Annotated in this window: 210 protein-coding genes and 2 tRNA genes (2 of these 212 only partly in view); 115 read left to right on the plus strand and 97 right to left on the minus strand. The window is 65.4% G+C overall.

Annotated features, from left to right (window positions below):
• Positions 1 to 793, plus strand: the 3' portion of a protein-coding gene (locus tag LH19_RS07580) for a bifunctional ADP-dependent NAD(P)H-hydrate dehydratase/NAD(P)H-hydrate epimerase (protein WP_054726627.1). 560 nt of this gene lie to the left of the window's left edge; the window shows 793 of its 1,353 coding nt (coding positions 561–1,353); its start codon lies beyond the left edge, outside the window; it ends in the stop codon at positions 791 to 793.
• Positions 790 to 1,995: a class I SAM-dependent RNA methyltransferase gene (locus LH19_RS07585; RefSeq protein WP_054726632.1), complete on the plus strand. Its 1,206-nt coding sequence runs from the start codon at positions 790 to 792 to the stop codon at positions 1,993 to 1,995. Before LH19_RS07580 ends, LH19_RS07585 begins: the two co-directional genes overlap by 4 nt.
• Here LH19_RS07585 and LH19_RS07590 read toward each other — a convergent pair.
• From LH19_RS07590 to LH19_RS07610, 5 genes are all read right to left on the minus strand, one after another.
• Positions 1,992 to 2,426 (minus strand): MAPEG family protein, encoded by a 435-nt coding sequence (locus tag LH19_RS07590; RefSeq protein WP_054726635.1) that lies wholly within the window; start codon positions 2,424 to 2,426, stop codon positions 1,992 to 1,994. The two genes, LH19_RS07585 and LH19_RS07590, sit on opposite strands and share 4 nt — an antisense overlap.
• Before the next feature lie 11 nt (positions 2,427 to 2,437).
• Positions 2,438 to 2,869 carry an MAPEG family protein gene (locus LH19_RS07595; RefSeq protein WP_054726638.1) on the minus strand — a complete coding sequence of 144 codons (432 nt, stop codon included), beginning with the start codon at positions 2,867 to 2,869 and terminating at the stop codon, positions 2,438 to 2,440.
• Positions 2,870 to 2,935: 66 nt separating this feature from the next.
• Entirely contained in the window at positions 2,936 to 4,096 is a 1,161-nt protein-coding gene (locus LH19_RS07600) for a CaiB/BaiF CoA transferase family protein (RefSeq protein WP_054726641.1), read from the minus strand.
• Between the two features lie 70 nt (positions 4,097 to 4,166).
• Positions 4,167 to 5,492: an MFS transporter gene (locus LH19_RS07605; RefSeq protein WP_054726644.1), complete on the minus strand. Its 1,326-nt coding sequence runs from the start codon at positions 5,490 to 5,492 to the stop codon at positions 4,167 to 4,169.
• A 357-nt stretch (positions 5,493 to 5,849) separates the two neighbouring features.
• Positions 5,850 to 7,043: a type III PLP-dependent enzyme gene (locus LH19_RS07610; RefSeq protein ID WP_054726647.1), complete on the minus strand. Its 1,194-nt coding sequence runs from the start codon at positions 7,041 to 7,043 to the stop codon at positions 5,850 to 5,852.
• Positions 7,044 to 7,298: 255 nt separating this feature from the next.
• Here LH19_RS07610 and LH19_RS07615 point away from each other — a divergent pair, with 255 nt between their 5' ends.
• Complete coding sequence (locus LH19_RS07615) at positions 7,299 to 8,957, plus strand: FAD-dependent oxidoreductase (protein WP_054726649.1); 1,659 nt, start codon at positions 7,299 to 7,301, stop codon at positions 8,955 to 8,957.
• Here the strand turns inward: LH19_RS07615 and LH19_RS07620 are convergent.
• From LH19_RS07620 to LH19_RS07640, 5 genes are all read right to left on the minus strand, one after another.
• Positions 8,938 to 10,125, minus strand: a complete 1,188-nt coding sequence (locus LH19_RS07620; RefSeq protein ID WP_054726651.1) for a carboxynorspermidine decarboxylase — start codon at positions 10,123 to 10,125, stop codon at positions 8,938 to 8,940. The two genes, LH19_RS07615 and LH19_RS07620, sit on opposite strands and share 20 nt — an antisense overlap.
• Positions 10,126 to 10,206: 81 nt before the next feature.
• Positions 10,207 to 11,208 carry a N(4)-(beta-N-acetylglucosaminyl)-L-asparaginase gene (locus LH19_RS07625; RefSeq protein ID WP_054726654.1) on the minus strand — a complete coding sequence of 334 codons (1,002 nt, stop codon included), beginning with the start codon at positions 11,206 to 11,208 and terminating at the stop codon, positions 10,207 to 10,209.
• A gap of 40 nt (positions 11,209 to 11,248) precedes the next feature.
• Positions 11,249 to 11,599: a DMT family protein gene (locus tag LH19_RS07630; RefSeq protein ID WP_054726657.1), complete on the minus strand. Its 351-nt coding sequence runs from the start codon at positions 11,597 to 11,599 to the stop codon at positions 11,249 to 11,251.
• Positions 11,596 to 12,687 (minus strand): alpha/beta fold hydrolase, encoded by a 1,092-nt coding sequence (locus LH19_RS07635; RefSeq protein ID WP_054726660.1) that lies wholly within the window; start codon positions 12,685 to 12,687, stop codon positions 11,596 to 11,598. Before LH19_RS07635 ends, LH19_RS07630 begins: the two co-directional genes overlap by 4 nt.
• A 2-nt stretch (positions 12,688 to 12,689) precedes the next feature.
• On the minus strand, positions 12,690 to 13,898 hold the full coding sequence (locus LH19_RS07640; protein WP_054726663.1) for a saccharopine dehydrogenase family protein: 1,209 nt from the start codon (positions 13,896 to 13,898) through the stop codon (positions 12,690 to 12,692).
• A gap of 65 nt (positions 13,899 to 13,963) precedes the next feature.
• On the opposite strand from LH19_RS07640, the gene LH19_RS07645 reads away from it, so the two are divergent.
• The 5 genes from LH19_RS07645 (at position 13,964) to LH19_RS07665 (ending at position 18,088) form a co-directional block, all read left to right on the plus strand.
• On the plus strand, positions 13,964 to 14,953 hold the full coding sequence (locus tag LH19_RS07645; RefSeq protein WP_054726666.1) for a threonine ammonia-lyase: 990 nt from the start codon (positions 13,964 to 13,966) through the stop codon (positions 14,951 to 14,953).
• Between the two features lie 49 nt (positions 14,954 to 15,002).
• On the plus strand, positions 15,003 to 15,458 hold the full coding sequence (locus tag LH19_RS07650) for a hypothetical protein (protein ID WP_054726669.1): 456 nt from the start codon (positions 15,003 to 15,005) through the stop codon (positions 15,456 to 15,458).
• A gap of 123 nt (positions 15,459 to 15,581) precedes the next feature.
• Positions 15,582 to 16,802 (plus strand): DUF3419 family protein, encoded by a 1,221-nt coding sequence (locus LH19_RS07655; RefSeq protein WP_054726672.1) that lies wholly within the window; start codon positions 15,582 to 15,584, stop codon positions 16,800 to 16,802.
• A 2-nt stretch (positions 16,803 to 16,804) separates the two neighbouring features.
• The gene (locus LH19_RS07660; protein WP_054733181.1) at positions 16,805 to 17,452 is read left to right on the plus strand and encodes a class I SAM-dependent methyltransferase; all 648 of its coding nucleotides are present in this window, start codon (positions 16,805 to 16,807) and stop codon (positions 17,450 to 17,452) included.
• 36 nt (positions 17,453 to 17,488) lie between these two features.
• Entirely contained in the window at positions 17,489 to 18,088 is a 600-nt protein-coding gene (locus LH19_RS07665) for a GNAT family N-acetyltransferase (RefSeq protein WP_054726675.1), read from the plus strand.
• Here LH19_RS07665 and LH19_RS28535 read toward each other — a convergent pair.
• The 3 genes from LH19_RS28535 to hemA are packed head-to-tail and all read right to left on the minus strand — an operon-like array spanning position 18,085 to position 20,166.
• A complete protein-coding gene (locus tag LH19_RS28535) occupies positions 18,085 to 18,252 on the minus strand; it encodes a hypothetical protein (protein ID WP_156344014.1) in 168 nt (55 codons plus the stop codon). The genes LH19_RS07665 and LH19_RS28535 overlap by 4 nt on opposite strands.
• A 13-nt stretch (positions 18,253 to 18,265) precedes the next feature.
• Complete coding sequence (locus LH19_RS07670; RefSeq protein WP_054726678.1) at positions 18,266 to 18,955, minus strand: nitroreductase; 690 nt, start codon at positions 18,953 to 18,955, stop codon at positions 18,266 to 18,268.
• Positions 18,952 to 20,166, minus strand: a complete 1,215-nt coding sequence (hemA, locus tag LH19_RS07675) for a 5-aminolevulinate synthase (RefSeq protein ID WP_054726682.1) — start codon at positions 20,164 to 20,166, stop codon at positions 18,952 to 18,954. The genes LH19_RS07670 and hemA overlap by 4 nt, the downstream gene beginning before the upstream one ends.
• A gap of 202 nt (positions 20,167 to 20,368) precedes the next feature.
• On the opposite strand from hemA, the gene LH19_RS07680 reads away from it, so the two are divergent.
• Positions 20,369 to 20,893: a hypothetical protein gene (locus LH19_RS07680; protein ID WP_145923419.1), complete on the plus strand. Its 525-nt coding sequence runs from the start codon at positions 20,369 to 20,371 to the stop codon at positions 20,891 to 20,893.
• On the opposite strand, the gene murI is transcribed toward LH19_RS07680, so the two are convergent.
• The gene (murI, locus tag LH19_RS07685) at positions 20,890 to 21,696 is read right to left on the minus strand and encodes a glutamate racemase (protein WP_054726688.1); all 807 of its coding nucleotides are present in this window, start codon (positions 21,694 to 21,696) and stop codon (positions 20,890 to 20,892) included. The genes LH19_RS07680 and murI overlap by 4 nt on opposite strands.
• A gap of 136 nt (positions 21,697 to 21,832) precedes the next feature.
• Here murI and plsY point away from each other — a divergent pair, with 136 nt between their 5' ends.
• From plsY to LH19_RS07715, 6 genes are all read left to right on the plus strand, one after another.
• Positions 21,833 to 22,441: a glycerol-3-phosphate 1-O-acyltransferase PlsY gene (plsY, locus tag LH19_RS07690; RefSeq protein ID WP_054726691.1), complete on the plus strand. Its 609-nt coding sequence runs from the start codon at positions 21,833 to 21,835 to the stop codon at positions 22,439 to 22,441.
• Complete coding sequence (dprA, locus tag LH19_RS07695) at positions 22,438 to 23,538, plus strand: DNA-processing protein DprA (protein ID WP_054726695.1); 1,101 nt, start codon at positions 22,438 to 22,440, stop codon at positions 23,536 to 23,538. The genes plsY and dprA overlap by 4 nt, the downstream gene beginning before the upstream one ends.
• A gap of 111 nt (positions 23,539 to 23,649) precedes the next feature.
• Positions 23,650 to 25,269 carry a VWA domain-containing protein gene (locus LH19_RS07700; RefSeq protein WP_234716109.1) on the plus strand — a complete coding sequence of 540 codons (1,620 nt, stop codon included), beginning with the start codon at positions 23,650 to 23,652 and terminating at the stop codon, positions 25,267 to 25,269.
• 122 nt (positions 25,270 to 25,391) lie between these two features.
• Positions 25,392 to 26,384, plus strand: coding sequence for a hypothetical protein (locus tag LH19_RS07705; RefSeq protein ID WP_054726698.1), 993 nt, complete (start codon positions 25,392 to 25,394; stop codon positions 26,382 to 26,384).
• A gap of 147 nt (positions 26,385 to 26,531) precedes the next feature.
• Positions 26,532 to 29,090, plus strand: a complete 2,559-nt coding sequence (gene topA, locus LH19_RS07710; protein WP_054726701.1) for a type I DNA topoisomerase — start codon at positions 26,532 to 26,534, stop codon at positions 29,088 to 29,090.
• A gap of 139 nt (positions 29,091 to 29,229) precedes the next feature.
• Complete coding sequence (locus tag LH19_RS07715) at positions 29,230 to 30,354, plus strand: lipase family protein (protein WP_054726705.1); 1,125 nt, start codon at positions 29,230 to 29,232, stop codon at positions 30,352 to 30,354.
• 1 nt (position 30,355) lies between these two features.
• Here the strand turns inward: LH19_RS07715 and LH19_RS07720 are convergent, their stop codons facing one another.
• From LH19_RS07720 to lepB, 4 genes are read right to left on the minus strand one after another with little or no spacing between them, the layout of a single operon-like run.
• The gene (locus tag LH19_RS07720; RefSeq protein ID WP_054726709.1) at positions 30,356 to 30,793 is read right to left on the minus strand and encodes a hypothetical protein; all 438 of its coding nucleotides are present in this window, start codon (positions 30,791 to 30,793) and stop codon (positions 30,356 to 30,358) included.
• A 22-nt stretch (positions 30,794 to 30,815) separates the two neighbouring features.
• The gene (gene era, locus LH19_RS07725; protein WP_054726713.1) at positions 30,816 to 31,709 is read right to left on the minus strand and encodes a GTPase Era; all 894 of its coding nucleotides are present in this window, start codon (positions 31,707 to 31,709) and stop codon (positions 30,816 to 30,818) included.
• On the minus strand, positions 31,706 to 32,386 hold the full coding sequence (rnc, locus tag LH19_RS07730) for a ribonuclease III (RefSeq protein ID WP_054726717.1): 681 nt from the start codon (positions 32,384 to 32,386) through the stop codon (positions 31,706 to 31,708). Before rnc ends, era begins: the two co-directional genes overlap by 4 nt.
• On the minus strand, positions 32,383 to 33,201 hold the full coding sequence (gene lepB, locus LH19_RS07735) for a signal peptidase I (RefSeq protein WP_054733186.1): 819 nt from the start codon (positions 33,199 to 33,201) through the stop codon (positions 32,383 to 32,385). Before lepB ends, rnc begins: the two co-directional genes overlap by 4 nt.
• Positions 33,202 to 33,397: 196 nt before the next feature.
• Here lepB and pgi point away from each other — a divergent pair, with 196 nt between their 5' ends.
• From pgi to LH19_RS07750, 3 genes are all read left to right on the plus strand, one after another.
• Positions 33,398 to 34,903, plus strand: coding sequence for a glucose-6-phosphate isomerase (gene pgi, locus LH19_RS07740; RefSeq protein ID WP_054726720.1), 1,506 nt, complete (start codon positions 33,398 to 33,400; stop codon positions 34,901 to 34,903).
• 108 nt (positions 34,904 to 35,011) lie between these two features.
• A complete protein-coding gene (gene gor / locus LH19_RS07745) occupies positions 35,012 to 36,358 on the plus strand; it encodes a glutathione-disulfide reductase (RefSeq protein WP_054726723.1) in 1,347 nt (448 codons plus the stop codon).
• 60 nt (positions 36,359 to 36,418) lie between these two features.
• On the plus strand, positions 36,419 to 37,435 hold the full coding sequence (locus tag LH19_RS07750; protein ID WP_054726725.1) for an SDR family oxidoreductase: 1,017 nt from the start codon (positions 36,419 to 36,421) through the stop codon (positions 37,433 to 37,435).
• Here LH19_RS07750 and LH19_RS07755 read toward each other — a convergent pair.
• Positions 37,432 to 38,841 (minus strand): helix-turn-helix domain-containing protein, encoded by a 1,410-nt coding sequence (locus LH19_RS07755; protein ID WP_054726727.1) that lies wholly within the window; start codon positions 38,839 to 38,841, stop codon positions 37,432 to 37,434. The genes LH19_RS07750 and LH19_RS07755 overlap by 4 nt on opposite strands.
• A 109-nt stretch (positions 38,842 to 38,950) precedes the next feature.
• Here LH19_RS07755 and LH19_RS07760 point away from each other — a divergent pair, with 109 nt between their 5' ends.
• From LH19_RS07760 to LH19_RS07810, 11 genes are all read left to right on the plus strand, one after another.
• On the plus strand, positions 38,951 to 40,483 hold the full coding sequence (locus LH19_RS07760) for an acyl-CoA carboxylase subunit beta (RefSeq protein WP_054726729.1): 1,533 nt from the start codon (positions 38,951 to 38,953) through the stop codon (positions 40,481 to 40,483).
• A gap of 94 nt (positions 40,484 to 40,577) precedes the next feature.
• The gene (locus tag LH19_RS07765) at positions 40,578 to 41,327 is read left to right on the plus strand and encodes a hypothetical protein (protein ID WP_054726731.1); all 750 of its coding nucleotides are present in this window, start codon (positions 40,578 to 40,580) and stop codon (positions 41,325 to 41,327) included.
• Positions 41,328 to 41,337: 10 nt separating this feature from the next.
• Positions 41,338 to 41,775, plus strand: a complete 438-nt coding sequence (gene mce / locus LH19_RS07770) for a methylmalonyl-CoA epimerase (RefSeq protein WP_054726733.1) — start codon at positions 41,338 to 41,340, stop codon at positions 41,773 to 41,775.
• 187 nt (positions 41,776 to 41,962) lie between these two features.
• The gene (gene scpA / locus LH19_RS07775; RefSeq protein ID WP_054726735.1) at positions 41,963 to 44,116 is read left to right on the plus strand and encodes a methylmalonyl-CoA mutase; all 2,154 of its coding nucleotides are present in this window, start codon (positions 41,963 to 41,965) and stop codon (positions 44,114 to 44,116) included.
• Positions 44,113 to 44,607, plus strand: a complete 495-nt coding sequence (locus tag LH19_RS07780) for a hypothetical protein (protein ID WP_054726737.1) — start codon at positions 44,113 to 44,115, stop codon at positions 44,605 to 44,607. The genes scpA and LH19_RS07780 overlap by 4 nt, the downstream gene beginning before the upstream one ends.
• A gap of 21 nt (positions 44,608 to 44,628) precedes the next feature.
• On the plus strand, positions 44,629 to 45,909 hold the full coding sequence (locus LH19_RS07785) for an O-acetylhomoserine aminocarboxypropyltransferase (RefSeq protein ID WP_054726740.1): 1,281 nt from the start codon (positions 44,629 to 44,631) through the stop codon (positions 45,907 to 45,909).
• Positions 45,906 to 46,346, plus strand: coding sequence for a hypothetical protein (locus LH19_RS07790; RefSeq protein ID WP_054726743.1), 441 nt, complete (start codon positions 45,906 to 45,908; stop codon positions 46,344 to 46,346). Before LH19_RS07785 ends, LH19_RS07790 begins: the two co-directional genes overlap by 4 nt.
• A gap of 22 nt (positions 46,347 to 46,368) precedes the next feature.
• Positions 46,369 to 47,406: a biotin synthase BioB gene (gene bioB, locus LH19_RS07795; protein ID WP_054726746.1), complete on the plus strand. Its 1,038-nt coding sequence runs from the start codon at positions 46,369 to 46,371 to the stop codon at positions 47,404 to 47,406.
• The gene (locus LH19_RS07800) at positions 47,403 to 47,795 is read left to right on the plus strand and encodes a lysozyme inhibitor LprI family protein (RefSeq protein WP_234716110.1); all 393 of its coding nucleotides are present in this window, start codon (positions 47,403 to 47,405) and stop codon (positions 47,793 to 47,795) included. The genes bioB and LH19_RS07800 overlap by 4 nt, the downstream gene beginning before the upstream one ends.
• A 5-nt stretch (positions 47,796 to 47,800) precedes the next feature.
• Entirely contained in the window at positions 47,801 to 49,807 is a 2,007-nt protein-coding gene (locus LH19_RS07805) for an acetyl-CoA carboxylase biotin carboxylase subunit (RefSeq protein ID WP_054726749.1), read from the plus strand.
• A gap of 124 nt (positions 49,808 to 49,931) precedes the next feature.
• Positions 49,932 to 50,303 carry a tRNA-binding protein gene (locus LH19_RS07810; protein ID WP_054726752.1) on the plus strand — a complete coding sequence of 124 codons (372 nt, stop codon included), beginning with the start codon at positions 49,932 to 49,934 and terminating at the stop codon, positions 50,301 to 50,303.
• On the opposite strand, the gene LH19_RS07815 is transcribed toward LH19_RS07810, so the two are convergent.
• The gene (locus LH19_RS07815) at positions 50,304 to 51,686 is read right to left on the minus strand and encodes a peptide MFS transporter (RefSeq protein WP_054726755.1); all 1,383 of its coding nucleotides are present in this window, start codon (positions 51,684 to 51,686) and stop codon (positions 50,304 to 50,306) included.
• A 120-nt stretch (positions 51,687 to 51,806) separates the two neighbouring features.
• Between LH19_RS07815 and LH19_RS07820 the strand changes: the two genes are divergently transcribed.
• Positions 51,807 to 52,214, plus strand: a complete 408-nt coding sequence (locus LH19_RS07820; RefSeq protein WP_054726759.1) for an MAPEG family protein — start codon at positions 51,807 to 51,809, stop codon at positions 52,212 to 52,214.
• A 2-nt stretch (positions 52,215 to 52,216) separates the two neighbouring features.
• Here LH19_RS07820 and LH19_RS07825 read toward each other — a convergent pair whose 3' ends face one another.
• Positions 52,217 to 52,984: a cyclase family protein gene (locus tag LH19_RS07825; protein ID WP_054726761.1), complete on the minus strand. Its 768-nt coding sequence runs from the start codon at positions 52,982 to 52,984 to the stop codon at positions 52,217 to 52,219.
• 115 nt (positions 52,985 to 53,099) lie between these two features.
• Here LH19_RS07825 and LH19_RS07830 point away from each other — a divergent pair, with 115 nt between their 5' ends.
• From LH19_RS07830 to alr, 3 genes are all read left to right on the plus strand, one after another.
• Positions 53,100 to 54,725, plus strand: a complete 1,626-nt coding sequence (locus LH19_RS07830; RefSeq protein WP_054726764.1) for an MFS transporter — start codon at positions 53,100 to 53,102, stop codon at positions 54,723 to 54,725.
• A gap of 548 nt (positions 54,726 to 55,273) precedes the next feature.
• Complete coding sequence (locus tag LH19_RS28540) at positions 55,274 to 55,993, plus strand: hypothetical protein (protein WP_145923418.1); 720 nt, start codon at positions 55,274 to 55,276, stop codon at positions 55,991 to 55,993.
• 44 nt (positions 55,994 to 56,037) lie between these two features.
• Positions 56,038 to 57,108 carry an alanine racemase gene (gene alr, locus LH19_RS07840; RefSeq protein WP_054726780.1) on the plus strand — a complete coding sequence of 357 codons (1,071 nt, stop codon included), beginning with the start codon at positions 56,038 to 56,040 and terminating at the stop codon, positions 57,106 to 57,108.
• Positions 57,109 to 57,210: 102 nt separating this feature from the next.
• Here the strand turns inward: alr and LH19_RS07845 are convergent, their stop codons facing one another.
• The gene (locus LH19_RS07845; RefSeq protein ID WP_054726782.1) at positions 57,211 to 60,360 is read right to left on the minus strand and encodes a TonB-dependent receptor domain-containing protein; all 3,150 of its coding nucleotides are present in this window, start codon (positions 60,358 to 60,360) and stop codon (positions 57,211 to 57,213) included.
• A gap of 521 nt (positions 60,361 to 60,881) precedes the next feature.
• Between LH19_RS07845 and phaR the strand changes: the two genes are divergently transcribed.
• The 3 genes from phaR to LH19_RS07860 are packed head-to-tail and all read left to right on the plus strand — an operon-like array spanning position 60,882 to position 65,295.
• A complete protein-coding gene (phaR, locus tag LH19_RS07850; protein WP_054726785.1) occupies positions 60,882 to 61,421 on the plus strand; it encodes a polyhydroxyalkanoate synthesis repressor PhaR in 540 nt (179 codons plus the stop codon).
• Between the two features lie 46 nt (positions 61,422 to 61,467).
• Positions 61,468 to 62,994 (plus strand): proline--tRNA ligase, encoded by a 1,527-nt coding sequence (proS, locus tag LH19_RS07855; protein WP_054726786.1) that lies wholly within the window; start codon positions 61,468 to 61,470, stop codon positions 62,992 to 62,994.
• Positions 62,995 to 65,295, plus strand: a complete 2,301-nt coding sequence (locus LH19_RS07860; protein ID WP_054726788.1) for a ribonuclease R family protein — start codon at positions 62,995 to 62,997, stop codon at positions 65,293 to 65,295. It abuts the gene before it with no gap.
• Positions 65,296 to 65,394: 99 nt separating this feature from the next.
• Here LH19_RS07860 and LH19_RS07865 read toward each other — a convergent pair whose 3' ends face one another.
• Complete coding sequence (locus LH19_RS07865; RefSeq protein WP_234716111.1) at positions 65,395 to 66,180, minus strand: helix-turn-helix domain-containing protein; 786 nt, start codon at positions 66,178 to 66,180, stop codon at positions 65,395 to 65,397.
• Between the two features lie 114 nt (positions 66,181 to 66,294).
• On the opposite strand from LH19_RS07865, the gene LH19_RS07870 reads away from it, so the two are divergent.
• Positions 66,295 to 66,684 (plus strand): hypothetical protein, encoded by a 390-nt coding sequence (locus LH19_RS07870; protein ID WP_054726790.1) that lies wholly within the window; start codon positions 66,295 to 66,297, stop codon positions 66,682 to 66,684.
• Here LH19_RS07870 and LH19_RS07875 read toward each other — a convergent pair.
• Positions 66,681 to 67,136: a universal stress protein gene (locus LH19_RS07875; RefSeq protein WP_054726792.1), complete on the minus strand. Its 456-nt coding sequence runs from the start codon at positions 67,134 to 67,136 to the stop codon at positions 66,681 to 66,683. The genes LH19_RS07870 and LH19_RS07875 overlap by 4 nt on opposite strands.
• Before the next feature lie 170 nt (positions 67,137 to 67,306).
• On the opposite strand from LH19_RS07875, the gene LH19_RS07880 reads away from it, so the two are divergent.
• The gene (locus tag LH19_RS07880; RefSeq protein WP_054726794.1) at positions 67,307 to 68,617 is read left to right on the plus strand and encodes a pyruvate dehydrogenase complex dihydrolipoamide acetyltransferase; all 1,311 of its coding nucleotides are present in this window, start codon (positions 67,307 to 67,309) and stop codon (positions 68,615 to 68,617) included.
• On the opposite strand, the gene LH19_RS07885 is transcribed toward LH19_RS07880, so the two are convergent.
• Entirely contained in the window at positions 68,614 to 69,465 is an 852-nt protein-coding gene (locus LH19_RS07885; RefSeq protein ID WP_054726795.1) for a class I SAM-dependent methyltransferase, read from the minus strand. The two genes, LH19_RS07880 and LH19_RS07885, sit on opposite strands and share 4 nt — an antisense overlap.
• Before the next feature lie 168 nt (positions 69,466 to 69,633).
• On the opposite strand from LH19_RS07885, the gene lpdA reads away from it, so the two are divergent.
• The 5 genes from lpdA to LH19_RS07910 all read left to right on the plus strand — a co-directional run bounded on the left by lpdA (position 69,634) and on the right by LH19_RS07910 (position 74,313).
• Positions 69,634 to 71,028: a dihydrolipoyl dehydrogenase gene (gene lpdA, locus LH19_RS07890; protein WP_054726798.1), complete on the plus strand. Its 1,395-nt coding sequence runs from the start codon at positions 69,634 to 69,636 to the stop codon at positions 71,026 to 71,028.
• A gap of 127 nt (positions 71,029 to 71,155) precedes the next feature.
• Positions 71,156 to 71,749 carry a hypothetical protein gene (locus tag LH19_RS07895; protein WP_054726801.1) on the plus strand — a complete coding sequence of 198 codons (594 nt, stop codon included), beginning with the start codon at positions 71,156 to 71,158 and terminating at the stop codon, positions 71,747 to 71,749.
• 36 nt (positions 71,750 to 71,785) lie between these two features.
• Positions 71,786 to 72,439, plus strand: a complete 654-nt coding sequence (locus LH19_RS07900) for a phosphatase PAP2 family protein (protein WP_054726805.1) — start codon at positions 71,786 to 71,788, stop codon at positions 72,437 to 72,439.
• Positions 72,440 to 72,483: 44 nt separating this feature from the next.
• Positions 72,484 to 72,900, plus strand: a complete 417-nt coding sequence (locus LH19_RS07905) for a hypothetical protein (protein ID WP_054726813.1) — start codon at positions 72,484 to 72,486, stop codon at positions 72,898 to 72,900.
• A gap of 78 nt (positions 72,901 to 72,978) precedes the next feature.
• Positions 72,979 to 74,313 (plus strand): Xaa-Pro dipeptidase, encoded by a 1,335-nt coding sequence (locus LH19_RS07910; RefSeq protein WP_054726814.1) that lies wholly within the window; start codon positions 72,979 to 72,981, stop codon positions 74,311 to 74,313.
• A gap of 12 nt (positions 74,314 to 74,325) precedes the next feature.
• Here LH19_RS07910 and LH19_RS07915 read toward each other — a convergent pair whose 3' ends face one another.
• Together LH19_RS07915 and LH19_RS07920 are read right to left on the minus strand one after the other, a co-directional pair.
• Complete coding sequence (locus LH19_RS07915) at positions 74,326 to 75,108, minus strand: tyrosine-protein phosphatase (protein WP_054587672.1); 783 nt, start codon at positions 75,106 to 75,108, stop codon at positions 74,326 to 74,328.
• Between the two features lie 2 nt (positions 75,109 to 75,110).
• A complete protein-coding gene (locus tag LH19_RS07920; protein ID WP_054726817.1) occupies positions 75,111 to 75,914 on the minus strand; it encodes a crotonase/enoyl-CoA hydratase family protein in 804 nt (267 codons plus the stop codon).
• A gap of 50 nt (positions 75,915 to 75,964) precedes the next feature.
• On the opposite strand from LH19_RS07920, the gene LH19_RS07925 reads away from it, so the two are divergent.
• Both LH19_RS07925 and LH19_RS07930 read left to right on the plus strand, forming a co-directional pair.
• Positions 75,965 to 77,104, plus strand: a complete 1,140-nt coding sequence (locus tag LH19_RS07925; protein WP_054726819.1) for an acyl-CoA dehydrogenase family protein — start codon at positions 75,965 to 75,967, stop codon at positions 77,102 to 77,104.
• Positions 77,101 to 77,820, plus strand: a complete 720-nt coding sequence (locus LH19_RS07930) for an acyl-CoA dehydrogenase family protein (RefSeq protein WP_054726821.1) — start codon at positions 77,101 to 77,103, stop codon at positions 77,818 to 77,820. Before LH19_RS07925 ends, LH19_RS07930 begins: the two co-directional genes overlap by 4 nt.
• 4 nt (positions 77,821 to 77,824) lie before the next feature.
• On the opposite strand, the gene LH19_RS07935 is transcribed toward LH19_RS07930, so the two are convergent.
• Entirely contained in the window at positions 77,825 to 78,955 is a 1,131-nt protein-coding gene (locus LH19_RS07935; RefSeq protein WP_054733195.1) for a CaiB/BaiF CoA transferase family protein, read from the minus strand.
• Positions 78,956 to 79,184: 229 nt separating this feature from the next.
• Here LH19_RS07935 and LH19_RS07940 point away from each other — a divergent pair, with 229 nt between their 5' ends.
• Positions 79,185 to 80,555 carry an alkaline phosphatase PhoX gene (locus tag LH19_RS07940; protein ID WP_054726835.1) on the plus strand — a complete coding sequence of 457 codons (1,371 nt, stop codon included), beginning with the start codon at positions 79,185 to 79,187 and terminating at the stop codon, positions 80,553 to 80,555.
• Between the two features lie 40 nt (positions 80,556 to 80,595).
• On the opposite strand, the gene LH19_RS07945 is transcribed toward LH19_RS07940, so the two are convergent.
• From LH19_RS07945 to LH19_RS07965, 5 genes are all read right to left on the minus strand, one after another.
• The gene (locus LH19_RS07945) at positions 80,596 to 81,846 is read right to left on the minus strand and encodes an acetyl-CoA C-acetyltransferase (RefSeq protein WP_054726836.1); all 1,251 of its coding nucleotides are present in this window, start codon (positions 81,844 to 81,846) and stop codon (positions 80,596 to 80,598) included.
• Positions 81,847 to 81,880: 34 nt separating this feature from the next.
• Positions 81,881 to 82,663 carry an SDR family oxidoreductase gene (locus LH19_RS07950; RefSeq protein WP_054726838.1) on the minus strand — a complete coding sequence of 261 codons (783 nt, stop codon included), beginning with the start codon at positions 82,661 to 82,663 and terminating at the stop codon, positions 81,881 to 81,883.
• A 13-nt stretch (positions 82,664 to 82,676) separates the two neighbouring features.
• The gene (locus LH19_RS07955; protein WP_054726840.1) at positions 82,677 to 83,882 is read right to left on the minus strand and encodes an acyl-CoA dehydrogenase family protein; all 1,206 of its coding nucleotides are present in this window, start codon (positions 83,880 to 83,882) and stop codon (positions 82,677 to 82,679) included.
• Positions 83,879 to 84,973 (minus strand): acyl-CoA dehydrogenase family protein, encoded by a 1,095-nt coding sequence (locus LH19_RS07960; protein WP_054726842.1) that lies wholly within the window; start codon positions 84,971 to 84,973, stop codon positions 83,879 to 83,881. The genes LH19_RS07955 and LH19_RS07960 overlap by 4 nt, the downstream gene beginning before the upstream one ends.
• Positions 84,974 to 85,056: 83 nt before the next feature.
• Positions 85,057 to 85,857 carry an enoyl-CoA hydratase/isomerase family protein gene (locus tag LH19_RS07965; protein WP_054733198.1) on the minus strand — a complete coding sequence of 267 codons (801 nt, stop codon included), beginning with the start codon at positions 85,855 to 85,857 and terminating at the stop codon, positions 85,057 to 85,059.
• 91 nt (positions 85,858 to 85,948) lie between these two features.
• Between LH19_RS07965 and LH19_RS07970 the strand changes: the two genes are divergently transcribed.
• Entirely contained in the window at positions 85,949 to 87,040 is a 1,092-nt protein-coding gene (locus LH19_RS07970) for an acyl-CoA dehydrogenase family protein (RefSeq protein ID WP_054726844.1), read from the plus strand.
• A gap of 1 nt (position 87,041) precedes the next feature.
• Positions 87,042 to 88,265, plus strand: coding sequence for an acyl-CoA dehydrogenase family protein (locus LH19_RS07975; RefSeq protein WP_054726846.1), 1,224 nt, complete (start codon positions 87,042 to 87,044; stop codon positions 88,263 to 88,265).
• A gap of 69 nt (positions 88,266 to 88,334) precedes the next feature.
• Here LH19_RS07975 and LH19_RS07980 read toward each other — a convergent pair whose 3' ends face one another.
• Positions 88,335 to 89,825 (minus strand): class I adenylate-forming enzyme family protein, encoded by a 1,491-nt coding sequence (locus LH19_RS07980; protein ID WP_054726849.1) that lies wholly within the window; start codon positions 89,823 to 89,825, stop codon positions 88,335 to 88,337.
• A 76-nt stretch (positions 89,826 to 89,901) separates the two neighbouring features.
• On the opposite strand from LH19_RS07980, the gene LH19_RS07985 reads away from it, so the two are divergent.
• From LH19_RS07985 to LH19_RS07995, 3 genes are read left to right on the plus strand one after another with little or no spacing between them, the layout of a single operon-like run.
• Positions 89,902 to 91,188 (plus strand): FAS1-like dehydratase domain-containing protein, encoded by a 1,287-nt coding sequence (locus LH19_RS07985; protein WP_054726851.1) that lies wholly within the window; start codon positions 89,902 to 89,904, stop codon positions 91,186 to 91,188.
• A gap of 46 nt (positions 91,189 to 91,234) precedes the next feature.
• Positions 91,235 to 92,029, plus strand: a complete 795-nt coding sequence (locus LH19_RS07990; RefSeq protein WP_054726854.1) for an enoyl-CoA hydratase-related protein — start codon at positions 91,235 to 91,237, stop codon at positions 92,027 to 92,029.
• Positions 92,022 to 92,819, plus strand: coding sequence for an enoyl-CoA hydratase/isomerase family protein (locus tag LH19_RS07995; protein WP_054726856.1), 798 nt, complete (start codon positions 92,022 to 92,024; stop codon positions 92,817 to 92,819). The genes LH19_RS07990 and LH19_RS07995 overlap by 8 nt, the downstream gene beginning before the upstream one ends.
• Here LH19_RS07995 and LH19_RS08000 read toward each other — a convergent pair.
• The gene (locus tag LH19_RS08000; RefSeq protein WP_054726858.1) at positions 92,816 to 93,613 is read right to left on the minus strand and encodes a thioesterase family protein; all 798 of its coding nucleotides are present in this window, start codon (positions 93,611 to 93,613) and stop codon (positions 92,816 to 92,818) included. The two genes, LH19_RS07995 and LH19_RS08000, sit on opposite strands and share 4 nt — an antisense overlap.
• A gap of 95 nt (positions 93,614 to 93,708) precedes the next feature.
• On the opposite strand from LH19_RS08000, the gene LH19_RS08005 reads away from it, so the two are divergent.
• Genes LH19_RS08005 through LH19_RS08025 form a run of 5 tightly spaced genes read left to right on the plus strand, consistent with a single transcriptional unit; the run spans position 93,709 to position 99,263 of the window.
• A complete protein-coding gene (locus LH19_RS08005; RefSeq protein ID WP_054726860.1) occupies positions 93,709 to 94,920 on the plus strand; it encodes an acyl-CoA dehydrogenase family protein in 1,212 nt (403 codons plus the stop codon).
• Between the two features lies 1 nt (position 94,921).
• Positions 94,922 to 95,905 (plus strand): acyl-CoA dehydrogenase family protein, encoded by a 984-nt coding sequence (locus LH19_RS08010; protein WP_054726862.1) that lies wholly within the window; start codon positions 94,922 to 94,924, stop codon positions 95,903 to 95,905.
• A gap of 3 nt (positions 95,906 to 95,908) precedes the next feature.
• A complete protein-coding gene (locus LH19_RS08015) occupies positions 95,909 to 97,273 on the plus strand; it encodes a wax ester/triacylglycerol synthase domain-containing protein (RefSeq protein ID WP_054726864.1) in 1,365 nt (454 codons plus the stop codon).
• A complete protein-coding gene (locus tag LH19_RS08020; protein ID WP_054726866.1) occupies positions 97,270 to 98,328 on the plus strand; it encodes a DUF7065 domain-containing protein in 1,059 nt (352 codons plus the stop codon). Before LH19_RS08015 ends, LH19_RS08020 begins: the two co-directional genes overlap by 4 nt.
• 44 nt (positions 98,329 to 98,372) lie before the next feature.
• Positions 98,373 to 99,263, plus strand: a complete 891-nt coding sequence (locus LH19_RS08025; RefSeq protein ID WP_158514417.1) for an NAD(P)H-dependent flavin oxidoreductase — start codon at positions 98,373 to 98,375, stop codon at positions 99,261 to 99,263.
• Here the strand turns inward: LH19_RS08025 and LH19_RS08030 are convergent.
• A complete protein-coding gene (locus LH19_RS08030) occupies positions 99,260 to 100,237 on the minus strand; it encodes an NADPH:quinone oxidoreductase family protein (protein ID WP_054733200.1) in 978 nt (325 codons plus the stop codon). The two genes, LH19_RS08025 and LH19_RS08030, sit on opposite strands and share 4 nt — an antisense overlap.
• Positions 100,238 to 100,332: 95 nt before the next feature.
• Between LH19_RS08030 and LH19_RS08035 the strand changes: the two genes are divergently transcribed.
• Positions 100,333 to 101,313 (plus strand): NAD(P)H-dependent flavin oxidoreductase, encoded by a 981-nt coding sequence (locus tag LH19_RS08035; protein WP_054726870.1) that lies wholly within the window; start codon positions 100,333 to 100,335, stop codon positions 101,311 to 101,313.
• A gap of 3 nt (positions 101,314 to 101,316) precedes the next feature.
• On the opposite strand, the gene LH19_RS08040 is transcribed toward LH19_RS08035, so the two are convergent.
• Genes LH19_RS08040 through LH19_RS08070 form a run of 7 tightly spaced genes read right to left on the minus strand, consistent with a single transcriptional unit; the run spans position 101,317 to position 107,163 of the window.
• Entirely contained in the window at positions 101,317 to 102,063 is a 747-nt protein-coding gene (locus LH19_RS08040; RefSeq protein WP_054726872.1) for an SDR family NAD(P)-dependent oxidoreductase, read from the minus strand.
• Between the two features lies 1 nt (position 102,064).
• Positions 102,065 to 103,024 carry an alpha/beta hydrolase gene (locus LH19_RS08045; protein WP_054726874.1) on the minus strand — a complete coding sequence of 320 codons (960 nt, stop codon included), beginning with the start codon at positions 103,022 to 103,024 and terminating at the stop codon, positions 102,065 to 102,067.
• A 16-nt stretch (positions 103,025 to 103,040) separates the two neighbouring features.
• Positions 103,041 to 104,315, minus strand: coding sequence for an acyl-CoA dehydrogenase family protein (locus LH19_RS08050; protein ID WP_054726877.1), 1,275 nt, complete (start codon positions 104,313 to 104,315; stop codon positions 103,041 to 103,043).
• A 5-nt stretch (positions 104,316 to 104,320) separates the two neighbouring features.
• Entirely contained in the window at positions 104,321 to 105,388 is a 1,068-nt protein-coding gene (locus LH19_RS08055) for a phosphotransferase family protein (protein ID WP_054726880.1), read from the minus strand.
• Entirely contained in the window at positions 105,385 to 105,843 is a 459-nt protein-coding gene (locus tag LH19_RS08060; RefSeq protein ID WP_054726882.1) for a MarR family winged helix-turn-helix transcriptional regulator, read from the minus strand. Before LH19_RS08060 ends, LH19_RS08055 begins: the two co-directional genes overlap by 4 nt.
• Before the next feature lie 41 nt (positions 105,844 to 105,884).
• Positions 105,885 to 106,307: a nuclear transport factor 2 family protein gene (locus LH19_RS08065; RefSeq protein ID WP_054726883.1), complete on the minus strand. Its 423-nt coding sequence runs from the start codon at positions 106,305 to 106,307 to the stop codon at positions 105,885 to 105,887.
• Entirely contained in the window at positions 106,300 to 107,163 is an 864-nt protein-coding gene (locus LH19_RS08070; RefSeq protein ID WP_322787405.1) for an SMP-30/gluconolactonase/LRE family protein, read from the minus strand. Before LH19_RS08070 ends, LH19_RS08065 begins: the two co-directional genes overlap by 8 nt.
• A gap of 78 nt (positions 107,164 to 107,241) precedes the next feature.
• Between LH19_RS08070 and LH19_RS08075 the strand changes: the two genes are divergently transcribed.
• The 5 genes from LH19_RS08075 to LH19_RS08095 all read left to right on the plus strand — a co-directional run bounded on the left by LH19_RS08075 (position 107,242) and on the right by LH19_RS08095 (position 111,858).
• Positions 107,242 to 108,123, plus strand: a complete 882-nt coding sequence (locus tag LH19_RS08075; RefSeq protein ID WP_082395500.1) for an SDR family oxidoreductase — start codon at positions 107,242 to 107,244, stop codon at positions 108,121 to 108,123.
• Entirely contained in the window at positions 108,120 to 108,623 is a 504-nt protein-coding gene (locus LH19_RS08080) for a Rossmann-fold NAD(P)-binding domain-containing protein (RefSeq protein ID WP_145923417.1), read from the plus strand. The genes LH19_RS08075 and LH19_RS08080 overlap by 4 nt, the downstream gene beginning before the upstream one ends.
• Entirely contained in the window at positions 108,616 to 109,476 is an 861-nt protein-coding gene (locus tag LH19_RS08085; protein ID WP_054726888.1) for an SDR family NAD(P)-dependent oxidoreductase, read from the plus strand. Before LH19_RS08080 ends, LH19_RS08085 begins: the two co-directional genes overlap by 8 nt.
• Positions 109,477 to 109,585: 109 nt before the next feature.
• Entirely contained in the window at positions 109,586 to 110,356 is a 771-nt protein-coding gene (locus tag LH19_RS08090; protein ID WP_054726890.1) for a FadR/GntR family transcriptional regulator, read from the plus strand.
• The gene (locus tag LH19_RS08095; protein WP_062912896.1) at positions 110,353 to 111,858 is read left to right on the plus strand and encodes an AMP-binding protein; all 1,506 of its coding nucleotides are present in this window, start codon (positions 110,353 to 110,355) and stop codon (positions 111,856 to 111,858) included. The genes LH19_RS08090 and LH19_RS08095 overlap by 4 nt, the downstream gene beginning before the upstream one ends.
• Here LH19_RS08095 and LH19_RS08100 read toward each other — a convergent pair.
• Genes LH19_RS08100 through LH19_RS08110 form a run of 3 tightly spaced genes read right to left on the minus strand, consistent with a single transcriptional unit; the run spans position 111,855 to position 115,345 of the window.
• A complete protein-coding gene (locus LH19_RS08100) occupies positions 111,855 to 112,643 on the minus strand; it encodes an SDR family oxidoreductase (RefSeq protein WP_054726892.1) in 789 nt (262 codons plus the stop codon). The genes LH19_RS08095 and LH19_RS08100 overlap by 4 nt on opposite strands.
• A gap of 2 nt (positions 112,644 to 112,645) precedes the next feature.
• On the minus strand, positions 112,646 to 114,127 hold the full coding sequence (locus LH19_RS08105; protein ID WP_054726894.1) for an aldehyde dehydrogenase family protein: 1,482 nt from the start codon (positions 114,125 to 114,127) through the stop codon (positions 112,646 to 112,648).
• 24 nt (positions 114,128 to 114,151) lie between these two features.
• The gene (locus LH19_RS08110) at positions 114,152 to 115,345 is read right to left on the minus strand and encodes a cytochrome P450 (protein ID WP_054726897.1); all 1,194 of its coding nucleotides are present in this window, start codon (positions 115,343 to 115,345) and stop codon (positions 114,152 to 114,154) included.
• Positions 115,346 to 115,408: 63 nt separating this feature from the next.
• Here LH19_RS08110 and LH19_RS08115 point away from each other — a divergent pair, with 63 nt between their 5' ends.
• The gene (locus tag LH19_RS08115; protein ID WP_054726899.1) at positions 115,409 to 115,972 is read left to right on the plus strand and encodes a TetR/AcrR family transcriptional regulator; all 564 of its coding nucleotides are present in this window, start codon (positions 115,409 to 115,411) and stop codon (positions 115,970 to 115,972) included.
• Positions 115,973 to 115,978: 6 nt separating this feature from the next.
• Here LH19_RS08115 and LH19_RS08120 read toward each other — a convergent pair whose 3' ends face one another.
• From LH19_RS08120 to LH19_RS08140, 5 genes are read right to left on the minus strand one after another with little or no spacing between them, the layout of a single operon-like run.
• Positions 115,979 to 116,866 (minus strand): acyl-CoA dehydrogenase, encoded by an 888-nt coding sequence (locus LH19_RS08120; RefSeq protein ID WP_054726901.1) that lies wholly within the window; start codon positions 116,864 to 116,866, stop codon positions 115,979 to 115,981.
• Positions 116,867 to 116,870: 4 nt separating this feature from the next.
• Entirely contained in the window at positions 116,871 to 118,022 is a 1,152-nt protein-coding gene (locus LH19_RS08125; protein ID WP_054726903.1) for an acyl-CoA dehydrogenase family protein, read from the minus strand.
• Positions 118,022 to 118,777: an enoyl-CoA hydratase/isomerase family protein gene (locus LH19_RS08130; RefSeq protein ID WP_054726905.1), complete on the minus strand. Its 756-nt coding sequence runs from the start codon at positions 118,775 to 118,777 to the stop codon at positions 118,022 to 118,024. The genes LH19_RS08125 and LH19_RS08130 overlap by 1 nt, the downstream gene beginning before the upstream one ends.
• The gene (locus tag LH19_RS08135) at positions 118,774 to 119,685 is read right to left on the minus strand and encodes an SDR family oxidoreductase (RefSeq protein WP_054726908.1); all 912 of its coding nucleotides are present in this window, start codon (positions 119,683 to 119,685) and stop codon (positions 118,774 to 118,776) included. The genes LH19_RS08130 and LH19_RS08135 overlap by 4 nt, the downstream gene beginning before the upstream one ends.
• Position 119,686: 1 nt before the next feature.
• On the minus strand, positions 119,687 to 120,466 hold the full coding sequence (locus LH19_RS08140) for an enoyl-CoA hydratase/isomerase family protein (RefSeq protein ID WP_054726913.1): 780 nt from the start codon (positions 120,464 to 120,466) through the stop codon (positions 119,687 to 119,689).
• An 84-nt stretch (positions 120,467 to 120,550) separates the two neighbouring features.
• Between LH19_RS08140 and LH19_RS08145 the strand changes: the two genes are divergently transcribed.
• The 9 genes from LH19_RS08145 to LH19_RS08185 all read left to right on the plus strand — a co-directional run bounded on the left by LH19_RS08145 (position 120,551) and on the right by LH19_RS08185 (position 130,903).
• Positions 120,551 to 121,315, plus strand: coding sequence for an SDR family NAD(P)-dependent oxidoreductase (locus LH19_RS08145; protein ID WP_054726916.1), 765 nt, complete (start codon positions 120,551 to 120,553; stop codon positions 121,313 to 121,315).
• Positions 121,312 to 122,076, plus strand: coding sequence for an SDR family NAD(P)-dependent oxidoreductase (locus tag LH19_RS08150; protein ID WP_054726918.1), 765 nt, complete (start codon positions 121,312 to 121,314; stop codon positions 122,074 to 122,076). Before LH19_RS08145 ends, LH19_RS08150 begins: the two co-directional genes overlap by 4 nt.
• Positions 122,077 to 122,084: 8 nt before the next feature.
• Positions 122,085 to 123,575: a class I adenylate-forming enzyme family protein gene (locus tag LH19_RS08155; protein WP_201258447.1), complete on the plus strand. Its 1,491-nt coding sequence runs from the start codon at positions 122,085 to 122,087 to the stop codon at positions 123,573 to 123,575.
• A complete protein-coding gene (locus LH19_RS08160) occupies positions 123,575 to 124,393 on the plus strand; it encodes an SDR family NAD(P)-dependent oxidoreductase (RefSeq protein ID WP_054726925.1) in 819 nt (272 codons plus the stop codon). Before LH19_RS08155 ends, LH19_RS08160 begins: the two co-directional genes overlap by 1 nt.
• Before the next feature lies 1 nt (position 124,394).
• Positions 124,395 to 125,189, plus strand: a complete 795-nt coding sequence (locus tag LH19_RS08165; RefSeq protein ID WP_054726928.1) for an SDR family oxidoreductase — start codon at positions 124,395 to 124,397, stop codon at positions 125,187 to 125,189.
• Between the two features lie 24 nt (positions 125,190 to 125,213).
• Positions 125,214 to 126,008 carry an SDR family oxidoreductase gene (locus tag LH19_RS08170; protein ID WP_054726932.1) on the plus strand — a complete coding sequence of 265 codons (795 nt, stop codon included), beginning with the start codon at positions 125,214 to 125,216 and terminating at the stop codon, positions 126,006 to 126,008.
• Between the two features lie 19 nt (positions 126,009 to 126,027).
• Positions 126,028 to 127,047 (plus strand): DUF2889 domain-containing protein, encoded by a 1,020-nt coding sequence (locus LH19_RS08175; protein WP_054726935.1) that lies wholly within the window; start codon positions 126,028 to 126,030, stop codon positions 127,045 to 127,047.
• Positions 127,048 to 127,166: 119 nt separating this feature from the next.
• Positions 127,167 to 129,572 (plus strand): TonB-dependent receptor, encoded by a 2,406-nt coding sequence (locus LH19_RS08180; protein ID WP_054726937.1) that lies wholly within the window; start codon positions 127,167 to 127,169, stop codon positions 129,570 to 129,572.
• A gap of 80 nt (positions 129,573 to 129,652) precedes the next feature.
• Positions 129,653 to 130,903, plus strand: a complete 1,251-nt coding sequence (locus LH19_RS08185; protein WP_167346269.1) for an MFS transporter — start codon at positions 129,653 to 129,655, stop codon at positions 130,901 to 130,903.
• A 37-nt stretch (positions 130,904 to 130,940) separates the two neighbouring features.
• Here the strand turns inward: LH19_RS08185 and LH19_RS08190 are convergent, their stop codons facing one another.
• The gene (locus LH19_RS08190; protein ID WP_054726940.1) at positions 130,941 to 132,056 is read right to left on the minus strand and encodes an amidohydrolase family protein; all 1,116 of its coding nucleotides are present in this window, start codon (positions 132,054 to 132,056) and stop codon (positions 130,941 to 130,943) included.
• Positions 132,057 to 132,177: 121 nt separating this feature from the next.
• Here LH19_RS08190 and LH19_RS08195 point away from each other — a divergent pair, with 121 nt between their 5' ends.
• The 7 genes from LH19_RS08195 to LH19_RS08225 all read left to right on the plus strand — a co-directional run bounded on the left by LH19_RS08195 (position 132,178) and on the right by LH19_RS08225 (position 140,262).
• Positions 132,178 to 132,900 carry a FadR/GntR family transcriptional regulator gene (locus LH19_RS08195; RefSeq protein ID WP_054726941.1) on the plus strand — a complete coding sequence of 241 codons (723 nt, stop codon included), beginning with the start codon at positions 132,178 to 132,180 and terminating at the stop codon, positions 132,898 to 132,900.
• A complete protein-coding gene (locus LH19_RS08200; RefSeq protein ID WP_054726943.1) occupies positions 132,897 to 134,123 on the plus strand; it encodes an alpha/beta fold hydrolase in 1,227 nt (408 codons plus the stop codon). The genes LH19_RS08195 and LH19_RS08200 overlap by 4 nt, the downstream gene beginning before the upstream one ends.
• Positions 134,124 to 134,193: 70 nt before the next feature.
• Positions 134,194 to 135,411 (plus strand): thiolase C-terminal domain-containing protein, encoded by a 1,218-nt coding sequence (locus tag LH19_RS08205; RefSeq protein ID WP_054726945.1) that lies wholly within the window; start codon positions 134,194 to 134,196, stop codon positions 135,409 to 135,411.
• A gap of 5 nt (positions 135,412 to 135,416) precedes the next feature.
• The gene (locus LH19_RS08210; RefSeq protein ID WP_054726947.1) at positions 135,417 to 135,842 is read left to right on the plus strand and encodes a Zn-ribbon domain-containing OB-fold protein; all 426 of its coding nucleotides are present in this window, start codon (positions 135,417 to 135,419) and stop codon (positions 135,840 to 135,842) included.
• 4 nt (positions 135,843 to 135,846) lie between these two features.
• Positions 135,847 to 138,042, plus strand: a complete 2,196-nt coding sequence (locus LH19_RS08215) for a CoA transferase (RefSeq protein ID WP_054726948.1) — start codon at positions 135,847 to 135,849, stop codon at positions 138,040 to 138,042.
• The gene (locus tag LH19_RS08220) at positions 138,039 to 139,412 is read left to right on the plus strand and encodes a phosphotransferase family protein (protein WP_054726949.1); all 1,374 of its coding nucleotides are present in this window, start codon (positions 138,039 to 138,041) and stop codon (positions 139,410 to 139,412) included. The genes LH19_RS08215 and LH19_RS08220 overlap by 4 nt, the downstream gene beginning before the upstream one ends.
• A gap of 22 nt (positions 139,413 to 139,434) precedes the next feature.
• A complete protein-coding gene (locus LH19_RS08225; RefSeq protein ID WP_054726950.1) occupies positions 139,435 to 140,262 on the plus strand; it encodes a coniferyl-alcohol dehydrogenase in 828 nt (275 codons plus the stop codon).
• On the opposite strand, the gene LH19_RS08230 is transcribed toward LH19_RS08225, so the two are convergent.
• On the minus strand, positions 140,263 to 140,916 hold the full coding sequence (locus tag LH19_RS08230; RefSeq protein WP_158514416.1) for a TetR/AcrR family transcriptional regulator: 654 nt from the start codon (positions 140,914 to 140,916) through the stop codon (positions 140,263 to 140,265).
• Between the two features lie 116 nt (positions 140,917 to 141,032).
• Between LH19_RS08230 and LH19_RS08235 the strand changes: the two genes are divergently transcribed.
• Genes LH19_RS08235 through LH19_RS08250 form a run of 4 tightly spaced genes read left to right on the plus strand, consistent with a single transcriptional unit; the run spans position 141,033 to position 144,775 of the window.
• A complete protein-coding gene (locus LH19_RS08235; RefSeq protein WP_054726954.1) occupies positions 141,033 to 141,815 on the plus strand; it encodes an SDR family oxidoreductase in 783 nt (260 codons plus the stop codon).
• A 1-nt stretch (position 141,816) separates the two neighbouring features.
• The gene (locus LH19_RS08240) at positions 141,817 to 143,217 is read left to right on the plus strand and encodes an MFS transporter (RefSeq protein ID WP_054726956.1); all 1,401 of its coding nucleotides are present in this window, start codon (positions 141,817 to 141,819) and stop codon (positions 143,215 to 143,217) included.
• A complete protein-coding gene (locus tag LH19_RS08245) occupies positions 143,214 to 143,609 on the plus strand; it encodes a Zn-ribbon domain-containing OB-fold protein (protein ID WP_054726957.1) in 396 nt (131 codons plus the stop codon). Before LH19_RS08240 ends, LH19_RS08245 begins: the two co-directional genes overlap by 4 nt.
• Positions 143,606 to 144,775: a thiolase family protein gene (locus tag LH19_RS08250; RefSeq protein WP_054726959.1), complete on the plus strand. Its 1,170-nt coding sequence runs from the start codon at positions 143,606 to 143,608 to the stop codon at positions 144,773 to 144,775. The genes LH19_RS08245 and LH19_RS08250 overlap by 4 nt, the downstream gene beginning before the upstream one ends.
• On the opposite strand, the gene LH19_RS08255 is transcribed toward LH19_RS08250, so the two are convergent.
• Genes LH19_RS08255 through LH19_RS08275 form a run of 5 tightly spaced genes read right to left on the minus strand, consistent with a single transcriptional unit; the run spans position 144,772 to position 151,244 of the window.
• On the minus strand, positions 144,772 to 145,881 hold the full coding sequence (locus LH19_RS08255) for a Gfo/Idh/MocA family protein (RefSeq protein ID WP_054726961.1): 1,110 nt from the start codon (positions 145,879 to 145,881) through the stop codon (positions 144,772 to 144,774). The genes LH19_RS08250 and LH19_RS08255 overlap by 4 nt on opposite strands.
• Positions 145,882 to 145,895: 14 nt before the next feature.
• Complete coding sequence (locus tag LH19_RS08260; RefSeq protein ID WP_201258446.1) at positions 145,896 to 147,128, minus strand: CaiB/BaiF CoA transferase family protein; 1,233 nt, start codon at positions 147,126 to 147,128, stop codon at positions 145,896 to 145,898.
• A gap of 24 nt (positions 147,129 to 147,152) precedes the next feature.
• Positions 147,153 to 148,628 carry an aldehyde dehydrogenase family protein gene (locus LH19_RS08265; RefSeq protein ID WP_054726965.1) on the minus strand — a complete coding sequence of 492 codons (1,476 nt, stop codon included), beginning with the start codon at positions 148,626 to 148,628 and terminating at the stop codon, positions 147,153 to 147,155.
• Positions 148,629 to 148,638: 10 nt separating this feature from the next.
• Positions 148,639 to 149,919: a cytochrome P450 gene (locus tag LH19_RS08270; protein WP_054726966.1), complete on the minus strand. Its 1,281-nt coding sequence runs from the start codon at positions 149,917 to 149,919 to the stop codon at positions 148,639 to 148,641.
• Positions 149,920 to 149,930: 11 nt separating this feature from the next.
• The gene (locus LH19_RS08275) at positions 149,931 to 151,244 is read right to left on the minus strand and encodes an amidohydrolase family protein (protein WP_054726969.1); all 1,314 of its coding nucleotides are present in this window, start codon (positions 151,242 to 151,244) and stop codon (positions 149,931 to 149,933) included.
• 104 nt (positions 151,245 to 151,348) lie between these two features.
• On the opposite strand from LH19_RS08275, the gene LH19_RS08280 reads away from it, so the two are divergent.
• Both LH19_RS08280 and LH19_RS08285 read left to right on the plus strand, forming a co-directional pair.
• Positions 151,349 to 151,753: a Zn-ribbon domain-containing OB-fold protein gene (locus tag LH19_RS08280; protein WP_054726970.1), complete on the plus strand. Its 405-nt coding sequence runs from the start codon at positions 151,349 to 151,351 to the stop codon at positions 151,751 to 151,753.
• Positions 151,750 to 152,934 carry a thiolase family protein gene (locus LH19_RS08285; RefSeq protein ID WP_054726973.1) on the plus strand — a complete coding sequence of 395 codons (1,185 nt, stop codon included), beginning with the start codon at positions 151,750 to 151,752 and terminating at the stop codon, positions 152,932 to 152,934. Before LH19_RS08280 ends, LH19_RS08285 begins: the two co-directional genes overlap by 4 nt.
• Here LH19_RS08285 and LH19_RS08290 read toward each other — a convergent pair.
• The 5 genes from LH19_RS08290 to LH19_RS08310 are packed head-to-tail and all read right to left on the minus strand — an operon-like array spanning position 152,931 to position 158,049.
• Complete coding sequence (locus tag LH19_RS08290) at positions 152,931 to 154,268, minus strand: amidohydrolase family protein (RefSeq protein ID WP_054726975.1); 1,338 nt, start codon at positions 154,266 to 154,268, stop codon at positions 152,931 to 152,933. The genes LH19_RS08285 and LH19_RS08290 overlap by 4 nt on opposite strands.
• Positions 154,265 to 155,230 carry a CoA transferase gene (locus tag LH19_RS08295; protein WP_054726976.1) on the minus strand — a complete coding sequence of 322 codons (966 nt, stop codon included), beginning with the start codon at positions 155,228 to 155,230 and terminating at the stop codon, positions 154,265 to 154,267. Before LH19_RS08295 ends, LH19_RS08290 begins: the two co-directional genes overlap by 4 nt.
• Positions 155,227 to 156,219 carry an enoyl-CoA hydratase/isomerase family protein gene (locus LH19_RS08300; RefSeq protein ID WP_054726981.1) on the minus strand — a complete coding sequence of 331 codons (993 nt, stop codon included), beginning with the start codon at positions 156,217 to 156,219 and terminating at the stop codon, positions 155,227 to 155,229. Before LH19_RS08300 ends, LH19_RS08295 begins: the two co-directional genes overlap by 4 nt.
• 9 nt (positions 156,220 to 156,228) lie before the next feature.
• Entirely contained in the window at positions 156,229 to 157,734 is a 1,506-nt protein-coding gene (locus LH19_RS08305) for a class I adenylate-forming enzyme family protein (RefSeq protein WP_054726988.1), read from the minus strand.
• A gap of 6 nt (positions 157,735 to 157,740) precedes the next feature.
• A complete protein-coding gene (locus tag LH19_RS08310) occupies positions 157,741 to 158,049 on the minus strand; it encodes a hypothetical protein (protein ID WP_054726990.1) in 309 nt (102 codons plus the stop codon).
• 124 nt (positions 158,050 to 158,173) lie between these two features.
• On the opposite strand from LH19_RS08310, the gene LH19_RS08315 reads away from it, so the two are divergent.
• Positions 158,174 to 159,715, plus strand: coding sequence for an acyl-CoA synthetase (locus tag LH19_RS08315; RefSeq protein ID WP_054726992.1), 1,542 nt, complete (start codon positions 158,174 to 158,176; stop codon positions 159,713 to 159,715).
• 15 nt (positions 159,716 to 159,730) lie between these two features.
• On the opposite strand, the gene LH19_RS08320 is transcribed toward LH19_RS08315, so the two are convergent.
• Entirely contained in the window at positions 159,731 to 161,008 is a 1,278-nt protein-coding gene (locus tag LH19_RS08320) for a spinster family MFS transporter (protein ID WP_054726994.1), read from the minus strand.
• 284 nt (positions 161,009 to 161,292) lie between these two features.
• Here LH19_RS08320 and LH19_RS08325 point away from each other — a divergent pair, with 284 nt between their 5' ends.
• Both LH19_RS08325 and LH19_RS08330 read left to right on the plus strand, forming a co-directional pair.
• Positions 161,293 to 162,309 (plus strand): dipeptidase, encoded by a 1,017-nt coding sequence (locus LH19_RS08325; protein WP_167346270.1) that lies wholly within the window; start codon positions 161,293 to 161,295, stop codon positions 162,307 to 162,309.
• A 106-nt stretch (positions 162,310 to 162,415) separates the two neighbouring features.
• Positions 162,416 to 162,697 (plus strand): hypothetical protein, encoded by a 282-nt coding sequence (locus LH19_RS08330; protein WP_054726997.1) that lies wholly within the window; start codon positions 162,416 to 162,418, stop codon positions 162,695 to 162,697.
• Positions 162,698 to 162,724: 27 nt separating this feature from the next.
• On the opposite strand, the gene LH19_RS08335 is transcribed toward LH19_RS08330, so the two are convergent.
• Together LH19_RS08335 and folK are read right to left on the minus strand one after the other, a co-directional pair.
• Positions 162,725 to 162,800: transfer RNA gene (locus LH19_RS08335), tRNA-Lys, on the minus strand.
• Positions 162,801 to 162,843: 43 nt separating this feature from the next.
• On the minus strand, positions 162,844 to 163,365 hold the full coding sequence (gene folK / locus LH19_RS08340) for a 2-amino-4-hydroxy-6-hydroxymethyldihydropteridine diphosphokinase (protein WP_054726998.1): 522 nt from the start codon (positions 163,363 to 163,365) through the stop codon (positions 162,844 to 162,846).
• 23 nt (positions 163,366 to 163,388) lie between these two features.
• Between folK and LH19_RS08345 the strand changes: the two genes are divergently transcribed.
• Positions 163,389 to 164,078, plus strand: a complete 690-nt coding sequence (locus LH19_RS08345; protein ID WP_054727000.1) for a uracil-DNA glycosylase — start codon at positions 163,389 to 163,391, stop codon at positions 164,076 to 164,078.
• Here the strand turns inward: LH19_RS08345 and LH19_RS08350 are convergent.
• A complete protein-coding gene (locus LH19_RS08350) occupies positions 164,039 to 164,515 on the minus strand; it encodes an RNA pyrophosphohydrolase (RefSeq protein WP_054727002.1) in 477 nt (158 codons plus the stop codon). The genes LH19_RS08345 and LH19_RS08350 overlap by 40 nt on opposite strands.
• Entirely contained in the window at positions 164,512 to 165,459 is a 948-nt protein-coding gene (locus tag LH19_RS08355) for an alpha/beta hydrolase (protein ID WP_054727005.1), read from the minus strand. The genes LH19_RS08350 and LH19_RS08355 overlap by 4 nt, the downstream gene beginning before the upstream one ends.
• A 199-nt stretch (positions 165,460 to 165,658) precedes the next feature.
• Between LH19_RS08355 and LH19_RS08360 the strand changes: the two genes are divergently transcribed.
• From LH19_RS08360 to LH19_RS08380, 5 genes are all read left to right on the plus strand, one after another.
• On the plus strand, positions 165,659 to 167,518 hold the full coding sequence (locus LH19_RS08360) for a 2-oxoacid:acceptor oxidoreductase subunit alpha (protein WP_054727007.1): 1,860 nt from the start codon (positions 165,659 to 165,661) through the stop codon (positions 167,516 to 167,518).
• Positions 167,518 to 168,555, plus strand: coding sequence for a 2-oxoacid:ferredoxin oxidoreductase subunit beta (locus LH19_RS08365; RefSeq protein ID WP_054587772.1), 1,038 nt, complete (start codon positions 167,518 to 167,520; stop codon positions 168,553 to 168,555). The genes LH19_RS08360 and LH19_RS08365 overlap by 1 nt, the downstream gene beginning before the upstream one ends.
• A gap of 39 nt (positions 168,556 to 168,594) precedes the next feature.
• Complete coding sequence (locus LH19_RS08370; RefSeq protein ID WP_054727009.1) at positions 168,595 to 169,545, plus strand: metal-dependent hydrolase; 951 nt, start codon at positions 168,595 to 168,597, stop codon at positions 169,543 to 169,545.
• Between the two features lie 89 nt (positions 169,546 to 169,634).
• Positions 169,635 to 170,915, plus strand: coding sequence for an SAM-dependent methyltransferase (locus LH19_RS08375; RefSeq protein WP_054727011.1), 1,281 nt, complete (start codon positions 169,635 to 169,637; stop codon positions 170,913 to 170,915).
• A gap of 19 nt (positions 170,916 to 170,934) precedes the next feature.
• Positions 170,935 to 172,110 (plus strand): serine hydrolase domain-containing protein, encoded by a 1,176-nt coding sequence (locus tag LH19_RS08380; protein WP_054727014.1) that lies wholly within the window; start codon positions 170,935 to 170,937, stop codon positions 172,108 to 172,110.
• Positions 172,111 to 172,135: 25 nt separating this feature from the next.
• On the opposite strand, the gene LH19_RS08385 is transcribed toward LH19_RS08380, so the two are convergent.
• Genes LH19_RS08385 through purF form a run of 3 tightly spaced genes read right to left on the minus strand, consistent with a single transcriptional unit; the run spans position 172,136 to position 174,775 of the window.
• The gene (locus tag LH19_RS08385; protein ID WP_054727016.1) at positions 172,136 to 172,522 is read right to left on the minus strand and encodes a hypothetical protein; all 387 of its coding nucleotides are present in this window, start codon (positions 172,520 to 172,522) and stop codon (positions 172,136 to 172,138) included.
• A gap of 56 nt (positions 172,523 to 172,578) precedes the next feature.
• On the minus strand, positions 172,579 to 173,307 hold the full coding sequence (locus LH19_RS08390; protein ID WP_054733206.1) for an SDR family NAD(P)-dependent oxidoreductase: 729 nt from the start codon (positions 173,305 to 173,307) through the stop codon (positions 172,579 to 172,581).
• A gap of 10 nt (positions 173,308 to 173,317) precedes the next feature.
• A complete protein-coding gene (gene purF, locus LH19_RS08395; protein ID WP_054727018.1) occupies positions 173,318 to 174,775 on the minus strand; it encodes an amidophosphoribosyltransferase in 1,458 nt (485 codons plus the stop codon).
• A gap of 143 nt (positions 174,776 to 174,918) precedes the next feature.
• Between purF and hisI the strand changes: the two genes are divergently transcribed.
• The 5 genes from hisI (at position 174,919) to LH19_RS08420 (ending at position 179,743) form a co-directional block, all read left to right on the plus strand.
• Positions 174,919 to 175,299, plus strand: a complete 381-nt coding sequence (gene hisI / locus LH19_RS08400; RefSeq protein ID WP_054727021.1) for a phosphoribosyl-AMP cyclohydrolase — start codon at positions 174,919 to 174,921, stop codon at positions 175,297 to 175,299.
• On the plus strand, positions 175,286 to 175,825 hold the full coding sequence (locus tag LH19_RS08405; protein ID WP_054727023.1) for a hypothetical protein: 540 nt from the start codon (positions 175,286 to 175,288) through the stop codon (positions 175,823 to 175,825). Before hisI ends, LH19_RS08405 begins: the two co-directional genes overlap by 14 nt.
• Before the next feature lie 66 nt (positions 175,826 to 175,891).
• The gene (locus LH19_RS08410) at positions 175,892 to 176,323 is read left to right on the plus strand and encodes a MerR family transcriptional regulator (RefSeq protein WP_054587780.1); all 432 of its coding nucleotides are present in this window, start codon (positions 175,892 to 175,894) and stop codon (positions 176,321 to 176,323) included.
• Positions 176,324 to 176,386: 63 nt separating this feature from the next.
• Complete coding sequence (locus LH19_RS08415) at positions 176,387 to 178,189, plus strand: acyl-CoA dehydrogenase C-terminal domain-containing protein (RefSeq protein WP_054727025.1); 1,803 nt, start codon at positions 176,387 to 176,389, stop codon at positions 178,187 to 178,189.
• Positions 178,190 to 178,243: 54 nt separating this feature from the next.
• Positions 178,244 to 179,743, plus strand: a complete 1,500-nt coding sequence (locus LH19_RS08420; RefSeq protein ID WP_054727027.1) for a phospholipase D-like domain-containing protein — start codon at positions 178,244 to 178,246, stop codon at positions 179,741 to 179,743.
• 4 nt (positions 179,744 to 179,747) lie between these two features.
• Here LH19_RS08420 and LH19_RS08425 read toward each other — a convergent pair whose 3' ends face one another.
• The 6 genes from LH19_RS08425 to LH19_RS08450 are packed head-to-tail and all read right to left on the minus strand — an operon-like array spanning position 179,748 to position 185,458.
• Positions 179,748 to 180,599 carry an HpcH/HpaI aldolase/citrate lyase family protein gene (locus tag LH19_RS08425; protein WP_054727029.1) on the minus strand — a complete coding sequence of 284 codons (852 nt, stop codon included), beginning with the start codon at positions 180,597 to 180,599 and terminating at the stop codon, positions 179,748 to 179,750.
• Positions 180,599 to 181,051: a MaoC family dehydratase gene (locus LH19_RS08430; RefSeq protein ID WP_054727031.1), complete on the minus strand. Its 453-nt coding sequence runs from the start codon at positions 181,049 to 181,051 to the stop codon at positions 180,599 to 180,601. The genes LH19_RS08425 and LH19_RS08430 overlap by 1 nt, the downstream gene beginning before the upstream one ends.
• A 4-nt stretch (positions 181,052 to 181,055) precedes the next feature.
• Complete coding sequence (locus LH19_RS08435) at positions 181,056 to 181,514, minus strand: GNAT family N-acetyltransferase (protein ID WP_145923414.1); 459 nt, start codon at positions 181,512 to 181,514, stop codon at positions 181,056 to 181,058.
• The gene (locus LH19_RS08440; RefSeq protein WP_054727033.1) at positions 181,511 to 183,385 is read right to left on the minus strand and encodes an acetyl/propionyl/methylcrotonyl-CoA carboxylase subunit alpha; all 1,875 of its coding nucleotides are present in this window, start codon (positions 183,383 to 183,385) and stop codon (positions 181,511 to 181,513) included. The genes LH19_RS08435 and LH19_RS08440 overlap by 4 nt, the downstream gene beginning before the upstream one ends.
• Before the next feature lie 19 nt (positions 183,386 to 183,404).
• The gene (locus LH19_RS08445) at positions 183,405 to 183,854 is read right to left on the minus strand and encodes a hypothetical protein (protein ID WP_145923413.1); all 450 of its coding nucleotides are present in this window, start codon (positions 183,852 to 183,854) and stop codon (positions 183,405 to 183,407) included.
• Between the two features lie 5 nt (positions 183,855 to 183,859).
• Complete coding sequence (locus LH19_RS08450) at positions 183,860 to 185,458, minus strand: carboxyl transferase domain-containing protein (RefSeq protein WP_054727037.1); 1,599 nt, start codon at positions 185,456 to 185,458, stop codon at positions 183,860 to 183,862.
• Between the two features lie 146 nt (positions 185,459 to 185,604).
• On the opposite strand from LH19_RS08450, the gene LH19_RS08455 reads away from it, so the two are divergent.
• Complete coding sequence (locus LH19_RS08455) at positions 185,605 to 187,689, plus strand: M13 family metallopeptidase (protein ID WP_054727039.1); 2,085 nt, start codon at positions 185,605 to 185,607, stop codon at positions 187,687 to 187,689.
• Positions 187,690 to 187,709: 20 nt separating this feature from the next.
• Here LH19_RS08455 and LH19_RS08460 read toward each other — a convergent pair whose 3' ends face one another.
• From LH19_RS08460 to LH19_RS08470, 3 genes are read right to left on the minus strand one after another with little or no spacing between them, the layout of a single operon-like run.
• Positions 187,710 to 187,988 carry a hypothetical protein gene (locus LH19_RS08460; protein ID WP_054727041.1) on the minus strand — a complete coding sequence of 93 codons (279 nt, stop codon included), beginning with the start codon at positions 187,986 to 187,988 and terminating at the stop codon, positions 187,710 to 187,712.
• A complete protein-coding gene (locus LH19_RS08465; RefSeq protein ID WP_054727043.1) occupies positions 187,985 to 188,341 on the minus strand; it encodes a hypothetical protein in 357 nt (118 codons plus the stop codon). The genes LH19_RS08460 and LH19_RS08465 overlap by 4 nt, the downstream gene beginning before the upstream one ends.
• On the minus strand, positions 188,338 to 189,507 hold the full coding sequence (locus LH19_RS08470; protein ID WP_054727045.1) for an isovaleryl-CoA dehydrogenase: 1,170 nt from the start codon (positions 189,505 to 189,507) through the stop codon (positions 188,338 to 188,340). Before LH19_RS08470 ends, LH19_RS08465 begins: the two co-directional genes overlap by 4 nt.
• Positions 189,508 to 189,607: 100 nt before the next feature.
• On the opposite strand from LH19_RS08470, the gene LH19_RS08475 reads away from it, so the two are divergent.
• The 5 genes from LH19_RS08475 (at position 189,608) to LH19_RS08495 (ending at position 195,516) form a co-directional block, all read left to right on the plus strand.
• Complete coding sequence (locus tag LH19_RS08475) at positions 189,608 to 190,510, plus strand: LysR family transcriptional regulator (RefSeq protein WP_054727047.1); 903 nt, start codon at positions 189,608 to 189,610, stop codon at positions 190,508 to 190,510.
• Positions 190,405 to 191,508, plus strand: coding sequence for a sulfate adenylyltransferase subunit CysD (gene cysD, locus LH19_RS08480; RefSeq protein WP_407696739.1), 1,104 nt, complete (start codon positions 190,405 to 190,407; stop codon positions 191,506 to 191,508). The genes LH19_RS08475 and cysD overlap by 106 nt, the downstream gene beginning before the upstream one ends.
• A 118-nt stretch (positions 191,509 to 191,626) precedes the next feature.
• Complete coding sequence (gene cysN, locus LH19_RS08485) at positions 191,627 to 193,555, plus strand: sulfate adenylyltransferase subunit CysN (RefSeq protein WP_054727051.1); 1,929 nt, start codon at positions 191,627 to 191,629, stop codon at positions 193,553 to 193,555.
• Positions 193,552 to 194,301 carry a 3'(2'),5'-bisphosphate nucleotidase CysQ gene (locus tag LH19_RS08490; protein WP_054727053.1) on the plus strand — a complete coding sequence of 250 codons (750 nt, stop codon included), beginning with the start codon at positions 193,552 to 193,554 and terminating at the stop codon, positions 194,299 to 194,301. Before cysN ends, LH19_RS08490 begins: the two co-directional genes overlap by 4 nt.
• A gap of 75 nt (positions 194,302 to 194,376) precedes the next feature.
• Positions 194,377 to 195,516: a zinc-binding dehydrogenase gene (locus tag LH19_RS08495; protein ID WP_054727055.1), complete on the plus strand. Its 1,140-nt coding sequence runs from the start codon at positions 194,377 to 194,379 to the stop codon at positions 195,514 to 195,516.
• Between the two features lie 39 nt (positions 195,517 to 195,555).
• Here LH19_RS08495 and LH19_RS08500 read toward each other — a convergent pair whose 3' ends face one another.
• The 4 genes from LH19_RS08500 to LH19_RS08515 form a co-directional block, all read right to left on the minus strand.
• Positions 195,556 to 196,710: a cell wall hydrolase gene (locus LH19_RS08500; RefSeq protein WP_054727057.1), complete on the minus strand. Its 1,155-nt coding sequence runs from the start codon at positions 196,708 to 196,710 to the stop codon at positions 195,556 to 195,558.
• Between the two features lie 9 nt (positions 196,711 to 196,719).
• Positions 196,720 to 197,640, minus strand: a complete 921-nt coding sequence (gene cysK / locus LH19_RS08505; RefSeq protein ID WP_054727059.1) for a cysteine synthase A — start codon at positions 197,638 to 197,640, stop codon at positions 196,720 to 196,722.
• Positions 197,637 to 198,305, minus strand: a complete 669-nt coding sequence (locus tag LH19_RS08510) for an RBBP9/YdeN family alpha/beta hydrolase (RefSeq protein ID WP_054727061.1) — start codon at positions 198,303 to 198,305, stop codon at positions 197,637 to 197,639. Before LH19_RS08510 ends, cysK begins: the two co-directional genes overlap by 4 nt.
• 139 nt (positions 198,306 to 198,444) lie before the next feature.
• A complete protein-coding gene (locus tag LH19_RS08515; protein WP_082395518.1) occupies positions 198,445 to 199,749 on the minus strand; it encodes an MFS transporter in 1,305 nt (434 codons plus the stop codon).
• Positions 199,750 to 199,877: 128 nt separating this feature from the next.
• On the opposite strand from LH19_RS08515, the gene LH19_RS08520 reads away from it, so the two are divergent.
• From LH19_RS08520 to LH19_RS08530, 3 genes are read left to right on the plus strand one after another with little or no spacing between them, the layout of a single operon-like run.
• Positions 199,878 to 201,602 (plus strand): DUF885 domain-containing protein, encoded by a 1,725-nt coding sequence (locus LH19_RS08520; protein WP_201258445.1) that lies wholly within the window; start codon positions 199,878 to 199,880, stop codon positions 201,600 to 201,602.
• 54 nt (positions 201,603 to 201,656) lie between these two features.
• Positions 201,657 to 202,841 carry a TIR domain-containing protein gene (locus LH19_RS08525; protein ID WP_054727062.1) on the plus strand — a complete coding sequence of 395 codons (1,185 nt, stop codon included), beginning with the start codon at positions 201,657 to 201,659 and terminating at the stop codon, positions 202,839 to 202,841.
• A complete protein-coding gene (locus LH19_RS08530; RefSeq protein WP_054727064.1) occupies positions 202,838 to 204,622 on the plus strand; it encodes a TRAFs-binding domain-containing protein in 1,785 nt (594 codons plus the stop codon). Before LH19_RS08525 ends, LH19_RS08530 begins: the two co-directional genes overlap by 4 nt.
• Here LH19_RS08530 and LH19_RS08535 read toward each other — a convergent pair.
• Positions 204,614 to 205,912 (minus strand): RsmB/NOP family class I SAM-dependent RNA methyltransferase, encoded by a 1,299-nt coding sequence (locus LH19_RS08535; RefSeq protein WP_054727066.1) that lies wholly within the window; start codon positions 205,910 to 205,912, stop codon positions 204,614 to 204,616. The two genes, LH19_RS08530 and LH19_RS08535, sit on opposite strands and share 9 nt — an antisense overlap.
• A 43-nt stretch (positions 205,913 to 205,955) precedes the next feature.
• Here LH19_RS08535 and LH19_RS08540 point away from each other — a divergent pair, with 43 nt between their 5' ends.
• Positions 205,956 to 206,165: a DUF1674 domain-containing protein gene (locus tag LH19_RS08540; protein WP_054727069.1), complete on the plus strand. Its 210-nt coding sequence runs from the start codon at positions 205,956 to 205,958 to the stop codon at positions 206,163 to 206,165.
• 20 nt (positions 206,166 to 206,185) lie between these two features.
• On the opposite strand, the gene LH19_RS08545 is transcribed toward LH19_RS08540, so the two are convergent.
• The 3 genes from LH19_RS08545 to LH19_RS08555 form a co-directional block, all read right to left on the minus strand.
• Positions 206,186 to 206,749 (minus strand): cytochrome b, encoded by a 564-nt coding sequence (locus LH19_RS08545; protein WP_054727071.1) that lies wholly within the window; start codon positions 206,747 to 206,749, stop codon positions 206,186 to 206,188.
• Positions 206,750 to 206,760: 11 nt separating this feature from the next.
• Complete coding sequence (locus tag LH19_RS08550; protein ID WP_054587805.1) at positions 206,761 to 207,540, minus strand: SapC family protein; 780 nt, start codon at positions 207,538 to 207,540, stop codon at positions 206,761 to 206,763.
• A 124-nt stretch (positions 207,541 to 207,664) separates the two neighbouring features.
• On the minus strand, positions 207,665 to 209,089 hold the full coding sequence (locus LH19_RS08555) for an FAD-binding oxidoreductase (protein WP_054727073.1): 1,425 nt from the start codon (positions 209,087 to 209,089) through the stop codon (positions 207,665 to 207,667).
• A gap of 188 nt (positions 209,090 to 209,277) precedes the next feature.
• Here LH19_RS08555 and LH19_RS08560 point away from each other — a divergent pair, with 188 nt between their 5' ends.
• Positions 209,278 to 209,805, plus strand: coding sequence for a hypothetical protein (locus tag LH19_RS08560; RefSeq protein ID WP_054727075.1), 528 nt, complete (start codon positions 209,278 to 209,280; stop codon positions 209,803 to 209,805).
• Positions 209,806 to 209,945: 140 nt separating this feature from the next.
• A complete protein-coding gene (locus LH19_RS08565) occupies positions 209,946 to 211,331 on the plus strand; it encodes a DEAD/DEAH box helicase (RefSeq protein WP_054727078.1) in 1,386 nt (461 codons plus the stop codon).
• 12 nt (positions 211,332 to 211,343) lie between these two features.
• On the opposite strand, the gene LH19_RS08570 is transcribed toward LH19_RS08565, so the two are convergent.
• Complete coding sequence (locus LH19_RS08570) at positions 211,344 to 212,360, minus strand: NADP-dependent oxidoreductase (protein WP_054727079.1); 1,017 nt, start codon at positions 212,358 to 212,360, stop codon at positions 211,344 to 211,346.
• 98 nt (positions 212,361 to 212,458) lie between these two features.
• Between LH19_RS08570 and LH19_RS08575 the strand changes: the two genes are divergently transcribed.
• Positions 212,459 to 212,534, plus strand: a tRNA-Ala gene (locus LH19_RS08575).
• Between the two features lie 69 nt (positions 212,535 to 212,603).
• On the opposite strand, the gene LH19_RS08580 is transcribed toward LH19_RS08575, so the two are convergent.
• The 3 genes from LH19_RS08580 to LH19_RS08590 form a co-directional block, all read right to left on the minus strand.
• Positions 212,604 to 213,482 carry a DUF4349 domain-containing protein gene (locus tag LH19_RS08580; protein WP_054727081.1) on the minus strand — a complete coding sequence of 293 codons (879 nt, stop codon included), beginning with the start codon at positions 213,480 to 213,482 and terminating at the stop codon, positions 212,604 to 212,606.
• A gap of 76 nt (positions 213,483 to 213,558) precedes the next feature.
• The gene (locus LH19_RS08585; protein WP_234716112.1) at positions 213,559 to 215,871 is read right to left on the minus strand and encodes an ATP-dependent helicase; all 2,313 of its coding nucleotides are present in this window, start codon (positions 215,869 to 215,871) and stop codon (positions 213,559 to 213,561) included.
• Between the two features lie 60 nt (positions 215,872 to 215,931).
• On the minus strand, positions 215,932 to 216,798 hold the full coding sequence (locus LH19_RS08590) for a Rossmann-like and DUF2520 domain-containing protein (protein WP_054727083.1): 867 nt from the start codon (positions 216,796 to 216,798) through the stop codon (positions 215,932 to 215,934).
• A gap of 151 nt (positions 216,799 to 216,949) precedes the next feature.
• Between LH19_RS08590 and LH19_RS08595 the strand changes: the two genes are divergently transcribed.
• Positions 216,950 to 218,215, plus strand: coding sequence for an MFS transporter (locus LH19_RS08595; protein WP_054733220.1), 1,266 nt, complete (start codon positions 216,950 to 216,952; stop codon positions 218,213 to 218,215).
• A 2-nt stretch (positions 218,216 to 218,217) separates the two neighbouring features.
• On the opposite strand, the gene rsmD is transcribed toward LH19_RS08595, so the two are convergent.
• Positions 218,218 to 218,760 (minus strand): 16S rRNA (guanine(966)-N(2))-methyltransferase RsmD, encoded by a 543-nt coding sequence (gene rsmD / locus LH19_RS08600; protein ID WP_054727085.1) that lies wholly within the window; start codon positions 218,758 to 218,760, stop codon positions 218,218 to 218,220.
• A 2-nt stretch (positions 218,761 to 218,762) separates the two neighbouring features.
• Positions 218,763 to 219,623, minus strand: coding sequence for a pseudouridine synthase (locus LH19_RS08605; RefSeq protein WP_082396271.1), 861 nt, complete (start codon positions 219,621 to 219,623; stop codon positions 218,763 to 218,765).
• 154 nt (positions 219,624 to 219,777) lie between these two features.
• Between LH19_RS08605 and LH19_RS08610 the strand changes: the two genes are divergently transcribed.
• Together LH19_RS08610 and LH19_RS08615 are read left to right on the plus strand one after the other, a co-directional pair.
• A complete protein-coding gene (locus LH19_RS08610; protein ID WP_054733227.1) occupies positions 219,778 to 220,215 on the plus strand; it encodes a response regulator in 438 nt (145 codons plus the stop codon).
• A 107-nt stretch (positions 220,216 to 220,322) separates the two neighbouring features.
• Positions 220,323 to 221,744 carry an AmpG family muropeptide MFS transporter gene (locus tag LH19_RS08615; RefSeq protein ID WP_054727087.1) on the plus strand — a complete coding sequence of 474 codons (1,422 nt, stop codon included), beginning with the start codon at positions 220,323 to 220,325 and terminating at the stop codon, positions 221,742 to 221,744.
• A 9-nt stretch (positions 221,745 to 221,753) separates the two neighbouring features.
• On the opposite strand, the gene LH19_RS08620 is transcribed toward LH19_RS08615, so the two are convergent.
• The 3 genes in view from LH19_RS08620 to trpA are tightly spaced (at most 16 nt apart) and all read right to left on the minus strand, a layout consistent with a single transcriptional unit that may run on beyond the window.
• The gene (locus tag LH19_RS08620; RefSeq protein ID WP_054727089.1) at positions 221,754 to 223,103 is read right to left on the minus strand and encodes a bifunctional folylpolyglutamate synthase/dihydrofolate synthase; all 1,350 of its coding nucleotides are present in this window, start codon (positions 223,101 to 223,103) and stop codon (positions 221,754 to 221,756) included.
• A gap of 16 nt (positions 223,104 to 223,119) precedes the next feature.
• Positions 223,120 to 223,971, minus strand: a complete 852-nt coding sequence (gene accD / locus LH19_RS08625; protein WP_054727091.1) for an acetyl-CoA carboxylase, carboxyltransferase subunit beta — start codon at positions 223,969 to 223,971, stop codon at positions 223,120 to 223,122.
• A protein-coding gene (gene trpA / locus LH19_RS08630; RefSeq protein ID WP_054727093.1) for a tryptophan synthase subunit alpha crosses the window boundary here: on the minus strand, positions 223,968 to 224,389 show its 3' portion. It continues 370 nt past the right edge of the window; the window shows 422 of its 792 coding nt (coding positions 371–792); the start codon falls outside the window, past its right edge; the stop codon is at positions 223,968 to 223,970. The genes accD and trpA overlap by 4 nt, the downstream gene beginning before the upstream one ends.

Genomic DNA, 224,389 nt, shown 5'->3' on the forward strand with positions numbered 1-224,389 from the left:
GGCGGCGGCGTGCGGGCGCGTCCTGCTGGCGCCGATCGGCATCTCGGCGAACCGGGCGATGCGCAGCCTGCCGGCGATACGGCCCGCCAAACCCCGTCCCGATGCTCACAAGTTCAGCCGCGGGATGGTGCTGGTCTTCGCGGGACCGATGCCGGGCGCCGCCGAACTGACTGCGGCGGCGGCGCTGCGGGCGGGGGCAGGCTATGTCGTCCTCGACGGCAGCGAGCGGGCGCCGTTCGCCGCGATCATCGTCGAGGGCGAGGACAAGTTCGGCGAACGGCTCGACGATCCGCGCGTCGGTGCGGTGGTGATCGGGCCGGGCTTTCCGGCGGGCGACGAGCTGCTGTTCGATGTCGAGGCGGTGCTCGATTCGGGCAAGCCGCTCGTCCTCGACGCCGCGGCGATCGCGGCGGCGTTGCCGCGCCTCTCCGAAACGCCGTGCAAGGCGATCCTGACACCGCACGAAGGCGAGTTCGCGCGCACCTTCCCACAGCTATACGGCAGCAAGATCGATCGCGCGAAGGCCGCCGCCGTGCGGACGCAGGCTGTGGTCGTCTACAAGGGCGCCGACACGATCATCGCCGCGCCCGACGGCCGCGTTGCTGCCGCTTGGCCGGGCAGCCCGTGGCTCGCGACCGCCGGAACAGGCGATGTCCTCGCGGGGGCGTGCGGCGCGATGCTGGCGCGCGGCGGCGATCCCTTCGACGCCGCGGTCGCAGCGGTGGGGTGGCATATCGCGCGCGGGCAGGCTATCGGCCCCGGCCTTGTAGCGGACGATTTGGTAAGAGCATGACGGAAGCAAATTTGATCGAGCGCATCGCCGCGCGCGGCGATGGCGTGACGGGCGACGGGCGCCACGTGATGGGCGGCGTGCCCGGCGACCGCGTGCGCGACGACGGCATCATCATCCCCGGCCCGAACCGCGCCGATCCCCCGTGCCGGCATTTCGGCAAATGCGGCGGCTGCCAGCTCCAGCATGTTGCCGAACCCGCGCTCGCCGAATTCGTGCGCGATCGCGTCGCTGGTGCGCTGGCCGGACAGGATGTCGCGGGCGGCGAGGTGCTGCCGGCGCACTTGTCGCCGCCTCAGAGCCGCCGCCGTGCGACGCTCACGGCGCTGCGGACGGGCAAGCAGGTCGCGCTCGGCTTCAACGCGGCGCAGAGCAACCAGATCGTCGACATGCGGATGTGCCCGCTGCTCCTGCCCGAATTGTTCGCGCTGGTCGCGCCGGTGCGCGAGTTGCTGACGGTCATCGCGCCGCAAAGGCGCCCGGTAAAGGTCAAGCTCCAGATGCTCGATCAGGGCGTCGAACTGATCCTCGAGGGCGTGAAGGCCGAAGGGCTCGACGCGGCGATGGCGATCCAGGATTTCGCGGGCGCGCATGGCCTTGCCCGTCTGGCGATCGATCAGGGCGACGGGCTCGAAACGCTGTGGCAGCCCGAACCGCCGACGGTGCGCTTCGGCGACATATCGGTCGAGGTGCCGCCATTCGCCTTTTTGCAGGCGACGGCTGCGGGTCAGGCGGCGCTGATCGACGCGGTCCGGCGCGCGATCGGCGATGCCGGTGCGGTTGCCGACCTGTTCGCGGGGGTCGGCACCTTCGCGCTGTCGGTGCAGGCCGGGCGCAAAGTCTATGCTGCAGAGGGCGCGCGCGATGCGATCGCGGCGCTGACGGGCGCCGCAAATCGCGCCCGGGCGCTTGTTGCCACCGAACATCGCGACCTGTTCCGGCGGCCGCTGGTGCCAGCCGAACTGAACCGTTTCGGCGCGGTGATCCTCGATCCGCCGCGGGCGGGGGCCGAGGAGCAGGTGAAGCAGCTTGCGGCGTCGCAGGTGCCCGTCATCGCTTATGTGAGCTGCAATCCCGCGAGCTTCGCGCGCGATGCGAAGCTGCTGGTCGCGGGCGGCTATAGGCTCGATTGGGTAAAACCGGTCGGCCAGTTCCGCTGGTCGACCCATGTGGAACTGGCCGCACGTTTCTCACGCCACGGTTAGTGTAGCACGAACCCGATAAAGGCGTGCACGCACAGCGCGATCAGCGCGAGGCTCGCCAGCGCGAAGATGCCGAAGCGCCACATCACGCGGTTCACCGTTGCCTGAACAAGGCTGTGGACGATGCGTAGCGCGACATAGCCCCATGCGAGCTGCGCGTTGAGCCCGCCGCCCATGCCGCCGATCGCGAGCGCGAGCGCCACGGCATAGAAGACGGTCGGCTGTTCCATCAGATGGTTGTAGTTATGGGCCTTCCACTGCACTTCGGCGGGCAGCAGATCGTCGAGCCCCTTGCCGGTGCCGCCGACCAGCTTTGCGGCGTCGATCTTGGCGCGCTGCATCGCCGGGATACGCGTCGCATACATCCACACCCACATGATCATCGACCAGAGCGCGAGCGTCGCGACCGGTCCCAATATTGCGTTGTTATCCATATTTCTCCCCCTCAACCCAAAGTGGCGATGACCGCAAGCAGCGACAGTGCGAGCAGGCACAGCGTCGACAGCAGGAACAGCGTGAAACGCACCGGAATGCGGTTGACCGTCGCCTGCCACAGACTGTGCACGATGCGCAGCACGACATAGGTCCAGGCAATCCAGACGACATAGGCGGGATAGCCGCCCACGGCGTGCAGGATCAGGATGACGGCATAGAAGATCGTCGGCTGCTCGAGCAGATGCGTGTAATTATGCGATTTCCAGTTGATTTCGGGCGGCAATATCTTTTCGAGATCGGCGCCGCGCCCGCCCGGCGGCGTTTTCTTGAGGTCGATCCCCGCTTTCTTGAGCGCCGGGAAGCGCGTCGCGGCAACCCACAGGAACATGACGAGCGTCCATAGGATCAGGACGGCTCCCGGTGCGAGCAGGTTTGCGGACATAGGCATCTCCCCCTGTTGTTCTCCTGCAATGCTAGGCCGTGCCCGGCGAGATGCAATCGCAGAACGTCATGGCCGTTTGCCGGCGACCTCGGCCCGGATCGCGGGACCGTCGCCGTCGATCCGCGGCGCGAAGCCGGGTTCGCGGGGCGCGGCGGCGCCATATCTGACCGGCGGCCGCATCTCGTGAAACGCGCCGACGTCGGGGTGGACGCGGCGGCGGAAAAATCCGGTCGCCTTAAGGTGCGGATCGTCCTTGATATCCTCGAGGTCGCGCACGGCGATGGCGGGAATGTCGTTCGCGGCAAAGATTTCGAGCCATTCGGCGGTCGTCCGGGCTGGCGTTTTTCGCGCAATTTCGCCGTAGACGAGCGCCATATGCTGGCCGCACATTTTGGCTGCCTCGAAATCCGGCGAGGTGAGGAGCGCGTCGCTGCCAAGCAGCCCCATCAACCGCGCGGTCGAGGCCGGCGTGTAGGGGACGACCGCGATATGGCCGTCGGCGGTCGGGAACGGCTGGCGGGCCGGGTCGAGCTGGCGCGGATATCCGGCAGGGCCGATCGGCGGATCGAGCGCCGCATCGCGGAGGTGCTCGGTGAGCATGAAAGCCGCGAAGCATTCGAACATCGGTACCTCGACCGCCTGACCTTCGCCGGTTCTGAGTTTGTGGACGAGCGCGGCGAGGATTGCCTGCGCGCCGAACTGGCCGGCGACCTTGTCGGCGATCAGCGAGGGCAGGTAGCGCGGCCGCGGATCGCCGTCGACGCGCGGCAGCAGGCTGGTCGTCCCGGTCGCGGCCTGGATGACATCGTCATAAGCCTGCAGGTCGGCATAGGGGCCGTCCTGCCCGAAACCGGTGCCGTGGATATAGATGATGTCGGGCTTGAGTGCCTTGCACGCCGCATAGTCGAACCCCAGCCGCGCGATCGCCTTGCCGCGGACATTGTGGATGAAGACGTCGGCGGCCCGGATCAGGTCGCGAAGGACCCCGGCGTCCTCCGGCCGTTTGAGATCGAGCGCGATCGACCTTTTGCCGCGGTTAACGGTCAGGTGGACCGACCCCATCGTCGGGTCGGAGGCGCCGCTGCCGAGATAGCGCGACACGTCGCCGATGCCCGGGGTTTCGACCTTGATCACCTCGGCGCCGAGATCGGCGAGCATCTGGGTCGCATAGGGGCCGAAAATCACCGTCGTCAGGTCGATGATGCGGATACCTTCGAGCATGGTCATTCAGAGATCGCTCCTTAGCCGCCGACTTTCGCAAAGCGGCGCGTGGGCGCAAGAAAAATCGCTTGGTGGGCTAAGCCTCGGCGGCAGCCAACCGGGCCTCGCCGGCGCCCGCAGCATAGGCGGCCGAAATCCGGCGATAGGACTTCGACCGGAACGCGGCGATCGTCGCGACGACGCCGAGCAGGCCGGTGATCGTGAACACAGCGGCGATCCCGCGTTCGGGCCCGCGGCCGTACCAGTCGCCGATCGCGTCGGCCCCCGCGCCGTCGGTCATCAGCGGCACGAAGACGAACTGGGTCAGCGGCGCGATGAGGAAGGCGGTCAGCGGCGACGCGGCCTGCTCGACCGATTGCGCAAAGCCGAAGACGCGGCCTTGGCGTTCGTAGGGGACGACCTTTTGCAGCACCGTCTGCTCGGCTGCCTCGGCATAGGGGCCGAGGAAGAGCCACACGAAGCAGCCGATCGCGAGCAGCGGGATCGACGACTGGACGGTGAAGACGGCGGCGACGATCCATTCGACGAGGCAGACCAAAAGCAGCGTCCGCACCGGATTGGCGCCAAGCCCCGTCCTTGAAATCAGCGCCCCGCTGACGATGAAGGCGCACGACATCACCGCCCACAACAGGCCCCATTGCTCGACCGCCATCAGCGACAGGCCATAGGCGTCCATCAGCGCCATGAACACGCCGCCGAGCAGGTTGTTGAGCGCGGTGAAGAGGATCAGCGCGAACAGGCCCGAAATGCCGAGGACAAGGCGAAACGTCCCGGCGAGATCGACGCTGCGTGGGGTATTGTGCGTACCGGTGTCGCGGGGTTCGTCGATATGCACGAACAGCAGATGCAGCGCGGCGAGCAGCGACAGGCCGACGGCAAACACCAAAGTTGCGGCGATGCCGCCCCACGCGACAAGGAAGCCGCTGATCGCCGAGGTGGTCAGGAAACCAATGCCGCTGACCACGCCGACCAGCCCGTTCGCCCGGTCGCGCCGGTCTTCGGGCACGAGCAGGGTGACGAGGGTCGGCAGCGCGATCATCCGGATATTGCCGACGATGACGCCGAACATCGTCAGCAGGATGAACAGCCACAGCGTCGCGCTGTCCTGCCTGACGGCGCGAATATCGGGATCGAGCGCATAGGCGGCGAGCGCGAAGGCATAGATCGCCAGCGATGCGAGGCTCGAAACCAGCATCATGTTGCGCTTGCGATGATGGTCGACGAGGCTGCCGAACCAGATGCCGAGCGCCGAGGTGAACACCAGATAGATGCCCGCGATCATCCCCGTGGCGAAGACCGACTGGCTCTCGAGGAAAATCCAGAAGGTGAGCGCGAACCACACCGTGAAGTTGGTGATGTTGGCGACGAGGTTGTTGACGAGGAGATGGTGGAAGGGCTGCATGGGCGGCGCAATCTAGGGTCAGGATCCACCAATTGCGCGGTCGAGGCGCCGAAATGGCGAAGATATCGGGTTCGGGCGGGCGCGGCGGGTAGCATCGCTACCCGCAAGGCCGCGCGGGCCCAAGATCAAAGCCATTTCGACGTCCCTGCGGGATTTGACCGATTTTGCCCATGGCTTCGTCAGCAAGTCTTGGAATATTGACATATGCCTTCGCCTTGCCTCCTCGCCCTGCGCAAAATCGCTTCAAACCTCGATCGCGCAATTGGTGAATCCTGACCCTAGCGCCTTGGTTCGAAAGCGAAAGGGCCGGTCACATTGCTGTGCCGGCCCCTCGATTCTTGTGGCAGACCCTGAAGGTCAGAACAGCTTGGTCACCGTCGCGCTGCGGCGTTCCGGTTCGGTTTCGCCGGTGTAGAGGCTCACCATCGGTTCGTCGCTGACGACGTGGATTTCCTCCGCCCCGAACCCATTGAACTTCGTCCGCATCGCGCAGCCATAGGCGCCGAGCATGCCGATTTCGATGAAATCGCCAGCCTTGATATCGTCGGGCAGGAAGAAAGGCCCGGCCATATGGTCGAGGTCGTCGCAGGTCGGACCGTAAAAGCTGAACGCCGTCATTTCCGCGTCGCTCTTGCCTTCGCGAAGCAGGCTGACCGGAAAGCGCCAGCCGACATGCGCGGCGTCGAACAACGCGCCATAGGCACCGTCGTTGATATAGAGTTCCTCGCCGCGGCGCTTTTCGACACGGACGATCAGCGAGCTATACTCGGCCGACAGCGCGCGGCCCGGTTCGCACCAGAGTTCGGCCGAATAGCTGATCGGCAGGCTTTCGAAGCTGCGATGGATCGTCTCGAAATAGGCGTCGAGCGGCGGCGGCTCCATGCCCGGATAGCTCGACGGGAAGCCGCCCCCGACATCGATGATGTCGACGGTCACCGACGCCGCGACGATCGCGGCGCGAACGCGTTCCATCGCCTGCGCATAGGCATGCGGGGTCATCGCCTGGCTGCCGACATGGAAGCAGATGCCGAGCGCGTCGCTGGCCTGGCGCGTCGCCATCAGCAGTTCGGCGACCTCGTCGGCTTCTGCGCCGAACTTGGCGGCGAGGCTGAGCTTCGAATGGTCGGACGAGACGCGGAGGCGGACCAGCAGGTTGAGATCCTGCGCGCCTTCGGTGGCGCGGACGATCTTCTCCAGCTCTTCCATCGTGTCGAGCGAGAAGGTGCGGACGCCATGCTTCCAATAGGCTTCGGAAATCGCTTCCTCGGCCTTCACCGGATGCATGAAACAGAGCGTCGCTTTCGGCAGGGTGCGCGCGACGAGGCGCACCTCGGCGATCGAGGCGACGTCATAATGGGTGACGCCCGAATCCCACAGCACGCGCAAGAGGTCGGGCGACGGATTCGCCTTGACCGCATACATGGTCGTGCCGGGAAATCGCTCGATGAAGAAACGCGCTGCGCGCGCCGCGGCGTGCGGGCGGACAAGCGTAACAGGTTCGACCGGCGAAAGTGCCTGAATCAGCCCGTGGGCGCTATGATGCTGGTGCAACTCAAGGGACCCCCAAAAAATACGTTAAACATCCAAGGCTGCCTTGCGGTTATTGGAAGTCCCCCTGGGGCAGCGGAGGGCGATATATGCAGGGGGGTCCCCCCTGTAAAGACCCTTTGGCGCAATTTTGTAATAAGCCGGTAACAGTGGGGCCGAACCGGGGCTGACGTGCGCCAGACCGCGCAAATGCAAGACAAGTCCCGATCGTCGCGCTAGGCTTGGCGCATCGATAAAACCGGAAAGGACCGCCCCGCCATGGTCTCGCGCGCCGACGTGAATCACGATTTTTCCGACGCCGAACTGGAAGAGCTTGCGGGGTTCGGAACCATCGAATCGCACAAGGCGGGCGACCTGCTCGTCGAGGAGGGCGCGATGGCGCCCGACTGCATCGTCACCCTGTCGGGCCATACCGACATCTTCGCCTCGACCGACGAAGGGCGCAAGCGCGTCGGCTGGATGGAGCGTGGCCAGTTCGCTGGCGATCTGTCGGTGCTGACCGGGCAGCGCCATCTGTCGCGCGTCGAAATGGGCGCCGACGGCGATATCCTGCGGATCGCGCACGGCGATTTCCAGCGCCTGATCGCGGGCAATTCCCATTATTCCGACATCTTCGTTCGCGTCCTGTCGGCGCGCCGCGAGTTCAGCAACACGCGCGGATTCGCGGTCACGATCGTGATCGGTGCGGCGATGGACCGCAGCGTCTATGCGCTGCGTGACCTGCTGATGAAGCATGGCGTAGCGCATCGCTGGTTCGATCCGGCCGACGGGCCGGTCGCGGCGCATCTGATGGCCGAACGCGGACTGACCGAAGCCGATCTGCCCGCGGTCATTCTCGGCGCCGCCGACGTGCTGGTCCAGCCGACGCCCGAACAGCTCGCGGCGGGGCTCGGGCTCGATCTGCTCCCCGACGGGGCGACCGCCGATGTGCTCGTCGTCGGCAGCGGCCCGGGCGGGCTCGCAGCAGCTGTCTATGCGGCATCGGAGGGGCTGACGGTGATCGCGCTCGACGCGCTGGCGCCGGGCGGGCAGGCCGGGACATCGTCGAAGATCGAAAATTACCTCGGCTTCCCGACCGGCATTTCGGGCAACGAGCTGGCGCGGCGTGCGACGGTGCAAGCTCAGAAATTCGGCGCGCGGCTGGTGGCGCCGGTGCGCGCGGCGTCGATTGGGCGCGACGGCGACGCCTATTGCCTCCATCTCGCCGACGGGCGCAAGCTGCGTAGCCGCGCGGTCGTCGTTGCCAGCGGGGCGCAATATCAGCGGCTGCCGATCGACGGCATCGAGGCCTATGAGGGCCGCGGCATCTATTATGGCGCGACGCCGATGGAAGCGCAGCTCTGCGGTAATGCCGAGGTCACCGTCGTCGGTGCGGGCAATTCGGCGGGACAGGGCGCCATCTATCTCGCGAGCGTCGCGAAGAAGGTGCATGTCATCTTTCGCCGGTCGAGCCTGCGCGACACCATGTCCGAATATCTGGTCAAGCGGCTGGAGGAGCATCCGAATATCGAGATCATTCCGTCGACCGATGTCACCGCGCTGCACGGCGAGGAGGGATTGGTCGGGCTGACCTATCGTTGCCGCGAGACCGGCGCCGAGGGCCATTGCGACTGCCGCTTCCTGTTCCTCTTCCTCGGCGCCAGCCCCAACACCGGCTGGCTGCCGCGCGAAATGGTCTGCGACGAGCGCGGTTTCGTGAAGACCGGCGCCGATATCGCGCCGATGGAGCTGGTCAAGGCGGGCTGGTCGCTCGACCGCATGCCGAGCCGCTACGAGACGAGCTGGCCGCGCATCTACGCTATCGGTGACGTGCGCAAGGGATCGGTCAAGCGCGTCGCGTCGTCGGTAGGCGAGGGGTCGGTGGTGGTCAGCGACATCCATCAGGCGCTGGCGGAGATCATCCCAGCCGCGTCTTGAAGTCCTCGTAGCCGAATTCGCGGACAAGCTTCAGTTCGTCGGTCTCGCTGTCCCACAGCCAGATCGACGGCAACGGCACGCCGTTGAAGCTGTTGGTCTTGACCATCGAATAATGCGCCTGGTCGAGGAAGGCGAAGCGCTGGCCGACGCGCGCGCCGCCGGGCAGGCGGTAGTCGCCGATCACGTCGCCCGCGAGGCACGACGGGCCGCCGAGGCGCGTCGGCATCCCCTCGCTGCCTTCGTCCAGCATCGCGGGGCGATAGGGCGCTTCGATCACATCGGGCATGTGGCAGGTCGCCGAAATGTCGGTGATGCCGATGGACATGCCGTTGTCGAAGAGGTCGAGCACTTCGCCGACGAGGATGCCGGCGTCAAGCGCGATTGCTTCGCCGGGTTCGATCATCACATCGCAGTCGGTCGCGGCGCGCACTTGCTTAAGAAAGGCGATGAGGTCGTCGGTCTGGTAATCGGCGCGGGTGACGTGGTGCCCGCCGCCGAAATTGATCCATTTGAGCCGCCCGAAGAAGGGGCGCAGCATCGGCTGGACGGCATTCCACGTCCGCTGGAGCGGCGGGAAATCCTGTTCGCACAGGCTGTGCATATGCACGCCGTCGACGCCCTCCAGATGTTCGGGCAGCAATTGCGTGACGGGGAAGCCAAGGCGGCTGCACGGCGCCGCAGGGTCGTATTTGGCGACTTCGCCCTCGCTGTGCATCGGATTGATGCGCAGCCCGACGTCGAAGCGTTCGCCCCTCGCGCGAAGATCGTCGAGCAGCGGACGGAAGCGGGCGATCTGGCCGGGCGAATTGAAGATCAGATGATCCGACAGCCGCGCGATTTCGGGAAGATCGGCTTCCTTGTAACCGGCGCAATAGGTCGCGACCTCCTTGTCGCCCTGTGCACCGCCATATTCCTCGCGCCCGAGCTTCGCTTCGTAGAGCCCCGACGCGCAGACGCCGTCGAGATATGTCGCGACTGTCGGGCCGAGCGACCACATCGAAAAGGCCTTGAGTGCCGCGAGCACGCGGGCGCCGGAGGCGTCGCCGATGTGGCGTAGCACCGCCAGGTTCGCGCGTATCTTCGCCGCGTCGACGACGAAAGCGGGCGAGGGGACGCGGGTAAGGTCGAAGCGGGCAAACGCCCCGGGATCGCCGGCTCTGGTTTCCATGGGGCGCCTCTAGAGTTTTTTGGTTCGCGATGAAAGCGAGTCGGTTCCGCGGTCGCTAAATGTGGAGACGGGGCGCCGTTTTCAAGCGACGGGGACTTTCACGTTCCCCGCCGCGGTCTGGACCGAATAGCTGAACGGCTCGTCCTTCCAGCCGGTCTTGGCGCCGCCGTGCGCGCCGTCGCGGCGCATCACCGCGATGCCGCCGTCGATTTCATAACCCGCCTCCTCGATCCGCCGGATCGCGGCTTCGGCGGCCGCCTGCGGCTCCATCCCGCCGCGCATCAGTTCGACGGCGTGATAGGTCGGGAGAAAGCGCATCATCACGTCGCCATTCCCCGTTGCGACCGCCGCGCCGACCGCCTGATCGCAATAGGCCCCGGCGCCGATGATCGGCGAATCGCCGACGCGCCCCGGAATCTTGAATTCGCGCCCGTTGGTCGAGCAGCCGACGCAAAGATGGCCTGCCGCATCGAGCGCGATAGAGCCGACCGTGTCGTGACCGGCGAGCTTCGGATTCTTGCCGATCGGTTCGGGAGCGAAAGCGTTGGTCTTTTCGCCCTTGGCCGCCCATTTGTCCCACGCCTGCTGCGATACGACGCTGGTCAGCGAGGTCTCGGTGAAGCCCATGCGTGCGGCGAAGCGCGTTGCGTCGTCGCCGACGATCAGGCTGTGCTGGGTTTCTTCCATCACCTTTCGCGCCACGGAAATGGCGCGCTTGACCCGCTTGAGGCAGCCGACCGCGCCGGCGTCGTGCGTCGGTCCCCACATGATCATCGCATCGAGCGTCGTCTCGCCGACCTCGTTGGGAACGCCGCCCGCACCGACCCAATAGTCGCCGAGCAGCTCGACATGGTTGATCGCCGCCTCGACGACGTCGAGCGCCGAGGCACCCGCCGCGAGCATCGGCCAGCCGACGGCGTTCGCCCCCGGCCCGAAATCCCACGTCGTCATGATGAAGGGCTTGCCGGTCGCGATGGCTTCCGGCTTGGCCGGTTTTGCCGTCGCCCCGCTGGTCCCCAGCGCCGCCAGTCCGGCCGCGGCGGTGCCGAATGCACGCCGCGAGATCATCCGCTTGTCCGTCATCGCCCGTCCTCCTGCTGACGCGAGGCTAGCGCCCTGCGGATCAGGCGGCAATCGGTCCCTTGAAGATGAAGAAGGCGCCGCCGGCGATCAGCAGAAAACCGACGAGATGGTTGATCGTCAGTTTCTCGCCGAGCCAGAACACGGCGAAGCCCGCGAACACCAGCAGGGTGATCACTTCCTGCATCGTTTTCAGCTCGGCAGTCGAATAGACGCCGTGACCGATCCGGTTCGCTGGCACTGCGAGGCAATATTCGAAAAAGGCGATGCCCCACGCGATCAGAATCGCGAGCCACATCGGACGCGAAACATCACCGAGATGGCCGTACCAGGCAAAGGTCATGAAGATGTTGGAAATGACCAGCAGTCCGATGGGCGCAAGATAGGGCGTCATGGCTTGTCCTTTGCGAGCGGCAGGACGTCGCGGAGCAGCGCGGCGAAGAAGATTCCGGGTTCCTCGACCATCGGCATATGCGCCGAATGTTCGAGCCAGACGAGCGTCTTCGACGGCGCCTGCACCTTGCCGAACCACTCGGCCGCGACCGGCGACGGCACGGTATAGTCGTGGCGGCCGAGCAGGAAGACCAGCGGCACGTCCATCTTGCGCACCGGTTTGAAGCTGACGTCGGCGAGCCGCGGCCACAATGTCGTCACCGAAAATTCGCTGCCCTTACCCCAAGCCTGTATGTCTGCCGGGCCATATTCGGGCGACAGGTGCGGGGTCTGGAAATAATATTTGAGATCGGGCTTGTTGTAGATGAGCGAGCCGTAGGGGATCGCATATTTGCGCCAGCCGTCGGCCTTGGCGATGGTGAACTCGCCTTGCGGATAGGGAGCGAGCGCGTCGATGGCCTGCACCGCTTCTTTGTTCCCTGCGGCGAGTGCCCTGGCACGCGTCCACGCCATGCCGGCCTTTTCGCCTTCGCGGAAATCGATGCCCTGACCGACGCCGACATAGGCGTAGAGGAGGTCGGGGCGCTTCACGGCGACCGACAGGCCGACGATCGAGCCCCAGCTATGCCCCATCAGCACGACCTTGCGCTTGCCGTAACGCTTTTTGAGCAGCTCGATCAGTTCGATGGCGTCGTCGCGGTAACGGTCGGGTGTCATCGTCGGAGCCAGCGTGGCGGGATCATTGAGCGGATAGGAACGCCCGGCGCCGCGCTGGTCGTAGTGAACGACGGTGAAGACATCCTCCCAAGGTCGCTGAAACGCCCAGGCGAACGGCATCTCGACCGCGCCCGGGCCGCCGTGGACGAAGATGAGCAGCGGATTGTCCTTGTCGGCGCCGCGCACATTGACGACCTGCCGCGCGCCGCCCAGCGTGGCCTCGAACGTTTCCTGCACCCCGTTCGGCGTCACGATCTTGCCGATGTCGGCGACGATCGCGCGCGCGGGAGCGTAGGCGTCTTCGGTTTGCGCGACAGCGGGCGCCGTGACCGATGCGATCACGGCGGCGATGGCTCCCAACAGTTTACGCATCGTCAGAAGGCCAGCGGCGCGTCGAGTTCCTTCACCTGCCACGGCAGGCCGTGCTTGTTCAGCATGTCCATGAAGGGATCGGGATCCATCTGCTCCATGTTGAACACGCCTTCGCCGCTCCAGGTGCCGGTGACCATCATCGCCGCGCCGATCATCGCCGGAACACCGGTGGTGTAGCTGACCGCCTGATTGCCCGTTTCGGCAAACGCGTCCTCATGGTCGCAGATGTTATAGAGGTAGAGCGTCTTTTCCTTGCCGTCCTTGCCAAGGCCGGTCGCGATGACGCCGATGTTGGTCTTGCCTTTCGTGGTCTCGCCGAGGCTCGACGGTTCGGGAAGCACCGCTTTCAGGAATTGCAGCGGGATGATCTCGCGGCCTTCGTAGATGACCGGGTCGATCCGCGTCATGCCGACATTCTGTAGCACGGTGAGGTGCTGGATATAGGCATCGCCGAAGGTCATCCAGAAGCGGATCCGCCGGATTTCGGGCAGGTGCGTCTTCAGGCTTTCGATCTCCTCATGATACATGAGGTACATGTTCTTGGGGCCGACGGCCTCGAAGTCGAACTGCTGCTTCACCGACATCGGCGGGGTTTCGACCCAGTCGCCATTTTCCCAGTGGCGCGCGACGGCGGTCACTTCGCGGATGTTGATCTCGGGATTGAAGTTGGTCGCGAAATGCTGGCCGTGATCGCCGCCGTTGCAGTCGAGGATGTCGAGCGTGTCGATGCGCTCGAAATGATGCTTCTTGAGCCAAGTGGTGAAGACGCTGGTCACCCCGGGGTCGAAACCCGAACCGAGCAGCGCCATCAGCCCGGCGTCCTTGAAGCGGTCCTGATAAGCCCATTGCCAATGATATTCGAACTTCGCCTCGTCGCGCGGTTCGTAGTTCGCGGTGTCGAGATAGTGCGCACCGGTCGACAGGCACGCCTCCATGATCGTGAGATCCTGATAGGGCAGCGCGAGGTTCACGACGTGCGTCGCGCCGATCGAGCGGATGAGGGCGGCGGTCGCGTCGATATGATCGGCGTCGACCTCGGCGGTGGCGATCGTGACGCCGGTGCGTTCCTTGACCGACTCGGCGATCGCGTCGCACTTGAACTTGCGGCGGCTGGCGAGCGTGATGTCGGGAAAGATGTCGGGGTTCATCGCCATCTTGTGCACCGCGACCGATCCGACGCCGCCTGCGCCGATCACCAGAACCTTGCTCATGTGAAAAATCTCCTGCGCCTACCTATGCGGCTTGTCTTGTATGCCCGGCCCTATAGGACGAAGCCATGACACAGCAAAGCCCCGATCCCTTGCTCGACCCGGCACGCGCGCCGTCGCTCGCAGGTGTCGAACGCGCGGCGGCGAAAGTCGCTGCACTCCTCCCGCAAACCCCGCTGCTGCCGCTTGACGTCGACGGCCGGACGATCTGGTGCAAGGCCGAATGCCTGCAGCCCGTCGGGGCGTTCAAGATTCGCGGTGCCTGGCACCGGCTGACCGATCTCACGCCCGAACAGGCGGCCGCGGGCGTGGTCGGCGTCTCGAGCGGTAACCATGCGCAGGGCGTTGCCTGGGCAGCGAAGCGGCTCGGCATCGCGGCAACGATCGTCATGCCGAGCAATGCGCCGCAGATGAAGCTGGCCGCGACGCGTGCGCTGGGGGCGGAGGTCGTGCTCTACGACCGCGTGACCGAATCGCGCGACGCCGTCGCGGCGAAACTGCTCGAAGAGCGCGGCGGCACGCTCGTCCACGCCTATGGCGATCCATGGATCATCGAGGGGCAGGGGACAGCGGGGATCGAAGCCCGCGCGCAGATGCAGGAACGCGGGATCGACGGCCCCGACAAGGTGATCGCCTGCTGCGGCGGCGGCGGGCTCTCGGCGGGGCTGGCGCTCGCCTTACCCGAAACCGAACTCGTCGCGGTCGAGCCCGAAGGCTGGGACGATTTAACACGCAGTCTCGAAGCCGGCGAGATATTGTCGGTCGAGGACCTGGCATTTCCTACAGAGTGTGACGCTCTCCAGACGCCGCAGACCTGGCCGATCAATTTCGCGGTGTTGCAGGCGCGCGGCGTCCGCGGCGTCGTCGCGACGCGCGAGGAAGTGCGCCATGCGATGCGCGTCGCATTCGAGAAGTTGCACCTTGTCGTCGAACCCGGCGGCGCGGCGGCGCTCGCCGCGGTGCTTGCGGGCAAGGTCGAATTGGGCGATGCGACGTTGGTCACCCTGTCGGGCGGCAATGTCGACCCCAGGCACTATGCGGAGATATTGGCGGGATAGGCGGATACTTATCCCGATGCGTGCGTTTGGACGGGGAAGGAGAAGCAAGATGCAAAAGAGCTTTCTGATCGGCGCGGCGGCGCTCGTCATCCTGAGCGGCTGCGAAAAGGCCGAGGCGCCCGCGCCGGCCGATACCACTACCACCGAGGTTCCGGTCGAGACCACGCCGCCCGAGGGTGCCGCCGACGCCACTGATCCCGCCACCGACCCGGCGACCGCACCGCACCGCTTCGCGAGCTGGGCGGGCAAATGGACCGGGGTCGAAGGCATGTTCGTCACCATCACTCCGGGCGAGCCGGGCAAGTACAAGCTGGAGATGCAGTCGGACCTCGACACCAAGGGGACCTATGACGGCAACGACAGCGAGCATGGCATCAAGTTCAAGCGCGGCAGCGAGGAGTTGAGCCTCCGCCGCGGCAACGGCGACGAGACGGGACTCAAATATCTTGCCGGCAAGAAGGAATGCCTGATCGTCAAGGACGGCGAGGGATATTGTCGCGATTGATGACCGAACCGGCGACAAGGCTTTTCGGCCTGTCGCCGGTTTGTCATCGAAACGACGCTGAAAACGCATGAATGTCTGCCATGATCGACCCCGGATCCACCTTTCTCCGGGAGACCGTGAATCATGGCCAGGCAGCCCAACCGCAAGATCGCCGCGGCGGTCGTCCGGGAAGACGCAGAGCAGAAACAGCGCCTGCTCGATCGCGCTTTCGCTCTCGCCTTCAAGGGGCTGGTCTATGCCCAGATATGGGAAGATCCCGTCGTCGACATGGAAGCGCTGGCGATTGAGCCGGGCAACCGGATCGCGACGATCGCGAGCGGCGGGTGCAACGTCTTTTCCTATCTGGTCGGCGATCCGGCAGAGATCGTCGCGGTCGACCTCAACACTGCGCATGTCGCGCTGAATCACCTGAAACGCGTGGCGATCCAGCGGTTGCCCGACTACAACAGCTTCCGCCGCTTCTTTGTCGATGCCGACAGCGCCGCCAACATCGCCGACTATCGTGCCTTTGTTCGCCCGCATCTCGATGAGGTCAGCCGGCGCTATTGGGAGGGGCGCGACCTTGTCGGTCGCCGCCGGATCAACGGCTTTGCGCACGGGCTTTACAAGCGCGGCCTGCTCGGCAATTTCATCGGGGTCGCGCATCTGGTGGCGCGGATGCACCGCATCGATTTGCGCCAGTTCCTCGAAGCGAAGACGATCGAGGAACAGCGGACGATCTTCGACACGAAGCTGGCGCCGTTTTTCGACCGCAAGTTCATTCGCTGGATCACCGACCAGCGCTCGTCGCTCTTCGGACTCGGTATTCCGCCGGCCCAATATGACGCACTTGCGGACGGCAAGCCGATGGCGGACGTGTTGCGCGCCCGACTGGAAAAGCTCGCCTGCGACTTTCCGCTCGAAGAGAATTATTTTGCCTGGCAGGCGTTCGGACGGCGTTACGGCAGGGGCATCAAGGCACCATTGCCGCCCTATTTGCAGGCGGAAAACCACGCAGTGGTCAGGGATCGCGCTGCGCGGGTGACGATGCTGCATGCGAATATGACCGACATGCTCGCCGCGGCCGACGCAGCGAGTTTCGACCGTTATGTGTTTCTCGACGCGCAGGACTGGATGAACGACGTGCAGCTGACCGCATTGTGGGCCGAGGTTAGCCGCACCGCACGGCCCGGCGCCCGCGTGCTGTTTCGCACGGCCGCCGAACCGAGCTTGCTGCCGGGGCGCTTGCCAGAGGCGCTGCTCGACCGCTGGGAATATCGCGACGAGGCGTCACGGGACTATACCCGCCGCGATCGTTCGGCCATTTATGGCGGCGTACATCTCTATGTTCTGAAGGCCGCATGACGATGAGCGACGCGCATGGGAAATTGATGGACGGTATCTATCGCTACCAGCGGCATTTCTATGATTTCACGCGAAAATATTTCCTTCTCGGCCGCGACGAGATGATTGCGGGCCTCGCGCCGCCGCCGGGCGGCGCGGTGCTCGAAATCGGTTGCGGCACCGGCCGTAATCTCGTGCTCGCGGGCCGCGCCTGGCCCGAGGCGCAGTTGTTCGGTGTCGATATCTCGGCCGCCATGCTGGACACGGCGCGTGCCGCGATGGCGAAAGCGGGGCTGGACGGGCGCGCCGTGCTGGCGGAAGGCGATGCGCGCGATTTCGACCCCGCCGCCCTGTTCGGCCGTGAGACCTTCGATCGCATCTTCATCAGCTATGCGCTGTCGATGATTCCCGACTGGGCCACGGCGCTTGCGCATGCGGCGCGATATCTCGCGCCGGGCGGACGGATAGAGATTGTCGATTTCGGCCAGCAGGACCGGCTGCCGACATTGTGGAAGCGCGCCTTTTTCGGCTGGCTCGCCCATTTTCACGTCGTTCCGCGCGCCGATCTGGCGCGCGTCATCGCGGGGCTCGCCCGCGAAACCGGGATGGCCGGTCATTGCCGCAGCATGGCGCGAGGCTATGCGATCCGCGGCGGTCTCGCGCGCGGCTGATTTGCTGCTATGCTTCCCTAAACTGGGGAGCGGTGGATGGGCGAGGCAATCGAACGGGCAACGGCAGCGCAGCTTGACGATGTCGAGGCGACGCTGGCGCTCGCTTTCCAGACCGATCCGGCGCTGTCGTGGATATTGCCCGATCCCGGACATCGTGCACGCGCGCTTCGCGGGCTTTTCCATGTGCTTGTTCCCGCCGACTTTCGTGCGGGCACCGTGCTTCGCTCGGCGGGGAACGAGGCTGCGGCGCTATGGCCTGCGCCGGGGCAGGCGCATGGCGGTACGATCGAGTTTCTGCGCACGGTGATCCCGCTTGTCGCGACCTTTGGCACCGCGCTGCCGCGCGGGCTGAAAGTGCAGGGCGGCATCGACGCCCACCGCCCGGCTGGGCGCTTCTGGTATCTTCACTATGTCGGCGTGCGCCCTGAATATCAGGGCAAGGGCCATGGCGGGCGGATCATCCGCACGCAGACAGCGGCGGCAGACCGCGAGGGGCTGTCTTGCTGGCTGGAAACCGCGACGGCAGAGAATGTGCCGCTATACGAGCGGCTGGGCTTTGTTACGCAGGTCGAGTGGGACGTACCGGGCGGCGGACCGCATTTCTGGGGAATGATGCGGTCGGCGCGTGGAGCCTAGATCAACGATTGAAGCAGGTAGCCCGCGACCAGACCCAGCACGACTGCGAGCAGAGCCAAGCATCCGATTTGCAGCCAGCGGTGCTTTTGCAATCCCCGATCGACCGCTCCAATCATGAAAAAATCGGCAATAGCTCCAAAAGCAGCCGACAGGATTTCGCCCATGGGCCTTGCTCTGTCAGTCGTCGAATCCGACGAAGCGTACCGCCTCGTCGACGCGCTTGCGGTTCGATACGACGGCGTTCGCCGGGAAATCCTCTGCAGGCCAGCCCATCGCGACGCAGATCATGATAACCTGATCGTCGGCGATGCCGGCATGTTCGCGCACCACCGGGCTTTGCATAATGCCCTGGCTGTTGATGACGCAGCCGAGGCCGCGCGACCAGGCGGCGTTGACGAGCGCGTTGGTCACCGCGCCGCAATCGAACGGCGCGATATCGCTGCCCAGCAGCACACGGTCGTAGGTGACGACGATGCTGACCGGCGCGTCGAACTGGCGAAAACCGCGCAAGACCCAGTCCTGCCGGGCATCCTTGTCTTCGCGTGCGATACCCATCGCGCCGAACAATTGCTTGGCGATCTCGATCTGGCGGGCGCGGTGGTCGTCGGCGATGCCGTCGAAGCGGCGGAATTCGCGGCTGTCGGGGATACCGGCCAGAATGCCGTCGGTGTTGCCTTTGCGGATCGCGTCGAGCGGCGCGCCGGTGACGACCGCGAAATTCCAGCACTGATTGTTGAACGAGGAGGGCGCGCGCATCGCGACCTCGATCACCTCGGCGATCAGCGATTTCGGAACAGGCTTGTCGAGGAAGCCGCGGATCGAGCGGCGTCCCTTTACGACCTCGTCAAAGCCCGGCGTGCCGGTCACGCCGCCTTGCGCAGTTCCAGCCGGTCCCAGATTTCGACGAGCGCTTGCGTCAGTTCGCGCATCATCGCCTCGTCGTGCGCCGGGCCGGGCGTGAAGCGCAGGCGTTCGGTGCCGCGCGGCACGGTCGGGAAATTGATCGGCTGCACATAGACACCATATTCGGCGAGCAGGATGTCGCTGATCTTCTTCGCACGCACCGGATCGCCGACCATCAGCGGGACGATATGCGTCGTCGAATCCATCACCGGCAGCCCGGCATCGCGGAAGCTCTGCTTGAGATAAGCGGCGGCTTCCTGTTGCGCCTCGCGCTCGACGCTCGATGCCTTGAGATGCCGCACACTGGCGAGCACCCCGGCGACGAGCACCGGCGACAGGCTGGTCGTGAAGATGAAGCCCGGCGCGTAGGAGCGGATCACGTCGATGATATTTTTGTCGGCAGCGATATAGCCGCCCATGACGCCGAACGCCTTGCCCAGCGTGCCTTCGATGATCGTCACGCGGTGCGCGGCTTCGTCGCGGTCGGTGATGCCGCCGCCGCGCGGGCCGTACATGCCGACGGCATGGACTTCGTCGCAATAGGTCAGGGCGTTATATTTTTCGGCAAGGTCGCAGATCGCGTGGATCGGCGCAACATCGCCGTCCATCGAATAGACGCTTTCGAAAGCGATCAGCTTCGCGGCTTCGGGGTCGTCCTGCGCCATCAGCTCTTCGAGATGGGCGAGGTCGTTGTGGCGCCAGACGCGCTTTTCGCAGCCCGAGTTGCGAATGCCCGCAATCATCGAGGCGTGGTTGAGTTCGTCCGAATAAATGATGCAGTTCGGTAGCAGCTTGCCGAGCGTGCCGAGCGTCGCTTCGTTCGAGATATAGCCCGAGGTGAACAGCAGCGCGCCTTCCTTGCTGTGCAAATCGGCGAGTTCGGCCTCGAGGTCGATATGATAATGGGTGTTGCCGCCGATGTTGCGGGTGCCGCCCGAACCGGCGCCGACATCGTGCAGCGCCTCTTCCATCGCGGCGACGACCTTCGGGTGCTGGCCCATCGCGAGATAGTCGTTCGAGCACCAGACGGTGATCGGCTTCGGACCGTTGTGGCCGGCAAAACAGCGGGCGTTCGGAAAGGCGCCCTTGTTGCGCAATATGTCGATGAAGACGCGGTAGCGCCCTTCTTCGTGCAGTCGGTCGATCGCCCGGGCGAAAATATCGTTATAGTTCACTACGCAGCCCCGCTTGTCAGCTGGTTGCCGTCCCCCGCCGACGGCTATTAACAGGCGGGCCAATAACGTCGAATCAGGCGGAAATCCAGTGCGAACGATTCGCAATTCACTCGCTCGATCAGAGTGATCGTGCGCACCGCGGGTCCGCCGCGATATGGATATGGCAGGGATTGAAGAAGGCATGTCGAAGGAGGTCGCGGATATGCGGATAGTGAAGGTCTTGATCCTGTCGGTGGCGGTGTCGGCAAGCGGGGCTTCGGCGTCGAAGCCCGCGAAGCCGCCGTTCGAGGGGTTATGGATGAGCTGCGAAAGGTGGCAGGGTTCCTCGATCTGCGCCTACAAGGCACTTGCGCAGCAGGGGACGCGTGTCTGCGGGGTGCAGAGCGACTTTGCGACCAACCGCTATTACGTCCAGCGCTTCGTCGGCACGGCGCGGGGCAATGTCGTCGAGATCGACAGAATCTGCGGCGATCCCGGCTCGGAAACCGACACCTATTGTGCGGGACAGGCGCCCGCCGACGCTGCCAAGGTCGGCTGGGGTGCATCGGACAGGCAATTGTCGCTGTGCGAGGGGCGTCTGCAAGCCGGAAAAAAGGGTGAAGCGGCGCATTGCACGCCTGCATCGGCGCGCGCCGCCATGCCCAAAACCTCGGGTCGCGATGGCGAAGGGCCGGAGGCCGAGGACCGCGCCTGGATGGCGTCCTGCGCGCAGGGCGACGACGGCTAGATCGTCTCGATCCTGTCGATGCCATAGGGCGCCAGCACAGCCAACGGCGGCGGCGGCCGGTCGTCGCTGCGCGTGAAGACCGCGAGGCCGGGCGTTGCCGTCGCCGGCCAGTCCTGCCCGTCGGTCAGATAGGCGATCCGGCGCGCGATACCGGCGGCGCCGTCGATCAGCCGGACGCCGGGACCGGTGGCTGCCTGCAGCTCGTCTTCGAGCAGGGGGAAATGGGTGCATGCGAGGACGATCACGTCCATCGCGTCGCCGCCCGGCTGGTCGCGCAGGCCCGAGATGGCACGATCTATCGCAGGCCAGTTCGGTCCCTGACCGCGGAGTTTCGCCTCGGCCGCGGTGACGAGGCCGGGGCTGCCGTGACGGAGCACGGTCTTGCCGTCCGCGAAACGCGCCGAAAGGTCATCGACATAGGGCTGGCGCACGGTCGCCTCGGTTCCGAGAACCCCGATCACCCCGCTCTTCGTCATCTCTGCCGCAGGTTTGATCGCCGGGACAGTGCCGACGATCGGCAGGTCGAGCGCGGCACGGACGTGCGCAAGAGCAATCGTCGAGGCGGTGTTGCATGCGATCACCGCGAGCCGCGGCTGGTAGCGTTCGACGAGCCGGCCGAGCAGCGCGGGAACGCGCGCCGCCAGTTCGGCCTCGCTTTTCTGGCCATAGGGCAGCCCGGCATAGTCGGCGGCGTAGACGATCGGCGCGGTGGGCAGCAGCGCGCGCGTCGGCCCCAGGACGGTGAGCCCGCCGAGGCCGCTGTCGAAAAAGAGGATGGGGGCGTCGCGGGACGGGGATGACATGGGCAGGGGCGTAGCAGGTGGCCGGGCTGTGCTCAATCCGCTGGCGAGTTTGTCCATTATGGAAAATGACGCACTCGAACCCGTTGATTGAACCGCTCAACATCGCCACAGTGGCGCCGATGGAGCGGGGAGTGTCATGACGATATTTTTGCTGATCGCGCTTGGCTATCTGCTCGGTTCGATCCCCTTTGGCGTCATCCTGACCCGGCTGTTCGGCGCGGGCGACCTCAGGCAGATCGGATCGGGCAATATCGGCGCGACCAATGTGCTGCGGACCGGGCGCAAGGGGCTGGCGGCGGCGACGCTGATCCTCGATGGCGCCAAGGGCGCGGTCGCGGTGCTGCTGGCGCGGCAATTCGTGCCCGAGCTGGCCGAACCGGGCGCGATGCTCGCCGGGGCGGCCGCGATGATCGGCCATTGCTATCCGGTGTGGCTGAAGTTTCGCGGCGGCAAGGGGGTCGCGACATTGCTCGGCCTGTCCTTTGCGCTCGCCTGGCCGATCGGGCTGGTCTTTGCCGCCGTCTGGCTCGGCACCGTGCTGTTGCTTCGTATCTCGTCGCTCGGCGGCATGGTGGGCGCGGTGTCGGCACCCGTCGCCGCGCTGGCGTTCGGCTATCCCGCCTATGCCCTTGGCCTCGCCGGTCTCGCGGTGATCGTGTTGTGGCGGCATCGCGAAAATATCGCGCGACTGCGGGCGGGGACCGAGCCGCGGGTGGGGTCGAAGAAGCAGGACAGCGCCGCGTGACCCCAGCCGAACGGCTGGCGCGGCTGCGGTTGATCCGCACGCCGCATGTCGGACCGGTAAGCTGGCACCAGCTCATGCAGCGTTTCGGCTCGGGCGAGGCGGCGCTCGATGCGCTTCCCGATCTCGTGCTGCGGGGTGGTGCGGGGAGGCCCCGTATCGCGCCCGCCGACGCCGTGCTGCGTGAAATCGATCGTGTCGCGGCGCTTGGCGCGCGTCATATTTTCAGTGACGAGGACGATTATTCGCCGTTGCTGCGCGAGGTCGAGGGCGCGCCGCCGGTCGTCATCGTGCGCGGCGATGCCGCGATGCTGCGCCGCCCTTGTGTCGCGATCGTCGGCGCGCGCAATGCCTCGGCGGCGGCGTGCCGCTTCGCGCGCCAGCTTGCGGTGGACCTCGCTGCGCAGGGCGTTACGGTCGTCAGCGGCCTTGCGCGCGGGGTCGACACTGCGGCGCATATCGGGGCTCTCGGCGGCTCGACGGCGGGCGTGATCGCGAGCGGGATCGACATTGCCTTCCCGCCCGAAAATGCGGCGTTGCAGGAAAAGATCGCGAGCGACCAGTTGCTCGTCGCCGAACAGCCGCCGGGCACCGAACCGCTCGCGCGTCATTTTCCGTCGCGCAATCGCATCATCGCCGGGATGGCGCATGGTACGGTGGTGATCGAGGCGGCACCGCGTTCGGGATCGCTGATCACTGCGCGCCGCGCCGGCGATTACGGGCGCGAGGTGATGGCGGTGCCCGGTTCGCCGCTCGACCCCCGCGCGCAGGGTTGCAACCTGCTGATCCGCGAAGGCGCGACGCTGATCCAGAATGTCGACGACGTGATCGAGGCGGTCGGGCCGATCGATACGCGCATGGTCCGCGAACCGGTCCGGCCTTTTGCCCTAGCCGCCGGCGCCCTTTCGGCTGCCGCGATCGATGCGGGCGAGGGTGACCGGCGCGATGTCGCCGCGCTGCTCGGACCGACGCCGGTCGCGATCGACGAACTGGTCCGGCAATCGGGTCAAGCCGCGACGACAGTCCAGCTCGTCCTCCTCGAACTCGAGCTCGCGGGCCGGATCGAGCGGCATGCGGGCGCGCGGGTTTCGCTGGTGTGACGGCCGGCACAGCGTCCTAACCCTTGGCAATATAACGATTCGTCCCGGTTCAGCCACGGTTCAGCGGCCGAGCGACAGGCTGATGATATTGTATCACATGAGGGGAGATTGATGATGCGTAGCCGATATCTGACCGGCGTCACGATGTTCGCCGTCCTCGCGTCGGCCCCGGCGCCGTTGCCGCTGGCGGTTGCCCATGCGCAGCCGGGCAGCCAGCAGGGTTTTTGCCGTACCGCCGATCCCTTGCCGCGTCTCGACCCTGAAGCCCGGCCGCAACAGCAATCGAACGCAGGCTACAAGACCAAGGGCGGCCGCGTTTCGCGCGGCGAAGCCATGCCGATGGCGTCGCCGCCGCCACCGCCGCCTCCGCCCCCGCCGCCACCTCCGCCGCCGTCCCCGGTTTATGCGCCCGAGGCGCGTTCGGACGAAAGCGCCGAGGCGGTGGTGGTTACCGGGGCGAGCGCCGAGCGCGGCGCCGCCGACATGTCGGCACCGGTAGAGAGCGCGCCGCCGCCGGCGCCTCCTCCTCCCGGTTCATCGAGCGACTATGCCCGGACCAGCCCGACGATCGTGCCGCCCTATCCGCCGCGGCCACGCCCGCAACCGCAGCCGCAATCGGGCATATTGACCGCGGGCGAGCATGACGACCTGCTCAACCCCGAACTTTATGCCGCCTATGTGAACCGGACCGGCCTGGGTCAGGAAATCCGGGTGCTGCCCCGCGTCGACACGATGCGCGTCGTCACGGTGAAGGTGAACGACCGCAGCGGCCAGCCGATCCCCTTCGCCGACGTCGTCGTGACCTGTTCGGACGGCAACAGCATCACCATGGCGACGCAGGCCGACGGGAGCGCGGTCTTTTTCCCCGGCCTCGACCGGCTGAGCGAACGGATCACGGTCACCGCGCGCAAGGCCGGCCGGACGATTGCCGACGCGCGGCCGGTGCTCGTCGCCGACGCGCCGGGCGGCCAGACCGTCGGGCTGACCGCGAACCAGGCGGCGGCGAAGGTCAGCAAGCTCGACCTGATGCTCGTCGTCGACACGACGGGGAGCATGGGCGACGAAATCAGTTACCTGCAGGCCGAATTGCGTTCGATCATCGGCGCCATCACTGCGAAGCACCGCGATCTCGACATCCGGATCGGCTTTGTCTTCTATCGCGATCTCGGCGACGAATATGTCACGCGGACGATCGCCTTCGACAGCGACATCGGCCGGGTGCAGGGCCAGCTAGCGCAGCAATATGCGAGCGGCGGGGGCGATTATCCCGAAGCGATGGATCAGGCGCTGATCCGCGCGGTCGGCCAGTCGTGGCGGCCCGATGCGGTGAAGTCGCTGCTGCTCGTCGCCGATGCGCCGCCGCACGACGACAAGTTCGGCCGGACATGGGCTGCGGCCGAGGCGGCACGTGCCAAGCGCATTCACATCACGCCGGTGGCCGCCTCCGGCGTTGCCGACAAGGCCGAATATGCAATGCGCGCGATGGCGGCAGCCACGCAGTCGCGGTACCTGTTCCTGACCGACGACAGCGGCGTCGGCAATCCGCACGCGCCGCCGGCGATCGACTGTTACCTCGTCACCCGGCTCGACGCCCTCGTCCGGCGGGTGATCGACAGCCAGATCAGCGGCCGCCGGATCGAGCCCGCGGATCAGGAAATCATCCGCAGCGTCGGCAATTACGATGCCGGGAAGTGCATCCTGCCGGTGGATTTCAAATGGCAGAACGGATGAGGTCCTGACGTCACCCCATTGACACGCCCCCGCATCTGACCGAATGCGGGGGCCGTGGGTCGCTTCGGGGAACCCTTGCCGCCGGTTTGATTCCGGCCGCGGGGGACGGAGGACCAGAATCCATGAAAAAGCTGCTGTCGGCTGCCGCCGTGCTGGCGTTGCTCGCCCAGCCCATCCATGTCGCCGCGAAACAGGTGGAGCCCGTCAAGATATCGGGGCCTGCGAACGCGAAGGGCGTCACCAACGTCACCGTCGGCGCGTTCAACGTCGGCTTCATCTTCGAATCGATCGACCGTACGGCCGCATCGGGCGGCCTGATGGGCGCGTTCGGAGGCACGACCAAGGCGAAGAGCGAACTCGTCGGCGTAACGCCCGAAATGATGCAGGCGATCACCGATGCCGCTTACGCCGACTTCGTCGCCCAACTGGCCGCGGGCGGCTACACCGTCCAGCCCGCCGCCGACCTGTTCGGCCACACGGCGCTCGCCAAGACCAAGTCGCAGGAAGTCCCGCTCGACATCAACATCGCGCTCGAAAAGGGCAGCAAGGGCAAGGCGACCTATTTCAAACCGTCGGCGCTGCCGTCGCTGCTGATGATCCCGGGCGACTTCATGGGATCGGGCATGAGCAGCATGGGGATCAACATGTCGGCCGGGCAGGCGAACATGGCGCTGAACAATTATGCTCGAGAAACCGGGGTCGGGGTGATCGACGTCGTCTATCTCATCGACTTTTCGCAGCAAAAGCGCCCCGGCGCGTTCAGCTTCGGCGGCCTCCAGGTCAACAGCGCGCTGTCGGTCAGCGCTGACTATTCGCGCATGACGTTGATCGCGCCGAGCGGCAAGCAGTCGGTGATCACCGTTAAGGCGCCGGTGGCGGTCGAGGGCGAGTTCGTCGAAAAGAGCGATGCGTCGAGCGGGACCGACAAGGCGCTGCAGTCGGGCGCGAACGTCGCGGGCGGAGTTGCCGCAGTGATGGGCTTCGGCGGTCTCCGCTTCGGCAAGACGCGCAAGTTCGCCTTCACCGCCAAACCCGGCAATTATGAGGAAGGCGCGGCGAAAGCAGCGAATCTCGCTAGCGCGATGCTGCTGGGGCGGTTGGGGGCGCTGCGGTAAATCCGGTATCCGTCATCCCGGTACAGGCCGGGATGACGGAGATCGCCATGACCGAATTTGTTTCGGTTAAATCCCCTTGACGGAACATGCCGCGCCCCGCCACCCTCGCGCGTACGTACGTAAGCGTTTTCGGGGATAGAGTTTTTCATGCAATTGGTGATTGTGGAATCGCCCGCCAAGGCGAAGACGATCGAGAAATATCTTGGTCGCGATTTCAAGGTGCTGGCCAGCTATGGCCATGTCCGCGACCTGCCGCCGAAGGACGGCTCGGTCGATCCCGACGACGGCTTTTCGATGCAATGGCAGCTTTATCCCGACAAGGCGAAGCGGCTGAAGGAAATCCAGGACGCGGCCAAGACTGCCGACCGACTGATCCTCGCGACTGACCCTGATCGCGAGGGCGAGGCGATCAGCTGGCATGTGCAGGAATTGCTGCGCGCGAAGAAGGCACTGCCGCAGGCGGTCGACCGCGTGACCTTCAACGCGATCACCAAGCAGGCGGTGACCGACGCGATGGCGCATCCGCGCGCGCTCGATGACGATTTGATCGACGCCTATCGCGCGCGCCGTGCGCTCGACTATCTGGTCGGCTTCACCCTGTCGCCGGTGCTGTGGCGCAAGCTGCCCGGCGCCAAGTCGGCGGGCCGCGTCCAGTCGGTAACCCTGCGCATGGTCGTCGAGCGCGAGCGCGAGATCGAGGCCTTTGTCGCGCAGCAATATTGGTCGGTCACCGGCCTGTTCGAAATGGGCGGCACGCCGTTCCGGGCGCGGCTCGCGCGGTGGCGCGGCGACAAGATCGAGCGGCTGTCGATCGGCACCGAAGCCGACGCTCGCGCCGCCGAAGCCGATGTGAAGGCCGGCCATTTCACCGTCGACACGGTCGAGACCAAGCCGCTGACGCGCAACCCGCCGCCGCCCTTCACCACCTCGACGCTGCAGCAGGAGGCAGCGCGCAAGCTCGGCTTCTCGGCGAGCCACACGATGCGGATCGCGCAGGCGCTCTACGAGGACGGCGCGATCACCTATATGCGGACCGACGGCGTCCAGATGGACGGCAGCGCGATCAGCGCGGCGCGCAAGGCGATCGCCGACCGCTATGACGGCGGCTATGTCCCCGATCAGCCGCGCCAGTATCAGACCAAGGCGAAGAACGCGCAGGAAGCGCACGAAGCGATCCGCCCGACCGACTTTTCGAAGGACAAGGCCGGCAGCGGCGACCATGCGCGACTGTACGAGCTGGTCTGGAAGCGTGCGCTGGCGAGCCAGATGGCGTCGGCGCGGCTCGAACGCACCAGCATCGACCTCAGCGACGGCACCGGCAAGACGATGCTGCGCGCGACGGGGCAGGTGGTGAAATTCCCCGGCTTCCTCGCGCTTTATGATGAGGGCCGCGACGATAGCGGCGATGACGAGGATGCGCGCCTGCTGCCTGCGATGAGCAAGGGCGATGCGCCGGCGAAGACCGGCGTCGAGGTCGAAAGCCACGAAACGCAGCCGCCGCCGCGCTATTCGGAAGCGAGCCTCGTCAAGAAGATGGAGGAGCTCGGCATCGGGCGCCCGTCGACCTATGCGTCGATCGTCCAGGTGCTCAAGGACCGTGGCTATGTGACCGTCGAGAAGAACCGCTTCATTCCCGAAGAAAGCGGACGGCTGCTGACTGCCTTCCTCGAACGCTTCTTCGAACGCTATGTCGAATATGACTATACCGCCGGGCTCGAGGAAGAACTCGACGACGTGTCCGGCGGCCGCGCCCAGTGGCAGGCGGTGCTCGACCGCTTCTGGCGCGATTTTAAGCCGCGCACCGGCGAGGTCATGGAGCAGAAGCCGTCGGAGATCACCGCGGCGCTCGACGAATTTCTCGGCCCCTATCTCTTTCCCGACAAGGGCGACGGCAGCGACCCGCGCCTGTGCCCCAATTGCGGCACCGGGCGGCTCGCGCTGCGCGGCGGCAAATTCGGGCCGTTCATCGCGTGCAGCAACTATCCCGACTGCAAGTTCACGCGGAAATTCGCGCAGCCGGGAGGCAGCGACGCGGGCGACACGGGGCCGGAGGCGATGGGGACCGATCCCGACAGCGGGCTTGAGGTCACGAAGCGCAGCGGGCGTTTCGGACCCTATATCCAGCTCGGCGACGGCAAGGAGGCAAAGCGCTCGTCGATCCCGAAGGATATTCCGGCCGAGGATTTCGACCTCGACTATGCGTTGCGGCTGCTCAGCCTGCCGCGCGAGGTCGGCGTGCATCCCGAAAGCGGCAAGCCGATCATGGCGGGGCTCGGGCGCTATGGCCCCTATCTGCTTCATGACGGCAAATATGCGAAGCTGACCGGTACGGCCGAAATCTTCGACATCGGCATGAACGCCGCGGTCGTCCGGATCGCCGAGGCGGCGAGCGGCGGTGGACGCGGGCGGACCAAGGCCGAACCGCTCAACACTTTCGGACCGCACCCGACGAGCGGCGGCGAGATGAAGCTGATGGAAGGGCGCTTCGGTCCCTATGTCACCGACGGCACGACCAATGCGACTTTGCCCAAGACCGCCGACCCGGCGACGCTGACGCTCGAGGAGGCGATCGCGCTGATCGATGCGCGCGCCGCCAAGGGGCCCGCAAAGGGCAAGAAAAAGGCAGCGCCGAAGAAAAAGGCTGCTGCGAAGAAGCCTGCAGCCAAAAAGGCGCCGGCGAAAAAGGCGGCGACTGCCAAAGAATGAGGTCATCAGAATGAGGTCATCCCGGCGAAGGCCGGGATCTCACCCTAACGCCATGAAGCAACGGCGAGATCCCGGCCTTCGCCGGGATGACGGTCGCGTTTCCACATGATAAGACGGCGTGCATCGGGGAGACCTGTCCATGCGCCACCTGTTCGCCGCCGTCCTGCTCGCCATCCTTTCTGCGCTTTCCGTGCCGGCCGCAGCCCAGCCGTCGCGCTACCTGATCTCGGCGCAGCCCATGGCGGACGCGCCGCCGGGCGTGCAGGCCTGGCGGGTGCAGTATTGGACTACCAACGGCAGCGGCACACGCTTCGCGGTGACCGGCATCGTCGCCGCGCCGATGGAAGCGATCCCGCCGCGTCCGCGCCGGGTGATTGCCTGGACGCACGGCGCTTGGGGCGTCGCCGAGAAATGCGCGCCCTCGCTCAGCCCGAATTTCTTCGAATATTCGGCGGGCATGAATGCGGTTCGCAACGGCTATGTCGTGGTGGCGCCCGATTATATCGGTCTTGCCAGTCCGACGATGCATCCGTTTCTGGTCGGCCCCGATACGGCAAATGCCGTCCTCGACGGTGTGCGGGCGGCGCGCGAGATTCCGGGTACGGCGGCGGGCGGCAGTTTCGCCGTCTGGGGCGAATCGCAGGGCGGACATGCGGCACTATGGACGGCGACGGCGGCGCGCACCTATGCACCCGAATTGACGTTGGTCGCCACGGCCGCCGCCGCTCCGCCGACCGACCTTGCCGCGAACCTCCGCGAAGGCAGCGACAAGAATGCGCGTGCGTTGCTGATGTCCTTCGCGCTGCATAGCTGGTCGACGCTCTATGACTTCCCGCTCGACAGCATTGCCAACCGGACCAATCAGGGCATCATCCACCGGCTCGCCGAGAATAATTGCGTCGCGTTCAACAAGAAGCCGAAGCTCGGAACGATCCTCGGCATCCTGAGCGTCGCGCGCGCTACGAAGAACAAGGATATCGCAAGGATCGAACCCTTCGGCTCCTTCGCGCGCGCCAACAGTGTGGATCCGGCGCGCGTTCCGGGGCCGCTCCTGATCGCGCAGAGCAGCAAGGACACGATCGTCGCTCCCGCGGTGACGCGCAAGTTTGCCAAGGCGGTCTGCAAACGCGGCACGCCCCTTCGCTGGATCGACATGACCGGCGATCATGGCGCGAGCGCAAAGGACAGCGCGCAGGAGACGATCGGCTGGATCACCGCGCGCTTCGACGGCAATCCGCCGCCGAGTGATTGCCGGCGGATCTAGTTCAGGAAAAAGTGCCGGGGTCGACGGGAGGCTTGCCGTTGAACCATGCCGCTGCGTCGGGCCGGAACAGCATGTAGATCGCCACCCCCTGAAGGATTGTCAGGACGAATGTGACGCCGAGCGACAGGCCCTGCGGTCCCAGCGGGTTGTCGAGATTCCGCAGGATCGAAACCAGTCCGAGCGCGAAGAAGGCGACCAAAATCCACTTGGCGACTTTGCTGGCTCGCGCCGAGATGAAATACCAGATGACGAGGTTGATGATCATGCCGATGACGAAGGAGGCGATGATAAAGCCCGATCCGAAACCCGTGGCGGCAAATTCCGGGGAGCTGGCGAGCTTTTCCGATATGGCGCTCCACCCGATAATGAAATTCAGCGCGCCGAGTACCAAAGACCCGAGATAGAGGCGGTCGAACAATATGATGGAATCGGGTTTCATAATGTTTGCCCCCTCTTTGCCCCTAATCGACCCAGTCGAGTCCCATGTCGCGGTAGACGCTGCGGTCCTCGTCCCAGTTTTCCTTGACCTTGACGTGCAGGAACAGATGGACCTTGCGGCCCATGAGTTCGGTCAGTTCGGCGCGGGCGCGGGCGCCGATTTCCTTGATTCGGCTGCCGCCCTTGCCGAGTACGATCGCGCGCTGGTTGTCGCGCGCGACGTAGATTTGCTGGTGGATTTCGGCGCTGCCGTCGGGGCGCGACTTGAACAGTTCGGTCTCGACCGTCGACTGATAGGGCAGTTCTTCGTGAAGCTGGCGATAGAGTTGTTCGCGCGTGATTTCGGCGGCGAGCATGCGTTCGGGCGCGTCGCTGACCTCGTCCTCGGGGAAATGCCACGGCCCCTCGGGCATCAGCGCGGCGAGATGCGCCTTGAGTTCGGGGACGCCATCGCCGCTGCTCGCGGCGATGAAGAAGGTTTCGTCGAATGCGACCTTGCCGTTGAGTTCGGTCGCGATGGTGAGCAGCTTGTCCTTCTTGGTCAGGTCGACCTTGTTGAGGATCAGATATTTTTTCTCGGGCCGGTTAGCGATGCCCTCCAGCACGCGCTCGACGCGGCCGGTCAGCTTGGCGGCGGCATCGACCATGACGAGGATCGCTTCGGCCTCCTCGAGGCTGCCCCAGGCGGCGGCGACCATCGCGCGGTCGAGACGGCGCGTCGGCGCGAAGATGCCGGGCGTGTCGATCAGCACGATCTGCGCGTCGCCTTCCATCGCAACGCCCATCAGCCGCGTCCGCGTCGTCTGCGCCTTGGGGCTGACGATCGCGACCTTCTGGCCGACCAGCGCGTTGACGAGGGTCGATTTGCCCGCATTGGGCGCGCCGACGACGGCGACGAAACCGCAACGCTGGGTCATTTTTCCTGTCCTTCGAGTTCGGCGAGCAGCGCCGCCGCTGCCGCTTTTTCGGCCGCCTGTTTGCTCGCGCCTTCGGCTTCGGCGCGCGCGAGCTTGCCGACGCTCACCGCGACGCGAAAGCGCGGGGCATGGTCGGGGCCTTCGCGCGCGACGATCTCATATTCGGGCGGGCGCCGCTTGCGCGCCAGCGCCCATTCCTGAAGCGCCGCCTTCGGGTGTTTGGGTGCGGCCTGCTGGCCCTCGATCATCGCGCCCCAGTGGGCGAGAATGAAAGCGCGCGCCGCATCGGCTCCCTGGTCGAGATAGAGCGCGCCGATCAGCGCCTCGATCGCGTCGGCAGCGATATTGTCGCTGTATCGGCCACCATCGCTGCGTGCCTGCGCCCCGAAGCGGACGAGTGCGGTAAGGTCGAGCCGGCGCGCGATGGCGGCGCAGGTTTCACCCGAGGCGAGCGCATGCAACCGCGACGAAAGCTCGCCCTCGGTTGCGGCGGGAAAACGCGTATAGAGCTCGGACGCGATGACGAGCCCGAGGACGCGGTCGCCGAGAAATTCGAGCCGCTGATAGTCGGCGCGGCCCGTACTGCCGTGGGTCAGGGCCTGATCGTAAAGTGCCAGGTTGCCCGGGGCGCGGCCGATGATGTCGGCGAGCGCCCCGGTGTCGAGGGTGTCGTTCAAAAACCGTCCCCGATGCGGCTCCAGCGCGCGGCGGTGAACCAGCTGATCGGGTTGAACCAGCTTGCCGACCCGTCGGTCGAGAACATGCCGACCAGCGCGTGGCCGACGAGATTCTTTTCGGGGACGAGGCCGATGCCCTCATTCTCTACTGCCGGAAAACGGCTGTCGGCGCTGCGGTCGCGGTTGTCGCCCATCAGGAACAAATGTCCTTCGGGCACGACGACCAATGCTGTATTGTCCTGCGGGATAGTCGTGATGTCGAGGATCGCATAGCTTTTTCCGCTCGGCAGCGTTTCGCGGAACTGCTTGTAGCGGCACTGGCGCAGGCCGGCCGCGCTCACTTCCTCGAACTCGGGCGAATAGCAGGGCAGGGTGCCCGTCGCGCGCGATGCTTCGATCATGTTCGGCGTCACCGGGATGACGAGATCGGGCATCGCTTCGCGCTTCAGCGGCGCGCCGTTGAGCCAGACGATGCCGTCGCGAACCTGCACGCTGTCGCCGGGCAGGCCGATGACGCGCTTGATATAATCATTGTCGGCGACCGGCGGCGCCTTGAAAACGACGACGTCGCCGCGTTCGGGGGTGCGCGCGAAAATCCGGCCGGGGATCAGCGGGACGCTGAACGGCAGGCTGTACTTCGAATAGCCATAGGCCATTTTGTTGACGAGCAGATAGTCGCCGATCAGCAGTCGCGGCTGCATCGATTCCGAAGGAATGTTGAAGGGTGACAGGAAAAAGCTGCGGAAAATCAACACTGCGACCGCCAGCAGGGCAAGGAAGCGGACGGTATCGACCGCCTCTTCCTTCGCCGACACCGGGGTCGGGGTGGGGGAGGCCGGCGCCGGCTGGTCGGCAGGCGCGTTATCGGCAGTAAAGCTGGCTTCGGTCATGTCCGCGCATTGGCGATGAATAGGTTCCCACGTCAAGCGAATATCGGCGGATGGCGCTGGCGCACCGATGGCGGCGGGCCTATGAAAAGGCCGATCTCGCCCCTCGAAGGAATCCAAGTCCATGACGACCGTCCAGCAGGCCTGGCAGGCCCTTGCCGACTGGCAGCCAAAGCCGTTGACCGATCTTGTCGCTGCCGATCCCGACACGCGGTTGCAGGCTCTCGTCCGCAGCGTCGCCGATATCCGCTTCGATTTTGCCAAGACCCACCTCGATGACGGCGCGATCGATATCCTGTCGAAACTTGCCGCGGCGCAGGATTTCGGCGGCCGTCGCAAGACGCTCTTTTCGGGCGGCATCGCCAATCCGACCGAAAACCGGGCCGCCGAACACAGTGCCGAGCGGGGCGACGGGGCGCCCGAGTCGGTGCATGTCGCGCAGGCGCTGCACCAGCGGATGCGGATGATGATCGACGCGATCGAAGCGGGTGCGTTCGGCGAGATCCGCCACCTGCTCCATATCGGCATCGGCGGTTCGGCGCTTGGCCCCGACCTGCTCGTCGATGCACTCGGGCGGCACAGTTCGCGCTATGACGTCGCGGTCGTCTCGAACGTCGACGGCGCCGCTCTGTCAGAAGCCTTTGCGCGCTTCAGCCCCGAACACACGCTTATCGCCGTCGCCTCGAAGACCTTTACCACGACCGAAACGCTGCTCAACGCGGCGTCAGCGTTGCAGTGGCTGGAGGAAGGCGGCGTCGACGATCCGCTCGGCCGGGTGATCGCGCTGACCGCGATGCCTGAGCGCGCGATCGAGTGGGGCGTCGACGAAACGCGTATCCTGCCGTTCAGCGAAACCGTCGGCGGTCGCTATTCGCTCTGGTCGTCGATCGGTTTTCCCGCCGCGCTGGCCTTGGGCTGGGACGCCTTTGCCGACCTGCTCGAGGGCGCGGCCGAAATGGACCGGCACTTCCGGCTCGCCGACGGTGCCGACAATATCTGCCTGCTCGCGGCTTTCGTCGACCAGCTCTATGCCAACCGCCTTGGTTGCCAGACGCGCGCGGTCTTTGCCTATGACGAACGGCTGCGTTTGTTGCCCGATTATCTCCAGCAACTCGAAATGGAATCGAACGGCAAGTCGGTGACGCTGGACGGCGCGCCGCTCGGACGCCACAGCGCGCCGATCACCTGGGGCGGCGTCGGCACCGACGCGCAGCACGCGGTGTTCCAGCTCCTCCACCAGGGCACACACCTGACCCCGGTCGAGTTCGTCGTCGCGCGCGAGCCCGACCATCTGCTCGACGATGCGCATCACGAAACGCTTGTCGCCAATTGCATCGCGCAAGGCGCCGCCTTGATGACGGGCCGCGCGAGCGAGGACGGCGCGCGCAATTATCCGGGCAACCGCCCGTCGACGACGATCCTGCTCGATCAGGTCAGCCCGCGCAGCCTCGGCGCGCTGATCGCCTTTTACGAGCATCGGGTCTTTGCCAATGCCGTGCTGCTCGGCATCAACCCCTTCGACCAGTTCGGGGTCGAGCTGGGGAAGGAAATGGCGAAGGGTTTGACCGAAGGAACCATCGAATTCGACCTCGCGACGCAGGCGCTGATGCATGCGGCGCTCGGCGAATGAGCGGACGTTCATCAGAGTAACCGCAAAATTCGATTGGCAAGTCGTCGCGGCGTAACTACATAGGCGTCCGTTGCCGATTGCAATCCATCACAAGCGCGGGGTTCATTCATGAGCGAGTTCGACTACGACCTGTTCGTCATCGGTGCGGGGTCCGGCGGGGTGCGCGCCTCGCGCATCGCCGCTTCGCACGGCGCGCGGGTCGCGGTCGCCGAGGAGCATCGGGTCGGCGGGACCTGCGTCATCCGCGGCTGTGTTCCCAAGAAACTGCTCGTCTATGGCGCCCATTTTGCCGAGGATATTCACGACGCTCGGAAATTCGGGTGGGAGGTCGCCGACTGCAAGTTCAACTGGGACGTGCTGCGCGACAATGTGCTGGCCGAGGTCGACCGGCTCGAAGGCCTCTATGGCCAGACGCTCGACAGCCACAAGGTCACCGTCTTCAAAACCCGCGCGACGCTGATCGGGCCGCAGAAGGTCCGCCTTGCCGACGGGCAGGAAATCAGCGCCGAACGCATCCTGCTCGCGACGGGCGGCTGGCCCTTCGTTCCCGAATTTCCGGGCAGCGAGCATGCGATCACCTCGAACGAGGTCTTCCATCTCGACAAGCTGCCGAAGCGCGTCGTGATTGCGGGCGGCGGCTATATCGCCAACGAGTTCGCCGGCATCTTCAACGAATTCGGCAGCAAGGTGACGATCGTCAATCGCGGCGACACCATATTGCGCGGCTATGACGAACAGATCCGCGATCGCCTGCTCCAGATTTCGATGACCAAGGGGATCGACTTCAAGTTCAATGCGCCGTTCCAATCGATCGAGAAGAACGACGACGGCACGCTGACCGTTCACCTCGAAAATTGCGATGCGATAACCGCCGACGCGGTGCTGATCGCGACCGGGCGGACGCCGAACACCAAGGGGCTGGGCCTTGAGGATGTCGGTGTCGAGCTTGACGAGCATGGCGCTATCAAGGTGGGCGACGACAACCAGTCGTCGGTACCGAGCATCTACGCCGTCGGCGACGTGACCAACCGCATCCAGTTGACCCCCGTTGCGATCCGCGAAGGGCAGGCGTTCGCGGACTCGGTGTTCGGCGGCAAGCCGACCGTCGTCGATTACAAGAACGTCCCGAGCGCGGTGTTCAGCCATCCGCCGATCGGGGCGGTCGGGATGACCGAGGCCGAGGCGCGCAACAAGCTGGGCAGCATCCGCACTTACACGAGCGATTTTCGCGCGATGAAAAATGTCCTCGCGGGCCGTAACGAGCGCGCGCTCTACAAAATGATCGTCAACGCCGCGACCGATCAGGTCGTGGGCCTCCACATGATCGGGCCCGATGCGCCCGAGATATTGCAGGCGGCCGCGATCGCGGTGAAGGCGGGGCTGACCAAGGCCGATTTCGACGCCACCGTCGCGCTGCATCCGAGCATGGCCGAGGAACTGGTGCTCCTGAAATAAGGTTTCGGCCCGCAACCAAAACGCGCTATCCTTGCGGGACAACGGGCAGGGGAGGCGCGGATGGCGGGCACGGCATTGGTCACCGGGGGCAGCGGCTATATCGCGGGCTTCCTGATCCGGCAGCTGATCGCGAATGGCTGGACCGTCCATGCCACCGTCCGCAGCCTGAAACGCGAGCCCGAGGTTCGCGGTTGGCTCGACGTCGATAACGGCAAGCTCGAATTTTTCGCCGCCGATCTTGAGCATGACGCGGGCTGGGCCGAGGCTATCGCCGGTTGCACCCATGTGGCGCATGTCGCCTCGCCCTTTCCGCTCGGCGTACCCAAGCATGCCGACGAACTTGTCGTTCCCGCGCGCGAAGGCGCGTTGCGCGCGCTCCGCTTTGCGCGTGCGGCAGGAGTGAAACGCTTCATCCTGACCTCATCGATGGCGGCAATCGCCTATGGCCATGGCAAAGGCCGCGACCTGTATGACGAGGCTGACTGGACCAACCTCGCCAATCCCGATGTCATGCCCTATCCGCGATCGAAGACCGTTGCCGAGCGCGCCGCGCGCGACTGGGTAGCGGCCGAGGGCGGCGATATGGAGTTCGCCTCGGTCAATCCTGCCGCGGTATTCGGGCCGCTGCTGTCGGACGATTTGTCGACCTCGATCGAGGTGGTGAAGCAGCTCCTGGAAGGGAAGGTGCCGATGTGCCCCGACGTCGGCTTCGGCATCATCGACGTGCGCGATGTCGCCGACCTCCACTATCGCGCGCTGACCGCCGAGGAGATCAAGAACGAACGGTTCGTCTGCTCGGGTCCATTCCTCAAATTTATCGACGTCGCGCATATCCTGAAGGCTAATCTGGGCGAGCAGGCGCGCAAGGTGCCGACGCGGAAGATGCCCGACTGGCTGCTCAAGCTGCTCGCGATCGTCCGGCCCGAACTTAAGCAGGTCGTCGCCGAACTCGGCAATGTGCGCGGCGGCGACAGCAGCCATGCAATGGAGAGGCTGGGCTGGACGATGCGAACGCCCGACGAAGCGCTGCTCGCGACGGCGAACGGTCTGATCGAGCGCGGGATCGTGAAGGTCTAGCCGATCCGGTACGGCACGACGTCGCGCCGGTCGGGATCGACGAGGATCGGCCGGTCACTGGGCGGAAAGGCGCGCTGGTCGCAGTCCTCGCGCGGGCAGATGCGGCACGACAGCCCAATCCGCGCAGCCGCCTGTGGCGCAGCGACATCGACGCCGTCGGCATAGACGAAATCGCCGGCATATTGCGCCTCGCACCCCAGTGCGACGGCGTAGCGCCGCGGGCTGCGCGCATAACTGCCCGAGGGTTTGACCAGCCCCTTCGCCATCGAAACATAGCGCAGTCCGTCGGGGGTCTCGGCGAGCTGGAACAGGATACGGTCGGGGATCGCCGCCGCCTCGTGGACGATCCACAGCGGGCAGGCGCCGCCGAAGCGTGCGAACTGCAGCCGCGTCGCACTGTGCCGCTTGGTGATGTTGCCCGCCATGTCGACGCGGCAGAAGAACATCGGGATGCCGCGCGCGCCGGGGCGCTGGAGGGTCGAGAGGCGATGGCACGCCTGTTCGAAGCTGACCCCATATTCGAGCCGCAGCCGGTCGATGTCGTGCCGCACCGCACGCGCGCTGGCGCGGAACGGGCCATAGGGCATCAGCACGGCGCCCGCGGCGTAGTTGGCGAGCCCGACGTGGAGCAATTGCCGGGCCGCCGGCGTGCGCAGCGGCGACGATTCGACCACCGCAGCGATCTCGTCGGCGAGGGCAAGCGCGGCGAGTTGGTGCGCGAGCTGGAAACGGCGGCTTTCGGTCGGCAGCGACGGATCGATGACGAGGTGGCGCATCGTCGCGTCGAAATCGCGCAGCGTCTGGCTCTGGCGATAGACGATCGAGATACCGAGCGCGTTGCGCATCCGCCGTTCGATCGTCTCGACGGGGGGCGAGGGCGGCGAGCCGCTGAGGCTTGCAGCGAGGGCTTCGGCGGCGCGGTCGATGCTGTCGACATAATTTCCCGCATCGTGGAACCAGTCGCGTACCTCCTCCCATGGCAGGCGGCTGCCCTCGGCGGTGCCGCCCGTCAGCGCTTCGTCGATGATCTGCAGCCGCTGTCCGGCGCGGCGATAGGCAGCGTGGAGCGCGACGAACTGGTCGGCGAGTTGCGGCTGCTGGAGCGCCGCGCGCTCGATCTGTTCGGGCGGCAAAGGCGCGGCGGCGAACAGCGGATCGGCGGCGGCTTCGCGGAGCGCGCCCTGCCGGCGGTCGCCCGCATCGGCGGCGACTTCCTCCCATTCGAGTGGAAAGAGTTTTTGCAGGCGGTCGAGGAGCGCTGGCGTCAGCGGGCGGTCGTCATGTTCGATCTGGCTGAGGTAGGAGGCCGAGATGTCGAGCTGCGCGGCAAAGTCGGCCTGGCGGAGGGCGCGCGATTCCCGAAGTTGGCGAAGTTGTCGCCCGGCGTAGAGGCGGGTCGGTAGCATCGGGGCGAGGATACTTTGCAAAGTCTGACTTTGCAACTTTGCAAATTCACATTTGCATCATGGCGCGTGCGGGGGCAGATGGCGCGCTCGATATTATCCGGAGAGAAGCATGTCCGCCAACATCGCCGAAATGGAACGCCGTCGCGCCGCCGCCGCTCTGGGGGGCGGGCAGAAGCGCATCGATGCGCAGCACAGCAAGGGCAAGCTCTCCGCGCGCGAGCGGCTCGACGTGCTGCTCGACGAAGGGTCGTTCGAGGAGCTCGACACCTATGTCGAGCATAATTGCACCGATTTCGGGATGCAGGACCAGAAGGTTCCGGGCGACGGTGTCGTCACCGGCAGCGGCACGATCAACGGCCGCCTCGTCTATGTCTTCAGCCAGGACTTCACCGTCTTCGGTGGCTCGCTGTCGGAGCGGCACGCCGAGAAGATCATGAAGGTCATGGACAATGCGATGAAGGTCGGCGCGCCGGTCATCGGCCTGAACGACAGCGGCGGCGCGCGTATTCAGGAAGGCGTTGCTTCGCTGGGCGGTTATGCCGAGGTGTTCCAGCGCAACGTCCTCGCCAGCGGTGTCGTGCCGCAGATCAGCCTGATCATGGGCCCCTGCGCGGGCGGCGCGGTTTACAGCCCGGCGATGACCGACTTCATCTTCATGGTGAAGGATAGCAGCTATATGTTCGTTACCGGGCCTGACGTGGTCAAAACGGTGACCAACGAAGTGGTGACGCAGGAACAGCTTGGCGGCGCGATCACCCACACGACGAAAAGCTCGGTCGCCGACAATGCGTTCGAGAACGACATCGAGGCGCTGCTCGCGGCGCGCGATTTCTTCGATTACCTGCCCGAGAACAACCGCAGCGGCGTTCCGGTGCGTCCGACGAGCGATCCGTACGACCGCGCCGAGCCCAGCCTCGACACGCTGATCCCGCCGAACGCGAACCAGCCCTACGACATGCACGAGCTGATCCGCAAAACGGTCGACGAGGGCGATTTCTTCGAGGTGCAGCCGGCGCACGCCGCGAACATCATCTGCGGCTTTGGGCGCATCGAAGGCCGCACGATCGGGATCGTTGCGAACCAGCCGATGGTGCTGGCGGGCGTGCTCGACATCAATTCGTCGAAGAAGGCGGCGCGTTTCGTCCGCTTCTGCGACGCGTTCGAAATCCCGATCATCACCTTCGTCGATGTCCCGGGCTTCCTGCCCGGCACGGCGCAGGAATATAACGGCATCATCAAGCATGGCGCGAAGCTGCTGTTTGCCTATGCCGAGGCGACGGTGCCCAAGATCACCGTGATCACGCGCAAGGCCTATGGCGGGGCATATGACGTGATGGCGTCGAAGCATCTGCGCGGCGACCTCAACTATGCCTGGCCGACCGCCGAGATCGCGGTGATGGGCGCGAAGGGCGCGGTCGAGATCATCTTCCGCAGCGACATCGGCGACCCCGAAAAGATCGCCGAGCGGACGAAGGAATATGAAGACCGCTTCGCCAACCCGTTCGTTGCGGCATCGCGCGGCTATATCGACGAGGTCATCCACCCGCACAACACGCGCAAGCGGATCGCGATCGGCCTTCGCAAGCTCCGGAACAAGAGCCTCGAAAATCCGTGGAAGAAGCACGACAATATCCCGTTGTGACAGCGAGCACTAAAATTTCCTCGCAGATGAGGTAGTTAGGGATCGCGGCCCGAAAGCGCGGCCGCGATGTTCGACTATCAAATGAGGTTTCGAGATGCGTAAATCCGTTCTTGCCGCTGTTATCGCCCTGTCGGGGCTTGTGTCGCCCGCGGCGTCGGCTTTCGATCCCGACACGCCGGTCGGTGAAAAGCCCGAGGCTTTCCCGATCACGCTCGGCGACGAGGAAGATGCGACGATCGATCTGGCGTTCCGTACCGCCTTCGGCCTGCCCAAGGGGGCCGAGCCCGAGGCGGCGCGGACGATCGACGAGCGGAGCTATCATTTCCGCCCGGTCGCCATCCATCTGCTCGAAAACAACACCGGAGTGCTGCTCAGCGTCGGGTCGCTCGACGAGGCAGGACACAGCGAAGGCGGTCTGAACGCGATCCACTATCTGAAATCGAGCCCCGACGGCTGGGTGAAGCAGGGCGAGTGGATCGGTCTCGGCGCGACGGGGACCGTCGGCAACGGCGCGACGAGCTGGGCCTTTTCGAGCCTGCTCGGGCGTAATCCCTATCTGATCACGGCGGGCGGCGGCGTTTGGCAGGGCTGCGCGATCGGCTCCGCCGCGGTGACCGAATTGGCCCCCGACGGCCCGGTCGATCGCGGCAGCTTTACCGACGGGATGAGTTCGGGCGCGGGTCTCGGCCAGACCGAACAGGAATATGAGGGCAAGATCGCTGCCGCGGTACCCGACAAGAGCTTCACCGTCGCCTACACCGGCACGCGGTCTTTCAAGCAGGAATATGTGCTCAACAACGGCAAGTACGAGCTGGTCGGCAAGGACCAGGTTCCGGGTTGCTGAGGAGAATGGAATGAAACTGGGTAGCCTCAACCATATCGGCGTTGCGACGCCGTCGATTGCCGACAGCATCGTCTTTTATCGCGATGTGATGGGGGCGACGCAGATTCACGAACCCTTCGACCTGCCCGAGCAGGGCGTGAAGGTGTGCTTCGTCGATACGCCGGGCGCCGATGGCGCGCTGAACGGCACACAGATCGAGTTGATCGAACCACTGCCGGGTAATGCGTCGATCGCCGGTTTCCTGCAAAAGAACCCTGCAGGAGGGCAGCATCATATGTGTTACGAAGTGCCCGACATTCATGCCGCGAAGGCCGAGTTCGAGGCGATGGGCAAGCGGGTGCTGGGCGAGCCGCGCATCGGGGCGCACGGGACACTGATTTTCTTCCTCCATCCCAAGGATATGGGTGGGGTGCTGACCGAGATTATGGAAACGCCGAAGGGGCATTAGGCCCATTTCCCCCCTCTCCCATCGGGAGAGGGTTGCGAAGACTTGGCGCCCAAGGCGCTTAGTCGAAGCTGGGTGAGGGGATGGAAGCTATCGAGAGGGCAGAGACCCTCACCAACTCCGCCTAGGCCTACGGCCGAGGCTTCGTATCCTCTCCCGGTGGAAGAGGAAATTTGGAACGAGACTGCATATGACCGACAAACCGACCCTCGACCAATGGGCCGCCGCCGCCGACAAGGAAGTGAAGGGCAAGGACCTGACCTGGGCGACGCCCGAGGGGATCGACGTCAAGCCGCTCTACACGGCCGAGGATGTGAAGACCGATCCGGGGCTGCCCGGTTTCGCGCCCTTCACGCGCGGTGTGCGCGCGTCGATGTATGCGGGGCGGCCGTGGACGATCCGGCAATATGCGGGTTTTTCGACCGCCGAGGAATCGAACGCCTTCTATCGCCGGAACCTCGCGGCGGGGCAGAAGGGCCTGTCGGTCGCTTTCGACCTTGCGACGCACCGAGGCTATGACAGCGACCATCCGCGCGTCGTCGGCGATGTCGGCAAGGCGGGCGTCGCGATCGACAGCGTCGAGGATATGAAGATCCTGTTCGACGGCATTCCGCTCGACCAGATGTCGGTATCGATGACGATGAACGGCGCGGTGATCCCGATCCTCGCCTTCTTCATCGTTGCGGGCGAGGAGCAGGGGGTCGAGCGTAAATTGCTCGACGGCACGATCCAGAACGACATCCTCAAGGAGTTCATGGTCCGCAACACCTACATCTACCCGCCCGAACCGAGCATGCGGATCATCTCGGACATCTTCGGCTATACCAGCCGCGAGATGCCGAAGTTCAACAGCATCTCGATCAGCGGCTATCATATGCAGGAAGCCGGCGCGACGCAGGTGCAGGAGCTGGCCTTCACGATTGCCGATGGCGCCGAATATGTCCGCTACGGCGTCGCGAGCGGGCTCGACATCGACAAGTTCGCCGGGCGCCTCAGCTTCTTCTTCGCGATCGGCATGAACTTCTTCATGGAGATCGCCAAGCTGCGTGCCGCGCGCGTGCTGTGGCACCGCGTGATGACCAATCTCGGCGCCAAGGACGAGCGGTCGAAGATGCTGCGCACCCACTGTCAGACGTCGGGCGTCTCGCTCACCGAGCAGGATCCCTACAACAACGTCATGCGCACGACGATCGAGGCGATGGCCGCGATGCTGGGCGGCACGCAGTCGCTGCACACCAATGCGCTCGACGAAGCGATCGCGCTGCCGACCGACTTCTCGGCGCGCATCGCGCGCAATACCCAGATCGTCATCCAGGAAGAGACGGGGATGACCAAGGTCGTCGACCCGCTCGGCGGCTCTTATTATGTCGAGGCGCTGACGCAGGAGCTGGTCGACAAGGCGTGGGAGATCATCGAGCGCGTCGAAAAGGAAGGCGGGATGGCCAAGGCCGTCGCCGCCGGCTGGCCGAAGGCGATGATCGAGACGGCGGCCGCCGCCCGTCAGGCGCGCGTCGACCGTGGCGACGATGTCATTGTCGGGGTGAACAAATATCGCCTCGCCAACGAAGACCTGCTCGAGACGCTCGAGGTCGACAACACCAAGGTCCGCGAGGCGCAGATTGCGCGGATCAACAAGACCAAGGCGGGCCGCGACGAGGCGGCGTGTCAGGCGGCGTTGAAGGCGCTGCGCGACGCCGCGGCGGGCGAACAGTCGATCGAGAATAATTTGCTGGCGCACGCGGTGGAAGCCGCCCGCGCCCGCGCGACGCTCGGCGAAATCTCGTCGGCGATGGAGGAAAGCTTCGACCGTTACGGCACCCAGCCGACCCCGGTGAAGGGCGTCTATGCCGCGCCCTACGAGGGTGACGACCGCTGGCAGCAGGTGCTCGACGGCGTCGCCGCGGTCGAACGCCGGATGGGCCGCAAGCCGAAACTGCTTGTCGCCAAGATGGGGCAGGACGGCCATGATCGCGGCGCGAACATCATCGCCTCGGCGTTCGGCGACATGGGTTTCGACGTCGTGTCGGGACCGCTGTTCCAGACACCCGAGGAAACCGTCGTGCTCGCGCTCGACAGCGGCGTCGACGTGGTCGGTGCTTCGAGCCTCGCCGCCGGGCACAAGACGCTGATCCCCGAACTGATCGGCAAATTGAAGGAAGCGGGGCGCAGCGACATCAAAGTGATCGCGGGCGGGGTCATTCCGCCGCAGGATTATCAATATCTGCGCGATGCCGGCGTGCAGGGGATTTATGGTCCCGGCAGCAATGTGGTAGAGTGCGCGGCCGACGTGCTGCGTTTGTTGGGGCACAACATGCCCCCGGTGATGGAGGAGGCTTTGACATGAAAAAGCGGTTTCTCTTTGCATTGACCCTTGCTGTGGTAGGCGTTTCGCCTGCTGGCGCGACGACCGAAGCTTCGGGGGGGCTGGCGGTGACCGGTCTGGACCGGGCGGTCGCCGAGTTCGACGATCTGTGCCTGTCGATCTTTCCAAGCGCCAAGCGCTTCGAATATGCCGTCGCCAAGAGCGATTTCGGCTATGAGCGCGCCGACGATGATCGCTGGCGTTCCGACCGGACAGTCGTGACCCGCTCGGCGCCGACGCAATGCGATTTCGACGCGGCGCTCAGCGCCGGCGAAAGCGACCGAGAGACGGTCGCGACGGCGATCGAAAAGGGACTGGACCGGGCGCTCGGCCTGCCGCCGGTCCGCGTCGTCTATGACGGCGGGATGCGCTGGGAATGGCATGTCAACGGCAAGGCCCATAGCGTGTCCTATTATTTCGGCCCGACGATCCCGGCACAGCAACTTGCGCTTACCTATCGCGTCGGTGCCTGAGCGGACAGGCAGGGGGAAGGAATGACTGACATGAAGCCCGAAACGGCCGCGGTTCATGCCGGAACCCAGCCCGACCCGACGACGAAAGCGCGGATCACGCCGATCTATCAGACGGCATCCTATGTGTTCGACGATGTCGAGCACGCCTCGCGGCTGTTCAACCTGCAGGAATTCGGGAATATCTACACCCGGATCATGAACCCGACGAACGGCGCGCTCGAAGGCAAGATCGCGGCGCTCGAAGGCGGGCAGGCGGCGCTGGCGGTGGCGTCGGGGCATGCCGCGCAATTCCTGGCCTTCCACACGCTGATGGAACCGGGCTGCGAGATCGTCGCGGCGAAGAAGCTCTATGGCGGGTCGCTCAACCAGCTCGGCCAGAGCTTTCGCAAGATGGCGTGGACGACGCAGTTCGTCGACGCCGACGATGCGGGCAATGTCGCCGCGGCGATCAACGACAAGACGCGCGCCGTCTTCATCGAAAGCCTCGCCAACCCGGGCGGGGTGGTGCAGGATATCGAGGCGATCGCCCGGGTCGCGCACGATGCCGGGGTGCCGCTGATCGTCGACAATACGATGGCGACGCCGATCCTCTGCCGCCCGATCGAGCATGGCGCCGACATCGTCGTCCATTCGACAACCAAATTCCTCAACGGCCATGGCAATGCGATCGGCGGGGTGATCGTCGATGCCGGGTCGTTCGACTGGGCGAAGGGCGGCAAATATCCGACGCTGAGCGAACCCAATGCGTCCTATCACGGGCTGAAGTTCACCGAGGCTTTCGGTAATCTGGCCTTCATCCTTGCCGCGCGGACGCTCGGCCTGCGCGACCTTGGCCCGGCGCTGGCGCCGATGAACGCTTTCCTCGCGCTCACCGGCATGGAAACGCTGGCGCTGCGCATGGAGCGGCATTGCAGCAATGCCGTCGCGCTCGCGAAATGGCTGCAGGGCCACCCCGCGGTGAGCTGGGTGTCCTATGCCGGGCTGCGCGACAGTCCCTATCATGAGCTGGCGCACAAATATCTGGGCGGCCGCGGCGGGTCGGTGTTCACCTTCGGGCTCAAGGGCGGCTACGAGGCGGGGGTCAAACTCGTGTCCTCGGTCAAGCTGTTCAGCCATCTCGCGAACCTCGGCGATACGCGTTCGCTGATCATCCATCCTGCCTCGACGACGCACAGCCAACTTTCCGAAGCCGAGCTGGTCGAGGCCGGCGCGGGACCCGACGTCGTGCGCGTGTCGGTGGGGATCGAACATATCGACGACATCATCGCCGATCTGGCGCAGGCGCTGGAGGGGGCGGCGTGAGCGTGCGGGCACTTCTCGCCGCGCTGGCGCTGCTCGCGGCCGCCTCGCCCGTTGCGGCGAAGGATGCCAGCCAGCCGAGCGAATATCGTTCCGGCGTGACGGTCGAGCATCTCTACAAGCAGGACATCGAATATTATTTCACCAACTGGTTCGGGCGGCTCGAAGCGTCCGACGGACCGTGGCGCGACATCTATTTCGAAACCGCCGAGAAATATGTGAACAAGGGCGTCATGCGCATCAACTGCGCCGATGCCGAAGCCGATATCGATTTCACCCTCTATGACGTCGGCACCTATGGCGATGCCGCCGAACGCCGGCAGGTCACCATCCCTTATGCCGATCGCAAGGCGTGGGCCGACGGCAATTACGAACCGATGTCAGGCGAAACGCCGCCGATCGAATTTTACGCCGCAGCGCGCCAGCGTTTCTGCAACTAGCTCCAGAAGAAGGTTGTCCCTCATGACCCTGTCCCATCCCACCGAACAAGACGGCCTGTCGCGCACCGACTGGACGCGCGCGGAAATCGCCGAATTGTTCGACCTGCCGTTCGACGAGCTGATGTGGGAGGCGCAGGGCGTCCACCGCCGCCATCATGCGCGCGGCGAGGTCCAGCTCTGTACGCTGCTCAGCATCAAGACCGGCGGGTGCGTTGAGGATTGCGGCTATTGCTCGCAGTCGAAGCACGCCGACAGCGGGCTCAAGGCGACCAAGCTGATGGACGTCCGCGCGGTGCTGCAGGCGGCGGCGCAGGCGAAGGATTCGGGATCGCAGCGTTTCTGCATGGGCGCCGCATGGCGCAACCCCAAGGACCGCGACATGCCCGCGATCGTCGAGATGATCGAGGGCGTGCGCCAGATGGGCATGGAAACCTGCATGACGCTGGGCATGCTCAGCAAGGAGCAGGCGCAGACCCTCGCGGTCGCAGGGCTCGACTATTACAACCATAATATCGACACGAGCCCCGAAAATTACGGCAATGTCATCACGACGCGGACTTTCCAGGAACGGCTCGACACGTTGGAGGAAGTGCGCAGCGCGGGCATCAACGTGTGCAGCGGCGGCATCCTCGGCATGGGCGAAAACCGTACCGACCGCGTCGGCTTCATCCACGCGCTGGCCACACTGCCCGAGCATCCGGGCAGCGTGCCCATCAACGCGCTGGTCCCGGTGAAGGGTACCGTGCTCGGCGACATGCTCGCCGATACGCCGCTCGCGGCGATCGACGACATCGAATTCGTGCGCACCGTCGCGGTGGCACGCATCACCATGCCGATGAGCATGATCCGCCTGTCGGCAGGCCGCGAAAGCATGTCGGATGCGACGCAGGCGCTGTGCTTCATGGCGGGCGCCAACAGCATCTTCACCGGCGACAAGCTCCTGACCACCGCCAATGCGGGCGACAGCAAGGATGCCGCGCTCTTCGCCAAGCTCGGCCTGAAGCCGATGGTCAGCGAAGAGCCGATGCGTCAGGGCTGCATGCCGGAGGCGGCGGAGTGATTTTCGCGACGCTTTTGGCGATGGCCGCGGCGGCGCAGGAGCCCGTAATCGATTGCGACAATGCGATGGCGCAATTCGAGCTCAACGCCTGCGCCTACAAGGACTATGAGCGCGCCGACGCAGCGATGAATGCGCAGTGGAAGGTCACCGCCGCGCGGATGAAGGAGCGCGATCGCGAACTCGACCGCAGCACTGACAATCGCCCGGGCTTTTTCGACACGCTGCTCGCCGCGCAGCGCGCCTGGCTGACGTACCGCGACCAGCATTGCGCCAGCGAAGGCTATGCGATGCGCGGCGGCTCGGCCGAACCGATGGTCATCAGCGGCTGCCAGACCCAACTCACCGAAGCGCGCACCGCGCAACTGAAGTCCCTCATCGAGGAATATTGATCCCCATGTTCAAGAAGATCCTGATCGCCAACCGCGGCGAAATCGCTTGCCGCGTCATCAAGACCGCGCGCCGCATGGGCATCGCGACCGTCGCCGTCTATTCGGACGCCGACGCGCGCGCGCCCTTCGTGCAGATGGCGGACGAGGCGGTGCATATCGGTGCGTCGCCGGCATCCGAATCCTATCTGATCGCCGACAAGATCATCGCGGCGTGCAAGGCGACCGGCGCCGAGGCGGTGCACCCGGGCTATGGCTTCCTGTCGGAACGCACGAGCTTCGCCGAAGCGCTCGCCAAGGAAAACATCGCCTTCATCGGCCCGCCGGTGAATGCGATCGCTGCGATGGGCGACAAGATCGAGTCGAAGAAGCTTGCGAAGGAAGCGGGGGTCAACGTCGTCCCCGGTTTCGTCGGCGAGATCCGCGACACCGAACATGCGGTCGAGATTTCGAACGAGATCGGCTATCCGGTGATGATGAAGGCCTCCGCCGGCGGCGGCGGCAAGGGCATGCGGCTTGCCTATGACGAGAAGGACGTTCGCGAGGGCTTCGAGGCAACGAAGCGCGAAGGGCTCAACAGCTTCGGCGACGACCGTGTGTTCATCGAGAAGTTCATCCTCAACCCGCGCCACATCGAGATCCAGATTCTCGGCGACCAGCACGGCAACACGCTTTACCTCAACGAACGCGAATGCAGCATCCAGCGGCGCCATCAAAAGGTCGTCGAGGAAGCGCCGTCGCCGTTCGTCTCGCCCGAAATGCGCAAGGCGATGGGCGAACAGTGCGTCGCGCTCGCCAAGGCGGTCGGCTATTACAGCGCCGGCACGGTCGAGCTGATCGTGTCGGGCGCCGATCCGACGGGCGAGAGCTTCTACTTCCTCGAAATGAACACCCGCCTGCAGGTCGAGCATCCGGTGACCGAAGCGATCACCGGTATCGATCTGGTCGAACAGATGATCCGCGTCGCGGCGGGCGAGAAGCTCGAACTCACGCAGGACGACATCAAGATCGACGGCTGGGCGATCGAGAACCGCGTCTATGCCGAAGACCCGTATCGGGGCTTCCTGCCTTCGACGGGGCGGCTCGTGCGTTATCGCACGCCGGTTCCGGCGTGGAAGGGCGACGAGCGCGGTGTCGACGGCGTGCGCGTCGATGCGGGCGTCGAAGAGGGTGGCGAGGTGTCGATCTTCTATGACCCGATGATCGCCAAGCTGGTCACCTGGGGCAAGACGCGCGACGAGGCCGCCGACCTGCAGATTGCGGCGCTCGACCGGTTCGAACTCGAAGGGCTGGGCCATAATATCGATTTCGTCTCGGCGATCATGCAGCATCCGCGCTTCCGCTCGGGCGAACTGACGACGGGGTTCATCGCTGAGGAATATCCCGAGGGCTTCCACGGCGCCGACACCGACGAGGACATCGTCCGCACCCTCGCCGCGATCGCCGGCTTCATGGCGAGCGCCGAGGCCGACCGCGCCCGCCGCACCGACGGCCAGCTCGGCGACCGGCTCGACCCGCCCGCGAAATGGCAGGTCACCGTCGGCGCCGCCGCGCACAAGGTCAAGCTCGGCCACAAGCATATCAAGGTCGATGGCGAGAAGGTCGACATCGCGCTCGAATATACGCCCGGCGACAAGCTGGTCGTGGCCGAAATCGGCGATAGCGAGCTGGCGGTGAAGGTCGCGAAGACGCGCACCGGCTGGCGCATGACGACGCGCGGGCGCATCCACGACGTGCGCGTCCTGCCGTGGCACGTCGCGCCGCTGGCGAGCCATATGATCGAGAAGATCCCGCCCGATCTCTCCAAATTCCTCATCTGCCCGATGCCGGGCCTGCTCGTCGCGCTGCATGTCGGTGAGGGCGACGCGGTCGAGGCGGGCCAGCCGCTCGCGACGGTCGAGGCGATGAAGATGGAGAATATCCTGCGCGCCGAAAAATCGGGAACGGTGAAGACGGTCAACGCCGCGCAGGGCGACAGCCTGGCGGTCGATGCGGTGATATTGGAGATGGAATAAGGAGCTTCTCGTCCTTGCGAGAAGCGTAGCGCGAAGCAATCTCCGGTTGCCGGGAGCAGATGCCCGATCGCTGGAGATTGCTTCCCCCGGCTTTCGCAGGGGTCGCAATGACGGAGTCCGATAGATGCATCTGAACCACGACAACGACGCCCCCGCGGCCGACCCGATCGCCTTCGACGATTTCCTCCGCGTCGACATCCGCGTCGGGACGATCGTTGCGGCCGAGCCCTTTCCCGAGGCGCGCAAGCCCGCCTTCAAGCTGAAGATCGATTTCGGCCCCGCGATCGGGGTGAAGAAGAGCAGCGCGCAGATCGTCGACCGCTACAGTCTCGACGAACTGCCGGGGCGGCAGGTCGCGGCGGTCGTCAACTTTCCGCCGCGCCAGATCGGCAAATATATGTCCGAAGTGCTGACCCTTGGCTTTGCCGACGAAGAAGGCGCGGTCATCCTGTTTGCACCCGACCGCGCGGTGCCCGACGGGTCGCGCCTCTTTTGATCAGGTGGCGGCGGGGTCGCCCATCAGGCGCTTCGCGAGGAACAGCTTGAACAATATGAAGGCGATCAGGCCGACGACGGCGGTCGCGACGTGGAACAGCCAGAAGGCGGTGGTCGGCATCGACGAATACCAGCCGCCGACTGTCCCGACCGCATAGTTCGCGCCGAAAAAGGCGAGATAATAGATGCCGATGATCGTCGCGTTGAGCGCGCGGGGCGCGAGCTTGGTGAACAGCGCGAGGCTGACCGGCATGATATGCGCGAAGCCGATGCTGTTGAGCAGGTGGAACATCAGCGGCCAGAACAGCCCGATCTTGCCGTCGCCCTGCGTCGCCGCGGCCATGACGAGGCAGAGGCCGCCAGCGATCGAGAACAGGCTGCCGATGATCATCTTGCCGAGCTCGTCTGGCTCGCGATAGCGCTTGCCGTACCAGACGTAGAAGGCCGCGACCGCGACGAGCATGCTGAAACTCGCCGTGGCGTCGATCGTGATCATCCAGCTCGTCGGCAGCGTCTGGCCGAAGAAGGTGAGCTGGAAATGCTGGTCGGCCCAGACCAGATAGGCGTTGAAAATCTCCTGATTGGTGAGCAGCGCGGTCGCAAGCACGGGGACGAGCAGCAGGACCGCGGCGACGCGCAGCCAGTCCTGCCGTGACATCGGTTCGGCGGCCGCGGCGCCCTCGGCCTTTGCCTTCGACGGTAGATTGTCGGCGGGAAGCCACGGCTTGGCCATGATGTAGAGGATGAGGCCGATGACCATCACGACGCCCGCGGTGCCGAACCCCCAGTGCCAGCTCACCTTCTCGCCGAGCGTGCCGGCGACGAGCGGCGCGGCGATGACGCTGACATTGATCGCGATGTAGAAGATCTGGAACGCCATCGCGCGGCGGAGGTCGTTCGGACCGTAAAGTTCGCCGACCTGGCTCGCGATATTACCCTTGAACAGCCCGACCCCGACGATCAGCGCGACGAGGGCGAAGAGGAAGCTGCCTTCGAACGCCATCAGGAAATGGCCGAGCGCCATGACCAGCCCGCCGAGGATCAAGGTCGTACGGCGCCCGAGCCAGCGGTCGGCGATCAGCCCGCCGACGATCGGGGTCAGATAGACGAGCGAAGTATAGTCGCCGAACAGCCGCGAGGCGAGCGGCTGGCCGTCGAGCCCGTAGAAATTCTTCACCCAGTCGAGCCCGATCACGCCCGCGGCATTTTCGGGAAGCAGCAGATATTTGACCATGTAGAGCACGAGCAGCGTCTGCATCGAATAATAGGAGAAGCGCTCGCAGCCCTCGACGAAGGCGAGATAGCCGAGGCCTTTCGGATGTCCGAGGAAGGCACGGTCGTTGCGGTCCGCCTCGAAATCGGGGGTCGCCTCGGCGATGGTCATGGATGCTGCTCCGGTAGATATTCTCGCGCTGACGCGTAAGGTCTCCATGGCAACTTGCCAGCGGCGTTCGACGAACGACAGCGCCGGGCTATAGTGCGCGAAACAGAGGGAGAGGGAATCATGACATTACCCGTAACCGCGTTCGTTGCGGCGGTTTGCGCGCTGCTGCTCCTGCTGACGGCGGTGATGACCGTGCGTCAGCGCCTGCGCCTCGGCGCCGCTTTCGGCGACCATGGCGACGCGCGGCTGATCAGCGCCAGCCGCGCGCACGGCAATCTTGCCGAGCACGCCCCGATCGTCGTCATCCTGCTGGGGCTCCTCGAAAGCGCCCGCGCAAACCATATGGTGCTGATGGCGTTCGGGGCGCTGTTTGTGATCGGTCGCATCGCGCATATCGTCGGGCTTCACGCACCGGTCGAGCCCGGAAAGCCGCCGGTGACGCGGCAGATCGGCGTCGCAGCTACGTGGATAACGTTATTGGCGCTCGGCGGATGGACGCTTTGGCTGCTGGCGACCGTGAACCTTTAAGGTTAGGCGTCGATCAGCGCCACCGCACGGATCCAGCCCGCGCTCGCGCGTTCGATCTTCACCGGGAAGCAACTGAGCGTCCAGCCGCTTGGCGGCAGGGCGGCGAGGTTCGTCAGCTTTTCGATCTGGTAATAGGGCTTGATCCGCCCCGCCTTATGGCCTTCCCAGATGATCGACGGATCGCGCGTTTCGGCCCAGCGGCGCGCGGTGTGGCTGAACGGGGCGTCCCAGCTCCATGCGTCGGTGCCGACGACCTTGACGCCGCGTGTCGTGAGATAGAGCGTCGCTTCGGCGCCCATGCCGCAGCCCTGATCGGTGAAATTATCAGTGCCGTAGATCGCGCCCGACTGGACGAGCACGATATCGAGCGGCTGGAGGTCGTGCCCGATCCGCGCGAGTTCGGCTTCCACCTCGGCGCCGCTGACGACGTGGCCCGCCGGACGGTCGGAGAAATCGAGCTTTACCCCGGGGCGGAAGAACAGATCGAGCGGCGCCTCGTCGATGCTCGGCGCGGCGCTCGCGCCGCTGTCGGTGGTCGAATGGAAATGCCAGGGCGCATCCATGTGGGTGCCATTGTGGGTGCTGAGCGTCAGACTCTCGACCGCCCAGCCTTCGCCGTCGGGCAGGTCGGCCTTGGTCAGGCCCGGAAAGAACATCGCGATCTGCTCCCACGTATTTTCGTGGGTCATGTAAGTGATCTGCGGGCGCATCACCGGCGGGTCGGAGACGACATGGTTGGTGATCGGGATCGAAAGGTCGATGAACTGCATATTTGCAGTCTGCCACCGGAATGACGCTACGCCAAGAAGGCTTGCGCGGCGATGCGCGGCGGCTAGAGATGGCGCAAAGCCCGCATCCGGTTGGGATGGGGGCAGGGGAGAATTTATGACCGACGCAGCCGCCGTCGCCGACCATGGCGCGGTTTACCAGCCGACCGCGAAGGACATCCGCATGGTCATCGCCGCCTCCTCGGCGGGAACGATCTTCGAATGGTATGATTTCTTCATCTACGGCACGCTGGCGGCGATCATCGGCAAGGCTTTCTTTCCCAGCGACAATGCGACGCTCGAAGTGCTGCTCGTCTGGGCCGGCTTTGCGGTCGGCTTCGGCTTCCGCCCGCTCGGTGCGGTGCTGTTCGGTTTTCTCGGCGACCGGCTCGGGCGCAAATATACCTTCCTCGTCACCGTCACGCTGATGGGTGTCGCGACCGCCGGCGTCGGCCTGATTCCGTCGGCGGCGACGATCGGCATTGTCGCGCCGATCATCGTCATCCTGCTGCGGGTGTTGCAGGGACTGGCGCTCGGCGGCGAATATGGCGGCGCCGCCGTCTATGTCGCCGAACATTCGCCGCCCGAAAAGCGCGGTTTCTATACCAGCTTCATCCAGGCGAGCGTCGTCGGTGGCTTTGTGCTGAGCCTGATCGTCGTGCTCGGGTGCAAGGCGCTGATGCCCGATGCGGTGTGGGAAAGCTGGGGGTGGCGGGTGCCCTTCCTGCTGTCGATCCTGCTCCTTGCCATTTCGCTGTGGATGCGGCTCAAGCTTTCGGAAAGCCCGGTGTTCCAGGCGATGAAGCAGGAAGGCGAGCTGGCGAAGAATCCCCTGAAGGAAAGCTTCACCTATCCGGGCAACCCGCGCCGCATCTTCATCGCGCTGTTCGGGATCGCGGCGGGGCTGACGGTGATCTGGTACACCGCGATGTTCTCCGGCCTGTCGTTCCTGAAAGGGCCGATGAAGATCGACGATACCGCCGCCGAGATCATCGTCGGCCTCGCCGCCGCGCTCGGCATGGGCTTCTTCCTCTGGGCGGGGCGGCTGTCCGACCGGATCGGGCGCAAGAAGCCGATCGTCTGGGGTTATGGCGTCACGCTGGTGCTGCTCTTCCCGCTGTTCTGGTTGATGGGTGCCGTCGCCAACCCCGCGCTCACCGCGGCGGCCGAAAGGGCGCCGGTCGTGGTGACCGGGTCGAAGTGCAGCTTCGACCCCTTCGCATCGAAACAGGAAACGGCGTGCGGCAAGACGCTTGGCGAGCTGACCAAGCTCGGCGTGCCCTATACCGTCGTCGCGAGCGGCAGCGCGTTCGACAGCGTCAAGGTGACGATCGGCGCGCGCGAAGTCGCGGGCGAAGATCCGGCGGTGCTGAAGCCCGCGCTCGAGGCGATGGGTTATGATTTCGAGAAACAGATCCCGGGGCCGCTCGGGATCGCGGTGATCCTCGCGGCGCTCCTCGGGCTCAGCGCGCTTTCGGGCTTCACCTACGGGCCCGTCGCGGCGTTGCTCTCGGAGATTTTCCCGCCGCACGTGCGCTATTCGTCGCTGTCGATCCCCTATCATCTGGGTACCGGCTATTTCGGTGGTTTCCTGCCGCTGATCGCCAGCTTCATCATCGCCAAGACCGGTAACGCCTATGCCGGGCTGTGGTACACATGGGCCGTGGTACTCGTCGCTTTTCTGGTCACGGCGTTCATGCTCAAGGACCCGGTCGAGGGGCAATGGGACAAGAACGCGGCATGAGACGGCTTCTTTCGCTGGTCGCGGCGCTGGCATGGGCCGCGTCTGCTGCCGGACAGGTGCCTGAAGCGGTCACGCCGCCCGCACCGGTCGTTAAGATCGACCCGCCGGGATCCGCCGCCAACTCTCTCGATCACGCATGCCGCGGGGGATCGGTCGGCTTTGGCTCGCATATATTCCCCCTGACATATTGTATCGAGAATGATGCGGTTGCCGGGCTGCGCCTGGCGGTAAGGGTCCCGGCGATCGAACTCGAACAATTTGATCCGTTGATCGATGCGCCCGATGCTGTCGCGGCTTTGCTCAGCGATCGCCGGTACAGCGATTTCTGGCCGGTCATCATCGCTTATGGTGGCGAGGACGGACAGCTTTATGTCACGCGTTCGTTGCAGACGCGCAAAGCCCGCGCCGCCGCCATCGAACAGGGCCCTGCCGCGCCCGATACGCTGTCGTCCGCGCTCGACGCGGCGGGGCGGCAATCGGTCGCTGAAGCCAAGACGCTAAGCCATTGGGGACTGACCGACGAGGCCGTCGCGCTGTTGCGAAAGGCAATGCCTGAACCCGACGCAAAGGGCCGCTTGTTCGGCCGGGAGAATTTTTGCTTCGTTGGCCTGGAATTGCGGCGCGGCATCATATTGCACCGCAGCAAACGGTATGAAGAGGCGATCGCCGTGTTTTCCGGGCTGGAAAACAATCCGATGATCGAGCCGACCTATCGAATAAACGGCACGATCAATCGGGCCGCCATCCTAGCCGAAACTAGGCGGGCCGAGGCGGCGCTCGTCGCCGTGGACCAAGCCAAGGCCCTCTTTGCGCAGATGGCGGGGCCGCGTGGTGTCGAAGGAAGTCATCGGCAGTTCGACTGGATCAGAAGCTGTGCTCTCCACAGCCTTGGACGCGCCGACGAGGCAGCCAAGATGGTCTCCGGGCTGTTCGACGAGGATATTCCAAGCCGAGGCATCTTTCATATTCCGTCGAATGAGAGCATCGAATTTCGCTATCGCCGCTGCATCGCGGACAAGGCGTGGTTCAGGGACTTTCTGACGAAGCAGATGGATAGTCCCTGGCCGCATGTTGGGATCGAAAGCTTTTTTCGGACCGAAAAGGCTGAATCGCCGTTGGCCGATCTCGTCGCCGAATTGCGCGCAGCGCCTTTCATGCAACAGGAACTGGAACAATTTCGCCAACTGCCCGAGGGTTGGCGCGACCTTGCCGACCGCGATCGACGCACCGTGATCGCGCGCAGGATACTGGCGGGGACAGGCCAATAGAGCTTCCGATTGGCGGCTATGGCAAAGCTGGCTAAGAGCTGGATATGATCAACATCCCGTCGCCGCTCCGCCTCCGCCTCGACCGCGAGGCGCTTGTCGCCAATTGGCGCTGGCTTGCGGCGCAGGGCGGCGCGGCGGCGTGCGGCGCGGCGCTCAAGGCCGATGGTTATGGGCTCGGCGCGCGCGAGGTGATGCACCATCTTGTCGCCGCGGGATGCCGCGATTTTTTCGTGGCGAGCTGGGCGGAGGCGGCGGCGCTGATGCCGCTCGTGGAGGGCGTCTCGCTGTCGGTGCTGCACGGGGTCGGGGAGGCCGACATGATCGCCGCGAAAACGCTTCCGGCGCGTCCGGTGCTCGGTAGCTTCCGGCAGGTCGCGCGCTGGCGGGCGGCGGGCGAGGGACGGCCGTGCGACGTCATGGTCGACACGGGCATGAACCGCCTCGGGCTGCGCGTCGAGGAAGCGCTTGGTGGCGCGCTCGACGGGCTCGCGATCGAAACCTTGCTCAGCCATCTCGCCTCGGCCGACGAGGATAGCGCGCAGAACGGACAGCAGCTCGCGGCATTTCGCGAGCTCAAAGGCCGGATTCCGGCGCGGCGCTACAGCCTCGCGAACAGCGCCGGGGTGTGCCTTGGTACCGACTATGCTTTCGATCTCACTCGTCCGGGGCTTGCCCTCTACGGCGGCACCCCGCGCCCCGAGGCGGCCGGGCACATCCGGCAGGTCCTCTTTCCCGAAGCGCGTGTCCTGCAGGTGCGCAGCGTCCGCGCCGGCGAGACGGTCGGCTATGGCGCGACCTGGACCGCGGCGGAGGATGGCTGGGTTGCGGTCGCCAACATGGGTTATGCCGACGGCTATCTGCGCTGCCACGCCGGCAGTGGCGCGGCGAGCTGGCAGACGCGGCGCTTGCCGCTCGCGGGGCGCGTCTCGATGGACCTAGTCGCGTTCGATGCGAGCGACGCCGGGGCGATCGAAGAGGGTGACTGGCTGACGCTCGACTATGCGCTTGCCGAGACCGCCGAACGCAGCGGCTTGTCGCAATATGAATTGCTCACCGGCCTGGGGCAGCGGTGGGCGCGCGAGTGGTCGGCACCGGGTAGTCATCCCGAGGCATGACCGCCTTCCTGCCGGCAGTTCGGCGGGCTTGCAGCGTTACCAAAAACAAAAAAAGGGCGGCAGATCGCTCTGCCGCCCCTCTCTTTTCAAAGATGCGAAATCTTAGAAGTTACCGCGCAGGTTGAGGAACACGCGGCGACCGAAATAGTCGTACTGCGAGCCGAATGCCGGAGCCTGACCGATGGCGGTGATACCCGCTTGGACGGTCGAGGCGCGCGGCGGCGCGGTGTCGAAGATGTTCGCTACGCCGAGCGTAATCGCAAACTTGTCCGCGATTTCGCGCGTGACCGACGCCGAGTGGTAGAAGGTCGGCGACAGGCGCGTGTCCTGGCAATAGAGGCCACCGGGACGGAAGATCGACGTACGGCAGGGGGAGCCCTGCGTGTCGAGCAGATCCGCCGCGTTCGACGTGCCGCCGATGACGTCCATGCCATAAAAGACCGTCCACGGCCCCTTTTCCCACGACAGGTTGAAATCGCCGACCCACTTCGGATCGCCCGCTTCGCCATTGTCGTCGATGATGAACCCGTCGAACAGGCCGATCGTGTCCTTGATCTGCCAGGTCATCTGCGAGGTGAAGGTCAGCGATCCCAGATTGCCGAGGTCCTGATCAAGGCGCAGCGTGACGTCGATGCCCTTGTTGCGCTGCTTGTTGATATTCACATAGGTGTCGAGGATCTGCGAAATGTTGTAGATCTCGGGACCCGAGGTTTCGCGCGTGATGAGGTCGCAGAGCGGATCATCGAGGCCGAATTCCGAATTGTAACAGCCGTTGATGATGCTGGTGGCACCCAGCGTCGTGATTTCATCGCGAATCTTGATGTCGAAATAATCGACCGCGAGATTGAGGCGCAGGCCACTCCACAGCAGGCCCGACAGGTCGGGCGTGAGGACGACGCTGACCGTTTTGGCCGTCGAGGTTTCGGGCTTCAGGACTCCGATGCCGCCGCCGGAGACGATGGTGGCCGAACCGGTCGCGCCCTGGAAGTCCGTGGGAATGCCAGCCGCGACGCAGTTGTCATAGATGCGCTGGTTGATGTTGCCCTGCTCCAGCTGGTCTTCGATATCGATACAGATGTCGATGTCCTGCTGGTTCTGGAAACCCGTCTGGTTCTCGAGGAACAGTTCGAACAGCGCCGGCGCGCGGAACGAAGTGCCCCAAGTGCCGCGGAAGCGCAGCCAGTCGGTGACTTCCCAATCGAGGCCCGCCTTCCAGGTCACGTCGCTGAAGCTGTCCTTGACCCCGTCGCGGCGCGTTGCCGTGACGTCGGTGTAACGGCCCGCACCCGATAGCGTCAGGCGCTGGATCAGCGGCGTATCGTAGATCAGGGGAATCTGGATTTCACCGAAGATTTCCTTGTTGACCGTGTGGCCTGCGGTGATGCCCGACGAGGTGCGCAGCGCGGCGTTGCCGGCGAGCGTAAATTCGCCCGGGGTGTCGTTGATCGCGTCGCGGCGGATCTGGGCGCCGAAAGCGAGGCCGACGTCACCGGCGGGCAGCGTGATCAGATTGCCCGAGAAGGTGGCTTCGATAGACTTTTGCGTGAAGATCGTCTTGCCGGTTTCCTTACCGAACAGGAACGCGCGTTCCTGCGGCGTGAAATCACCGCGCAGGACGCGGGGGTCGGTAAAGTCGATGTCGATGCAAGGCAGGCCGTTGATCCGCGTCGTGAGACCGACGCACGAACGCGTACGCCAGCTTTGGGAATCGAGCGAATCCTGGAAAATCACGTCCTGCGTATAGTCGGCGTCCGATCGACTGTACTGGCCATAGATGTCCCAGTTCCAGCCCTGCAGGAAGCCACCGAAATCGCCGCGAAAACCAAGCACGCCGCGATAATAGTCGACGTCGGTGCTGAAGTCCGATTTGGCAAGGACGAGCGGGCGAAGCAGGAAATTACCGCCGAATTCCGAGTTGAACGGATCGCCCGCGTCGCCGAAATCGCAATTGTCGCCCTGTAAGCGGTTCCCGGGCCCGTTCGGGGCGGGGGCGCAGAAGAAGGGAACAAGGTCGGTATTGCCGGTAAACTGGGTGACGTTCAGCTGCTGGAAGCCGTTGTTGTACGACTTGCGGTTGTTGAACAGCAATTCGGTATAGACTTCGATATTGTCGGTCAGTTCGTATGAGGCGTCGAGATAGCCCGTAATGCGCGACACCTTCGAGAAGACGTCCGAAATCTGTTCCAGCGGTTCATACTGGTTGAGCGCGCCGGTTGACGGACCGTCGAAGTTCAGGCCGAAGAAGTTGGCCGGTGCATAAACGCCCAGACCCGCAAAATCATTGTACGAGACGCCGACCTGGCTGAGGTTCGAGCCGTATTGACCAATGAACAGCTGCTGACCATTCGGAGCCAGCAGGCCTTGCGAGAAGCCCGGGCCGGTGAAGTCGTTGTTGGTCAGGATCAGGTTGCCGATCGTGCCGTTGCAGGCAGGCCGACCGGTCCGGAAGTCGACGATGTCGGCGCGGCCGCCGTCCTGGAACGTCAGATATTCTTCCTGACAGTTCAGGAAGTTGCGGTCACGGCGACGCAGGTTGCCCTGCTGGAAATAATCGACCGTCGCAAGAATATGGCCGCGGTCGAAGCGTTTGCCGTAGGTCAGGTTGATATCATAGGTTTCACCGCCGCCGCGTGTCGGGACGGACGAGAAGCCGCTGACCTGGAAGCCGTCGGCATTGTCCTTGGTCAGGATGTTGACGACGCCGGCGACCGCGTCCGAACCATAGATCGACGACGCGCCGGTTTTCAGGATTTCGACCTGACGGACGATCGAGAGCGGCAGCACGTTAAGGTCGAACGAGGCAACCGCACCGCGAACGCCGGCGGGACCGGCGCGGCGGCCGTTCAGCAGCACCAGTGTGCGTTCGGCGCCGAGGCCGCGCAGCGAGATGGTCTGGGCGTCGGCGCCGCCATTGGTGACGAAACCGTTCGAGATCGACGAGGTGATCTGGATCGAGCCCGAAGCGATCGGCGACGACTGGAGGAGGTCGGCAAGCTGGTTCTGACCCTGCTTCTGGCCGATGTCCGGGCTGATGACCTGGATCGGGTCGGGGCTGTTGAATTCGCTCTTGCGGATGCGCGAGCCGGTGACGACGATCGCGTCGCCGCTGGTCGCATCGGAATCGCAGACGCCGTCATTGTTAGCGTCGGTACAGGCGATGCTGTCGACCGTATCTTGTGCGAAAACTGGTTGGCTGACGGAAATTGCCACTGCAAACGCAGCGGCACCCCGAAGCAGGTGCGCTTTGAACATTGATGACTCCCCGGTTGCCCGTTCAAAAAACCAGATGAACGGCATGGGGTTTAGAAAGACCTAAAATTTCTGCGGCACAAGTCTTTGATGGCCAATTCCCGGGCGGCCACTATCGAGATTGAATGGATGTGCCATTTTGGCAACACCTCTCGCTCGTGCGGCGCGCCTGTTCGAGTAATTTGCTTTCTTTACAATGATATGAATTGTGTGGCCGTGGCCATGGCGGCAATAAAAATGTCCAGAATGACGTTTCTATTGAAACGAAATTGCCAAAACCGGCATTCTGTCGCCTTTCGTTCCATTTTTTCCGGGAACGTCGGCAGCGTAGGCACGTCAAGAATGTCGACGGTCGGCGGGGGGCAGGCGACTCGGCTGCCATATTTCCATACCGAAGCCCTGCAGCGCATGTTGCGATGCATCATATATTGGTGCTATTGCGCGCGTTGCACAATCAAGGTTCCGGCCGATGCCTCTGAAACAGGGTATTCGCAATTGTCGGAACATCAGGAGCGCGGGTCAGCATGGCGAGGTCGAAATCGGCAGAAGAGGGCGACGTCGTCACGATCAAGAAATACGCGAACCGGCGCCTCTATGACACAGAGCGTAGCTGCTACATCACACTCGAGGATCTCGGCACGATGGTTCGCGACGGCCGCGAATTTCGCGTCGTCGATGCGAAAAGCGGCGACGACATCACGCACAATGTCCTGACGCAGATCATCATGGACGAAGAGACCCGCGGCGAGACGCTGTTGCCGGTCAATTTCCTGCGCCACCTGATCGGCATGTATGGCGACAAGATGCAGTCGATGGTGCCGCAATATCTGGAAGCGTCGATGACCGCCTTTCGCAAGAACCAGCAGGACGTCCGCTCGGCGTTCGAAGGCGCGCTCGGTTCCAACCCGCTTGCCGAACTTACCCGGCGCAATATGGAAATGTTCCAGCAGGCGGCGGGGGCGTTCATGCCGGGCGCTGCCGGCGGCAAGGCCAAGGATGCCGAAATCGCCGCGTTGAAGGCCGAAGTTGCCGAGCTCAAGGCCGAACTCGCGAAAAAGAAATAGCGGCGGGCTTCGTTCCCGCCTCCCAACGACAGAAAACCGGAAAATCATGATCAAGCATGCGCTCAGCGTAACCCGGCAGGCCGACTTTGCGGCCTGGTATCAGGACGTCATTGCCGAAGCCGACCTCGCCGAGGAGTCAGGGGTGCGCGGCTGCATGGTGATCAAGCCGTGGGGCTATGGCATCTGGGAACGCATCCAGACGATCATGGACGCAGGCATCAAGGACATGGGCGTCCAGAACTGCTATTTCCCGCTCTTCATCCCGCTGTCCTTCTTCGAGAAGGAGGCCGACCATGTCGACGGCTTCGCCAAGGAAATGGCGGTCGTCACGCACCACCGGCTGATCGGCGACGGCAAGGGCAAGCTGATCCCCGATCCCGACGCGAAGCTCGAAGAGCCGCTGATCGTCCGTCCCACGTCCGAGACCGTCATCGGCGCTGCGATGAGCCGCTGGGTGCAGAGCTGGCGCGACCTGCCGCTGCGCGTCAACCAGTGGGCCAATGTCGTGCGCTGGGAAATGCGCACCCGCATGTTCTTGCGCACGGCCGAGTTCCTGTGGCAGGAGGGGCATAGCGCGCACGACAGCAAGGAAGATGCGCTGGCCGAGACGATGCGCGCGCTCGAACTGTACCGCACCGTCGCCGAGGAAGCGCTCGCGCTGCCGGTGATCGCGGGCGAAAAGCCCGAGAACGAGCGCTTCCCCGGCGCCGCCGCGACCTATTCGATCGAAGCGATGATGCAGGACGGCAAGGCCTTGCAGGCCGGCACCTCGCACTATCTCGGCACCGGCTTCGCCGAGGCGGCGAACATCCGGTTCCAGGACAAGGACGGCGGCCACAGCCTTTGCCACACCGTGAGCTGGGGTTTCTCGACGCGGACGATCGGCGCGGTGATCATGACGCATGGCGACGACGACGGCCTGCGCTGCCCGCCGCGGATTGCGCCGCACCAGATCGTCATCGTGCCGATGCTGCGCGACAATGACGAGGATGCGGCGATCCTCGATTATTGCGCGTCGCTCGAAAAGGAATTGAAGGCGCTCGACGCCTTCCGCGAACCCGTGCGCGTGCTGCTCGACACCAATGCCAACAAGGCGCAGACAAAGCGCTGGGGCTGGGTCAAGAAGGGCGCGCCGATCATCCTCGAAATCGGCCCGCGCGACGTCGCCGGCGGCAATGTCGCGGTGATCCGCCGCGATCGCCTCTATAAGGACGACGGCAAGCTGAACACGGCGTTTGTCGGCAAAGACGAGTTCGTCGCTGCGGCCGTCGCGACGCTTGGCGAGATTCAGGACAATCTTTATGCCGAAGCGAAGGAACGGCTGTACGCCAACATCCGCCGCGACGTCACCGATCTTGCGGTGCATTACGCCGGCGACGACAAGTTCGCCGGCTGGGTCGAAGTGCAATGGTCGCGGCCGACCGGCGCGGTGCTCGACGGCATCGTCGAGCAGCTGAAGGCATTGAAGCTGACGATGCGCAACACGCCGCTCGATGCGGCGCCCGCCGACGGCGCCTGTTTTTTCACCGGGGAGCCTGCGGTGGAGCGGGTGCTGATCGGGCGGACCTATTAATTGGCGAAACGGCCGAAACCCGCTGGCTTGCCCAGCCCCGACCAGATCCTCCGCTTTATCGAAGAGAGCAAGGACGCGGTCGGAAAGCGCGAGATTGCGAAATATTTCGGCCTGCACGGTAACGAGAAGATCGCGCTGAAGGCGCTGCTCAAGGACATGACCGACGAGGGGCTCGTCGATCTGGCGCCCGGGCGCGCCTTTCACAAGCATGGCGGCTTGCCACGCGTCACCGTGCTGCGCGTCGCGGCGATCGAGGGCAGCAGCGTGTGGGCGGTTCCCGAGCGCTGGGAGGCTGCCGGCCCGGCGCCGCGCCTCCGCGTGATGGAGCAGGGGCGGAAAGGGGCGCTCGGCGTCGGCGACCGTATCCTCGCGCGCACCGAAGAACGCGGCAGCGGCCATGTCGCGCATCCGATGAAGCGGTTGCAGGCAAGCGCCGAAATGGTGATCGGGGTGCTCGTCGAGGAAAAGTCGCCGGGCGGCAAGCCGATGGTCTGGCTGCGCCCGGCCGACAAGCGCGCGCGCTACGATTTTGCCGTCGCGGACAAGGGCGATGCCGATATCGGCGATCTCGTCCGCGCCGAACTGACCGGGCGCGGGCCGGCGATCAAGGCGAAGGTTATCGACCGCATCGGCGATCCCTTCGCGCCGCGGTCGCTCAGCATGATCGCGATCGCGCGGCACGAGATACCGCATGTCTTCGGTCCCGAAACGCTCGCCGAGGCGGAGCGCGCGGCGAAATTGCCGCTGACCCCCGACGGACGCGAGGATCTGCGCGACCTGCCGATCGTCGCGATCGATCCGATCGATGCGCGCGACCATGACGATGCCGTCTGGGCGGTCCCCGACGAGGACCCGGGCAACAAGGGCGGTTTCCGCGCGATCGTCGCGATCGCCGACGTCAGCTATTATGTCCGTCCCGACGGCGCGCTCGATCGTGAAGCGCGGCGGCGCGGCAACAGCGTCTACTTCCCCGATCAGGTCGTCCCGATGCTGCCCGAAACGCTGTCGGCGGGCGTCTGCTCGCTGAAGGCCGGGGAAGACCGTGCTGCGATGGCGTGCCACCTCGTCATCGACCGGCACGGCAAGGTGACGTCATGGCGTTTCACCCGCGCGCTCGTCCGGCTGCGCGCCAACATCGCCTATGAGCATGCGCAGGCGGCCTATGACGCCGACGAGCCCCGCGAGGGGTGGGATGCCGATGTCCTGCCGGCGCTCCGCAACCTCTGGGCAAGCTGGACGCTGCTCGCGAAAGCGCGCGCGGCGCGCGATCCGCTTGACCTCGAACTGCCCGAACGGCAGGTGATCCTCGACGAACAGGGAGGCATCGCCGAAATCCGGGTGCGGGACCGCCTCGACGCGCACCGGCTGATCGAGGATTATATGATCGCGGCGAACGTTGCGGCGGCGAAAGCGCTCGAAGCGAAGAAATCGCCAGTGATGTACCGCATCCACGAGCCGCCGAGCCGCGAGAAGCTGGTCAGCCTCAAGGACTATCTCGAAACCTTCGAGCAGAGCTTCGCATTGGGGCAGGTGATCACGCCGGCGGTGTTCAACCGCCTGATCGACGGCTTTTCCGAAGACGATCGCCTGCCCGAAATCATGCAGGCGATCCTGCGCAGCCAGACACAGGCCTATTACGGCCCCGCCAACGCCGGTCATTTCGGCCTCGCGCTCGGCAGCTATGCGCATTTTACCTCGCCGATCCGCCGCTATGCCGACCTGATCGTCCACCGCGCGCTCGTCGATTCATACAAGCTCGAGGTGCCCGGCAAACCGAAGGACCTCCCGGCGCGGACGGGGCTCGGCGACGAGGACGGCAAGGGGCTGTCGCGGATTGGCGAAGCGATCAGCGCGCTCGAACGGCGCGCGATGGAGGCCGAGCGCGAGACCGTCGACCGCTATGTCGCCGCCTATCTGGCGACCAAGACCGGCGAGATCGTCGCGGCGCGGATCACCGGCGTCCAGCCGTTCGGCTTTTTTGCAACGGTCGACGGGCTCGGCGGCGACGGGCTGGTCCCGGTGTCGACGCTGGGCAGCGAGCGCTTTTTCTATGACGAGGCGGCGCGGACGCTCGACAGCGAGCACGGGCGCGTGAGTTATACGGTCGGCCAGCGGCTCGATCTGCGGCTGCTCGATGCCAACCCGATCAGCGGCGCGCTGCGTTTCGAACTGCCCGACGCGCCCGAGGGCGGTTTTCGGGGCCGGCCGCCCCGCCGTGACGGGGTAAAGAAGGCCGGGAAGCATATGGTTGGCAAGCGCGGGCGTCCGGCGAATATCAAGCACAAGGGACGGAAGCGGTAGGCCCCGTCGCCCCCGCGCAGGCGGGGGCCGCCGTCGGTTTACGCAGCGATGCGGGACAAGGCCTCCAGCGGCCCCCGCCTGCGCGGGGGCGACGACAATCTACTTGCCCGCCAGCTTCTGCAACAACGCCGCACTCTCCGCGTCGGCCGGAAAGAAGGCTTCGATCGCCAGTTCCGACAGGGTGATGTCGACCGGCGTACCGAAGATCGTCACCGTCGAGACGAACGAGATGCGTCCGGCGGGGGTTTCCAGCACCAGCGGCACCGCGATGCTGCTCACCGGTCCGGCGGCATTGTCGTTGGCCTCGACCGCATAGCCCGCAATCTCGTCGCGCAGCGACGCCAGCGCCGGATCGGCACTCGCTTCGATCTGGAGGTCGAGCCGGTGCAGGATATGGGCGCGCCACATCGCATAATTGGCGATCTGCGGCGCCAGCCCGTCCGGGTGCAGCGCGAGGCGCAGCACATTGACCGGCGGCGCCAAGAGAGCAGGCGAAACCTGCCCGATCAGGACCCCGACCGCGGCGTTCGCAGCGACCATATTCCAGTGCCGGTCGACCGCAAGCGCCGGATAGGGCTCGTGCCCTTTCAGCACATGCTCGACGATCGCCCGCATCCCCGCCATTTCGGCGCTGTCGAGCGGGCGTTCCTGAAAGTCGGGCGCATAGCCCGCTGCGAGCAACAGTGCATTGCGCGCCCGGTGCGGTACTTCGAGGCAGTCGGCGATCCGCCCGAGCATCTGGGCGCTCGGTTTCGACCGCCCGGTTTCGATGAAGCTCAGGTGCCGCGTCGAGATTTCGGTATCGAGCGCGAGGTCCATCTGGCTCATCCGGCGGCGCGTGCGCCATTCGCGAAGCTGTTCGCCCAGCGGTGCAACCTGCATCATCGTCTCCTTTGCCGGCAAAGCTATACCTCGGCCTTCCGGCTTTCCATTACCTCGCGCGTAATCGACGTCATTCAGTTTGCGGTCCAATTGGTCGGGGTCGAAAGGAGAATCATCATGTCGATCCCCAATCTCAAGACCATCCTTGTTGCCGATGCCGCCACCTGCACGGGCGTTTTCGCCATCGGCCTTCTCGCCGCCGTTCCGGTCGGGGCCTTGTTCGGCCTGCCCGCGAACATCGTTGCGATCGGCGGCTGGATTTGTCTCGCGGCCGCGATCGCGATGATCGTGGCCGTCCTTCAGAAGGTGCCGAGCCCGGCGCTGGTCAAGCTGATCGTGATCGGAAATCTCGGCTGGGTTGCCGCCAGTCTCTCGGTTGTTGCCGCCTTTGCCGCTCAGATGACCGGGATCGGTATCGCGTTCGTCGTCGCGCAGGCGATTGGCGTGCTGGGGTTCGCGATCCTCGAGGGCAAGGCCGTCGCGCTGCCCCGCGCCGTTACCGTCTAGCTCAGCGCGTCGAGGCGGCTGATGTCGATGCCGCCCGGCACCAGCATCACCGGACAGGGGAGCGTGCCCGCATCCTGTCCGGTGAAATGCGCGACCAGCGGGCCCGGCGCGCCCGACGCCGCCGTCGCCAGAACCAGCGCCGCAATCTCGTCATTGGCGCCGATCACCTCGCGCACCACCTCGGCGGGCTTGCCCGATTTGACCATGATCTGCGGCGTGACATTCGCTTCCTGCACTACCGCGTCGGCGGCGGCCGCGACCAGTTCTTCTGCGTGCTCGCGCGCTTCGGCCTCGATCGTCGCCTGGACGCCGCCGAACGCCACGAAGTCCTGCGGGGCGACGATGGCGAGCACCATCACGCCGCCGCCCGTCCGCGCCGCGCGCCGGGCCGCAAAGCGCAGCGCCAGCGTCGCTTCGGGGCTGTCGTCGATCACCACCAGATACGTCCGCATCGCCCCGACCCCTCGTTATGCTTTTGTGGCGCGAGATTGCTTCACATTCGTATGAAAGGCAAGTTCGTCCGCTGGACCTTGACCGGCGCAATGCTTATGGCGAGGAACAATCCGTAGCGGCAGGCATGCCCTGCAAGACTCACGCCTGAAGATCGAGGACAAAAGCGACGATGCCGATCGAACTCAAAATGCCCGCCCTTTCGCCGACGATGGAGGAAGGGACCCTTGCCAAATGGCTGGTGAAGGAAGGGGATGAGGTCAAATCGGGCGACCTGCTCGCCGAGATCGAAACCGACAAGGCGACGATGGAGTTCGAGGCGGTCGACGAAGGCGTGATCAGCCAGATTCTCGTCGCCGAGGGCGCCGACAATGTGAAGGTCGGCACCGTGATCGCAGTCATCGCGGGCGAGGGTGAAGAGGCGGGCAGCGCGAAGGCCGCACCGGCGCCTGCTCCTGCGCCTGCGGCAGAACCCAAAGCCGAAGCGCCCGCACCGGCGGCCGCGCCTGCACCTGCCGCCGCGCCCGCGCCGAGTCCGGCACCTGCGCCGGCTGCTGGGGCCCCTGCATCATCGGGTGACCGCATCAAGGCGAGCCCGCTTGCGAAGCGCCTTGCCGCCGAGCAGGGGATCGACCTCAAGGCGCTGACAGGTACGGGTCCGGGCGGCCGCATCGTCAAGGCCGACCTTGCGGGCGCTCCTGCAGGTGCCGCTGCACCCGCCGCCGCGCCGGCTCCTGCTGCTACGGCAGCGGCCGCAGCACCTGCTGCCGCCGGCCCGATTCCCGACTTCGGCATCCCGCACGAGGACGAAAAGCTCAGCGGCATGCGCAAGACGATCGCGCGCCGCCTGACCGAATCGATGCAGCAATCGCCGCACATCTACCTGACCGTCGACATCCGCCTCGACGCGCTGCTCAAGCTGCGCGGCGAGCTCAACGCCAGCCTCGAAAGTCGCGGCGTCAAGCTCAGCGTCAACGACATGCTGATCAAGGCGCTCGCTGTCGCGCTCGAACGCGTCCCGGCGTGCAATGTCAGCTTCGGCGGCGACGTGATGCGCAAATACAGCCGCGCCGACATCTCGGTCGCGGTCAGCATCCCCGGCGGCCTGATCACCCCGATCATTGTCGACGCGGGCGGCAAGTCGATGTCGAAGATTTCGACCGAAATGTCCGAACTCGCGGCGAAGGCGAAGGAAGGCAAGCTGCAGCCCAATGAATATCAGGGCGGCACCGCCAGCATCTCGAACATGGGGATGATGGGGATCAAGCAGTTCACCGCGGTGATCAACCCGCCGCAGGCGATGATCATGGCGATCGGCGCGGGCGAGAAGCGTCCTTACATCGTCGACGACGCCCTGTCGGTCGCGACCGTCATGACCGCGACGGGCAGCTTCGACCACCGCGCCATCGACGGCGCCGACGGCGCGCTGCTGATGAAGACTTTCAAGGAACTGGTGGAAAGCCCGCTGGGGCTGGTCGCTTAAGCGGGCTTGCGCCACGTCGCGCTGAAGCTCGATCCCGCCATGCCGATCGACAGGCCGAACGGGCGGGTCAGGCTGGCGAGGGCGCGGGCGAGGCGCAGCTTCGCGGACGACTGCCCCATCGCGGTGCGGGCGCGGCACCAGCTTTGCCCGCGGTCTTCCAGATCGACGTTCGTATAGCGGCGGAACGCGCGGAGGATCGGTAGCGGGTTGACCCCGCGCTGCATCGGTTCGCGGCGTAGCAGCCAGCGGTCGATGGCGCGCGGCCAGTAATTGACCAGCCAGCGCCCCGAATGCACCTCGCGCGGGGCCAGCCGGCTGGCGGTGCCCGACACGATGATAAGGCCGCCGGGTTTCAGCACCCGGTCGATCTCGGCCAGCACCGCCGGCAGATGATCGGGTGCGACATATTCGAGCACGCTGATGCACAGGATGATGTCGAAGCTGGCGTCGGCAAAGGGAAGGCGACGCGTGTCCGGCAGATGCCGGAGGTCGACGCGGTCGGCAACGCCATAGCGTGCGCAGTTCAGCCGCGCGAGCGCGATGGCGCCGGGGTCGACATCGATGGCGGTGACGCTCGCGCCGAGCGTCGCGGCGACAATCGAACTGGCCGCATAATTGCACCCGAACTCGAGCAGCGCGGCGCCGTCGACGTTACCCGCATAGGCTTCGATCAGATGGCGGACGCCCTGCCATTCGACGCCGACATAGCCGCCGACCCAACGGTCGTCGGGGTCGAGGCCCATCTGTCCGGCCTGCGCACGAAATTGCGCGTCCATCGCCTTGTCGACGACGGCGGGCGCATTGGCGGCGGAGCGGCGCGCGGGGGAATAGCTATGGATCGGTTGCATGGTCCTGAACGCAGCCCTAAGCGAAACGCGTGAAGCCATCCTTAACCGGCCTGAAACAAGAGCTTGCCGTAGCGGTCGGCCCGGCTCTCCGATTTGCGGTGGCGTCCCTGCTGCTCGCCGGTCTAAAGGATGTCCAGCTTTCAGGATCAGGCAAAAAGGGATGCCCGAATGGCCAATAGTTACGACCTCATCGTTCTCGGTTCGGGCCCCGGCGGCTATGTCGCTGCGATCCGCGCCGCGCAATTGGGGCTGAAGACCGCGATCGTCGAGCGCGAGCTGCTCGGCGGCATCTGCCTCAACTGGGGCTGCATTCCGACCAAGGCGCTACTGCGCTCGGCCGAAATCTATCATTATATGCAGCATGCCGGCGATTACGGGCTGAAGGCGGCGGAGATCAGCGCCGATATCGACGCGGTCGTGAAACGGTCGCGCGGCGTCGCAAAGCAGCTCAATCAGGGCGTCACGCACCTGATGAAGAAGCACAAGATCACTGTTCATATGGGCACCGGCAAGCTCACCGCACCGGGCACGCTCGAAGTGACGGGCGAGAAGGGCAGCGAGACGCTGACCGCGAAGAACATCATCGTTGCGACCGGCGCGCGGGCGCGCGACCTGCCGTTCGCTCCCGCCGACGGCAAGCGCATCTGGACCTATCGCCACGCGCTCGTCCCCCCCGAAATGCCCAAGAAGCTGCTCGTCATCGGATCGGGTGCGATCGGGATCGAATTTGCGAGCTTCTACAAGGATATGGGCGCCGAGGTTACGGTCGTCGAAATGCTCGATCGGCTCGTGCCGGTCGAGGATGCCGATGTGTCGTCCTTCCTCGAAAAGGCGCTGAAGAAGCAAGGCATGACGATCCACACGGGCGCCGGGGTCGAGGAACTGAAGGCGACTGCGAACGGCGTCAGCGCGAAGATCAAGGGCAAGGACGACAAGGTCGAAAGCGCCGAATTCAGCCATGCGATCGTTGCCATTGGTATCGTCCCGAACACCGAGGATATCGGGCTCGAAGCATTGGGCGTGAAAACGACCAAGGGCCATATCGACACCGACGCGATGTGCCGCACCAATGTCCCCGGCCTGTGGGCGATCGGCGATGTCACCGCGCCGCCGTGGCTCGCGCATAAGGCGATGCACGAATCGATCATCGCGGTCGAGGCGATCGCGGGCAATCATCCGCATGCGATGGACGTCCGCAACATTCCGGGCTGTACCTATTGCCGCCCGCAGATCGCCAGCGTCGGCCTGACCGAGGCGAAGGCGAAGGAGCTGGGCTATGAGGTCAAGGCCGGGACCTTCCCCTTTATCGGCAACGGCAAGGCGATTGCGCTCGGCGAGGCCGAGGGTTTCACCAAGACCGTGTTCGACGCCAAGACCGGCGAACTGCTGGGCGCGCACATGATCGGCGCTGAGGTCACCGAGCTGATCCAGGGTTATACGATCGGCAAGACCGCCGAACTGGTCGAGGATGATTTCATCGGCACCGTCTTCCCGCATCCGACGCTCAGCGAAACGATGCACGAGGGCGTGCTCGCCGCATTTGGGCGGCCGCTGCATATCTGATCGGACGCCGTTGAGTTAGGTCCCCTCTTTTAGTCATCCCGGCGAAGGCCGGGATCTCAACCGTTGTTCAAAATTTGCCGTCGAGATCCCGGCCTTCGCCGGGATGACGATTAGTGGGGCTTAGTCAGTGAACCCGTCGATCCTGCACTTCTCGCGCTGGGGCAATGTCTTCAAGACATTGTTCTTCGCGGGATTCGCTGCGCTGGCTTTCTTCTTCGCGGTGCTGCTCCATCGTGAGGCGGATGCGCCGCCGCAACGGGTGCACTTGCCCGATCTCGATCTGCCCGTCCCGGCGCCGCACCGCGATCCGCTGGCGCCGGTCAAGATGCCCTTCCTTGTCGTCGCCGGCTGCGTCTGCCTTTTTTATGCCGGACGCCATGGCATGCGGGCGATAGCACGACAGGTCGCGGTGAGGATCGTCGACGGGCAACTTCACTTCCACCGAAGCTACACCTCCGTGCCTCCGGTTCTGCCGATTGCGGGCGTCGCGGAGGCGCTGTTCGACCGCGCCGACCGTCTGCCGGGCGAGGGCGACCGCGCGGCCCGGCTGGGTGCCCGGCTGCGCCACGGTCTCTACCTCCGCTATCGCACACAAGGCGCGGCAGGCGAACTGCGACTGGTCGACAATGATTTCGACGGCGGCACCGAACAATTGCGCCGTTTTGCTGCGCATCTGGAGGCGTGGCGCCAGTCGGCGGCGCGCACCGCCTATCGCGACTGATTGCGGCGGCGACGAAGCTTTGCCAGAAGGCTTGGCATGACGTTTCTATCGGACCGGCCTGCTTCGCCTTTTCCTGCCCGCGCGCTGTTGATCATCCTGCTGCTCTTCGCCCTGCTCAGCGGCGTCGTGATGGCAGGCTTTGCAGACGGCCTCGACCGCCGCGTCGGGGGAGCACTGGCGCTCTCCGCGGACACGTCGCCGCCTTGGCTGATCACCGCTATGCAATGGATCAGCTTCATCGGCGGCGGAACGCCGCGCTGGATCATCGTGATCCTGCTCTGCGGGCTCGTCTGGCGCTGGTGCGGACCACGCTGTGCGACTGCGCTCGCCGGGGCGTCGCTGCTGTCGAACCTCGCGTCGAGCCTGCTGAAGATCGCTTTCGGCCGCGCCCGGCCCGACCTCATCGACCATCTCGACCATGTGTCGAGCGCCTCCTATCCCAGCGGCCATGCGACGAATGCGGCGGTGGTCTACCTGCTCCTCGCCTGGCTGACGCCGCCGCGCTGGCGGCCGCTGGCGTGGGCGCTTGCCGGGACGATGATCGTCCTCAACGGCTTTTCGCGCATGACGCTCGGCGTCCATTGGGCGAGCGACATCGTCGGCGGGACGCTGCTCGGTGCGGCCTTTGCGTTGCTGGGGGCGTGGTGGGCCGGTGCGCGTAATGCGTCGCCGCCACTAAGGGATTTGTAAGCTCTCGCTGCTAATATTCGCCCGTGGGAAACGGGGGCAAGATTATGTCGCTTGGGAAAATTGTCGGGGTGATCGGCGGCCTGCTACCGCTCGTCTATATCGGATATATGCTGCGTCACTTCATCGGCGTTGGCGGCGGCACGGCCGAAGGCGTCGCGTGGATCGGCCTCGGCCCGACGGTGATCGGCCTGTCGATCGTCGGCATCCTGTTCGCCCTGCCGTTGATCGTCAAGCTGATCCGCGCGGGGTCGGGCCTCAATCGCGTGCCCGGTGCCGGCAATTTGAAGCCCGGTGAGGTGTCGTCGTCCGAAACGATCGAGTTCGACGCCGACGCCGCCTTCGCCAACTATATGCGCGGGCGCGAAGCGTCGGGCGGGGTGCTGCCGGTCGTCGAACCGTTGCCGGCCGATCCCGCGCCGGTCACGCCGCGCCCCGGCGGTTTCGGACGAAAGATCGTCTGACCCGATTTTTGGGCTGTCCTATTCAGTCCTGTTTTGCCATCCAGTTTCCCGGATAACGAAAACGGGTTGGGGGCAAATATGCAATCGCGTGTGAAGTTCGGCAGTTTTCTGCGGCGAATCGCTTTTGGCGGCGTCGCGCTTTTCGTCCTGTCGGCGGCACCTGCCGGGGCGCAGGAGGCCGAGGGCCAGACGGTCATCACCGCCGCGCACTATATCGACGTGCTGACCGGCAAGACGGTCGACTATCCCGCCATCTTCGTCGGCGCAGACGGCCGCATTACCGGCATCGCTGACGCGCGGACGGTGCGTTGGGGCGCGAACGTCAAACATGTCGACCTTGGCAACCGCACGCTGCTTCCCGGACTCATCGATATGCACGTTCACCTCGACGGCCCCGCCGACATCGGCGGCTATCGCGGGCTCGAATTCACCGACAGCTTCTGGGGCATGACCGCGGTCAAGAATGCGAACGACATGCTCGGCGCGGGCTTTACCACCGTGCGCAACGTCGGGTCGGACAATCGCAACGACATCGGGCTCAAGCAGGCGATCGACGCCGGCTATGCGACGGGGCCGCGCATCGTTCCCGCAGGCTATGCGCTCGGCGCGACCGGCGGGCATTGTGACAGCACCTTTCTGCCGCCCAGCCTTGAAAAGAAGGACGGCAAGGAAGAGGGGATCGGCGATACGCCTGACGAACTGCGCTATCAGGTGCGTCGCCAGCGTAAATTTGGCGCCGAGGTGATCAAGGTCTGCGCGACCGGCGGCGTCTTCTCGCGCAACACCGAGCCCGGCCAGTTGCAGGTGTCCGAAAAGGAACTCGCCGCCATCGCCGACGAAGCGCATCAGTGGGGGCTGCGCGTCGCGGCGCACGCGCATGGCGCGGCGGGCATTCGTGCCGCGATTGCCGCCGGAATCGACACGATCGAGCACGTCAGCCTGGTCGATGACGAAGGCATCCGCATGGCGCTCGCGCGCAAGCAGCCGGTGTGGTTCTCGATGGATATCTACAACACCGAATATACGCAGGCCGAGGGCGCGAAGAACGGCGTGCTCGAGGATAACCTCCGCAAGGACCGTGAGATTGCGCAGATCCAGCGCGACAATTTCCGCAAGGCGCACCGCGCGGGGGTGCGGATGGTGTTCGGCTCCGACGCCGGGGTGATGCCGCACGGCGAGGTCGGCAAGCAGTTCCGCGTCATGACCGAGTACGGGATGACCCCGCTGGAAGCGATCCAGGCCGCGACGCGCAACGCGGCGCAGGCACTCGGGCGCGAGAGCGACGTGGGTGCGATCGCGGTCGGCCGCTATGCTGATATCGTCGCGGTCGACGGCGACCCGCTGGCTAACGTGCGCGAGCTCGAAAGCGTCGATGCGGTGGTCAAGGGCGGGGTGCTGGTGAAGGGCGGCTAGGCGCCCGCGCTTTCAGTAGATCACCAGCTTGTCGACCATCGCCTCGTGCATTTCGGGGGTCAGGTTGAGCACCGCCTCGGCATAGGTTGCAACATCGCCATGGTCGCGGCGGATCGTCGCCAGCGCCGCGTCGAGGAAGGCGGGATTGACCGACATCAGCGTGCGGATCGCATCGTCATGGATCTCGCCGCCGTAGCGCGCCCGGATTTGCGATGCGCCCTGCGCGATCCGCTCGTCGATCTTTCCGGCGCTGTTGGTGAGCAGATAGTCCTGCATCAGATCGTCCTCATGGACGCCGAGCAGCCGGTGAACGACGGCGACGGCCAGCCCGGTGCGGTCCTTGCCCGCGACGCAGTGGACGAGGCTGGGGGCATCATATTCCGAAAGCGCCGCGAGATAGAGCCGCAGCGTCGCGACGAGGGCCGGGCGATAGGGCATGCCGGCATAGGTATCGATCATGCGGGCCCGCGCCGTCTCGTTGTCGATCGCGCCGCCTGCCGCCTGCAGGTGCGGCGCGAGGCCCGCGGTCTGCCCGCCCGCGAACAGCACGCGGGCGGAGAAATTCTCGCTGCGCCGGCACGGGTGGACCTCGCGCTCATCGTCGCCGCGCAGGTCGACGATCGTCTCCAGCCCCAGCGCGTCGACCGCCGCAAGATCCTCAGGCGTCGCTTCGACATGATGCGCCGAGCGCCACAATATGCCGCCCCGCAGCCTTCCGCCGCCCTCGACCGCATAGCCGCCATAGTCGCGGAAATTGTGGATACCCGAAAGCGGCAGGACGCGTTCGGCAAGCATGGTCATTCTCCCGTAAATACCGGCGGCCGCTTTTCGACAAAGGCGTTGATCGCCTCGCGATTGTCGGCGGTTTCGTGCACGATCGCCTGATAGGCGGCGCTGATCTCGAGGATGTCGCTCATCCGGCTGTGCTGCGCTTCGCGGAGCAATCGCTTGGTGAGCCGGAGCGCGCGCGGCGGGTTGCACACGATGCGTTCGGCGATGGCGATGGCGCGGTCCAGCAACTCCTCGTCGGGGACGACATCCGTCACCAGACCATATTCCTTTGCCTGCGCGGCGTCAAAGCGGTCGCCGGTGAGGAACAGTTCGGCGGCACGCGGATAGCCGAGGACTTTCTGAAGCAGCCATGCGCCGCCGTCGCCGGGGACGATGCCGACCTTGATGAAGCTGCACGCGAATTTCGCGCTCTCGGCGGCGATGCGGATGTCGCAGGTGCAGGCGAGGTCGCAGCCGAGGCCGATGGCGTGGCCGTTGACCGCGGCGATCATCGGGATTTCGCACTCCATCAGCGCGCGGATCACCGCTTGCACGCCCTTGCGGTAGTTGCTGCGCGTCGAATCGGGCTGGTCGAGAACGCCGATGCCGGTGCGGTCCTGCATCCCTTTCAGGTTGCCGCCGGCGCTGAACGCCTTGCCGCTGCCGGTGAGGATGATCGCGCTGACGCTGCGGTCGTCGCCAAGGGTACGCAGCGTGTCGATGATGTCCTGGCAATCCTCGTGCGTGCCGATCGCATTCATGCTCTCGGGCTTGATCATCGTCAGGATCGCGATCTTGCCCCGCCGTTCGACACTCAGAAATTCGCCCATATCCAAAATCCCTTTGCAGTTCGGGAAAGCTATTGCATGGCCAGCGGGACATGCAAGGCTTTGCGCTCTATCCTTTCGATCCGCCCGGCGACATATCGGCACTACGCGCCGATTTGCGGACGTGGCTTGCCGACCATCAGCCGCGAGGTGACATCGTCGAACGGGCCAATTGCTGGGCGAGCTTCGACGCCGGTTTCAGCCGTGCTCTGGGCGCTGCCGGTTACATCGGGATGACGCTGCCGGCGCGTTACGGGGGCGGCGAGCGGCATCCGCTCGAGCGCTATGTCGTGATCGAGGAATTGCTCGCAGCGGGTGCGCCCGTAGGGGCGCACTGGATCGCCGACCGGCAGACCGGGCCGCTGATCCTGCGCTATGGCAGCGAGGAACAGCGGCAACGCTATCTGCCGGGAATCGCGAAGGGCGAACTCTATGCCTGCATCGGCCTATCCGAACCCGGCGCGGGGTCCGATCTTGCCGCGGTACGGACGAGCGCGCGCGAAACCGCCGAGGGCTGGCGGATCAACGGGCAGAAAATCTGGACGACGGGCGCGCATCTGTCGCACGTCATCCTCGCGCTCGTCCGCACGGAAGAGGGCAGCGAACGCAACGCCGGTTTGAGCCAGTTGCTCGTCGATCTCGACACCCCAGGGATCACCATCCGCCCGATCATCGACATGGCGGGAAATCACGACTTCAACGAAATCTTCTTCGACGATGTGCTCGTTCCGCATGGCGCGTTGATCGGGACGCGCGGAGAAGGGTGGAAGCAGGTCACCGCCGAACTCGGCCTCGAACGATCGGGTCCCGAGCGCTATCTGTCGAGCCATGCGCTGCTGGCGGCGCTGATCGACGCGGCAGGCAGCGACCCCGATCCGGCGGTCGCAGCCCTGATCGGCGAACTGACCGCCGAAATGTGGACGCTGCGCCAGCTTTCGATGTCGACCGCAGCCAAGCTCGCAGCGGGAGAAGACCCGATGGTCGAGGCGTCGGTGGTCAAGGAATTGGGCAATGCCTTCGAACAGGATATGCCGCGCCGGGTGCAGGCGGTGATCGATTGCGGGTGGGATGATAACGCCGACCTGGCGCGGCTGCTGCGCGCGCTGCTCATCGCGTCGCCGAGCTTCTCGCTCCGCGGCGGGACGCGCGAGGTGATCCGCGGGATCATCGCACGCGGATTGGGCCTGCGATGAGCGGCGCCCGCGACATGCTGTGCGATACGGCGAGCGCCGTGTTCGCTGAAGCCGCGAGTGCCGGTATCGCGCCCGTCGAGGAGGCGGGCTTTGCCCTGTTGCTGGTGCCCGAGGCCGACGGCGGGTTCGGAGGCGACTGGGGCGATCTGAATGCGGTGTTGCAGATCGCGGGCGTTGCCGTGCCTGACTTGCCCGTTGCGCCTCTGATCCTGTCGGGATTGGGCGACGTCGATCCTGCGCTGCACGCCGCTGCGACGGTCAGCCTGATGGCCGGTGCGATGGGACAGGCGCTCGGCCTGTCGATCGAGCATGTCAACACGCGCCAGCAATTCGGCCGCCCGCTCGGCAAGTTTCAGGCAGTACAGCAATCGCTTGCCGTGATGGCGTGCGAGGTGCGCGCGGTCGATGCCGCCGCCGCCGCGATGGCAAAGCGGCTCGATGTCGTGGGCTTCGATGCCGAGGCCGCGAATTTCGAGATTGCCGCCGCCAAACTGCGCGCCAACCGCGCGGTCGGTGTCGTTACTGCGGTCGCGCATCAGGTGCACGGCGCGATCGGCTTTACCCGCGAATATGAGCTGCACCGCGTGACCATCCCGCTGATGCGCTGGCGCGGCGAGCATGGCAACGACGCGCACTGGGCGCAGCGACTGGGGCGTCAGGTTGCCGGTTTCGGCGGGCGCGGCCTCTGGGAAGCGATGACCGCGCGCGCCGATTGAGTCGTCAGCGTACCGCGCCGCCGCCGCGGAGCGCCGCGATCTTGTCCGCATCATAGCCGAGCCCCGCGAGCACTGCATCGCCGTCGCCGCCGACCGCCGGTGCCTGCCGCGGCGTATCGTTGACCGTCGCCGAATAGCGCGGCGCGGGCGCGGGATGCGGGACGCCTGCAACCTCGACGAAGGTCTTGCGCTCGACATTGTGCGGATGGTGCGGCGCTTCGCTGAGCGACAGAACCGGTGCGAAGCAGACGTCGGTCATTTCCATCAGCTCGCACCATTGGTCGCGGGTCTTCGTTGCGAACAGCGCTGCGACCTTTGCCTTTTTCGCAGGCCAGTTTTCCTGATCGTCCTGCACATCGAAATCGGGATCGGCGTCGAGGCCCGTCTTGGCGCGGAGCAGGGCATAGAATTGCGGCTCGATCGAGCCGATCGAGATGAACTTGCCGTCGCTGCAGGTGTAGGTGTCGTAATAGGGCGCGCCGCCGTCGAGGCGGTTCACGCCGGCTTCGTCCTTGATCATGCCGGCGCCGTGGAACCACCAGCTCATCCCCGCGAGCAGCGCCGAACCGTCGGTCATCGCGCAGTCGATCACCTGACCCTGACCGGTCTTTGCGGCGTGCAGCAGCGCGCTCGACATACCGAACGCCAGCATCATGCCGCCGCCGCCGAAGTCGCCGACATAATTGACCGGCGGCACGGGCTTTTGGCCGGCGAGGCCGACGGTGTGAAGGACGCCCGACAGCGAGATATAGTTGATGTCGTGGCCCGCGGCCTGCGCATAGGGACCGAACTGACCCCAGCCGGTCATGCGGCCGTAGACGAGTTTCGGATTGTCGCCGAGCAACACATCGGGACCGAGGCCGAGGCGCTCCATCACCCCGGGGCGATAGCCCTCGATAATTCCATCGGCACTTTTGCAAAGGTCGCGGGCGATCTGGACAGCGTCGGGATTTTTCATGTCGAGCGCGATCGAGGTGCGATTGCGCGACAGCGGATCGCGCGGATCCATGAAGCCGCCCGGGCGGTCGATGCGGATCACTTCGGCGCCATGGTCGGCGAGCATCATGCCGCAGAACGGGCCGGGGCCGATGCCGGCGAATTCGATGATACGGATACCCTGAAGCGGACCTGCCATGTCTTTCTTCTCCCAATATGTCCCCTTGGCCATGCCGGTGCGAAAGGGGCAGCGCAAGGGCCAAGCGCCCCGCGCGGGATAGGATTTCTTTTCCGGCGGGATAGGGCGCTGGCCCCCGGAAATGCTGAGGCGCAGAATGTTGCACTAATGTGCCAGCGAACTTCAAATTGTTGTCAAAATGTCAGACTTCCGCAATCTGCCTGTCACGTCAGGAGCGTATCGCGCCGTCATGGAACGGGCATCCATCGCACTCGACCGCCGCGGCTTCGCCAGGGGGCTGATGGCCACCGCTTTCGCCGGGCTGGCGCTCCATAGCCGCCATGTCTCCGCCGCGATCCTCGCCGACGCCAACCGCTTCGGCGCGCCGGTCCCCGATCCGGCAGGTATCCTCGACCTGCCGCGGGGTTTTTCGTACAAGATCGTGTCGCAGTTCGGCCAGACGATGAGCGACGGGCGGCAGGTGCCGAACAGCGCCGACGGCATGGGCTGCACGGCGCTGCCCGACGGACGGCTGTGCCTGATGCGCAACCATGAACTCGGCGCCGACGAGTTGAAGCATGGCGCGTGTCCGGTCGGGATCAGCGGCGATGCCGCCGCGTTCGACTGTTACCGCGCAGGCAGCGGCGAGGCGTTGCCCGGCGGGGTCTCGACGATCATCCTCGATCCCGCCAGCCTTGCGGTCGAGGAGCAATATCTCTCGCTCGTGGGCACCATCTATAACTGCGCGGGCGGCATCACGCCGTGGGGCACCTGGCTGAGCTGCGAGGAAGATGTTTCGCGCGGCGGTCGCCGGCACAAGGAGGACCATGGCTGGGTGTTCGAAATCCCTGTCGCACCGGGCAAGCTGATGACGGCGGAGCCGATCAAGGCAATGGGTCGCTTCAATCACGAGGCGGCGGTCGTCGATCCGCGGAGCGGCGCGGTCTATATGACCGAGGACCGGCAGGACAGCCTCTTCTATCGCTTCCTGCCCGCGGTGCCGGGTCAGCTCGCCAAGGGCGGTCGGTTGCAGGCGCTGGCCTTGGCCAATCCGGCGCTTGCGGACACGCGCAACTGGACGCGGCGCGCACTGGCGACCGGCGGCTGGCACGATACGCGCTGGATCGACCTCGACGATGTCGAAAGCCCCAAGGACGACCTCCGCAAGCGCGGTGCGCGCGCCGGGGCGACGGTCTTTGCGCGCGGCGAGGGCATCCACGGCGGTGACGGGGAAATCTATTTCACCTGCACGTCGGGCGGACCGGCGCGGCGCGGGCAGATCATGCGCTATCGCCCGTCGCCCGCTGAAGGCACGGCGGCCGAGGCGGCGCAGCCGGGGCAACTGCAGTTGTTCGTCGAAACGACGGACCCTGCGCATTTCAGCTTTGGCGACAATCTGAGCGTCGCGCCGAACGGCGACCTGATGGTCTGCGAGGACCGGCGCGGCAGCCGGCCCGACAATTATCTGCGCGGCGTGACGCCCGAAGGGAAGGTCTATCCCTTCGCGCGGGTCAGCGCGGCGACCAAGGTTTCGGGCGTCTGCTTCGCGCCCGACGGCAAGACGATGTTCCTGAACCTCTATAACCCCGCGCGGACGATCGCGGTGCGCGGGCCGTTCTGAGCGAAGCCCCTCCCGAGCGGGGAGGGGCTCCGTTTCAGGATCAGATGCGTTCGATGATGATCGCCGGTGCCATGCCGCCTGCGGCGCACATGGTGACGAGGCCATAACGGCCGCCCGAGCGTTCGAGTTCGTCGAGCGCAGTGCCGATCAGGATCGAGCCGGTGGCGCCGATCGGGTGGCCGAGCGCCATCGCGCCGCCGTTGATGTTGACCTTTTCGCGGTCGAGGTCGAGGTCGCGGATGAACTTTTCGGCGACGACGGCAAAGGCTTCGTTGATTTCCCAGACGTCGATGTCGTTCTTGGTCAGGCCGGCCTTTTCGAGCACCTTCTTCGCCGCCGGGACCGGGGCGTTGAGCATCAGCGTCGGGTCGTCGCCCTGATTGGCATAGGCGACGATGCGGGCGCGCGGTTTCAGGCCGTGCTTGTCGGCATAGTCCTTCGACGTCAGGAGCAGCGCCGCAGCGCCGTCGACGACGCCCGACGAGTTGCCGGCGTGGTGGACGCCCTTGAACTCGAGGTCGGGATAGCGGCGGGTGATCTGCTTGCGGAAGGTCACGCCGTCGCCAAGGTCGAAATCGGCGAGCGCGTCGAAGCTGGCCTTGAGGCCGGCGAGGCCTTCGGCGGTGGTTTCGGGGCGCGGGAATTCCTCGCGGTCGAGCGCGACGCTGCCGTCCTCGTTATAGACCGGCACGACCGACTTGGCGAAGCGGCCTTCCTTGATCGCGCGGTCGGCGCGCTGCTGGCTGACGAGCGCAAGCGCATCGACGGCTTCGCGGCTGATGCCTTCTTTCGCCGCGATCGCGTCGCCGCAGACGCCCTGATGCGACTGCGGATGGATTTCGTCGAGCGCGGCGTTGCCCGAGCCCATGCCGAGCGGCTTGATGCCGGCATTGGCTTCCTCGGCGCCGATCTGAGCGGTGTAGCTCATCATTTCGGTGCCACCGGCGATGACGCAATCTTCCATGCCCGACATCACCGATGCCGCGGCGAAGTTGACGCTGCTGATGCCGCCGCCGCAGAAGCGGTCGAGCGTGGTGCCCGACGCCTTGGTGTCATAACCCGCCGCCAGCGCGGCCATGCGGCCGAGGTCGCCGCCCTGCTTGCCCTTCTGCGTCGAGGTCGACCAGACGATGTCGTCGACGGTCGCGGTGTCGAGGTTGTTGCGCTCCTTGATCGCCTTCAGCACCGTCGCGGCGAGATGCTGCGGGTGGAGGTGCGACAGCGCGCCCTTGCCGGGCTTGCCGATCCCGCGCGGGGTGCGGACGGCGTCGATGATATAGGCTTCGGACATTTCACAGGGTTCCTTCTTCGAGGGGAGTTGACGATTAACGCGGCGCCATTCTGATCGCGCCGTCGAGGCGGACGGCCTGGCCGTTGAAATAGGAGTTGCGCAGCATTTCCATCGCGAGGCTGGCATATTCCTCGGCGTGGCCGAGCCGCTTGGGGAAGGGCACCGAGGCGCCAAGGCTGGCGAGCACCGGTTCAGGGAGCCCGGCGACGAGCGGCGTGCTGAACACGCCGGGCATGATCGCGTTGACGCGGATACCGAGGTCCATCAGGTCGCGCGCCATCGGCAGCACGAGGCCGTTCACGCCCGCCTTGGCAGAGCCGTAGATCACCTGGCCGATCTGTGCGTCCTGCGCCGCGACCGACGCGGTCAGGACGATCGCGCCGCGCTCGCCGTCCTCGAGTTCGGGCAGCGTCGCCATGCCCTCGGCCGCGATCGACGCGATGCGATAGCTCGCGGTCAGGATGCCCGCGACGCCATAGGCATAGTCCTCGGTCGGGGTGCGGCGAAAACTGCCGCTCGCCTTGTCGAAGGCGAGCGTCTTGCCGCGGCGCGAGGTCATCGCGCAATGGACGCAGATGCGCTCCTGTCCGTGCGCGGCGCGCGCGGTGGCGTAGCCGTCGAGCACCGATTGTTCATCGGTGATATCGACATGGACGAACAGCCCGCCGATCGCCTTGGCGACTTCCTCGCCCAGCGCGTCGTTGATGTCGAAGATGGCGACCTTGACGCCCTGCGCCGCGAGCGCTTCGGCGGTGGCGCGGCCGAGGCCCGATGCGCCGCCGGTGACGACGGCGGCGGTGGTGGAATCGATCTTCATGGACTGGCCCTCCTCAGGCCGGGATCTGGTTGAACGGGACGCCCTTGTCGGGGCGGTGATCCTGCGGCAGGCCGAGGATCTTTTCAGCGATGGTGTTGAGCAGCGTCTCGTCCGACCCGCCCGCGATGCGGCCCGTCGGCGCGTTGATCCAGCTCGACGTCCAGTCCTCCTTCTGCGAGGCATGATCGTCATAGGTGAAGCCGTCCGATCCCTGCAGGTCGATCGCGAGTTCGGAGAGCTTCTGGCGCGAACGCACCGCGACAAGCTTGTTGAGCGAGCCTTCGGGGCCGGGGGTCATGCCGGCCTGCATCATCGCCATGGCGCGCGCGGTGATCGATTGCAGCCCGCTGCGCATCGCATAGTTGCGCGCGATCTGCTGGCGGATGCGGCCATCCTCGATCGCCGGCTTGCCATTGAGCTCAGTGTCCTTCGCAAGCTCGACGAAGAGGTCGAGATGCGGGCCGAAGCCCGCACTGTCGGTCGCGACATAGCGTTCGATCATCAGCGTCGCGATCGCGACCGCAAAGCCGCCGCCGACCGGCGACATGCGATGATCGTCGCCGATCTTCACATCGTCGAAGAAGACTTCGTTGACGTGGCTGTCACCGCCTACCAGCTTGATCGGGCGCACGGTGACGCCCGGCGCCTTCATGTCGACCCAGAAGTAAGTGAGCCCCTTGTGCTTCGGCACATTGGGGTCGGTGCGCACGACGATGACGCCATAGTCGCTGTAATGCGCCCAGCTCGTCCACACCTTCTGGCCGTTGATCTTCCAGCCGTTGCCGTCGGGCTCGGCCTTGGTGCGCAGGCCGGCAAGGTCGGAGCCGCCGGCGGGTTCGGAGAAAAGCTGGCACCAGATTTCTTCGCCCTGCAGTGCCTTCAGCACGCGTTCCTTGACCCACGCCTTGTCCTCGCCGAACTGCATGAGGACGGGGATCGGCATGCCGAGCGAGATGCCGAAATAGAAGCTGGGGAACCCGTGCTTCATTTCCTCGGTATCGAAGGTCACCTTTTCGAGGTGGCCCTTCCCCTGGCCGCCGAACTCTGTCGGCCAGTTGATCCCGGCATAGCCCGCGTCGAATTTCGCCTTCTGATATTTGCGGGCGAGCGCGAGGTCGTCGGCCTCGGACAGGCCCTTGCGTGCCGCCTTGCCATAGGTCGGCACCATCGATTCAAGCCAGGCGGCCGCCTTGCTGCGATAGGCATCGAGATCGCTCATGCGGCTTCTCCAGTCAGGCGGTCGACGAGAACGTCTTCCCAGAAGAGCAGATTGCCCTGCTCGATCGCGAGGCTGCGGGCGCGGCGCGTGTGGAGGTGGAGGCCGAGCTCCCACGTCACGCCGATACCGCCATGAATCTGCACGCAGTCGCGCGATGCGGTGTCATAGGCCTCGGTCGCCGAGATGCGCGCCGCAGCAGCCGCGGTAATGAAATCGGCCTGACCCTCGCGCGATGCCGCGTGAATGCAGTTGGCGCGCGCCAGTTCGACGAGGCCGTAAATCTCGGCGATGCGGTGCTTGATCGACTGGAAGGCGCCGATCGGTTGGCCGAAAGCGCGGCGCGTCACCGCATAATCGCGCGCGATTTCCATCATCGCTTCGGCGCCGCCGGCCTGCTCGTGCGCGGTGATCACCGCCTGCAAGGCGAGGATATGGAGCGCCGCCTCGCGGGCCGCGCCGCCGGTCACCAGCGTTTCGGCAGGCGTGCCCGCGAATTCGAGGTCGGCATAAAGGCGGCTGTTGTCGAAGGTGGCGATTGCGGTGCGCTTGACGTCCGCAAGCTCGGCGACCGCGAGTACGGGCATGCCGGGGCCGTTCGCAAAGACCACCGCGATGTCGGCGGCAAGCCCGCCGGCAACGCCGGTCATCACCCCGTCGAGCCGCTCGCCGGTCAGCGTCAGCGCCGGCCGCGCGGGCAGGGCGTTGGCGCCGCTGGCGAAGGCGACAGCGCCGATCGTCTCGCCGCTCGCGAGCCCGGGCAGCCATTTCGTCTTCTGGTCGTCCGACCCGTAGAGTTCGATCGCCTTGGCGGCGCCGAAGTTCGACGTCAGGAAGGGCGCGCCGCTCAGCGAGCGCCCTGCCTGATGCGCAATCAGTCCGAGCTCGATGAGGCCGAGATCGAGTCCGCCATAGGCTTCGGGAAGCGCCAGCGCCGTCCAGCCTTGCTCCTTCGCCGTGGTCCAATAGCCCTCATGATAGCGGCCGCTGGTTTCGAGCAGGGGAAGCAGCTCTTCCTTGCTCACCCGGGCTTCGAGCACGCGACGCGATTCGGTCGCGATCGCCTGTTGCCCTTCGTCGTATAGAATCGACATGCGCGTTCGAGTCCTCACCCTTATGTGTTGAGATCATCCAACCGGACGTTGACGTAAACGTCAAGCAGTAGTTGACGCTACGGCTAGCGAACCGTGAATTTCTTGGCCTTGTCAGCCATCAGCGCGGCGCGGTTGACCTGCGGTACCCCGACCGGATTGCCGATCTGGCAATATTTGAGGCCTTGCTGCAGCGCGACGCTGCGCGGCAGGTCGAGCGATTCCCAGATCGCCTTGACCGATCCGGCGGTCGCGGCGGGTGGCTTTGCGGCGATGGTTGCGGCGAGTTCCTGTGCGCGCGGCCACAGATCGTCGAGCGTCGTAATCTCGCTGACGAGGCCGATACGCAGCGCAGTCCCCGCGCCGATGCGTTCGTCGTTGCCGAGCAGCACCATGCGCAGCACGTCGTGGAGCGGCATGTGATAGGTCATGCCGATCGGTTCGAGCGCGCTCGTCATCCCGTAAGTGACATGCGGGTCGAAGAAGGTCGCATCTTCGGAACAGATGATGATGTCGCTCTCGTTGAGCCAGTAGAAGGCGCCGCCGGCGGCCATGCCGTGCACCGCGGCGATCACCGGCTTCCAGCATTTCATCGACTTGGGGCCGAGATAATTGCCGGGATCCTCGCAATGCCAGATGTTGGCGAGGTCGACGACCGTGCCGCCTTCCTTCTGCGATTCCTTGACGTCGACGCCGGTGCACCACGCCTTGCCGGGCGCCGCACGCAGCACGCAGCAATGCACGTCGTCGTTGCTGCCGACCCACTTCCACAGATGCTCGAATTCGTCCATCATCCGCTTGGTGAAGCTGTTCATCGCCTCGGGCCGGTTGATCGTGATCGTCGCGATATGGTCGGCGACGTCGACGAGGATGGTTTCATATTGCATGGCCAGCGATTCCTCTCCCGGCATTTGTCATGGTTGACCTAGTTATACAACTCGCTATGACACAGGTCGCAACAACGGGGCAAGTCCTGCGATGAATTTCGACCTCAGCGATGAACAGAAAATGCTCGGCGAGCAAGCGCGCGCGCTCCTCGCCGATATGACACCTTTCGACCGGCTGCGCACGCTGATCGATTCGGGCGCCGAATGGGACGAGCCGCTGTGGCGCGCGCTCGCCGACATGGGCTTCCTCGGCGCGGCGATCCCCGAGGAGCATGGCGGGCTCGGACTCGGCGCGCTCGACCTCGGCGTGATCATGGAAGCGCTTGGCTCCGCCAACGCCGCAGTGCCGTTCATGAGCTCGATCGTGCTGGGCGCCGAGGCGATCCGGCTGGCGGGAAGCGAAGCGCAGAGGGCGGCATGGCTGCCGAAGCTCGCCAGCGGCGAGGCGATCGCGACCTTCGCCTATGCCGAGGGGCCGGGGCCGGTGTTCGCAACGGGCGTGGCGCTGGAGGGCGGCAAGCTGAACGGCAGCAAGTCGCCGGTCGCCGACGCGGGCATTGCCGATATTGCGGTGGTGCTTGTCGGTGGCGGCGGTTTCGCGCTCGTCGAACTCGATCAGCCGGGCGTGAAGCGCACCAAGCTCGACAGTTTCGACCAGCTTCGCCCCCACTACCGGATCGATTTCGACGGGGCGGCGGCCGAAGCCATGCCGGGCGTCGGCAAGCTCGATCGACTGATCGATCAGGCGGCGGTGCAGGCGGCATTCGAAGCCGTCGGCGGTGCCGAGGCCTGTCTGCACATGGCGCGCGACTATGCGATGGAGCGCCAGATCTTCGGGCGCCCGCTCGGCGGTTTTCAGGCGATCAAGCACAAGCTCGCCGATGTTGCGGTGGCAACCGAACTGGCGCGCTCTAACGCCTATTACGGCGGCTGGGCGGCCGAATCCTCGCCCGACGATCTGCCTGCCGCCGCGGCGGCGGCGCGACTGTCGGGGATCAAATGCCTCGAAATGGCGGCGCGGGAGAATCTACAGGTACATGGCGGGATCGGCTACACCTTCGAGGCGAATTGCCATTTCTATTACCGGCGCGAGCGGATGCTCGCCGTGCATCTCGGCAACCGCGGCTTTTGGGCTGACCGGCTGCTCAACGCACAACCGGGCAGTCAGGTGAAGGCGGCGTAAAATGGATTTCAACGACAGCCTCGAAGAAGCCGCCTTCCGCGCCGAAGCGCGCACCTGGCTCGCCGCCCATGCCCCTGCGCACGAACTTCCCGTCGGCGCCAAGATGCCCGACACCGAAGAGGCCGACCGCGGCCGCGCGTGGATGCGTGAGCTTTACGCCGGCGGCTGGTCGGGGCTGACGTTCCCCAAGGCGCTTGGCGGGCGCGGGCTGTCGGGGATCGAGGCGGTGATTTTCGCGGAGGAAGAGGGGAAATATCATCTGCCGAAGGGACCGTTCACGTCGATCGGCACCGGCATGGCGCTCCCGGTGATCGCGAAGCACGGCAATGACGAGCAGCGGGCACGCTTTATCGAAGCGACGCTGAAGGGCGACATCACCTGGTGCCAGCTCTTTTCCGAACCTGCCGCAGGCTCCGATCTTGCCGGATTGCGCACCAAGGCTGTGCGCGCCGACGACGGGTCGGGCGACTGGATCGTCAACGGGCAGAAGGTCTGGTCGAGCTGGGCGCATCTGACCGACTGGGGCATCCTTGTCGTGCGCACCGATCCGACGGTGCCGAAGCACAAGGGGCTGACCTTCTTCGTTGTTGATATGAAGACGCTGGGGATCGAGACGCGGCCTATCCGCCAGATTTCCGGGGCGAGCGAGTTCAACGAGACCTTCCTGACCGACGTCCGCATTCCCGACGCCAATCGCCTCGGTGCCGAGGGCGAAGGCTGGGCCTGCTGCATGACGGTGCTGATGAGCGAACGGCTCGGTTCGGGCGCGCACCGCAGCGGGATCGAGCCTTTGCTCGATTTCGCGGCCGCCACCCCCGACGGGCATGGCGGCACGATGCTCGACGACCGGTCGATCCGCCAGCAGTTTGCCGAAGCGCTGGCCGAGGAGCAGGGCGAGCGCTTTTTTCAGGCGCGCCTCCGGACGATGGTGTCGAAGGGCGAGAATCCCGGCGCGCTCGCCGGGATGGTCAAGCTCGCCTATGCTTCGCGCTATCAGAAGACCAACGGCCTCGCGCTCGAACTGCGCGGTCTGGCGGGCATTGCGCCCGAAGCCGGCGATACCGCGACCGGCAACGTCCAGTACGACTATATCTATTCGACCGTGATGCGCATCGCGGGCGGCGCCGACGAGGTGCTGCGCAACCAGATCGCCGAACGCGTGCTGGGGATGCCCGGCGAAGTGCGTATGGACAAGGACGTGCCGTTCGAGAAGCTGAAGGGATAGACCTTCGATCTTGTCATTGCGAACGAAGAAGCGAAGCAATCGTCACTACGCTCCTCGCAATGACGGCGACTAAGCCGCCCGCCGCCGTGCTTCCGCTGCCTTGGTCAGCGGCGCAACCAGTTCCTTTTTCAGGATCTTGCCGTTCGGGTTGAGCGGCATGACATCCATCACGACTAGCGTCCGCGGGACCTTGTTGTCGCCGAGATGCGCCTTGCAGAAATCGATGATCTCGTCTGCGGTCGCCTCGCCGCAGCCGGGGCGCAGCGTCACTGCGGCGGCGATATCCTCGCCGAGCACCTCGTGCGGCACGCCGACCACTGCGGCCTGCTGGACCGCGGGATGCAGGTGGAGCACCGTTTCAATCTCGAGCGGCGTGATATTGTAGCCGCCGCGGATGATCAGTTCCTTCGACCGGCCCGCCATGATCAGGTCGCCGTCTTCGTCGACGAAACCGAGGTCGCCGGTCTTGGTCCAGCCGCCCTTGAAACCCGCCTCGGTCGCTTCGGGATCGTTCCAGTAGCGACGCTGATGTTTCTGCCAGCCATAGATTTCGCCGACTACGCCCGGTTCCGTGACGATATTTCCCGCTTCGTCGCGGATCTGCATATGCGCCGGCATCTTGCCGACGCAGCCGGGTTTCAGCACCTGTTCCTGGCTGCGCGTGCCGATGCCGACACCGCCTTCGGACATGCCATAGCTGTTGCGGATACGCAGGTGCGGCCAGAGTTCGGCCGCCCGCTTCACCGAATCGTGCGGCAGCGGTGCGGTGCCGGTCATCAGATATTTGACCCCGGCCATGTCGTAGGTCGCGACGTCGGGATGGTCGAGCACCAGCCGCAGCATCGAAGGGACGAGATAGACGAGGTCGGGGCGCTTTTCCTTCGCCAGTTCGAGGAAGCCTTTGGGGTCGAATTTCGGCTGGGTGATCGCGGTGGCGCCGCCGCGCGCGGGCAGCATGACGATCCCGATATTGCCGCCCGATCCGGTAAGCGGCAGAGCGTTCAGCGTCGATCGCGAGCGGTCCTGATTATGGCCCGTGACGCCGGTCATCAGGTCGGGGTGCGAGATCACGACGCCCTTGATCTTGCCCGTCGTCCCCGACGTGCCGAGGATTTCGGCGTCGGCCGCCGGGTCGAGGCCCGCCTGATCGGGCAGCGCGGCAAGGTCGCGCGGCATATCGTCGACATGCCAGCAGCCGGCGAGATCGAGACCCTTTACCAGATCGGGGGCGTCGGTCAGGCAAAAGCGCGGTCCGCACAGCGCGGCATAATCGGCGACTTCCTTCGGGTTGAGCCGCGTGCTGATCGGGCAGGCGATGCCGCCCGCGCGGAACACGGCGAACACCGCGATCGCCATTTCGACCGCATGCGCATTGCTGATCGGCAGGAAGACGCGGTCGCCGGGAACGAGCCCCGCCGCGGCGAGACCGCCGCCGACCTCGTCGGCCTCGCGGTCCCATTCGGCGAAGCTGATCTGCCGCCTTATGTCGTCGTGTGCGATCTCATCGGCCTGATGCGACGCGCGCACCTTCAATGCATCGCTGATGCGGCGAACTTCCATTGGCGACACTATCCCCTTGCTTCGATATGAAGCATGTATTACCTAGTTATATAACTCGTGACAAGGGAGATATGCGATGGCCGAGGCGAAAAGCGACATCAAGCAAAGCGATGAGTGGCAGAAAGCCGTCGCCTATGAGATTACGGACGAGGATATCGAGCGGCAGCGCAAATTGCTCGGCTTCGATCAGGCGGCGAAGACCCGCGAATATATCCAGACCGCGACCGAGGATAATATTCGCAACTTCGCGCACGGCATGGGCGACGACAAGCCGCTCTACACCGACCCGGCCTATGCGAAAAAGACGCGCTGGGGCAGCGTGATCGCACCGGGGATGATGGCTGGCATCATCAACAAGCCGATGAAGGGTGACCCTGTGCCCGACGAGATCAAGGCGCTGAAAAAGAGCCTGTTCCGCGGTATTCATGTCTTCGTGTCGGGTTCGCAATGGGACTTTTATCGCCCCATCTATCCGGGCGATACCATTTACAGCTTCAACGGCGACGAGAGCTGCGAGGTCAAGCAGTCCGAATTTGCGGGCCGGTCGGTGATCACCGTTCGCCGCGACGTCAAGATGAACCAGCGCGGCGAGGTCGTTGCGGTCTATCGCATCCTGCGCGTCCTGACCGAGCGCAAGACGGCGGCGAAGAAGGGCAAATATTCGGCGATCGAACCCGCAAGCTATACCGACGAGGAAATGCAGGCGATCGAGGATATTTACGCCAAGGAACAGGTCCGAGGTGCCGAAAAGCGCTGGTTCGAAAGCGTTGAAAAGGGCGATTCGGTCGGCCTGCAGGCGAAGGGCCCGCTAACCGTCACCGACGTTATCTGCTTCCATGCGGGCGGCTACGGCTTCGTGCCCTATGCGCCGACCGCGAACCGCCTCGCGCACAAGAATCGCCAGCGCATCCCCGCCTTCTACGTGAAGAACGAGCATGGCATCCCCGATGTTGCGCAGCGGCTGCACTGGGACCCGGTGTGGGCGCAGGCGATCGGCAATCCGATGGCCTATGACTATGGGGTGATGCGCGAAAACTACCTGTGGCAGTATCTCAGCGACTGGGCGGGCGACGACGCGGTGATCACCCACATCCACGACGAAATCCGCAAGTTCAATTATATGGGCGACGTCCAGCGCGTCACCGGCGAGGTGCTCGCAAAGCGGCAGGAAGGCGGGCAGAGCCTCGTCGACGTTGCGGTGAAATTCACCAACCAGCGCGACGAGGAAACGGTGCGTGCAACCGCGACGATCGCGCTGCCGAGCAAGGATCGCCCGCTGCCGCTCTATCCGCAGGTGCCCGACGAACTTGCCGAAAAGGCGGTTCGGATGCTGGCGCGTCATCGCGAACTCGGCGGGGATTGATTCACTTGCCGTTCGCCATGAAGATCGGGGCAGGGGAGGCCCAGCGATGTCCGAAGTGCTGATCGACGATGATGCGGGGGTCCGTACCATCACCCTCAACCGGCCCGACCGGCTCAACGCGCTGACCAGCTCGATCATGGCGCCGCTCGCCGATGCCTGCGCCGACGCGGCGCGCGATGCGTCGGTGGGGTGCGTCGTGGTGACCGGGGCAGGGCGCGGCTTTTGTGCCGGCGGCGACCTCAAGGAAGGCGGCGCCGACAAGGCGGTCGTGCCCGCCAACTCCGAGGTTGGCAGCCGCACCGAACAGGGCTTCGTGCGGCTGCGCACTTTCATGGAGACCTCGCGCCTGCTTCACGAAATGCCCAAGCCGACGATCGCGATGGTCAACGGGCCGGTCGCGGGCGCGGGAATCGGCATCGCGGGAGCGTGCGACCTGCGTTTCGCAGGCAGGAGCGCGAGTTTCCTGACCGCCTTCGACCGCATCGGCGCGGGGGGCGATTTCGGATCGACCTGGTTCTGGACCAAGATCGTCGGCACCGGCGTGGCGCGCGAACTCTTCCTCCTCGGCGAAAAGCTGTCGGCGGACGAGGCGTTCGCCAAGGGACTCTATACCCGGCTCTTAGACGACGAGGCGCTGCGCGACGAGACGATGATTGCGGCGCGCCGCCTCGCCGACGGGCCGCGCATGGGTTATCGCTATATGAAGGCGAACCTCAACAATGCCGAGGATTGGGCCTTCGAGGCCGCGCTCGATGCCGAGGCGCTCAACATGGGGCTCTCGACCAGCGCGACCGCGATGATCTGGCGCGAGAAGAAGAAGGCCGAAAATCCCGATGGCTGAATTTCAGCATATCCGCATCGATCGCCGTGACGGCGGCATCGCGGCGGTCATCGTTGCGCGCGCCGATATCGGCAATGCGTCGTCGCCCGAAATGCTGGGTGAGATCCGCGAGGCCTTTGCTGCGCTCTCCACTGACCGCGACGTCCGCGCGATCGTGTTCGCTGCCGAGGGCAAGCATTTCTCGGTCGGCGCCGATTTTGCCTTTCTGCAAAAGCTGACGGGCATGTCGGCGAGCGAGATCAAGGACACTGTCTACGCCAATTTTCAGGGCGCGGCGCGTGCCATCTACCGCTGCCCCAAGCCGACGCTGGCGCTCGTGCAGGGCGCGGCGGTGACGGTCGGCTGCGAACTGGCGCTTGCCTGCGATTTCCGGATCGCCGCCGACAATGCGATGTTTCAGGAAAGCTGGATCAAGCTCGGCATCATGCCGCCGCTCGGCGGGACCTTCCTGCTGCCGCGTATCGTCGGGCTCGGCCGTGCGATGGCAATGTGCCTGCGCGGCAAGCAGGTTCGCGCCGAGGAAGCGCTGCAGATCGGTCTGGTCGGCGAAGTTGTCGCCCGCGACGACCTCGACGCGCGCGGTATGGACCTGGCGCGCGAACTCGCGGCCTCGGCGCCGCTCGCCTATGCGACGGTCAAACAGTCGATCCAGCGCGCGCTCGAAAGCAGCATGGAGGCCGAATGGCAGGCGAACCTGCCCAATCAGGCCCTGCTGCTCGGCAGCGAGGATCATCGCGAAGGGCTGGCGGCGGTGACCGAGAAGCGCGCGCCGCAATTTCAGGGGCGCTAGGTCTTTTCGAGTTTCTGCCCCGCGGCGACGAAGATCGTCTGCGTTCCCTTGGCATAGACGCCCTCGGCATCGGCAAAGACCGTCTGGGCAACCGCATGGCCGTTGCCCGCACCTTCGGTAAACGCATCGAGCAGAAACCAGTCGCCGCGCGGCATGCGAAAGAACTGGATCGAGATGTCGAGATTGGCATAGCTCCATTCGTGCGCGAAGGTCGCGCTGCCGACGCCGTTGCCGAAATCGGCGAAGAGACACGCCTTCGCGAAGGGCGAGGCGGGTACGCCTGCCACGACTTCGCCGTCCATGCGCATCCACGACACGCCGCGCCCCGGTTCGCGCACCCGGCCCATGATCGGGCGCGTCCGGATCGCCCCGGCCATGCTCGCGCCAACGAGGAAATTGTCCTCGGCCACATCGTCGGGCGCCGGGTGCGGCTGCGGCGCGGCGAAGGCCGGGGTGTCGAGGTGGCGCGCGAGCAGCACATGCGCCTGTGCCACCAGCCGGTCGGCGGCGAGCAGTTCGATGCGATGCAGTTGCGCCTGCCGTCCCTGCCGCACCGGCACGATACGCGGCACCAGCGGCGCGCGCGGCACGATACCGAGGATATCGATCGTCAAGCGGCAGATTTCGAAATCGGGATCGAAACCGGCGCTTTCGACGATGTGTCCGATCAGCGCCGCGATCGGCCCGCCCGCAACCGCATTGGCGAACCAGGGATTGCGGGCAAGACCCGAAGGGAGGAAGGCTTCGCCTTCGGCGGTGAAATAGTGCGGAAGGGTGTCGGGATCGATGCTCATCGGTCGCCTCTACCATGCCCGTCATGGCGCACAACATATTTGACGTAGTTATATAACTCAGGCATAGGATTCGACAAGACGAGGGAGAGCGAGCGATGGACCTGAGCTATGGCGAGGCGGCGGAGACCTTCCGCGCCGAGGTGCGCGCCTTCCTGTCGCTCCACTGGCCGCCGCCCTCCGACCTGCGCGGCGGCGACCTCAAACAGTTTGTCCGTAGCTTTCGCGCGCTCGCGACCGAACAGGGCTATCTCCACCGCGCGATCCCCAAACGGTACGGCGGTTCCGAGCAACCGGTCGATGTCATTCGCGCGCAGGTGATCCGCGAAGAGTTCCAGCGTGCACGGGCCCCGATGGAGGTTGGCGGCAACGGCATGAACATGACCGTGCCCACCTTGCTCGAAAAGGGGACCGAAGAGCAGAAGGACCTCTTCATCCGCAAGACAGTCGAGGGCGATTATGTCTGGGGGCAGGGCTATAGCGAGCCCGGATCGGGTAGCGACCTTGCGAGCGTGCGGACCAAGGGCGAATTGTCCGCCGACGGCAGCAAATGGATCATCAACGGCCAGAAAATCTGGACCTCGCAGGGCATGCAATCGACGCATATGTTCATGCTCGTGCGCACCGAGCCCGACGCGCCCAAGCATGACGGTATCACCTATCTTCTGATCGACCTCGACCAGCCCGGGGTCACCCGCCGCCCGATCCGTCAGATGACGGGAGAGGAGGGTGATCACACTTTCTGCGAATTCTTCTTCGACAATGCCGAGACGCCGGTGTCGTGGCAGGTCGGCGAGCGCGGGCAGGGCTGGTACGTCAGCCGCACGACGCTGAAGCACGAACGTGCGAGCATCGGCGGCGCCGACGGGCTGGGTAAGCAGTTCGCCAAGCTGGTCGATCTCGCCAAGGAGGTCGGCCGCATCGACGACCCGATCGTGCGCGACAAGCTGGCGCAGATCGAGGGTTCGGTCCTGTCGCACCGCTATTCGAGCTACCGGATCTTCAGTTGCGCTGCGGCGGGCGAGGACCCCGGCCCGGTTGCGCTGATGATGAAATTGCTGCTGACCGAGATCGGCCACGAAATGGCACTGCTCGCGCAGGAGTTGATCGGAGAGCATGGCTTCCTCGAGCCCGCCGGCGCGGGCGGGCGCGGCAATCGCGGACCGCGCGGACCCGAAAAATGGCTCGACCAGATCATGGGCAGCCTCGGCAATTCGATTGCCGGTGGGGCGTCGAACATCCAGCGCAACATCATCGGCGAACGCGGCCTCGGCCTGCCGCGCGACCTCGCGATGAGCGGGGAGCGCTGACGTGCATTTCCACCTGACCGAAGAGCAGGCAGCCATTCAGGACGCAGTGCGCGGTACGCTGACCGACAACTGGCCGATGGAGCGTATCCATGCCTTCGCCGATGGCGACGAGGATTTCGACCGCACAAGCTGGGAAGCGCTGATGGCGCTCGGGCTCGGCGGGATGCTGGCGCCGGACAGCGGCATGGGGCTGCTCGACGCGGCGCTGGTCTGCGAGGTTGCGGGCGAGGCGGCGGCGGCGGGACCGCTGATCGGTCAGTTGCTGGCAGTCGCGGCGGTGGCCGCGAGCGGGCGGGGCGATGCCGAGGCACTGACAAGCGGCAAGACGGTCGCGACGCTGGTCCATGGCGGCAGCGATTACGCCCCATCCGCTCGCGCGGCCGACCTGTTCCTGATCGTCGATCGCGCAAAGGGCGTCCGTCTGGTTGCAGCCGCCGACGTCACCATCGAAGCTGTGAAAGCATCCGACCGGACTCGCCCGATGTCGAAAGTCTCCATAGCCGATGGCGCGGGCGAAGCGCTATTCGATGCCACCGATCCGATGACCGCGCGTCTCGCCGACGCCGCGCTGGTGCTGGTCGCTGCCGACGCGCTTGGCGGCGCGCAGAAGGTGACCGACATGAGCGTCGCCTATGCTAAGGAGCGCGAACAGTTCGACCAGCCGATCGGACGCTTTCAGGGTTTGAAACATCAGCTCGCGCATATGGCGCTCGACGTCGAGCCGGCCCGCGCGCTCGTCTGGTACGCGGCCTATGCGTGGGACGCAGGGCTTCCCGACGCACCGCGTGCGGCTGCAATGGCGAAGGCGCATCTCTGCGACGTCTATGTCCGCGCGACGCGCGCGGCGGTCGCGGCTCATGGCGGCATCGGCTATACATGGGAATATGGTCTCAACTATTGGTTCCGCCGCGCGATGGCCGACCGCGCCTGGCTCGGCAGTCCTGCCGAACATCGCGCGCGGGCGGCGGCGCTCGCGGGCTGGTAGGCGGTGAGCGACCCGCTGACCCTCGCGCCGGGCGTGCGGCGGCTGCGCCCCGACGATCATTTCATGATCCTGTCGGAAACCGACGCCTCGCCGATGCATGTCGGCGCGCTGATCCTGCTCGACGTCCCGGCCGACGGGCAGGACGGCTTCGCCGCAGCGATCCGCCGTCAGTTCGCCGAGCGGCTCCCCGCAACGCCCTTGCTGGTGCGGCTGCACGAGGCGCCCGACGGTTATGACAGCGACGTCTGGGCCGACATCGCGCGCGCCGACCTCGAAACGCTGGTGGCGGTCGAGCCGCACGACGGCGCGTGGAGCGAGGCCGAGCTTTACGATGCGGTCGCGCGGCTCAACATGCGCCGCCTCGACCTGTCGGGTCCGCCGTTCGCGGCGCACCTGTTCGAACGGCTCGGTGAGGGCGGCAGCGCGATTTACCTCAAGATGCATCACAGCGTCGCCGATGGCATCGGCTTTCAGACGGTGCTCGGCCTGCTGAGTGACGTCGCACCGCCGGCGACCGCGCGCTTCGCCGACGCAAGGCTGCCCGAACCGGAGAAATGGCGTTGCAAGGCCGATACGCACTTCGCGGCCGAAGAGGCGCTGCGCGCGGTGCAATCGGCACGGCGCAAGCAAGCGCTCGCCGAACTCGACGCGTTCAAGGACGACCGCGAACCGACGCCGCAGCTCGCGATGTCGGGTCCGACCTCGGACAAGCGCCGCTATGCGACGATCAGCCTGCCGGTGGCGCGGGTAAAAGCGGTGGGAAAAGCGCTGGATGCGACGGTCAACGATATCTTCCTGACGCTCGCGAGCACCGCGCTGCGCAATTATCTCGGCGAAACAGGTGATCTTCCTGATACGCCCCTCGTTATCAATTCGGCGCGCTCGTACCGCCGCGACGAGCATGGACCGTTCGGCAATCGTATTGTGGCGCTGCATCCTCATCTCGCGACGCATCTCGCCGATCCGGTCGCGCGGCTGCGCGCGATCCAGGCGTCGATGGCGAAGGAGATGCAGCGGACAGCGCACGACGAGGCGCTGCTCGACGCTGCCGAAAAGCCTTATGGCGCGCGCGACCGGCGCGCCGCTTTTGCCGAACGTCTGGCGGGCGGCAAGCGGCTGCTTCCCGGCAATCTGACGCTGTCGAACGTTCCCGGCCCGTCCGAGGCGCGGAGCTATGCCGGCTTTCGTCAGCGCCACAATTATCCGGTCCCGATCATCGGTTCGGGCCGCTTTCTCAACATCACCTCGCGGCGCAGCGGCGACAATCTCGACATGGGCGTGATCGCCGACGCCGAAAAAATAGCCGATGTCGGTCGCATCGCGGCGCTGTTCGCCGCCGCGCTGGACGAACTGGAGAGCCTTGCATGACCGACGATTTGACGTTCAGACCCGAAGACGACCGCTATCACCAGCTCTCCGACGATCCCTATGAAACCGAGACCAACTGGTGGTCGTTCAACATTCCCGAACGCAAGATCGGCTGCTGGATCCACGCGCCCTATTATCCCAATCGCAAGGCGATCACCTGGCGCATCTTCGCCTGGGACGACGAGGGCTATGATCAGGCGCGCATGGCCTATTACCGCAAGGTCGAGGAAGCGCCGATGCCCGATGCGCCCGACCTCACCGACATCGTCTTTCCCGGCGACAAGCACGGCGGCGGCTACAGCCTGAAAATGATCGAGCCGGGCATGAAATACCACCTCCAGTACGAGGACCCGTCGCGCGGCTTCGCGCTCGATTTTACTCACACCGGTCTCCACCAGCCGCACCGCTTCCCGCCGGGCAAGCCGCCGTTCATGGCGACGCCGCATTATGACCAGCTCGGCCATGTTGAGGGCTGGATGACCCTGCGCGGCGAGCGCATCCGTATCGACGGCATCGGGGTGCGCGACCGGACGTGGGGGCCGCGCGGCGGGCCGTATGCGGCGAGCCCGAAAGTTTATGCGAATGACATGGAGCGGGTGAAGCATCCCGGCGGCGCGCGGTGGCGCGAGATCGAGCGCGAGCGGGGGAGGGGGCGTATCCAGTATATCTTCGGCCATCGCCGCGACGGTACCGGATTCCTCGGCTTTGCGCGCGTGCAGGATGGCGACGCCGACGGCTGGTCGCCGATGAACGCCGGCTGGATCCGCCGCGACGGGACCTTCGGCAGCCTCGACACCGCCCGGTCGCGCATGCGCGTCTTTCGCAGCCCCAAGACCGGCTGGAGCATGCACATGCAGGTCGAGCTCGTCGACGAGCATGGCCGTGAGATGAAGAGCGAGGGCTTCACCGTCTCGACGATGAGCGAGGCCGGATATGGCGTGAACCAGTTGATGCGTTGGGACATTGACGGCGGCATCGGCTGGGGCGAGGATCAGGATGTGTGGAATCCGCAGCATTATCTGCGGATGCTCGATGCGCTGAAAGCCACCGTTTGACCGCAATGTTTTCCGGACTGTCGCTGCCGCTAATGTGCGCGCCGATGAGCTTTGCCTCGTCGGTGCCTCTGGCTGTCGCCTGCTGCCGCACCGGGGTGGTCGGGGGCTGGCAGGGCGGCACGATCACCCCGTTCGAACAGTTCGAAGATTATCTGAAAGCGCTCGCCGACGTCGATGGGGCGCCGCCGATCGCCAACATGCCCGCGCGCTGGGGCACCGACCCAGCCGCCGCCGATCGCCTCGACCTGCTCGAACGTTACCGCGTGCCGCTCGTCCTTTCGAGCCTCGGCAACCCGTCGGCGCTGGTTGAACGCGTCCACGGCTGGGGCGGGCGCGTCGTTCACGACGTGACGACGATGAAGCACGCCGAAAAAGCAATCGCCGCCGGTGCCGACGGGCTGATGCTGACCTGCGCGGGGGCAGGCGGGCACACGGGCTTCCTGACCCCGATGGCGTTCGTGCCGGCGGTGCGGCGGATGTTCGGCGGGCTGCTGATCGTCGCGGGCGGCATTGCCGATGCGCATGGCATTGCGGCGTCATTGGCGCTCGGCGGCGATATCGCCTGTATGGGCACGCGCTTTATTGCGACCCCCGAAAGCGGGGTGGTCGAGGGGCATCGGGCCATGATTCCCGCCGTGAGCGCCGACGATATCGTCGCATCGGCGGCGATGAACGGCGTCCCCGCGCACTGGATGCGCCAGTCGATCGAGGCGGTCGGGCTCGACGCAAAGGCTTTACCCAATGTCCGCTCGCCGATGCCCGAAGGCGTGATGCCCTGGCGCGACATCTGGAGTGCAGGGCAAAGCGCCGGCCTGATCGATGCGGTGGAGCCCGTTGCCGAGCTGGTCGCGCGGTTGAAGCGCGAGTTCGAAGCGCTGCCCGTGACCACCGACTGGCGGGCGCGCCTGGCGACAGTTGCGGCGGACTGGTCCTAGTCCATCACCAGCACGATCCGTCCGGCGCGCTGTCCCGCCGCCGCATCCTCCATCGCCGCGCGAAAATCCTCGAGCGCATAGCTGCGCGCAATCGCAGGCTTCAGCTTGCCCTCGGCGGCGAGCGCGAACACGGTGTCGCGATTGGCCTCGCTCTTTTCGGGCTCGAAGATGCCGAACTGGCGCACGTCGACGCCGATCAGGCTGGCACCTTTGAGCAACGGCAGGTTGGTCCGCAGTGCCGCGATGCCCGCGGGGAAGCCGATCACCAGATGGCGCCCGTTCCACGTGAGCGAGCGAAAGGCCGGATCGGTCGCTTCGCCGCCGACCGGATCGAACACGACGTCGACGCCCTTCCCGCCATTGGCGGCCTTGACCTGTTCGCGCCAGTCGTCGCCGCGCGCATCGATCACAGCATCGCCGCCGCCGGCCGTCGCGAGCGCGCGCTTGCTGGCGCTCGACGCCGACCCGATCACGCGCGCCCCAAGCTGTTTGCCGATCTGGACCGCCGCATAGCCGGTAGCGCCGCCCGCGCCGAGGACGAGCAATGTCTCGCCCGCCTTCAATTGCCCGCGATCGGCCAGCGCGTGCCAGGCGGTCGCATAGCTGACCGGGAACACCGCCGCTTCCTCGAACGACAGCGGTTCGGGCATTTTGCGCACCGTGCGCGCCGGCAGGTTCGCGACATGGGCGAACATCCCGCCCCAGCCGCTGGCGACAACCCTGTCGCCGACCTGCAGCCCCTCGACCTCGGCGCCGACCGCAACGATGACGCCCGCACATTCGCTGCCCGGAATGAAGGGCACCGGCGGCTTGACCTGATAGCCGCCCGACGCGGTCAGCACGTCGACGAAGCTGATCCCTGCCGCCTTGATAGAAATGCTAACTTGTGTGGGCGAGGGCGGACCGGGATCATGATCGACAAGGCGGTAGTTGTCGGGCGGGCCGAGCTCGTCGGCCATGACGGCGCGGGGCATTGCGTTTGGCGACGCGTTGGGCATAGGGGACACCTCTTGTCAGGATGATTTTAGAAGTATAACTAGGTTATATAAGAACGGAAGGGGCTAGGCTGATGGCTTTCAAGACGCGGATTACCGAAATGCTGGGGATCGAACATCCGATCGTCCAGGGCGGTATGCAAAGTGTGGGTACGGCGCAAATGGCGAGCGCAGTGTCGAACGCCGGCGGTCTCGGTATCATTACCGCGCTGACCCAGCCAAGCCCGCAGGCGCTCCGCGACGAAATCGAGAAATGCCGGTCGATGACCGACAAGCCGTTCGGCGTGAACCTGACCGTCTTTCCGACGATCAATTCGCCGGACTATAACGCCTATGCCGACGCTGTCGTCGAAAGCGGGATCAAGATTCTGGAAACCGCCGGCACCCCCGCGGTGCGCGAGATCTGGGCGCGGGTGAAGCCGCACGGGGTCACCATCCTCCACAAATGCACCGCGGTGCGTCATGCGCTTTCGGCCGAGAAGGCCGGCTGCGACATCATCTCGATCGACGGGTTCGAATGCGCCGGGCATCCGGGCGAGGACGATATCCCCGGGCTGATCCTGATCCCCGCGGCGGCCGACAAGGTCAAGATTCCGATGCTCGCGTCGGGCGGCTTCGGTGACGGGCGCGGTCTGGTGGCGGCGCTCAGCCTCGGCGCCGAGGGCATCAACATGGGCACGCGTTTCTGCGCCACGAAGGAAGCGCCGATCCACGACAATGTGAAGCAGGCCTATGTCGAGAATGACGAGCGCGGCAGCTTTCTGATCTTCCGCAACTTCAAGAACACCGCGCGCGTCGGCCGCAGCGCGGTCAGCGAGGAGGTCGTCCGCCGCCTTGCGCAGCCCGATGCCCAGTTCAGCGACGTGCAGGAACTCGTCGCCGGTACCGCGGGCCGCGAATTGCTCCAGACCGGCGACCTGACCAAGGGCGTGTTCTGGGCGGGGATGATCCAGGGGCTGATCCATGATATCCCGACCTGTCAGGAACTGATCGACCGGATCATTTCGGAAGCCGAAGCGATCCTCGACCAGCGGCTGGCGGGTTTCCGCACCTGACGGCTATTGCTGACCGCCGTCGACGCGCACCAGCGCCCCCGTCGTATAGGACGAGGCTGGGCTGGCGAGCATCAGCGCGGCGGTCACAATCTCCTCGGGCCGCCCCGGGCGACCGAGCGCGACCGGCTGCGTCTCGCGCTTCTTTGCGTCCCAGGCATCGGCGATGTCGGTCAGGAACGGGCCGGGGCTGATCGTGTTGACGCGGACCTTCGGCGCATATTCGCGGCTCAACGACACCGTCATCGCGTTGAGCGCCGCCTTTGCCGAACCATAGGGAACGACCATCGGCAACGCCATCAGCGCGCCGGTCGAGCTGATGTTGATGATGCAACCGCCGTCGCCTTCGCTCATCCGGTGCGCAACCTGGCTGGCAAGGCGGAACGGCCCCTTGAAGTTCAGGTTGAGAACCGAATCGAACAGCGTCTCGGGCATCTCGTGGCTGGGGCAGGCGGGCGACATGCCGGCGTTGTTGATCAATATATCGATGCGTCCGAACGCGGCGTAGCTCGCCTCGATCAGCGCATCGATCTCCGCCCAGCGTCCGCAATGCACGCCATGCGCCAGCGCCTTGCGTCCCAATGCGCGGCATTCTTCCGCCACCGTCTCGCAATTCTCGATCTTGCGGCTGGCGACGATGACATCGGCGCCGCGTTCGGCGAGTGCTTTCACCATGCGATAGCCGAGCCCGCGCGATCCGCCGGTGACGAGCGCGACCTTGCCGGTAAAATCGAACAGCGGATCGGGGGTCATCTCATTCTCCTGAGGGGGCGGTCATTGCCGCCGCCGCTGCCATCAGACCGGCATTGCAGCGCTCGGCGATGGCAGCGCCGGGCACGGCGTTGAAGGCATGGATCGCGCCGGCATAGCTGTGCAGCTCGACGGGCACGCCCGCCGCGGTCAGCCGCCGCGCATAATCGAGATTTTCGTCGAAGAAGAGGTCGAGGCTGCCCGTCGCGATATAGGCGGGCGGCAGGTTCGCGAGGTCGTCGGTCAGGCTGGACGAGAACCAGCCCCTGCGATCGTCGGCGGCGGCATAGTCGCCCTGCAGCGCGCGCCAGCCGAAGCGATTGCTCGCGCGGGTCCAGATGAACTCGCCCGTGGTTGGATTGCTGTAAGGGCAGGCGTCGCTCCCCGTGCGATGGTCGAGCATCGGATAGGTCAGGAGCTGCCCCGCGATCGCTGGCCCGCCGAGGTCGCGCGCCATGACCGCGAGCGCCGCCGCCAGCCCGCCGCCCGCGCTTTCGCCCGCCACGACGATACGGCTCACATCGAAGCCGAGCGCCCCGGCCTGACCCGCAAGCCACACCAGCGCCGAATGGCAATCCTCCTGCGGCGCGGGAAAGGGATGTTCGGGTGCCAGCCGATATTCGACCGACGCGACAGGCACGCCCGCCGCGACCGCCAGCATCGCGGGGCTGGTCTGGATCTGCTTCGCCGACCCCATGACCATGCCGCCGCCGTGGATATGCAGGATCGCGCCGCCGCCCGGCCTGGTCTCGGTCGGGCGATAGAGATAGACGGCGATGTCGGGTCCGCCATGCACCGACGGAATGACCACTTCCTCGGGCAGGATCGCGGGCGGCGGCATGATCGCATAGGCCCGGCCAGCCTGTTCGCGCAGCTCGGCAATCGGCGCCGATTCCAGATCGACTGGCGGGAACATGTCGAGCAACGGCGCGATCTGCTTGTCGACGAGCGGACGGGTGGTCATGCGAAAAACTTTCCTCTCAGCCCCGCGCCCGGATCGCCGCCAGCCGGGTCGGGATATGCTCGCTCGGGAAAAGTCCCGAAGCGGGAGTGGCGTTCTTGAGAAACGCCTTGGCGACCTGCACCTTGTGCACTTCGGTCGGGCCGTCGGCCAGTGCCATTGCGGGCAATCCCATCCACATGTCGGCGAGCGGCAGTTCGAGTGTCATGCCGAGGCTGCCGTGGAGCTGGATCGCGCGCTGGACGATGTCGTGATAGACCTTTGCCATCTGCACCTTGCACATCGCGATATGCGTGCGCGCCGCGCCATGCGGTTCGTTGTCGATGATCCACGCGGTCTTAAGCACGAGCAGGCGGAATTGTTCGAGCTCGATGATCGAATCGGCGATCGCGCCCTGCACGAACTGATGCTCGCTGAGTTGCTTGCCCTGCGTGCGCCGCGACACCGCGCGTTCGAGCATCATGTCGATCGCGCGCTGGCATTTGCCCACGGTGCGCATCGCATGATGCACGCGCCCGCCGCCGAGCCGCGCCTGCGCCACCTTGAACCCCTCGCCGGGTCCGCCGAGCATCGCGTCCAAGGGTACGCGCACCTTGTTGTAGCGGATATAGCTGTGGGTGCCATCGTCCGCGCCCTTGCTGTCACCCATCGTCTGCGAGTGACGGACGAACTCGACCCCGGGGGTGTCGGTGGGGACGATCAGCATCGACATCTGCCCGTGCGGCGAATTTTCAGGGTTTGTTACCACCATCACGATCAGGAAGGCCGCGAAGCGCGCGTTCGACGAGAACCACTTCTCGCCCTCGATCACCCACTCATCGCCTTCGCGCCACGCGCGGCAGGTGAATTCCTTGGGATCGGCGCCCGCCTGCGGCTCGGTCATCGAAAAACAGGAGACGATGGTGCCGTCCATCAGTGGTTGCAGATATTTTGCCTTCTGCGCGTCGGTGCCGAACATCGCGAGGATTTCGCTGTTGCCGGTGTCGGGCGCGGCGGTGCCGAACACGGTCGGCGCCCAATAGCTGCGCCCCAAAATCTCGTTCATCAGGGCGAGGGTGAGCTGGCCGTAGCCCGGCCCGCCGAGTTCCTTGTCGAGGTGGCAACCCCACAACCCCTGCGCCTTCACCTGATCCTGGAGCGGCGCCATGTAGGCGCGCGATTCCTTGTTCGCGACATCGTAAGGCGCGCCATGGCCGGGGAAGAGCAGGTCCATCGGCTCGCATTCCTCGCGGACGAATGTCGCCATCCAGTCGAGCTTCGCCTGCAATTCGGGTTCGATGCGGAAATCGATCATGGGGGTTAGCCGATCAGGCGGATGAGTTTTTCGGCTTCGGCGAAATTGCCGCGCACCAGCCGGTCGAAGAAGCGCCCGGTCTCGGCGCTCAAAATGCCCTTTGCGGCCTGCGCGACCTTATATTCGAGGATGCAGCCGCCCTTGAACATGGCGAGGATCAGATAATAATCGAAGCTCGCCATGCTGCGGCCCGTGCCCGCGGCATAATGCGCCATCAGCTCCTGCCGCGTCGGCCAGTCCATGACATTGTAGAGCGCCTTTTCGGGGACATGGCCGGGGAAGCGCTCGTCGCGAATGCCGTTGCAGAACCAGGCGAGGTCGAGCAGCGGGTCGGCGATCGTCGAGAGTTCCCAATCGATCAGCGCGGTGAGCCGGCACGGCGGATCGAAGGCGAAGAGCGCGTTCGGCGTGCCGACATCGCCATGGATAATCCCCGGACGGAAGTCCGCGGGCCGGTTCGCGCGCAGCCAATCGCGCGCGAGCGCATAGCCGGGCAGCTCGCGCCATTCGAAATCGTAAAGCTGTTTGTAGCTTCTGATCTGGCCTTCCCAACGGTCGACCTGCCGTTCGAGGAAATTGTCGGGGCGGCCGAAATCTTCCAGCCCCACCGCCTTGTAGTCGACATTGGCGAGCGCGATCAGCCCGTCGACCATTGCGAAGGGTACTTCGCGCGCATGCGGCGGCTTGTCGAAGGGCGGGCGGTCGTGGATCTTGCCGTCGGTCAGGTCGGCGGGCCAGCCTTCGACCAATTCCATAACATAGAAGGGCGCGCCGATGATCTCTGCGTCGGCACAGCTGCCGTGACAGACAGGATGGGGGACATCGGTGCCGTTCAAGGCGGTCAGCACCCGCGCTTCGCGTAGCACGCTCTTCTCGCTGCCCGGCGGCGGCACCGCGGGCGGGCGGCGCAGGATCAGCGTCTGCGCACCGCGATCGAGCGACAGGATGACGTTCGACGTACCGCCGTGAATCTTTTCGACCTTCAGCGGCTCGTTTCCGAGCGCCGGGATATGTGCGTCGAGCCATTCGGTCAGCCGTGCGGGATCAGCGAGCCCTTTCACCTCGTCGCTCATCCATCGCGCTCCCTCAGATAGGCTTCGATGTCGGTGCGGATCGCGTGTATCTGCGCGGCGGCATCGGCGAAGGCCTCACTGCCGACGCGGCTGACGACCGCCCGGGTTACCGCGCTGGCGCGGTCATGGTCGGCTGCTTTCAACGCGTGCCCCGCATCGGTCGCGACGATCAGCGAGGCGCGCTTATGATCGGGGTTGTTACCGAACGCGACGAGGCCGAGTTCGGCCAGGCGATTCGCGGCACGTTGCACGACCTGTCGCGGGTGCCCGAGACTGCGTCCGATCTGTGCGACCGTCGGGGGCGCAGCGGCATTCACCACCGCGGTCAGCACGGTCAGCTCCATCTCCGGCAGGCCGCTCGCGGCGCGGGTGTCGGCAAAGAGGGCGCGCATCCGCCCGCGCAGCCGCGACACCTCGTCGGCGAATCGTTCGAAATCGGTGAAGCGCTGTGACATGGCACTTCGATGTCAAATTGACACCATAGTGTCAATAATCTTCAGCGGCTCGTCATCTTCGCGAATAACGATCCTTCGGCCTGCCAATCGATCCGCACCCGCCGATGCGCGAAGCGCCAGCCGTCCGCTGTCCGTGCCAGCCGGTCGTCGTAGGTGCCGCTATGGTCGGGACCGAAATTGCTGTGCACGGTGAAATAGCTGCGCGCCGTCGCGGCATCGCCATCGACCGCAATCAGCGGGTTGGTGATATGATGCCGGATGAAGGTCAGCCGCGGGTCGCGCGTTCCCGAAGACAGCGATGCCTCGATCTCGGCGGGGCCTTGCGGCGCCTTGCCAAGATACTCGAGCACGCCGTCCGCGGCGAAGCAGGCGGTCATCGCGTCGAGCCGCCCGCGATCGCCGTTATAAGTATAACGCGCGAGCAGGTCACGGATCGCATCGCGGTCGGCGGCAAGATCAGCCATTGTAATGAAGCTCCAGTCCGGGTTCGTCCCAGCGCAGCCTGATGAGCCGCCCGCTGGTCGAAAGCGTAATCCATGCATCGCGCATATCCTCGCCGCCAAAGGCGATGTTGGTGACGTAGCGTTCGCCGGGGATGTCGTGCTTCTGCAAGGCGCCGTCGGGGGCGATCGTGGTGATGCCGCCTTCATAGAGGGTCGCGATGCAGATATGCCCGGCGGCGGTCACCGCGAGGCTGTCGAAGCCGACCGGTCCGGGGGCGGTCGAAACCCATTCGGGCCGCTGTTCTTCGACCTTGCGATCGTAACGCCACAAGCGGGCCTGATGTGTGTCGGCGACATAGACATGTTCGCCGCCGGGCGAGAGGCCGACGCCGTTATACGACACCGCATGGCGGTTGATCGCGGTGATTGCCGAGCCGTTGGGCAAGGCACAGAACAACCCGCTCGCGGTGCGGATGCCGTCGTGCGTCTTGCCGAGGTCGGTGAACCACATTCGGCCGTCGGCGTCGAAGACGATGTCGTTCGGCGCTTCAAGCGCGATGCCGTCGCATCTATCGTAGAGGCGCTCAAACTTGCCGGTTGCCAGATCGACGCGCTCGACGCGCCCCTCGTGGCCCGGTCCGCGCGCATTCTGGAATTTGACGAGGTCGAGCCCGCCGTTGTTGCACACATAGAGCGCACCATCGGGTCCGATCGCGGCACCATTGGGGCCGCCGCCGATGTCGCAGACCGTCTCGGTGCGGCCGTTCCAGCAGCGGGTGATGCGTCCGCCGGCGAGTTCGACGACGATCACCGATCCGTCGGCCATCACCACCGGCCCCTCGGGAAAGGCGAGCCCCTCGGCGACGATCTCCATCATCCTCTCCTATATAACCTAGTTATGTATGTCTTGACACGCGCCGGGCGAACGCGCAACCCTGTGTGGAGGGAGAGAGACTTGCCGGTTCCAGCACATCATATCGTGGCGACGCCGCCGCCGTTCGACATGCCGCCCTATCCGGGCGACATTTTTGCGGGGCAGACCGTCCTCGTCACCGGCGGCGGCTCGGGTATGGGGCTCGCGATGGCCAAGGCGTTTGCGCAGGGCGGAGCGAATGTCGTCGTGATGGGTCGCAGCCTCGACCGCGCGCAGGACGGCGCCGCGCAGCTTGCCGCGCTCGGCGTCCGCAGCCATGCCATAAGCTGCGACGTCCGCTTGCCCGACGCGGTGGCGGCCGCCTTCGACGAGGCCGAAGACGCGCTCGGACCGGTTTCGCTGCTGGCCAACAATGCCGGCGCCAACTTTCCCGTCCTTGCCGAGGATATCTCGCCCAACGCGTGGAATGCGGTCACCCGCATCGCGATCGACGGGACCTTTCTGTGCTCGACCGAATTTGCGCGGCGCCGTATCGCTGCCGGGCAGGGCGGGGCGATCGTCAACAACAGCGCGCAATATATCTGGACCGGCTTCCCCGGCGATGCGCACAGCGCGGCCGCGAAGACCGCACAGGCAACGATGACACGGAAGCTTGCCGCCGACTGGGCACCGTACGGCATTCGCGTCAACGCCATTGCCGCCGGTTTCTTTCCGCATGAAGGATCCGTGTCCGGGCGCCGCGAGGAAGGCGTCGAGCCGCTGCAGAACATGATCCCCGCGGGTCGCACCGGAAGCATCTGGGAGTTCGGCTGGCTGTCGGCGATGACCTGCACGCCGCTGTTCGGCGGGATGACCGGGCAGGTGATCGTGCAGGACGGCGGCGAAAGCCTGCGCCGGTCGCTGATTATGCCCGACTTCGTTCCGCCCCGTGAACGCGCCGACGGTCCGTGGGGCTGGCAATGAGCGGCTGGCTGGCGGGCAAACGCGCGCGTGTCGAGGGGAGCCATGACGCGATTATGCGGGCGTTGGAAGGGGCCGGGGCGACGCTGGTTGCCGATGACGATTGCGATATCTGGATCCACATCGCGCCGCCCACGGCGATCAAGGTAGCGCACGACCTGACCCATGCTGAATGGCGCGCGAGCCTCGATGCGGGGCTCGACCGCCGCTTTCTCGGCGCGAAGGATTTCGCCGCCGCCTGTCGCGTTCGCGGTGAAGGTGGCGCCGTACTGTTCGTCGGCGCTCCCGAACAGGCGCTCGGCGTCGATCAGGCCGCGGCGGCGGGCGCGCTCGGCAACCTCACCAAGACGCTCGGGGTCGAATGGGCGCGCGACGGGATTCGCGTGAACAGCATCTTGACGCGCGAAGACGGCCCGACGCTCGGCAATCTCGCCGCCTATCTGGTGAGCGATTATGCCGCCTATGTCACCGGCACGGTGATGGGGATCGGCCTTGATGACTGACCGGATGCGGCTCGACGGGCAGACGGCCTTCGTCACCGGCGGCGGCGGCGGGATCGGGCGTGCCATCGCGCTGCGCCTTGCCGAAGCCGGCGCGGATATTGCGATCTTCGATATCTTTCCGGAACGCGCCGAGGAAGCCGCGGCGCGGGTCAGGGAGTATGGGGTGCACGCCATCGCTATCCCCGGTGACGTGATGGACAGCGACGCGCTGCGGACCGCGATCGACCGGACGGCGCGCGAGCGGGGCCGCCTCGATATCCTGATCAACAACGCCGGCGGCGTGTCGGCGCGGCCGTTCCTCGAACAGAGCGAGCGCAGCATGCGCAAGCATGTCGATATCAACCTGATGTCGATGCTGATCGCGACGCAGGCGGCGGCGAAGCATATGGTCGCGGGCGGGCGGGGCGGCGCGATCGTCAATGTCGCGAGCATCGAGGCCAGCCGCGCGGCGCCCAACTTCGCCGTCTATGCCGCGTGCAAGGCGGGGATGCTCAGCTTCACCAAATCGATGGCGGTCGAATTGTCGGCGCACGCGATCCGCGTCAACTGCATCGCACCCGATCACACGATTACCCCCGGAAATCAGGGTAATCGTGCCGGACCGGTCGATCCCGCGACGTGGAAGTCACGTAGCGACGCAGAGGTCGATGCGATGAACCGGTTGATCCCGCTCGGGCGCGAAGGCGTCGATCTGGAATGCGGCGATGCGGCGTTGTTCCTCGCCAGTCCGATGGCGGCCTATATCACCGGCACGCTGCTTCCCGTCGATGGCGGGACCTGGGCGTCGTCGGGCTGGGTGCGCGGCCAAAACGGCAAATGGACGTTGAATGAAGGATTGTCCTTTGGGCATTAACTTAAAGAAATCGCGCGAACATTGCGGGGGTATGGCAAAACCCCTAAAGACCGCGCTAGGGTAGACCCCGATTTCAACAACATCCCGGGGCAGGGGCAGGATTTTGCAGATGGAAAACGGCAACGCACGCATCCGGGTACCGAAGACGTCGGAACTGGTCGCAGACCAGATCCGGGCCCAGATCGTCCGCGGCGAACTCAACGAAGGGGATTCGCTGCCGCCCGAGGGCACGCTGATGGCGACGCTCGGTATTTCACGGCCGACGCTGCGCGAGGCCTTCCGCATTCTCGAGGCCGAAAATCTGATCAGCGTCGTGCGCGGATCGCGCAGCGGCGCGCGTGTCCATCGGCCGTCGACCGAACTGGTGTCGCGTTACGCCGGCTATGTGCTCGAAGCGCAGGGCACGACGATCGCCGACCTTTACGCCGCGCGCCTCGCGATCGAGCCGACCGTCGTGCGCTGGCTGGCGACCGCCAAGGGACAGACGCCGGATTTCGCGCGGCTGAAGCAGGTGCTAGTCGACCTCGAAGAGATGCTGAAGACCGAGAGCTATGCCGAGTTCGTCGACAATGTCTCGATCTTCCACCAGACGCTCGTCGAGGCGACCGGCAACAAGACGCTGAGCTTCATGAACCGCATGTTGCTCGATCTCGGCCGCCATCATCAGAACGACTATCAGCGCCGCCACCCGCGCACGACCGAGGACAAGTACAAGAGCCTCCGCGCCGGACACAAATCCTTCGAGAAGCTGGTGACGATGATCGAGGACGGCGACGTCGAGGGCGCGGTCGCCCATTGGCGCCTGCACTTGCGCAATGCGAACGAGACCTGGGGTGCGCGCGGCGAAGCCGAACGGATCGTCGACTCGCTCCACGGATGAACTTTATCGAGGCGATGATCGCCGCGGCGGCGCGGACGCCGGACGCGCCGCTGACCGTCGCCTCCGATATCCGGCCCGCGGTTTCCACGCTCGGCGAGGTCGTGCAGGCGGGGCGCCATATGGGAACTCGCATGACGGCGGCGGGAATCGCGCCCGGCGATATCGTCGCGTGTATGGTCCCGAACTGGCGCGAATGGCTTGTCGTTGCGGTCGCGGCAGCGCAGGCGGGCGCCGTGATGTTGCCGATCGTCACCATCTATGGCGCGAAGGAACTCGGTTTTATCCTGCGGCAGTCGGGCGCGCGATGGCTATTCACGCCCAACCGCTTTCGCAATGTCAATTATCGGCAGGTCGTTGCCGATTGCGGCGAGCTGCCGGCACTCGATCGCCATATTGTCACCGGTCCCGACTTTGCAGCGCTTGAAGCGCCATGCCCGATCGCCGAACCGGCGCGGGTTGCCGACGGCGAACTTGCATTGCTGGTCTATACCTCGGGGACCACCGCCGATCCCAAGGGTGTCATGCACTCGGCGCAAACCTTTCTCGCCGAACTGGCGTCGATGCGCGAAATGCGCGGCGACACCGACGACGATGCCGTCATCTCGCCCTGGCCGCCGGGGCATGTTGCGGGCGCGCTCTCGATGTACCGCTTCCTTTGTCAGGGCACGCCGCTGGTGCTGATGGACCAATGGGACGCGGCGCTCGCCGCCGAGCTGATCGACCGGCACAAGGTCACATCGTCTTCGGGTACGCCCTTTCACCTGTCGGGGATGATTGCCGCCGCCGACGCGCACGGTCACGATCTCAGCTCGCTCCGCCAATATCTCGTCGGCGCAGCACCAGTGCCGCCGTCGCTGATCGCGCGCTGTCAGGAACAGGGTCTCGCGGTCTATCATTGTTACGGGTCGAGCGAGCATCCCACCGTCACCTCGGGGGTGGTCGACGATCCGCTCGACAAGCAGCTCCACACCGAAGGACGGGTCATACCGGGTTCGGAGCTGCGCTTCGTAGATGACGAAGGCAGTGACGTTCCACCGGCCAATGATGGCGAGATCTGCACGCGCGGTCCTGAGTTGTTCATGGGCTATTTCGAGCCGGCGCTCAACGAGGGCGCCTTCCTTCCCGGCGGCTGGTATCGCACCGGCGACATTGGCCGTGTCGACGAGGGCGGCTATCTGCTGATCACCGACCGCAAGAAGGACATCATCATCCGCGGCGGCGAGAATATCTCGTCGAAAGAGGTCGAGGCGCTGCTCCTCGCGCACCCGAAGATCGCCGATGCCGCTGCGGTGGCGGCACCCGACGAACGGATGGGGGAGGTGGTGCGGGCTTGCGTCGTACTTGCGCCCGATACCACGCTGTCGCTCGACGAGCTGCGCGAATATTTCTTTGCTGCGGGGATCGCGAAACAGAAGACCCCCGAACGGCTCAGTATCCTGCCCGAATTGCCGCGCAATGCGTCGGGCAAGGTGCTGAAGCACGAGCTTCGTCGCAGCGCCTAGTTGCGCATGATGAAGCCGCCGTCGACGTTGAGCGCCTGACCGGTGATCCAGTCGCCGGCGGGCGAACAGAGCAGCAGCAACGCGCCGACCAGATCCTGCGGCTCGCCCCGCGGCTGCTTCACGACGCGCGCCATTGCCGCCTGGACGAAGGGGCTTTCGTCGGGCGTCAACGCCTTGCCCGCATCGGACATCGTCATTCCGGGCGCGATGGCGTTGACGTTGACATTCATTCGCCCGAGTTCGGTCGCAAGCGTCGTCGTCAGCCCGAGCAGCGCGACCTTGCTGATCCCGTAGGTCGTCTGCGCGGGGAAGCCGCCTGCCGAGAGCTGGTTGACGATCTTGCCGCCGCCGCGCGCCTGGAACAGCGGCACTGCGGCTTTCGAGCAAATCAGCGCGCCGGTCAGGTTGACGCGCATCAGCTTGTCGAAATCGGCGATGCTCGTCTGGATCGCGGGGGTGCCGACGGCTTCGACCATCAGCGCAGCATTGTTGACAAGAATGTCGAGCCCGCCGAACGCTGCCTTGGTCGCCTCCATCATCGCCGCGACCGACGCTTCGTCGGCGATATTGACCTGCACCGCCAGCGCCTTGCCGCCCGCGTCGTTGATCTCGCCCGCGACGCGTTCGGCTCCGTCCTTGTTCAGGTCGGCGACGACGACGCTCGCCCCCGCATTGGCGAGGCCGACGGCATAGGCGCGCCCGATGCTGTTGCCGCGCCCACCGGCGCCGGTGACGATCGCGACCTTGCCGTCGAGACGGAAGCGATCGTTGGTGAAATCGGCCATGATCACGCCTCCTGCTTCGGGAAGATCGGGGCGCCGACGCCGATGGTGACGGTCTTGTAGTGCAGGAATTCGTCGATCCCGGCCTTGCCGCCCTCCTTGCCGAAGCCCGAGATGCCGATGCCGCCGAATGGGGTGTGCGGATTGATCTGGAAACCGCCATTGTTATAGACGCCGCCCGCGCTCAGCCGCTCGGACAGGCGGTGGACGCGCTGCAGATCGTTCGACTGGATATAGGCGGCGAGGCCATATTCGCTGTTGTTGGCGATCGCGACCGCCTCATCTTCGGTGTGGAATTTCATCACCACGACCGCGGGGCCGAAAATCTCGACCTGACTGATCTCGTGATCGGGGTCGGCATCGACGATCAGCGTCGGCTCGATGAAATTGCCGTCGGCCAACTCGCCGCCGCAGCGACCGCCGCCCAGCTCGAATTTCGCTGCGCCATCGGCTTTCGCGCGCTCGAACATGCCGAGGATGCGATCGACCGCTGCCGTGTTGATCACCGGGCCGACGGCGACTGTCGGGTCCATCGGATCGCCGACCTTGAACTGGCCGATGATGACTTTCAGCCGCGCGACGAAATCGTCGTAGACGTCGGCGTGGACAAGCTGGCGGGTGGGGAGGGCGCAGCCCTGTCCCGACAGGCAGCCGACGGTCCAGAACACCGCGCGTTCGGCGGCCGCTTGGAGGTCGCAGTCGGGAAAGACGAGGCTCGCCGACTTGCCGCCGAGCTCCATCACCGACGGCTTGATCTCCTGGGCGCACGCGGTGAGGATCTTGCGCGCGGTGATCGGTCCGCCGGTGAAGCTGATCTTGCGGATCTTCTTGTGCCGGACGATCGCCTCGCCCGCCTCGGCGGTGCCGGGCAGGATCGACAGCACGCCGTCGGGAACTCCGGCCTGCTTGCACAATTGGGCGAACATCTCGGGCGCGAACGGGGTGATTTCGGCGGGTTTGCAGATCACGCAATTGCCCGCCGCGAGCGCCGCCGCGACTTTCATGCCGAGCGAGATCAGCGGGCCGTTCCAAGTGATGATGATGCCGACGATGCCGATCGGTTCGGGCACGGTATAGCTGAGTTCGCCGCGCGTATCGAAGGTCGAGATCAGCTCGCCCGACATCTTGTCGCACCAGCCGGCATAATAGCGCGTCCAGCCGACCGCGGTATCGACCCCGCGCTCGCCGACCATCAGCGTCGTGCCGCCGTCGAGCGCGGCCATTTCGGCAAGCGTGCGCTTGTTTTCCTCAAGCAGGTCGGCGAGCCGGTTCAAAATGTCGCGCCGCGTTTCGGGCGGGGTCCGGCGCCAGTCTTCCTGCACCGCCGCCGCCCTCGCGACCGCTTCCTCGACTTCCTTTGCGCCAGCAAGCGGAATGTCCGCCTGCACGACCTGCTTGACCGGATGCAGATGCGGGTGTGTGCCGCCGCTTCCGCTCGTGCGCTGTTCATGTCCCAGATGCAGATGGACTGCGGGTGCGCTTGCCATAATCTTGTCTCCCGATTAAAATTGTCAGGCGTCCCACGCCAGATGCAGATGTTCGAGCGCCATCACGCTGCCGCCGCGGCAGGTCTCGTCGCCCTTGGTGACTTGCCGGAAATGGCCGATGCGGCCGAACCAGGCGCGATAGAAGACGATCAGCTCCATCCGCGCCAGATGCAGGCCAAGGCAGGTGTGGATGCCCGATCCGAACGCGGCGTGCCGATAAAATTGGCGCTCGACCAACACCGTCTTCGGGTCTTCGGTCAGCCCTTCGTCCCAGCCGACGAGCGGCAACGGGGCGAGGATGCAGTCGCCGGCGAACAGTTTCACGCCTTCGAGTTCGGTGTCTTCGACGACATAGCGCGGCGTCGCGACGAAGGCGTAGCGGCGCAGCAATTCTTCGACGAGATTGGGGATCACCGACGGGTCGTCGATCGCACGCTGGCGGAGGGTATCGTCGTGCGCGAGATGGCGCATGCCGAAGCTCATCGCATTGGTCACCGTGTCGAGTCCGGCGAGGAACATCAGGAAGCCGATCGACATCAGCTCCTCGAAACCCAGTTTGCGCCCGTCGACCTCGCTGACAATGATTTTCGAGATCATGTCGTCGCGCGGCTCGGCCATGCGCTGCTGGATCAGCTCGGCGAGATGGCCGACGATTTGCTGCGCCAGATTGTTGCGAACTTCGTTGCTCGCCTGCGAATGGAAGAAGCCGGTGACGAGGTGACGGAACTCGTCGAACTTCTCCATCGGAAAGCCGAACAATTCCATGAACACCGCGACGGGAAGGCGCGATCCGATCGCCTCGACGAATTCGCATTCGCCTTTGCCGGTCACGCCGTCGAGCAACTGGTCGGTCCAGGCGGTTACCCGGTCCTCGAGCGGTTCGATGGCTTTCGATTCAAAGAAGGGGCGGAGCATCTGCCGGTAAGGCCGGTGCTCGGGCGGATCGAGCATCTCCGGAATCATCTTCGGCTGGTCGGGATTGGGCGGGATCGACAGGTAACGGCTCGAGAATATCTCGGGATGCCGCACGACATTCTGCACCGACGAACCCGTGTTGCACACCCAATGGCCGCCATGGGCGTTGGTCCAGAAGACCGGCGGGGCGGTTTCCTTCAGCTCCCAATAGCGCGCGTGGCAATCGGCGAGCACGCCGGGGTCGGCGATATAATCGAACTCATGCACCGGTGTTCGCACCGGTTGCGCTGACGACTCGGTCATCTATCCTCTCCTCTTGCGCATATGTAAACGACGGTTTACATATCGAGTCAACGGGGAGTGAGCATGGCCACGACGATTACCGATACACCTGCGCGCGACGCCGACCGGACGCGTCAGGCGATCCTTGATGCTGCGCAGCAAATCTTCGCCGAAAAGGGGTTCGCCGAAGCCGGCGTCCGCGACATCACCGCGCTTGCCGGCGTCAACCCTTCGCTGGTCAGCCGTTATTTCGGCGGCAAGCTGAAGCTGTTCGAGGCCGCGCTCGATGCGGCGCTCAACACACGCATGATGACCGATCTGCCCAAGGAAGGTTTCGGCAAGGCGATCATGGCGCGCTTTGCCGACGACGACGATCGCATCAGTCCGCTGCCGATGATGTTCAGCGCCGCGTCGGACAGCGAAGCGCGCGCGGTGGCGCAACGGCTGCTGCGTGAGCGCGTGTTCGAACCGCTCAAACACTGGTTCGGCGGCAAGGATGCCGACGTAAAGGCGGCGCGCTTCATGATGGTCTCGCTCGGCTTCTTCGCCTACCGCGACCAGCTTCCGCTCGCCGAGTTCGCAGGGCGCGTCGAACCGGGGCTGCGCCATTGGCTGGAAAAGGAATTTCAGGCCATCGTCGACGACTGACATTGCTCAGGCCGCGAGCAGCGCCGCCATATCGGCGGGGACAATGAACTGCAGCAAATGCGCGCGCTTCAGACACAAATGCGGATGCGCCTCGTCGGTCATGCCGATCCCGCCGTGGACCTGGATATTCGCGCGGCCGTTATCGAGGGCGGCCTGATCGGCGAGCCGTTTTGCTGCGGCAATATGGAATGCGGCATCGCGGTCATCGGCGTCGAGCGTACAGGCGGCGTAATAGAGCTGTGACCGCGCGACCGCCGCGCGTACTGCCATGTCCGAACAGAGATGCTTGAGCGCCTGGAACCAGCCGATCGGTCGATCGAACTGCTCGCGCAGCTTCGCATAATCCGCCGCCATATCGCGCGCAGCATCGGCGCAGCCGACGGCATAGGCGGCGGTGAGGAGTTGGAGGTGGAGGAGGGCGTGCGGGTCGTCGACGGGCTCGATCGCCGCAGGACGGGCGATCCGTGCCAGCGTGGTGGACTGGTCGAGCGAAAACATTGACGATAGCTGGCCGTCGAGCGGGAAACCGGCCAAGACGTCGCCGAATGCGCCGAGCGCTCGCGAGGCTTCCACCCCGTCCAGTATCCGAACATCCTCTTGCGCGGGCAAGGCGAGTGCCGTCTTGCCGGCAGCACCGGTCCAGCGTGCGGCGACCGCGGTCGACAGCAGCGCGACCGGTGCAAGGAACCGCCCCAGTTCGGCGAACAGCAGCGCTTCGGTTGCGTGGTCGAGCCCCATTTCAGGAGCGGTCATGCCGGTCCATCCCATGGCGTGGAGTTGCTGCCATAGCCCCGCCGACCGCGAACGCGCCCCTGCGAGCGGCATATGATCGCGGCACCAGTCTGCGGTCGCGGTCTGGAGCGCGATCTGTTCGTCGTTCGGGGTCAGGTCCATGGAATCACCTTGACTTGGGTAGACCGAGCAGCCGCTCGCCGATGATGTCGCGCTGGATCTGCGCGGTGCCGCCCGCGATCGTCGCGGCGAACCCGCGCAGATAGTCGCCGACCGCATCATCGTCGCCATAAGCGAAGTCGATGATGTCCTCGCCCTTCAGCAGCACCGCCATGCGTTTGAGCCGCTGGCCGAGTTCGGAGGTGAAGAGGCGGATCACCGATGCCTCGGGTCCGGGCTGGCCGGTCCGCAGGACCTCGGAAATATTGCGGTAGGTCATCGCACGTACCGCCGCGACCTCGGAGCGCATCTGTGCGAGACTGTCAGCAATGCGGTCGTCCTTGATCATGCCCTTTGCGCGGGCTTTCGCGATCAGTTCTTCGATCTCCTGGCTCTGCTTGACCTGGTCGGCGATGAAGCCGGTGCCGCGCTCGAAGCTGAGCGTCGACATCGCGACCTTCCACCCGTTGCCGAGCCCGCCGACGACATTGGCCAGCGGAATACGCACATCGTCGTAGAAGACCTCGGCAAACTCGGTCTGCCCCGACATCTTGCGGATCGGCCGCACGGTAATGCCCGGCGCGTGCATGTCGCAAATCACCCAGCTCAGCCCCTTGTGCCGCAGCGAGCCTTCCTCGGTCCGCAGCACAAGTTCCTGCCAGTCGGCGACATGCGCGAAGCTGGTCCAGATCTTCGAGCCGTTGACGAGCAGCTCGTCACCCTCGATCCGCCCGCGCGTCTTGATGCCCGCGAGGTCCGATCCCGCGCCGGGTTCCGAAAAGCCCTGACACCAGATCGCCTCGCCCTTCAGGATGCGCGGCAGATGATATGCCTTCTGTTCCTCGCTCGCATTGAGAATCAGGGTCGGGCCACCATGGTTGATCCCGACGAAATTCGCGCCGATCCATGGCGCATGCGCCTTGGCATATTCCTCGAGCCAGATGACCTGCTGCACGATCGACAGCCCGCGTCCGCCATAGTCGGTCGGCCAGTTGATCCCCGCCCAGCCGGCGTCGAACAGCCGCCGCTGCCACGCCTTGTCGAACCCGATCGCATCGGACGCATCGAGCGGGCGCTTCTCGGCGGGCACATTGGCGTGCAGCCAGTCGCGGCACTCCTCACGAAAGCGCGTTTCTTCGGGCGAAAATCCGATGTCCATCAGACAGCCCTTTTCGCAGCCGCGATTGGCTCGCCTTTCTTGCGCATCGCCGGATCGAACCCTGCGTTGCGCATCAGTTCGTGGTTCAGCCCCGCGGCGATCCCCATGCCGTCGGTGTCGTAGATCAGGCGCTTGTTCTCGGCATTGCTGTGGCGGCTGTTGCCGAGGATCAGCGCGGTCAGTTCGGCGACCTTCGCGTCGAGCGCCTCGTCGGCGACACAATAATTGGCGAGCCCCATCGCCGCGGCTTCCTCACCCGAATAGGGCTGGCACGTCAGCATCATCTCGAGCGCCTTCGCCTGCCCGACGCGCCGCGGCAGCCGCTGCGACAATCCCCAGCCTGGCACCAGCCCCCATTTGCCGTGCGTGTCGGCAAAGCGTGCGCTCGTGCCGCAGACGATGAAATCGGCCGCGAGCGCGAGTTCGAGCCCGCCGGTGTAACAGGTGCCACGCACCTTCGCGATCACCGGCTGGCGCAGCTTCGTGAGCCGTTCGACGATCAGCATCTCCTGCCGCAACCAGCCGAGCGCATCGGCGTGCGGCGGCGATTTCAGATCATGCCCCGCGCAGAAATGCTCGCCGGCGCCGGTGATCACCACCAGCCCGGCATCGCCGACGCCCTCCTCGATATCGCGGATATGCGCGCGAAATTCGCGGAACAGCTCGCGGTTGATCGCATTGCGCTTGTCGGGCCGGTTGAGCGTCAGCGTGCAGACGCCGTCCGCATCGTCGCGCAAGACGAGTGGCTCGCTCATGCGCCGTCCCCGCGCGTCTTCGCGATCGCGTCGCGCGCGCTGCCGCTCTCCATCGCGCGCTTGCCGAACTGCTCGCGGATCGGCACGAACTCGGGCATCACCAGCGACCGGCGCAGCCAGTTGGCGGCATCGACCACCAGCGTGTGCCCGCTGATATAGGTCGCATAGGGCGAGCAGAGAAAGGTCGCCGCCCAGCCCAGTTCGCGCACTTCGCCGACGCGCATGCCCGGAATGGTATTGTCGCCGCGCTCGCCCTCGCGGTGGCGCGTCATATGCGCGGGCAGATCGTCGTGCGGGAAGCGTCCCGGCGCGATGCAATTGACGCGGATCCCGTCGGGCGCCCATTCGACCGCGAGGCTCTGGGTGAGGTTGGTCACGCCCGCCTTCGCGGCCGCCGAATGCGACGTGCCCGGCCCCCCGGTCCAGCTATAGGTCGCGCCGATGTTCAGGATAGCCCCCGGCAACCCCGCCGCCAGCCGCCGCACCGCAAACTCGCGGCTGCAATTATAGGTGCCGTTCAGCACGATATCGACGACGGTGCGAAAGCCGTTCGGTGTCATTTCCTCGGCGGGGGCAGGGAAATTGCCCGCGGCATTGTTGATCAGCACATCGACCGGGCCGAGCTTCGCCTCGATCTCGTCGAATGCGCGCGCGATCGCATCGGGATCGCGCACATCGCAGGCGACCGCAATGACCTCGGCGCCGACCGCCTCGATCGCGGCGATGCCGGCGACAAGATGGTCGGGCTTGCGGCTCAGCACTGCGATCTTCGCGCCCAGCCGCGCGAACTCGACCGCCATGCCCTTGCCGAGCCCGGTCCCGCCGCCGGTTACCGCGACGACCTGTCCATCGTAGGTGCCGTCGGGCAGCGCCTTGGCGCCGAGCGGGGGAGGGGAAGGAAGCGCCATCCTATTTCCCCTTGTAGCTCGGCGCGCGCTTCTCGCGGATCGCGGCGCGCGCTTCCTGATAGTCGTCGGTCTTGAAGAGATAGCTCTGCGCGTAGAGTTCGGCGCGCGTGCCGGTGCGGATCGTCGGGCCGTGCATCAGGTTGATCATCTCTTTCGCCAGCGCGAGGTTGATCGGCGGCCGCGCCGCGATGTCGCGCGCTATCTCCAGCGCCCTCGCGTCGAGCTCCCCGGGCGCGACGACGAAGTCGACCGCCCCCCATTCGAGCGCGGTCGCGGCGTCGATCTTCTGCCCCGACATCACCATAAATTTGGTGCGCGACGGCCCGATCAGCGCGGTCATCATCTGCGTGCCGCCGGTGTCGGGCAGCACGCCATAGAGGATCTCGGGCAAGGCCAGCTTCAGCGTCGTGTCGCTGATGCGGATATCGGCCGCGAGCGCCAGTTCGCACCCGCCGCCGATCGCGCCACCCTTCAGCGCGGCGACGATCGGCTTGGTCGATTCCTGCATTTTCAGCCGCCCCTCCTGGTGCCGCCGCACGAAGTGGAAATCGCTCTCGTCGCGCGCGCGATGCCCCAGCACATTGGTATCGCGTCCCGAACAGAAGCTCTTGCCGTTGGCGCGGATCAGGATCGTGCTGGTCTCGGTCTCTTCGAGCGCCTCGCCGAGCAATTTCTGGAACAGCGACGACATTGCGTCGTCCATCGCATTGTGCCGGTCGGGCCGGTTCAGCGTCAGGATACGCAAGGCGCCTTCGCGCTCGCTTAGGATCAGGTCGGCCATCTCCGCTCCCATTTTCTTTTCGGCAGGGCTTGCACGACTTGTATAACTAAGTCAATTATGTCGAAACGCTAGGGGAGAGAGAAAATGGCGGAGCTTAGCGGAAAGACCGCGCTCGTCACCGGCGCGTCACGCGGCATCGGCGCCGCGATCGCCCGCCGACTCGGCGCAGCCGGCGCGCATGTCGCGGTCAATTATGCTGGCAGCAAGGATGCTGCCGAAACACTCGTCGCGGAAATCATTGCGGATGGCGGGCAGGCCTTTGCCATACAGGCCGACGTCGGCATCATGGCGGGCATCACATCGATGCTCGCCGCCTGCGACATGGCCTTCGGTGGCACCCCCAATCTCGACATCCTCGTCAACAACGCCGGGGTCGGCGGCGAGGGCGACACGGGCAGCCTCCGGAAATGCGATGAGGAATTGTTCGACCGGATGATCGCGGTGAATCAGAAGGCGCCGCATTTCATCACCCAGCTCTGCCTCGATCGCCTCCGCGACGGCGGGCGCATCGTCAACATCGGCTCGCTCGGCGGACGCTCGGCGCTGCCGCCTTTCGCCGCCTATGCCGCGACCAAGCGCGCGCTGCAGAGCCTCACCATGTCCACCGCGGTCGTCGTCGGCCCGCGCGGTATCACCTGTAACCTCGTCGCGCCCGGTGCGGTCGATACCGAATTCAACAAGACCTTGTCCGAAAAGCCCGGCTGGGCCGAGGCGACGTCGAAACTCACTCCGATGAAGCGCCTCGGCGTGCCCGAGGATATCGCGGGCGCCGTGATGATGCTCTGCCGCGACGAGGCGCATTGGGTCACCGGCCAGATCGTCGAAGCGAGCGGAGGGCTGTTCCTGTGAGCGACCTTAGGGGCAAGACCGCGCTCGTCACCGGCGGCTCGCGCGGCATTGGCGCCGCAATTGTGCAGCGGCTGGGTCAGGCGGGGGCGCATGTCGCAGTCAACTATGCCGGCAGCAAGGACGCCGCCGAGGCGCTGGTCGCCGAGATCGAAGCGGCGGGCGGCAAGGCCTTCGCGGCGCAGGCCGACGTCTCGTCGCTTGCGGGCATCGAGGCGCTATTCGCAGCCTGCGACCGCGAATTCGGCGGCGCGCCCAATCTCGATATCCTCATTAACAACGCCGGGGTCGGCCGCGGCGGGCGCGACGGCACGCTCAAGGGCGCGGGCGAGGCGCTGTTCGACGAACTCTTCGCGGTCAACGTCAAGGGCCCGCATTTTGTCACGCAAGCCGCGTTGCCGCGGCTGCGTGACGGCGGGCGCATCGTCAACATCGGTTCGATGTCGGGCAAGGTCGGCCAGCCCTTCGCTGCCAGCTATGCGATGACCAAGCGTGCGATCCAGAGCCTGACCTTCAGTACAGCCTTGGCGGTCGCCAAGCGGCAGATCACCTGCAACTGCATCGCCCCCGGCGCGGTGGCGACCGAATTCATCGCGGCGCTGCGGGAACAGCCGGGCTGGGACGAGGCCACCGCCAAGCACACCCCGATGGGCCGCCTCGGCGAGCCAGAGGATATCGCCGGCGCGGTCATGATGCTGCTCGGCGACGATGCGCGCTGGGTGACGGGGCAGGTGATCGAGGCGAGCGGAGGCCTCGCGCTCTGATGGCGCTGATGACCGAAAAATTGCGCGCGATCATGGCGCTCGATCCCGACCGGACGCAGATCGACTTCGGCGGCACCGACTTTAGCTGGCGCCAGATCGCCGAGAATGTCCGCGCGATCGAGGCCGCGCTCGACGCGATGGGCTTGCCCGAGGACGCCCGCATCGGGGTGATGCTCCGCAACCGCCCCGGCCATGTTGCGGCGATCGTCGCGGTGCTCTCGACCGACCGCTGCCTCGTGACGCTCAACCCAATCCTGCCCGACGCCAAGCTCTTCGCCGACGTCGAGACGCTGGGCCTGCCCGCGATCATCGCCGACGCCACCGACCTCGCGCGCCCGGGCCTCGCCGAAGCGCTCGCCCGTGCCGGCTCGGCGGTGATCGAGATCGACCCTTTTCTGGGCGGCGTCCGCGTGGTGCAGGGCGAAGTTCGCACCCAAATCCAGACCTCGCCCGGCGTCGCCATCGAGATGCTCACCAGCGGCACCACCGGCACGCCCAAGCGCGTGCCCTTGAGCCGCGACGCCTTCGACGCGAGCTTTCGCGGCTTCACCAAATATGAGCGCGGGCGCAGCTTCGACGACCCGGCCCGGCTCAATTCGGGTTGCACGATGGTGGTCAATCCGCTCACCCATATCGGCGGCATCTATGGCTGCATCGGTGCGCTTGCGGCGGGGCGGCGGATTGCGATGCTCGAAAAATTCAGTGTCGACGCCTGGGTCTCGGCGGTGCGCCGCAACCGCCCCGCGGTCGCGTCGGCGGTGCCCTCGGCGGTGCGCATGCTGCTCGATGCCGACGTCGATCCCGCCGACCTCGCCAGCCTCAAGTCGCTGATCACCGGCACCGCACCGCTTGCCCCCGACCTCGTCGATGCCTTCATGGCCAAATATGGCATCCCGATCTGCAGCAATTATGGCGCGACCGAATTCGCCGGCGCGATTGCGGGCTGGACGATCGACGACTTCCGCAAACTCTGGCCCGAGAAACGCGGCGCCGTCGGCCGCATCCACGCCGATATCGAGGCGCGCATCGTTGATGCCGAAAGCGGCGCGATCCTGCCGCACGGCGCCGAAGGCCTGCTCGAGATCAAGGGCCAGCAGCTCGGCAACGCCATGCAATGGCTGCGCACCACCGACCGGGCCGTCCTCGACGCCGACCGCTTCCTCTTCATCAGGGGCCGCGCTGACAATGCGATCATCCGCGGTGGTTTCAAGATCCATCCCGACGATGTCGTGACCGCGCTCAACGACCATCCCGCGATCCGCGAGGCCGCCGTCGTCGGCGTCCCCGACGATCGCCTCGGCGCAGTTCCCGCCGCCGCGATCATCCTCAAAGACGGCGCCTCAGCGCCCGCGGCCGACGACCTCAAAGCATGGCTCAAGGACCGGCTGATCGCCTATCAGGTCCCGGTTCATATCCGCATCGTCCCCGACTTCCCGCGCACCCCGTCGATGAAGCCATCGGCGCCCGGGCTGCGCGCGCTATTTGCAGGAGAGAGCTGATGGAAAGCTTCGCTGGAAAATCGGTGATCGTCACCGGCGGCGGCAAGGGCGTCGGGCGCGGCATCGCCGAGGCCTTCGCCGCCGCAGGCGCCGAAGTGATGCTTGGCGCGCGCACCATCTCCTACGCCGAGGACGTCAAGGCGGGGGTCGAGAAGGTCGGCGGCATCGCCGAATGTTTCGCCGCCGACATCGCGAAACACGCCGACTGCCGCGCGCTCGTCGAAGCCACCGTGCAAGCCTTCGGCGGCGTCGATATCATCGTCCACGCCGCCGCGGACATCCCGCACGGCGGGCTCGGCCATGTCGACGACGAGCGGCTCGAGGCGGGTTTCGCGAGCATCGCCAAGGCGGCGTGGTGGCTGCTTGACGCGGCGCGCCCGCATCTTGCGCAGGCGCGCGACGGCGGCCGCTTCATCGCGATCGGTTCGATCAACGGCACCTTCAACGTCGTTCCCAATATGACCGCCTATGGCATGGCTAAGGCCGCGCTCGACGCCTTCATCCGCGCCGCGGCGGGCGATGTCGTCGGCGACGGCATCACTGTCAACGCGATCAACCCCGGCCTCGTCGCCAGCGACCGCGCCAAGGCCGTGCTCGGCGACGAAGGCCTCGCCGCCTATGGCGCGACCGTCCCTGTCGGCCGCGCGGGTACCCCCGCCGACATCGCGCATGCAGCGCTGTTCCTCGCTTCGGCGCGCTCGGACTATATCACCGGCACGACGATCAAGATGGACGGCGGCTCGACCGTCGCGGCGTCGCCCGGCCGCAACGACATCCTGCAGGACCGGCTCAAGCTCCAGCAAGGAAAGGCGCCCTGATATGGACCTCGGGATCAAGGGCAAGGTCGCGCTCGTCTTCGGCGGTTCCAAAGGCATCGGCCTCGGCTGCGCGCACGAGTTCGCGCGCGAAGGCTGCAAGACCGTCATCGCCGCGCGCACCCAGTCGACCATCGACGCGGCAGTTGCCGAGGTCCAGGCCGCCGGCGGCGACGCGATCGGCATCTCCGCCGACTGCACCAGCAAGGACGGGATCGCCAAAGCCGTACAAGCCGCAACCGATGCTTTCGCCCCGCCCGATATCCTGATCTTCAACGTCGATTCCGGCCCCAAGGGCAGCTTCCTCGAGGTCGACGACGACACCTTCGCGGCGGCGAACAACAATAATGTCATGGCCTTCCGCTGGGCGGTGCAGGCGGTCGTCCCGCATATGCAGCGCCAAGGCTGGGGCCGTATCCTCACCATCGGTACGAACTCGGTAAAGGCGCCGCACCGCAAGCTCGCGCGCGCGGCGCAGAACACCTACCGCGTCGGCGCGCTCGCCCTGTCCAAGACGCTCTCCGCCGAGCTCGGACCGATGGGCATCACCGTCAACACCCTCGGCACCGGCGCGATCGCGACGCCGCAGTTCAAGGAGGTGTTCACGAAGATCGCCGAGGGGCAAGGCCAGACCTACGACGAGCATATCGCCCAGCGCACCGCCGCTTACCCGATCCCGCGCATGGGCACGCCCGCGGATATGGCGGCCGCTGCCGCCTTCCTCTGCTCGGACCGCGCGGGCTTCATCACCGGGCAGGTGCTCGTGATCGATGGTGGCAATCTCGAAGTTCTGCAGTAACGATTAGCAATCGAAGGAAGAGACATGAAACTGGGAAGTGACATTGCGGCCGTGGTCACCGGCGGCGCCTCGGGCCTCGGCCGCGCGAGCGCCGAGGCGCTGGCAAGCGAAGGCGTGAAGGTCGCGATCTTCGACGTCAACGAAGAGGGCGGCAAGGCGGTCGCCGACGCGATCGGCGGCGTGTTCTGCAAAGTCGATATCACCAGCGAGGACAGCGTCGTCGCGGGTTATGAGGCCGCCCGCGCCGCCCACGGGCAGGAACGCATCCTCGTCCATTGCGCACAGATATCGAAGGGCGGCAAAACCGTCCGCTATGACAAGGCCACCGGTGGTTATGTTCGCTATTCGACCGACGACTATGCCTTTTCGGCGCAGGGCATTCTCATTGCCAGTTATCGCCTCGCGTCGCTCGCCGCGCTGGGCATGGCGAATGCCGATCCGCTGAACGAGGACGGCGAGCGCGGCGCGATCGTGCTCACCGCTTCGGCCGCGGCGCAGGATGCGCAGATCGGACAGGTCGGTTATGGCTCTTTGAAGGCCGGCGTGAACGGCCTTGTCCTGCCGATGGCGCGCGACCTGATGGACGTCGGCATCCGCGTCAATTCGATCATGCCCGGCATTTTTGCGACCCCTCCAATGCTGGCGGTGAAGGACAAGGCGCCCGCGATCTTCGAAGGGCTGGCGGCGTCGGTGCCGTTTCCAAAGCGCCTCGGCAAGCCCGAGGAATTCGGGTCGCTTGTCCTCGAGCTGGCGCGCAACAGCTATTTCAACGGGCAGAATCTGCGTCTCGACGGCGCGATCCGCATGCCGCCCAAATAGACCGGAACAGGACAGAGATTTGAACGCACCCCAGCAGTTTCCGTTTGCCCGCCAGTCGGCGGGTCCCGCGCCGCTGCGCCGTCCGGGGTCGATCCGGCGGACCACGTCGATCGATTCGGACTGGCCCGACGGCTTCGGCGAACCGTGGATCATGACCGGGCGGGGACGCGACTTGCTGACGCCGTTCGATGGCGGTGCGATCGAGGTTGCGAGCGGCGGTTTCACGATCAAGGCGTCGCCGCTGCGCGAGATACTGGCGATCGATATCTCCGCCGACCACCCACGGGTCGACGAGATGGTCGGGGTGCGCGCGGGCGGGGCGAGCCGGACGGCACTGGCCGACGTGCTGGGCGACCTGCGCGGCACGCCGCTGTTCCAGGTGCTCGACGATTATGCCGGTGCCAGCCTTGTCGCCGGGTGGATCTGGTCGCGCTGGCGCGACGACTGGCATCAGCGGATGGCGAGCAACCGCGCCAGATCGGGCGCGAGCAGCAAGGGGCGGATGGTCAATATCTGCACCGGCTTCACCGAAGGCGGCAGTTCGCTGACCGCAGACGGCGACGTCGATCACAGCGACCAGTCGGCGACCGAGGTCGGTCCGCTGGCGAATCCCGACGACCCTATCGGCTGGCACGAAATGCCGGTGCAACAGGGACGCCCGCTCGCCCGCCGGGCACGGCGAATCGACGTGTGGCGTGGCGAAGGGGTACTGAAGGTCGATGCCGCCTTTCAGGACAGCGGCCCGAACCCGCAGGGGACGCGTACCGCGATTCACGAATATCGCGTTTATGCAGAGGTCGACGAACGCGACGGCACCTTGCTTTCGCTGCAGGCGCTGCCGCTTATCCTGCCGTTTCGCGAATGCCCCGGCGCCTCGATGAAGGCGACGCGGATGGTCGGGCAGCACGTCGGCGAGTTCCGGCAGGCGGTTCTCGACACGCTGGTCGGCACGGTCGGCTGCACCCACCTCAATGACGTCCTGCGTGCGCTGGCCGACGTCCCCGTCTTGGCAAGTTTGTTACCGAAAGAGGCCGAGTAGCGCGATTTTTTCGTCCTTTCCGCAGCGGAAGGCGTAATCCACTTGTCTGTCTTGTTAGACTTAGTTATATAACTGGCCAAGCGAGGACGCCAGGAAGCCTCGTGGGGAGGATGTTGACCATGATTTTCAAGCAGAATCGCGATTCGGCCCGATTGCTTGCGGCGGTCTCGCTTGGCGCGATTGCGCTTTCGGCTGCCCCCGCCTTTGCCCAGGCGGCGCCCGAAGAGACCCAATATGACGATGACGCGATCGTCGTCATCGGCGTGACCAAGCAGGACGCGAACATCCAGGAAACGCCGATCGCGATCACCGCATTCAGCGGCGAGACGCTGACCGAACAGGGCATTTCGAAGGTCGAAGACATTGCGAGCTTCACCCCCGGGTTCAACATCCGCGGTGCGGGCAACAATCCCACCGCCTTCTCGCTCGCGATGCGCGGGCAGGTCCAGAACGACAATATCGCGACGCTCGAGCCGTCGGTCGGTACCTATCTCGACGAAATGTATATCGCGCGCGCCTATGGCCTCAACGTCGAGCTCGTCGATGTCGAAAGCGTGCAGGTGCTCAAGGGGCCGCAGGGCACGCTCTTCGGCCGTAACACCTCGGCTGGTGCGGTGCTGATCCAGACCGCCAATCCGCGCTATGACGAGATTTCGGGCAAGATGAGCGCGACCTATGGCCGTTTCGACGAACGCACGGGTCAGGCGGTGCTCAACCTCGGCCTGTCGGACAGCCTCGCGATCCGCGGCGCGCTCTATTACCAGAAGCGCGACGGGTACAAGACCGACATCAATACCGGCGCGAAATATGAAGGTCGTGAGACGTGGAATGGCCGCGTCAAGCTCGGCTGGAAGCCGACCGACACCTTCGAAATCCTGCTGTCGGGCGAATGGTACGACACCTATATCGACGGCCCCGTCCGCCAGAACCTGTTCTTCAACGCGCCCGCAGCTTTCGGCCCTGCCAAGCCGATCGTCGACGGCATCGCCGCCGCCGAGCGCGAAGAATTTGGCGGCAATCCCAACCTTGCCGCCTACACGCCGCCCTCCGCGGTGATCGGTGCCGATCCGCGCGGTCCGTTCAACAAGACCAAGACGCAGACCTATACCGCCAAATTCATCCTCGATACGAGCTTCGGCCAGATCCGCTGGATCAACGGCTATCGCGGCGTGCAGAGCGAAAATCTGGTCGATCTCGACGGGACCAGCTTCGCGGGCCACTTCACCGAAGGCACGCAGGACCTCAAGCAATATTCGACCGAGTTGCAGGCGACGGGTACAGCATTCGATGACCGGCTTAATTTCGCGACCGGCATCACCTATTTCCGCGAAACGGGTTTCGACCAGTCGCGCTCGAACCTGTTCAACGGCAAGTTCGCTGCGGGGCCGACGGTGCCGGCGGAATTCGTCGGGCGGACGAGCTGGTCGAACTTCTCGGGCACGCTCGACAACGACAGTTTCGGCATGTACGGTCAGCTCAACTATGCGCTGACCGACCGGTTCAACGTTACCGGCGGCCTGCGTTATTCGATCGATGACAAGCGCGTGATCACCCGGTCGGGCGACGTCGTCGACAACACCGACCAGTTCGTTCGCTGTACCCCGGCAACGGTCGCGATCCCGTGCGATCGCGAACGGCACAAGACCTTCACCAACCTGTCGTATACGATCGGCGCTGACTATGACGTGACCGACGATATCCTGATCTATGCCAAGCAAAGCAAAGGCTATCGTTCGGGCGCGCTGCAGCTTCGTACCGTGACGCTGGAGGACTCGATCCCGTCGGATCCCGAAATCGTCAACGAGCAGGAAATCGGGATCAAGACGACGTTCCTCGATGGCCGCGCGCGCTTCAACATTGCGGGCTATCACAACAAGGTCCGCGATGCGCAGCGCAGCCCGGTGCTTGCACCGAACGGCATCAGCCAGACGGTGATCGAAAATGCCGACACCGAAACCTGGGGCGTCGAAGCCGATGCATCGTTCGAAGTCGTCGACGGCTTCACCCTCTTCGCGTCCGGGGCGATCAGCGATCCGAAGTATACGCGATACGAAGGCAAGGCGCTCGCCGGCACACCGCCGACGCAGACGATCGTGACGGTCGACAAGAGCGATTATCTGCTCGTCGGCATCGTCAAGGAGCAGTTCACCGTCGGTGCCAACCTGAAGCAGGACCTTGGCGGGGTCGGGCTCGATGCCAACATCGTCTATGCATGGCAGGGCAAGATGCCGCAGATCGACATCCCGGTGAACATGTTCACTTCGACCGCGCCGGGCGGCCTCGGGCTGACGCAGGCGCAGGCCGACCAGCTCGCCGCCGTCGCCCAGTCGGGATCGCTCGGTCTGCTCAACGCCCGCGTCGCACTCAGCTTCGGCCCCGAAAAGAATTTCGAGGTCGCGCTGTGGGGCAAGAACCTAACCAACGATCAGGAACAGCAATATACGCTGTTGCTGAGCAACATCTATGTCGGGACCTCCTACAACGAACCGCGCAGCTACGGCGTGACCGCCAGCTTCAAATTCTAGGACCACAGGGCGCTCCTCTGGAGCAATGGGGGAGGGACGGCATTGCCGGACCTCCCTCTTTTTTTCGCGAAAGGAGAGCCATGCCTTCAGAAATGTCCAGCCGCCGCGGCCTCACGCTCGGCCTGCTCGTGGTGGTCGCAATCCTGAGCTATGTCGACCGTCAGGTTTTCACGCTGTTTCAGGACGACATCAAGGCCGAACTCGGCCTCGACGACGGCCAGCTCGGCCTGCTTACCGGCATCGCATTCGCTGCATTCTATGCGCTCGCCGCCTTTCCGATCGCGCGTTACGCCGATCGCGGCGACCGGCGGCTGGTGATCGCGGTCTGCGTTTCGATCTGGAGCGCCGCGACTGCGCTTTCGGCCTTCGCGCACAGCTTCGTCCAGATGCTGCTCGCGCGTATCGGTCTCGCCGCGGCGGAAGCCGGCGCTGGTCCCGCCGGCATGTCATTGCTCACCGATATTTTCCCCAAGGATCGCCGCACGACGATCATCTCGATCATGCTCGCCGCCAATGCCGTCGGCCTGTCGGGCGGGCTCGCGCTCGCAGGCTGGCTCTCGCAATGGTATGACTGGCGCACCGTCTTCCTGATCGTCGGTTTGCCCGGGATCGCGGTCGGGCTGCTCGTCTATTTGCTCGCCGCCGAGCCGCGGAGGCGCGGCGTTGTCGAACCCGTGCCGGTACAGCAAACCAGCCTCGGCGAAGTGCTCCGCACCATGGCGTCGAACGCGTCGCTGCGCTGGGTCGGGCTGTTGCTCTGCATGGTCCCGCTGACCGGCTTTGCCTTCATCCTGTGGGGCGCATCCTTCTTTCAGCGTGTGCATGGCATGGACAAGACCGAAACCGGCTTCTGGCTCGGCGGAGCGATGGCCGCCGGGCTAGTCATCGGCAACCTCGTCGCGGGCTGGGTCAGCGACCGTTACGGACAGGCGAAACCGGGCTTCAACGGCTGGTTCGCCGGCATCGGCCTACTGATTTCCTTCCCGTTCGGTGTCGGTTTCGCGCTGGCGGGCAACGCCTATGTCGCGCTCGCCTGTTTCGTGGTGGTCAAATTCATGATGACGCTGCACCTCGGGCCGATCATCGCGCTCTGCTTCGCTCAGGTGCCGGTGCAGATGCGCGCGATGATGTCGGCGACGATCAACATGTTCATCGGCCTCGCCGGTGTCGGGCTGGGCGGGACGGTCGCGGGCTACCTCAGCAAGGCCTTCGCGCCCGGTTATGGCGAGCTTTCGCTGCAGCCGTCGCTGGCAATATTGTCGTGCTGCCTGCTGGTCGGCGGCATCGCCGCGATCATGGCGGGGCGGACAGCACGGCCGATCGAGGAATAGGGGGCTGCCCCTCCCTACAAAGGGGAGGGGGCCTTGATCAGGCCGCGGCCTTCGCGCTCGTCACCACCTCCGGCGACACACCGAACAGCCGCGCGGCGTTCAGTCCCAATATATTCCGCCGCACTTCGTCGCTGACGGACATCCCTTCGAATAATTCGTCGATGATGCGGCGGCTGACGGGGAAGGTCCCCTCGGCGTGCGGATAGTCCGAACCCCACATCACATTCTTCGCCCCCGGCAGCCCGGCCGCCACCGAAGCGATGCACGCGCGGTCGTGCTGGAAGCTCGCCCACACCTGGTCGTCTATGATCCGGCTCGGCGCGCGGCCGAGCTTTGGAAAGACGAAGTTTGCGTGCGCAACCGACACTTCGTCCATACGTTCGGCCAGCGCGACCAGCCAGCTCGCACCGCTTTCGATGAACGCGACCCTGGCGCCCGGATTGCGGTCGAGGACGCCGCCCGACACCAGATACATCACGCTGTGCTGCGCGTCGTTCATCTGGTTGGTGTAGTTGATGATCCCCGCGCCGGGGCCGCGTTCGACGATCACGCTTTCGAGGCCGGTGCCCGTGTGCATCACGAATACGATGCCGAGCGCCGCCGCTTTGGCGAAGACAGGGTCCCACGCATCGCTGTTATATTTGGGCAGGTTGGCCGGAGTCGTCGCCGGCAGCATCGCAGCGGTAAAGCCTTTCGACGCCAGATAGTCGAGTTCGGCGAGCGTGTTCGAGAAGTCGAGCACGGGCAGCATGCCGCAACGGACAAAGCGGTTCGGGTGGCCGCCGAGGAAGCTGTCGTTCCAGTCGTTGTAGAGCCGCGCCGAGGCCGCTTCGGCGTCGGGATTGTCGAGGCAATAGAGCCACAGGCCGAGCGACGGGAAACAGATTTCGGCGTCGATGCCCTCGAGTTCCATATCTTCGAGCCGGCCGGGTATCTCGCGAATACCCTTGCGCTGCGCATCGCCGAGCTGCTTCTCGCGGTGCTGCCCGACGCGCAGGCGATAGATGATCTTGTCCTTCGTTCCGGTGACCAGATACTCGCCTTCCATCCGGGCGTGGATCGCATGGTCCTTCAGCGACGCGGGCAGGCCGTCGAGGAAGATGTCCGCTGGCTCCATGATGTGGCTGTCGGCGCTGAACACAAAGGGTTTCATCGGGCAATCTCCTCACGACTCGCTTTTTTGCATTTGCTCGATTAAAAGATACCTAGTTATATAAGTCAAGCGTCACATAGGATAGACAATGCGCAATATGTGGCATAAATAGGTATCTATTATGGCAATCCACCTTGAATCGCGCGGCCCGGCCGAAACCCTTGCCAGCCGCACCGCGCGCCAGCTCTCGCAGCTTAGCCTGGCGGCCGTCCCCGGCACGCACCTCGGTGCGGAGGACGATTTGCTTGCACGCTTCGGCGTCAGCCGCCCGACGCTCCGCCAGGCCGCGAAGCTCGTCGAGCGCGACCGTCTGATCAGCATTCGGCGCGGTGCGCAGGGCGGTTATTATGCCGAACGCCCCGACGCACGCGACGCGATCCAGTCGCTCGCGCGATTTCTGCGCATGAAGGGCGCCCATCTCGGCCATGTCATTCAGGTCACACGGCCCGTCTCCGAAGAAGCCGCCGTTGCCGCTGCGCGTTACCGCAGCGCCGCCGATGTCGAAGCTTTGCAAGCCTTTGCCGCGACGATCGATGCGCGCGATACCCCGCGCGACCTGATCGCCGCCGAGGTCGAAATGGCGCGGCTGATTTCGCAGATGAGCGGCAATCCGGTCGTCGAGCTGATCCTCGAAATCGGTTACAGCTTTGGCCTCGACGAAAAGGGCGGCGACCTCTACGCCGATCCGGACCGGCGCCGGCGCACGCGCGACATGCAGCGCAGCCTGTGCAACGCGATCATCGACGGCGATCCCGACATCGCCCGGTTGATGATGCGGCGGCGGTCGGACCAGTTTGACGCATGGCTGCATCTGGGCGATGCGGCGAAGAAGGATCGGCAATGAGCATCGTCGAATATCGGGGTTTCGCGGGCGTCCGGCTCGAGGCCGAAGTGATAGGCTCCGAAAACGATCCCGCGGTCCTGCTGCTTCACGGCGCCGGGCAGACGCGCGCCGTGTGGGCGGGCGTCGCCGATGCGCTCGAGCAGGCAGGGCGCCGGGTCATCAGTCTCGATTTGCGCGGCCATGGCGGCAGCGAATGGCCAGACGACGGGCGCTATGATTTCGAGGCGCTGGTCGAGGATTTGCGCGCCGTGCTGTCGCAAATGGGCACGCGACCCGTCGTCGTCGCTTCGACGCTCGGCGGCTGGATAGCGAGCGCCGCGCTCGAACGCGACGCGGCTTTGCTGGCTTCGGGCCTCGTGCTCGTCGACTCGCCGGTCCACGTCGATCCGGCGCTCGCGCAGCGGGTCGGCGAACGCCTGCGTGAAGCGGCAACGCTTGCGCCGGGACAGGCGCAATGGGACGTCCGGCTGTTCGACACGCTCGACACCTCGGCGATGGCCGACCGGCTCGACGGCGTCGCCGCAAAGATCGCGCTGCCGACGCTCTATGTGCGCGGCGCGATCAGTGAACTCGTCTCGAAGGAAGATGCCGCTGCCTTCGTCGGCCAACTGCCCGATGGCGAACTGGTCGAGGTCGAGAATAGCGCGCTCGTCGTCACCGACGACCGCGCCGACGCGCTCGGCGGTTATTTGATCGACTTCCTCGAACGCCGCGCGCCGCGCGGTTCGCCCGAGTTTCGCGCCGGCAGCGATGCGCGCACCTTCCGCGATGCGCTCGGCTGCTTCGCGACGGGCGTCACCGTTGTTACCGCGATGTGCCCCGACGGCAGCCCGATCGGGCTGACCGCGAACAGCTTTACCTCGGTGTCGCTCGACCCACCGATGCTGCTCGTCTGCATTGCCAACACCGCCGGCAGTGCGCCCTATTTGCGCGATGCCGAACGCTTTGCGGTCAACGTCCTCCAGATCGGCCAGCAGCCGACGTCGAACCGCTTCGCCGGGAAGGGTGAGGATCGCTTTGGCGTTACCCCATGGGAAGTCGGCGAATATGGCACCCCGGTGCTCACCGGATCGCTCTCCAGCTTCGAATGTGCGCGCGACGCGGTGCACGACGGCGGCGACCATTTCATCCTCGTCGGGCGGGTCCTGAAGGCGATTTTCGAGCCGCGCCGCGACCCCTTGCTCTATTTCCGCGGTAAATATCGCAAACTCCATTTCGCTTGACGACTGGACAAGCGGGCGTCAGCATCATATCCAACCTAGTTAGATAACTGGGAATCGGGAGAAGAAGCGGATGGCCTGGGTGAATCAGGACAAATGCGCGATCGTCGGGGTCGGGGCGACCGACTATTATGTGCGCGGCAAAAGCTGGCCGCGGACGATCAACGACATGGCGGCCGAGGCGATCATGAACGCCTGCGCCGACGCGGGTATCAGCCACAAGCAGATCGACGGCTTCTCCTATTATTCGACTGCGGGCGCGGGCTATCTCGACAAGTTCGATACGGCGTCGCTGATGGAAACGCTTGGAATGCCGCATATCAGCTGGTCGGCGACACTGACCAGCGGCGGCGGCGGCTGCCCCGGCGCGATCGGCCTCGCGACCGCGGGGCTGATGAACGAGGATTGCACCTACACCGTCACTTTGATGGCGCTGCAGCAATTGCCGCAGCATCGCCTCGGCGTCGTCTTCGGCGCCGCGGCGCCCAATCCAGAGAACAGCTTCTTGCAGCCGTCGGGCCTCGTCGGTCCCGGTCATCTGATGTCGGTACTCGCGCGGCGGCACATGCACCTCTACGGCACCACCCAGGATGCCTTCGGCGAAGTCGTGATGGCGACGCGCGCCAACACGCACAACCGTCCCAAGGCGGTGCGCAAGGATCCGCTGACCAAGGAACAATATGACGCCTCGGTGATGCTCGCCGATCCGCTGCGCCGCCTCGACTTCTGCCTCGAAACCGACGGCGCGGTCGCGGTGATCACGACGACGATGGACCGTGCGAAAGACTGCCGCCACAAGCCCGCCGTCGTCCACGCCGCCGCGCATGGCGGCCAGCGCGAATGGGGCAGGGCCTTCGCCTGGATGGGTATGCCCGACCCGCATTTCGCCAGCTCGGGTCACAAGTTCACCGCCGACCGCGTCTGGGCGCAATCGGGGCTGACCGCCAAGGACATGGACGTCGCGCTGATCTACGATCATTTCAGCCCGATGGTGCTGATGCAGCTCGAGGATTATGGGTTCTGCGAAAAGGGCGAGGGCAATGAATATGTCCTCTCCGGCAAGCTCCGCTACGATCCCGCGACGGGCAAGGGCGTCAACGGCGGCGTGCCGGTGAACACCCACGGCGGCAACCTCAACGAAGCCTATATCATCGGCATGACGCACATCGTCGAGGGCGTCGAGCAGGTGCGCGGCACCGCGATCAACCAGGTCAAGGACGCCGAATTCGCGCTCGTTTCGGGCGGCCCGGCGTCGCTCCCCGTCTCTAGCCTCATCCTGCGCAAGGACTGACCGACATGACCTATGGCCCCGCCCGCGCGCTTCCCGGCGACCAGATCCGGATCACCACCAACCCCGATACCGAGCCTTTCTGGCAGGCGGCGAAGGAGGGCAGGCTCACCGCGTGCCAATGCGGCGACTGCGGTCATTTCCGCATGCCGCCGACCGCGATCTGCCCCGAATGCGGCAGCCGCGCCAAGAATTGGCCGACGCTTCCGGGTACCGCGACTGTGTTCAGCTTTGCGATCTGCAACAAGAACCCGAAAAATGGCGAGGATTATGTCTATGTACCCGTCGTCGTCGATCTCGATGGCGCCCCGGGGACGCGGCTGAATGCGAACGTGTCGGGATGCGATGCCGAGGACGTCCATATCGGGATGAAGGTCAGCGTCGACTGGACCCCGATCCAGGACGGCTGGGTCCTCCCCAACTTCAAGGCCTGAGCCGATGCTGGGCGACCTTCGCATCGTCGAGATCGGGCAGGGCATGGCGGTCCAGGTCGCCGGGCTGATGCTGGCCGAACTCGGCGCCGATGTGCTCAAGGTCGAGCGTCCGCGCGGCGATCCGGCGCGCGGCACCGCGCCCTTCGCCAACTGGAATCGCGGCAAGAAGAGTCTCGTTCTCGACCTCGACACGGACGAAGGGCTGGTTGCTCTGAACGAACGTCTCGCGGGCGCCGACGCCTTGCTCCACCAGTTCACCCCGGCGCGCGCCAAGCTGCTCGGCCTCGACGACGCGAGCCTTGCCAAAAGGCACCCGCATCTCGTCGTCACCGCGATCACCGGCTCGCCGGCAAACCACCCTGACGTCGAACGCAGCGATGACGAACTGCTCGTCGCCGCGCGCGTCGGCGCGATGTACGAAAATGACGGCCATCGCGCGGGACCGATCGTCTATCGCTATCAGCAGGGAAGCTGGTCCGCCGCGCATCTCGCCGCTGCGGGCCTGCTCGCGCGGCTGGTGATGCGGCTCCAGACGGCGCAGGGCGGGGCCGCGCACACCTCGATCTTCCAGGGCTTTCTCGCGACGCTCCCGCTCGTCTGGGCGCGCAACAGCGAAGGGCCAATGCCCGACCCGGTGAGCTATCCGCTCGGCCCCCGGCCGATCGCGCAGCAGCTCTTCCAGTGCGCGGGCGGCGACTGGCTCCAGATCATGGATCCGACCCGCCAGTTCGATTATGCGACCATGCCGACCATGTGGGACGTCATGGCCGAGACCGAGGTCGATCTCGAAACCGAGGCCGGGCAGGCTGCGGCCTTCAAGCTCCGCCCGCTCGAAAACTGGCTCGCCGACTTGCGTGCCGCCGACATCGCCGCCGAACCCGCCTTCCCGATGGGGGAGGTGCTGCGCCACGACGATGCCGAGGCGAACCGCTACGTGATCGACGTCGACGACCCGGATCTTGGCAAGACGCGCCAGCCCAACACGCCCTTCCACAGCGACGCCGACCTGCCGCAGGGCCGCCCGGCGCCGCGCCTTGGCGAAGGCGGCGATACGGCATGGCCCGCCAAAGCGACGCCCGCACCCGGCATCGCTCCCGCCGAAGTTCTCACCGGCGTGCGCGTTCTCGACCTCGGCATGTTCCTCGCCGGGCCGATGGGGCCGTCGATGATGGGCGACATGGGCGCCAACGTCATCAAGGTCGAGGCGCTGACCGGCGACCGCATCCGCTTCATGCACCGCTATTATCAGGCCGCCGCGCGCAGCAAGCGCAGCCTCGCGCTCGACCTGACCCGGCCTGAGGCGCAATCGATCCTCGAAAGGCTCCTTAAATGGGCCGAACTCGTTCACCACAATATGCGCTTCAAAGGCGCTGCGAAGCTCGGCCTTAGCGAAGAGGGCATCCGCCGATATAACCCCGACATCGCGTTCAATTACTCGAGTGCCTATGGCCAGCGCGGCGCGCGCGGCAACTGGCCGGGCTATGACTCGATTTTCAACGCGATTGCGGGCTGGGAGTTCGAAAATGCGGGCGAGGGCAATCGTCCCGTCTTCAACCGCCCCGGCACCATGGATGTCTCGACCGCGCAAAGCTGCCTCGTCGAGCTGATGGCCTCGCTCTACGCCAAGCGCACCACGGGGCGCGGCTACACCACCCAGACCTCGCTGCTCGGCATGGCCGCCTTCACGCAGGGCGAGCGGCTGATCGGCGCCGATGGAGATCTCACCGATACCTACCACCTGACCAGCGACCAGACGGGCTTTTCGCCGTACCACCGCATCTACGAATGCGCCGACGGTGCATGGGTGGCCGTCGCCGCACACAAGCCCGAGCAACAGGCCGCGCTTGCCAAGCTGCTCGGCGAGGATTTCGAAGCCGGGGCGAAGGCACGCGATGCCGCAGACCTGCTCGCCGACCTCGAAGCTGCGGGTATCCCCGCCGACGCGGTCAATTTCGAAAATGCGATGCACCGCTTCTTCGACGATCCGCTCAACCGCGAACTGAACCTGATCTCGGTCCTGCCGCAGCCGCTCTACGGCATCGTCGAACAGCCCGGAGCCTTCTGGAATTTCGGCGATACCCCGGTCGTTTTCAAACGCTGCTGCCCCGCGGTCGGCGAGCATAGCGACGAGATCCTGCGTGAAATCGGCTATTCGGACAGTGAAATCGCCGCGTTTCGCGAAGCAAAGATCGTCGGATGAACCCGCACGACCTCCTTCCCACCGGACTAGCCGGAGCTGTAGAAGCCGCCAGCGGCGCGCGCGTCGTTGCGGTCCGCCCGCGCGGCGGCGGCGGCGCCTCGCGCGAGGGCGCCGAGCTCGACCTTCAGTGGCCCGATGGCCGCGCGGCCAGCGCTTACATGAATTACGACGTCCACAAGGCGGGGGCAGGCGACGACGCTGCTTTTTTGCGTGAAGCCGCCGTTCTCCGCGCACTCTCGGGCCCGCTCGCCCATGCCGGAGTTCGCGTCGCGCCCTATTACGCCTCGGTCCCCGACCAACGTGCGCTCGTCTGCGGCATGGTGTCCGGCAACGACCGCTTCGGCGGCATCATCGATACCGGACAACGCGACGCTCTGGCCGCCGATTTCATGGCGCAACTCGCCGCGCTCCATCGCATCGACGTAGCGGCAAGCCCGGTCGAAGGCATGGGCCCGGTCGAGCCCGCCGAGACCTTCATCCGCCGCCGCATCGCCGAACTGCGCGCGGGCAACAGCGGCAAGGGCTGGGACCCGCTCATCCACCTGTCGCTGAACTGGCTCGAAGCCAATATTCCCGCCGACATGCCCGCGCCGGTCATCGTCCACGGCGACGCCGGACCCGGCAATTTCCTCTACGACGGCGACCGCGTCACCGCGCTGCTCGACTGGGAGCTCGTCCATTATGGCGACCCGATGGCCGACCTCGCGATGCTTGCGATCCGCATGCTGTTCCAGGGCTTCGTGCCGCTGCCGCAGGCTTTCGCCGCCTACGAGGCCGCCGGCGGCCACAAAGTCGACCTGCCGCGCCTGATCTACTGGCGCCTGCTCTTCCAGACCAGCTTCGCGCGGCGCTCGCGCTACGACGATCCCGACGCGCCGCCGCCGCCCAATCTCGGCATGAACCTCGTCTATTCGACGATCCACCGCCGCGTCCTCTCGACGGCGCTCGCCGACGCCGCAGGCATCGCCTTGCCGCCCGTCGCGCTGCCCGACGCCCCGCTAGGCGCACACGACAAGAGCTTCGCCATCGCGCTGGGCGACATCCGCGACACCATCGTCCCGCGCCTCGCCGACCAGCAGGCGGCGGTGAAGGCCAAGGGCATGGCGCGCCTCATCAAATGGTGGCGTGCGATCGAGCGTTTCGAACCCGGCTTCCACGCCGCCGAAAAGGCCGAAATCGAAGCTGCGCTCGCGCTCGATTTCCCCGATTACCGTACCGCTTGGGCGGCCTTCCGCGACGCCGTCGCGGGCAACCGCATCGCCACCGATGCCGCGATCATCCTCTGCAACGCGCATGAGACGCGCGAAGCGACGCTGATGGCCGACGCGATGGGCAGCCTCGCCGACACCAAATTCGCACCGCTGCAATAGAAATCAGGAAAGGTTGAGGACCATGTCGAAGGATATATTGGGCTATAAAGGCAAGCGCGTCGTCGTCATGGGCTGCTTCTCGGGCACCGGCGAGGCTTGCGCGCGCGCGCTCGTCGACCTCGGCGCCGAAGTGCATGGCGCCGACATCAAGCCGTCGCCGGTCGATCTCGCGAGCTTCACCGAGGTTGACCTCAAGAACCCCGACGCCATCGCGTCGGGCATCGCGAGCATCGGCGGCAAGATCGACGCCGTGTTCAACGTCTCGGGCCTGCCGCAGACCTTCCCCGGCGAGGATGTCGTCACGGTCAACTTCCTCGGCATCCGCGCTTGGACCGAAGGCTGGATTCCGCACCTCAACCCCGGCGCCGCGATCGTCTCGGTGTCGTCGCTCGGCGGCATGAAATGGCTGACGCGCCAACCTTTGCTGCGGGAATTCATCGCGATCGAGGATTTCGCCGAAGCGCGCCAATGGTATCTCGACCGCGCGGAAGAAGTCGGCGACCCCTACAGCCTCGCCAAGGAAGCGATCAACACCTGGACGCAGGCCCGCGCGCCCGACCTGATCGGCCGCGACATCCGCATCAACTGCACCATGCCCAGCCCGATCGACACCCCGATGCTCGGCGAATTCCGCAAGGTCGCGGGTGACGCGGTGCTCGGCGCCTTCGCTAAGGCCAAGGGGCGCTGTTCGACCGCCGAGGAACAGGCGCTGCCGCTGATCCTGCTCAACAGCGACGCCGCGAGCTTCATCAGCGGCGTGTGCCTGCCGGTCGACGCCGGCCTCGCGGGCGGGCTCGCGACGGGGGTGCTCGACATCCAGAAAATGATCGCCGAGGCGGCGGGCGCCTGATCAGCCCCGCGCCCCCAGCATCATCGAAATACTATGCGCCGCCGCCGCCTTCAGATCCGCGTAACCGACGCCGTCCGAATGACTGCTCATGGGCCCGATTGCCGACAGGCGCTCGAGTATCATCAGCACGGTGCCGGCGCAGGAGCGCGGCGACAGGTGCGCGGGGGTGCGCCCCGCCGCCTGCGCGCGCTCGACCTGGCTGCTGATCGCATCCATCATCGGCCGCGCCTGCGTCATCCGCGCCTCGTAGAAGCGCGTGTCGCCTTCCTCCGCCGCGAGGTTACGCACGACGAAGATCGTCCGGTTGCGGTTCCAGATGCCGGTATATTCCTCGACGAACGCCGCCGCGGCCGCTTCGGCGCCCGGCGACAGCCAGTCACGCGCGACGATCGCCTCAAGTTCGGGCGAGGTCTGGCTCGCATGTTCGAGCGCCGCGAGCACGACCTCGGGCACGCCCTTGAAATAGACGTAGAAGGTGGCGGGCGAGGTCTGCGCCGCGCGCGCGACGTCGACCACCGACACGTCGCGCAGCCCGTGCGTCTCGAGCAGGTCGACCGTTGCGTCGATCAACTGCTGCCGCGTCCGCTGTCCTTTCGCCCCCAGCTTGCGTTCGGGCGGGGTTTCCGCCGTGATGATGGCCTGTGTCTGCGTCAAATAGGTGATCCTGCCCCGAAATTTTCCCGCCATCCTAACAGCGGGGTTGCGATATGGCAAAAAATTGACGTATCGTCAAAAATGAAGCCCGAGACACGAAAATCAGGGGAAATGGGATGGAGAGGCTAGCCGGCAAGGTCGCCGTCGTAACCGGCGCATCGAAAGGCATGGGGCGGCATTTCGTCGCCGCGCTCGTCGCCTCAGGCGTGAAGGTCGCGTGCCTCGCGCGCCCATCGAACGAGTTCGACACGCTCGCCGCCGAGTTCGGCGACGCCGTGCTGCCGATCGCCTGCGACGTCGCCGCGTCGGAGGCAGTGAATGCCGCCGTCGCGCGGGCGGTCTTGCATTTCGGCCGCATCGACGTCGTGGTGGCTAATGCCGCGGTCTATCATCCCTTCGCCTTCGAAACCGGCAGCGACGACATGATCCGCAACCATGTCGATATCAATATCCTCGGCGTCTCGTGGCTGATCCGCGCCGCAATCCCGCACCTGCGCGCCACCAAGGGCCAGATCGTCGCAATCAGCAGCGAGTCGGTGAACATGCCTTTCCCGATGCTCGCGCTTTACGCCGCGACCAAGGCGGCGGTCGAAACGCTCTGCCACGGCCTGCGCGACGAACTGCGCAGCGACGACATCCGCATTACCATATTGCGTTCGGGCTCGGTCAAGGGCGGTTCGGGCGGCAAGAGCTGGTCGCAGGAGACCGTCGCCGCCTTCTACAAGAAGATCGTCGAGACCGGCCATGCGTCGATGACGGGCGAGGGGGCGACGCCTGAATCGATGGCGCAGGCCTTGCTGTCGGTGATCGGACTGCCCGCCGATATCGGCGTCGACCTGATCGAGGTCCGCGCGGCGCAGGTCGGCGTGCCCGAGGGGGCCAAGGCCGTCGCGAGCTGACGTGACCGACCGCCGCAATCTTCCCCTGATCATCGGTGCCCTCTGGATCGCCGAGGTCACCGGCTCGTTCGAGACCGCGATGATCCTCGCCGCGCTCAAGAAGCTGATCGAGGATTTCGGCAACCCCGCGATGGTCGGCTGGCTGATCACCGGCTACCTCATCGTCGGCGCCGCGATTGCCGCGATCGTCGGGCGTCTCGGCGACCTGTTCGGGCGGCGACAAGTGCTCGTCGTCGTGCTGATCATCGGCGCGGTCGGCTCGCTGATCAGCGCGCTCTCGACCAATTTCCCGGTGCTGCTCGCCGGGCGGCTGATGCAAGGCGTCACCGGCGCGATCCTGCCGCTCTGCATCGGGCTCGTGCACGAAAATGCGGGCAAGGAGCGCGCGCCGATGGCGATCGGCCTGATGATCTCGGGCGCCTCGATCGGCACCGCGGCGGGGCTCGTCGTCGGCGGCATGATCGTCGACAATTTCAGCTGGCACGGGGTGTTCTTCGCCAGTGCCGGTCTCTGTGCCGTCTCGGCGCTCGCGATCGGCGGGCTGCTCCCGCGCTCGCCGCGCCAGCCGGCATCCGAACCCGTCGACTGGCTGTCGGGCCTCGCCTTTGCACCTGGGGTCGCACTCGTCCTCGTCTATTTCTCCATGGGCAATGATTGGGGCTGGGCCAGCCCGCTGCCGCTCGCCGCGTTGGCCATCGGCGTGCTGCTCACCCTCTGGTGGTGGCGCGCCAGCCTCGCTAGCCCGAATCCGCTGATCGCGGTGCGCAGCTTCTCCGACCGCACCATCGCGATCGGCAGCGCGGTCACTGCGCTCGTCGCGATGAGCACGCTCCAGATCACCGTCTTCTTCTCGCTGATGATGCAGGCGCCGCTGTGGACGCTCGCCGGGCTCGGCTTCACCGCGACGCTCGCGGGGATTGCCAAGCTGCCCTCGAATCTCAGCTCGGTGTTCGCCAGCCCGCTCGGCGGCTGGCTCGCGGCGCGCGGCGGCGGACGCTTTGCGCTGATAGCGGGCGGGGGCGTCACCGTCGCGGGCTGGCTGCTCTGGTTCGTCATGGACGTCGACAGCTTTCCCAAGGTCGTGGCGCAGCTCATCGTCATCAGCTTCGGCACGACGATGCTCTTCTCGGTCGCGCCGACGATCATCGCCCAGGCCTCGCCGCCCGAACGGATCAGCGAAATCTCCGGCCTGCTCACCGTCATCCGCCAGCTCTTCATGGGCATCGGCGCGCAGATGGTGACGACCTTGCTCGCCGCCGACATCGTGCGCCGGGGTAGCGAAACCTACCCGTCGCCCTTCGCCTACGACTTCACGGTCGCCGTCATCGCCGCGCTCTGCACCGCCGCAGTGCTTACCGCGCTCGCGCTGCCGCGCCAACATCCACCGCAGGAACAACCATGAGACCGCTTCCCGAACTCACCCCCGAAAACACCGCCTTCTGGACTGGCGGCGCCGAGGGGAAATTGATGATCGCCTTCTGCGCCGATTGCAGCCACGCCATCCACCCGCCACAGTTGATCTGTCCGAAGTGCTGGTCTCAAGCCATTGAATTCAAACCCGTTACCGGCACAGGAGCGGTCTACACCTTCACCGTCAATCACCAGCCCTGGATGCCCGACATGCCCGTGCCCTTCGCGCTCGCGGTGGTCGACCTCGACGGCGCTCCCGGTGCACGCGTGACTGCCGAAGTGGTGAACGCTGACCCCGAAAGCGTTGTCATCGGCCAGACAATGAAGATCGGCTTCCTCAACATCGACGATATCTGGTTCCCGCAGTGGGAGCCCGCGCAATGACCCTGAACGCCGCCATCACCGGCGTCGGCATGTCCGACATCGGCCGCAAGACCAATCGCCCCGCAATGATCCACCTCGCCGAGGCTGCGCGCCGCGCGCTCGAATGCGCGGGGCTGACGCGCGCCGATATCGACGGCATTTCGACCTACCCGGGCAAGGCCGACAATTCGCCGGGCATGTCGCCGCTCGGCACCGGCGAGGTCCGCAACGCACTCGGGCTCAAGACGCGCTGGCACAGTGCGGTCCCCGACGGCCCGTCGCAGATGGCGCCCATCCAAGTCGCGGCGATGGCAGTTGCGACGGGGCAGGCACGCCACATCCTCTGCTTTCGCGCGCTCACCGAAAGCTCGTCGCAGACCGCGACGCAGCGCGCGAGCATCCCCGGCGCGGGCCGCGCGCGGCTCGGCGGCTGGTACTCCTACCTCGTCCCCGCAAAGGCGATGTCGGCGTCGAACTGGGCGGGCTGGATGGCGCAGCGCTATTTCCACGAGTTCGGCATGACGCGCGAGCATCTCGGCCTCGTCGCGACCGGCCAGCGCGCCTTCGCGCAGCAGAACCCCTCGGCGGTGATGCGCACGCCGCTGACGATGGACGATTATCTCGGCGCGCGCATGATCTCATCGCCGCTCGGGCTGTTCGACTGCGACGTGCCGATCGACGGGGCGTGCGTGGTGATCGTCTCGGCCGCCGACGCTGCGAAGGATTGCGCACAGGCGCCGCTGACGATCGCGGCGATGGGCGCCGCCCTCGGCTCGCAGGAGACCTGGGACCAGCGCCCCGACCTCACCACGATGGGCGCACACGACAGCGCCGCCGATATGTGGGCGCGTACGGACCTCAAGCCCGCCGATGTCGATGTCCTCGGCCTCTACGACGGCTTCAGCATCTTCGTGCCCTTCTGGCTCGAGGCCATGGGCTTTTGCGGGCATGGCGAGGCGAAGGACTTCATTGCGGACGGCAATATCGGCCCCGGCGGACGCTTTCCGGTGAACACCGGCGGCGGACAATTGTCGGGCGGCCGCCTCCACGGCTTCGGGCTGTTGCACGAGGTTTGCACCCAGCTCTGGGGGCAGGCCGGCGGGCGTCAGATCGACGGCGCGAAGGTCGGCGCGTGCGGCATGGGCGGCGGCTTTATCGCCGGATCGATGCTGCTGCGGCGGGACTAGAGATCGATCCAGCGGCGTTCGTGAGACGCGGTTGCGGCCGCCTCGACGACCTCCTGCACATGCAGGCCCTGCGCGAAGTCGGGTGCCGCCGCTCCGTCGCCATTGATCGCATCGCGCATCTTCGCAAAGATCGATGCCAGCGCCAGCAAACCCGTCTCAGGCCGATCGGCTACGGCGCGGCATCCCGGCACCGCCAGATATTCGGGCTGGATCGCGATCTCGCCCACCGCGGCGCTGCCCAGCGCCGGATTCTGCGTCCCGAACAGCCGCGTGTCATGCGCCATCGGAAACACCGGCGCGCGCGCTTCGAGCCGTCCCTTCGATCCCCAGACCGAAAAGCGGAAGCCGTCGCCGCCGATCTTGCACCAGTTCGCCTCCAGCCGCGTCGGCAGCCCCGAGGCATGGCGCAGCAGCATCGACGCCCGGTCGGGCACCGCCGGACGGATGGTCTCGCCCTCCAGCGGCCACGCCTTCAGCGTCAGCGACTGGTCGGCGGTCACCGAAGCCACCGGTCCGAAAAAATGCACCAGCAGGTGCAACATATGGCTGCCCAGATTGCGCCCCGCGCTCGCGCCATTCGCGGGATCGGCGAACCAGACGTAGCCCGGCACATTGGTCTGCGCCGCGCTGAACAAAGGCACCTCGAACGCGACATCGGCGCCGAAGACCTCGCCGATCCAGCCGGCGTCGATCATCGCCTTCATCTGGACCATGGCAGGCACCGCCTGCATGAAGGCGTCGACCACCGCGACGGTCCTGGCGCTTTGCCACGTGTCGGCCATCGCGCGCGCATCGGCCAGATCTTTGGCGAAGGGGATGCCATTATAGACATGCTTGCCCGCAGCCAGCGCCGCCATCACCATATCGAAGCGCAGCGGCGGCCGCGTCCCGCAATCGACGATGTCGATCTCGGGATCGGCCGCCATCGCGCGGAAATCGTGGAATGCGCGCGCGACCTTGAAGTCCTCGGCCGCTTTCGCGGCCGTTTCGGGCCGCGACGTGCAGATCGCGGTGACCTCGACCCCGTCGAGGCTACGCCAGGCGGGCAAATGCGCTTTGGCGCCCCAGGCGGCGCTGATGATGCCGACGCGGAGGGGAGGGGACATGGCGGCCTCCGCGCTCAGGCGATCGCCTTGCGGTTCTTCAGATCCTCGATGCGATCCCAGTCGAGGCCCAATTCCATCAGGAAGAGTTCGGTATGCTCCGACGCTTCGGGCGCGCGGGTGTTCTCGACCCCCGCATGGTTGAACTGCACCGGATTGGCGACCAGCCGGATCGGCGCGCCGCCGTCGGCGGACTCGACCTCGAAGATCAGGTCGTTCGCCAGCACCTGCTCGTCGCTCGCGACATCGTGCACCGACTGATACGCCGCCCATTGGCCCTTCATGGACTTCAGATGCTGGCACCAATAATCGAAGCTCTGCGCCGCGATGGCCGCCTTGACCAGCGGATAGGCTTCCGCCGCATTCGCCATGATCGCCTCGGCGGTCGAGAAACGCTCGTCCTGCGCGGCCTCGGGAATGCCAAGATGGCCGAACACATCGTCGATATAGGGGCCGGGCGACAGCACGGTCAGGTTGATGAACTTGCCGTCCGACGTCTTGAACACCCCCATGAAGGGATTGGTCCCGACCGACTGCCCGCCGCCGGGCATCAGATTCTCGAACGGATCCTTGTCCAGTTCCATCGCGACGTCGACCGAACAGGCGGTCGCCCAGATGCCCGACGACAGGAGGGAGACATCGACCTCGGTCGCCTCGCCGGTCCGTTCCCGGTGGAACAGCGCCGCGGCGATCCCGCCCGCGATGTTCATGCCGCCGATCGTGTCACCATAGGCCGGCCCCGGCTGCGTCAACGGCCCGTCGAGCTCCTTGGGCGTCACCAGCACCGCCGACCCGCCGCGCGCCCAATAGGCCGTGCTGTCGAACCCGCCCTTGTCGCGCTCGGGGCCCTTGTCGCCGAAGGCGCTGCCGCGAACATAGATGATGTCGGGGTTCGCCGCGCGGATATGCTCGATGTCGATCTTCAATTTCTGCCGCGCCGAGGGCAGGTAGTTGGTCAGGAAGACGTCGGCGGTCTTCGCGATCTCATAGAGCAGCTCGCGGCCTTCCTCGGTTGAGATATCGATCCCGACGCTGCGCTTGCCGCGGTTCGGATGCTGCATCAGCGACGAGCGCTGCGGATTGACCGCGAGCCGCTGGAGCATCTGGATGCCGCGCTGCGCATCGCCGCGCACCGGATGCTCGATCTTGATCACATCGGCGCCCCAGTCGGTCATCACGCCGCCCGCCGCGGGAACGAAGGTGAATTGCGCAACCTCGAGGACGCGGATGCCCTCCATGACCTTTGTCATCGCCGTGTCTCTCCCTTTTGGCCCTTATTCGGCGTGAAAGCTGATCACCTTTTGATAGGTGAATTCGTTGAGGCCATCCTCGCCATATTCGCGGCCGTAGCCCGAGCGCTTTATGCCGCCGAAGGGCGCGTCGGACTGCATCGTCCCCGCGCCGCCGTTGATCGATACGCCGCCGGTGCGGATCTTGAGCGCCATGCGATAGGCTTCGCCCGCATCGGCCGAGTAGATCGCGCCCGACAGGCCGAAATCGCTGTCGTTCGCCATTGCGACGGCCTCGGCATCGTCGTCGAAACCGATCACGGCGCCGATCGGCCCGAACACCTCTTCCTGCGCGATGCGGCTGTCGTTCTTCACATTGTCGAACAGCGTCGGCTCGTAATAATAGCCCTTGTCGAGCCCGTCGGGCCGCTTGCCGCCCGCGACGAGCGTCGCGCCCTCGTCTTGAGCGATTGCGACATAATCCTCGGTGCGCTTGCGCGCGACTTCGCGGATCAGCGGGCCGTAATTGACGCTGGGGTCCACCGGATTGCCGATCTTCAGATGCCCGAGCATCGCCTTCATCGCCTCGACGAACTGCGGGCGGACGCTGTTGTGGACGAGGTGGCGCGTGGTGAGTGCGCAGCCCTGGCCGCCATGCGTCGTAAAGCCCATGATCCCCGCCGCTGCGGCTTTCGCGATATCGGCGTCGGCGCGGACGATCAGCGCCGACTTGCCGCCAAGCTCCATCACGATGCGCTTCAGCGTCGGCGCCGCCTGCGACTGGATCATTGCCCCGACCTTGTCCGACCCGGTGAAGTGGACGAGGTCGACGCGCGGGTCGGTGGTCAGCAATTTGCCCGTCTCGATATCGCCGGTGACGATGCTCAGCACGCCCTTGGGCAGCCCGACCTCGTCGGCGATCTCGCCGAGGATCAGCGCCTGCATCGGGGTGTAGGGCGAGGGTTTGAGCACCACCGTGCAGCCGACCGCGAGCGCCGGAATCACCTTGCCGATATTGAGGAAGAAGGGGAAGTTGTACGGCGAGATCGCCGCGACCACACCCACCGGCTCGCGGCTCACCACCCCGGTGCCCAGCGTCGTGCGGCCGAGCGCATTGGGAGTGAGCTCGACCGGCAGCGACGACACCGCGGGGCGCGAGGCGACCTCGATCGTCCGCCGCGCATGCTTCATCGGGATGCCATATTGCAGAAACTCGGCGAGCATCCGCGTCGCGCCCGCCTCGGCAACGATCATATCGACGATTTCGCCCTTGCGCGCGTCGAGCGCGTTGAGGAAGCGCGTCAGCACCGCCTGCCGCTCGGCGACCGGCATATAAGCCCAATCGCCCTGGTCGAACGCGGTGCGCGCCGCGCCGATGGCGGCGTCGACCTGCGCCGCGCTGCCGACCGGTGCCTCGATCAGCAGGCTTTCGTCGGCGGGGTTGATCACCGCCTCGCGCTGGTCGGTCTTCTGCCATTCGCCGCCCACGTAAATGGCGTCGTCATATTTCAAGAAAGCCATGTTGTTGTCCTTATGAAACGGCTTTGGTGTCCCAGACGATCGGCAGGTTGCGGATCGACAGCAGCCCGGGGATCACGGTGGTATCGGCGCCCGGTTTGAGGCGGAAGGGCGGCACGCGCGACAGCCATTCGGCGAGCAGCACCCGCAGCTCGCGCCGCGCCAGATGCGCGCCGAGGCAGATATGCACCCCGCCGATCAGCGTGAAATGGCGGTTGTTCTTGCGCTCGGGGTCGAAGTCGCGCGGGCAAGCGAACTGCTTTTCATCGAAATTGCCCGAGCTGTTGATGCAGGCGATCCAGTCGCCTTCTTTCAGGTCGACGCCGTGCCAGGTGAAATCCTTCTTGATCCGCCGACCGCTGTTGACGAGCGGCTGGACACGCAGGAATTCCTCGACCGCGCTGTTGATGATCTCCGGATTGGCGCGAATGCGGGCCTGCAACTCGGTGTCCAGCGCCATGCGGCGGAACATCTGACTGATCGTCGACGCGACTGTGTCGAGCCCGCCGAGCCACAGGAACCAGGTCATGCCGATCGTCTCGTCGGCCGTCAGCGGCTGGCCATCCATCTGGCCGTTGGCGATATAGCTGCCCAGTGTCTCGTCGGGGTTCGCCTGCTTCTCGGCGATAAAGCCGCGGAGGTAAGCGAGGATGCCCTTCACCGCCTCGGCCTTCGCCGCGATGTCGGGGTTGTGCAGGATCGCATATTCCCATTCGAGGAACTGGTCGAACATGCTGAAGGGGAAACCCATCAGGTTGAGGAAGACGCGAACCGGGAAGATGCGCCCGAAGTCATAGGCGATATCGACCTCGCCATCCTTGACCACCGCATCGATCATCTCGGTCACGATCGCGCGGATTTTCGGCTCCATGTCGTTCATCGCCACCGGCGTGAACCAGGGGTTCAGGAACTTGCGGTAGCGGCCATGGTCGGGCGGATCGATGCCGAGCGGGATCGACGGAAAAGTCTCGCCCGCCAGCGCCTGGAACTGCGCCGCACCCTCGGTCGAGAAGATGTCGTTATCCTCATAGACGCGGCGGATGTCCTCATAATGCGACACTGTCCACGCGCCATGCTGGCGCCCGCTCGTCGGCCAGGGGTAATAGAGGATGCGCGGCACCTCAGGGTCGCGCATCACATCCGAAGGCAGATAGGGGTCGGGCAGGTCATAGGCGATCTGGCCCTGCGCAAAGCGCGTGTCGAGCACCAGTTCGGGCGGGACATGCGCGGGCACCGGCGGGGCGTCCGCCGGGGCATGCGCGATCGGACAGCGGGAAAGCGTCGTCTCGGTCATATGTCCTCCGTTCAGGCCGAGGCAAACATGCGTTCGATGTCGCCTGAGGTAATCGGCCGGCGCGCCTTGCCGATCGCGTCCATGCTGTCGGTCTTGAGCCCGCCGAGATTGTGCCGTGGGCTGACGTCGACATCCTTGCCCAGCTCGCGCAAATGCCCGACGGTGCAATTCTCCCGCCCGCCGTTCAGCGCGAAGGCGTCGAAGCTATACTCGCGCATCACATTGAGGTGGGTGATCTTGTCGATGATGGTCTTGTCGAGCCCGTTGACCGACGCCCACAGATATTCGGGGACATTGGGCCACACCGTGTCCGAATGCGGATAATCGCATTCATAGGCGACCATGTCGGTGTTCATATAGTCGAGGTTCTTCACCCCGAACTGGTCGTCGATGAAGCAGCAAATGATGTGCCGCTTGAACAGGTCCGACGGCCGCTCGCCGCCGAAATCGGTGAAGGTCCATTCGTGATGATGTTCGTGCGTGAAATCAGCGCGCTCGAGGAAATAGGGGATCCAGCCGATGCCGCCCTCGCTGAGCGCCATGCGCAGATCGGGGTAGCGCTGCCAGAATTTCGCGAAGGTCCAGTCGGCGGCCGAATTGGCGATCGAGATCGGCATCGCGGTGATCCACGCGTCGATCGGGCTTTCGGGCGAGGGGTGCATCGCGCGCGCGCCGGTGCCGATATGGCAGTTGATCACCATCTTGTAGTCGGAGCAGGCCTTCCAGAAGGGCTCCCAATATTCGTTGTGAATGCTCGGCAGGCCGATGTTGGCCGGATTGTCCGAGAAGCTGACGGCATGGACGCCGAGGTCGCTCATCCGCTTCAGCTCGGCGAGCGTGTCGTCCATGTTCCACATCGGAATGAGGCACATCGGAATGAAGCGGCCGGGCGCGGCGGCGCACCATTCCTGTACATGCCAGTCGTTCCACGCGCGGCAGGCCAGCAGCGCCTCCTCGGGATCCTTCTGCGCCATGGTGACGAAAGTGCCGCCGGCAAAACTCGGCATCGTCGGGAAGTTCAATGAGGCGAGCACGCCATTGGCGTTCATGTCGTCGACGCGCAGCTTCGGATCATAGGTGCCGGGGCGAAGCTGCTCAAACGCGCTCGGTTCCATGCCATATTCGCTGCGCGGACGGCCGACGACGGCGTTGAGGCCGATCGTCGGGAAGCGCTGGCCGTTCCACGACCAGATATCCTTGCCATTGTCCTGCACGATGCGCGGCGCGCGGTCCTTCTTACCTTCGGGATAGTGGCGGATGAAGGCCTCGGGCGGTTCGACCGCATGATCGTCGACGCTGATGATCACCATGTCGTCCATCTGCATGGCGACTCTCCTCTCAAATGGTTTGTTATTGGCGTCATCATCGCAAAAATTGACGATGTGTCAACTCTTGGTTTATGACATAGTTAAATAAGTGGGAGGTGCTGATGGTCGCGCGAACGCTGCCGGTGATCGACAGGGATAATGAAGCTTATTGGACGTGGGGACGCGAAGGAAAGCTCGCGATCTATCGCTGTGCCGCCTGCGAATATTTCGTCCATCCGCCGGTGCCTTTTTGCCCGCGCTGCGAGAGCCGCGACGTCGCGCCGCAGGCGGTGTCGGGGCGGGGCAGGGTGGTGACCTTCACCGTCAATCACAAGGCGTGGGTGCCCGATCTCGCCGCCCCCTATGTGCTCGCGCTGGTCGCGATCGCCGAGCAGGACGATGTTCGCATCCCGTGCAATATCGTCGAATGCGATCCTGAAACGGTCGATTTCAACATGGATGTCGAGGTCGTCTTCGAACCGGTCGAAGACCTGTGGGTCCCGCTCTTCCGTCCGGTGACCGCATGACGCGCTTCGCCGAGAAGAATACCGCGATCACCGGCGTCGGCATGTCCGACGTCTCGCGCGGCGCCGACAAGTCTGCGCTGGCGCTGACCGTCGACGCCGCGCTCGAAGCCATCGCCGATGCCGGCCTGACCCGCGCCGACATCGACGGTATCGCGACCTGGCCCGGCGAGCGCGCCGACGGATCGGGCTTCTCGCCCGTCGGCTGCGCGGCTTTGCAGGATGCGCTGCGGCTCGAGGTCGGCTGGTACGGCGGCGGCGGCGAGGCGCCCGGCCAATATGGCGCGGTGTTCAACGCGATCGGCGCAATCGCCGCCGGCCTCTGCCGCAACGTCCTGATCTTCCGTACCATGTACGAAGCGACCGCGCGCAAGACCGCCTATGCCAATAGCTTGCTTCGCGAGGGCCAGCGGCAGGCAGGCCCCTTTTCCTGGTACGCCCCCTATTACACCTATGCCGCCGCGCTCCAGCAGGCGCTCTTCTTCAACCTCTATGTCCACAAGAGCGGCATCCGCCCCGACCAGGTCGGCCAGATCGCGGTCAACCAGCGCCGCAACGCCGCGCTCAACCCCAAGGCGATCTACAAGGCCCCGATCACCATCGACGATTATCTCGCCTCGCCGCTGATCGCGACCCCGCTGCGCCTCTACGACTGCGACGTCCCGATCGATGGCGCCGCCGCGATCATCGTCTCGCGGATGGACGTCGCGCGAACGTTGAAGAACCCGCCGATCCGGATCGGCGCGATCGGATCGTCGATGCGCTACCGCAACAGCTGGACCCAGCTCGCCGAACTCGACACGCAGGCGCAGCCCAAGGTCGCCGAGATGATGTGGTCGCGCACCGACCTCAAGCCCGCCGACGTCGACATCGCGCAGCTTTACGACGGCTTCAGCTTCCACACGATCAACTGGCTCGAAAATTTCGGCTTCTGCGAGCTTCATGGTGCCAAGTATTTTATCGACGGCGGCCATCGCATCGCGCTCGATGGCGATCTGCCCGTCAACACCGGCGGCGGCGCAATGTCGGGCGGGCGTCTCCACGCCTATGGTGCGGTCCACGAAGCCTGCACCCAGCTCTGGGGCCGGGCAGGGGCGCGGCAAGTGCAGGGCGACCCGCAGGTCTGCGCCACCTCGACCTCGGGCGGCCCGCTCGCTGGAGCCATGCTGCTCGTCCGCGATTAGGCTTGCCAGACGATGTTGCCGCCGATCAGGGTCAGGCCCACGCATCCCACCGCGGCGGGGTCATCGGGCCAATCGTAAAGGATGAGATCGGCGGCGGCGCCGACCGCCAGCGGTCCGGCCCGATAGAGCGCCAGCGCCGCCGCCCGGTCGATGGCTTCGTCCGCGCCGATGATGCCGCCGCCGCGGGTCAAACGGTCGGTGGCGGCGCGCAGCGCGATCCACGGATTGGCATCGCCATAAGGCGCATCGGATCCCGCGCGCACTTTTATGCCGCCGCGCTGCAAGGACGCTAGCCGATAGATATCGCCGAGTTCATGGGGGTCGAGCTGTTCGAGATAGCGGTCGCCGCGGTCGTGGATGAAATTGGGCTGGGTGACGACGATCAGGCCCGCCGCGGCAATGTCGGCAATCAGGCTTTCGGCGATCATCCCGCCATGCTCGATCCGGTCGCCCGGACGCGCGCCGCCCGCCATCGCGAGCGCTTCGAGATAGAAGAGCAGTTCGCCCAACGTCACGCAATGCGCCGCGACCGCGCGGCCCAGCGCGCGTGCCGAAGCGATCCGCGATACCACTGTCGCGACCGGCGGCAGGTCGTCTTCGTCGAACAGCAGCTTGACCGCGCCCAGCACATAGCCATCGCCCGGTGGCAGCGCCTCGGTCCCCATGATCGTCAGCCGCTGCGGCATCGCACCGGCAAGAATCGCGGCTTCTTCGGCACCGTTGGCCGCGCCCGCGTCGGTTACGCCGGTCACCCCCCACCGCGCCAGCCGACCGCCCAATGCCGCTAGCGATGGCGGCGCGCCGCCGATCTTTTCGCGCAGCCAGGTATCGCCGCGCCGGATCCGCCCGTTCGGGCGGCCATCGGCATCACGTTCGACACAGGCGGGAAACGGCGCTTCGCCGAGCTTCGCCAGACCGGTACTGTTGAGGATCCAGTAGCCGCCGGTGCGATCCTGTACCCGCAGCGGCCGATCGGGCAGCCATTGGTCAAGGAGCACGCGATCGGGCAACCCCGCGGCCCGATCGTCATAGCCGATCGCGCGCACCCATTCGCCCGGCAGGCTTGATCCAGTCCGCAGCCGCGTAATGATCGTATCGACGTCGCGGACGCCGGCAAGGTCCACCGACTCCATGCGCGCTGCGGTGGCGAGCAAGTGCAGGTGATGATCGTGAAACCCCGGGCCGATGACCTGACCGCGTGCGTCGATCTCCGCGCCCGCTCCGGCAACTTCGCTTCCCAGCGCCGCAATTCGCCCGTTGCGTATACCGACCGAAAGCGCGCGCCCGTCGGCGCCCCGGGCATTGCGGATGAGAAGATTGAACGATGCGTTCATGCGATCGCTCCGGCAAAATGCGCTGCGGTGCCAGCCAGCGGCACGTCGAGCAAACCGCTTCGTCCATCGGCCATCGCTTCGAGCGCGAGGGTCGCGGCGGTGAGCCCGGTCAGCGGGTCGGCGAGGGCGTCGCCGATGAAATTGGGCGTTCCGTCCAGCCACCGCACCAACCCGCCCGCCGCGGCGCAATCGTCGCCGAAGCCGACGCGCATCGCCGCCGCGCCGCGCCAGCCATGCGCGGTGATCGCCACCCACAAGAGTCCGGGGTTGCGCGCGAACAAGCTGGCTTCGTCCAGCCCGAGCCGCGCCAACGCATGCGGCCGCGCCGCGGTGATCAACACGCGGGCACGCCCGATCGTCGCGATCAGGTCGGGATCGTCCAATTCCATCGTCACGTGCTGCTTGGCGCCGTTGAGCCGGGTGTCGAGCGCGGGCATATGGTGCGATGTCGGATCGGGCCGCCCCGGACTTTCGATCTTCACCACGTCATGGCCGGCTTCGGCGAGCAGGCCGGCGCAATAGGGCCCCGCCCATAGCGCCGAGAGATCGACGACCAGGCCGTCGCGGGCTGCCCCGACCGGCAATTCGCGCGGCGTTACGGGGGCTGCCTCGCCGACAATCGCGACGGGGAGATGGAGGGCCTGCGCGGCCACCGCCATCTGTCCGGCAGAGCGGTCGGCTGCGGCGGCGATAACGGCACTCCACGGGTCGGTGTCGAACGACGCGCCGGTCCATGCGGGAACGAGGTCGCGGTCGTCTTCGCGCGCCAGCGAGACCGCCAGCCAGCCGTCGCGGCACGCGACCAGCCGGCAATGCCGGTTCGGCGACCACAGGCCGGGTTCTTGCAGCGCGAGATCACCGTCGCGCGCCAAGGCCTGCCGCGCATCGAAAGTGATCTTGCCTTCCGCTGCCGCGACCAGCCGCTTGCCGGCGGCGGCGACCGCGTCGAGCAGCGCGGTCATGCGGCGTCCTCGATCGCGTGGATCAGACCCCATTCGCTCGCAATCCGCGCGTCTATCCGCTTTCCCGACAGCAGCATCCAATAGCTGCGGTGCCGTCCGATCGCCCGCGTGACCGTCGCCGTGCCGCCCGCACCGGGGATCAGCCCCATCGCCAGTTCGGGAAGCTGGAACCATGCATCGGATGCCGCGATGCGGTGATGCGCGGCCGCGGCGACCTCAATCCCCGACCCTACACAGGCGCCGTGCAGCCGGACCGTTCCCCGCTCTCCCAGCGTGTCGAGAGCGCGGGCGCAGCTATGCAGCATCCGCACCGCATGCGCTTCAGCGAGGTCGGTTGCGGTTCCGAACTCGGCAAGCGCTCCGCCGGTTGAAAAGCAGCGTCCCGCGCCCTGCAAGGCGACGGCGGGCTCGGTTGGATCGTCGAGCGCATTGGCAAGCGCTTCGTACAGCGCATCGCGCATTGTAGCTGTCATCGCGTTGCGGTTTGCGGGATCGTTCAGGGTCAGCGTGAGGCGGTCGGCCTGCCGTGCGGCGGTTACCGGCTCGACCGGCGGCAGGGTGGGTGCGTCGGGCGCGGAGCGAACTCGCCAGCGCCGGAACTCTTCGCCGCCGAGCAGGGCCGAATAGGCAAGCGATTCGACCGTCAGCGCATCGGCGAGCGGCAGCTTCGCTGTCAGCCGCAACACCTGCGCCGCAATGGTGGTGGCCAGCGGGTTGGCGTACGCCGCATTGGCGAGCTGCGCTACCGCCGTATCGAAGCGCTGTTTGCCGACCGATACCCATGGGCGCGGCGCATTCTCCGCCGCCGTGACCAGCACGTCGAAGTCGTCCTCTCCGACCGGCGGCAGGGCGCCATCGGGATCGAGGCCAATGACCGCCGCCTGGATCGGCGCGACCGGGCGCCGCCATGTCGCGGCGTCGACGGCCAGAACCGGTACGCCGCCCGGGGCGGAGAGCCGGTCGGCGTCGAGATGGTCGGCAATCGTCATCGCGCCTTCCTATCCGGCGCAAACCTCTTCCGCCAGTTCGGCCTTGAGGACGCGGCGGAGCAGCTTTCCGGTCTCGTTGTAAGGGAGCTCGCGGCGGAAGAACCATTGTTCGGGCGTCTTGGTAGAGCGAAGCCGGCTCCTGATCATCGCCGCCATCTCCGCCGTGTCGGGTGAACCCGATCGCGATACGATCACCGCAACGACCTTCTCCCCCCATTTCTCGCACGGAATCCCGAGTACGGCGCAATCGGCGATATCGTCGAAGCTGCGAAGCAGATCCTCGATCTCGCCCGGCGAGATATTCTCGCCGCCGCGCACGATGACGTCGTCCAAGCGCCCCTCGACGAACAGATAGCCGCCCTCATCGAGCCAGCCGGCGTCGTTGGTCGCGAACCAGCCGTCGTCGGCGATCGCCCTTTTGTGTAGATATTCGCCCGACACCTGTTCGCCGCGGACATGGATTTCGCCATGCTCGCCGATACCGCATGGCGACCCGTCGTCGCGGCGGATTTCGAGCTCGACGCTCGGCAGCGGCTGGCCGACCGACGCGATGCGGCGGCGGATCGCGGGGTCGTCGGAGGCAAAGGCGATGCGGTGATCCTCGGCGCCCAGCAGTGCGATCGTCGAACTGGTTTCGGTAAGGCCATAGGCGTTGACGAAATCGACGTGCGGCAGCCGCGCCAGAGCCCGGGCGATCACCGGCTCGGGCATCTTGCCGCCGCCATAGGAGAGCGCCCGTAGCGACGGCAACGCCTCGCCGGTCTCGTCCATCACGTCGAGAATACGGTCGAGCATCGTCGGCACGACCATGGCATGGGTGATGCGCTCCGCCGCGGCGATGCGGACCCAGTCTTCGGCCGTGAAGGCGGGCAGGTAGACGACGCGCCGTCCGCCATAGGCGGCGGTGAGGATCGCCGAGATTCCGGCGATATGATAGGATGGCACGCTCACCAGCGTCGCCTCTTCCTCGCCGGCCCCGAGGAATTCGACCGTCGACATGACGTAGGAGGTCAGATTGGCGTGGCGCAGCACCGCCGCTTTCGGATCGCCGGTCGTGCCGCTGGTGAACAGCAGCACCGCAATATCGTTTTCGGCTTCGGGCAGATCGATCCGTTCGGACGCGGCGCCGGTCATGAATTCGGCCTCGAACGCGCTGCGCCCGACGAGTTCGATGCCGTCGACGGGGACGATGCGCGGCAGCATCGCGTCATCGGCGATCAGCACGGCGGGAGCACTCCGCGCGACGAGCCGGTTCAGGTCGGCGTCGGCGAGGCGGTAGTTGAGCGGAACGAAGGGCGTTCCCGCCATGCCGCTCGCGAAAAGCAGCACGGGGAGGGCGTCGCCGTTCATGCCGAGGAAGGCGGTATTGGCCATGCCCTTGGCCGCGAGCCATTCCGCAACCCGGCTGGCGCGGGCGCGATAGGCGTCGAAGTCGAGCGCCTTCCCATACCCGCCGAGCGCGAGGCGGTCGGGGCAGGCATCGGCGGCAATATCGAGCAGGAGCGGCGTGCGCATGGCGGGTCAGTCCGAAGCGGGAAGCGGCTTGGCACCCTTGACCGTCATTGCCGCGCCATTGAACGCAAGCGAGCCTTGCCCCGCCTTGGCGCCGAGAACCTCGAGCCCGCTATCCTCGTCGACATAGCGTTTGCCGATCGCCACGCCGTCCGAAAAATCGGGGCTGATGTCGCCGGTCGGGGCGGCTGCATCGTCGATCGGCAGCACTGCGGCCCCGCCGCACTGCAACTCGCCGGCGGCTTTCGGCGGGCGCACGACGACCAGTTGCGCGTCGCATACCGCACTTTTCCAGCGCGAACCCGGTTTGAGGTCCATTGTCTCTCCATCCTTTCCCGTTGCCTATGGGCTTTGCCACCGTCTCGGCGTTCGTCCGCCAATATGTCAATCGACATAGAAAGTAAACGTAGTTATATAACTCAAAAGCAGCAAAGGGTTTGCGATGCATCCACGACATTTTGCGCGAACCGCACCCGATCGTCCGGCGGTCGTCATGGCGGCGGGCGGCGGCGCGACAAGCTATGCGGCGATCGAGGAGGTCGCGAACCGCGGCGCCCGGCTGTTCCGTTCGCTTGGCATTGGGGCAGGCGACACGATCGCGATCTGGCTCAAGAACTGCCTCGAATATTATCATATTTACTGGGCCGCACAACGCGCCGGGCTATATATCTGCCCGATCTCGACGCAACTGACCGCCGAAGAGGCGGCCTATATCCTGACCGACAGCGGTTCGCGGCTGCTCGTCACCCACGCCGATGTCCCTGCTGCTGTCGCGTTTGTCCGGGATCGCGCGTCGCTTGCGCAAGGCGTCGAGGCGATTTTCGACATCGGTGCCGATCTTGAGGGAGTTCCATCCTGGCATGCCGCTCTGGCGGAGCAACCCGCCGAAAGGATTGCCGACGAGACCGCCGGCTATCACCTTGTCTATTCGTCGGGAACGACCGGACGGCCGAAGGGGATTCGCCTGCCGCTCAGCGGCGAAGCCGCCGACGCCCCGCATATGCTCGCCGAGCGGATTTCGGGGCGCTACGGCGTCGGCGAAGCGAGCGTGCTCCTGTCGCCGGCGCCGCTCTATCACACCGCCCCGCTCGTCTATGGCATGGCCGCGCATCGGCTCGGGGCAACGCTGGTGGTGATGGAGCACTTCGATGCCGAGGCGGTGCTGCGCCTGATCGAGCGTCACCGTGTGACCTTCATGCAGATGGTGCCGACGATGTTCGTGCGGCTGCTCGCGCTCCCCGACGATATACGCGGACGTTACGATCTCTCCTCGCTCGAAAAGATCGTTCATGCTGCGGCGCCATGTCCGGTCGAGATCAAGCGGCGGATGATCGAATGGCTCGGCCCGATCGTCTATGAATATTACGGCGGATCGGAGGGGAACGGATCGACCTTCATCACGCCGCAGGAATGGCTTGATCGTCCGGGGTCAGTGGGCCGCGCCGATTGGGGAACGCTGCATATCTGCGACGAAGAGGGGGGCGAGGTGCCTGCCGGAAACGACGGCCTCGTCTATTTCGAGGGCGGTTGGGACTTCCAGTATCTGAACGACCCCGCCAAGACGCGTGACGCGCGCCATCCCGCGCATCCCGGCTGGAGCACGCTCGGCGACATCGGCCATGTCGACGACGACGGCTATCTCTATCTGACCGATCGCAAGAGCTTCATGATCATCTCGGGCGGCGTGAACATCTATCCGCAGGAAGCCGAAAATCTGCTGATCCTGCATCCCGAGGTCGCCGATGCCGCGGTGATCGGCGTGCCGCACCCCGAGATGGGCGAAGCGGTGAAGGCGGTGGTGCAACCGAAATCATGGGACGACGCCGGTCCCGAACTGGCATCGCGGCTCATCGAATATTGCCGGGCGCATCTCAGCCACCTCAAATGCCCGCGTTCGGTCGACTTCGACCCGGCACTGCCCCGGCATGAGACGGGCAAGCTCTACAAGCAGGAAATCCGGGCGCGACACTGGCCGAAGGCGTGATCGGCCAACACGCATTCATTCGCTATCGGCAAGGAACTTCCGGCTCGCCATCGCGAACAGGATCGCGGCCGGTGCGAGTACGACAGCCATGATCATCAGCGCATAGCGGAGGCTCTGGATGCCGAAGCTCGGCGCGAGGAGATCGCTGATCCAGCCGGTCGCGAGCGGTCCGAGCGTCAGCCCGATGGCGTTGATCGACGCCATGACAATGGCCGAAGCGGTCGCGCGGCGGGTCGGACCGCAAATATGCTGCACAGATGCGAAGACTGCCGGAAGAGCGGCGAATAGGAGCGCCATCAACACCCCGGCCCAAAAGAGGAATCCGGCGAGCGACTGCGAACCGAACGCCAGCCAGGCGACGGGCATGGCGATGACATAGCTGCCCGCCGGCCACCAGACGAGCCAGCGCGGATCGCGCCGGGTGAGCCGGTCGCAGACGATGCCGCCGATGATCGAACCGATGATCGTCCCGATTCCGCTACTGATGCCATAGGTCGTTCCCGCCACCGCGACGTCGAGTTGCATGACCCGCATCAGATAGGCCGGAATGAAGATGATCGGCCCATAGGCGAAGAGCGAATAGATGGTGAAGCCGGTGATGATGAACCGGAACGACGGCTTTTTCACCAGTGCCGAAGCTTCCTGCCGGAAGGCCGGGCGCGGCCCGGACAGACTTTCGTCGCGAAGGCGCGGCGGTTCGCGCAGGATGAGCGCGGCGAGCACGGCGATCGGCAGCGAGGCCGCCCCCATCACGATGAACGCCATGCGCCAGCCATGGCTGTGGGCCAGCCAGCCGCCGGCAACGAGCGCCACCGTGCCGCCGAAGGTGACGGCAGAGGATAGCACCGCGAAAGCCTTGGCCCGGGCGTCCGGCGGGAAATAGTCGGCGACCAGCGCGTGGCTGACCGGCACGGCGCCGCCTTCGCCAATGCCGACGCCCATCCGGGCAACGAACAGGAAGACGAGCGAGGTCGCGAAACCGCAAAGAACCGTCATCACGGTCCACAGCATGAAGGCGACGATCAGCCAGAGCTTGCGATTGCCATGATCGGCCGCGCGCGCGAAGGGGATGCAGGACAGGGCGTAGCAGAGGGCAAACGGTGCTCCGCCAAGCGCGCCGAGCATGCGGTCGGACAAACCATATTCCAGCCGGATATGCTCGAGCACGACGGGCAGGAGCTGCCGGTCGGCATAGCTTGCCACCGCGATGAGAAACAGGACGATGAGGAAGAGCCAGCGCTGCTTTTCGGTAAACTGGTTCCACGGCTGAAACTCGGTCGTCGCGCCCGTCATGATCGCCTGTCCTCCCCGATGAACCGGTTGGCGATCGAACGCCCTGCATTGCTAAGGGCAAGGTTTGCCGGTTCTCTTCGCTATCCAATAGAGAGGCGTTTGGCGTGCGGGGACAACTCAGTAATCCTCGCCCAATGGCGCAAATATTCTGATTCTGGACACAAGGGGCGCCTCGCTTATCCTGAATGCAGCAATGCCTGTCCGGACATCGCAACCATCGCGGAACGGTCGGACCTGCCCGAACGACAAAAAATAGTCGAATTTATACTGCGAGAGGAATGAATATGGCCACGGCGGATCAAACAACCATAGCTTCGCTGGCGGACATTCCGCAGCTCGCCGAGGCGATCCTGTGCGACATGTTGTTTCCTTCGCCGCCGACCGATGTGGAAGAGGAATTGCTGGCGCGCCGCCAGACCGGATATTCCTATACGTCGCTGACGCTGGCGCAGGACAATGAAGCCGCTCCGTCGCAGGTCTATGCCACGCTCGCCAAAATGCGGCATTCGCTCAGCCTTCATCCCGACGACTTCATCGTGGTCGATAGCGTCGACGATATTCGCGAGGCGAAGCGCACCGGCAAGATCGGCGTCGGCTTCCACTTTCAGGGCAGCGAGGCCGTCGGCCGCGACCTCGCCAACGTCGGCGCCTATTACAAACTCGGCGTCCGCTGGATGCTGATGGCGTATAACTTCCAGAACAATGTCGGCACGGGCTGTATCGAGGCGCAGAAGAACGACGGCGGCCTGTCGGCCTTCGGCCGCGACCTCGTCGCCGAAATGAACCGCGTCGGCATGCTCGTCGATTGTTCGCATTCGGGGTACCGGACGACGATGGATGCAATGGAGGCATCGACCCAGGCGTGCATCTTTTCGCATTCCAATCCGCGTGCGCTCTACGATCACCCGCGCAACATCCGCGACGACCAGATCAAGGCCTGCGCCGCGACCGGGGGCGTGATCGGCGTCAACGGCGTGGGGCAATTCATCGGTGAGCCCGGCGGCGTAAAGGTCGACACGATCATCGCCATCATCGATTATATGGCGGATCTGGTCGGGCCGCAGCACATCGCGCTCGGGCTGGATTATATGACCCCCGGACACTGCGAGGCGCTCTATAATTTCTATAAGGGCAACGTCGCCAAGAAGATCGGCATGCCCGAACTGCCCTGGGCCTTCCTCAGCCCGGCAACCGTCCCGCTGATCCTCGATAAGCTGCTGGCGAAAGGGTATAGCGCCGAGGATCTGCGCGGTATCATGGGCGAGAATTTCCTACGCGTCGCGGGGGCGGTCTGGAAATGAATTCGATTTCTCCGTCGGGCGGGAGGACATTCTCCCGCAGATAGAGAATCCGTTGCAAATCAGCACGACAGGGGTAGAAGTCGCGACCGGGGCGAGGGAGTGACATATGCTCGTGATCGTTTCGCTATTGCTTTCGGCCATCATCGGCGCCGTGACCGACGATCTCGGCCTGCCGATCTGGCTGCTTTTCATCCTTGCCGCGGGAGCCGCCACATTTCTGTTCCTGAAAGGCGGCCAGGCCGAGCGGCTGACCAGCCTCAACCGCTCGCGTCGGCGCTGGCGCCGTGAAGCCGCGGGCTATATCCTGCTGAACTTCCTGTATCTTTCGCTGGCCGGTACCGCCGCCTATGTGCTGATTGCACGGAGCGGCGCCGTTTCATTCCACTGATCCGGGGCAATCGGCAAGGATTGGTGGTGGTGAGCCCTGCTGGGTTCGAACCAGCGACCTACTGATTAAAAGTCAGTTGCTCTACCGACTGAGCTAAGGGCCCCATCGCGGTGCGGGACAGGCCCGACGCGAAGTGAGCCGTCGCCCTAGTGCGCCGATGCGTTCGGGTCAACCGGCTTCGCCCGGTTCAATCGCGCCGCAAGCTGCCTGACGCTGCGTCCGGCAACCGGATGACGCCATTCGGGCGCGATCGTCATCAGCGGGCTCAGGACAAAGCCGCGCCGGGTCATCTCCGGATGCGGGACCGTCAGCACGGTGTCGCTCCACGCGCCACCCGACCAGAGCAATATGTCGAGATCGAGCGTTCGCGCGCTCCAGCGCTGTCCCGTCCGCCGTCCGAAACCGGCTTCGATCGCCTTTAGTCGCTCGAGCATTTCGGGCGGGTCGAGCGGCGATGCAACCAGCGCGACGGCATTGGCGTAGCGGCGGCGCGATGGTCCGAGCGGTGCGCTGGCGATGATCGGGCTGGCGTCGACCGGCTCGATATCGTCGCTCTCGAGCGCGGCCAGCGCCGCCATGAGGACGTGGCGCGGATCGCCGAAGCGGGCATGGCGGCGATTCGAGCCGAGACCGATCGCGTAGAGTTGCAGGGGCGTTGCGTCGCGCATGCGCCAGCGCCTATCGCAGCCCGGTGACGATTGATAGTCCCTTGCCGGGCACCGAGCCGCCGCGCGATTGCCCGCGCTGTGCGCGGCTGGTGGAACTGCGCCACGAATGCCGGGCCGAGCATCCCGATTGGTGGAACGCGCCCGTTTATGCGTTCGGTGATCCCGGTGCATGGCTGGCGCTCGCGGGGCTGGCGCCCGGCAAGCACGGCGCCAATCGCACCGGCCGGCCGTTCACCGGGGACTATGCAGGCGACCTTCTGTTCGCGACGCTCGCCGACTTCGGCCTCAGCAGGGGACGCTATGACAGCCGGATCGACGACGGCATGACGCTCGACGGTGCGATCATCGTCAACAGCGTCAAATGCCTGCCGCCGCAGAACAAGCCGACCCCGGCGGAAATCGCCAATTGCCGGCCCTTTTTCGAAACCCAGCTTGCAGCGTTGCCGAATGTGCGGGTGATCGTCGCACTGGGCCGGGTTGCCCATGATGCGGCATTGCGCGCCGTCGGCGGGAGGCTTGCCGCATTTCCCTTCGCGCATGGCGCAGTCCATGCGCTGCCCGACGGGCGGCATCTGGTCGATAGCTATCATTGTTCGCGTTACAACACGAACACCGGCCGCCTCACGTCCGAAATGTTCACCGATGTCTTCCGGACCGCTCTGGCGCTCCGCGATCAGACGAGCGGGCCGAACTCCTCGACCAGCCCGCGATAGAGGACGCGCTTGAACGGCACGATCAGTTTCTCGATCTCGTTCAGTTCGGCCCATTTCCAGGCACGGAATTCCTGATGTTTCGTGTGGATATTGACGTCGCCGTCCGCGCCCATGAAGCGCATCAGGAACCAGTGCTGGCGCTGGCCGCGATATTTCCCGCCCCACATTTTCCCGATCAGATGGTCGGGCAGGTCGTAAAAATATTCCTCGCGGCTGCGCGCGATGATCTCGACCAGCCCGCCGTGCACGCCGGTTTCCTCGCTGAGTTCGCGGATCGCCGCATCTTCGGGACTCTCGCCGTCGTCGATCCCGCCTTGCGGCATCTGCCAGGCCTCGCTGGTCGTATCGAGGCGTTGCCCGACGAAGATACGCCCGTCGCGGTTCGCGAGCATGACTCCGGCGCAGGGACGGTAGGGCAGGGCACTATGGTCGATCATGCCGCTCCGGTAGCCTCGGCGACGATCGCCTTCAAGACCGTCAATGCGCCGCGGATATCGTCCTTGGCGCTGGGGATACCCTGCGCGAGGCAGATATAGCCGTGGATCGTACCTTTCGCCTCGCGGTAGGTGGTCGGCACGCCCGCTTCGATCAGCTTGGCGGCATAGGCGCGACCCTGGTCGCGCAGCGGATCGAGGCTGGCGGTGATCAGCAGCGTCGGCGGCAGGCCGTCGGCGGGAAAGTCGATCGGCGCGGCGCGGCGGTCGGCGGGATCGGCGGCATAATGATTGCCGAACCAGGTCATGCTCCCCTCGGTCAGCAAATGGCCCTCGCCGAAATCGCGATAGCTTTGCCAGTCGTTGTGCGTTGTGACTGCGGGATAGATGGGATGGATCGCGATCACCGGCTTCGCTGCCGGTTCGTCGCGCAGCGCCAGTGCCGTTACGATGGTAAGGTTGCCGCCCGCGCTGTCGCCCGACAGGACCAGACCGGTGCAGGCAATATTGTCGGCGACCCAGCGCGTCGCCGCTTCGCAGTCGATCGGGGCGGCGGGGAAGGGGTGTTCGGGGGCGAGGCGATAATCGACCGCGATGACCGGCATGTCGAGGATGCGCGCGGCTTCGGCGCAATAGGGATCGTGCGTTTCGAGGTCGCCGATCACCCAGCCGCCGCCGTGATAGAAAACCATCACCGGACCGGCTTCGCGATCGGGGCGATTGTCGTAGAGGCGGATGGGAATGTCGCCGTCCGGGCCCGGGATCATGCGGTCCTCGACCTTCGCGATCTCGCCGCGCGGTACGTCGGCGAGCTGGCCCATCACGCGCATCATCTCGCGCGCGCCCGCAGGAGGCATTTCCTCCATCTTCGGCCCCTCCTGCGCATTCAGGAAGGCCAGAAATGCCGCGACGTCGGGGCGAGTGTAATGGGTCGTGCTGTCGGTCATTCTCTATCCTCTCCCGGGTTCTGCAACGCTGCTCTGGTTTCGCTCAGCTATTCGGCATCGCCTTCCCATAATCAATGGCAAATCGAAACCGACTCCCGCCTTCCGCTTTGCGGCGCACAATTTTTTCTGAATTGCGGCTTGTCGCGGACAGGCCTAGGCCAGCTATAGCTTTGCAGCATTTTTTTGAGGCGGAACAATAATGGCGACAGCGGTAGAGGACCGGGCCGACGAGCGGCAGTCCCCCCTTTCGGATGCAGTGGTGGTGCGTTTTGCCGGCGACTCCGGCGACGGGATGCAGCTGACCGGCGGCCAGTTCACGCTGTCGTCGGCGCTCGCGGGCAACGACTTTGCGACCTTCCCGGACTTTCCGGCAGAGATTCGCGCGCCGCAGGGCACGCTGTTCGGTGTGTCGGCGTTCCAGATCAATTTCGGCTCGTCGGCTATCGACACCGCAGGCGACGCGCCCGATGTGCTCGTCGCGATGAACCCCGCGGCGCTCAAGACCAATGTTCCCGCGCTCAAGCAGGGCGGCCTGATCATCGCCGACGAAGGCGAGTTCAACGACCGTAATCTCGCCAAGGCGAAATATGACGCGAACCCGCTCGAGGATGGCAGCCTCGCGAAATGGCAGCTCTTGAAGCTCAACATCAGCCAGCTCACGATGGATGCGGTGAAGCCCTTCGGCCTCGGCAACAAGGAAGCGCTGCGCTGCAAGAATATGTGGACGCTGGGGCTCGCGCTCTGGATGTTCGACCGCGACCGCCAGCCGCTGATCGACTGGCTGAACGGCAAGTTCGCGAAAGATCCCAACCTCGCGGCGGCCAACGTCGCGGCACTGAATGCCGGCCACGCCTATGGCGAAACCGCCGAGCTCGCGGGGCCGCTCAAGCAGCATCATGTCGATCCGGCACCCGTCGCGCCGGGGCTCTACCGCACGCTGACGGGCGCGGAAGGGATTGCCCTCGGTCTCGTCGCGGGCGCCCAGCTTGCGAAACTGCCGATGTTCTTCGGCGGCTATCCGATCACCCCGGCGTCGGCGATCCTGCATCATCTGTCGCGGCTCAAGGAATATGACGTCACGACCTTTCAGGCCGAGGACGAAATCGCCGCGATCTGTTCGGCGATCGGCGCCAGCTACGGCGGCTCGCTGGGGGTGACTTCGTCGTCGGGCCCCGGCATTGCGCTGAAGGGCGAGGCAATGGGCCTTGCGATCATGACCGAATTGCCGCTGGTCATCGTCAATTCGCAGCGCGGCGGCCCGTCGACGGGTCTGCCGACCAAGACCGAGCAGTCGGACCTGTATCAGGCGGTCTATGGCCGCAACGGCGACGCGCCGATGCCGGTGATCGCCGCGCGCTCGCCCGGCGATGCGTTCGAATGCGCGATCGAGGCGTGCCGCATCGCGGTGCAATATATGACTCCCGTCATGCTGCTGACCGACGGCTATATCGCCAACGCCGCCGAACCGTGGGCGGTGCCCGACCTGACGGCATATGAGGATTTCCCGGTCGAGTTCCTGACCGAAGTCCCCGAAGGCGGCTTCAAGCCCTATGGCCGCGACGAGAAGCTCAAGCGGCCGTGGGTCAAGCCCGGCACGCCCGGCCTGCTCCACCGCATCGGCGGGATCGAGAAGGAAATCGACACCGGCCATATCAACTATGCGCCGGGCAACCATCAGGCGATGACCGATATCCGCAAGGACAAGATCGACGGCATCAAGGTTCCCGATCAGGTCGTCGAACTGGGTGCCGAAGGCGGCAAGCTGGCGGTGGTCGGCTGGGGCTCCACGTTCGGTCCGATCCACCAGGCGGTGCGCCGCAAACGCGCCGAGGGCAAGGATGTCAGCCACATCCACCTCCGCCATATCTGGCCGCTGCCCGCCAATCTCGGCGAGCTGCTGAAGAGCTATGACAAGGTGATCGTGCCCGAAATGAACACCGGCCAGCTCAAGACGGTGCTGCGCGACCAATATCTGGTCGATGCCCAGCCGGTGAACAAGGTGTCCGGCCAGCCCTTCACCATCGCCGAAGTCGAAGCTGCGATCGAGGGAGCCCTCTAATGAACGAGATGACCACCATCGCGCGCCCGACGACGCTCAAGGATTGGGAAACCGATCAGGAAGTCCGCTGGTGCCCGGGCTGCGGCGACTATGCGATCCTGAAGGCCGTGCAGCGCACGATGCCCGAAATCGGCACGGCGCCCGAAAATACCGTCTTCATCAGCGGCATCGGCTGCTCGTCGCGCTTCCCCTATTATATGGAAACCTATGGCTTTCACACGATCCACGGACGTGCGCCGGCATTCGCGACGGGGCTGAAGCTCGCCAATCCGGATCTCGACATCTGGATCGTCACCGGCGACGGCGACGGGCTGTCGATCGGCGGCAACCACACGATGCACCTGATCCGGCGCAATCTCGATTGCCAGATCATGCTGTTCAACAACGAGATTTACGGGCTGACCAAGGGGCAATATTCGCCGACCAGCCGGGTCGGCACGACTAGCCCGTCGACACCCTACGGTTCGGTCGACCGCCCGGCGCAGCCCGCCGCCTTCGCGCTCGGCGCCGGCGCGCGCTTCGTCGCCCGTGGCTTCGACGTGTCGAAGGAGCTGCCGAACGTCCTGAAAGCCGCACATGCGCACAAGGGTGCGGCGTTTATCGAGATTTTCCAGAACTGTATCGTCTATAATAAAGACGTGTTCGAGGATTTCGCGGCGCCGAAGGGCGCCGAGGACCGCCAGCTCTGGCTCAAGGATGGCGAACCGATGCTCTATGCCAAGGGCACCAAGGGCATCGCGCTCGACAGCGAAGCGCTGCACCTCAAGACCGTCGATGTCGTCGACGGCGACTGGAAGGCCGCGGGCGTGATCGTCCACGACGTCACCAACCGCAGCGTCGCGCACATGCTCGTTGAAATGCGGTTCGGCGAGTTTCCGATGGCATTGGGCGTCCTCTACGACGACCCACGCCCGACCTTCGAGGCCGATGTCGTCCGCCAGAACAAGGCGGCGGCCGAGGGCAAGAAGGCCGACCTGCAAAGCCTGCTCAAGAAGGGGCAGACATGGACCGTGGCCGAAGGCGGTCCGGCGCTCTGAGCCTTGCTGCCGGTCGCCGGGTCGGCTCTATAGGCCGTCATGGATAATCTGACCCATAGTCTCGTCGGCGCCGTCCTGGCGCAGGCCGGTCTCAAGAAGAAGACCGGCCTTGCGATGCCGACGCTGATCATCGCGGCGAACCTGCCCGATATCGACGCCGCCTGCGCGGTATATGGCATCGAATCGCTCGCGATGCGGCGCGGCGTCACGCACGGGCCGATCGCATTGCTCCTGCTGCCTCTGCTGCTGTGGGGGCTGATGATCGCGTTCGACCGCTGGCAGGAAAGGCGCGGCAAACGGCCGGCAACGCGGCTGCCCGTTCACGAGGGCTGGCTGCTCGCGCTCGCCTACATCGGCTGCTTCAGCCATCCGGCGCTCGACTGGCTCAACAATTACGGCATCCGCCTGCTTGAGCCGTTCAGCCATCGCTGGTTTTATGGCGATACGCTGTTCATCATCGACCTGTGGATATGGGCGGCGCTTGGCGTGTCGGTCTGGCTTTCGTTGCGCCGCGAACGGCGCGGCGCGGCAAACTGGCAGCGGCCAGCGGGGATCGGTCTCGCCGCCGTTGCCATCTATATCTTTGCCAACGGCCTGATCACGGGGGCTGCCGAAAACATGGCTGCCGATGCGTTGCGCGCGAGCGGGAAGGGCGATGCGCTCGTCGTCGCGAGTCCGCCGCCGCTGACCTTCTGGAAACGGGACATCTTCTGGCGCACGGCCGATCGTTATGGCAGCGCAAGCTTCATTCCCGGCGTCGGCGGCCATGTCGACATCAGCGGTACGCCGACGGGGTTGAGCGATCCGCGCCTCACGACCTGGGTGAAGGCCGATCCTGCGGCACGTGCCTTCCTGTTCTGGGCGCGCATGCCGGTTGCCGAGGTCGACGGCGACGCAATCCTGCTTCGCGACCAGCGCTATATGCAGCCGCTGGCGCGCGACCGGTTTACCGTTCGCGTCACGGCGCCGGACACCGCGAGCCATCCCTGACCCGGTCGGCCAGACATTCCGGCCTATGACGTCATGACGGCGCGCAACAGCGGATTGTCACGCCGGAAAGTTTGCGGCAGGATGGCGTTATGAACACGCATGTCAGTCCCAGACGCGGCAAGGAACTGCTGCGGGCGGATCGGGCTTATCGCTCGGGCGGATTGACGGCGCGGCTGATCGCCCGGGCGCCGGCGGGACTGTTTCACCGCATGCTCGACCGCATCGACAGCGGCCTCGATTATGGAACCATCGAAGGTCATTTGCCCGACGGGAGCGTCCGGCTGCTCGGCGGGCGCGGGAAAGGGCCCGCTGCGGTGGTCCATCTCCATCACTGGGCGTCGCTCGTCCGCCTCGCGCTGTCGGGCTCGGTCGGCTGGTACCGCGCCTGGGAACGCGGCGAATGGTCTTCACCCGACCCGGTGCCGCTGTTCGACCTGTTCATGCGCAACGGCGAAGCCCTCGGCGACGTCGGACGCGCGCATGGGCCGTGGCGCTGGCTCAACAAGATCGTCCATGCCCTCCGTCGCAACGACCGTCGCGGGGCGCGGCGGAACATTCATGCCCACTATGATTTGGGCAATGATTTCTATCGTTTGTGGCTCGACGCGGGGATGAATTATTCCAGCGCACTGTTTCTGAAACCCGATCAGACGCTGGAAGAGGCGCAGATCGCAAAAGTCGATGCCATCCTCGACCGTCTCGACCTCCGGTCGGGAAGCCGGCTGCTCGAGATCGGCTGCGGCTGGGGGGCGCTCGGCGAGCGCGCGGTCGAGCGGCACGACGTGCTCTATACCGGCATCACCCTGTCGCCGTCGCAGGCGGAAATCGCCGACGCACGGCTGCATGCGATCGACCTCTCGCAACGCTCGCGGGTCGAGATCTGCGATTATCGCGACGCCAGGGGGCCGTATGATGCCATCGCCAGTGTCGAGATGGTCGAGGCGGTGGGCGAGGCCTATTGGCCGGCCTACCTCGATGCGATCGCGCGGCTGCTGCGTCCCGGCGGCAAGGCGGCCATCCAGTATATCCTGATCAACGATGCGTTGTTCGAGCGATATACGGCGAGCAGCGACTTCATTCAGGCCTATATCTTCCCGGGCGGCTGCCTGATTTCGGAAAGCCGTTTTCGTGCGCTGGCCGAAGCCCGCGGGCTTGCCTGGGGCGACGTACGGCGCTTCGGCAGCGATTATGCCGAGACGCTTTGCCAGTGGCGCAAACGCTTCGACGCGGCGGTCGAGGCGGGGCAGCTTCCTGCGGGCTTCGACGGCCGTTTCGTGCGGCTCTGGCGCTATTATCTGCAATATTGCGAGGGTGGCTTCCGCGGCGGCGGAATCGACGTCGCGCAAGTCACGCTCGAAAAGACGGCCTGAAAACAGGGGAGGAATCGACATGCGAAGATTTTTGGCGGCGGTGCTGCTGTGCACTGCGGCGGCGGGGTGCAGCGCGCCCGCAACCTCCGACACGACCGACCAACTGCCAAAGGATCTGAATGTGCTGTTCTGGACCCAGGATCAACGCGACGCCGCTTTCCGCACGATGGAAACGGTGCCCAAGGTTGTCGTGAACACCGTCGAGGCCGGCGGTCCGGTATATCCGTTGCCGGAAGGCAAACCGCTCGATCTCGGGGCCGACGTCGATGCCTATATGGCGAAACAGCGCAATGCCGGGCTGATCATCGTGCAGGACGGGAAAATCCGGCTCGAGAAATATGCGCTGGGCTATGGCGCCGGGGGCCGCTGGACGAGTTTTTCGGTCGCGAAGAGCTTTACCTCGACCCTTGTCGGTGCGGCGGTCAAGGACGGCTATATCAAGAGCCTCGACGGCAAGGTGACGACCTATATCCCGGCGCTCAAGGGTTCGGCCTATGACGATGTCTCGGTGCAGCAGCTGCTGACGATGACGTCGGGCGTGAAGTGGAACGAGGATTACACCGATCCAAAATCCGATGTCGCGCTGTTCAATCTGCAAAAACCGGTCGCGGGCGAGGATATAACCGTCAGCTATATGAAGACCTTGCCGCGCGAAGCGCCCGCCGGATCTAAATGGGTATACAAGACCGGCGAGACCAATTTGATCGGCGTGCTGGTATCGAGCGCGACGGGCAAGACACTATCGGCCTATCTGTCCGAGAAGATCTGGAAACCGTTCGGCATGGAGCAGGACGCGGTGTGGATGCTCGGCGCGACGGGACACGAAATCAGCGGCTGCTGCATGTCGGCGAGCCTCAAGGATTATGCGCGCTTCGGCCAGTTCATCCTGAACGGGGGTGTCGCGGGCGGCAAGCAGGTTCTCCCCGACGGCTGGCTTGCTTCGGCAACGACCAAACAGGCTTCGATCGACCTGCCCGGCCGCGGCTATGGCTATCAATGGTGGACCAACGACGACGGCAGCTTTGCCGCGCAGGGTATCTTCGGACAGGGGATTTTCATCGACCCGAAGCGCAAGCTGGTCATCGCATCGAACGGCAACTGGCCCACCGCGACCGACCCCGAGGGTGTCGGAGCCGCGCGTGAGGCCTTCTATAAGTCGGTGCAGTCGGCGATCGACAAGGAATCCGCCAAATAGGCCCCGTTCCGGGCGCGCTCTGTCCCTAGTCGGCGGCGGTTCCGGCCACTCGCTGCGCGAACCACACGGCCGCCAGCGGGACGAGAGCACCGAGCGCCATGATCCACCAGGCATCGTCGAGCGTCGCCGCGCGGTAGAGCGCGGCACCGATCACGGCGCCGGCGACGACCCAACCGGCGCCGGTTCCCGCCGATGCGCGCATCGCGATCCAGCCGCCGGCGAAGGTGCCGGCGAACCAGCCCACGAGCAGCGCGATCGTCGAACCGACGGGGATCAGCACCTCGCCGGTGTCCGGATCAAAAGCGTCAGGGGAAATTTCGCTCCCGGCATATTGCGCCAGCCAGATCAGGCCGAACGCGACCACGATGCCGATTACGGCCGCGATTATGGAGCGAAAAACATTTTTGGTCATTGCGATCCCCCAAAGCTTATTGATGCGGCCAATAGCGCGGGAAAGCAAATTTCGCGTTAAGCGTCCGCCATCACCTTCGGCAGCGCATGGAATGCGGTGCTGTCGAAGCCTTGGGTCATCAGCTTCGCGACAAATTCGCCGACCGCGTCCGGATCCTTGATGCTCTGCGGATCCTCGCCGGGATAGGCGCGAGCGCGCATCTGGGTGCGCGTGCCGCCGGGGTCGAGGATCGCGGTGCGTACGGTCGAGATATTGCGCATTTCGGCGCCATAACTCGTGACCAAAGTTTCCAGCGCGGCCTTCGATGCAGCATAGGCGCCCCAATAGGCGCGCGGTTCGCGCGCCACGCCGCTGGACAAGGCCAGCAGGCGGCCGTGCGCAGAGCGGCGCAGCAGCGGGTCGAAATTGGCGATCAGCGCTTGCTGCGCGATGAGGTTCAGCGTCAGCAGCTTGTTGAATTCCTTGCCGTCGATGGCGGCCACCGGAGTCAGCGTGCCGAGCATCGCGGCGTTGAGGACCAGCATGTCGAGTTGCTGCCAGCGCTCGGCCATCGCGGCCGCAAGGCGGGCGATGCTGTCGCCGTCGGTGAGGTCGAGCGGCGCGATCGTCGCGCTGCCGCCGGCGCCGTGAATGCGATCCTCGAGCTCTTCGAGCCCGCCGGCAGTCCGGGCGGTGATCACGACATGCGCGCCGCGTGCGGCCAGCGATTCCGCGATGGCTTCGCCGATGCCGCGGCTTGCTCCGGTGACAAGCGCGACCTGCCCCGCCAGTTCTTCAGTCTTCATGGTCATTGTTTCAGACAACCCGTTCGGCAAGCAGCGAAAATTGATCCTCAAGCGCATGCTCGTCGAAATCGGTCAGCGTCGTCGGATAATCGCCGGTGAAGCAGGCGTCGCAATATTGCGGGCTGTCGTCGCTGCGTTTTGCTTCACCCAGCGCGCGATAGAGACCGTCGATCGTCAGGAACGAAAGGCTGTCGGCGTTGATGAAATTTGCCATCTGGCCGACGGTCATCTGCGCGGCGAGCAGCTTTGCCCGTTCGGGCGTATCGACGCCATAGAAGCAGCTATGCTGTGTCGGCGGGCTCGCGATGCGCATATGCACCTCGGCGGCGCCGGCGTCGCGCATCATCTGGACGATTTTCAGGCTGGTCGTGCCGCGCACGATCGAATCGTCGATGAGGACGATGCGCTTGCCCGCGATCAGCGCGCGGTTGGCATTGTGCTTCAACTTGACGCCCAGGTGCCGGACCTTGTCGCCCGGCTGGATGAAGGTGCGCCCGACATAGTGCGAGCGAATAATGCCGAGCTCGAACGGGATGCCCGATTCCTGCGCATAACCGATCGCCGCAGGAGTTCCCGAATCGGGCACCGGAATGACCAGGTCGGCCTCGACAGGATTCTCGCGGGCCAGTTCGGCGCCGATCGCCTTGCGCACCGAATAGACGCTCGTGCCGTCGACGATCGAATCGGGCCGCGAGAAATAGACATATTCGAAGATGCACGGGCGCGCCGCGCGTTCGGCAAAGGGACGGTGCGAGGTCAGTTCGCCGTCGCGGATGATCACCAGTTCGCCCGGTTCGACCGAGCGGACGAATTCGGCGCCGACGACGTCGAGCGCCACGGTTTCCGAAGCGAGAATATGCGCGTCGCCGAGCTTGCCGATAACAAGCGGGCGGATGCCAAGGGGGTCGCGGCAGCCGATCATGCCCTCGGCAGTCAGGCAGATCAGCGAATAGGCACCTTCGACCTGTTTCAGCGCATCGATGAAGCGATCGAGCAGGGTGCGATAATTCGACGTCGCAACAAGGTGGATGATTACCTCGGTGTCGCTCGTCGACTGAAAGATCGAACCGCGGCGGACGAGGATGCGCTTCAGCGCCGTCGCGTTGGAGATATTGCCGTTGTGCGAGACTGCGAAGCCGCCCGTCGACAGGTCGGCGAACAGCGGCTGGACGTTGCGCAGCGAGGTCTCGCCCGTCGTCGAATAGCGGACATGGCCGATCGACGAACTGCCCGCGAGCTGGCGCATGATATCGTCACGGTCGAAATTGCCCGCGACATGGCCCATCGCGCGGTGGGTGTGGAATTCCTTGCCGTCGAAGGCTGTGATGCCCGCGGCTTCCTGTCCGCGGTGCTGCAGGGCATGAAGCCCCAGCGCAACAACCGCTGCGGCGCTCTCGGCGCCATATATACCAAAGACGCCGCACTCCTCGCGGAGTTTGTCGTCATCGAAAGGATGGGTCGTCAGCATGTCGATCCAGGTGCAGAGGGCCGTGACTGGGGCGCATATAGGGAGGCTTGGCGCAAATGTCGCCCCCCATATTCACGCCTTTGTCACATGCGCTTTCAACGATGGGGTGACAGGGCCTTCGCTCCTGCTCTAAAGCGCGCGATATGGACAGCCAGCGCGACGCCACCGACCGGTTTTCACCCCGTTTCGACGCCTCCGGCCTGGTGACGGCGATCGTCACCGATGCGGCGACCGGCACGCTGCTGATGGTCGCACATATGAATGCCGAGGCGATCGAACGCACGCAGGCGACGGGGCAGGCGCATTTCTGGTCGCGTTCTCGCGGGCAATTGTGGCGGAAGGGCGAGACGTCGGGCAACGGGCTGACGTTGGTCGAGATGCGCGTCGATTGCGATCAGGATGCGCTGCTGCTGCGCGTCGATCCCGCCGGACCCGCGTGCCACACCGGGCGCCGTTCGTGCTTCTATCGCCGCGTCGAGGCTGACGGACGCCTGACTTTCCTCGACGACGATGCGCGCGGCTGACGCGCTGATCCTCGTTGCGGCCTTGCTTGTCGCGGGATGCGGGCGGCCGCCGCCCGACGAGGCGCAGCAGGGCGTCGACGCCGGCAATCCGCTTGAAATTGCGGCGCGCGAACGCGGTATTGTCCGCCCCGAGGCGCAGGCGCCGACCGGGGTCTTCGAGCGTTCGCACGACCTTGGCCGTGATGCGATGTGCGTGGTACCCGATGGGGCAGGGCGCTGGCGCTTCGTTGTCACCGCGGCGTTCGGGCCGGGGCTTGCTTGCACCGCGTCGGGGCAGATGGTTCGTGAGCAAGATGGCTGGCGCATGCGCTTCCCCGCAGCCGAGGGCTGCGAGGCGCTGGTTCACGAGGAAGAAGACGAACTCCGGCTGCCCGGAAACCTGCCGCCGCAATGCGACAGCCTGTGCCCCGATCGCGCGTCGCTTTCGGGCCTTCGCCTGCCGCGTGCGAGCTGGTCGGAAGCGGACGCGAAACGCTTGCAGATCCGCGACAGGCAGGGCAATATGATCCGGCCTTGCGGCAGTTGAGCTGCGGCGATTTCGCAAAATCTGCCAGCCTTGACGTTCACGTCAACGGAAACTAGTCTCGCCGGCATGACCGACGAATACGGCCACGCCCATATCGATACGCCCGATCACCTCGGGCGCGAACAATTCAGCATCACCGATCTGTCGTCCGAATTCGGCGTAACGGCCCGGGCGCTCCGCTTCTACGAGGACGAGGGGCTGATCAGCCCGTCGCGCAAGGGGCTGTCGCGTATCTATTCGAAGCGCGACCGGGCTCGTCTCGCGTGGATCCTGCGCGCCAAGCGGACCGGTTTCAGCCTCGCCGACATTCGCGAGATGATCGACCTCTACGACGTCGGCGACGGGCGCAAATTGCAGCGTCAGGTGACGATCGAGAAATGCCAGGAACGCATTGCGTTGCTGCGTCGCCAGCGCGAGGATATTGACAGCGCTGTAGATGAGCTGTCACGTTTCATCGAAACGGTGCAAAAGGTCGACGCCCGCGAAACGGCGGGCTGAACCAGACCGATCCCTCCCCGGGTGAGCTGACACCAACCTAGCTGTTTTGCAGAAAGATTTCGCATGCCCGCTTATCGCGCTCCCGTCCAAGATACGCTTTTCCTCATCAACGATGTGCTCGGGATCGAGCGCCATGCGAACCTGCCGGGTTTCGCCAATGCGACCCCCGACATGGTCGAGGCGGTGCTGACCGAGGCAGGGAAGTTCTGCGAGGAAGTGCTGTTTCCGATCAACCAGTCGGGCGATCTCGAAGGCTGTACGCGCCACGACGACGGGTCGGTGACGACGCCGAAGGGCTTCAAGGAAGCGTATAAGGCTTATTGCGACGCCGGTTGGGGCCTGCTGACCGCACCCGAGGAGTTCGGCGGGCAGGGGCTGCCGCACGTCATCGGTTTCCCGGTCGAGGAATATCGCAACGCCGCGAACCAGGCCTTTGCCATGTATCCCGGCCTCTCGCAGGGCGCGACCGCGGCGATCCTCGTCAAGGGGTCGGAGGAGCAGAAGGCAACCTATGTGCCGAAAATGGTGTCGGGCGAATGGACCGGCACGATGAACCTGACCGAACCGCATTGCGGCACCGACCTCGGCCTCATCCGCACGCGCGCCGTGCCGAACGGCGACGGCAGCTATGCGGTGACCGGGACCAAGATTTTCATCTCGTCGGGCGAGCATGACCTCGCCGACAACATCATCCACCTCGTCCTTGCGAAGACCCCTGACGCGCCCGACAGCGTCAAGGGTATCTCGTTGTTCATCGTGCCCAAATTCCTCGTCAACGAAGACGGCTCGCTTGGCGAGCGCAACACGCTTTCGTGCGGGTCGATCGAGCACAAGATGGGGATCCACGCCAACTCGACCTGCGTCATGAATTACGACGGCGCGAAAGGCTGGATGGTCGGCGAGGAGAACAAGGGCCTCGCCGCGATGTTCATCATGATGAACGCCGCGCGTCTCGGCGTCGGCATCCAGGGGCTGGGACAGGCCGATGTCGCGCTGCAGAACGCCGTCCACTATGCGCAGGATCGCCGGCAAGGCCGGGCGCTCACCGGACCGCAGGACCCGGAGGAAAAGGCCGATCCGCTGTTCGTCCACCCCGACGTGCGCCGTATGCTGATGGACGGCAAGGCGACCGTCGAGGGCTTGCGCGCGCTGTGCCTGTGGGGCGCGCTGCAGGTCGACCTGTCGCACGTCGCGGCGAGCGAGGAAGAGCGCCAGCAAGCCGACGATCTCGTCAGCCTGCTCACTCCGGTGATCAAGGGCTATGGCACCGACAAGGGCTATGAGGTCGCGACCAATGCGCAGCAGGTGTTCGGCGGCCACGGCTACATCGAGGAACAGGGCATGAGCCAATATGTCCGCGATGCCCGCATCACGATGATCTATGAAGGCGCGAACGGCGTCCAGGCGATGGACCTTGTCGGCCGCAAGCTTGCCCAGAATGGCGGCCGTGAGATCCAGGACTTTTTCGCGATCGTCGACGGCGAATGCGCCGCCGCCAAGGACAAGCCCGCGTTCGCCGATCTCGCGGTGCGGCTCGAAAAGGCGAATGGCGAGCTCAAGGCGGCGACGATGTGGTTCATGCAGAACGGCATGGCGAACCCGAACAATGTCGGTGCCGGCGCGCATCATTACATGCACATCCTCGGCATCGTCGCGCTCGGATCGATGTGGCTGATGATGGCCGAAGCGGCGCAGAAGGCACTCGACGAAGGGCGCGGCAACAAGCCGTTCCTCGAAGCCAAGCTGGTCACCGCGCGCTATTTCGGCGAACGCTTCCTGCCCGACGCGGGGTCGCTGCGCCGCAAGATCGAGGCGGGCAGCGAAGCGATGATGGCGCTGACTCCCGACCAGTTCCTGGCCGCCTGACGCCGCAGTGACACGCCGCTGCAACCAAAGTCGCTGCGGCGCGTCTCAGCGGGCATGAGCGAGGGCGCGCTTTCCCCGATCGTCGTCGAAGGCCGCAATTGCTGGCGGATCGAACGCGCCGACAAGGCGCGGATGATCGTCGATGCCGCCGACTATTATGCCCTGCTCGAACGGCTGATGGCGGGGGCGAAGGAACGCATCCTGCTCATCGGCTGGGATTTCGATCCGCGCATCGCGCTGAAACCCGACGGGCAGGGACAGGGCGAACCGCTTGGCGACTATCTGCTCCGTCTGGCGCATGAAAAACCCGGGCGCGACATCGATATCTTGCGCTGGAATTTCGGCGGTTTGAAGCAATTTGCGATGCCGCGTATCCTGTCGATGGTGGCGCGCTGGAAGCTGACGCGTTCGATCAGTTTCCGGCTCGACAGCGCGCATCCGGTCGGTTGCAGCCATCACCAGAAGGTGGCGGTGTTCGACGATCACCTCGCAGTGTGCGGCGGGATCGACGTCGGTTCGCGTCGCTGGGACACGCGCGAGCACAAGGATGGCGACCCGCACCGCACCGATCCGGGCGGCAAACCCTATATGCCCTGGCACGATTCGACGATGATCCTCGCGGGCGCGGTCGGCAACGCGCTCGCCGATCTCGGCAACGAACGCTGGCAGCGGGCAACGAAAAAGCCGCTCCGTGACATCGCTGGCGACGGCGAGAACTGGCCCGACGACCTTGAGCCCGATTTCCACGGCGTCGAGGTCGCCATCTCTCGCACCCGCGCCGAATATGAGGATTGCGAGGAAATCCGCGAGATCGAACAGCTTTATCTCGACATGATCGCCGCCGCGAAGCGCTTCATCTATTTCGAGAACCAGTATTTTACATGCGGAAAAATCGCCGCCGCAATCGCCGAGCGGCTGAACGAGGACGATCCGCCCGAATTCGTCATGGTGATGCCAGAGACCGCCGACGGCTGGCTCGAGCAGATGGCGATGGACGCGGCGCGGGTGAAGCTGGTCCGCGAGATTGCGAAGGCGAAATATGGCGACCGGTTAAAGGTCTATTTTCCGCGCACCGCGGGCGGCGAGGCGATCTATGTCCATGCCAAGACCGCGATCGTCGACGACCGGATGATCCGGGTCGGATCGGCCAATATGAACAACCGCTCGATGGGGCTCGACAGCGAATGCGACGTGACGATCGACGCGGCGCTGTCGGCGAACACCGGGGTCGAGCCGACGATCCGGCGCCTCCGCGAATCCCTGATCGCCGAACATCTGGGGGTCGAGCCGGTCGATGTCGGGCGACGTTTCGAAGGAACGGGGTCGCTTATCGAGACGATCGAGGGGCTGCGTGGCGACGGGCGGTCGCTCGAACTGCTCGACCTGACCAAGCCCGGTCCGCTGGACGATTATATCGCCGAGAACGAACTGCTGGACCCCGACAGCCCCGATGCGATGTTCGAGAGCCTCACCGAACGCGGACTCCGCAAGAGTTGGCATCGCGGACGCGACTGGATGAAGCGGCATCGCCCCTTCGGGCGGCGGAGCGGCTAATCCCTCAGTCCGCCAGCGACAGGATATGCTGCGCCTGCTTGAGGTGCGGCGCGTCGACCATCTTGCCGTCGACCTGCAACACCCCGACGCCGGGATTGGCGGCAAAGGCATCGACGATCCCCTGCGCGCGCGATACCTCGTCGTTCGACGGGGTGAAGGCGGCATTGATCGGCGTCACCTGCGACGGGTGGATCGCCATCATCCCGGTAAAGCCGTCGCGCCGCGCGCGCGCGGCATAGGCGGCAAGCCCCGCCTCGTCCTTGATCGCTGGAAATACCGTGTCGATCGCCGCGACGCCCGCGCCGTGCGCCGCGAACAGGGTCAGCGAGCGGGCGACCTCATAGGGCGCGGTATAGCTGCCGTCGTCGTGGCGGCTCGTGGTTGCGCCGATTGCGGCGGGAAGGTCTTCGGCGCCCCAGGTCAAGCCGAGCAGCCGCTCCTTGACTTCACGATAGCTGCCGAGGGTGAAGATGGCCGCCGGGGTTTCGGTCGCGATCGGCAGGATCGCGGGCAGCGAGGCATCGCGTGCCGACTCGCTGCGCAGGATCGTGTCGAGTTGCTGGATAGCCGGCGCGCCCTCGGCCTTGGGCAGCATGATCGCGTCGGGACGCGCGCCGACGACCGCGGCGACATCGGCAGCGGTCATGTGGCCGTCGAGCGGATTGACGCGGACGAGCGTGATGACTTCGCGTTCCCCGGTCAGATAGTCGGCGATCGCAGCGCGCGCCGCTTCCTTGTTCGCGGGCGATACCGAATCCTCAAGGTCGAGGATGATCGCGTCGGCGCCCGACGCCGCCGCCTTGGCGAAGCGTTCGGGGCGGTCGCCGGGGACGAACAGGAGCGAGCGCAGGCGCATCAATTTTCCTTCTTTTTCAGCAGCGCGGAGCGTTCGCACTGACACACGGTTTCGCCGCGCTGATTGATCGCGCGGTGCAGGAAGGTGACGATACCCGCATTCGGCCGCGATTTGGACTCCTTGAGACCGACGACCTCGCTCGTCGCCCGAAGCGTGTCGCCGATAAACACCGGTTTGGGCATGACGAGTTTGTCGTAGCCGAGATTCGCGACGAGCGTCCCCAGCGTCGTATCGCCGACCGACAGCCCGACCATCAGGCTGAAGGTGAAGGTGCCGTTGACGAGAATCTGCCCGAATTCCGACGCCTTCGCCGCCTCGATGTCGAGGTGCAGCGGCTGCGGATTATGCGTCATCGTCGTGAACAGCAGATTGTCGGTTTCGGTCACCGTGCGCCGGATATCATGCTCCAGCGTGTCGCCGACCTGCCATTCGTCGAAAAACCTGCCTGCCATATTCTCAGTCCCTCAAATGAAGTTTCATGCCGACGTGGCTCTGGACGAAACCAAGCCGGGCGTAAAAGCGGTGCGCCGCAGTGCGGCTCGCCGACGAAGTGAGCTGGACGAGCTTGCAGTCGCGGGCGCGGCATTGGTCTACCGCCCACAGGATCATCTGCTCGCCAAGCCTTTGGCCGCGCAGGTCGGGAGCGATGCGCACCGCCTCGATCAGCCCGCGCCAGCTTCCGCAAAAGGAAAGCCCGGGAAGGAAGCTCAATTGCATCGTCCCGACGACGCGGCCACACAATTCGGCGGCGATCAGCCGCTGGTTGGGGTCGGCATCGATCGCCTCGAACGCCGCGCGATAACGCGGGTCGTCCGGCGGCGCCTCGCGCTGCGGCGGAATGGTATCCTCCGCGAGCATCGCAAGGATGGCGGGCAGATCCTCCGCGGTCGCGTCGCGCAGGATCAACGCGCTCACTCGGCCGCCTCGATCCGGACGAGCAAGGCCTCGACCTGCACCTGCGCACCCGCTTCGGCATTGAGCTCGGCAACGACGCCGTCGAACGGCGCGGTCAGGCTATGCTCCATCTTCATCGCTTCGAGCGTCAGCAGCTTCTGGCCCTTCACGACGGTGTCACCCGCCGCGACCTCGACCGCGATGACCTTGCCGGGCATCGGCGACAGGATGGCGCCGTCCCCCGCCGCGCCGCTCGCCGCGCCGTCGGTGCGGTCGGGCGCGACGATCATCGTCGTGCCTTCATGCACCATCAGCAGCGCCGCGCCGCCGTCGAAGGGTTCGAAATGGCTGGCGAAATAACCGTCGGCGCGCGCATCCGCCTCATATTCGACACGTTGGCCATTGACCCGCAGCGCGCGGCTGGTGTCTGCCGTACGGTTGAGGCGGAAACCCGCAAGCGCGCGCGGCACAGCGGCCTCGTCCTCGAGCTGCGCCGCCGCCGCCGTCAATTCAGTCGCCGGGGGCAGGGGGGTGGCCATCAGCGCCTCGCCGCGCCGCTCGATGAGGCCGGTGTCGACATCGCCGCGTTCGAAATCCGCATCGCCCAGCAGGCGGTGCAGGAAGCCGGCGTTGGTCTTGACCGGCCAGACGCCCAGCTTCGACAGTTCGTAACGCAGGTCGTCGATCGCTTCCTCGCGCTGGCCGGCGTGGGTGATCACCTTGGCGATCATCGGGTCATAGAAGGGCGAAACCTCGCTGCCCTCCTCGATCCCCGTGTCGACGCGCGACGACATCGGCCGCAGCAGCACGTCGAGTTTGCCGGTGCTCGGCAGGAAGCCCGTTGCGGGGTCCTCGGCATAGAGGCGCGCCTCCATCGCCCAGCCGTTGATGTACAGATCCTCCTGCCGCAGCGGTAGCGGCTCGCCGCTGGCAACGCGGAGCTGCCATTCGACCAAGTCAACGCCGGTGATCGCCTCGGTCACCGGATGTTCGACCTGCAGGCGCGTGTTCATCTCCATGAACCAGATGCGGTCGGCGCGCAGACCCTCGCTGCCGTCGGCGATGAACTCGATCGTCCCGGCGCCGACATAATCGACCGCCTGTCCGGCGCGGACCGCTGCGGCGCACAGCGCCTCGCGCGTTTCCTCGTCCATGCCGGGGGCGGGGGCTTCCTCGATCACCTTCTGGTGCCGCCGCTGCAACGAGCAGTCGCGTTCGAACAGATGGACGATATTGCCGTGGGTATCGCCGAAGATTTGCACCTCGATATGGCGCGGGCTCAGGATATATTTTTCGATCAGCACATGGTCGTTGCCGAACGAGGCGGCCGCCTCGCGCTGGCAAGAAGCAAGCGCGTCGGCGAAATCGGCCGCGGCATCGACCTTGCGCATCCCCTTGCCGCCGCCGCCCGCCACCGCCTTGATCAGCACCGGATAGCCGATGCTCGCGGCTTGCTCGGCAAGGAAGGCCGGGTCCTGATTCTCGCCCATATAGCCCGGCGTCACCGGCACCCCGGCATCGGCCATCAGCTTTTTCGCGGCATCCTTGAGGCCCATCGCCGTGATCGAAGACGGTTTCGGTCCGACCCAGACGAGCCCGGCGTCGAGCACCGCCTGCGCGAACTCGGCATTTTCGGAGAGGAAGCCGTAGCCGGGGTGGATCGCCTCGGCACCGGTCGCCTTCGCGGCGGCGATGATCTTTTCGCCGATCAAATAGCTTTCGCGTGCTGGCGAAGGCCCGATGTGCACAGCCTCATCCGCCATACGGACATGCAGCGCATTGGCATCGGCGTCCGAATAGACGGCAACGGTGCGGACGCCCATCGCCCGCGCGGTGCGGATGATACGGCAGGCGATTTCGCCACGATTGGCGATGAGAAGAGAGTTGATCATGGGTTTATCCAATGTGCTTTCAAATCTGCCCCGTGTCGCGCCAGGCCAGCGGAATGGTCTTTCGATCGGTGAGATAGTCGACAAACAGGGTCGTCAGATCGCTCAAGCTGAACGTCGCAGTGTTTTGCCGTCCGGGCCTGTCGTCGATGAGATCGTAAAGCGGCCCGGGTGGCCCCAGCCGCGACTGGACGAGATAACCGCCATACACCGCTTCCGCAGTCATGAAACAACGATCGCAGGTTTCGACGCTGATCTCTTCGCACTGTATTTTGCGAAAGCAGGGTTGGATCGCGTTTCGAAGTTGGCGTGCGCTACGCACCTCTACTTCGCGACTTTGTCCATCGGTGGAGCTGATCACCAGCGTTGCCGGAGTGAAGGCCGGTTCGGGTGCGGCATGGGCGACAAGCGGTGTCATGGCCAAGAGGCAAGCTAGCGGAACCCGGGGCAAGGATTTCGAAAACAGGGCCATCCCGGTCACATCCTGAACACGCCAAACCCGCGGTCTTCAACCGGGGCGTTCAGCGTTGCGGCGAAGGCAAGACCCAGCACGTCGCGCGTCTGCGCTGGGTCGATGATGCCATCGTCCCACAGGCGCGCGGTGGCGTGATAGGGATTGCCTTCGTCCTCATATTTCTGGCGGATCGGCGCCTTGAAGGCTTCGGCCTCTTCGGGCGTCCATTTGTCGGCGTCGCGGTGGACGGTCGCCAGCACCGACGCGGCCTGTTCGCCGCCCATCACGCTGATCCGCGCATTGGGCCAGCTAAAGAGGAAGCGCGGGCTATAGGCGCGGCCGCACATGCCGTAATTGCCGGCGCCGAAGCTGCCGCCGATCAGCACAGTGATCTTCGGCACCGTCGCGGTTGCCACTGCGGTCACCAGCTTCGCGCCATGCTTCGCGATACCCTCGGCCTCATATTTGCCGCCGACCATGAAGCCCGAAATATTCTGGAGGAAGAGCAGGGGAATGCGCCGCTGCTGCGCAAGTTCGATGAAGTGCGCGCCCTTGACCGCGCTCTCGCTGAACAGCACGCCGTTGTTGGCGAGGATCGCGACCGGGATGCCCCAGATGTGCGCAAAGCCGCAGACGAGGCTCGACCCGTAATTCGCCTTGAACTCGTGAAATTCGCTACCGTCGACGATGCGTGCGATCACTTCGTGGACGTCGTAGGGCGCGCGCACGTCGCTCGGGACGATGCCATAGAGTTCTTCCGCGTCGTATTTCGGCGCCCGCGGTTCCTTGATCGCGACCTCGAACCCGGTTTCCTCGCCGAGGTGGCTGACGATGTCGCGGACGATGGTCAGCGCATGCTCGTCATTCTCGGCAAGATGGTCGACGACGCCCGACTTTTTGGCGTGCAGGTCGCCGCCGCCCAAATCCTCGGCGCTGATCTCTTCGCCCGTCGCCGCCTTGACCAGCGGCGGTCCGGCTAGGAAGATCGTGCCCTGATTGCGGACGATCACCGTCTCGTCGCTCATCGCGGGAACATAGGCGCCGCCGGCGGTGCAGCTTCCCATCACGCAGGCGATCTGCGGGATGCGCTTCGCCGACATATTGGCCTGATTGAAGAAGATGCGCCCGAAATGGTCGCGGTCGGGAAACACCTGATCCTGATGCGGCAGGTTGGCGCCGCCCGAGTCGACCAGATAGATGCACGGCAGGCGGTTCGCCTCGGCAATCTCCTGCGCGCGAAGGTGCTTCTTGACCGTCATCGGGTAATAGGTGCCGCCCTTCACCGTCGCATCGTTGCAGACGATCATGCACTGGCGGCCCGAAACGCGGCCGATGCCGGCGATCATGCCGGCGCCCGGAACCTCGCCCTCATACATGTCGCCCGCCGCGAGCTGGCCGATTTCGAGGAAGGGCGATCCCTGGTCGAGCACCCGCTCGACCCGCTGACGGGGGAGCAGCTTGCCACGGCTGGTGTGCCGCTCGCGCGCCTTTTCATTGCCGCCGAGCGCTGCCTCGCCGACGCGCGCCCACAACTCGTCGCGCAGCGCGCGGTTGTGCGCGTCGTTGGCGCGATAGGTCTCGCTGTCGCGATGGACCGTGGTTCCGAGTACTGGTGCGCTCACGTCGAAAATTCTCCTGTCACTGCCCGCCGGACTAATCCCCCGCTCGTCGATTGCAAAGGACCGCAGGCCGAAATTGGTTGGTATTGAAACCGGGTTGCCGCAGGCCTAGACCCTTCGCCTGTCCCCATGAAAGCAAGGTTTTCGTTATGAAAAAGACCGTCTTTGCCATCCTGCTGTCCACTGCCGCGATCGTCGCGGGGCCCGTCGCCTGTTCGAAGGGCGACAAGCAGGAAGCGAGCTATACCGTCGGCACCGGGATCGGCATCAACAAGGCCGCGATGGACACCGCCGTCAAACCCGGCGACGACTTCTACGCCTATGCCAATGGCAACTGGCAGAAAACGACCGAAATTCCCGCCGACCGCTCGTCGATCGGCGCCTTTCTCGTCGCCCAGCTCGAAACCGAAAAGCGGAACCGCGAACTGATCGACGCGATCGTCAAGGGCAATGCCGGCGCCGACACCAACGAAGGCCGCATCGCCGCCTTCTACAAGGCCTACACCGACACGAAGGCGATCGACGCTGCGGGGATGAAGCCCGTCGCGGCCGACCTCGCGCGCTTCGATGCGATCGCCGACAAGGCCACCCTGTCGAAGATACTCGGCGAACAGGTTCGCGCCGACGTCGATCCGCTCAACGCGACGAATTTCTTCACCGAAAACCTGTTCGGCATCTTCGTGACGCAGGGGCTCGCAACCCCCGGCGACACCATTCCCTATATGTTGCAGGGCGGTCTCGGCTTGCCCGAGCGCGAATATTATCTGTCGTCCGATCCGAAGATGGCGGGCATACGCACCCAATATCAGGCCTATATCGCCAAGCTGCTGACCGCAGCGGGGCAGGCCGATGCCGAGGCGAAGGCCAAGCGCATCTACGATCTCGAGGTCAAGATCGCCAAGGCGCACGTCACGCGCGAACAGAGCGAGGATTTCACCAAATCCGCCGGCGTGTGGACCAAGGATGATTTCGCGAAGAAGGCGCCGGGCATCGACTGGCCGGCCTTCTTCGCCGCCGCGAAGCTCGACGGTGCGGGTAAGTTCGGCGCCTATCACGGCGCAGCGATCACCAACCTGTCGGCGCTGGTGGCGTCGCAGCCGCTCGAGGCGTGGAAGGACTGGCTGGCGTTCCACCAGATCAACAGCCACGCCGACGTGCTGCCGAGTGCGATCGACAATGCCCATTTCGCCTTTTACGGCACGACGCTGTCGGGCACGCCGCAACAGCGCAGCCGCGACAAGCGCGCACTCGCGGCGCTCGACACCTATCTGGGCGATGCGGTGGGCAAAGCCTATGCCGATAAATATTTCCCCGCCTCCGCCAAGGCCGAAGTCGGCGACATGGTGACGAACATCAAGTCCGCCTTTGCCAAGCGCGTCGAGACGATCGACTGGATGGCGCCCGAAACCAAGAAGGAGGCGATCAAGAAGGTCGAAACGATCGCGGTCGGGGTGGGCTATCCCGAAAGCTGGCGCGATTACGGCAGCTATACCGTCAGCGCCGCCGACGCCTATGCGAACGAGGTCGCGGGGCAGCGGGCCGAATATGCCCACCAACTCGCCAAGATCGGCAAGCCGATGGACAAGGGCGAATGGTGGATGGTCCCGCAGACGGTCAACGCCGTGAACCTGCCGGTCCAGAACGCGCTGAACTTCCCCGCCGCGATCCTGCAACCGCCCTTCTTCAACGCCTCCGCCGACCCCGCGTATAATTATGGCGCGATCGGTGCGGTCATCGGCCACGAGATCAGCCACAGCTTCGACAACAATGGCGCGGCGTTCGATTCGACCGGCGCGCTGCGCAACTGGTGGACCGCGGCGGATCTGGCGAAGTTCAACGCCGCGGGCGCGGCGCTGGCGGCGCAATATGACGGATACAAGCCGTTCCCCGACCTCGCGCTCAACGGCAAGCTGACGCTGGGGGAGAATATCGCCGACGTTGCGGGGTTGCAGGCCGCCTACGACGCCTATCATGCCTCGCTGAAGGGCAAAGAAGCGCCGGTGATCGACGGCTTCACCGGCGACCAGCGTTTCTTCATCGCCTTTGCGCAGACCTGGGCGACCAAGATGCGCGACGAGGCGCTGCGCCAGCGGGTGGCGACCGACGGCCATGCGCCCGGCATGTATCGCGCGCTGACGGTGCGCAACCTCGACGCGTGGTACAAGGCGTTCGACGTTCGCGAGGGCGACAAGCTCTACCTCGCGCCCGACAAGCGCGTGCGCGTCTGGGGATAACGGGGACGCGGGGCGGTGCGTCATGCGCCGCCCTCATCCTTTGCAGCCGGTTTTTTCCGGATCAGGTGACTGTAGACGCCGACGAGGTTGATGCAGAGCAGCGCGACATTCTGCCACCCGATGCCTTCGCTGTCGGGTTGAAGGAACCCCCACGCGATCAGGGCAAGGCTGCTCGTTACGAAGATCACGAACGCCCAGCCATTCCACCGCTCGCCGAGGTTGAGCGAGACGAGCAACGCCGCCAGCGTCGCGGCGGCGGCGCCATAATATTGGAGGGCGTCGAGCAGCGTCTGGTTCATGATAATGCCAACGCGCCGATCAGCGCGAAGATGCCCGAGCTGCCGAGCGCAGGCCATGCGATATGGCGGCCGCGTGTATATGCGGCGTTGACCAGCCCCGTCGCGAGCCATGCCGCGCCGATTACGGTCAACAGGCTCGGCGACGTGCCCGGCCAGGCCACGGCGGCCGCCGAAATCAGCATCAGGACGGACGTCGCATGCCAGGCAAAACGGATAATCCGCCGCGACAGCGGATCGGCAAGCGGCCCCGCTTCGCTGCGCAGCAATGGCACGATCAGCCGCCGGTATCCCAGCACCGAATGAACCCCGGCCGTCGTCACCATGAAGGCGGCCGACAGCCAGAGCCAGATCACGCGCCGGCGCCGATCAGTTCGCGGCCGATCAGCATGCGGCGGATCTCGTTCGTCCCCGCACCGATGTCGAGCAACTTGGCATCGCGCCAGAAACGTTCGACCGGCCAGTCCTTGGTATAGCCCGCGCCGCCCAGTGCCTGGATCGCTTCGCCCGCTACCTTCACCGCGCTCTCGCTGGCGAGCAGGATGCAGCCCGCGGCGTCGAAGCGCGTCGTCTGTCCGGCGTCGCAAGCCTTGGCGACATTATAGACATAAGAGCGCGCCGACTGGAGCGCGACATACATGTCGGCGACTTTCGCCTGCATGAGCTGGAACGACCCGATCGGCTTGCCGAACTGCTTACGTTCGCGAACATAGGGGATGACCGTATCGAGGCAGGCCTGCATGATGCCGAGCTGGAGCCCGGCGAGCACGACGCGCTCATAGTCCAGCCCCGACATCAGCACGCCGACGCCGCCGTTCTCGGGTCCCATGACCTGCTCGGCGGGCACTTCGCAGTCGGCGAAAACGAGCTCGGCGGTCGGCGAACCGCGCATCCCGACCTTGTCGATCTTTTGCCCGATGCTGAAGCCCGGCATGTCCTTCTCGATCAGGAAGGCAGTGATGCCGCGCGATCCCGCCTCGGGGCTCGTCTTGGCATAGACGACCAGCGTATCGGCGCAGGTCGCGTTGGTGATCCAGAATTTGGTGCCGTTGAGGACGAAGCGGTCGCCCTTCTGCTCCGCCTTCAGCTTCATCGACACGACGTCGCTGCCGGCGCCAGCTTCCGACATCGCGAGGCTGCCGACATGCTCGCCCGAGATCAGCTTGGGCAGATATTTCGCCTTCTGTTCGGCATTGCCCCAGCGGCGTATCTGATTGACGCACAGGTTCGAATGCGCGCCGTAGGAGAGGCCGATCGCGCCGCTCGCCCGCGACACTTCCTCGACCGCGATGACATGTTCGAGATAGCCGAGGTTGAGACCGCCCCATTCTTCCTCGACGGTAATGCCGTGCAGGCCGAGCTCGCCCATCTGCGTCCACAGTTCGTCGCGCGGGAACCAGTCCTCACGGTCGGCCTTGTCGGCCAGCGGCGCGATCTGTTCGTCCGCGAAACGGGCGGTCGTGTCGCGGATCATGTCGGCATTTTCACCGAGGGCGAAGTCGAAATCGGGGGTAGCGCGCATGGATCAGCCTATCGATAGGGCGGGATGAAGGCGCGATAGTGCCCGAAAAGCGTACCATATGGAAATTGAAACGATTGCAGGATTATCATAAGAAGAATTTATGATAAAGCGCACCCATATCCGCCAGTTCCTCGCCGTCGTCGATGCCGGCAGTTTCACGCAGGCCGCGCTGCGCATCCGGGTGACCCAGCCGGCGCTGTCGACCGGCATCGCCGAACTCGAAAAGCTCGTTGGCACGCCGCTGTTCATCCGCAACCGCCGCCAGATCCGGCTGACCGAGGCGGGCGGACGCTTCCTGCCGATTGCGCGCGACCTCGAACGCGGGTTTCACGCCGCCGACCGCTTCGGCCGTAGCGCCGACGGCGACGCCACCGGGCTCAAGCTCGGCACGATCCGCTCGGCGCCCGGCGAGTTGCTGCAGGCGCTTGCCACCGTGCTTCGTCCTGGCTTTGCCATCGAGCTGGCCGAAAGCACCGAATCCGACCTGCGTTCGGCGGTCGGTAGCGGCCGCGTCAACATGGCGCTTTTGCCGCTCCGCCCCGATGAGCGCGGGCCGCATATCCTGCCGCTTTACGAAGAGCCGCTGACAATGTTCGTCGCGACCGACCACCCGCTCGCGGGCCGGGTCGAGGTCGCACCCGAAGAACTGGCGGCCGAGACCATGATCGCGCGCCGGTCGTGCGAATTTCTCGATGCGACGAGCCGGTTCTTCACGCGCCACGGCGTCCGTCCGCGCTTTGCGCTGCGCAGCGACAGCGACGACCGCTGCCTGCGCATGGTTGCCGCCGGGGTCGGTATCACCACGGCGCCGGTGTCGCTGGCGATCGAGGGCATCGTTCCGCTGAAAGTTGCGGGTTACGACTTCCGTCGCGAGCTGGGGTTGATCCTCGACCCGGCCTGGGCCGCGCTTCCCGAGGTCGAGCCGCGGCTGGCGCATGGCCTGGAAACGATTGCCAGCATCGCCGCCGACTGGCGCGAGATGAAAGTCGAAGGGGCGGCCTGACCCTGCGGTGGGCAGGGGGCCACAAGTCTGGCTTGCAGCGCCAAAAGCCCATACAGCTTGCCCGCCGACATGAGCGGCGGCAAGGGCGGGACATGACCGATACGCTGACCCATTTGGACCGTCTTGAGGCGGAGAGCATCCATATCATGCGCGAAGTGCTGGCGGATGCTGTGAAGCCCGTGATGCTGTACAGTGTTGGCAAGGACAGTGCGGTGATGCTGCATCTGGCGCGCAAGGCCTTTTATCCTTCGCCGCCGCCGTTTCCGCTGCTGCACGTCGACACGACGTGGAAGTTTCAGGCGATGTATGACCTCCGCGACCGGATGGCGGCCGAAAGCGGCATGGAGCTGATCGTCTACCAGAACCCCGAGGCGAAGGCGCGGGGGATCAACCCGTTCGACCATGGTCCGCTGCACACCGACATGTGGAAGACCGAGGGTCTGAAACAGGCGCTCGACCTCCACGGCTTCGACGTCGCTTTCGGCGGCGCACGGCGCGACGAGGAAAAGAGCCGCGCGAAGGAGCGCATCTTCTCTTTCCGCACCGCAAGTCACGGCTGGGACCCGAAGAAGCAACGGCCCGAACTGTGGAACCTCTACAATGCAAGGAAAGCGAAGGGCGAAAGCATCCGCGTCTTTCCGATCTCCAACTGGACCGAGCTCGACATCTGGCAATATATCGCGCGCGAGAATATCCCGATCGTGCCGCTCTACTTCGCCGCGCCGCGCCCGACGGTGGAGCGCGACGGCCTGCTGCTGATGGTCGACGACGATCGCTTTCCGCTCAACGAAGGCGAGGTGCCGGTTCAGCGCTCGGTGCGTTTCCGCACGCTCGGTTGCTATCCGCTCACCGGCGCGGTCGAGAGCGAAGCGACGACGCTCAGCGAAGTCATCCAGGAAATGCTCCTTACGACCACCAGCGAGCGGCAGGGCCGCATCATCGACAAGGACGGTGGCGACGCCAGCATGGAGAAGAAGAAGCAGGAGGGGTATTTTTGACCCGCCACGTCAATCTTCAGATTGATGAAGGGTCAACCCCCGCGAAGGCGGGGGCCGCCAGCGGCAGAGTACCCATGCCAACGGCCCCCGCCTTCGCGGGGGCGACGAGTAAGGCCATATGACCAAAACATCTACCGATCCCGTCTATGTCACCGACGCGCTGATTGCCGAGGATATCGACGCCTATCTCGAACAGCATCAGCAAAAGTCGCTGCTGCGCTTCATCACCTGCGGCTCGGTCGACGACGGCAAATCGACGCTGATCGGACGGCTGCTCTACGACAGCAAGATGATCTTCGAGGACCAGCTGGCGGCCTTGGAGGCCGACAGCAAGCGCGTCGGCACGCAGGGGCAGGAGATCGACTTCGCGCTGCTCGTCGACGGCCTCGCCGCCGAGCGCGAGCAGGGGATCACGATCGACGTCGCCTACCGCTTCTTCACCACCGAAAAGCGCAAGTTCATCGTCGCCGACACCCCGGGGCACGAACAATATACGCGCAACATGGTGACCGGCGCTTCGACCGCCGACCTCGCGGTCATCCTGATCGACGCGCGCAAGGGCGTGCTGACCCAGACGCGGCGCCACAGCTTCCTCGCCCATCTGATCGGCATCCGGCATATCGTACTCGCGGTGAACAAGATGGACCTTGTCGATTACGACAAGACGGTGTTCGAGCGCATCCTGCTCTCCTACCGCGCCTTCGCGAGCGAGATCGGCATCACGAACTTCACCGCGATCCCGATCTCGGGGTTCAAGGGCGACAATATCACCGCGCTGTCGGACAATACGCCCTGGTACAAGGGGCCGGCGCTGATCGAGCATCTGGAAAGCGTCGAGGTCGGCAGCGCCGCCGACGAAGCGAAGCCCTTCCGCATGGCGGTGCAGTGGGTCAACCGCCCCAACCTCGACTTCCGCGGCTTCTCGGGCCAGCTCGCGAGCGGCAAGGTCAGGCCGGGCGACGCGGTGCGTATCCTGCCCAGCGGCAAGACGACGGCCGTTGCCCGCATCGTCACGCTGGACGGCGACCTCAACGAGGCTGTCGCGGGCCAGTCGGTCACGCTGACGCTCGCCGACGAGGTCGACTGCTCGCGCGGCGACGTCATCGCCGCGACCGACAATCCGCCCGAGGCGGCCGACCAGTTCGAGGCGACTTTGGTGTGGATGGCCGACGAGGCAATGATCCCCGGGCGCGCCTATTGGCTGAAGCTCGCGACGCAGAGCGTCTCGGCGACGGTGCAGGCACCGAAGTACGAGATCAACGTCAACACGCTCGATCATCTCGCGGCGAAGACGCTCGACCTCAACGGCATCGGCGTCGTCGAGCTGTCGACCGACAAGCCGATCACCTTCGAGGCCTATGGCGACAACAGGACAAGCCCAAACAAGGTGTTGGGCGGCTTCATCCTGATCGACAAGCTGACCAACGCGACCGTCGCGGCGGGCATGCTGCACTTCAGCCTGCGCCGGGCGCAGAATGTCCACTGGCAGGCGACCGACATCGACCGCGACATGCGCGCGGGCCTCAAGAACCAGCGTCCCGCGCTGCTCTGGTTCACCGGGCTCTCGGGCTCGGGCAAGTCGACGATCGCCAACCTCGTCGAGAAGAAGCTGCACCGGATGAACCGCCACAGCTTCCTCCTCGACGGCGACAATGTCCGCCACGGGCTGAACCGCGATCTCGGCTTCACCGAGGCCGACCGGATCGAGAATATCCGCCGCGTCGGCGAGGTGGCGAAGCTGATGACCGACGCCGGGCTGATCGTCATCACCGCGTTCATCAGCCCGTTCAAGGCCGAGCGCGAGATGGTCCGCGCGATGCTGCCCGAGGGCGAGTTTATCGAGATCTTCGTCGACACCCCGCTCGCCGAAGCCGAGAAGCGCGACGTCAAGGGCCTCTACAAGAAAGCCCGCGCCGGACAGCTCAAAAACTTCACCGGCATCGACAGCCCATACGAGGCGCCCGAAAACCCCGAAATCCGCATCGATACCACCAACATGACACCCGATGAAGCCGCTAACCTCATCGTCGACAGGCTGCTGGGATGAGCGCCGCCATGGACGATGCTGCGCTCGCCGCGCATCTCGCCGAAACCGCGGGGCGCATCCTGCTCACGGTGCGCGACTCCGGGCTCTTCGCGGGCAAGGCGCTCGGCAAGGCCGGCGACCAGGTCGCCAACCAGTTCCTGATCGACGCGCTGCGCGAACAGCGACCCGATGACGGCGTCCTCTCCGAGGAGAGCAAGGATACCCCTGATCGCCTTACCAAAAGCCGCGTGTGGATCGTCGACCCGCTCGACGGCACCCGCGAATATGGCGAAGGCCGTGCCGACTGGGCCGTGCATGTCGCACTCGCGATCGACGGGGTCGCGCGGGTTGGTGCTGTGGCCTTGCCCGGCCTCGATGTAACGCTGACGTCGGGGGCTCCCGTCGCGCTCCAGCCCGCTAATACGCCGCCGAAAATGCTGGTCAGCCGTACGCGCCCCGCCGCCGAAGCGGTCTTCGTCGCCGAAAAGCTCGGCGCCGAACTCGTGCCGATGGGGTCGGCGGGAGCCAAGGCGATGGCGGTCGTGCGCGGCGAGGCCGATATCTACCTTCACACCGGCGGCCAATATGAGTGGGACAATTGCGCGCCCGCCGCGGTTGCCGCGGCCGCCGGGCTTCACGTCAGCCGCGCCGACGGCTCGCCGCTCCGCTACAACAATGCCGATACCTATCTGCCCGACCTGCTGATCTGCCGGAAGGAACTGGCCGATGAAGTGTTGCGGTTCGCGGCGGAATATTCACCGGACTGACCCGCGCCCCATTGCCAGCGGGAAGACCGCGCCCTAATCCGTTGCATCGAAAAACTGAACAACGGGAGATGCGCGATGACCGACCTGCCTGATACCAACCTTGTCATGCTGACACTGGTGAAGCCCGAAGGGCAGCTCGAAGTCTCGCTCGAGCGGCGGCCGATGCCGCAGCCCAAGCCGCACGAGGTGCTGGTGAAGGTGCTCGCGGCGCCGATCAACCCGTCCGACTTGGGCCTGCTGTTCGGTGGTGCCGACATGACGACAGCGCAGGCATCGACGCGCGACGGCCTCCCCGTGCTCACTGCCGATGTCCCGCCCGCGGGAATGCGCGCGATGAGCGGCCGTGTCGGCGAGGCCATGGCGATTGGCAACGAAGGCTGCGGGCTGGTCGTGAAGGTCGGCGATTCACCGGAGGCGCAGGCGCTGCTCGGCAAGACCGTCGCGCTGCTCGGCGGCGAAATGTACGCCGAATATCGCTGCCTGCCCGTGCAGATGGTGATGCCGCTTCCCGACGGCACCGACCCAGCCGACGGTGCCTCCTGCTTCGTCAATCCGCTCACTTCGCTGGCTTTCACCGAGACGATGCGAATGGAGAACCACAGCGCGATCGTCCACACCGCCGCGGCATCGAATCTCGGCCAGATGCTCGTCAAGATCTGCGCCAAGGATGGCATCCCGCTCGTCAACATCGTCCGCAGCGACGCGCAGGTCGAGATACTGAAGGCCATCGGCGCGAAATATATCGTCAACAGCAGCACCGACGATTTCATGGAGCGGCTGGTCGACGCAATCGTCGAAACGGGGGCCACACTCGGTTTCGATGCGACCGGCGGCGGCAAGCTCGCCGGGCAGGTGCTGACCGCGATGGAAGCCGCGGCGGTCAAGCGGATGACGAGCTACAGCCGCTACGGCTCGGACACGTTCAAGCAGGTCTATATCTATGGCGCGCTCGACCTGTCGCCGACGACCTTCTCGGCGCGCAGCTTTGGCCTGACCTGGGCGCTCGGCGGGTTCCTGCTGACGCCCTTCATGGCCAAGGCGGGCATGGAGGTCGTGGGCCGGATGCGCAAGCGGGTCGTCGATGAACTGACGACAACGTTCAAAAGCCACTACAGCCACGAAATCTCGCTGGCCGAGGCGCTGGATATCGACACGGCGCAGGCCTATAATGCCAAACGCACCGGCGAGAAATATCTGCTCAAGCCGCACGGCTGACAAGCAGGCGGTGCCCCGGCGAAAGCCGGGGAACCGGCCTCAGCGTTTCATACACTGCCGCGCATCGTCGCGCTTATATTCACTGCAGTTCCACAGCGCCTTTTCGAACCCTGCCTTGTCGTCGCGGAGATAGGAAAAGGTCATCGCGGCGCGCTGCATGTCGCTCATCGCATCGCTGTCGGGTTTCAGTGTCGGGTTGGTCCAGCCCATGAACTTGCAATAGGGCTTGTCGCCGCAGAGGCGCAGCGCGGTGGTGACGAAGCTTTCGGGTGCCGCCTTGCGGTCGAGCGCGACATAGATGGTGTCGCGGCCCGCGGCTTCGCCCGCACCGGCGATCACCTTGGCCTCGCCGAGTGCGGCATTGGCATCAACGCCCGCAAGCTCGGTAGGCGCAACTCCCAGCGCCAGCGCGTGGAGCGGCGAAAGCGCCGCCATCTTGGCGATCGGGCCATCGCTTCCGGACACGGCGCCGCGGAACGCGCCGGGCGTTCCCCAATATCCCGGCCAGCGGAAGAACAGGTGCGTATCGACGATCGCGATCTTTTCGAGGCTGTCGCTCCAGTACGGGCGGACCCAGTCGGTGTGATAATGGGTGGCAAGCCCGACGGCGGGGTAGGTGAGGCCCGACATCATCATGTCGGCATTGACCTGCGCGCGCGTCCACGCCGCATCAGAATAGCGGCGGCTGAGTGCGCCGTCGCAGGTGAAGGTGAACTGGCAACCGGTGCTGCGTTCGGAACCCTGGAAGACGACGCCGCAAATCGACTTGGGAAAGGCGGGATGACGCGCGCGGTTGATGATGACCTGGCCTACCGCGAGCTGCCCCTTGCTGTCGTCGCCCGCCTCGTAAAGCATCGCCGCCGCCAGACAGTCGCGAGCGCGGCTGCGTGCATCGCCATCGCCGGCATAGACGAAGGGGCGGGGCGTCGCAAAATCCTTGGTTATCAGAGGGATTTTTGCATTGGCTGCGCGCGCATCATCCTCGGTGACGGGCGCCAGCTCCATCGGCAGCACATCGGGGACGATATCGGCGGGAGGCGCGACCGGATGCGGGCGCGTCGCCACACCGCCGCCGCCGGTCTGGCCGCTAAGGTACAGCACCAGCGCGATCGCGACAGCCGTCAGCAGCACGAACAGCCAGCCCGACCGTTCGCGCCACAATGGCAACGTCACCGGATCGCCCTCGGGGCGCATGCAGGAGGATCAGATCTCGGGAAGGAAATCGGGAACCGACAGGTAACGCTCGCCGGTGTCATAGTTGAACCCGAGCACCCGGCTCCCTGCCGGCAGTTCGGCGAGCTTCTGCGCAATCGCGGCGAGCGTCGCGCCCGACGAAATGCCGACCAGCATGCCTTCCTCGGTCGCGGTGCGGCGTGCGAAATCCTTTGCGGCGGCCGCGTCGACCTTGATCACGCCGTCGAGCAGATCGGTGTGCAGGTTGCGCGGAATGAAGCCTGCACCGATACCCTGGATCGGGTGCGGCGCGGGCTGTCCGCCGGAGATGACCGGCGATGCTTCCGGCTCGACCGCAAACACTTTCAGGTTCGGCCAATGCTGCTTCAGGAACTGTGCCGTGCCGGTGATATGGCCGCCGGTACCCACTCCGGTGATCAATACGTCGATCGGCGTGTCCTTGAAATCCTCATAGATTTCGGGGCCGGTGGTGCGGACGTGGACCTCGATATTGGCTTCGTTCTCGAACTGCTGCGGCATCCATGCGCCGGGCGTCGTCTCGACCAGTTCGATCGCGCGTTCGATCGCGCCCTTCATGCCCTTTTCGCGCGGGGTCAGGTCGAACGTCGCGCCATAGGCAAGCATCAACCGGCGGCGTTCGACCGACATGCTTTCGGGCATGACGAGCACCAGCTTGTAACCCTTGACCGCCGCAGCCATCGCGAGGCCGATGCCGGTGTTCCCCGACGTCGGCTCGACGATAGTACCGCCGGGCTTCAGGCTGCCGTCCTTTTCGGCGGCCTCGATCATCGCCAGCCCGATGCGATCCTTGATCGACCCGCCGGGATTGCTGCGTTCCGACTTCACCCAGACTTCGGCGTCGGGGAACAGCTTTGCGACGCGAATGTGCGGCGTGTTCCCGATGGTATCGAGGATCGAATTGGCTTTCATGATCGGTGCGCTCTTTCCTTGAATTCGAACCGCGGGTCGCGGCGGACGCGGTTCGGCCAGTCTCCGGCACGAAGCCAGAGCGCCTCGTCCGTGAGCGCCGGTACGGGCGCGGGTTGTAACGATGCGAGCAGATACTGTCCATAAGGCCAATCGCCGATGCCGGAGTCGGCGTTGATATGGCCGAACGGTCCCGCGTTGACGAAACGCGCGTCCCACTGCCGCGACAGGCGCCAGACGTGCGATGTCTTGGCATAAGGGTCGTTGTCGCTCGCCACGACGATCATCGGCGTCTGCGACGTGAAGGAGGGGGAATCGGCGAAGCTGGTAGCACGGTTGTCGCGCCGGAGCTGTGACAGTTCGGGCGGCGCGACCAGCAGCGCGCCGGCGATGCGCGCGCGCGCGAAATCGCTCGCCTGCGCAAACCAGTGCGCGAAGGCGTGGCAGCCGAGGCTGTGCGCCGCGATCAGCACCGGTTCGCTTTCGGCGGACATCGCTGCGGCGATCTGCCCGACCCATTCGTCGCGGTCGGGGTCGTTCCAGTTGCCGAGCTCGATTCGCTCGCAAGCGCCGAACTTTTGCTCCCACAGGCTTTGCCAATGGTTCGGGCCGCTGTTGTAGAGCCCCGGTATCGTCAGGATTTTATGGTCGATTGTCGAACTGTGCATGACATGTGCTCCATCCATGGGGGAGTGAGAGGGAGCCGCGGTGACGGGTGGTACCTGAATAACTCAACCAATTAAATTGACAATAGCCTTTGGACGGAATGACGGACAATTGCGGCAGACGGTTTGGCGGCCTGCGATCCTATTGCTTGAACTGCGGCTCGAAGGTGCGCGCGCGCCGCAGTTCGGGGAACAGCCACGCCCACAATGCGGTCACGCCGACCGCCGCCGCGCCGCCAAGCGCGACGGCGCTGACCGGCCCCAGCGCGGCCGCCATCGCACCCGCGCGCATCTCGCCCAGTTCGTTCGAGGCCGATATGGCGAGACCTGACGCGGCACTGACGCGCCCGCGCATATGGTCGGGGGTGTTGAGCTGGATCAGCGTGCCGCGCACGAAGACCGAAAACATGTCCGCCGCACCCATGACGACGAGCAGACCGAGCGACAGAAAAAAGCTGGTCGACAGGCCGAAAGCGACGGTGACCGCACCGAAGACGGCGACTGCCCACAGCATCTTGACCCCGACGTTGCGCTCGATCGGGCGCCAGGCAAGCCCCAGCGCGACGACGGCCGCGCCGACCGCCGGTGCGGCACGGAGCAGGCCGAGTCCTTCGGACCCGGTGTGCAAGATATCGCGCGCGTAAACGGGCAACATCGCAGTCGCGCCCGACAGGATCACCGCGAACAGATCGAGCGTGATCGTGCCGAGCAGGAAGCGCTCGGTCCACACGAAGCGGAGCCCGTCGACCATCTCGCGCAGCGGATGACGGCGCACCTCGGCGGGTGGCGGCAGTACGGGCCGGACGCGGCTGAGCGTGAAAGCCGAGACGGCAAGCAGCACGACCGCGAAAATATAGACCGACGTCGGATGCGCCGCATAGATGAGGCCGCCGGCGGCAGGGCCGATCACCGACGCCGACTGCCAGGCGATGCTGCTCATCGCGATGGCGCGGGGCAGCACGGCTGGCGGCACGATATTGGGCGCGATCGCGCTCATCGCCGGCCCCGAGAAAACGCGTGCGACGCCGTGCAGCGCCGCGAGACCGAACAGCAATGGCAGCGACAAACCATCGCTCCAGGTGAACCAGCCGAGCGTCGCGGCGATGAGAATATCGATAAGGTTGGAGAAAATCGCCACGGTGCGGCGCTCGAACCGGTCGGCCGCCCAGCCGGCGACCGGGGTCAGGATGGCGAGCGGCAGGAACTGGAACAGCCCGAGCAGGCCGAGCTGGAACGACGCCTCCTTGATCGACATGCCGTAATCGGTGCGGGCGGTGTCGTAGAGCTGGTAGCCGATGACCACGACCATCGCGATCGTCGCCATCACCGCGGTGAAGCGTGCGAACCAGTAATAGCGATAGTCGGGGAAGCTGAGCGGGGAAGGGGCTTTGGGGTCGGCGCCCGGCATCACCGGTTCGTCAGCGGGTTCGGGTGGGAGCGTTGCCATCGCGTTCCGCCCTAAACCGCTTTTCGGGCCTGTCCAGACGGCTTGCGCCTGCCGTTCGTCGATTATCGGATGCCATCAATGACAGCGGGTGGCAGACTGCGACCATCAAGGTTCAGGGAGTTAACCGGATGAAGAAGAAATTTGCCCGCCTCGGCGGTGCCGCTATGGCTGCGGCGCTGCTGGTCCTTACCGCCTGCAATGCGTCGGACAACAAATCCGCATCGGCGCAGGGGAGCGCGGAAAACTGGACCGCGTTCCGCGACAATTTCCTCGCCGGCTATTTCCCGCTCAACCCGAATTTCGCGGTCTATCAGGGCAAACATGAATTCGACGGCCAGCTTCCCGACTGGTCGCCCGAGGGCATCGAAAAGCAGGCTGCTTTCCTTGAAAAGACGATTGCCGACGCAAAGGCGTTCGATGGCAAGATGACCGATGCCGAAAAGTTCGAACGCGATTATCTGGTCCATGTCGCGCAGGGGCAGCTCTTCTTCCTCCGCGATACCGATTTCGCGCAGAAGAATCCGGCCTTCTACGTCGGCGCGCTCGATCCCAACGTCTATATCGCGCGGCCCTATGCCGACGCGACGACGCGGATGAAGGCCTTCATCGCCTATGCGCAGAAGGTTCCGGCGGCCGCCGAACAGATCAAGGCGAACCTGAAGCTGCCGCTGCCCGCGACCTTCGTCAAATATGGCACCGCGGGCTTCGGCGGGTTCGCCGATTATTATACGGGCGACGCCAAGAAGGCCTTTGCCGAGGTCAAGGATGCCGAGTTGCAGAAGCAATTCGACGACGCGGCGGCCAAGGCGGCGGCGGCGATGAAGGATCTTGCGACCTATGTCGGTTCGCAGCCCGGCACGGCCGACGGCTATGCACTCGGCGCCGACAAGTTCGCGAAGATGATCCTGACCAACGAAGGTGTCGACACGCCGCTCGACGAACTCGAGCGTATCGGCCAGGCGGATCTCAAGCGCAATCAGGATGCGCTGAAGGCCGCCTGCGCGGCCTATGCGGCGGGGATGACGATCGCCGACTGCATGAAGAAAATGAACTCGGACAAGCCCGCCGACGGTCCCGTCGCGGAAGCACGCCGCCAGCTCCCGGCGCTCCGCGCTTTCCTCGTCGAGAAGGATCTGGTGACAATCCCCGGCACCGAACAGGCACAGGTCGAGGAATCGCCGCCGTACAACCGGCAGAACAGCGCCTATATCGACATTCCCGGGCCGTATGAGAAAGGCCTGCCGTCGGTCTATTACATCTCGCCGCCCGACCCCACGTGGGACAAGCAGACGCAGAACGACTTCGTGCCGGGCCGCAAGGATCTGATGTTCACCTCGGTCCACGAGGTATGGCCCGGCCACTTCCTCAACTTCCTCCATTCGAACCGCGCCGAGAGCATCTTTGGCAAGCTGTTCGTCGGCTATGCCTTCGCCGAGGGATGGGCGCATTATACCGAGGAAATGATGTGGGACGCCGGGCTCGGCGACGGCGATCCCGAGACGCATATCGGCCAGCTGTCGAACGCATTGCTGCGCGATTGCCGCTATCTGTCGGCCATCGGGCTTCACACCAAGGGCATGACCGTCGCCGACTCCGAAAAGCTGTTCAAGGAACAATGCTATCAGGACGAAGGCAACGCCCGCCAGCAGGCGGCGCGCGGCACCTATGATCCGCTGTACCTCAATTACACGATGGGCAAGCTGATGATCCGCAAGCTCCGCGAGGATTGGACGAAGGGCGACAAGACCAAGTGGAAGGCATTCCACGACCAGTTCCTGTCGTACGGCGGGCCGCCGATCCCGATGGTGCGCGCCGCAATGATGAAGGAAGGGGCGCCGAAGGCGGTCTTCTGAGGCTGGCGAATCGAATGACCCGCGGCTAGCTTCCCGGCAAAGGGGGGCTAGCCGATGGTCGATGTGTTCATTTCCTATTCGCGCGACAACAAGGCGCGCGTCGCCGATATCGCGGCGGCGGTTTCGGCGGCAGGCTATGACGTCTGGTGGGATGCCGAACTGCCGCCGCACCGCTCGTACGGCGATGTGATTACCGAAAAGATCGGCAGCGCAAAAGCGGCGATCGTCGTCTGGTCGCAGGCGTCGGCGCAGTCCGAATGGGTGCGCGCCGAGGCCGATGTCGCACGCAACCAGAAGAAGCTGGTGCAGACGGCGATCGACGACGTGATGCCGCCGCTGCCCTTCAACCAGATCCAGTTTGCCGACCTCAGCGACTGGCGCGGCGAGGCCGATCACAGCGGCTGGCGCAAGGTGCTGATGAGCCTCGAGGATTTATGCGGCAGGGAGGCGGGGGCCGCACCGACGCCGGCCCCGCGCCCGGTGGCCCCGGTCGCCCCGCCGCGGGATGATGTTCCGTCGCCTGCGGGAAAATCCTCTTTCCTGCCGTGGGCGCTGCTCGGGCTGGCCGTCGTCGCCATTGCGCTGCTCGCCTGGAAACTGACGCAGCCTGCGGCCGTCGAACCTGCCGCATCGCAGGCGGCCGCGCCGGTCGAGGAGGAAAAGCCCGAGGTCGCCGCATCCGACGATGCGCCCGCGCCGGCCACCGCGCCGGGGGAAGCCTTCACCCTGGCCGCGGTCATCGACGACCCCGACGGCTTCACCAACATTCGCGCGGCACAGAACACCCAGTCGGCGATCGTCGGCAAGATGCTCGAAGGCGAGAAATTCCTGACCTACAAACAACCGGGCCAATGGTGGCGCGTCCGCAAAGCCGACGGCACGACGGGTTATATGTTCCGCAAATATATCCGGCTGGTCGAGGGCGGCGCGGCACAGGGTGCGACAGCCGCGCCCGCCGGTCCGATGCCGACCGGGGTGGGCGGCAGCGGGGTGGTGATTCCCGATTCGTCCGAACGGCTGCTGACCCCCGCCGATATCGCCAATTTCGGGCTGCTCGAACTGCGGATCGCGCGGAACGAGATTTTCGCCCGCCATGGTTTCCGGTTCAGGGACCCGCGGCTGGCGCGGCATTTCAGCCAGTTCGACTGGTATCGTCCGACGAGCGACAATGTGCAGTTGTCGGCGATCGAAAAGGCGAACGTCAGCCTGCTGAAGTCGGCCGAAGCCGCCGCGCAATGACCGATAGCGGGGCGACGGCGAGCGCCGCCGTCGAGGCGGAGGTCGCGCACCGGCTGGGGCAGGGCGATGCGTTGAGCGCGTTCGACTGCGCCGCCGCCGCCCGCCGCGCCGGAACCGACAGCCCGCGTCTCCGTTATCTGATGGTGCGCGCGCTGGCCGCGTCGGGCGACAGCCTCGGCGCGATGCACCTCTATGAACAGCTCGACCTCGCCATGAGCGGCGACGTCGATAGTCTTTCGCTCGCAGGGCGCATCTGGAAGGATGCAGCGTTCGACCACCGCGGTGCCGAACGCACGGCCTATCTGCAAAAGGCCGCCGCCGCTTACGATCACGCCTTTCGCATGTCGGGCGCAGATTTTCCGGCGATCAATGCCGCGAGCCTGTACGCGATGCTTGGCGAACGCGAGCGGGCCGCGTCGCTCGCCGAACCGATCGCCGCCAATGGCCCGGCTGGCAATTATTGGGATCAGGCGACCTTTGTCGAGGCGTTGCTGTTGCTGGGACGCGGGGAGGAGGCGTTGATCCACGCTCGCAGTGCGGATGAACAGGCCGGCACCCGCGCCGGCGACCGCGCTTCGACCTGCCGCCAGATTGACCGGCTCGCCAAGAGCGGCGCGATCGATGGCGATCATGCCGCCGCAATCATGGCCGTGCTGCGCCCCATGCCGGTCGGCGTCTATTGCGGCCGCATGTTCCGGGCCGGCGGGGCGGGGGAGGCGAATGCGCGCACCGCGATCGCCCGGGCGCTCGACACCCGCCCCGTGTCGGCGCTGATCGGCCCGCTCGCCTGCGGGGCCGACATATTGTTCGCCGAGGAGGCGCTGGCGCGCGGTATCGACCTGACCGTGGTGCTGCCTTTCGCCGAGGATGATTTCATCGCCCAGTCGGTGGCGTCGGGCGGCGACGAATGGCTCGCCCGCTATGTCCGCTGCCGCGACGGCGCGGCGATGGTCCATTTCGCCAGCAACGCGCGCTATGTCAGCGACGATTGCCAGTTCATCCTCGGCTCGCACACCGCAATGGGACTTGCCAAGCTCCGCGCCCGCGAACTCGAAACCGCGGCGATCCAGTTCGCCGTGGTCGATCCGGCGGTGGCGGCGCGGCCCGATGCCGTCATCGCGGGCACCAACGCTGATATCGCCCTGTGGCGCGACAATGGCGGCGTTACCGGGACGATTGCCGTCGGCGATCTCGACCGCAGACTGGAATTTCCTCCCGCGCCGAAGCCGCCCGAGGGTACGCGGCGCGGCCTCTATGCGATCCTGTTCGCCGATTTCGCCGGCTTTTCAAAGCTCGGCGAGGCCGAACTCCCCGTTTTCGCGCAGGAGGTGATGGGCAACATCGGCCGCATCCTCGACGATTTCGGCGACGCCGTGTTGTTCCGCAACACTTGGGGGGATGCCGTTTATGCGATCATCGACGACCCGGCGACCGCCGCGCGGATCGCGCTGGCGATGCAGGAACGGCTTGGTACCCTGCCGCCGGGCCTCGGCCTCGAAGGGCATCGCGCCGGGATGCGCACCGGCATTCACTTCGGACCGATCTATCGCGGCGTCGATCCGGTGGTCGGCAACGAGCTGTGGTACGGCACCGAAGTAACGCGCACCGCGCGGATCGAGCCGGTGACGCTGGTCGGCGAGATTTATTGCACCCAACCGCTCGCGGCGATGCTCGCGCTCGGCAATGCGCGCGATTTCAACTGCGACTATGTCGGCAAGGTTCGTCTCGCTAAGGATTATGGCGAGTTGGCGCTCTATCGCCTGTCGCGCCGCTCAGCCTGACGGTGCCCGCAACCGGGCAATGAAAAAGCCGTCGAGACCGCCGGCGGCCGCGAGCATGCCGGGGAGCGTACGAACGAAGCCGTTCGCGTCGGGCGCGATCCCCGCGGGGAGTTCGTCGCCACCTGCCGGAACGACCGACCAGTCGGGATGCCCGGCGAGAAAAGCCATAATCTGGTCCTCGCCTTCCGCGCGTTCGAGCGAGCAGGTTGCATAGACAAGCGTGCCGCCCGGCTTGACCCACTTCGCCGCGCGTGCGAGCAGTTCGCCCTGAAGTGCCGCCATGTCGGCGATCTCGCGTGCTTCGATGCGGTGAAGCACGTCGGGGTGGCGGCGGAAGATACCCGTCGCGGAGCAGGGCGCGTCGAGCAGCACCGCATCGGCCGCCTCGCCTGGCTCCCATTTCCGGATATCGCCCTGCACGACCGCAGCCTCCAGCCCGGTGCGGTCGAGATTTTCCTCGAGCCGCGTCAGCCTTTTGGCACTGGCGTCGACCGCAAGTACCGACCAGCCCGCCGCGGCGAGCTGCATCGTCTTGCCGCCGGGCGCGGCGCAAAGGTCGAGTACCGACCGCCCGTCGCCCGCGCCGAGCAGCCGCGCGGGGATGCTGGCGGCAATATCCTGCACCCACCAGCCGCCTGCCTCGAAACCGGGCAGATCGGTCACCGCCTGCCCGCGCGGCAAGCGCAAATGGTGCGCGACGAGGCTGGTGGCGTCGGGCCACGCCGCCGCATCGGGCTCGGCGGCGAAGCTGAGATCGAGCGGCGGCGCCGCGCTCCACGCCGCTTCCGCCGCCGTCACCATCGCGTCGCCCCACGCCGCCGACCAGCGCTCGGCGGTCGCCGGGGGCAGAGTGGCACGTTCGGGCAGCGCCCATTCTTCCTGCTGCGCGCGCGACAGGATCGCATGCACCAGCCGCCGCGGTCCACCATCGACGAGCGGCAGCGCGGTCGACACGACCGCATGTCCCGGGCTCTTCAGCACCAGGAGCTGCGCCAGCGCGATCCGCAGCACGGCGCGCGATTTGACGTCGTCGGGCAGCGGCTGTGCCGTGGCGCTGTCGATCAGCGCGTCGATGTCGACCATCCAGCGCAGCGTTTCGGACACGATCGCGATCCCAAAGGCACGGTCGGCGGGCGCGAGGCCCTGCGTCGCCGCGTGGGCCGCGATATCGAGCGGATCGCCGCGCCGCAGCACGGCATCGATCAGGCGCAGGGCCGCGCGGCGCGGTGCCGTACCCGGCGGGTCCCCCTCGGACCCGCGCCGCCGGCGGGGAGGTCGCCGGTCAGCCATGACGGTTGGCGATCAAGATACGCTGGCCTATATTGGTCCAGTTATGAGCAAGCAGAGCGAAACCGGAACCATAGGCGGCACCCCGCGCGCGGCGAAACGCCCGGCACATGTGAAACCGCCCGCCGGCTGGACGAACGCCCCGGTCCCGGCGCCCGAACCGCTGCGTGCCGAGCCCGACGCCGGGCAGCCGGGCGGACGCAATCCGGTGCGCTATGGCGACTGGGAGCTCAAGGGTCTCGCGATCGATTTCTGACGCTTCGGTTGGAAAAATCGTCAAAAGGGATTCATCCGTCCTATTAATCCGTTGCGGTCGAAAAACTGGTGCTTCAGCGCCGCCAGGATATGCAGCGTAACCAGCGCCAGCATTGTCAGCCCCAGTACCTCGTGCCGGTCGTGCAAGGTGTCGGCCAAAGCCTTGCTTGGCGCAGCGATCGACGGCACCGTGAACAAACCGAAGAAATCGACAGGCCGGTCGGCGGCCGACATCCACACCCATCCCGAAAGCGGTAGCAGGATCAGCAGCAGGTAGAAGAGCAGGTGGACGATCTTGCTGAGCGGCCGCTGCCAGGCCGGCATCGCCGCCGGATAGGGCGGGGGTTTATGCCCCAGCCGCCACAGGATCAGGACGATGGTCAGGAACAGCACCGCGATCCCCAGCGCCTTGTGGGTCGCCATTGCCGCGCGATGTGTCTCGCGCGGCATGTCCTCGGTCAGCATCGCGAGACCGATATTGGCGATGACCGCCAGCCCGATCACCCAGTGAAGCCATATGGCCACCTTCGTATAGCGCGGGTCGGCGGTCGTTCCCGCAGGCCCAGCGTCGGCGTTGGTGGCCATAAGCAATCTCCTCAGGCGGCGGGAGCCTCCGTGACCAGCGGCATCTTGCCGCTCTTCACCTGCTCCGCAAAAATCTCGCGCATCAATTGCAGCGAAAAGAGGTGCGCGAAAATCAGGCCAAGCATGCCGTTCTGCATCATCTTGCGCAAGACGTCGCCGCGCAGTTCGCGCAGCTTGTTTTCGTCGACCATCTGGAAACCGCGATAGACATAGGGCTTGTCGCTGCCTTCGGGCTGGATGCTGACTTCGCCGTCCATCAGCAGGTCGGCCTTCTTGAGCTCGTCGACGAAGGCACCGGTGCGCTGGCCCGATTCCTCGAAATTCTTGCAGAATTCGAGCACGGCGTTGACCGGCTCAGTCGGCTTGCCGTCGGCGAACAGTGCATCGCCTTCGTCGAACTTGCCGACCGCGCCCGAGGTGGGGTCGAAGCACAGCGACAGTTCGTCGCTGTCGGGGCGCAGGCGGGCGAGCAGGAAGGGATAACGGCGGATATAGGCCGGCACATAGACCGGGTTGATCAGTTTGCCATCGGCATCGACAAAGGTGTTCATGCCTTCGTTGAGCCCCATCAGTGCCAGCGGAACCGGGTTTTCACCGGCCGAAAAGACGATCGGGTAAAAGCGGCTCGCGGCGATGAACTCGTCCGAGGTCAGCGGCACGGCGTGCTGGTCGATCAGAAAGTCGGCCTTATCGAGCGGGCGTGCGTGGAAGTCGGCGTGATCGACGCTCGAAAGCGGGACGAGGTCCTTGTAGAAAAGCGGCAGGTTGGCAGGTGCGGGCGCAGTGGCCATGATCGAACTCCGAGATGGGACCCCGTTGGCACGGGGTCGAAAGGGCAATGGCGCGCCATATTGGCACGCGCGACGCGGCGCAAGGGGGCGATGATCCGGAGCGTGGCCGCCGAACGACGGATGGTCAGCCGATAAGCTTCCCCGGATTGAACAGACCGGCAGGGTCGAGGCCGGCCTTTATGCCGCGCAGCGCCGCGATGCGCGCCGGACTGTCGAGTTCGGCGAGGATGTCGCGCTTCATCTGGCCGATCCCGTGCTCCGCCGAGATCGAACCGCCGAGTTCGATCACATGCGAATAGACGAGCCGGCTCACCGCTTCACCGTGCGCGGCAAGCCAGGCTCGGCCGTCGGCGTCCGCGGGTGGTTGGACATGGTGATGGACATTGCCGTCGCCGAGGTGCCCAAAGGACAGCGCGCGGGCGCCGGGGAAGGCCGCGGCGAGGCGCAGCGGGTTTTCGGCGATGAAGGCCGGCATCAGGTCGACGGGGACGCTGATATCGTGCTGGAGCGCCGGCCCTTCAGCGCGCTCGGCTTCCGAAATGGAATCGCGCAGGCGCCAGAAATCCTCGCTTTCGCGATCATTTTTGGCGATCACGACGTCCCCGATCAGCCCGGCTTCGAGCGCCGCGGCGAGTTCGGCCTGCAACGCCGCGTCGAGCGCATCTCCACTCTCGCCGGCGAGCTCGACCAAGGCGTGCCAGCGACAGGCCTTCGCGAGAGGGGCGCGCGTTTGGGGAATATGGCGGAGGACGGCGTCGAGGCAGCTTTGCGGAATGATTTCGAAGCCTTCGAGGTCGCGGCCGATCGCAGCGTCGAGGCGGCGGAGCAATTGCAGCGCGATGGCGGGCGATTCGAGCCCGATCCACGCCGTCCGGCGCGCCGCCGCGGCGGGCACGAGGCGAAGGCACGCCGCCGTTACGATGCCCAACGTCCCCTCGGCGCCGCAGAGCAGGTGGCGAAGGTCATAGCCACGATTGTCCTTCTTCAACGGCGCGAGGCCATCGAAAATGCTGCCGTCGGGCAGCACGGCCTCGACCCCCGCGACCAGCGCCCGCATCGTACCGTGGCGAAGGACTTGCGTGCCGCCGGCATTGGTCGAAACCAGCCCGCCGATCGTCGCCGATCCCTTGCCGCCAAGGGTCAGGGGAAAGCGCAATCCCTCCTGCAGGACCGCTTCGTGCAGATGTTCGAGGATCACGCCGGCTTCGGCGACGACAGTCTGCGCATTGCGATCGATCGCACGAATGGCATTCATCCGGCGGGTCGAAAGCAGGACCGTGTTTCCCGAAGCGTCGGGCGTCGCACCTCCGACCATGCCGCTGTTTCCGCCTTGCGGCACCAACGCAACGTCGTTCTCGGCACATAGGCGAACAACGGAAGCCACCTCATCGGTCGTCGCGGGAGACAGCATCGCAGCGGCGGCACCATGATATTTACCGCGCCAGTCGGTCAACCACGGTGCCATCGCGTCGGAATCGGTGGTGAAACCCTTGGGCCCGAGCAGGCCGGCAAGCGCATCGAGGGCCTCAGGCGATGGCGCGCTGGTCATGATGCTTTGCTCCCGAAATTTCGCGACGGCTGGAGAGGCAGGGGTCGACAGCAATTCATTTGATGTTCAATCATGCCTGTTAAAGGGGGCGTTGGACGAATAGGCTGTTTTCGTCCAGCGAGCATCGATGCGGGAGCCATGGTGAGCAACATCTTCTGTCAGGGCGCCGAAAGGACGGCAACCGAATCGTGCTGACGTCCGCGACCCTGCTGATGCTCGCGGCGGCGCCCGCCGACGCCGAAATGCCTGCCGCGCCGCCCGAACCGCTGGTGTCGCTCGCGGCGCCGGCACTCGAACCGCCGACGGCTCCCTACTGGCAGGTCGTGATCGAACAGCAGTTGATCATCCGCGTTCCGGCGCAACGTTCCTCGCTCAACAATTTCGCCGCGGGGCCGACGACGGCGCTGCGGTCCCGTGAACTGCCGCTGGTGTGGAAGGAAAAGAAGGCGCCGAAATGCGTCGCCATGCGCAACATCCTTGGCATGCAGGCGGTCCAGCGCGACAGTATCGATCTGATAACGCGGCAGAAACAGCGGCTTCGCGCTCAGCTCAACCGCGGCTGCCGGGCGCTCGATTTCTACGCCGGCTTCTACATGCAGGGCAGCAAGGACGGCAGGCTCTGCGAGGGTCGCGACCAGATCCACGCCCGTACCGGGGCGAAGTGCGAGGTCGACAAGTTCCGCCTGATGGTTCCGGTTCCGCGCGACGAGGATTGATGGCCGTGACGGACGCGACGATTAATCGTGTCCATAGGCTCGGCTTTCCTTGACTTTTCATCGCCCTTTCCCTTAGGGGCGGCGCAGCGTTGGCTGGCGTGGGACGCTGCGCTGTCACCTTTTCCGGACATGATGACCCTATGAAATTTGCCGACATCGGCCTTTCCGACGAACTTTTGCGCGCCGTCACCGAGGCGGGCTATGACGAACCGACGCCGATTCAGGCGGGCGCCATCCCTTCGGTCCTGATGATGCGCGACATGATCGGCATCGCCCAGACGGGTACCGGCAAGACGGCGTCCTTCGTGCTGCCGATGATCGACATTCTCGCCCACGGCCGTGCCCGCGCGCTGATGCCGCGCTCGCTCATCCTCGAACCGACGCGCGAACTCGCCGCACAAGTTGCGGAAAACTTTGAAAAATACGGCAAGTATCACAAGCTCTCGATGGCCTTGCTGATCGGTGGCGTCCAGATGGGCGACCAGATCAAGGCGCTCGAAAAAGGCGTCGACGTGCTGATCGCGACGCCGGGCCGCCTGATGGACCTGTTCGAACGCGGCAAGATCCTGCTCACCGGATGCAACCTGCTCGTCATCGACGAGGCCGACCGCATGCTCGACATGGGCTTCATTCCGGACATCGAAAATATCTGCACCAAGCTGCCCGCGAATCGGCAGACGCTGCTGTTCTCGGCGACGATGCCGCCGCCGATCAAGAAACTGGCCGACAAATTCCTGTCGAACCCGAAGACGATCGAGGTTGCCCGCCCGGCGAGCCGCAACGAAAATATCGAACAGTTCCTTGTCAAGACGTCGGAACGCAGCAAGCGCGACACGCTGCGCGGGCTGATCGAGGCCGAAGACATCGGTACCGCGATCATCTTCTGCAATCGCAAGACGACGGTCCGCGAACTGGCCAAGTCGTTGCAGCGCTACGGATATAAGGCCGGCGAGATTCATGGCGACATGGATCAGTCGAGCCGGATCGCCGAGCTCGACCGTTTCAAGGCCGGCACGATCAATATCCTCGTCGCCTCCGATGTCGCGGCACGCGGGCTCGATGTGAAGGGCGTCAGCCACGTCTTCAATTTCGATGCCCCCTGGCACCCCGACGACTATGTCCACCGCATCGGCCGCACCGGTCGTGCGGGTGCGAAGGGGCGGGCGTTTACGCTGGTCACGCCGTCGGACGACGAAGCGGTCGACAATATCCAGAAGCTCACCGGCTACCAGATTCCGGTCCACAGTCAGGCGTCACCGACAGCATCGGATGCCAAGGCGGCCGGCGTCGAGGATCGCGAACCGCGGCGAGAGGCCCGGTCCGGGCGCAGCCGCGGCGGATCGAAATCGACGAAAGACGAACCGCGTCCGGTAAAGGCAACCGAGGAAGCGCCGTCGAAGCCGAAGAAGTCCGGCGACAAGCGCAAGCCGCCTGCATCCGACCGTCACGACGATCGGGACGGTCCCGACGACGGCTGGAACGGCCCGATGCCGAGTTTCCTTTCGGTCGGCTTCGGCACCGAGTGATGCCGACGCGGGTCAGAGCCTGACCAGCATCTTCCCGATATTGTCGCCGGAGAAGAGTCCGAGGAACGCCTGCGGCGTTGCCTCCAGACCGTCGTGCACCGTCTCGCGCATCGTCACCGCGCCGCCTGCGATCAACGCCCCCATGTCGGCGTAGAACTCTTCCATGCAATCGATGAACTGGTCGGTGTAGATAAAGCCTTCCATCCGGATGCGCGCCGGGATCGCGCGGATCAGATATTTCATCTCCTGCGCCTTGCCGTCGTTATAGACGTCGATCATCCCGCAAATCGCGAAGCGTGCGAAATCGCTCGCGGTAGCGAAAGCAGCGTCGAGATGCTCGCCGCCGACATTGTCGAAATAGACATCGACGCCGCCCTTGCCCAATTTCTGTAGAGCCGCTGCCAGCGCCGGAAGGACGGGCCCCCCCTTGTAATCGATCACCGCATCGGCGCCCAGCGCACTGACCCACGTGCATTTTTCCGCACCGCCTGCCGAGCCGATCACCGTCATCTCGCGCGCCTTCGCGATTTGCACTACCGCCGAGCCGACAGCGCCCGCGGCTGCCGACACGAAAACGACGTCGCCGGGCTTCGCGGCCGCGATCCTCAACAGCCCGATCCACGCCGTACCGCCGGTCAGGCCCATGTTATGGAGAAAGGTCTGCGGCGTCATCCCAGCGGCGAGCGCGGCGGCGGGCAACTTGTTCGGCATCATGTCGAGCCCGATCACCCCGCCATCGCGCCAGCCGCCCATATGGAGGACGAGGTCGCCCGGCGCGAAGCCGTCGAGCCGGCTTTCGATCACTTCGCCGATCGCGCCGCCGGTCATCGGCTGGTCAATCTGGAAACTGGCGGCATAGCTTTTCGCGTCGTTCATGCGGCCGCGCATATAGGGATCGACCGAAAGCCAGAGGTTGCGAACCCGCAGTTGATCGGACTCCAGCGGTGCGTCGGGCAAATCGCGTAACGCGAAGTTCGCCATCGTCGGTAGTCCGGTCGGACGGCTGATGAGGTGCCATGCCTTGGCCATATTACCCCCGCTTTCCCGTTTTTATCCGGCGACACGGCCCAATGATCAGAAAAGCCGTTGCCACTGTCCGGCTGGCTCGTTAAGACGCCGCCGGTCGCGGGGCCGTAGCTCAGATGGGAGAGCGCTGCAATCGCACTGCAGAGGTCAGGGGTTCGATTCCCCTCGGCTCCACCACGACCCTTTCTCCTTCCAGCCAAGCGTATCGACCGGGGACAGATCATCCGCCCCCGGCCATGATGCCTGTCAGGCTGTCGGCGCCGACGGCCCGGTCGGGCGCCCGCGACGGAATTTCCGCCACAGGAAGACGATAAGCGCGGCAAGCAGCGCCCAGGGCAGGATCGCTGCGCCAGCCACGAGAATGATCGAAAGCAGGGTGCCGCCGCTGCCGAGCAACGTTGTCCACGCGTTGCTGAACGGATTTTCATGGCCGATGCCCGGCAGGCCGCCGTTGCCGACATAGTTGAAGACGACGCTGGTCATCGCGATCTTCGCTTCGCCGGCGCGGCGGCTCTGGCGTTCTTCGCCGAGCTGGCCGCGCAGCCCTGCGATCTGCCGCAGCAGTTCCGCGCGCTCACCCTTGTCGAGCCCGCCCTGTTTCAACCGTCCTTCGAGACGCTCGATTTCGGCGGCGGCGCCGGCACTGCGTTGCTGCGATTGCTCGATCTGCGTGCCGACATCCTCGCCGGCGACGCTGGCATCGGCGAGTACGCCTTCGGCCTTCTCGACGCTGGCGATCGCGTCGGCGCCGAACTTGCGGGCGATGCCGGGGTCGAGTTTGAAGCTCGTCTGCGCCTCGACCTCATTCTCGCGGACCTTGCCATAGCGGATGTCGGCGATCCGGCACCGCGCGGTGCCAAGCATTTCACAGGCAGCGGCATGCTCGCTCTGGACCTTGGCGATCCGGTTGTCGTCGAGGCGGAACGCGTAACTATAATCGAACGCGACGCCGGGGGTCGCATTAAGGCCGATATCCGGAACGGCCTCTTCGGCTGCATCGCCGGCGGCTGACGCAGCTTCGGCGGCGGGGGCAGGGGTGTCGGTCGAAGCAGCATCTTCGGCGGCCTGTTCCGAACAGCCGATCAGGGCGAACGCCATCGCGCCCGCTAAGAGCTTGGTTTTCATAGAAGACTCTCCCAAAACGCGACTCGTTGGCCGCATGGGACGACATATCATAACCAATGTAGTAGACAATAAGAAATCAGGCGAGCTTCACAAAGCCGTCGAGCACCCGCTTGCTGCCGGCCTGTTCGAACTCGACCTCCAGCTTGTTGCCGTCGATGTCGATGATCTCACCATAACCGAATTTTTCGTGGAACACGCGCATCCCGATCGCCAGGTCGCTGCGCGGCTTGGCGCCGACCGAGGCGGCGGGGCCTTTTTCGCTGGGGGCGGGCGCGCGGGTGATCGTCGATGATTGCGCAACCGCGCGCTGCCAGGCCGGACCGCGCGTCATCGTGCGGGCCGGCTGGCGTTCGGCGACATGGGCGAAGGGATCGCCCTGCGCCGACCAGTTGGCGCGCCACAGGCTTTGCCCGCCGCCGAAGCTGTTCTCGCTCTCGATATGCTCTTGCGGGATTTCGCCGATGAAACGGCTCGGGATGCTGCTCATCCACTGGCCGTAGATACGCCGGTTCGCGGCATGATAGATGCTCGCGCGCCGACGGGCGCGGGTGATCGCGACATAGGCGAGGCGGCGCTCTTCCTCGAGGCTCGCGGTGCCGCCCTCGTCCATCGATCGCTGCGACGGAAACACCCCATCCTCCCAGCCCGCGAGGAACACATGGTCGAATTCCAGTCCCTTGGCGGCGTGGATCGTCATGATGGTGACGGTCTCGGTGTCGTCATTCTGGTCGCGGTCCATCACCAGGCTGACATGCTCGAGGAAGGCTTCGAGCGATTCATACTCTTCCATCGCGCGGACGAGTTCGGAGAGGTTTTCGAGGCGGCCCGCGGCCTCGACGCTGCGGTCGGCCTGCAGCATCGCGGTATAGCCCGATTCGTCGAGAATGAGCTGGGTGAGTTCGGGGTGCGAAAGTTCGTTCGCCTTCGCCTGCCAGTTCCGCATTTGCGCGACGAAGTTCGCGAGCTGGCGGCGTGCCTGCGGGGTCAGTTCGTCGGTTTCGGTGATCCGCGACGCGGCGTGGAAGAGCGGCGCGCGCTCGTGGCGCGCATATTGGTGGATGCGCGCCAGCGCCTTGTCGCCGAGCCCGCGCTTGGGAACATTGACGATGCGCTCGAAGGCGAGGTCGTCGGCGCTCGACTGGACGAGGCGGAGATAGGCGAGCGCATCGCGGATTTCGGCGCGTTCGTAGAAGCGGAAACCGCCGACGATGCGGTATGGCATGCCGATCGCGATGAAGCGGTCTTCGAACTCGCGCGTCTGGAACTGGGCGCGAACGAGGATCGCAGTGCGGTCGAGGCTGACCTTGCGATGCTGGAGCGTCTCCAGTTCCTCACCGATCCGCCGTGCTTCCTCGGGTCCGTCCCACACCCCGACGACGCGCAGCTTGTCGCCGGGATCGAGTTCGGTCCACAACGTCTTGCCAAGACGGCCGCTGTTCTGCGCGATCAGCGCCGAGGCGGCGGCAAGAATCTGCGGGGTCGAACGATAATTCTGTTCGAGGCGGATCACGGTCGCGCCCGGGAAATCCTTTTCGAAACGCAGGATATTTGCGACCTCCGCGCCGCGCCACGAATAGATCGACTGGTCGTCGTCGCCGACGCAGCAGATATTCTTGCGCGCCTGCGCGAGCAGGCGGAGCCAGAGATACTGGCTGGCATTGGTGTCCTGATATTCGTCGACGAGGATATATTTGAAGCGTTCCTGATATTGTTCGAGCACGTCGCGGTGGTTTTTCAGGATCACCAGCATGTGGAGCAGCAGGTCGCCGAAATCGCAGGCGTTGAGCGTTTTCAGCCGCGCCTGATAGAGCGCGTAGAAATGCTGCCCCTTGCCGTCGGCATAGGCTTCCTTGTCGGCCGCATCGAGATCGGGCGGGGTGAGGCCGCGGTTCTTCCATTTGTCGATCAGCCCCGCGAGCTGGCGCGCCGGCCAGCGCTTCTCATCGAGCCCCTCGGCCTGGATAAGCTGTTTGAGCACGCGAAGCTGGTCGTCGGTGTCGAGGATGGTGAAATTGCTCTGCAGCCCGACGAGTTCGGCGTGGCGGCGGAGCATTTTGGCCGCGATGCTGTGGAAGGTACCGAGCCAGGGCATGCCCTCGACCGCGTCGCCGATCATCCGCCCGATTCGTTCGCGCATCTCGCGCGCCGCCTTGTTGGTGAAGGTGACCGCGAGGATCTCCGACGGCCAAGCGCGACGTGTCGCAATGATATGCGCGAGCCGCGCGGTGAGCGCCGCGGTCTTGCCGGTGCCGGCCCCCGCGAGCATCAGCACCGGGCCTTCGGTCGTCAGCACAGCCTGCCGCTGCGGCCCGTTCAGCCCGTGCAGATAGGGCGGGTCAGACGCATCGGGCGGCGGCAGGTCGGGTATCGAGGCAGGCTGGTCGTTCACGCGCGAACGATTAGGGAACAGCGCTGGTCCTGTCCAGTGCAGGACGACGGGCGGTGCGGCTCAGCCGAACAGCTTGCGCAGTTCCGGCGACACCCGCGCCGCATCGTCGCGCGCCAGCTCGTCGAGCGTCGCGAGCGCCATGGCGCGATAGGCCGGCAGCAGGTCGGGACATCCGACGCCGAGCGCGCCCAGATGGCCTTCGATCGTCCGGCTGTCGCCGCGCAGCAGCGGACCCGATAAGGCGTCGAAACCCCGGTCGAGGCTGTTTTCGAGCGCGGCACGGACGAGTGGGGCGAGGAAGGCGGCGGGATCGTCGATGTCGGCGCTCCGAAGGGCATCCGAGGCGCCCGCGATCAATGTAACGAGATGGTTCGACGCGTGGCACAGCGCAGCATGATAGAGCGGACGCCGCTCTTCCGCGATATCGACCGCGATCCCGCCCATCAGGCCCACAAGGCGGTGCGCGAGCTCGATTGCTTGCGGCGACGATCCGGTCACCGCGAAGCGCGCCTGCTTCATGCGTGCGGCTTCGCCGTGCGGATCGCCGGTGAAGGTCATCGCGGGATGGATCGCCGCGGTCAGCGCTCCCGCCGCGTGTAATGGTTCGAGGATCGCTGCGCCGCTGCGGCCACTGACATGGCACACGAACGGGCGACGATCCGTCGGCCTCACCGCAGCCAGCTCGGCGGAAACCGCTTCAACGGCATCGTCGGACACCGCTATAGCAACGACGTCGCAAGACTGCATCAGCCGGTCGAGGCGCTGCTCGGCGATCGCGCATCCCAAGCGAGCTGCGGCGACTTCAGCCTTGGCGGGAGAGCGCGCCCACAGCAACGGCGGGGCGAGCGAATGCGGCGCGAGACCGAGCGTCAGCGCCTGCGCGACCCGGCCTGCGCCGACGATGCCGATCTGTTGAAATCCGGTCATACGGACCGCTCTTAGCTCCGCCGCGGGCGCTTGGCCAATGCGCCGCGTGAGAGGTCCAAAGGCGGCCGCGCTGCATTCTACCTTGCACCACACAGGGCAACGCGTCCAAAGCGGCGCCGAGACAAACAGGGGAGGGGCATTGTCCGTGGATCTGGCACCCTATCGCAAGCACCGGCGCATCCTGACCGCCAGCCTCGTCGGCACCGCGGTCGAATTCTATGATTTCTATATTTATGGCACTGCTGCGGCGCTTGTCTTCGGGCCGCTGTTCTTTCCCGACGAGTCGGCGTCGGCGCAGCTTATGTACAGCTTCATGACCTTCGGGCTCGCCTTCTTCGCGCGGCCGGTGGGGGCGATCGTGTTCGGCCATTATGGCGATCGGATCGGACGCAAGTCGACGCTCGTCGCTTCGCTGATGCTGATGGGCGGGTCGACCCTGCTCATCGCTTTTCTGCCGACCTATGCGATGGCGGGGTGGATCGCGCCGCTCCTCCTCTGTATCCTGCGTTTCGGCCAGGGCTTCGGGCTGGGCGGCGAGTGGGGCGGGGCCGCGCTGCTGGCGGTCGAAAATGCGCCGCCGGGATGGAAATCGCGCTTCGGCATGTTCCCGCAGCTCGGCGCGCCGGTCGGCTTCATCGCCGCGAACGGTCTGTTCCTGATCCTCGGCGTAACGCTCTCCGACGCCGATTTTACCAGCTGGGGCTGGCGGATACCTTTCCTCTTTTCGGCGCTGCTCGTCGGGCTCGGCCTGTGGGTTCGGCTCAAGATCGGCGAGACGCCAGCCTTTACCGAGGCACTGGAACAGAAAGCCCCCGTCGGGGTGCCGATCGGCGAATTGCTGCGCGGTCACCTGATCCCGACGCTGGCGGGGACCTTCGCGGTCGTCGCCTGCTTCGCGATCTTCTATCTCGCGACCAGCTTCGCATTGGCGCACGGGACAAGCGCGCTCGGTTATCCGAAGGAACAGTTCCTGCTCGTCCAGCTCGGCGCGATCCTGTTCATGGCGGGCGGGATCGTCTTCGCCGGCTATGCCAGCGACGCGTCGAGCGCGCAGCGGGTGCTCACCTGGGGCTGCGGCGCGACGATCCTCATCGGTTTCCTGTTCGGGCCGTCGCTCGCGTCGGGAAGCTGGCCGATCGTCTTCCTCGGGCTCGCCGCTGCGCTGTTCGTGATGGGGCTGGTTTACGGACCGCTTGGCAGCTGGCTGACCGCGCTGTTTCCGGTGCAGGTGCGCTATACGGGCGCCTCGGTGACCTTCAACGCCGGCGGCATCCTCGGCGGCGCGATGGCACCGATCATCGCACAGGCGCTCGCCGAGCGCGGCGGCACGCCGATGGTCGGGCTCTATCTGGCGCTGGCCGGGGTGGTAAGCTGGCTTGGGCTGCTAATGGTGCGCCGGCAGATGGCCGAAAGCTGAGTTCAGGCGGGACGAAGCAAGGTCAGTTTCGCCTTGCCGACCTTGCGGTCGGTATCGACCTCGAAACCCGCAATCTCGACCGCTTCCTTTTCGGCGGTTTCGATCGAGATCAGGCTGTCAGGGCCGATCCAGCCCAGCCGGTTGAGCTTGTCGAGCGCAACGCTGCCTGCGCCGGTGCCGTAGGGCGCGTCGAACAGCAACAGGTCGTAGCTCCGCTTTGCCGGGCCGAGCGCGAGCACCGAACCCGCGCGCACGTCGGCGCGGTCCGCGGCGCCGAGCGCGGCCAGATTCTTCCTGAGCGCCTCGAGCGCGTCGCGGTCCTGTTCGGCGAACAGGCATTGCGCCGCACCGCGCGACAGCGCCTCGATCCCCAGCGCGCCCGATCCCGCGAACAGGTCGGCGACATGCAGCCCCTCGAAACTGCCGAGGCGGCTCGCCAGCATCGAAAACAGCGTTTCGCGCGTGCGGTCCGCTGTCGGGCGCGTCGCGTCATTTTTCGGCGCGAGCAATTTGCGTCCGCGCCATTCACCGGAAATCACCCGCATCGTCAGCCCATTCGCCGCCGGAACTGGAACAGTTCGTCGCGCGGGACGATCTCGACAGCGCCGACGTCGAGCGCTTCGAGGGTGAATTGGCCGTAACGCGTGCGGATCAGGCGGCTGACCTGCAGGCCCAGATGTTCGAGGACCCGCCGGACTTCGCGGTTCTTGCCTTCGGTCAGCGTCATCTCGATCCACTGGTTGCGACCCGTCCGGCGTTCGAGGTTCGCATCGATCTTGCCATAACGGACGCCATCGATCTCGATCCCTTCGACGAGGTCTTCGAGCTGGGTCTGGCTGATGTCGCCGAACGCCCGCGCGCGATAGGTGCGCTCTACCCCGCTCGCCGGCAGTTCGAGCTGGCGTTTGAACTCGCCGTCGTTGGTGAGCAGCAGCAGCCCTTCGGTATTATAGTCGAGGCGGCCGACGGGCATCAGTCGCGGCAGTCCCTTCGGGAGCAAATCATAGATCGTCTTGCGGCCCTTGGGGTCGCGCGCCGCGGTCAGGCAGCCGGCGGGCTTGTGAAAGCGATAAAGGCGCGTCGACACCGGCTTGGCGACCGGATTGCCATCGACGGTCAGCCCTTCGAGCGATGCCAGCAAGGGCGCGGGCTGGACGACGATCTGACCATTGAGGGCGATGCGCCCTTCTTCGATCATGCGTTCGACATCGCGGCGAGATCCCACGCCGGCGCGCGCCAGCAGCTTGGCGATGCGCTGCGGGCCGTCCTCGCGCTCAGGCTCGGCGGCTTGGGGTTTGCGCGGCGGTGCCGACGCGCGCGCGGCGCGGCGGCCCTTCGGGGCGTCTCGGTCGCCGGCGCTTTTGGGCGCCGGGCGGGGCGGATTACGGGGCGGACGGCGGGTCGTCATCGGAACGGATGCGGCTTTCGTGTCGTTTTCAGGGAAAAGGTGTTGCGTTGTGATCACGCTCATAGCCGGAAACGTATCGCTTCGTCGATGGCGAGCAGAAGCGATCTTGCAGGAAGGCGCGGAGCGAGTCATGGCGATGTCAAAGGGAGTATTCATGCTCTTCGCGTCCCGCCCGTCGTGTATCAAGCGGCTGCTGATCATCGAGGATGATCCGCTGGTCGCGTTCGACAATGAGCGGACGCTGCAGCACAGCGGCTATGACGTCGTTGCGACCGTCGATTCCGGCGAGGCGGCGGTTGCGATCATCGCGGCGGAGCAACTCGATGCGCTCGTTCTCGATCTTGCGCTCGCCGGGCATATGACCGGCCGCGAAGTCGCACGGCTGGCGCGCGATCGCGGCATCGCGGTGCTCCTCGTGACCGGACAATGCCCCGAAGATGCGAGCGACATCGCGCTCGCCTGCCTCGGCAAGCCGCACAGCGCCTCGGCGCTCGTCGCGGCATTGCGTGCGGTCGAGGGCATGGTCTGCAAGAACAAGCCGCCACGCAAGATCAGCGGCCTCCAGACCTACTGGCGCCCCGAGGCCGCCTGATCGGCTCGGCCTGGCGCATGATCGCCAAATAGCCGCTTCCAATTTGGGACCGAGGCTTTAGGCCTTTGGCTTTGACGGTCCGCGCACGCGGAATGGGGAGGTTCGCGATGCAGCTTGGGCTCGATTCGGTGGTGTTGGTCGCGGTGCTCGCGCTGGTCATCGGCCTCGCGTTCGTCGTCCCGAGCTTTGCCCCCTATCGCAAGCCGATGCCGATCGTCGCCTTCCTGCTCGGCATTTCGAGCGGCTTTCCGCTGACCCTGCTGCTCGGTACGATGACCTTCTGGCTGTCGAAGGTCGGGATCGAGAAATCGACGATCGGTTTCGCGATCGGACTGACGACGCCCTATACGCTGAAATTCCTCTGGGCACCGCTCGTCGACCGGCTGCCTTTGCCGTTCCTGACCAAGACATTCGGCCAGCGGCGCGGCTGGCTGTTCTTCATCCAGGCCTTGCTGGTCGTCGCGATCTGGCAGTTGGGCACGAGCAACCCGACCAACGACAATCTCGCGCCCTTTGCTTTCTGGGCGATCACCGTCGCTTTCCTCTCGGCGACGCAGGACATCGTCATCGACGCCTATCGTATCGAGATTTTGAGCGACGCCGAACTGCCGCACGGCACCGCGATGAACCAGTTCGGGTATCGCACCGGCAATTTGATCGCCGGTGTCGGGACGATCGCGCTGGCGTCGCCCGAGGGGTTCAACCTCGGCTGGGCCGCGGCTTATGGTTTCACCGGGCTGGCAATTCTTCCCGCGCTGCTTGGCGCGCTGTATGCGGGGCCGGGGCGTTTCGACCCGAGCCGCGCCCGCGCCGCGGGGCAGAGCTTTGGAAGCTGGCTGCAGGAAACGGTGATCAACCCGTTCCGCGAATTTTTCGGCCGCCACGGCGCGGTGCTGATCCTGTTCTTCGTCCTCGTCTACAAGGTCGGCGACGCGATGGGGCAGGGGATGCTCAACCCGATGATCGTCGAACTGGGCTTCACCGACACCGAATTCGTCGCGATCAACAAGGGCGTCGGCTTCGTCGCGCTGATCCTCGGATCGGCGCTCGCTGCACCCTTTATCGCCTGGCTCGGCATGGGACGCGCGCTGCTCGTCTCGGGGCTGATGATGATGTTCAGCAACCTGCTGTTCGCCGCGCTCGCTTCGGTCGGTCACTCGCCGCTGATGCTCGCGATTGCGGTCGGGACGGAGAATTTCACCAGCGGCATCGGCCTCACCGTGTTCGTCACCTATTTGTCGGGCCTGTCGAGCCTCGCGTACACGGCGACGCAGTTCGCGTTGCTGTCATCCTTCGCTGCGGTCGGACGCACCTGGCTCGCGGCGCCGGGCGGCTATATCGCCGAGGGCTTGGGCTGGGTGGGCTTCTGGCTGTTCACGGTGGTCATCGCAATCCCGGGAATGCTGCTGCTCTGGATCCTGTGGAAGAAGGGTTTCGTCGTCCAGACGGTGCGCCAGCCGAGCACCGAGGACGACGGTCACGAGATTGCCCATCCCGAAGAGGACAAGCCGAAGCCGGCAGCAATCTAGGTCCTGAACTCAGCTAGGGAACTCTTCGTTGAGTTCGAGCGCCTGCCCGACCAGATAGAGCGATCCGCCGATCAATATGTTGCGCGCCGGGCTGTCGGCCGCGAGCGCACGGAGCGCCGACGGCAGGTCGCCCTGCGCCGAAGCCTGCACGATGCCGCTGTCGCGGGCGATGCGAACCAGATCGGCGGGAGCGTGATGCTCGTGCCCCGGTATCGGTACCGCGACCAGCCTGCCGACGTGCGGGGCGAGCAGGGCGAGAAAGCCGGCGACGTCCTTGTTTGCGAGCATGCCGAGGACAAGGTCGACCGGCTCGCGCCGGGCGAGCGTCTGGCCAAGGAAGTCCGCAAGTTGCAGCGCCGCGTCGAGGTTATGCCCGCCGTCGATCCAGATATTCTGCTCGCCGGACATTGCGGCGGTGAGCGGGCCGCTGCCCAGCAACTGCATGCGTCCCGGCCAGAAGGTGCCCGCAATGCCGCGGACGATATCGGCGTCGGCAGGGCGCGGCTCGGCGAGCCGTGACATCGCGATCGCAAGCCCGGCGTTGCGCCGCTGGTGCGGACCCGCCATGCGCGGGAACAATGCTTCGCCAACCGCGCCGAGCGATGCCGACGACCAGCGAAAACCGTCGCCCTCGGGATCGACCTGCCAGCCGCTGCCCTCCAAGAACAGCGGCGCACCGGCGGCGGAAGCGCGCGCCGCGATGATGTCGGTGACCGCCGGGGGGTAGGAAAGCGTCGCAACCCGGGTGCCGGGCTTGATGATGCCCGCCTTCTCCCATGCGATACGCGTGGCGGGCTCCTGCGGCGTACCCGCTTCGGGGGCGAGCAGGAAGGCTTCGTGGTCGATCCCGAGCGATGCGATGCCGCACACCGCCGGGGCAGGGATGATGTTCGTCGCGTCGAGGCGTCCGCCAAGCCCGACCTCGATGATGCAATCGTCGGCCGGTGTCCGCGCAAAGGCGAGGAAGGCGGCGGCGGTCGTCACCTCGAAGAAGCTCGCGTGCAGGTCGGCGGCAATGTCGAGCACCTCCTCAAGCAGCGAAGCAAGCAATTCGTCGTCGATCAGCGTCCCGGCAAGGCGGATGCGTTCGTTGAACCGGACGAGGTGCGGGCTGGTATAGCTGTGGACCCGGCGCCCGCCGGCCTCGAGGATCGCACGAAGGAAGGCGCAGGTCGAACCCTTGCCGTTCGTCCCCGCGACGTGAAAGGTGCGCGGAAGCCGCTCTTGCGGATTGCCGAGCCGCGCACAGATCTCGGCGATGCGTTCGAGGCCCAGGATATCGCGCCCCGGGGACAGCGCCGCAAGGCGATCGAGTTGCGCCTGCACCGCAGGGTCGGAGGAATGCGCGTGGTCGGCCATGGCAGGATATGGTGGCTCAGGCGGCCTTTTCGGGCGCCAGATAGCCGATCAGCCGGCCCAGCGTTTCGGGCAATTCCTTGCGGTGCACGACCATGTCGATCATCCCGTGATCGAGCAGATATTCGGCGCGCTGGAAGCCTTCGGGCAGCTTTTCGCGGATCGTATTCTCGATCACCCGCTGTCCCGCGAAACCGATCAGCGCCTTGGGCTCGCTGATCTGCACGTCGCCGAGCATCGCATAGCTGGCAGTAACGCCGCCGGTGGTCGGATCGGTGAGCAGGACGATATAGGGCAGGCCGGCGCGGCGCAGGCGCGCCAGCGCGACCGTCGCACGCGGCATCTGCATCAGCGACAGCGTGCCTTCCTGCATCCGCGCGCCGCCCGCAGCGGTAATCGCGATATAGGGGCAGCCACGGCGGATGGCTTCCTCGACGCCCGCCACGAAGGCTTCGCCGACCGCGACCCCCATCGATCCGCCCATGAAGGCGAAATCCTGCACGCCGATCACCGTGGGAAGGCTGGAAATGCGGCCGAACGCATTCTGATAGGCATCGCGATCGCCGGTCTGCGCGCGCGCGGCCTTGATGCGATCGACATATTTCTTCGTGTCGCGGAACTTCAGCGGATCCTCGGGCGCCGCCGGCGATGCGATCAGCTCGTGGAGACCGCCGTCGAACAGCTGGGCGAAACGCTCCTTCGCTCCGATCCGGTCATGATGGTCGCAGCGCGGACAGACGTTGAGATTATCTTCCCATTCCTTGACGAACACCATCTGCGCGCACTGGCGGCATTTGTGCCAGAGATTGTCGGCGGTATCGCGCTTCGCCGTGAAGGGCAGGGCGTTGCGGACGCGGTCGAGCCAGCTCATGCGGCGATCTCCTTTGCGCCGTGGATAGCATCGGCAAGCGAACGGGTGAAGGTTTCGACGTGGGGCGCGGCATCGTCGCCATGCTCGGTGATGATGTCGATAAAGGCCGAGCCGACGACGACGCCGTCGGCGACCTTGGCAATCGCATGCGCCTGCTCGGGCGTCCGCACGCCGAAGCCGACCGCGACAGGCAGGTCGGTCGCTGCCTTGAGCCGTGCGACGGCTTCCTCGATACTCGCCTGCGCCGCCTGCTGCTGACCGGTGATGCCCGCGACCGAGACATAATAGAGAAACCCGCTCGCGCCGCTGAGCACATCGGGCAGCCGCGCCGCGTCGGTGGTCGGCGTCGCGAGACGGATCAGATCGACCCCGGCACCACGGAGCGCCGGGCCGAGTTCGGCGTCCTCTTCCGAAGGGA

Source organism: Sphingopyxis macrogoltabida (assembly GCF_001314325.1).
GTDB classification, from domain to species: Bacteria; Pseudomonadota; Alphaproteobacteria; order Sphingomonadales; family Sphingomonadaceae; genus Sphingopyxis; species Sphingopyxis macrogoltabida.

What these genes read in the sequence shown, in the direction of transcription:
- LH19_RS08245 (WP_054726957.1), top strand. Translation starts at nt 143,214, where the DNA reads ATGAGACCGCTTCCCGAACTCACCCCCGAAAACACCGCCTTCTGGACT.
- LH19_RS07760 (WP_054726729.1), top strand. Translation starts at nt 38,951, where the DNA reads ATGTCCGCCAACATCGCCGAAATGGAACGCCGTCGCGCCGCCGCCGCT.
- LH19_RS08325 (WP_167346270.1), top strand. Translation starts at nt 161,293, where the DNA reads ATGGCCACGGCGGATCAAACAACCATAGCTTCGCTGGCGGACATTCCG.
- topA (WP_054726701.1), top strand. Translation starts at nt 26,532, where the DNA reads ATGCAATTGGTGATTGTGGAATCGCCCGCCAAGGCGAAGACGATCGAG.
- LH19_RS08280 (WP_054726970.1), top strand. Translation starts at nt 151,349, where the DNA reads ATGGTCGCGCGAACGCTGCCGGTGATCGACAGGGATAATGAAGCTTAT.
- LH19_RS08615 (WP_054727087.1), top strand. Translation starts at nt 220,323, where the DNA reads ATGCAGCTTGGGCTCGATTCGGTGGTGTTGGTCGCGGTGCTCGCGCTG.
- LH19_RS08535 (WP_054727066.1), bottom strand. Translation starts at nt 205,912, where the DNA reads ATGGCTGACCGGCGACCTCCCCGCCGGCGGCGCGGGTCCGAGGGGGAC.
- LH19_RS08495 (WP_054727055.1), top strand. Translation starts at nt 194,377, where the DNA reads ATGACCGACCTGCCTGATACCAACCTTGTCATGCTGACACTGGTGAAG.
- LH19_RS08370 (WP_054727009.1), top strand. Translation starts at nt 168,595, where the DNA reads ATGGATAATCTGACCCATAGTCTCGTCGGCGCCGTCCTGGCGCAGGCC.
- LH19_RS08225 (WP_054726950.1), top strand. Translation starts at nt 139,435, where the DNA reads ATGTCGAAGGATATATTGGGCTATAAAGGCAAGCGCGTCGTCGTCATG.
- LH19_RS08165 (WP_054726928.1), top strand. Translation starts at nt 124,395, where the DNA reads ATGGACCTCGGGATCAAGGGCAAGGTCGCGCTCGTCTTCGGCGGTTCC.
- LH19_RS07885 (WP_054726795.1), bottom strand. Translation starts at nt 69,465, where the DNA reads ATGCAACCGATCCATAGCTATTCCCCCGCGCGCCGCTCCGCCGCCAAT.
- LH19_RS08140 (WP_054726913.1), bottom strand. Translation starts at nt 120,466, where the DNA reads ATGGCCGACCTGATCCTAAGCGAGCGCGAAGGCGCCTTGCGTATCCTG.
- LH19_RS08005 (WP_054726860.1), top strand. Translation starts at nt 93,709, where the DNA reads ATGGACCTGAGCTATGGCGAGGCGGCGGAGACCTTCCGCGCCGAGGTG.
- LH19_RS07940 (WP_054726835.1), top strand. Translation starts at nt 79,185, where the DNA reads ATGGAACGGGCATCCATCGCACTCGACCGCCGCGGCTTCGCCAGGGGG.
- LH19_RS07910 (WP_054726814.1), top strand. Translation starts at nt 72,979, where the DNA reads ATGCAATCGCGTGTGAAGTTCGGCAGTTTTCTGCGGCGAATCGCTTTT.
- LH19_RS08565 (WP_054727078.1), top strand. Translation starts at nt 209,946, where the DNA reads ATGAAATTTGCCGACATCGGCCTTTCCGACGAACTTTTGCGCGCCGTC.
- hisI (WP_054727021.1), top strand. Translation starts at nt 174,919, where the DNA reads ATGGACAGCCAGCGCGACGCCACCGACCGGTTTTCACCCCGTTTCGAC.
- LH19_RS08200 (WP_054726943.1), top strand. Translation starts at nt 132,897, where the DNA reads ATGAGCATCGTCGAATATCGGGGTTTCGCGGGCGTCCGGCTCGAGGCC.
- LH19_RS08170 (WP_054726932.1), top strand. Translation starts at nt 125,214, where the DNA reads ATGAAACTGGGAAGTGACATTGCGGCCGTGGTCACCGGCGGCGCCTCG.
- LH19_RS08090 (WP_054726890.1), top strand. Translation starts at nt 109,586, where the DNA reads ATGGAAAACGGCAACGCACGCATCCGGGTACCGAAGACGTCGGAACTG.
- LH19_RS08570 (WP_054727079.1), bottom strand. Translation starts at nt 212,360, where the DNA reads ATGGCCAAGGCATGGCACCTCATCAGCCGTCCGACCGGACTACCGACG.
- LH19_RS08235 (WP_054726954.1), top strand. Translation starts at nt 141,033, where the DNA reads ATGGAGAGGCTAGCCGGCAAGGTCGCCGTCGTAACCGGCGCATCGAAA.
- LH19_RS08380 (WP_054727014.1), top strand. Translation starts at nt 170,935, where the DNA reads ATGCGAAGATTTTTGGCGGCGGTGCTGCTGTGCACTGCGGCGGCGGGG.
- LH19_RS07650 (WP_054726669.1), top strand. Translation starts at nt 15,003, where the DNA reads ATGCAAAAGAGCTTTCTGATCGGCGCGGCGGCGCTCGTCATCCTGAGC.
- murI (WP_054726688.1), bottom strand. Translation starts at nt 21,696, where the DNA reads ATGTCATCCCCGTCCCGCGACGCCCCCATCCTCTTTTTCGACAGCGGC.
- LH19_RS07635 (WP_054726660.1), bottom strand. Translation starts at nt 12,687, where the DNA reads ATGCGTAAACTGTTGGGAGCCATCGCCGCCGTGATCGCATCGGTCACG.
- LH19_RS08330 (WP_054726997.1), top strand. Translation starts at nt 162,416, where the DNA reads ATGCTCGTGATCGTTTCGCTATTGCTTTCGGCCATCATCGGCGCCGTG.
- LH19_RS07880 (WP_054726794.1), top strand. Translation starts at nt 67,307, where the DNA reads ATGCCGATCGAACTCAAAATGCCCGCCCTTTCGCCGACGATGGAGGAA.
- LH19_RS07990 (WP_054726854.1), top strand. Translation starts at nt 91,235, where the DNA reads ATGTCCGAAGTGCTGATCGACGATGATGCGGGGGTCCGTACCATCACC.
- LH19_RS08605 (WP_082396271.1), bottom strand. Translation starts at nt 219,623, where the DNA reads ATGACGACCCGCCGTCCGCCCCGTAATCCGCCCCGCCCGGCGCCCAAA.
- LH19_RS08300 (WP_054726981.1), bottom strand. Translation starts at nt 156,219, where the DNA reads ATGACGATTGCCGACCATCTCGACGCCGACCGGCTCTCCGCCCCGGGC.
- LH19_RS07660 (WP_054733181.1), top strand. Translation starts at nt 16,805, where the DNA reads ATGAGCGACGCGCATGGGAAATTGATGGACGGTATCTATCGCTACCAG.
- LH19_RS07975 (WP_054726846.1), top strand. Translation starts at nt 87,042, where the DNA reads ATGGATTTCAACGACAGCCTCGAAGAAGCCGCCTTCCGCGCCGAAGCG.
- LH19_RS07905 (WP_054726813.1), top strand. Translation starts at nt 72,484, where the DNA reads ATGTCGCTTGGGAAAATTGTCGGGGTGATCGGCGGCCTGCTACCGCTC.
- LH19_RS07615 (WP_054726649.1), top strand. Translation starts at nt 7,299, where the DNA reads ATGGTCTCGCGCGCCGACGTGAATCACGATTTTTCCGACGCCGAACTG.
- LH19_RS08220 (WP_054726949.1), top strand. Translation starts at nt 138,039, where the DNA reads ATGAACCCGCACGACCTCCTTCCCACCGGACTAGCCGGAGCTGTAGAA.
- LH19_RS07645 (WP_054726666.1), top strand. Translation starts at nt 13,964, where the DNA reads ATGACACAGCAAAGCCCCGATCCCTTGCTCGACCCGGCACGCGCGCCG.
- LH19_RS07720 (WP_054726709.1), bottom strand. Translation starts at nt 30,793, where the DNA reads ATGAAACCCGATTCCATCATATTGTTCGACCGCCTCTATCTCGGGTCT.
- LH19_RS08610 (WP_054733227.1), top strand. Translation starts at nt 219,778, where the DNA reads ATGCTCTTCGCGTCCCGCCCGTCGTGTATCAAGCGGCTGCTGATCATC.
- LH19_RS07955 (WP_054726840.1), bottom strand. Translation starts at nt 83,882, where the DNA reads ATGAGCGATCTCGATGCCTATCGCAGCAAGGCGGCCGCCTGGCTTGAA.
- LH19_RS08305 (WP_054726988.1), bottom strand. Translation starts at nt 157,734, where the DNA reads ATGCGCACGCCGCTCCTGCTCGATATTGCCGCCGATGCCTGCCCCGAC.
- LH19_RS08405 (WP_054727023.1), top strand. Translation starts at nt 175,286, where the DNA reads ATGCGCGCGGCTGACGCGCTGATCCTCGTTGCGGCCTTGCTTGTCGCG.
- LH19_RS08115 (WP_054726899.1), top strand. Translation starts at nt 115,409, where the DNA reads ATGGCCACGACGATTACCGATACACCTGCGCGCGACGCCGACCGGACG.
- LH19_RS08385 (WP_054727016.1), bottom strand. Translation starts at nt 172,522, where the DNA reads ATGACCAAAAATGTTTTTCGCTCCATAATCGCGGCCGTAATCGGCATC.
- scpA (WP_054726735.1), top strand. Translation starts at nt 41,963, where the DNA reads ATGACCGACAAACCGACCCTCGACCAATGGGCCGCCGCCGCCGACAAG.
- LH19_RS08365 (WP_054587772.1), top strand. Translation starts at nt 167,518, where the DNA reads ATGAACGAGATGACCACCATCGCGCGCCCGACGACGCTCAAGGATTGG.
- LH19_RS08310 (WP_054726990.1), bottom strand. Translation starts at nt 158,049, where the DNA reads ATGGACCTCAAACCGGGTTCGCGCTGGAAAAGTGCGGTATGCGACGCG.
- LH19_RS07700 (WP_234716109.1), top strand. Translation starts at nt 23,650, where the DNA reads ATGATGCGTAGCCGATATCTGACCGGCGTCACGATGTTCGCCGTCCTC.
- LH19_RS07780 (WP_054726737.1), top strand. Translation starts at nt 44,113, where the DNA reads ATGAAAAAGCGGTTTCTCTTTGCATTGACCCTTGCTGTGGTAGGCGTT.
- LH19_RS07945 (WP_054726836.1), bottom strand. Translation starts at nt 81,846, where the DNA reads ATGTCCGAAGCCTATATCATCGACGCCGTCCGCACCCCGCGCGGGATC.
- LH19_RS07870 (WP_054726790.1), top strand. Translation starts at nt 66,295, where the DNA reads ATGTCGATCCCCAATCTCAAGACCATCCTTGTTGCCGATGCCGCCACC.
- LH19_RS08455 (WP_054727039.1), top strand. Translation starts at nt 185,605, where the DNA reads ATGAAAAAGACCGTCTTTGCCATCCTGCTGTCCACTGCCGCGATCGTC.
- LH19_RS08085 (WP_054726888.1), top strand. Translation starts at nt 108,616, where the DNA reads ATGACTGACCGGATGCGGCTCGACGGGCAGACGGCCTTCGTCACCGGC.
- LH19_RS07935 (WP_054733195.1), bottom strand. Translation starts at nt 78,955, where the DNA reads ATGGCAGGTCCGCTTCAGGGTATCCGTATCATCGAATTCGCCGGCATC.
- LH19_RS07960 (WP_054726842.1), bottom strand. Translation starts at nt 84,973, where the DNA reads ATGTCGATTCTATACGACGAAGGGCAACAGGCGATCGCGACCGAATCG.
- LH19_RS08155 (WP_201258447.1), top strand. Translation starts at nt 122,085, where the DNA reads ATGACCGAAAAATTGCGCGCGATCATGGCGCTCGATCCCGACCGGACG.
- lpdA (WP_054726798.1), top strand. Translation starts at nt 69,634, where the DNA reads ATGGCCAATAGTTACGACCTCATCGTTCTCGGTTCGGGCCCCGGCGGC.
- LH19_RS08415 (WP_054727025.1), top strand. Translation starts at nt 176,387, where the DNA reads ATGCCCGCTTATCGCGCTCCCGTCCAAGATACGCTTTTCCTCATCAAC.
- LH19_RS07965 (WP_054733198.1), bottom strand. Translation starts at nt 85,857, where the DNA reads ATGCAATATGAAACCATCCTCGTCGACGTCGCCGACCATATCGCGACG.
- LH19_RS08025 (WP_158514417.1), top strand. Translation starts at nt 98,373, where the DNA reads ATGAGCTTTGCCTCGTCGGTGCCTCTGGCTGTCGCCTGCTGCCGCACC.
- LH19_RS08500 (WP_054727057.1), bottom strand. Translation starts at nt 196,710, where the DNA reads ATGCGCCCCGAGGGCGATCCGGTGACGTTGCCATTGTGGCGCGAACGG.
- LH19_RS07640 (WP_054726663.1), bottom strand. Translation starts at nt 13,898, where the DNA reads ATGAGCAAGGTTCTGGTGATCGGCGCAGGCGGCGTCGGATCGGTCGCG.
- LH19_RS07985 (WP_054726851.1), top strand. Translation starts at nt 89,902, where the DNA reads ATGGCCGAGGCGAAAAGCGACATCAAGCAAAGCGATGAGTGGCAGAAA.
- purF (WP_054727018.1), bottom strand. Translation starts at nt 174,775, where the DNA reads ATGCTGACGACCCATCCTTTCGATGACGACAAACTCCGCGAGGAGTGC.
- LH19_RS08410 (WP_054587780.1), top strand. Translation starts at nt 175,892, where the DNA reads ATGACCGACGAATACGGCCACGCCCATATCGATACGCCCGATCACCTC.
- LH19_RS08265 (WP_054726965.1), bottom strand. Translation starts at nt 148,628, where the DNA reads ATGGCTTTCTTGAAATATGACGACGCCATTTACGTGGGCGGCGAATGG.
- LH19_RS07970 (WP_054726844.1), top strand. Translation starts at nt 85,949, where the DNA reads ATGAATTTCGACCTCAGCGATGAACAGAAAATGCTCGGCGAGCAAGCG.
- LH19_RS08130 (WP_054726905.1), bottom strand. Translation starts at nt 118,777, where the DNA reads ATGAGCGAGCCACTCGTCTTGCGCGACGATGCGGACGGCGTCTGCACG.
- LH19_RS07825 (WP_054726761.1), bottom strand. Translation starts at nt 52,984, where the DNA reads ATGCAGTTCATCGACCTTTCGATCCCGATCACCAACCATGTCGTCTCC.
- LH19_RS07680 (WP_145923419.1), top strand. Translation starts at nt 20,369, where the DNA reads ATGCGGATAGTGAAGGTCTTGATCCTGTCGGTGGCGGTGTCGGCAAGC.
- LH19_RS07715 (WP_054726705.1), top strand. Translation starts at nt 29,230, where the DNA reads ATGCGCCACCTGTTCGCCGCCGTCCTGCTCGCCATCCTTTCTGCGCTT.
- LH19_RS07950 (WP_054726838.1), bottom strand. Translation starts at nt 82,663, where the DNA reads ATGAAGATCGATTCCACCACCGCCGCCGTCGTCACCGGCGGCGCATCG.
- LH19_RS08135 (WP_054726908.1), bottom strand. Translation starts at nt 119,685, where the DNA reads ATGGCGCTTCCTTCCCCTCCCCCGCTCGGCGCCAAGGCGCTGCCCGAC.
- LH19_RS08040 (WP_054726872.1), bottom strand. Translation starts at nt 102,063, where the DNA reads ATGACCCCCGATCCGCTGTTCGATTTTACCGGCAAGGTCGCGCTCGTC.
- LH19_RS07995 (WP_054726856.1), top strand. Translation starts at nt 92,022, where the DNA reads ATGGCTGAATTTCAGCATATCCGCATCGATCGCCGTGACGGCGGCATC.
- LH19_RS08035 (WP_054726870.1), top strand. Translation starts at nt 100,333, where the DNA reads ATGGCTTTCAAGACGCGGATTACCGAAATGCTGGGGATCGAACATCCG.
- mce (WP_054726733.1), top strand. Translation starts at nt 41,338, where the DNA reads ATGAAACTGGGTAGCCTCAACCATATCGGCGTTGCGACGCCGTCGATT.
- LH19_RS07750 (WP_054726725.1), top strand. Translation starts at nt 36,419, where the DNA reads ATGGCGGGCACGGCATTGGTCACCGGGGGCAGCGGCTATATCGCGGGC.
- LH19_RS08270 (WP_054726966.1), bottom strand. Translation starts at nt 149,919, where the DNA reads ATGACCGAGACGACGCTTTCCCGCTGTCCGATCGCGCATGCCCCGGCG.
- LH19_RS08320 (WP_054726994.1), bottom strand. Translation starts at nt 161,008, where the DNA reads ATGACGGGCGCGACGACCGAGTTTCAGCCGTGGAACCAGTTTACCGAA.
- LH19_RS08275 (WP_054726969.1), bottom strand. Translation starts at nt 151,244, where the DNA reads ATGCAGATGGACGACATGGTGATCATCAGCGTCGACGATCATGCGGTC.
- LH19_RS07625 (WP_054726654.1), bottom strand. Translation starts at nt 11,208, where the DNA reads ATGACGGACAAGCGGATGATCTCGCGGCGTGCATTCGGCACCGCCGCG.
- LH19_RS08350 (WP_054727002.1), bottom strand. Translation starts at nt 164,515, where the DNA reads ATGATCGACCATAGTGCCCTGCCCTACCGTCCCTGCGCCGGAGTCATG.
- LH19_RS08000 (WP_054726858.1), bottom strand. Translation starts at nt 93,613, where the DNA reads ATGAGCATCGATCCCGACACCCTTCCGCACTATTTCACCGCCGAAGGC.
- phaR (WP_054726785.1), top strand. Translation starts at nt 60,882, where the DNA reads ATGGCGAGGTCGAAATCGGCAGAAGAGGGCGACGTCGTCACGATCAAG.
- LH19_RS07815 (WP_054726755.1), bottom strand. Translation starts at nt 51,686, where the DNA reads ATGACCATCGCCGAGGCGACCCCCGATTTCGAGGCGGACCGCAACGAC.
- LH19_RS08295 (WP_054726976.1), bottom strand. Translation starts at nt 155,230, where the DNA reads ATGACCGCGCTGCTCGACGCGGTCGCCGCCGCCGGCAAGCGGCTGGTC.
- LH19_RS08110 (WP_054726897.1), bottom strand. Translation starts at nt 115,345, where the DNA reads ATGACCGAGTCGTCAGCGCAACCGGTGCGAACACCGGTGCATGAGTTC.
- LH19_RS08285 (WP_054726973.1), top strand. Translation starts at nt 151,750, where the DNA reads ATGACGCGCTTCGCCGAGAAGAATACCGCGATCACCGGCGTCGGCATG.
- LH19_RS07705 (WP_054726698.1), top strand. Translation starts at nt 25,392, where the DNA reads ATGAAAAAGCTGCTGTCGGCTGCCGCCGTGCTGGCGTTGCTCGCCCAG.
- LH19_RS07915 (WP_054587672.1), bottom strand. Translation starts at nt 75,108, where the DNA reads ATGCTTGCCGAACGCGTCCTGCCGCTTTCGGGTATCCACAATTTCCGC.
- LH19_RS08590 (WP_054727083.1), bottom strand. Translation starts at nt 216,798, where the DNA reads ATGACCGGATTTCAACAGATCGGCATCGTCGGCGCAGGCCGGGTCGCG.
- LH19_RS07810 (WP_054726752.1), top strand. Translation starts at nt 49,932, where the DNA reads ATGCATCTGAACCACGACAACGACGCCCCCGCGGCCGACCCGATCGCC.
- LH19_RS07900 (WP_054726805.1), top strand. Translation starts at nt 71,786, where the DNA reads ATGACGTTTCTATCGGACCGGCCTGCTTCGCCTTTTCCTGCCCGCGCG.
- LH19_RS08580 (WP_054727081.1), bottom strand. Translation starts at nt 213,482, where the DNA reads ATGAAAACCAAGCTCTTAGCGGGCGCGATGGCGTTCGCCCTGATCGGC.
- LH19_RS08120 (WP_054726901.1), bottom strand. Translation starts at nt 116,866, where the DNA reads ATGGACCTGACCCCGAACGACGAACAGATCGCGCTCCAGACCGCGACC.
- LH19_RS08065 (WP_054726883.1), bottom strand. Translation starts at nt 106,307, where the DNA reads ATGGCTGATCTTGCCGCCGACCGCGATGCGATCCGTGACCTGCTCGCG.
- LH19_RS08510 (WP_054727061.1), bottom strand. Translation starts at nt 198,305, where the DNA reads ATGCACAGTTCGACAATCGACCATAAAATCCTGACGATACCGGGGCTC.
- LH19_RS28535 (WP_156344014.1), bottom strand. Translation starts at nt 18,252, where the DNA reads ATGGGCGAAATCCTGTCGGCTGCTTTTGGAGCTATTGCCGATTTTTTC.
- alr (WP_054726780.1), top strand. Translation starts at nt 56,038, where the DNA reads ATGATCAACATCCCGTCGCCGCTCCGCCTCCGCCTCGACCGCGAGGCG.
- LH19_RS07805 (WP_054726749.1), top strand. Translation starts at nt 47,801, where the DNA reads ATGTTCAAGAAGATCCTGATCGCCAACCGCGGCGAAATCGCTTGCCGC.
- LH19_RS07845 (WP_054726782.1), bottom strand. Translation starts at nt 60,360, where the DNA reads ATGTTCAAAGCGCACCTGCTTCGGGGTGCCGCTGCGTTTGCAGTGGCA.
- LH19_RS07590 (WP_054726635.1), bottom strand. Translation starts at nt 2,426, where the DNA reads ATGGATAACAACGCAATATTGGGACCGGTCGCGACGCTCGCGCTCTGG.
- LH19_RS08360 (WP_054727007.1), top strand. Translation starts at nt 165,659, where the DNA reads ATGGCGACAGCGGTAGAGGACCGGGCCGACGAGCGGCAGTCCCCCCTT.
- LH19_RS08250 (WP_054726959.1), top strand. Translation starts at nt 143,606, where the DNA reads ATGACCCTGAACGCCGCCATCACCGGCGTCGGCATGTCCGACATCGGC.
- LH19_RS08255 (WP_054726961.1), bottom strand. Translation starts at nt 145,881, where the DNA reads ATGTCCCCTCCCCTCCGCGTCGGCATCATCAGCGCCGCCTGGGGCGCC.
- LH19_RS08460 (WP_054727041.1), bottom strand. Translation starts at nt 187,988, where the DNA reads ATGAACCAGACGCTGCTCGACGCCCTCCAATATTATGGCGCCGCCGCC.
- LH19_RS08390 (WP_054733206.1), bottom strand. Translation starts at nt 173,307, where the DNA reads ATGAAGACTGAAGAACTGGCGGGGCAGGTCGCGCTTGTCACCGGAGCA.
- proS (WP_054726786.1), top strand. Translation starts at nt 61,468, where the DNA reads ATGATCAAGCATGCGCTCAGCGTAACCCGGCAGGCCGACTTTGCGGCC.
- LH19_RS07665 (WP_054726675.1), top strand. Translation starts at nt 17,489, where the DNA reads ATGGGCGAGGCAATCGAACGGGCAACGGCAGCGCAGCTTGACGATGTC.
- LH19_RS07585 (WP_054726632.1), top strand. Translation starts at nt 790, where the DNA reads ATGACGGAAGCAAATTTGATCGAGCGCATCGCCGCGCGCGGCGATGGC.
- LH19_RS07655 (WP_054726672.1), top strand. Translation starts at nt 15,582, where the DNA reads ATGGCCAGGCAGCCCAACCGCAAGATCGCCGCGGCGGTCGTCCGGGAA.
- LH19_RS08420 (WP_054727027.1), top strand. Translation starts at nt 178,244, where the DNA reads ATGAGCGAGGGCGCGCTTTCCCCGATCGTCGTCGAAGGCCGCAATTGC.
- LH19_RS08430 (WP_054727031.1), bottom strand. Translation starts at nt 181,051, where the DNA reads ATGGCAGGCAGGTTTTTCGACGAATGGCAGGTCGGCGACACGCTGGAG.
- rsmD (WP_054727085.1), bottom strand. Translation starts at nt 218,760, where the DNA reads ATGCGGGTGATTTCCGGTGAATGGCGCGGACGCAAATTGCTCGCGCCG.
- LH19_RS07755 (WP_054726727.1), bottom strand. Translation starts at nt 38,841, where the DNA reads ATGCTACCGACCCGCCTCTACGCCGGGCGACAACTTCGCCAACTTCGG.
- LH19_RS08290 (WP_054726975.1), bottom strand. Translation starts at nt 154,268, where the DNA reads ATGAACGCATCGTTCAATCTTCTCATCCGCAATGCCCGGGGCGCCGAC.
- LH19_RS07930 (WP_054726821.1), top strand. Translation starts at nt 77,101, where the DNA reads ATGAGCGGCGCCCGCGACATGCTGTGCGATACGGCGAGCGCCGTGTTC.
- LH19_RS08210 (WP_054726947.1), top strand. Translation starts at nt 135,417, where the DNA reads ATGACCTATGGCCCCGCCCGCGCGCTTCCCGGCGACCAGATCCGGATC.
- LH19_RS08190 (WP_054726940.1), bottom strand. Translation starts at nt 132,056, where the DNA reads ATGAAACCCTTTGTGTTCAGCGCCGACAGCCACATCATGGAGCCAGCG.
- LH19_RS08145 (WP_054726916.1), top strand. Translation starts at nt 120,551, where the DNA reads ATGGCGGAGCTTAGCGGAAAGACCGCGCTCGTCACCGGCGCGTCACGC.
- folK (WP_054726998.1), bottom strand. Translation starts at nt 163,365, where the DNA reads ATGCGCGACGCAACGCCCCTGCAACTCTACGCGATCGGTCTCGGCTCG.
- LH19_RS08425 (WP_054727029.1), bottom strand. Translation starts at nt 180,599, where the DNA reads ATGCGCCTGCGCTCGCTCCTGTTCGTCCCCGGCGACCGCCCCGAACGC.
- LH19_RS08095 (WP_062912896.1), top strand. Translation starts at nt 110,353, where the DNA reads ATGAACTTTATCGAGGCGATGATCGCCGCGGCGGCGCGGACGCCGGAC.
- LH19_RS08030 (WP_054733200.1), bottom strand. Translation starts at nt 100,237, where the DNA reads ATGCCCCGCGCCGTCATGGCCGACGAGCTCGGCCCGCCCGACAACTAC.
- LH19_RS08050 (WP_054726877.1), bottom strand. Translation starts at nt 104,315, where the DNA reads ATGATCGATTTCCGCATCGAACCCGAATTGCAGGCGAAGCTCGACTGG.
- LH19_RS07925 (WP_054726819.1), top strand. Translation starts at nt 75,965, where the DNA reads ATGCAAGGCTTTGCGCTCTATCCTTTCGATCCGCCCGGCGACATATCG.
- LH19_RS08260 (WP_201258446.1), bottom strand. Translation starts at nt 147,128, where the DNA reads ATGACAAAGGTCATGGAGGGCATCCGCGTCCTCGAGGTTGCGCAATTC.
- cysK (WP_054727059.1), bottom strand. Translation starts at nt 197,640, where the DNA reads ATGAAAGCCAATTCGATCCTCGATACCATCGGGAACACGCCGCACATT.
- LH19_RS08105 (WP_054726894.1), bottom strand. Translation starts at nt 114,127, where the DNA reads ATGGCAAGCGCACCCGCAGTCCATCTGCATCTGGGACATGAACAGCGC.
- LH19_RS08215 (WP_054726948.1), top strand. Translation starts at nt 135,847, where the DNA reads ATGCTGGGCGACCTTCGCATCGTCGAGATCGGGCAGGGCATGGCGGTC.
- LH19_RS08045 (WP_054726874.1), bottom strand. Translation starts at nt 103,024, where the DNA reads ATGACCACCCGTCCGCTCGTCGACAAGCAGATCGCGCCGTTGCTCGAC.
- LH19_RS07830 (WP_054726764.1), top strand. Translation starts at nt 53,100, where the DNA reads ATGACCGACGCAGCCGCCGTCGCCGACCATGGCGCGGTTTACCAGCCG.
- LH19_RS08520 (WP_201258445.1), top strand. Translation starts at nt 199,878, where the DNA reads ATGAAGAAGAAATTTGCCCGCCTCGGCGGTGCCGCTATGGCTGCGGCG.
- LH19_RS07595 (WP_054726638.1), bottom strand. Translation starts at nt 2,869, where the DNA reads ATGTCCGCAAACCTGCTCGCACCGGGAGCCGTCCTGATCCTATGGACG.
- LH19_RS07605 (WP_054726644.1), bottom strand. Translation starts at nt 5,492, where the DNA reads ATGCAGCCCTTCCACCATCTCCTCGTCAACAACCTCGTCGCCAACATC.
- LH19_RS08125 (WP_054726903.1), bottom strand. Translation starts at nt 118,022, where the DNA reads ATGGACATCGGATTTTCGCCCGAAGAAACGCGCTTTCGTGAGGAGTGC.
- LH19_RS08470 (WP_054727045.1), bottom strand. Translation starts at nt 189,507, where the DNA reads ATGCGCGCTACCCCCGATTTCGACTTCGCCCTCGGTGAAAATGCCGAC.
- LH19_RS08515 (WP_082395518.1), bottom strand. Translation starts at nt 199,749, where the DNA reads ATGGCAACGCTCCCACCCGAACCCGCTGACGAACCGGTGATGCCGGGC.
- LH19_RS08100 (WP_054726892.1), bottom strand. Translation starts at nt 112,643, where the DNA reads ATGGCCGATTTCACCAACGATCGCTTCCGTCTCGACGGCAAGGTCGCG.
- LH19_RS08550 (WP_054587805.1), bottom strand. Translation starts at nt 207,540, where the DNA reads ATGGCCACTGCGCCCGCACCTGCCAACCTGCCGCTTTTCTACAAGGAC.
- LH19_RS08080 (WP_145923417.1), top strand. Translation starts at nt 108,120, where the DNA reads ATGAGCGGCTGGCTGGCGGGCAAACGCGCGCGTGTCGAGGGGAGCCAT.
- LH19_RS08545 (WP_054727071.1), bottom strand. Translation starts at nt 206,749, where the DNA reads ATGGCCACCAACGCCGACGCTGGGCCTGCGGGAACGACCGCCGACCCG.
- LH19_RS07920 (WP_054726817.1), bottom strand. Translation starts at nt 75,914, where the DNA reads ATGGGCGAATTTCTGAGTGTCGAACGGCGGGGCAAGATCGCGATCCTG.
- bioB (WP_054726746.1), top strand. Translation starts at nt 46,369, where the DNA reads ATGACCCTGTCCCATCCCACCGAACAAGACGGCCTGTCGCGCACCGAC.
- LH19_RS07980 (WP_054726849.1), bottom strand. Translation starts at nt 89,825, where the DNA reads ATGGAAGTTCGCCGCATCAGCGATGCATTGAAGGTGCGCGCGTCGCAT.
- era (WP_054726713.1), bottom strand. Translation starts at nt 31,709, where the DNA reads ATGACCCAGCGTTGCGGTTTCGTCGCCGTCGTCGGCGCGCCCAATGCG.
- LH19_RS08070 (WP_322787405.1), bottom strand. Translation starts at nt 107,163, where the DNA reads ATGATGGAGATCGTCGCCGAGGGGCTCGCCTTTCCCGAGGGGCCGGTG.
- LH19_RS07865 (WP_234716111.1), bottom strand. Translation starts at nt 66,180, where the DNA reads ATGATGCAGGTTGCACCGCTGGGCGAACAGCTTCGCGAATGGCGCACG.
- pgi (WP_054726720.1), top strand. Translation starts at nt 33,398, where the DNA reads ATGACGACCGTCCAGCAGGCCTGGCAGGCCCTTGCCGACTGGCAGCCA.
- gor (WP_054726723.1), top strand. Translation starts at nt 35,012, where the DNA reads ATGAGCGAGTTCGACTACGACCTGTTCGTCATCGGTGCGGGGTCCGGC.
- LH19_RS08160 (WP_054726925.1), top strand. Translation starts at nt 123,575, where the DNA reads ATGGAAAGCTTCGCTGGAAAATCGGTGATCGTCACCGGCGGCGGCAAG.
- LH19_RS08445 (WP_145923413.1), bottom strand. Translation starts at nt 183,854, where the DNA reads ATGGCCCTGTTTTCGAAATCCTTGCCCCGGGTTCCGCTAGCTTGCCTC.
- LH19_RS08055 (WP_054726880.1), bottom strand. Translation starts at nt 105,388, where the DNA reads ATGAGCGACGAGGTGAAAGGGCTCGCTGATCCCGCACGGCTGACCGAA.
- LH19_RS08180 (WP_054726937.1), top strand. Translation starts at nt 127,167, where the DNA reads ATGATTTTCAAGCAGAATCGCGATTCGGCCCGATTGCTTGCGGCGGTC.
- LH19_RS08490 (WP_054727053.1), top strand. Translation starts at nt 193,552, where the DNA reads ATGAGCGCCGCCATGGACGATGCTGCGCTCGCCGCGCATCTCGCCGAA.
- accD (WP_054727091.1), bottom strand. Translation starts at nt 223,971, where the DNA reads ATGAGCTGGCTCGACCGCGTCCGCAACGCCCTGCCCTTCACGGCGAAG.
- LH19_RS08355 (WP_054727005.1), bottom strand. Translation starts at nt 165,459, where the DNA reads ATGACCGACAGCACGACCCATTACACTCGCCCCGACGTCGCGGCATTT.
- LH19_RS07630 (WP_054726657.1), bottom strand. Translation starts at nt 11,599, where the DNA reads ATGACGCCCTATCTTGCGCCCATCGGACTGCTGGTCATTTCCAACATC.
- LH19_RS08475 (WP_054727047.1), top strand. Translation starts at nt 189,608, where the DNA reads ATGATAAAGCGCACCCATATCCGCCAGTTCCTCGCCGTCGTCGATGCC.
- LH19_RS07875 (WP_054726792.1), bottom strand. Translation starts at nt 67,136, where the DNA reads ATGCGGACGTATCTGGTGGTGATCGACGACAGCCCCGAAGCGACGCTG.
- LH19_RS08540 (WP_054727069.1), top strand. Translation starts at nt 205,956, where the DNA reads ATGAGCAAGCAGAGCGAAACCGGAACCATAGGCGGCACCCCGCGCGCG.
- LH19_RS07600 (WP_054726641.1), bottom strand. Translation starts at nt 4,096, where the DNA reads ATGACCATGCTCGAAGGTATCCGCATCATCGACCTGACGACGGTGATT.
- LH19_RS07620 (WP_054726651.1), bottom strand. Translation starts at nt 10,125, where the DNA reads ATGGAAACCAGAGCCGGCGATCCCGGGGCGTTTGCCCGCTTCGACCTT.
- LH19_RS07785 (WP_054726740.1), top strand. Translation starts at nt 44,629, where the DNA reads ATGACTGACATGAAGCCCGAAACGGCCGCGGTTCATGCCGGAACCCAG.
- LH19_RS08620 (WP_054727089.1), bottom strand. Translation starts at nt 223,103, where the DNA reads ATGGCCGACCACGCGCATTCCTCCGACCCTGCGGTGCAGGCGCAACTC.
- LH19_RS08315 (WP_054726992.1), top strand. Translation starts at nt 158,174, where the DNA reads ATGCATCCACGACATTTTGCGCGAACCGCACCCGATCGTCCGGCGGTC.
- LH19_RS08185 (WP_167346269.1), top strand. Translation starts at nt 129,653, where the DNA reads ATGCCTTCAGAAATGTCCAGCCGCCGCGGCCTCACGCTCGGCCTGCTC.
- cysN (WP_054727051.1), top strand. Translation starts at nt 191,627, where the DNA reads ATGACCAAAACATCTACCGATCCCGTCTATGTCACCGACGCGCTGATT.
- LH19_RS08530 (WP_054727064.1), top strand. Translation starts at nt 202,838, where the DNA reads ATGACCGATAGCGGGGCGACGGCGAGCGCCGCCGTCGAGGCGGAGGTC.
- LH19_RS08375 (WP_054727011.1), top strand. Translation starts at nt 169,635, where the DNA reads ATGAACACGCATGTCAGTCCCAGACGCGGCAAGGAACTGCTGCGGGCG.
- LH19_RS08525 (WP_054727062.1), top strand. Translation starts at nt 201,657, where the DNA reads ATGGTCGATGTGTTCATTTCCTATTCGCGCGACAACAAGGCGCGCGTC.
- LH19_RS28540 (WP_145923418.1), top strand. Translation starts at nt 55,274, where the DNA reads ATGCCTGAACCCGACGCAAAGGGCCGCTTGTTCGGCCGGGAGAATTTT.
- LH19_RS08060 (WP_054726882.1), bottom strand. Translation starts at nt 105,843, where the DNA reads ATGTCACAGCGCTTCACCGATTTCGAACGATTCGCCGACGAGGTGTCG.
- LH19_RS08555 (WP_054727073.1), bottom strand. Translation starts at nt 209,089, where the DNA reads ATGACCAGCGCGCCATCGCCTGAGGCCCTCGATGCGCTTGCCGGCCTG.
- plsY (WP_054726691.1), top strand. Translation starts at nt 21,833, where the DNA reads ATGACGATATTTTTGCTGATCGCGCTTGGCTATCTGCTCGGTTCGATC.
- LH19_RS08195 (WP_054726941.1), top strand. Translation starts at nt 132,178, where the DNA reads ATGGCAATCCACCTTGAATCGCGCGGCCCGGCCGAAACCCTTGCCAGC.
- LH19_RS08440 (WP_054727033.1), bottom strand. Translation starts at nt 183,385, where the DNA reads ATGATCAACTCTCTTCTCATCGCCAATCGTGGCGAAATCGCCTGCCGT.
- LH19_RS07765 (WP_054726731.1), top strand. Translation starts at nt 40,578, where the DNA reads ATGCGTAAATCCGTTCTTGCCGCTGTTATCGCCCTGTCGGGGCTTGTG.
- LH19_RS08020 (WP_054726866.1), top strand. Translation starts at nt 97,270, where the DNA reads ATGACCGACGATTTGACGTTCAGACCCGAAGACGACCGCTATCACCAG.
- LH19_RS07820 (WP_054726759.1), top strand. Translation starts at nt 51,807, where the DNA reads ATGACATTACCCGTAACCGCGTTCGTTGCGGCGGTTTGCGCGCTGCTG.
- LH19_RS08205 (WP_054726945.1), top strand. Translation starts at nt 134,194, where the DNA reads ATGGCCTGGGTGAATCAGGACAAATGCGCGATCGTCGGGGTCGGGGCG.